General features: G+C 41.5%; 187 protein-coding genes, 2 tRNA genes and 1 riboswitch (2 of these 190 running past the window's edge). Of the genes, 71 read left to right on the top strand and 118 right to left on the bottom strand.

The window, feature by feature from the left end:
• Window positions 1–1,168 carry the 3' portion of an anthranilate synthase component I family protein gene (locus tag PQ461_RS07310; RefSeq protein WP_337993498.1) on the top strand. The gene continues 119 nt to the left of window position 1, outside the view, so 1,168 of the gene's 1,287 nt are visible here — the last part of the coding sequence; the start codon falls outside the window, past its left edge; its stop codon occupies window positions 1,166–1,168.
• Here PQ461_RS07310 and PQ461_RS07305 read toward each other — a convergent pair.
• The 4 genes from PQ461_RS07305 to nadC are packed head-to-tail and all read right to left on the bottom strand — an operon-like array spanning window position 1,122 to window position 4,219.
• A complete protein-coding gene (locus PQ461_RS07305; protein WP_274302815.1) occupies window positions 1,122–1,862 on the bottom strand; it encodes a YqjF family protein in 741 nt (246 codons plus the stop codon). The genes PQ461_RS07310 and PQ461_RS07305 overlap by 47 nt on opposite strands.
• 5 nt (window positions 1,863–1,867) lie before the next feature.
• Window positions 1,868–2,671: a M48 family metallopeptidase gene (locus tag PQ461_RS07300; RefSeq protein WP_274302813.1), complete on the bottom strand. Its 804-nt coding sequence runs from the start codon at window positions 2,669–2,671 to the stop codon at window positions 1,868–1,870.
• A gap of 6 nt (window positions 2,672–2,677) precedes the next feature.
• Window positions 2,678–3,325, bottom strand: a complete 648-nt coding sequence (gene plsY / locus PQ461_RS07295) for a glycerol-3-phosphate 1-O-acyltransferase PlsY (RefSeq protein WP_274302811.1) — start codon at window positions 3,323–3,325, stop codon at window positions 2,678–2,680.
• Between the two features lie 45 nt (window positions 3,326–3,370).
• On the bottom strand, window positions 3,371–4,219 hold the full coding sequence (gene nadC, locus PQ461_RS07290) for a carboxylating nicotinate-nucleotide diphosphorylase (RefSeq protein WP_274302808.1): 849 nt from the start codon (window positions 4,217–4,219) through the stop codon (window positions 3,371–3,373).
• Between the two features lie 147 nt (window positions 4,220–4,366).
• Here nadC and gpmI point away from each other — a divergent pair, with 147 nt between their 5' ends.
• Together gpmI and PQ461_RS07280 are read left to right on the top strand one after the other, a co-directional pair.
• Window positions 4,367–5,887 (top strand): 2,3-bisphosphoglycerate-independent phosphoglycerate mutase, encoded by a 1,521-nt coding sequence (gene gpmI / locus PQ461_RS07285; protein ID WP_274302807.1) that lies wholly within the window; start codon window positions 4,367–4,369, stop codon window positions 5,885–5,887.
• A gap of 52 nt (window positions 5,888–5,939) precedes the next feature.
• Window positions 5,940–6,431, top strand: coding sequence for a hypothetical protein (locus tag PQ461_RS07280; protein WP_274302806.1), 492 nt, complete (start codon window positions 5,940–5,942; stop codon window positions 6,429–6,431).
• Here PQ461_RS07280 and PQ461_RS07275 read toward each other — a convergent pair whose 3' ends face one another.
• Entirely contained in the window at window positions 6,432–7,064 is a 633-nt protein-coding gene (locus tag PQ461_RS07275) for a tetratricopeptide repeat protein (RefSeq protein ID WP_274302804.1), read from the bottom strand.
• A gap of 352 nt (window positions 7,065–7,416) precedes the next feature.
• Here PQ461_RS07275 and lon point away from each other — a divergent pair, with 352 nt between their 5' ends.
• Together lon and PQ461_RS07265 are read left to right on the top strand one after the other, a co-directional pair.
• Window positions 7,417–9,891 (top strand): endopeptidase La, encoded by a 2,475-nt coding sequence (gene lon / locus PQ461_RS07270; RefSeq protein ID WP_274302803.1) that lies wholly within the window; start codon window positions 7,417–7,419, stop codon window positions 9,889–9,891.
• Window positions 9,892–9,976: 85 nt separating this feature from the next.
• Window positions 9,977–10,990 carry a lipid A deacylase LpxR family protein gene (locus PQ461_RS07265; RefSeq protein WP_274302801.1) on the top strand — a complete coding sequence of 338 codons (1,014 nt, stop codon included), beginning with the start codon at window positions 9,977–9,979 and terminating at the stop codon, window positions 10,988–10,990.
• Here the strand turns inward: PQ461_RS07265 and arfB are convergent.
• On the bottom strand, window positions 10,987–11,397 hold the full coding sequence (arfB, locus tag PQ461_RS07260; RefSeq protein ID WP_274302800.1) for an alternative ribosome rescue aminoacyl-tRNA hydrolase ArfB: 411 nt from the start codon (window positions 11,395–11,397) through the stop codon (window positions 10,987–10,989). The two genes, PQ461_RS07265 and arfB, sit on opposite strands and share 4 nt — an antisense overlap.
• A gap of 111 nt (window positions 11,398–11,508) precedes the next feature.
• On the opposite strand from arfB, the gene cmk reads away from it, so the two are divergent.
• Window positions 11,509–12,195: a (d)CMP kinase gene (cmk, locus tag PQ461_RS07255; protein WP_274302799.1), complete on the top strand. Its 687-nt coding sequence runs from the start codon at window positions 11,509–11,511 to the stop codon at window positions 12,193–12,195.
• Here the strand turns inward: cmk and PQ461_RS07250 are convergent.
• The 3 genes from PQ461_RS07250 to PQ461_RS07240 form a co-directional block, all read right to left on the bottom strand.
• Window positions 12,176–12,649, bottom strand: a complete 474-nt coding sequence (locus PQ461_RS07250) for a deoxycytidylate deaminase (protein ID WP_274302798.1) — start codon at window positions 12,647–12,649, stop codon at window positions 12,176–12,178. The genes cmk and PQ461_RS07250 overlap by 20 nt on opposite strands.
• A gap of 78 nt (window positions 12,650–12,727) precedes the next feature.
• Window positions 12,728–14,143 (bottom strand): sugar MFS transporter, encoded by a 1,416-nt coding sequence (locus PQ461_RS07245; RefSeq protein WP_274302797.1) that lies wholly within the window; start codon window positions 14,141–14,143, stop codon window positions 12,728–12,730.
• A gap of 162 nt (window positions 14,144–14,305) precedes the next feature.
• Window positions 14,306–16,081 carry an MFS transporter gene (locus PQ461_RS07240; protein ID WP_274302794.1) on the bottom strand — a complete coding sequence of 592 codons (1,776 nt, stop codon included), beginning with the start codon at window positions 16,079–16,081 and terminating at the stop codon, window positions 14,306–14,308.
• A 175-nt stretch (window positions 16,082–16,256) separates the two neighbouring features.
• Here PQ461_RS07240 and PQ461_RS07235 point away from each other — a divergent pair, with 175 nt between their 5' ends.
• Both PQ461_RS07235 and PQ461_RS07230 read left to right on the top strand, forming a co-directional pair.
• Window positions 16,257–16,919, top strand: a complete 663-nt coding sequence (locus PQ461_RS07235) for a LysE family translocator (protein ID WP_274302792.1) — start codon at window positions 16,257–16,259, stop codon at window positions 16,917–16,919.
• A 49-nt stretch (window positions 16,920–16,968) separates the two neighbouring features.
• On the top strand, window positions 16,969–17,541 hold the full coding sequence (locus tag PQ461_RS07230; RefSeq protein ID WP_274302791.1) for a DUF1572 family protein: 573 nt from the start codon (window positions 16,969–16,971) through the stop codon (window positions 17,539–17,541).
• Window positions 17,542–17,556: 15 nt separating this feature from the next.
• Here PQ461_RS07230 and PQ461_RS07225 read toward each other — a convergent pair whose 3' ends face one another.
• From PQ461_RS07225 to ubiE, 24 genes are all read right to left on the bottom strand, one after another.
• A complete protein-coding gene (locus PQ461_RS07225; RefSeq protein WP_274302790.1) occupies window positions 17,557–19,464 on the bottom strand; it encodes an amidophosphoribosyltransferase in 1,908 nt (635 codons plus the stop codon).
• A gap of 156 nt (window positions 19,465–19,620) precedes the next feature.
• Window positions 19,621–20,928 carry an ammonium transporter gene (locus PQ461_RS07220; RefSeq protein WP_274302789.1) on the bottom strand — a complete coding sequence of 436 codons (1,308 nt, stop codon included), beginning with the start codon at window positions 20,926–20,928 and terminating at the stop codon, window positions 19,621–19,623.
• A 104-nt stretch (window positions 20,929–21,032) separates the two neighbouring features.
• Entirely contained in the window at window positions 21,033–22,538 is a 1,506-nt protein-coding gene (locus PQ461_RS07215) for an NADH-quinone oxidoreductase subunit N (RefSeq protein WP_274302788.1), read from the bottom strand.
• 6 nt (window positions 22,539–22,544) lie between these two features.
• Window positions 22,545–24,512 carry a mucoidy inhibitor MuiA family protein gene (locus tag PQ461_RS07210; RefSeq protein ID WP_274302787.1) on the bottom strand — a complete coding sequence of 656 codons (1,968 nt, stop codon included), beginning with the start codon at window positions 24,510–24,512 and terminating at the stop codon, window positions 22,545–22,547.
• A gap of 20 nt (window positions 24,513–24,532) precedes the next feature.
• Window positions 24,533–26,137 carry a complex I subunit 4 family protein gene (locus tag PQ461_RS07205; RefSeq protein WP_274302785.1) on the bottom strand — a complete coding sequence of 535 codons (1,605 nt, stop codon included), beginning with the start codon at window positions 26,135–26,137 and terminating at the stop codon, window positions 24,533–24,535.
• A 7-nt stretch (window positions 26,138–26,144) separates the two neighbouring features.
• The gene (gene nuoL / locus PQ461_RS07200; RefSeq protein WP_274302783.1) at window positions 26,145–28,205 is read right to left on the bottom strand and encodes an NADH-quinone oxidoreductase subunit L; all 2,061 of its coding nucleotides are present in this window, start codon (window positions 28,203–28,205) and stop codon (window positions 26,145–26,147) included.
• A gap of 1 nt (window position 28,206) precedes the next feature.
• Complete coding sequence (gene nuoK, locus PQ461_RS07195; RefSeq protein WP_274302781.1) at window positions 28,207–28,518, bottom strand: NADH-quinone oxidoreductase subunit NuoK; 312 nt, start codon at window positions 28,516–28,518, stop codon at window positions 28,207–28,209.
• Window positions 28,515–29,063, bottom strand: a complete 549-nt coding sequence (locus PQ461_RS07190; RefSeq protein ID WP_274302778.1) for an NADH-quinone oxidoreductase subunit J family protein — start codon at window positions 29,061–29,063, stop codon at window positions 28,515–28,517. The genes nuoK and PQ461_RS07190 overlap by 4 nt, the downstream gene beginning before the upstream one ends.
• Complete coding sequence (locus PQ461_RS07185; RefSeq protein WP_274302776.1) at window positions 29,060–29,647, bottom strand: NuoI/complex I 23 kDa subunit family protein; 588 nt, start codon at window positions 29,645–29,647, stop codon at window positions 29,060–29,062. The genes PQ461_RS07190 and PQ461_RS07185 overlap by 4 nt, the downstream gene beginning before the upstream one ends.
• Window positions 29,648–29,657: 10 nt before the next feature.
• Complete coding sequence (nuoH, locus tag PQ461_RS07180; protein ID WP_274302772.1) at window positions 29,658–30,731, bottom strand: NADH-quinone oxidoreductase subunit NuoH; 1,074 nt, start codon at window positions 30,729–30,731, stop codon at window positions 29,658–29,660.
• 105 nt (window positions 30,732–30,836) lie between these two features.
• Complete coding sequence (gene murI / locus PQ461_RS07175; RefSeq protein ID WP_274302770.1) at window positions 30,837–31,664, bottom strand: glutamate racemase; 828 nt, start codon at window positions 31,662–31,664, stop codon at window positions 30,837–30,839.
• 62 nt (window positions 31,665–31,726) lie between these two features.
• The gene (locus tag PQ461_RS07170; protein WP_274302768.1) at window positions 31,727–32,263 is read right to left on the bottom strand and encodes an OmpH/Skp family outer membrane protein; all 537 of its coding nucleotides are present in this window, start codon (window positions 32,261–32,263) and stop codon (window positions 31,727–31,729) included.
• 49 nt (window positions 32,264–32,312) lie between these two features.
• A complete protein-coding gene (locus PQ461_RS07165; RefSeq protein WP_274302767.1) occupies window positions 32,313–32,843 on the bottom strand; it encodes an OmpH/Skp family outer membrane protein in 531 nt (176 codons plus the stop codon).
• Between the two features lie 3 nt (window positions 32,844–32,846).
• Window positions 32,847–35,396: an outer membrane protein assembly factor BamA gene (gene bamA, locus PQ461_RS07160; protein WP_274302766.1), complete on the bottom strand. Its 2,550-nt coding sequence runs from the start codon at window positions 35,394–35,396 to the stop codon at window positions 32,847–32,849.
• Window positions 35,397–35,457: 61 nt separating this feature from the next.
• Window positions 35,458–36,198: an undecaprenyl pyrophosphate synthase gene (gene uppS, locus PQ461_RS07155; RefSeq protein ID WP_274302765.1), complete on the bottom strand. Its 741-nt coding sequence runs from the start codon at window positions 36,196–36,198 to the stop codon at window positions 35,458–35,460.
• A gap of 248 nt (window positions 36,199–36,446) precedes the next feature.
• A complete protein-coding gene (locus PQ461_RS07150; protein ID WP_274302762.1) occupies window positions 36,447–36,968 on the bottom strand; it encodes an ExbD/TolR family protein in 522 nt (173 codons plus the stop codon).
• Between the two features lie 96 nt (window positions 36,969–37,064).
• Window positions 37,065–37,862, bottom strand: a complete 798-nt coding sequence (gene porG, locus PQ461_RS07145; protein WP_274302760.1) for a type IX secretion system protein PorG — start codon at window positions 37,860–37,862, stop codon at window positions 37,065–37,067.
• 9 nt (window positions 37,863–37,871) lie between these two features.
• Window positions 37,872–38,750, bottom strand: coding sequence for an NAD kinase (locus PQ461_RS07140; protein WP_274302757.1), 879 nt, complete (start codon window positions 38,748–38,750; stop codon window positions 37,872–37,874).
• Window positions 38,751–38,753: 3 nt separating this feature from the next.
• Window positions 38,754–39,413 carry a CBS domain-containing protein gene (locus tag PQ461_RS07135; RefSeq protein ID WP_274302755.1) on the bottom strand — a complete coding sequence of 220 codons (660 nt, stop codon included), beginning with the start codon at window positions 39,411–39,413 and terminating at the stop codon, window positions 38,754–38,756.
• 1 nt (window position 39,414) lies between these two features.
• Window positions 39,415–40,182 carry an alpha/beta fold hydrolase gene (locus PQ461_RS07130; protein WP_274302754.1) on the bottom strand — a complete coding sequence of 256 codons (768 nt, stop codon included), beginning with the start codon at window positions 40,180–40,182 and terminating at the stop codon, window positions 39,415–39,417.
• A gap of 116 nt (window positions 40,183–40,298) precedes the next feature.
• Window positions 40,299–40,748: a GatB/YqeY domain-containing protein gene (locus tag PQ461_RS07125; protein WP_274302753.1), complete on the bottom strand. Its 450-nt coding sequence runs from the start codon at window positions 40,746–40,748 to the stop codon at window positions 40,299–40,301.
• Between the two features lie 58 nt (window positions 40,749–40,806).
• Complete coding sequence (locus tag PQ461_RS07120) at window positions 40,807–41,565, bottom strand: SDR family NAD(P)-dependent oxidoreductase (RefSeq protein ID WP_274302752.1); 759 nt, start codon at window positions 41,563–41,565, stop codon at window positions 40,807–40,809.
• A gap of 95 nt (window positions 41,566–41,660) precedes the next feature.
• Window positions 41,661–42,401, bottom strand: coding sequence for a type IX secretion/gliding motility protein PorT/SprT (porT, locus tag PQ461_RS07115; protein ID WP_274302750.1), 741 nt, complete (start codon window positions 42,399–42,401; stop codon window positions 41,661–41,663).
• A complete protein-coding gene (gene ubiE / locus PQ461_RS07110) occupies window positions 42,398–43,129 on the bottom strand; it encodes a bifunctional demethylmenaquinone methyltransferase/2-methoxy-6-polyprenyl-1,4-benzoquinol methylase UbiE (RefSeq protein WP_274302748.1) in 732 nt (243 codons plus the stop codon). The genes porT and ubiE overlap by 4 nt, the downstream gene beginning before the upstream one ends.
• Window positions 43,130–43,257: 128 nt before the next feature.
• On the opposite strand from ubiE, the gene PQ461_RS07105 reads away from it, so the two are divergent.
• Window positions 43,258–43,638 (top strand): hypothetical protein, encoded by a 381-nt coding sequence (locus PQ461_RS07105; RefSeq protein WP_274302745.1) that lies wholly within the window; start codon window positions 43,258–43,260, stop codon window positions 43,636–43,638.
• Between the two features lie 10 nt (window positions 43,639–43,648).
• Entirely contained in the window at window positions 43,649–43,786 is a 138-nt protein-coding gene (locus tag PQ461_RS07100; protein WP_274302743.1) for a hypothetical protein, read from the top strand.
• 63 nt (window positions 43,787–43,849) lie between these two features.
• Here the strand turns inward: PQ461_RS07100 and PQ461_RS07095 are convergent, their stop codons facing one another.
• Window positions 43,850–45,553 carry an amino acid permease gene (locus PQ461_RS07095; protein WP_274302741.1) on the bottom strand — a complete coding sequence of 568 codons (1,704 nt, stop codon included), beginning with the start codon at window positions 45,551–45,553 and terminating at the stop codon, window positions 43,850–43,852.
• 80 nt (window positions 45,554–45,633) lie between these two features.
• Here PQ461_RS07095 and PQ461_RS07090 point away from each other — a divergent pair, with 80 nt between their 5' ends.
• Complete coding sequence (locus tag PQ461_RS07090; RefSeq protein WP_274302740.1) at window positions 45,634–46,293, top strand: phosphatase PAP2 family protein; 660 nt, start codon at window positions 45,634–45,636, stop codon at window positions 46,291–46,293.
• On the opposite strand, the gene PQ461_RS07085 is transcribed toward PQ461_RS07090, so the two are convergent.
• The 7 genes from PQ461_RS07085 to PQ461_RS07055 all read right to left on the bottom strand — a co-directional run bounded on the left by PQ461_RS07085 (window position 46,290) and on the right by PQ461_RS07055 (window position 54,668).
• Window positions 46,290–46,946: a hypothetical protein gene (locus PQ461_RS07085; protein WP_274302739.1), complete on the bottom strand. Its 657-nt coding sequence runs from the start codon at window positions 46,944–46,946 to the stop codon at window positions 46,290–46,292. The genes PQ461_RS07090 and PQ461_RS07085 overlap by 4 nt on opposite strands.
• 55 nt (window positions 46,947–47,001) lie before the next feature.
• Complete coding sequence (locus tag PQ461_RS07080; RefSeq protein ID WP_274302738.1) at window positions 47,002–48,702, bottom strand: M3 family oligoendopeptidase; 1,701 nt, start codon at window positions 48,700–48,702, stop codon at window positions 47,002–47,004.
• A gap of 91 nt (window positions 48,703–48,793) precedes the next feature.
• Window positions 48,794–49,726 carry an NAD-dependent epimerase/dehydratase family protein gene (locus PQ461_RS07075; RefSeq protein WP_274302737.1) on the bottom strand — a complete coding sequence of 311 codons (933 nt, stop codon included), beginning with the start codon at window positions 49,724–49,726 and terminating at the stop codon, window positions 48,794–48,796.
• 80 nt (window positions 49,727–49,806) lie between these two features.
• Window positions 49,807–50,406 (bottom strand): Crp/Fnr family transcriptional regulator, encoded by a 600-nt coding sequence (locus tag PQ461_RS07070; RefSeq protein ID WP_274302735.1) that lies wholly within the window; start codon window positions 50,404–50,406, stop codon window positions 49,807–49,809.
• A complete protein-coding gene (locus PQ461_RS07065; protein WP_274302733.1) occupies window positions 50,394–51,248 on the bottom strand; it encodes a UbiA-like polyprenyltransferase in 855 nt (284 codons plus the stop codon). Before PQ461_RS07065 ends, PQ461_RS07070 begins: the two co-directional genes overlap by 13 nt.
• A gap of 55 nt (window positions 51,249–51,303) precedes the next feature.
• Window positions 51,304–51,900 carry a ribosome biogenesis GTP-binding protein YihA/YsxC gene (yihA, locus tag PQ461_RS07060; protein WP_274302732.1) on the bottom strand — a complete coding sequence of 199 codons (597 nt, stop codon included), beginning with the start codon at window positions 51,898–51,900 and terminating at the stop codon, window positions 51,304–51,306.
• Window positions 51,901–51,950: 50 nt separating this feature from the next.
• Window positions 51,951–54,668 (bottom strand): TonB-dependent receptor, encoded by a 2,718-nt coding sequence (locus tag PQ461_RS07055; protein ID WP_274302731.1) that lies wholly within the window; start codon window positions 54,666–54,668, stop codon window positions 51,951–51,953.
• A 135-nt stretch (window positions 54,669–54,803) separates the two neighbouring features.
• Between PQ461_RS07055 and PQ461_RS07050 the strand changes: the two genes are divergently transcribed.
• Window positions 54,804–55,292 carry a VOC family protein gene (locus PQ461_RS07050; protein ID WP_274302730.1) on the top strand — a complete coding sequence of 163 codons (489 nt, stop codon included), beginning with the start codon at window positions 54,804–54,806 and terminating at the stop codon, window positions 55,290–55,292.
• A gap of 58 nt (window positions 55,293–55,350) precedes the next feature.
• Here PQ461_RS07050 and PQ461_RS07045 read toward each other — a convergent pair whose 3' ends face one another.
• Window positions 55,351–57,300, bottom strand: a complete 1,950-nt coding sequence (locus PQ461_RS07045) for a KUP/HAK/KT family potassium transporter (RefSeq protein WP_274302729.1) — start codon at window positions 57,298–57,300, stop codon at window positions 55,351–55,353.
• Between the two features lie 202 nt (window positions 57,301–57,502).
• On the opposite strand from PQ461_RS07045, the gene PQ461_RS07040 reads away from it, so the two are divergent.
• The 4 genes from PQ461_RS07040 (at window position 57,503) to bcp (ending at window position 60,925) form a co-directional block, all read left to right on the top strand.
• Window positions 57,503–58,006, top strand: coding sequence for a T9SS type A sorting domain-containing protein (locus PQ461_RS07040; protein ID WP_274302728.1), 504 nt, complete (start codon window positions 57,503–57,505; stop codon window positions 58,004–58,006).
• A gap of 122 nt (window positions 58,007–58,128) precedes the next feature.
• A complete protein-coding gene (locus PQ461_RS07035; RefSeq protein WP_274302727.1) occupies window positions 58,129–58,740 on the top strand; it encodes a fumarylacetoacetate hydrolase family protein in 612 nt (203 codons plus the stop codon).
• A gap of 2 nt (window positions 58,741–58,742) precedes the next feature.
• Window positions 58,743–60,461, top strand: a complete 1,719-nt coding sequence (locus PQ461_RS07030) for a M23 family metallopeptidase (RefSeq protein WP_274302726.1) — start codon at window positions 58,743–58,745, stop codon at window positions 60,459–60,461.
• Window positions 60,461–60,925, top strand: coding sequence for a thioredoxin-dependent thiol peroxidase (bcp, locus tag PQ461_RS07025; protein ID WP_274302725.1), 465 nt, complete (start codon window positions 60,461–60,463; stop codon window positions 60,923–60,925). Before PQ461_RS07030 ends, bcp begins: the two co-directional genes overlap by 1 nt.
• Here bcp and PQ461_RS07020 read toward each other — a convergent pair whose 3' ends face one another.
• Window positions 60,926–61,339 (bottom strand): EamA family transporter, encoded by a 414-nt coding sequence (locus PQ461_RS07020; RefSeq protein ID WP_274302724.1) that lies wholly within the window; start codon window positions 61,337–61,339, stop codon window positions 60,926–60,928.
• 114 nt (window positions 61,340–61,453) lie between these two features.
• Between PQ461_RS07020 and PQ461_RS07015 the strand changes: the two genes are divergently transcribed.
• From PQ461_RS07015 to PQ461_RS06980, 8 genes are all read left to right on the top strand, one after another.
• Window positions 61,454–62,299 carry a transketolase gene (locus PQ461_RS07015; protein WP_274302723.1) on the top strand — a complete coding sequence of 282 codons (846 nt, stop codon included), beginning with the start codon at window positions 61,454–61,456 and terminating at the stop codon, window positions 62,297–62,299.
• Between the two features lie 130 nt (window positions 62,300–62,429).
• Window positions 62,430–63,410, top strand: a complete 981-nt coding sequence (locus tag PQ461_RS07010) for a transketolase family protein (protein ID WP_274302722.1) — start codon at window positions 62,430–62,432, stop codon at window positions 63,408–63,410.
• Window positions 63,411–63,421: 11 nt separating this feature from the next.
• Window positions 63,422–63,976, top strand: a complete 555-nt coding sequence (locus PQ461_RS07005; protein ID WP_274302721.1) for an RNA polymerase sigma factor — start codon at window positions 63,422–63,424, stop codon at window positions 63,974–63,976.
• A 51-nt stretch (window positions 63,977–64,027) separates the two neighbouring features.
• Window positions 64,028–64,939: a hypothetical protein gene (locus PQ461_RS07000; RefSeq protein ID WP_274302720.1), complete on the top strand. Its 912-nt coding sequence runs from the start codon at window positions 64,028–64,030 to the stop codon at window positions 64,937–64,939.
• 14 nt (window positions 64,940–64,953) lie between these two features.
• A complete protein-coding gene (locus PQ461_RS06995; RefSeq protein WP_274302719.1) occupies window positions 64,954–65,439 on the top strand; it encodes a hypothetical protein in 486 nt (161 codons plus the stop codon).
• Between the two features lie 65 nt (window positions 65,440–65,504).
• Entirely contained in the window at window positions 65,505–66,707 is a 1,203-nt protein-coding gene (locus tag PQ461_RS06990) for an aspartate aminotransferase family protein (protein WP_274302718.1), read from the top strand.
• Between the two features lie 192 nt (window positions 66,708–66,899).
• The gene (locus tag PQ461_RS06985; RefSeq protein WP_274302717.1) at window positions 66,900–69,176 is read left to right on the top strand and encodes a glycosyltransferase family 4 protein; all 2,277 of its coding nucleotides are present in this window, start codon (window positions 66,900–66,902) and stop codon (window positions 69,174–69,176) included.
• A 97-nt stretch (window positions 69,177–69,273) separates the two neighbouring features.
• Entirely contained in the window at window positions 69,274–70,281 is a 1,008-nt protein-coding gene (locus PQ461_RS06980) for a glycosyltransferase family 4 protein (RefSeq protein ID WP_274302716.1), read from the top strand.
• On the opposite strand, the gene fabF is transcribed toward PQ461_RS06980, so the two are convergent.
• The gene (gene fabF, locus PQ461_RS06975; protein ID WP_274302715.1) at window positions 70,282–71,526 is read right to left on the bottom strand and encodes a beta-ketoacyl-ACP synthase II; all 1,245 of its coding nucleotides are present in this window, start codon (window positions 71,524–71,526) and stop codon (window positions 70,282–70,284) included.
• A gap of 104 nt (window positions 71,527–71,630) precedes the next feature.
• Here fabF and PQ461_RS06970 point away from each other — a divergent pair, with 104 nt between their 5' ends.
• Both PQ461_RS06970 and PQ461_RS06965 read left to right on the top strand, forming a co-directional pair.
• The gene (locus tag PQ461_RS06970) at window positions 71,631–72,155 is read left to right on the top strand and encodes an Xre family toxin-antitoxin system antitoxin (protein WP_274302714.1); all 525 of its coding nucleotides are present in this window, start codon (window positions 71,631–71,633) and stop codon (window positions 72,153–72,155) included.
• Window position 72,156: 1 nt separating this feature from the next.
• Window positions 72,157–72,609, top strand: a complete 453-nt coding sequence (locus PQ461_RS06965) for an RES family NAD+ phosphorylase (protein WP_274302713.1) — start codon at window positions 72,157–72,159, stop codon at window positions 72,607–72,609.
• A 17-nt stretch (window positions 72,610–72,626) separates the two neighbouring features.
• Here the strand turns inward: PQ461_RS06965 and PQ461_RS06960 are convergent, their stop codons facing one another.
• Window positions 72,627–74,093, bottom strand: coding sequence for a glycoside hydrolase family 130 protein (locus PQ461_RS06960; RefSeq protein ID WP_274302712.1), 1,467 nt, complete (start codon window positions 74,091–74,093; stop codon window positions 72,627–72,629).
• Between the two features lie 141 nt (window positions 74,094–74,234).
• On the opposite strand from PQ461_RS06960, the gene PQ461_RS06955 reads away from it, so the two are divergent.
• Entirely contained in the window at window positions 74,235–74,912 is a 678-nt protein-coding gene (locus tag PQ461_RS06955) for a response regulator transcription factor (RefSeq protein WP_274302711.1), read from the top strand.
• An 8-nt stretch (window positions 74,913–74,920) separates the two neighbouring features.
• A complete protein-coding gene (locus PQ461_RS06950; RefSeq protein WP_274302710.1) occupies window positions 74,921–76,252 on the top strand; it encodes a sensor histidine kinase in 1,332 nt (443 codons plus the stop codon).
• A gap of 94 nt (window positions 76,253–76,346) precedes the next feature.
• Here PQ461_RS06950 and PQ461_RS06945 read toward each other — a convergent pair whose 3' ends face one another.
• The 3 genes from PQ461_RS06945 to trxA (PQ461_RS06935) form a co-directional block, all read right to left on the bottom strand.
• Window positions 76,347–77,264 carry a DUF58 domain-containing protein gene (locus PQ461_RS06945; RefSeq protein ID WP_274302709.1) on the bottom strand — a complete coding sequence of 306 codons (918 nt, stop codon included), beginning with the start codon at window positions 77,262–77,264 and terminating at the stop codon, window positions 76,347–76,349.
• 42 nt (window positions 77,265–77,306) lie between these two features.
• Window positions 77,307–79,025, bottom strand: coding sequence for an alpha-amylase family protein (locus PQ461_RS06940; RefSeq protein WP_274302708.1), 1,719 nt, complete (start codon window positions 79,023–79,025; stop codon window positions 77,307–77,309).
• A gap of 111 nt (window positions 79,026–79,136) precedes the next feature.
• A complete protein-coding gene (gene trxA, locus PQ461_RS06935) occupies window positions 79,137–79,454 on the bottom strand; it encodes a thioredoxin (RefSeq protein ID WP_274302707.1) in 318 nt (105 codons plus the stop codon).
• A 165-nt stretch (window positions 79,455–79,619) separates the two neighbouring features.
• Between trxA (PQ461_RS06935) and PQ461_RS06930 the strand changes: the two genes are divergently transcribed.
• Entirely contained in the window at window positions 79,620–80,840 is a 1,221-nt protein-coding gene (locus PQ461_RS06930; protein ID WP_274302706.1) for a dicarboxylate/amino acid:cation symporter, read from the top strand.
• Here the strand turns inward: PQ461_RS06930 and PQ461_RS06925 are convergent, their stop codons facing one another.
• The 3 genes from PQ461_RS06925 to PQ461_RS06915 all read right to left on the bottom strand — a co-directional run bounded on the left by PQ461_RS06925 (window position 80,841) and on the right by PQ461_RS06915 (window position 82,641).
• Window positions 80,841–81,377 (bottom strand): C40 family peptidase, encoded by a 537-nt coding sequence (locus tag PQ461_RS06925; protein WP_274302705.1) that lies wholly within the window; start codon window positions 81,375–81,377, stop codon window positions 80,841–80,843.
• A 112-nt stretch (window positions 81,378–81,489) separates the two neighbouring features.
• The gene (locus PQ461_RS06920; protein ID WP_274302704.1) at window positions 81,490–81,969 is read right to left on the bottom strand and encodes a nucleoside deaminase; all 480 of its coding nucleotides are present in this window, start codon (window positions 81,967–81,969) and stop codon (window positions 81,490–81,492) included.
• A 66-nt stretch (window positions 81,970–82,035) separates the two neighbouring features.
• The gene (locus PQ461_RS06915) at window positions 82,036–82,641 is read right to left on the bottom strand and encodes an OmpH/Skp family outer membrane protein (RefSeq protein WP_274302703.1); all 606 of its coding nucleotides are present in this window, start codon (window positions 82,639–82,641) and stop codon (window positions 82,036–82,038) included.
• Window positions 82,642–82,801: 160 nt separating this feature from the next.
• On the opposite strand from PQ461_RS06915, the gene gyrB reads away from it, so the two are divergent.
• From gyrB to PQ461_RS06895, 4 genes are all read left to right on the top strand, one after another.
• Window positions 82,802–84,760 carry a DNA topoisomerase (ATP-hydrolyzing) subunit B gene (gene gyrB / locus PQ461_RS06910; protein ID WP_274302702.1) on the top strand — a complete coding sequence of 653 codons (1,959 nt, stop codon included), beginning with the start codon at window positions 82,802–82,804 and terminating at the stop codon, window positions 84,758–84,760.
• Window positions 84,761–84,870: 110 nt separating this feature from the next.
• Window positions 84,871–85,209, top strand: coding sequence for a PadR family transcriptional regulator (locus tag PQ461_RS06905; RefSeq protein ID WP_274302699.1), 339 nt, complete (start codon window positions 84,871–84,873; stop codon window positions 85,207–85,209).
• On the top strand, window positions 85,206–85,874 hold the full coding sequence (locus tag PQ461_RS06900; protein ID WP_274302697.1) for a hypothetical protein: 669 nt from the start codon (window positions 85,206–85,208) through the stop codon (window positions 85,872–85,874). The genes PQ461_RS06905 and PQ461_RS06900 overlap by 4 nt, the downstream gene beginning before the upstream one ends.
• The gene (locus PQ461_RS06895) at window positions 85,874–86,533 is read left to right on the top strand and encodes a hypothetical protein (RefSeq protein ID WP_274302695.1); all 660 of its coding nucleotides are present in this window, start codon (window positions 85,874–85,876) and stop codon (window positions 86,531–86,533) included. The genes PQ461_RS06900 and PQ461_RS06895 overlap by 1 nt, the downstream gene beginning before the upstream one ends.
• A gap of 58 nt (window positions 86,534–86,591) precedes the next feature.
• Here the strand turns inward: PQ461_RS06895 and tamL are convergent, their stop codons facing one another.
• Together tamL and PQ461_RS06885 are read right to left on the bottom strand one after the other, a co-directional pair.
• The gene (gene tamL / locus PQ461_RS06890) at window positions 86,592–88,862 is read right to left on the bottom strand and encodes a translocation and assembly module lipoprotein TamL (protein ID WP_274302694.1); all 2,271 of its coding nucleotides are present in this window, start codon (window positions 88,860–88,862) and stop codon (window positions 86,592–86,594) included.
• 3 nt (window positions 88,863–88,865) lie between these two features.
• Entirely contained in the window at window positions 88,866–94,007 is a 5,142-nt protein-coding gene (locus PQ461_RS06885; RefSeq protein ID WP_274302692.1) for a translocation/assembly module TamB domain-containing protein, read from the bottom strand.
• 305 nt (window positions 94,008–94,312) lie between these two features.
• Between PQ461_RS06885 and dnaE the strand changes: the two genes are divergently transcribed.
• The 3 genes from dnaE (at window position 94,313) to PQ461_RS06870 (ending at window position 99,795) form a co-directional block, all read left to right on the top strand.
• Window positions 94,313–97,900, top strand: coding sequence for a DNA polymerase III subunit alpha (dnaE, locus tag PQ461_RS06880; RefSeq protein WP_274302690.1), 3,588 nt, complete (start codon window positions 94,313–94,315; stop codon window positions 97,898–97,900).
• Between the two features lie 440 nt (window positions 97,901–98,340).
• The gene (locus PQ461_RS06875) at window positions 98,341–98,913 is read left to right on the top strand and encodes a hypothetical protein (RefSeq protein ID WP_274302689.1); all 573 of its coding nucleotides are present in this window, start codon (window positions 98,341–98,343) and stop codon (window positions 98,911–98,913) included.
• Window positions 98,914–99,000: 87 nt separating this feature from the next.
• Window positions 99,001–99,795 (top strand): SDR family NAD(P)-dependent oxidoreductase, encoded by a 795-nt coding sequence (locus PQ461_RS06870; RefSeq protein ID WP_274302688.1) that lies wholly within the window; start codon window positions 99,001–99,003, stop codon window positions 99,793–99,795.
• Between the two features lie 95 nt (window positions 99,796–99,890).
• Here the strand turns inward: PQ461_RS06870 and PQ461_RS06865 are convergent, their stop codons facing one another.
• On the bottom strand, window positions 99,891–102,278 hold the full coding sequence (locus PQ461_RS06865) for an ABC transporter permease (RefSeq protein ID WP_274302686.1): 2,388 nt from the start codon (window positions 102,276–102,278) through the stop codon (window positions 99,891–99,893).
• A 204-nt stretch (window positions 102,279–102,482) separates the two neighbouring features.
• On the opposite strand from PQ461_RS06865, the gene PQ461_RS06860 reads away from it, so the two are divergent.
• The gene (locus PQ461_RS06860; RefSeq protein ID WP_274302684.1) at window positions 102,483–102,986 is read left to right on the top strand and encodes a GNAT family N-acetyltransferase; all 504 of its coding nucleotides are present in this window, start codon (window positions 102,483–102,485) and stop codon (window positions 102,984–102,986) included.
• 65 nt (window positions 102,987–103,051) lie between these two features.
• On the opposite strand, the gene PQ461_RS06855 is transcribed toward PQ461_RS06860, so the two are convergent.
• The 6 genes from PQ461_RS06855 to PQ461_RS06830 all read right to left on the bottom strand — a co-directional run bounded on the left by PQ461_RS06855 (window position 103,052) and on the right by PQ461_RS06830 (window position 112,306).
• Window positions 103,052–103,504 (bottom strand): MarR family winged helix-turn-helix transcriptional regulator, encoded by a 453-nt coding sequence (locus PQ461_RS06855; protein ID WP_274302682.1) that lies wholly within the window; start codon window positions 103,502–103,504, stop codon window positions 103,052–103,054.
• Window positions 103,505–103,585: 81 nt separating this feature from the next.
• Window positions 103,586–106,159, bottom strand: coding sequence for a DUF5686 and carboxypeptidase-like regulatory domain-containing protein (locus PQ461_RS06850; protein ID WP_274302681.1), 2,574 nt, complete (start codon window positions 106,157–106,159; stop codon window positions 103,586–103,588).
• Window positions 106,160–106,173: 14 nt separating this feature from the next.
• Window positions 106,174–106,548 (bottom strand): hypothetical protein, encoded by a 375-nt coding sequence (locus PQ461_RS06845; RefSeq protein ID WP_274302679.1) that lies wholly within the window; start codon window positions 106,546–106,548, stop codon window positions 106,174–106,176.
• Between the two features lie 113 nt (window positions 106,549–106,661).
• The gene (locus PQ461_RS06840; protein WP_274302677.1) at window positions 106,662–108,953 is read right to left on the bottom strand and encodes a GAF domain-containing protein; all 2,292 of its coding nucleotides are present in this window, start codon (window positions 108,951–108,953) and stop codon (window positions 106,662–106,664) included.
• A gap of 35 nt (window positions 108,954–108,988) precedes the next feature.
• Window positions 108,989–111,037 carry a polyphosphate kinase 1 gene (gene ppk1, locus PQ461_RS06835; protein ID WP_274302675.1) on the bottom strand — a complete coding sequence of 683 codons (2,049 nt, stop codon included), beginning with the start codon at window positions 111,035–111,037 and terminating at the stop codon, window positions 108,989–108,991.
• Window positions 111,038–111,043: 6 nt separating this feature from the next.
• The gene (locus tag PQ461_RS06830; protein ID WP_274302672.1) at window positions 111,044–112,306 is read right to left on the bottom strand and encodes a Pycsar system effector family protein; all 1,263 of its coding nucleotides are present in this window, start codon (window positions 112,304–112,306) and stop codon (window positions 111,044–111,046) included.
• 124 nt (window positions 112,307–112,430) lie between these two features.
• On the opposite strand from PQ461_RS06830, the gene PQ461_RS06825 reads away from it, so the two are divergent.
• Window positions 112,431–113,069, top strand: a complete 639-nt coding sequence (locus tag PQ461_RS06825) for a phosphatase PAP2 family protein (protein WP_274302670.1) — start codon at window positions 112,431–112,433, stop codon at window positions 113,067–113,069.
• Here PQ461_RS06825 and PQ461_RS06820 read toward each other — a convergent pair.
• Genes PQ461_RS06820 through pxpB form a run of 5 tightly spaced genes read right to left on the bottom strand, consistent with a single transcriptional unit; the run spans window position 113,066 to window position 119,297 of the window.
• The gene (locus PQ461_RS06820) at window positions 113,066–115,630 is read right to left on the bottom strand and encodes a M1 family metallopeptidase (protein ID WP_443192781.1); all 2,565 of its coding nucleotides are present in this window, start codon (window positions 115,628–115,630) and stop codon (window positions 113,066–113,068) included. The two genes, PQ461_RS06825 and PQ461_RS06820, sit on opposite strands and share 4 nt — an antisense overlap.
• Window position 115,631: 1 nt before the next feature.
• Window positions 115,632–116,816, bottom strand: coding sequence for an NRAMP family divalent metal transporter (locus PQ461_RS06815; RefSeq protein WP_274302666.1), 1,185 nt, complete (start codon window positions 116,814–116,816; stop codon window positions 115,632–115,634).
• Window positions 116,809–117,576: a LamB/YcsF family protein gene (locus PQ461_RS06810; protein ID WP_274302665.1), complete on the bottom strand. Its 768-nt coding sequence runs from the start codon at window positions 117,574–117,576 to the stop codon at window positions 116,809–116,811. The genes PQ461_RS06815 and PQ461_RS06810 overlap by 8 nt, the downstream gene beginning before the upstream one ends.
• Before the next feature lies 1 nt (window position 117,577).
• Entirely contained in the window at window positions 117,578–118,570 is a 993-nt protein-coding gene (locus PQ461_RS06805) for a 5-oxoprolinase subunit C family protein (RefSeq protein WP_274302664.1), read from the bottom strand.
• Complete coding sequence (gene pxpB, locus PQ461_RS06800) at window positions 118,551–119,297, bottom strand: 5-oxoprolinase subunit PxpB (RefSeq protein WP_274302662.1); 747 nt, start codon at window positions 119,295–119,297, stop codon at window positions 118,551–118,553. Before pxpB ends, PQ461_RS06805 begins: the two co-directional genes overlap by 20 nt.
• A gap of 148 nt (window positions 119,298–119,445) precedes the next feature.
• On the opposite strand from pxpB, the gene PQ461_RS06795 reads away from it, so the two are divergent.
• From PQ461_RS06795 to PQ461_RS06785, 3 genes are read left to right on the top strand one after another with little or no spacing between them, the layout of a single operon-like run.
• A complete protein-coding gene (locus tag PQ461_RS06795) occupies window positions 119,446–119,907 on the top strand; it encodes a sigma-70 RNA polymerase sigma factor region 4 domain-containing protein (RefSeq protein WP_274302660.1) in 462 nt (153 codons plus the stop codon).
• Window positions 119,897–120,397: a hypothetical protein gene (locus PQ461_RS06790; RefSeq protein ID WP_274302658.1), complete on the top strand. Its 501-nt coding sequence runs from the start codon at window positions 119,897–119,899 to the stop codon at window positions 120,395–120,397. Before PQ461_RS06795 ends, PQ461_RS06790 begins: the two co-directional genes overlap by 11 nt.
• Window positions 120,398–120,438: 41 nt before the next feature.
• Complete coding sequence (locus tag PQ461_RS06785) at window positions 120,439–120,894, top strand: GNAT family N-acetyltransferase (RefSeq protein ID WP_274302656.1); 456 nt, start codon at window positions 120,439–120,441, stop codon at window positions 120,892–120,894.
• A gap of 55 nt (window positions 120,895–120,949) precedes the next feature.
• Here the strand turns inward: PQ461_RS06785 and PQ461_RS06780 are convergent, their stop codons facing one another.
• The 3 genes from PQ461_RS06780 to PQ461_RS06770 form a co-directional block, all read right to left on the bottom strand.
• On the bottom strand, window positions 120,950–122,413 hold the full coding sequence (locus PQ461_RS06780) for a glycoside hydrolase family 30 protein (RefSeq protein ID WP_274302655.1): 1,464 nt from the start codon (window positions 122,411–122,413) through the stop codon (window positions 120,950–120,952).
• Between the two features lie 142 nt (window positions 122,414–122,555).
• Window positions 122,556–123,191, bottom strand: a complete 636-nt coding sequence (locus PQ461_RS06775; protein ID WP_274302654.1) for a peroxiredoxin — start codon at window positions 123,189–123,191, stop codon at window positions 122,556–122,558.
• 99 nt (window positions 123,192–123,290) lie between these two features.
• Entirely contained in the window at window positions 123,291–124,046 is a 756-nt protein-coding gene (locus PQ461_RS06770) for an N-acetylmuramoyl-L-alanine amidase family protein (RefSeq protein WP_274302653.1), read from the bottom strand.
• A 269-nt stretch (window positions 124,047–124,315) separates the two neighbouring features.
• Here PQ461_RS06770 and PQ461_RS06765 point away from each other — a divergent pair, with 269 nt between their 5' ends.
• The gene (locus PQ461_RS06765; RefSeq protein WP_274302651.1) at window positions 124,316–124,804 is read left to right on the top strand and encodes an ABC transporter permease; all 489 of its coding nucleotides are present in this window, start codon (window positions 124,316–124,318) and stop codon (window positions 124,802–124,804) included.
• Entirely contained in the window at window positions 124,801–126,699 is a 1,899-nt protein-coding gene (locus PQ461_RS06760) for an ABC transporter permease (RefSeq protein ID WP_274302649.1), read from the top strand. The genes PQ461_RS06765 and PQ461_RS06760 overlap by 4 nt, the downstream gene beginning before the upstream one ends.
• A gap of 53 nt (window positions 126,700–126,752) precedes the next feature.
• Here the strand turns inward: PQ461_RS06760 and PQ461_RS06755 are convergent, their stop codons facing one another.
• A complete protein-coding gene (locus PQ461_RS06755; RefSeq protein ID WP_274302647.1) occupies window positions 126,753–127,700 on the bottom strand; it encodes a Smr/MutS family protein in 948 nt (315 codons plus the stop codon).
• A gap of 253 nt (window positions 127,701–127,953) precedes the next feature.
• Between PQ461_RS06755 and PQ461_RS06750 the strand changes: the two genes are divergently transcribed.
• The gene (locus PQ461_RS06750; protein WP_274302646.1) at window positions 127,954–128,451 is read left to right on the top strand and encodes a DUF892 family protein; all 498 of its coding nucleotides are present in this window, start codon (window positions 127,954–127,956) and stop codon (window positions 128,449–128,451) included.
• A 179-nt stretch (window positions 128,452–128,630) separates the two neighbouring features.
• On the opposite strand, the gene PQ461_RS06745 is transcribed toward PQ461_RS06750, so the two are convergent.
• Both PQ461_RS06745 and PQ461_RS06740 read right to left on the bottom strand, forming a co-directional pair.
• Window positions 128,631–128,963: a YtxH domain-containing protein gene (locus PQ461_RS06745; protein ID WP_274302643.1), complete on the bottom strand. Its 333-nt coding sequence runs from the start codon at window positions 128,961–128,963 to the stop codon at window positions 128,631–128,633.
• A gap of 176 nt (window positions 128,964–129,139) precedes the next feature.
• Window positions 129,140–131,017 carry a PAS domain-containing sensor histidine kinase gene (locus PQ461_RS06740; protein WP_274302642.1) on the bottom strand — a complete coding sequence of 626 codons (1,878 nt, stop codon included), beginning with the start codon at window positions 131,015–131,017 and terminating at the stop codon, window positions 129,140–129,142.
• Window positions 131,018–131,205: 188 nt separating this feature from the next.
• On the opposite strand from PQ461_RS06740, the gene PQ461_RS06735 reads away from it, so the two are divergent.
• Window positions 131,206–131,568 carry a hypothetical protein gene (locus PQ461_RS06735; RefSeq protein ID WP_274302641.1) on the top strand — a complete coding sequence of 121 codons (363 nt, stop codon included), beginning with the start codon at window positions 131,206–131,208 and terminating at the stop codon, window positions 131,566–131,568.
• Between the two features lie 9 nt (window positions 131,569–131,577).
• Here PQ461_RS06735 and PQ461_RS06730 read toward each other — a convergent pair whose 3' ends face one another.
• On the bottom strand, window positions 131,578–132,720 hold the full coding sequence (locus PQ461_RS06730; RefSeq protein ID WP_274302640.1) for a PAS domain S-box protein: 1,143 nt from the start codon (window positions 132,718–132,720) through the stop codon (window positions 131,578–131,580).
• A 221-nt stretch (window positions 132,721–132,941) separates the two neighbouring features.
• Here PQ461_RS06730 and PQ461_RS06725 point away from each other — a divergent pair, with 221 nt between their 5' ends.
• The 4 genes from PQ461_RS06725 (at window position 132,942) to PQ461_RS06710 (ending at window position 134,922) form a co-directional block, all read left to right on the top strand.
• Window positions 132,942–133,463: a hypothetical protein gene (locus tag PQ461_RS06725; protein WP_274302639.1), complete on the top strand. Its 522-nt coding sequence runs from the start codon at window positions 132,942–132,944 to the stop codon at window positions 133,461–133,463.
• 1 nt (window position 133,464) lies between these two features.
• A complete protein-coding gene (gene trxA, locus PQ461_RS06720; RefSeq protein WP_274302637.1) occupies window positions 133,465–133,761 on the top strand; it encodes a thioredoxin in 297 nt (98 codons plus the stop codon).
• 138 nt (window positions 133,762–133,899) lie between these two features.
• Window positions 133,900–134,142: a hypothetical protein gene (locus tag PQ461_RS06715; protein WP_274302636.1), complete on the top strand. Its 243-nt coding sequence runs from the start codon at window positions 133,900–133,902 to the stop codon at window positions 134,140–134,142.
• A 48-nt stretch (window positions 134,143–134,190) separates the two neighbouring features.
• The gene (locus PQ461_RS06710) at window positions 134,191–134,922 is read left to right on the top strand and encodes a DUF481 domain-containing protein (protein WP_274302635.1); all 732 of its coding nucleotides are present in this window, start codon (window positions 134,191–134,193) and stop codon (window positions 134,920–134,922) included.
• A 2-nt stretch (window positions 134,923–134,924) separates the two neighbouring features.
• On the opposite strand, the gene PQ461_RS06705 is transcribed toward PQ461_RS06710, so the two are convergent.
• The 10 genes from PQ461_RS06705 to kduI all read right to left on the bottom strand — a co-directional run bounded on the left by PQ461_RS06705 (window position 134,925) and on the right by kduI (window position 144,266).
• Window positions 134,925–135,422, bottom strand: coding sequence for a hypothetical protein (locus PQ461_RS06705; RefSeq protein ID WP_274302634.1), 498 nt, complete (start codon window positions 135,420–135,422; stop codon window positions 134,925–134,927).
• A 74-nt stretch (window positions 135,423–135,496) separates the two neighbouring features.
• Window positions 135,497–136,189, bottom strand: a complete 693-nt coding sequence (locus PQ461_RS06700) for an aspartate/glutamate racemase family protein (protein WP_274302632.1) — start codon at window positions 136,187–136,189, stop codon at window positions 135,497–135,499.
• Between the two features lie 227 nt (window positions 136,190–136,416).
• The gene (locus PQ461_RS06695) at window positions 136,417–137,460 is read right to left on the bottom strand and encodes a glycoside hydrolase family 130 protein (protein ID WP_274302631.1); all 1,044 of its coding nucleotides are present in this window, start codon (window positions 137,458–137,460) and stop codon (window positions 136,417–136,419) included.
• A gap of 85 nt (window positions 137,461–137,545) precedes the next feature.
• Entirely contained in the window at window positions 137,546–138,340 is a 795-nt protein-coding gene (locus PQ461_RS06690) for a DUF4350 domain-containing protein (RefSeq protein WP_274302630.1), read from the bottom strand.
• A gap of 131 nt (window positions 138,341–138,471) precedes the next feature.
• Window positions 138,472–139,503: a LacI family DNA-binding transcriptional regulator gene (locus PQ461_RS06685; RefSeq protein ID WP_274302629.1), complete on the bottom strand. Its 1,032-nt coding sequence runs from the start codon at window positions 139,501–139,503 to the stop codon at window positions 138,472–138,474.
• Window positions 139,504–139,582: 79 nt separating this feature from the next.
• A complete protein-coding gene (locus PQ461_RS06680) occupies window positions 139,583–140,872 on the bottom strand; it encodes an MFS transporter (RefSeq protein ID WP_274302628.1) in 1,290 nt (429 codons plus the stop codon).
• Window positions 140,873–140,899: 27 nt separating this feature from the next.
• A complete protein-coding gene (locus PQ461_RS06675) occupies window positions 140,900–141,559 on the bottom strand; it encodes a bifunctional 4-hydroxy-2-oxoglutarate aldolase/2-dehydro-3-deoxy-phosphogluconate aldolase (protein ID WP_274302626.1) in 660 nt (219 codons plus the stop codon).
• Window positions 141,549–142,589, bottom strand: a complete 1,041-nt coding sequence (locus PQ461_RS06670) for a sugar kinase (protein ID WP_274302624.1) — start codon at window positions 142,587–142,589, stop codon at window positions 141,549–141,551. The genes PQ461_RS06675 and PQ461_RS06670 overlap by 11 nt, the downstream gene beginning before the upstream one ends.
• Window positions 142,590–142,600: 11 nt before the next feature.
• Window positions 142,601–143,419, bottom strand: coding sequence for an SDR family oxidoreductase (locus PQ461_RS06665; protein WP_274302623.1), 819 nt, complete (start codon window positions 143,417–143,419; stop codon window positions 142,601–142,603).
• Window positions 143,420–143,435: 16 nt separating this feature from the next.
• Entirely contained in the window at window positions 143,436–144,266 is an 831-nt protein-coding gene (gene kduI / locus PQ461_RS06660) for a 5-dehydro-4-deoxy-D-glucuronate isomerase (RefSeq protein ID WP_274302621.1), read from the bottom strand.
• 233 nt (window positions 144,267–144,499) lie between these two features.
• Here kduI and PQ461_RS06655 point away from each other — a divergent pair, with 233 nt between their 5' ends.
• The 5 genes from PQ461_RS06655 (at window position 144,500) to PQ461_RS06635 (ending at window position 148,833) form a co-directional block, all read left to right on the top strand.
• On the top strand, window positions 144,500–145,120 hold the full coding sequence (locus PQ461_RS06655) for a NanQ anomerase/TabA/YiaL family protein (RefSeq protein ID WP_274302620.1): 621 nt from the start codon (window positions 144,500–144,502) through the stop codon (window positions 145,118–145,120).
• A 24-nt stretch (window positions 145,121–145,144) separates the two neighbouring features.
• Complete coding sequence (locus tag PQ461_RS06650) at window positions 145,145–146,374, top strand: glycoside hydrolase family 88 protein (RefSeq protein WP_274302619.1); 1,230 nt, start codon at window positions 145,145–145,147, stop codon at window positions 146,372–146,374.
• A 6-nt stretch (window positions 146,375–146,380) separates the two neighbouring features.
• Window positions 146,381–147,568, top strand: coding sequence for a mannonate dehydratase (uxuA, locus tag PQ461_RS06645; RefSeq protein WP_274302618.1), 1,188 nt, complete (start codon window positions 146,381–146,383; stop codon window positions 147,566–147,568).
• Entirely contained in the window at window positions 147,569–148,663 is a 1,095-nt protein-coding gene (locus PQ461_RS06640; RefSeq protein ID WP_274302617.1) for an alginate lyase family protein, read from the top strand.
• 96 nt (window positions 148,664–148,759) lie between these two features.
• Window positions 148,760–148,833: transfer RNA gene (locus tag PQ461_RS06635), tRNA-Arg, on the top strand.
• 106 nt (window positions 148,834–148,939) lie between these two features.
• On the opposite strand, the gene PQ461_RS06630 is transcribed toward PQ461_RS06635, so the two are convergent.
• From PQ461_RS06630 to PQ461_RS06615, 4 genes are all read right to left on the bottom strand, one after another.
• On the bottom strand, window positions 148,940–150,691 hold the full coding sequence (locus tag PQ461_RS06630) for a hybrid sensor histidine kinase/response regulator (RefSeq protein ID WP_274302615.1): 1,752 nt from the start codon (window positions 150,689–150,691) through the stop codon (window positions 148,940–148,942).
• Window positions 150,692–150,694: 3 nt separating this feature from the next.
• On the bottom strand, window positions 150,695–151,126 hold the full coding sequence (locus PQ461_RS06625; protein ID WP_274302613.1) for a response regulator: 432 nt from the start codon (window positions 151,124–151,126) through the stop codon (window positions 150,695–150,697).
• Window positions 151,113–152,309 (bottom strand): sensor histidine kinase, encoded by a 1,197-nt coding sequence (locus PQ461_RS06620; RefSeq protein ID WP_274302611.1) that lies wholly within the window; start codon window positions 152,307–152,309, stop codon window positions 151,113–151,115. The genes PQ461_RS06625 and PQ461_RS06620 overlap by 14 nt, the downstream gene beginning before the upstream one ends.
• A 197-nt stretch (window positions 152,310–152,506) precedes the next feature.
• Complete coding sequence (locus PQ461_RS06615; protein ID WP_274302609.1) at window positions 152,507–153,997, bottom strand: hypothetical protein; 1,491 nt, start codon at window positions 153,995–153,997, stop codon at window positions 152,507–152,509.
• 126 nt (window positions 153,998–154,123) lie between these two features.
• Here PQ461_RS06615 and yiaA point away from each other — a divergent pair, with 126 nt between their 5' ends.
• A complete protein-coding gene (gene yiaA / locus PQ461_RS06610) occupies window positions 154,124–154,591 on the top strand; it encodes an inner membrane protein YiaA (RefSeq protein ID WP_274302608.1) in 468 nt (155 codons plus the stop codon).
• A 71-nt stretch (window positions 154,592–154,662) separates the two neighbouring features.
• Here the strand turns inward: yiaA and PQ461_RS06605 are convergent, their stop codons facing one another.
• The 8 genes from PQ461_RS06605 to susR all read right to left on the bottom strand — a co-directional run bounded on the left by PQ461_RS06605 (window position 154,663) and on the right by susR (window position 165,827).
• Window positions 154,663–155,496: a helix-turn-helix domain-containing protein gene (locus PQ461_RS06605; protein ID WP_274302607.1), complete on the bottom strand. Its 834-nt coding sequence runs from the start codon at window positions 155,494–155,496 to the stop codon at window positions 154,663–154,665.
• A gap of 4 nt (window positions 155,497–155,500) precedes the next feature.
• Window positions 155,501–156,472: an aldo/keto reductase gene (locus tag PQ461_RS06600; RefSeq protein WP_274302605.1), complete on the bottom strand. Its 972-nt coding sequence runs from the start codon at window positions 156,470–156,472 to the stop codon at window positions 155,501–155,503.
• A 46-nt stretch (window positions 156,473–156,518) separates the two neighbouring features.
• Window positions 156,519–157,445 (bottom strand): alpha/beta fold hydrolase, encoded by a 927-nt coding sequence (locus PQ461_RS06595; RefSeq protein WP_274302604.1) that lies wholly within the window; start codon window positions 157,443–157,445, stop codon window positions 156,519–156,521.
• A 13-nt stretch (window positions 157,446–157,458) separates the two neighbouring features.
• Window positions 157,459–158,358: an NmrA family NAD(P)-binding protein gene (locus PQ461_RS06590; RefSeq protein WP_274302602.1), complete on the bottom strand. Its 900-nt coding sequence runs from the start codon at window positions 158,356–158,358 to the stop codon at window positions 157,459–157,461.
• A 59-nt stretch (window positions 158,359–158,417) separates the two neighbouring features.
• Window positions 158,418–158,978: a Crp/Fnr family transcriptional regulator gene (locus tag PQ461_RS06585; RefSeq protein WP_274302600.1), complete on the bottom strand. Its 561-nt coding sequence runs from the start codon at window positions 158,976–158,978 to the stop codon at window positions 158,418–158,420.
• 202 nt (window positions 158,979–159,180) lie between these two features.
• Window positions 159,181–160,821 (bottom strand): RagB/SusD family nutrient uptake outer membrane protein, encoded by a 1,641-nt coding sequence (locus tag PQ461_RS06580; protein WP_274302598.1) that lies wholly within the window; start codon window positions 160,819–160,821, stop codon window positions 159,181–159,183.
• 11 nt (window positions 160,822–160,832) lie between these two features.
• Window positions 160,833–163,754: a SusC/RagA family TonB-linked outer membrane protein gene (locus tag PQ461_RS06575; protein ID WP_274302596.1), complete on the bottom strand. Its 2,922-nt coding sequence runs from the start codon at window positions 163,752–163,754 to the stop codon at window positions 160,833–160,835.
• 471 nt (window positions 163,755–164,225) lie between these two features.
• Window positions 164,226–165,827, bottom strand: a complete 1,602-nt coding sequence (gene susR, locus PQ461_RS06570) for a SusR family glycan utilization regulator (protein ID WP_274302594.1) — start codon at window positions 165,825–165,827, stop codon at window positions 164,226–164,228.
• 233 nt (window positions 165,828–166,060) lie between these two features.
• Between susR and PQ461_RS06565 the strand changes: the two genes are divergently transcribed.
• The 8 genes from PQ461_RS06565 (at window position 166,061) to PQ461_RS06530 (ending at window position 179,661) form a co-directional block, all read left to right on the top strand.
• Complete coding sequence (locus PQ461_RS06565; RefSeq protein ID WP_274302593.1) at window positions 166,061–166,654, top strand: RNA polymerase sigma-70 factor; 594 nt, start codon at window positions 166,061–166,063, stop codon at window positions 166,652–166,654.
• 40 nt (window positions 166,655–166,694) lie between these two features.
• A complete protein-coding gene (locus PQ461_RS06560; RefSeq protein ID WP_274302592.1) occupies window positions 166,695–167,813 on the top strand; it encodes a FecR family protein in 1,119 nt (372 codons plus the stop codon).
• Window positions 167,814–168,079: 266 nt separating this feature from the next.
• A complete protein-coding gene (locus PQ461_RS06555) occupies window positions 168,080–171,670 on the top strand; it encodes a SusC/RagA family TonB-linked outer membrane protein (RefSeq protein ID WP_274302589.1) in 3,591 nt (1,196 codons plus the stop codon).
• Window positions 171,671–171,690: 20 nt separating this feature from the next.
• Entirely contained in the window at window positions 171,691–173,286 is a 1,596-nt protein-coding gene (locus PQ461_RS06550; RefSeq protein WP_274302587.1) for a SusD/RagB family nutrient-binding outer membrane lipoprotein, read from the top strand.
• 206 nt (window positions 173,287–173,492) lie between these two features.
• Window positions 173,493–173,831 carry a hypothetical protein gene (locus tag PQ461_RS06545; protein ID WP_274302585.1) on the top strand — a complete coding sequence of 113 codons (339 nt, stop codon included), beginning with the start codon at window positions 173,493–173,495 and terminating at the stop codon, window positions 173,829–173,831.
• Between the two features lie 87 nt (window positions 173,832–173,918).
• Window positions 173,919–175,307, top strand: a complete 1,389-nt coding sequence (locus PQ461_RS06540) for a TolC family protein (RefSeq protein ID WP_274302583.1) — start codon at window positions 173,919–173,921, stop codon at window positions 175,305–175,307.
• Window positions 175,308–175,313: 6 nt separating this feature from the next.
• Window positions 175,314–178,580 carry an efflux RND transporter permease subunit gene (locus PQ461_RS06535; RefSeq protein WP_274302580.1) on the top strand — a complete coding sequence of 1,089 codons (3,267 nt, stop codon included), beginning with the start codon at window positions 175,314–175,316 and terminating at the stop codon, window positions 178,578–178,580.
• On the top strand, window positions 178,567–179,661 hold the full coding sequence (locus PQ461_RS06530; protein ID WP_274302578.1) for an efflux RND transporter periplasmic adaptor subunit: 1,095 nt from the start codon (window positions 178,567–178,569) through the stop codon (window positions 179,659–179,661). The genes PQ461_RS06535 and PQ461_RS06530 overlap by 14 nt, the downstream gene beginning before the upstream one ends.
• 49 nt (window positions 179,662–179,710) lie before the next feature.
• Here PQ461_RS06530 and PQ461_RS06525 read toward each other — a convergent pair whose 3' ends face one another.
• The 8 genes from PQ461_RS06525 to PQ461_RS06490 all read right to left on the bottom strand — a co-directional run bounded on the left by PQ461_RS06525 (window position 179,711) and on the right by PQ461_RS06490 (window position 189,922).
• A complete protein-coding gene (locus PQ461_RS06525) occupies window positions 179,711–180,142 on the bottom strand; it encodes a hypothetical protein (RefSeq protein ID WP_274302575.1) in 432 nt (143 codons plus the stop codon).
• Window positions 180,143–180,174: 32 nt separating this feature from the next.
• Window positions 180,175–180,618 (bottom strand): hypothetical protein, encoded by a 444-nt coding sequence (locus PQ461_RS06520; RefSeq protein ID WP_274302573.1) that lies wholly within the window; start codon window positions 180,616–180,618, stop codon window positions 180,175–180,177.
• Window positions 180,619–181,092: 474 nt separating this feature from the next.
• Window positions 181,093–181,578, bottom strand: a complete 486-nt coding sequence (locus PQ461_RS06515) for a GNAT family N-acetyltransferase (protein WP_274302571.1) — start codon at window positions 181,576–181,578, stop codon at window positions 181,093–181,095.
• Between the two features lie 96 nt (window positions 181,579–181,674).
• Entirely contained in the window at window positions 181,675–182,754 is a 1,080-nt protein-coding gene (locus PQ461_RS06510) for a LamG domain-containing protein (RefSeq protein WP_274302570.1), read from the bottom strand.
• Window positions 182,754–184,271 (bottom strand): RagB/SusD family nutrient uptake outer membrane protein, encoded by a 1,518-nt coding sequence (locus PQ461_RS06505; protein ID WP_274302569.1) that lies wholly within the window; start codon window positions 184,269–184,271, stop codon window positions 182,754–182,756. Before PQ461_RS06505 ends, PQ461_RS06510 begins: the two co-directional genes overlap by 1 nt.
• An 11-nt stretch (window positions 184,272–184,282) precedes the next feature.
• On the bottom strand, window positions 184,283–187,453 hold the full coding sequence (locus PQ461_RS06500; protein ID WP_274302568.1) for a SusC/RagA family TonB-linked outer membrane protein: 3,171 nt from the start codon (window positions 187,451–187,453) through the stop codon (window positions 184,283–184,285).
• A gap of 235 nt (window positions 187,454–187,688) precedes the next feature.
• Window positions 187,689–188,852: a beta-1,2-mannosidase gene (locus PQ461_RS06495; RefSeq protein ID WP_274302565.1), complete on the bottom strand. Its 1,164-nt coding sequence runs from the start codon at window positions 188,850–188,852 to the stop codon at window positions 187,689–187,691.
• Window positions 188,853–189,040: 188 nt separating this feature from the next.
• On the bottom strand, window positions 189,041–189,922 hold the full coding sequence (locus PQ461_RS06490) for an ROK family protein (RefSeq protein ID WP_274302563.1): 882 nt from the start codon (window positions 189,920–189,922) through the stop codon (window positions 189,041–189,043).
• Window positions 189,923–190,136: 214 nt separating this feature from the next.
• Here PQ461_RS06490 and PQ461_RS06485 point away from each other — a divergent pair, with 214 nt between their 5' ends.
• Window positions 190,137–191,159 carry a LacI family DNA-binding transcriptional regulator gene (locus tag PQ461_RS06485; protein ID WP_274302559.1) on the top strand — a complete coding sequence of 341 codons (1,023 nt, stop codon included), beginning with the start codon at window positions 190,137–190,139 and terminating at the stop codon, window positions 191,157–191,159.
• A gap of 15 nt (window positions 191,160–191,174) precedes the next feature.
• Window positions 191,175–191,936 carry an alpha/beta hydrolase gene (locus tag PQ461_RS06480; RefSeq protein WP_274302557.1) on the top strand — a complete coding sequence of 254 codons (762 nt, stop codon included), beginning with the start codon at window positions 191,175–191,177 and terminating at the stop codon, window positions 191,934–191,936.
• A gap of 153 nt (window positions 191,937–192,089) precedes the next feature.
• On the opposite strand, the gene PQ461_RS06475 is transcribed toward PQ461_RS06480, so the two are convergent.
• The 5 genes from PQ461_RS06475 to PQ461_RS06455 all read right to left on the bottom strand — a co-directional run bounded on the left by PQ461_RS06475 (window position 192,090) and on the right by PQ461_RS06455 (window position 201,004).
• Window positions 192,090–192,602 (bottom strand): protease, encoded by a 513-nt coding sequence (locus PQ461_RS06475; RefSeq protein ID WP_274302556.1) that lies wholly within the window; start codon window positions 192,600–192,602, stop codon window positions 192,090–192,092.
• Between the two features lie 77 nt (window positions 192,603–192,679).
• Window positions 192,680–194,407, bottom strand: coding sequence for a cytochrome-c peroxidase (locus PQ461_RS06470; RefSeq protein WP_274302555.1), 1,728 nt, complete (start codon window positions 194,405–194,407; stop codon window positions 192,680–192,682).
• 200 nt (window positions 194,408–194,607) lie between these two features.
• A complete protein-coding gene (locus tag PQ461_RS06465) occupies window positions 194,608–195,978 on the bottom strand; it encodes an alkaline phosphatase family protein (RefSeq protein WP_274302553.1) in 1,371 nt (456 codons plus the stop codon).
• Between the two features lie 195 nt (window positions 195,979–196,173).
• On the bottom strand, window positions 196,174–197,916 hold the full coding sequence (locus tag PQ461_RS06460; protein WP_274302551.1) for a RagB/SusD family nutrient uptake outer membrane protein: 1,743 nt from the start codon (window positions 197,914–197,916) through the stop codon (window positions 196,174–196,176).
• A 16-nt stretch (window positions 197,917–197,932) separates the two neighbouring features.
• Window positions 197,933–201,004, bottom strand: a complete 3,072-nt coding sequence (locus PQ461_RS06455) for a SusC/RagA family TonB-linked outer membrane protein (protein ID WP_274302549.1) — start codon at window positions 201,002–201,004, stop codon at window positions 197,933–197,935.
• A 353-nt stretch (window positions 201,005–201,357) separates the two neighbouring features.
• Between PQ461_RS06455 and PQ461_RS06450 the strand changes: the two genes are divergently transcribed.
• Window positions 201,358–205,350, top strand: coding sequence for a hybrid sensor histidine kinase/response regulator transcription factor (locus tag PQ461_RS06450; protein ID WP_274302548.1), 3,993 nt, complete (start codon window positions 201,358–201,360; stop codon window positions 205,348–205,350).
• Window positions 205,351–205,388: 38 nt separating this feature from the next.
• Here PQ461_RS06450 and PQ461_RS06445 read toward each other — a convergent pair whose 3' ends face one another.
• The 5 genes from PQ461_RS06445 to PQ461_RS06425 all read right to left on the bottom strand — a co-directional run bounded on the left by PQ461_RS06445 (window position 205,389) and on the right by PQ461_RS06425 (window position 216,259).
• Window positions 205,389–206,828, bottom strand: coding sequence for a SusD/RagB family nutrient-binding outer membrane lipoprotein (locus PQ461_RS06445; protein ID WP_274302547.1), 1,440 nt, complete (start codon window positions 206,826–206,828; stop codon window positions 205,389–205,391).
• A 5-nt stretch (window positions 206,829–206,833) separates the two neighbouring features.
• Window positions 206,834–210,022 (bottom strand): SusC/RagA family TonB-linked outer membrane protein, encoded by a 3,189-nt coding sequence (locus PQ461_RS06440; RefSeq protein WP_274302546.1) that lies wholly within the window; start codon window positions 210,020–210,022, stop codon window positions 206,834–206,836.
• A gap of 376 nt (window positions 210,023–210,398) precedes the next feature.
• A riboswitch (SAM riboswitch) is annotated at window positions 210,399–210,504 on the bottom strand.
• 126 nt (window positions 210,505–210,630) lie between these two features.
• Window positions 210,631–212,205, bottom strand: coding sequence for a SusD/RagB family nutrient-binding outer membrane lipoprotein (locus PQ461_RS06435; RefSeq protein ID WP_274302545.1), 1,575 nt, complete (start codon window positions 212,203–212,205; stop codon window positions 210,631–210,633).
• A gap of 17 nt (window positions 212,206–212,222) precedes the next feature.
• A complete protein-coding gene (locus PQ461_RS06430; protein ID WP_274302544.1) occupies window positions 212,223–215,501 on the bottom strand; it encodes a SusC/RagA family TonB-linked outer membrane protein in 3,279 nt (1,092 codons plus the stop codon).
• A gap of 167 nt (window positions 215,502–215,668) precedes the next feature.
• Entirely contained in the window at window positions 215,669–216,259 is a 591-nt protein-coding gene (locus PQ461_RS06425) for a phosphonate degradation HD-domain oxygenase (protein WP_274302543.1), read from the bottom strand.
• A gap of 182 nt (window positions 216,260–216,441) precedes the next feature.
• On the opposite strand from PQ461_RS06425, the gene PQ461_RS06420 reads away from it, so the two are divergent.
• From PQ461_RS06420 to PQ461_RS06400, 5 genes are all read left to right on the top strand, one after another.
• On the top strand, window positions 216,442–217,023 hold the full coding sequence (locus PQ461_RS06420; RefSeq protein WP_274302542.1) for a helix-turn-helix domain-containing protein: 582 nt from the start codon (window positions 216,442–216,444) through the stop codon (window positions 217,021–217,023).
• A gap of 80 nt (window positions 217,024–217,103) precedes the next feature.
• Window positions 217,104–217,790, top strand: a complete 687-nt coding sequence (locus tag PQ461_RS06415) for an HAD hydrolase-like protein (protein WP_274302541.1) — start codon at window positions 217,104–217,106, stop codon at window positions 217,788–217,790.
• 3 nt (window positions 217,791–217,793) lie between these two features.
• A complete protein-coding gene (locus tag PQ461_RS06410) occupies window positions 217,794–219,104 on the top strand; it encodes a DUF5690 family protein (protein WP_274302540.1) in 1,311 nt (436 codons plus the stop codon).
• Window positions 219,101–220,225: a TIGR03364 family FAD-dependent oxidoreductase gene (locus PQ461_RS06405; RefSeq protein WP_274302539.1), complete on the top strand. Its 1,125-nt coding sequence runs from the start codon at window positions 219,101–219,103 to the stop codon at window positions 220,223–220,225. The genes PQ461_RS06410 and PQ461_RS06405 overlap by 4 nt, the downstream gene beginning before the upstream one ends.
• A gap of 17 nt (window positions 220,226–220,242) precedes the next feature.
• Window positions 220,243–222,804, top strand: coding sequence for a phosphocholine-specific phospholipase C (locus PQ461_RS06400; protein WP_274302538.1), 2,562 nt, complete (start codon window positions 220,243–220,245; stop codon window positions 222,802–222,804).
• Between the two features lie 42 nt (window positions 222,805–222,846).
• On the opposite strand, the gene PQ461_RS06395 is transcribed toward PQ461_RS06400, so the two are convergent.
• The 6 genes from PQ461_RS06395 to PQ461_RS06370 form a co-directional block, all read right to left on the bottom strand.
• Window positions 222,847–223,398: a TlpA family protein disulfide reductase gene (locus PQ461_RS06395; RefSeq protein WP_274302537.1), complete on the bottom strand. Its 552-nt coding sequence runs from the start codon at window positions 223,396–223,398 to the stop codon at window positions 222,847–222,849.
• A gap of 14 nt (window positions 223,399–223,412) precedes the next feature.
• Window positions 223,413–223,484, bottom strand: a tRNA-Cys gene (locus PQ461_RS06390).
• Window positions 223,485–223,498: 14 nt separating this feature from the next.
• Window positions 223,499–224,143, bottom strand: coding sequence for a redoxin domain-containing protein (locus tag PQ461_RS06385; protein ID WP_274302536.1), 645 nt, complete (start codon window positions 224,141–224,143; stop codon window positions 223,499–223,501).
• Between the two features lie 286 nt (window positions 224,144–224,429).
• Window positions 224,430–225,980, bottom strand: coding sequence for a DUF5689 domain-containing protein (locus tag PQ461_RS06380; RefSeq protein ID WP_274302535.1), 1,551 nt, complete (start codon window positions 225,978–225,980; stop codon window positions 224,430–224,432).
• 22 nt (window positions 225,981–226,002) lie between these two features.
• Window positions 226,003–227,439, bottom strand: coding sequence for a SusD/RagB family nutrient-binding outer membrane lipoprotein (locus PQ461_RS06375; protein WP_274302534.1), 1,437 nt, complete (start codon window positions 227,437–227,439; stop codon window positions 226,003–226,005).
• 12 nt (window positions 227,440–227,451) lie between these two features.
• A protein-coding gene (locus PQ461_RS06370; protein WP_274302533.1) for a SusC/RagA family TonB-linked outer membrane protein crosses the window boundary here: on the bottom strand, window positions 227,452–230,686 show its 3' portion. Its footprint extends 218 nt past the window's final position; the window shows 3,235 of its 3,453 coding nt (coding positions 219–3,453); its start codon lies beyond the right edge, outside the window; the stop codon is at window positions 227,452–227,454.

The following is a 230,686-nucleotide window of genomic DNA, read 5'->3' as shown; positions in this document are numbered from 1 at the left end:
TGATCTGCTCATAGCGGCAGGTATCAAACATGATGTAACGGATAGTAGTGGTAATGCATTTACAGAACTGGCAAATTTTAAAAATCGGCATCCACAAGAATGGATGACCGGCTTTTTCAGTTACGACCTAAAGAATGAAACTGAACAACTGCAATCCTCAAATGCAGATCACCTAAGTTTTCCGGATCTTTATTTCTTTATCCCTGAACATCTAATTGTTGTTAAAGATGGTGAAATCGACATCCAATCAGAGGATGCTGAGGACTTGTTTAGAGAAATCAATAAAACAGATATTATATTAAATGATATACCCAGAGATTTTACCATTTATCCCCGCTTTAGCCGGAATGAATACATCGAAACTGTAAATAAAATAAAAGAGCATATCAGCCGTGGCGATATCTATGTCACCAATTTTTGCCAGGAATTTTATGCTGAACAGGCGCAGATTGATCCTGTAAATGTATTTGAACGGTTAAATGAAATATCACCTAAACCGTTTGGATGTTTCTTTAAATACTACGACAAATATATCATCAGCGCATCTCCTGAACGCTTTTTAGCCAAGAGAGGCAATAAGCTAATCTCTCAACCCATTAAAGGAACTGCACCACGCAGCGCAGATCATCAGCAGGACGTTATTAACAAATCGAACTTGCGCAACAATTCTAAAGAGCAGCAGGAAAATGTAATGATTGTCGACCTTGTTCGCAATGACTTAACCCGGTCTGCCAAACCTGGGACGGTTAAGGTAGAGGAGCTTTTCGGCATTTACAGTTTTGAACAGGTACACCAAATGATCTCAACGATAGTATGTGAGCTTGCTGATGATGTGAATATGATTGATGCCATAAAGAATGCCTTTCCGATGGGTAGCATGACAGGCGCACCGAAAGTAAGCGCCATGCAACTGATGGAACAATATGAGCTCACTAGGCGTGGCATTTATTCCGGTGCAATAGGCTATCTTGCTCCAGATGGCGACTTTGATTTCAATGTGGTCATCCGCACGATTTTATATAATGCCACAGCCAGATATCTTTCGTTTCAGGCGGGCAGTGCTATTACTTACCATGCCGATGCCGAAAAAGAATTTGAAGAATGCCTGCTTAAAGTAAAAGCTATTTTGGCAGTATTGGCTCGGCCAATATCTTACCCGCAACCCTGACTGATACTTCTGACCCCAATGCAAAAAACGCTGAAAAGGGCTGCTTGCTTAAATAAGGTTCAAAAGACTGATTATATAAGCCGATGATATCGGCATCAAAAACAGGGTTGGTTACCTGGGCTATTTTCCACGGTTCGTGTTCTACCTGGTATTCCAGCGTTTTTGTGCCATGTATACGGTTATAACCCCAGTAATGCTCAAATATAAATTCTTCGGCACTATCTTTCTCAATAGGTACAAACTGGTTACTTACTGTGGCAGCCAGTTTATTCCACCGGTCTTTTAATTTCCATTCATAACTAAAGTGCGAAACATCCTGATCTACTACAACACTATGCCGCATTGGCATTGCTTTGTAATGCTCATTGTAAAGATTATTGGCCACAAGCGGGATAATGCGCTTAGGCACAATTTCACTTACGAAAACAGCGCCCCGCTTCCATTCTTTACCATCAAAATGCTTAACGTAAAAGCGCAGATTAACTTCCTCAAAGTTTACGTGCCCTGGCCATTTAATACCCATAACTCGGGTGTTCATAAACATAAAACCTACCATGCTTACCAACGCCTTACCCTGCCATAAATCTAAAACAGTATATGCTGGCAGATAAGGCTCCAATATCTTTGGGTCAACCTCATAGTTAAGCATGAGCAGGTTTTTCCATGCTGCACTCAGAAATTTAATTTTAGACATGGTTATTATCGGCGATAATATTTCATCGCGTTAGGCAACTCATTTTGCAAAGCTGCAATACGCGTAGCATCTGCGGGGTGAGTACTTAAAAACTCTGGCGTACCTCCACTGGTGTTTGCGGCTGCCATGCGCTGCCAAAAACCAATAGCCTGATGAGGATCATACCCAGCCATAGCCATAAAGGTAAGCCCTAATTTATCGGCCTCAGATTCTTGATTACGTGAGTATTTTAATAATAATAAGGATCCACCCACACCATATAACTGGTTAACAATGCCTACCGTAGCCGAACTGCTATTACCTGCGGCAGTACCAATTGCAGAGCCTAAACCCTGTGCTACATATTGCTGTGAAATACGCTCCGCTGAATGATGTGCGATGGCATGACCAATTTCATGGCCTAATACGGTTGCCAAACCTGCATCGTCTTTAGTATAAGGTAATATACCGGTATATACAGCAACTTTACCTCCGGGCATACACCACGCATTTACATCGCTGCTTTGGATCAGGTTAAACTGCCAGTCGAAATTATACTGATTACCATAACCATTTTGCTGTAGATATTGCTGAATAGCTGTTGCAAGTTGTCTGCCTACTTTTTGAACGCGCTGTGCATCTGTTGTACCAGATACGACTTTTGTTTTAGGGTCAGACAATAGCTCTTTGTAGCTGGTAGCAGCTGATTGATTAACTTCCGCATCGCTAACGACATTGAATTGCTTGCGCCCGGTTAGCGGAACTGTTGAACATGAGTAAACTGCAACAGCTAATACTATTGCTCCGAAAAATTTGTAACGTTTTAACATAATGAGTCAGGTTGTTTTCTTTTTAAACAAAGCAACTTTAGACTCTTTGCCTTTCAGTAACCGCTCTATGTTTTTCTGATGTGTAACCAGTATCAGCACGCAAATGCACATACCGTAAATAATTACCGATTTTATATAAACCGGGAATACAAATGTTACCGCTATAGGATACACAAACCCAGCAACTATAGAGCTTAATGAAACGTAACGCGTTATCAATAATATGATGATAAACACGCCTACGCAAAGTAAAGCTGCCTGCAAGTGTATAGCCAAAACCATTCCAAACAGTGTAGCTATACCCTTTCCACCTCTGAAACCGGCAAAAACAGGGAATAAATGGCCCATAACAGCTGCAATTCCTAATGCCAGCTCATAGTTCATAAATGCTATAGAATGGTAGCCCCCGGTAGTAGTAATGCCTATAAAATAGGCCAGGTTTGTAGCCGTCCAGCCTTTCAGAATATCGATCAGCATTACCGGGATACCAGCTTTTTTACCTAAAACACGAAAGGTATTTGTAGCCCCTGCGTTACCGCTGCCGTACTCCCTTATATCAATACCATAAAATGCCTGCCCAATCCAAACCGCAGTAGGAATAGAGCCAAACATATATGCAAGAATAAGTGCTGAAACAGAGTAAACAGTTATCATTCCACCACAATATTAGTTAAAAGATACGGTAACTGACATTTCCCTTTATGCTTTAACTGCTTTTAAACTCAGGTCTAAACTTTTAACAGAGTGTGTTAGTGCGCCAACCGAAATATAATCGACACCACATGAAGCATAATCCAGGATATTATCCGGCGTTATACCGCCCGATGCTTCTGTAACATACCGGCCTTCATTAAGCGAAATGGCCTGGCAAATCATGTCAGGTGTAAAATTATCAAGCAAAATTCTGTCAACTCCTCCTGTGTGCAACACTTCTTCCAGTTCTTCCAGGTTTCTTACTTCAATCTCTATTTGCAGCTTTTTGTTTTGCTCTTGCAGGTATTGATGAGCATTATTGATGGCATTTTTTATTCCGCCCGAGTAATCTACATGATTATCCTTGATCAGGATCATATCATATAAACCAAACCTGTGGTTAACACCACCGCCAATTCTTACTGCCCACTTTTCCAGATAGCGTACTCCCGGTGTAGTTTTGCGGGTATCCAGCACCTTTGTGCCGGTATGTTCAAGCATCTCCACAATCTCATGTGTACGGGTAGCAATGCCCGACATACGCTGCATACAATTCAACACCAAACGCTCGGCTTTTAATATGCTATGCACACTACCACTTACCGTTAAAACAACATCTTTAACTTTTACAGCCTCGCCGTCATTAATAAAAACTTCAACGTTAAGCTGCGGGTCTACTTCTTTAAAGATTTCAAGTGCAAGCTCTACACCGGCAATGATGCCATCTTCTTTAACCAGCAATTGTGCTTTGCCTTGCGTACCCGGTAGTATAGTTGATAACGAAGTGTGATCGCCGTCGCCAACGTCTTCGGCAAGAGCACTCTGTATAAATTGGTGTATAAGTTCTTTATCCAATGCCAGTATGTTTTGTGGTTCAAAAGTAATGATTAGTTCTGTTTGTTTAAAAGCAGTATTGCATTCAAGTGTTTTAAATAACTACATAGATTGCAACTTTACAACAATTAAACACGCAGAAAATCTTAAAAAACTATATTTGCATCCGTGGAACAACAAAAAAAACTCGCTTTATTGATACTTGATGGCTGGGGTTATGGCCGTCATGACAAATCAAATGCTATCTGGAATGCAAAAACTCCTTTTTTTGATCACCTGTTAGCTACCTACCCTAATTCAAAACTTGAAGCTTCGGGCATGGCCGTTGGCCTTCCCGATGGGCAAATGGGCAACTCTGAAGTTGGCCACATGAATTTAGGTGCAGGCCGCGTGGTTTACCAGGAGCTTGGGCGCATCCATAAAGCAGTTGACGACCATGAACTGCCTGAAAACGCTGTTATTAAAGACGCGTTTGAATACGCTAAACAAAACAATAAAGATGTACACTTTATCGGCCTTGTGTCTGATGGTGGTGTACACTCTCACATCAAACACCTCAAAGGCCTTTGCGATGCCGCAGGCGAATACAACCTGGAGAAAGTATTTATTCATGCTTTTTTAGATGGCCGCGATACTGACCCTAACTCAGGTGTTGGATATATTACCGATTTAGAAAACTATATTCAGGGCACCAATGTAACCCTGGCTTCTGCCATTGGTCGTTACTATGCTATGGACCGCGACAACCGTTGGGAGCGCGTTAAATTAGCTTATGACCTGATGGTGGGCGGTGAAGGCAAACCAACTGAAAACATTATTGAGGCCATTAAGGAATCATACGCAGAAGGTGTTACCGACGAATTTGTAAAGCCGATTGTTAAAACCGTTAACGGACAGCCTGCCGCAGTAATAAAAGATGGCGATGTGGTATTATGCTTTAATTTCCGTACCGACCGCGGACGTGAAATAACGCTTGCATTAACCCAAAAGTCGTTCCATGAGCAGAATATGCACCCGCTTAACCTGCGCTACATCACCATGACCACTTACGACGAAACATTTAAAAACGTAGGTGTGGTGTTCACAAAAGACGACCTTACTAAAACCATCGGCGAAGTTTTGCAGGATGCCGGTAAAAAACAGATCCGTATTGCCGAGACAGAAAAATATCCGCACGTTACCTTCTTCTTTTCAGGCGGCCGTGAAAAAGAGTTTGATAATGAAAAGCGCCTGTTAATCCCATCGCCTAAAGTTGCAACTTATGATCTTCAGCCTGAAATGAGTGCCGAAGGTATCCGCGATGCCATTATCCCTGAACTGGTAGCAGAATGGCCAGACTTTGTCTGCTTAAACTTTGCAAACACAGACATGGTTGGGCATACAGGTGTATTTGAAGCCGTAGTAAAGGCTGCTGAAACTGTTGACAGCTGCACTAAAGCCGTTGTTGAAACAGGCTTACAGCATGGCTATTCATTTATCATTATTGCCGACCATGGTAATGCTGACTTTATGATTAACGAGGATGGCTCGCCAAATACGGCACATACCACTAACCTTGTTCCATGTATTATCATCGATAAAGATGTTACATCAGTTAAAGACGGTAAACTCGGCGACATTGCCCCTACTGTTTTAAATATCCTAGGTGTTGACATCCCCGAAGAAATGACCGGTAATGTATTGGTATAAAACATACAGCCCCGCTAAACGGGGCTTTTTTTTACTCTGCCTGTTATCAACTGTGGCGGCTTGTCGCCCCGATATTAAAGAGACAAAAAAAGAGTACAAGTTCTTTGATCTGCGCGGGTATATGAAGGCAGACTCTACCAGGTTAAAGAAACTGAATCCGCTGGTACATAAAACCGTTTCTCACAACGGCGACAGCCAAACACAGGATACTAAAATTGGTAACTGGGGCCATGAGCTAAGTTTATTTACATCTTCAGATATTAACAAACCATCTTGGCGCGAAAGCTATAAAACAGAAAATACGGATAGCTCTACTATATACAACGCAATAACACCCTCGTTAAAGACGCAGCAGTTGGAGATCATAAAATCAGGTGATCAGGTGAAAGCCATTCATATCGTAAATCATACAAAAAACTTGTTGTATGAAACTACTGAGAAATTAAGTTACCTGCCCGATTCCCTTTACACAATTGATAAAACACAGCATGTGCTGTTTCTGGGTACTAATCACTACGTAATAAAAGGTGTGCTGAAGAAATAGTTAGTGGTGCCCCTGTGCTGTGGCAAGTTTTTCTTTGGAAATATCAAGCAGCGAGGCAATGTCACTACGCGACGGGTTACCGTTGAGCACTTTCTCCAAATCGGCAATTGAAGCTTTAAGAGCATTAATGCCCCTGTTTTTATCGTACGCCTTTGATGAAGCATCCAGTTTAAATATGGCATATTCCCTGTATGCAATTCCACGGTTCTGGAAATATTTATCCAAATCACCGGGATCAGCATCTGTGTTTATGGCTTTTGTAAAATCAACAATAGCGCCTAACAAATATTTCTCTTTATCCTGGTAAGATATATTGTTGTCTTTGCCTAACTTACTTTTGGCACGTGCGCGGTAATAATAAGCGCTGGGATCGGCAGGCTTCAGCGCAATGACCCTTGAATATACAGAAACAGATTTTTTGAAGTTTTCACTGTGATAATAAGAGTAACCAAGCATCCATAGCGCGTCAGCATTGGTCGAATCTATAATGCAGGCTCTCTCCAGTCGCTGTACTGCAACCTTAAAATCACCCTCCATTAACGCCTGCTGCCCTAACTTAACGTAAGCATTTTGCGCATGCGAGTACTTAACCGAAGTTATCATCAAAGCCAGGAATAGTACCGGTAACCTCATCTGAAGTTTGTTCTGAACAAAATGAATATTGTAATAACTATATATTAACAAGATTATTATGCAACTATACCAATATTTTGCAAAATTATAGCAAACTCTTACTGGTTTAATCGTTACCTGACTTTTTTACATATCATCAATAAACCCATTTTCGTGGGTTAATGATTCAACGTTCTTTAAATCAATAATTTATTAGCAAGTATATACATTAGTATGCCAAATTTTTATATTGGCATAGGTATTGAACCTTATACCCTTACGGTAAGCACATCATTGTATAACCGTAATTTAACCAGTTTTGAATAGTCGAAACTGACATCTTGACGTTTTAAATATTTTAGAAAGGGTACTAATGAGCTACGATCCGTTTGATTTTAAAAGTGCATTACCGGTTATAAACGAAGATTCTGAGTTTTTTCCGTTAATGTCAACTGAGGACGAAGAGGAAATGAACAACGAGCTGATGCCCGAAGTTCTGCCTATTCTTCCGCTTCGTAATACGGTGCTGTTCCCGGGCGTGGTTATTCCAATAACTGTTGGTCGCGATAAATCTATTAAACTAATTAAGGATGCCAATAAAGGCAACCGCATTATAGGGGTGGTATCACAACAAGATGTGAGTATCGAAGACCCTAATTTTGATCAGCTTAATAAAACAGGCACTACAGCATTAATTGTAAAAATGCTGCAAATGCCCGATGGTAATACCACCGTTATTTTACAGGGAAAAAAACGCTTCCATTTAAAAGAAGAAATACAAAGCGACCCGTACATCAAAGCATCAATCGAGCCGTTTGATGAAATAAAACCCAAAGCAGATAAGGCTTTTAAGGCTATGGTGTCTTCTATTAAGGATCTGGCTATGAGCATTATTCAGCTTTCGCCAAATATCCCTACTGAAGCGGGTATTGCTATAAAAAACATTGAAAGTATTTCGTTTCTGATCAACTTCATTTCGTCAAATATGAATGCCGAAATGGATGTTAAACAGCGCATGCTGGAAACAGTTAACCTGGGCGAACGGGCACAATTACTATTGGAGCACTTGACCACCGAGCTGCAGATGCTGGAATTAAAGAACCAGATCCAGTCTAAGGTACGTACAGACCTTGATAAACAGCAGCGCGATTACTTCCTTAATCAGCAATTAAAAACCATCCAGGAAGAACTTGGCGGTAACACGCCTGACCTGGAAATGGAGAACTTGCGCGAAAGGGCTTTAAAAAAGAAATGGAGTAAAGAGGTAAGCACCCACTTTAATAAAGAGATGGATAAGCTGGCACGTATCAATCCCGCCGCTGCAGATTACTCTGTACAAATCAATTATCTTGAACTGTTGCTCGACCTGCCATGGAATGATTTTACCAAGGACAATTTCGATCTTAAACGTGCGCAAAAAATACTTGACAAAGATCACTTCGGGCTTGAAAAAGTAAAACAGCGTATCATCGAATACCTTGCCGTGTTAAAACTTAAGCACGACATGAAAGCGCCTATCCTTTGCCTTGTTGGCCCTCCGGGTGTAGGTAAAACTTCATTAGGTAAATCAATAGCTAAGGCTTTAGGCCGTAAATATGTGCGTATGGCCTTAGGTGGCGTACGTGATGAAGCCGAGATCCGTGGTCACCGTAAAACATACATAGGCGCTATGCCTGGCCGAGTGATACAGTCAGTTAAAAAAGCTGGTGCTGCTAACCCGGTATTCATATTGGATGAGATTGATAAGGTAGGTAATGATTTCAGAGGGGATCCTTCATCTGCCCTTTTAGAGGTACTCGACCCGGAACAGAACAGCACGTTTTATGATAACTATGTGGAGCTTGACTTCGACCTGTCGAACGTGATGTTCATCGCTACAGCCAACTCTCTTTCTACCATACAGCCTGCCTTGTTAGACCGTATGGAGATCATTGAAGTAAATGGCTATACCATTGAAGAGAAAATTGAGATTGCAAAACAACATTTACTGCCTAAACAACGGGAAGCACATGGCGTAAAACCTAAACAGGTGACCATGAAAAACGATGTTTTAGAAAAAGTAATTGAGCAATATACCCGCGAATCGGGTGTACGTTCGCTTGATAAAAAGATAGGATCGGTTGTTCGGGGTGTTGCTAAAAATATTGCCATGGAAGAGCCTTACAATCCATCGGTAAGCAAAGCTGACGTAGAACGCATTTTAGGTGCGCCTATTTTTGAAAAGGACCTTTACGAGGGCAACAAGTTTGCAGGTGTAGTAACAGGTTTAGCATGGACCCAAGTTGGCGGTGATATACTATTTATAGAAGCCAGCCTTAGCCCTGGTAAAGGACGCTTAACCTTAACCGGTAGCTTGGGCGATGTGATGAAAGAGTCGGCAACCATTGCACTTGCATACCTGCGTGCGCATTCTTCATTATTTAATATAGATCAGCGTTTGTTTGACCAGTGGGATGTGCACATTCACGTACCTGCAGGTGCAACACCAAAAGACGGCCCATCGGCTGGTGTAACCATGTTGACCGCACTTACTTCGGCATTTACCCAGCGTAAGGTAAAACCTAACTTGGCCATGACCGGCGAAATCACCCTTCGCGGACGTGTGTTGCCTGTAGGTGGTATCAAAGAGAAGATCCTTGCAGCCAAACGGGCAGATATCAAGGATATCATCCTATGCCAATCAAACAAAAAAGACATCTTAGAAATTAAGGAAGATTACATTAAGGACCTTAAATTCCATTATGTAACTGAGATGCGCGAAGTAATCGACTTAGCGTTACTAAAAGACAAAGTGGAAGAAGCAATTGATCTGACCGTTAAGGAAGATCCAAAGCCGGTACTCAATTAATAATAAAAGTGTTAAATCATATAGTAAAAGCCCTGATAATTCGGGGCTTTTGTTATTTTAGGCAGGATTTTCCACCCCTGTATTAATGAAAAAACTTTATACTACGCTATTCTTAGTTTTAGCCGGCACCACCTTACTTAAAGCACAATACCGTACTATGGAAGCGGGATTGCAAACGGATAACGATTCATACCTGATGCAAGGATCAGACCGGTATTATACCAATGGCATTTTTATCTATTTCAGGCAAGCTTTACCGTTTGATGAAGATGGCAAACTGGCTAACAAGGTTTTGGGTTATGAAGTAGGCCAAAAGATGTATAACCCACAGTCGGGCAATATAAACCCATTTTCCAATACGGATGTTCCTGCTGTTGATATTAATAACATCGACCGTCCGTTTGCAGCTTATTTATATGCGGGCGGTACTTATAACCTTTTGTATAAAAATCAAAGCAACTTAAAATTCGGGGTACAATTAGGTTTTATTGGCAGCAAGGCACAAGGTAAACAGGCTCAGGATTTTATACATAATACCTTTGGATTTTATCCGCCTTTTGGATGGGATCATCAAATAAAAGGTGGCTTTAAGGCTACCCTTACCGGCGAATACAACCGCATGCTGATCAGGGAGCCAATATTTGATATCAATTTTAGCTCTTATGCCAATTTGGGTAATGCCTTTACAGGATTAGGTTTTGGCCCATTATTCCGCATAGGAAGAACCAACAAACTTTTTAATTCAGTATCTACACAAAGCACGGTGATGAACCGTAATGGTATAAAAGCGAATGACCAGGAGTTCTTTTTATATTATAAGCCAATGGTGAATTTGGTGGGATATAACGGCACAATTCAAAGCAAATCAGGTGAGATACCTTCAAAGATCGACCTAACGCAAGACCCTGCAATTTTAAGCCAGTTGGAGGTAGCAGGTACGCCAAAAAGGGTGATTATCAGTAACCAAGTCGGTGCAGCATTTAATAGCGGCGACAGGTGGACAATTGATCTGTCAGCTACTTTTATCACCAAGGAGACTAAAGAAATATTACGCTCGCAACAGTGGGGTTCGGTAACCGTAATGTATCACTTTAATTAATAGTCGAAGTTTCGTTTACGGGTTTCTTTTTTAGCCGATTGTAAGCGTTTGTTATCTGCACGTGCAGCTTTTACTGCCTTGCTTATTTTAGTAGGCTTTCTTGGCTTAGGCTTTTCAAAGGCTTTATGCAACAGATGATAAAGTTTTTCGATTGCTTTTTCGCGGTTAAGGTATTGGCTTCGCTCCTCGTCGCAGATTACCTGCACCTCGCCATCTTTATTTAAACGGTTCGCTAATTTACTTAACAGCAATTGCTTCTCCCCTTCATTAAATAACACAGACGAACGCACATCAAACGCTATTTCTACTTTGGTAGAAACTTTATTAACGTTTTGTCCGCCTTTCCCCCCGCTCCTTGAAGCTTTAAAGTTTGTTTCGCGCAGTAAATCTGCTTTAGTAAAATTCATATTCGATGCAAAATAAACAACTTACTTTAAATATAGTATCATATGCTCTTAATGCTTTCATCTATAAACATGACAGAAATGATGAAATGAAATGCGTAATTTAGCACCTCGATGAGCAATAACATTGTAGTAGCCATAGATGGTTATTCATCTTGCGGAAAAAGCACCTTAGCTAAAGCCTTAGCCAAAAAACTCCATTTTATTTACGTTGATAGCGGTGCCATGTACCGGGCAGTTACCCTTTACTTGATACGAAAAAACATTGATGTTAAAGATGAAGAGGCTGTTAAAGCTGTACTTGCAGATATCCATCTGAACTTCCACGCCCGCGATTATCAGACACATATTTTGCTTAATGATGAGGAAGTGTCTGACGAAATCCGCCTGATGCCCGTTTCAGAAAACGTGAGTGCCGTTGCTGCTTTAAGAAGTGTAAGGCACGAAATGGTAAAACAGCAGCAACGCATGGGCCGTTCGAAAAACATTGTGATGGATGGCCGCGATATAGGTACTACCGTGTTCCCTAATGCCCAGGTAAAACTCTTTATGACTGCCGATCCGAAAGTACGTGCAGAACGCCGCTTTAAAGAACTGCAGCCTACACATCCTGAGATCACTTTAGAGGAAGTTTTTGAGAACATCGCCCATCGTGATTTCCTGGATACTACCCGTAAAGAAAGCCCGCTTGTTCGTGCCGACGATGCCATTATCTTAGATAATACCAATCTTACGCCAGAGCAGCAATTGGATTTTGCATTAACGAAGCTCGAGCCTTTTCTTAAAGCTCAAGACCGATAGTTTCATCGTCGAATTTCATTGCCTTCACACCAAAGTGATTCAGAAAATCAACCCCTTCGTCACTTGGCAGGCCTTTGTATTCGGCATATGAATGGCGAAAGTAAACTTTTGAAATACCTGCAGAAAAAATAAGTCTTGCGCATGGTAAACACGGCGAAAGTGTAGTGTACATCGTTGCCCCTTCCAACCTTGCACCGTTCTTCACTGCATAAAGTATGGCATTTTCTTCAGCGTGAAGCGCCAATGAGCAACTTCCCCGTGCATCGCGCGGGCAACCGGCTTCAGGCCATTCTTCGTCGCAATTATGCGTGCCAGATGGCGGCCCGTTATAACCTATTGAAATGATACGTGTATCTTTTGCCAGTACTGCCCCAACCTGTGCCTTAACGCAATGGCTGCGCTTAGCCAGGTCAGTAGCCAGATTCATGAATATGTGATCGAAACTTAGTTTCATGTGTTAGTCATTGGTTCATTAGTCATTGGTCATTTCTTATTTTATAATAACTGATGACCATTGACTAATGACCGAATATTAATGTCCTCCCTTTACCTGACCATCATGCTCGATGTGGCCCAAGTTTTTCCAGCAATAATAGCCGAAATAAACGATGTAAAGATAACATATCACAGGCAGGATGAGTGCATGTTGCACACCTATAATATCTGCAACGGCGCCTTGTATCACAGGGATTACCGCACCACCTAAAATAGCCATGACCAGCAGCGAAGAACCCTGACTGGTGTATTTACCCAAACCGGCGATACCAAGGGTAAATATGTTGGAGTACATAATTGAGTTAAACAAGCCAATACCAAGAATTGACCACATCGCTACAGCCCCGTTGGTGAACATAGTAATCAACACCAAAACAACGTTAACGCAGGCAAATACGGCCAGCGTTCTTCCCGGCGAAGATTTACCTATTAAGAAACCTACCAGGTTTAGCGCAATAAAAATCAGGAAGTAATGTATCTGTGCAAAAGACAGTGTTACTATTGAATAAATTACACCGAAAACGACCACGGCGGTAATTAACATGTAGATTATCTTTTTAGTAGTATCAATGCCTTTGCTTAATGAAATAGCACCTAAAAATCGCCCGATCATGGCACCACCCCAATACAACGACAGGTAATTTTTGGCAACAGCCTCGGGCATTGAACCCATATTAGCCTGCCCAAGTAAACTGATAATAAAACTACCGATAGCTACTTCGCCACCAACATAGAAAAATATCGCAATAACACCCAACCTTAAGTTTTTGTATTTCAGCGCACCTAAACCTTTGCTTTCAATCTCTTCCGAATTAAATTTAGGCAGCTTTACAAAGGCAATGATGATACCCAGTAAGATAAAAAGGCCTGCAAATATGAGGTAAGGGATTTTGGTAGACTGCGCAGATACCACGCCGTTTACCGCGAAAAATTCCTGTATTAGGTAACCGCCCAATACCGGCGCAATGGTAGTACCTAAAGAGTTAAACGCTTGTGTAAGGTTTAATCGGCTCGATGCACTTTCGTCTGGTCCTAACAACGATACGTAGGCATTGGCAGAGATCTGCAATAAAGTAAAGCCTAATCCTAAAATGAATAATGCAGCTAAAAATACACCATAAGACGATAATGTGGCAGCCGGGTAAAACATAGCACAACCAATTGCCGAGATCAGCAAACCTAATAATATACCCTTCTTATACCCTATTTTATTGATAGGGTCACCGCTGTAATAAGATATGGTAAAATAGATCAACGACCCGATAAAGTAAGCCCCGAAAAAGCAAAACTGTATCAGCATCGACTCAAAGTAAGTAAGGCTGAAAAGCTTTTTAAGATACGGGATCAACACATCATTCATGCAGGTGATAAATCCCCACATAAAAAACAGCGATGTAAGCGTAATTAAGGGTAGGGTATAGTTCTTCCGTGGTTGCGTGGTGTCAGAAATCATTTTTAGGGTTATAATATAAAATAAGACCGGCCTTGCATGGTCATATGCAAGGCCGATCAAATTTAAATGATATAGTCTATACCTGTATGTATTTTTCCCCCAGATTAATACGTAATTTATTACGTAATCAGACTGTTACAAGTGTATAACTGACAATAATGATTAGTGACCAGCACCTGTTTCAATGTGGTCAATATCAATACCTTGTTTACGCAACTCTGCACCGGCTTTCCAGGCAAAGAATGCCAGGTAAGCAAAACCAATTAACGGTACGATATATGAGAAGTGGATACCGCTCATGCCTGGTACAATTCCGTTAGCACCGTCAGCTAAAATACCTTGCACCGGTGGAATAATAGAACCACCCAGAATCATCATAATTAATAATGACGCGCCCTGGCTTGAGTATTTGCCTAAGCCTGCTAATGATAATGCGAAAATTGAAGGCCACATAATTGAGCAGCATAAACCACCGCTTACAAAAGCATAAGTAGCTATGATACCGTTTGTAAGCAAACCAATTATCATAAATGATACACCAAGTAATCCGAAAATAGTAAGAGTGCGGATCGGCTTTTCCTGTCCTAAGAAGAAACCCACGATCAGGAATATTACGCAGATACCGTAAGGTAATATCTTCATGATATCGGCGTGGCTAATGGCATTTGCACCTAATACCACTGCGAAGGCAATGTAAGGCACAAGCACCGTCATAACAGTACGTGTTTTTTTAGACATATTGAAAACGCCTATGGCACCCGTCCAGCGGCCAATCATTAAACTGCCCCAATACAGGGAAATATAAGGAGCAAGCCCTTTTTCAGGGATACTGCCAAAAGCCGAAGTATTTAATAATGCGCCAAAATTACTTTGAATAGTTACCTCTACACCTACATAGGTAAATATGGCCAGCATACCTAAAATCAGCTGAGGATAACGCATAGCGCCCCATCCTTCCTTTTGCTTGGTGGCTCTTGAAGATGCAACTATAAGCGTAAGTACAATAATCAGTAATGCGCCGTAAACAAGATAACTTTTATAACTCTCAAGCGTTTTTACGTACTCGATAAGGTTACTTTTTACGGTAGCGCCTAAATTAAGCTTGCTTATTTCATCGATACTTGAAGCTGCGTATTTATTGATCAGATCATTGGAAACCACAACACCTTTAGAACTTAACGTAGAGTTTGTTATAGCTTGGCTAACCGGAGTAGCGGCCAAAATCATACAAAAAGCAATAAAAATTACGAACAGTGGTAAATTAGCCTTTGAACTTGGCTCAATTTGCTCGTCGCTGGTCACCTTTGGTAATTTAGATACCCAGAAGAATACAGCAAGCGCCACAAACAATACTACCAAAATCCAGTAAAGCGTGTTTACCGACGAGATAGAAACGATAGCATTACTGTTACCTGATGCAGAACCGAATAGCAGGAAGCTTACCACAACCGGGCCTAAGATACTACCGAAGTTATTTACCCCACCAGCCAGGTTAAGGCGAGTTGCACCTGTTTCGGGCGGGCCTAAAGCCACAATAAATGGATTTACAGCCGTTTGTTGTAACGAAAATCCAATTGCTATTAAGAAAAACGAACCTAATATAAACCCAAACACACCTGAATTAATCGAAGGGACCATAAGCAAGGCACCTACAGCCGATATAATTAAACCTATTACAATGGCATTTTTATAACCTATTTTGTTCAGGATATCTACACGTGTAATTTGAGACGCATAATAAAGTACTAATGACCCGATAAAGTAACCTCCGTAAAAGGTAAAGTCGATCAGTTGTGATTCAAACTGTGTTAAATGAAAATGAGCCTTACAGAAAGGAATGAATACCCCGTTTGATGCTGCCGAAAAGCCCCAGAAAAACCAAACCGTTATCAGCGAGTATAATGCCGAGCGGTTACTGTTTGCGTTAGATTGTTCCATCCGTTTATGAAAAATGAATATATATATTGGGTTTAAACGTGTTTAAAGCCACTAACATAAGGCATTTTTTTCATTCCCGGGCACTTTCAAAAAATAAATAAAGCCAAATGGTGTGTTTTTTTGTTAAATGCCTAAAATTGCACAAGCAAATAATGTGCGACCTTAAACTTCGTTAATGATAGAAGCTATTTTTTCGGGTATAGGTATTGGGTTAGTTTTAACCTTTATCACCGGCCCGGTATTTTTTGCGCTGATCAAAACCAGTATTGAAAAAGGTTTTCAAGCAGGGGCCGCGCTTGCCCTTGGCGTTGTAACAAGCGATATTGTGTTTGTTGGCGCTATACTTTACGGTTCAGAGTTTTTTGACGTATCAGCACCGGTAAAGGTGTGGTTCGGCATTATTGGCAGCATCATATTGCTTTGCATCGGTATCTATTACCTGATGAAAAAGCCCGAGGTGGATTACAACCCGCATACACCGGCCAGCGTAAACCGCTTCGGCTATTTTGTGAAAGGGTTTGTGATGTGCATCTTTAACCCTACCCTGCTTTTCCACTGGATAACTGTAATCACCACCGCCAGCACCATTTACCATTTAGGTGTGCCGCACAGGCAATTAAAGTTATCTGTCATGTTTTTAACAGTGCTTTTTGTGCAATTTGGCATGGATCTTACCAAAGCATTTTATGCCAATAAGCTGCGCGATAAGATCTCGGTTAAGTTTGTACACCGGTTAAATTATGTAGCCGGCGGGGCGCTTATTATCGCCGCGTTTATCATATTTGATAAACTGGTTACGCACATCATCTTCTCAGGTTTACCGCAAGGTAAATTTTAATTAACGGCTTTCTTATCGCTAAATTTGGTATATTATAAATTCACAAATAATGGGAACCGATTATCTGGAAAGCGCTAAAAAACAATTTGCTTATTATAAACTGTTAGGCGAAAAAACATTTGATCAACTAACAGTCGAACAACTTAACTGGCAGCCCGACGAACAAAGCAACAGCATAGCCATGATTGTAAATCATCTGGCAGGCAATATGCTTTCACGATGGACAGACATTTTTAATACAGACGGTGAAAAGCCTGACCGTAGCCGCGACGCTGAATTTGGAACGATAAATTACTCGCGCGAGGAATTACTAAACAGATGGAATGCGGGTTGGAGCTGCCTACTGTCGACACTGGACACACTAACACCAGATGATTTAGACCAGATCATTTACATCCGCAACATGGGACATACAGTGATGGAAGCTATCAACAGGCAGCTGGCACATTACCCTTACCATATTGGGCAGATTGTATTTATCGGCAAAATATTGCTCAATAATAACTGGAAGTCGCTGTCGATACCCAAAGGCCAGTCAGACAGTTACAATGCTGATAAATTTGCAGAAGATAAGCGGCGAAGCCACTTCACAGATGAGTACATAAAAAAAGCGGGGCTTTAATCAGCCCCGCTTTTTTTACATATAAGCTCTTTGGTTTTTACCTTCCATCCAGTTGATAAAGGCGCGGTTAACAACCTTATTACCTCCCGGGGTTGGATAATCTCCGCTAAAGTACCAGTCGCCCAGGTTTTCAGGACAGGCAACGTGTAAGTTGTCAAGGGTTTGATAAATCACCTCTACTTCAGCTTTAATATTTGGTGGCGTAATGATCTTAGCTATGCGTGCTGATATTTCCTCGTCTGTAAAAGGCGCATAAATGGCTTTAACATGATTTACGACCTCTTCTTTAGGATGAGTAAGGCTTGCCTTGCATTTCTGATAAACATCAAGGATCACATCCTCACGGCCGCTATCTTTAAGCAGGCTTATTGCTGCTTCAAAAGCAATAAATTCACCCATGCGCGACATGTCAATGCCATAACAATCAGGGTAACGTATCTGCGGAGCCGACGAAACCACAATGATCTTTTTAGGGCCTAAGCGGTCTAATATTTTAAGGATACTTTGTTTAAGCGTGGTACCACGCACTATCGAATCGTCGATAGCCACCAATGTATCTGTCCCTTTGTTAATCAGCCCATAAGTGGTGTCATAAACGTGTGCTACCATTTCGCCACGATCAGCATCCTGGGTAATAAACGTACGCAGTTTAACATCCTTTATGGCAATCTTTTCAACGCGCGGGGTTATCGCTAATACTTCAGCCAATTCCTCATCGGTAATTTTACCATCGCGGCCAAGCAGTTGATCGCGCTGATACTGCTTCACATAATTATTAATCCCTTCAACCATGCCGTAAAAGGCAATTTCGGCAGTATTTGGGATATAAGAGAATACGGTATTTTTAATATCGCTGTTTACAGCATCTAATATCTGCGGGCAAAGTAGGTGGCCAAGTTTTTTGCGCTCACGATAGATAGCCGCATCGCTGCCGCGCGAAAAGTAAATACGCTCAAATGAGCATGACTTTTTCTCTAAGGGCTCACTAAATTGCTCTTCGGTAACTTTACCGCTTTTCTTAACAATAAGGGCATGTCCCGGTTTTATCTCCCTGATCTCTTCAAAAGGAATGTTGAATGCCGTTTGGATAGCCGGGCGTTCTGAAGTAGCAATTACTATTTCATCGTTTTTATAATAAAACGCCGGGCGAATACCTGAAGGGTCGCGCATTACAAACGCATCACCGTGACCAAGTATACCTGCAATAGTGTAACCACCATCCCAGTTTTTAGCTGATTTTCTAAGGATCTTGGCAACATCCATATTGTCAGCAATCATTCTGCTGATTGCAGGATTATCATCATTGCCTTCTCGTTTGATCTGGTCAAATAAGCCTTGTACTTCAGAGTCCAAAAAGTGGCCTATTTTTTCCAGTACAGTTACGGTATCGGCCTTTTCCTTCGGATGTTGGCCTAAGTCATATAACTGCTGTAATAACTCATCAACATTAGTCATGTTGAAGTTACCGGCAATAACCAGGTTACGCGTCATCCAGTTATTCTGGCGAAGAAAGGGGTGGCAGCTTTCGATACTGTTTTTACCATGAGTACCATAACGCAGGTGACCAAGTAACACTTCGCCTGTAAAGCTCATGTTTTCTTTCAGCCAAACGGCATCTTTCATTTTTTCAGGATACTCCTTCTCTACCTCGGCAAACTTTTTCTGAATGTATTCGAAAATATCCGCAACAGCATTTGATGCCATAGAGCGGTGCCTGCTGATATAGCGTTTACCGGGTTCAATATCCAGTTTAATGGTAGCAACACCTGCGCCATCCTGGCCGCGGTTATGTTGTTTTTCCATTAAAAGGTATAGTTTATTTAGTCCGTAAAGCGCAGTACCGTATTTTTTCTGGTAGTAAGACAGCGGCTTTAAAAGGCGAATGAAAGCAACGCCACACTCGTGTTTTATCTGGTCACTCATGAGTTATAATGAGGCTGCAAAAATACACTTTTAAAGTGAACTCAACAGAAACTTTATGTCATAATAAAGCATTAAAATTTCACGGGTAAAATAAGTAAAGGCGGGCTGTAACAGCGCCGCCTTCGGAACATATATTAAATAATCAGAGGAAAAATATTATAACTTCTCACCATGCTGGCTAATGTCAAGACCTACAGCCTCTTCATCAACAGAAACACGTAACGGAGAAATTATATCGGTAATTTTAAGCAAAACATATGAACCTGCAAAGGCAAATATTGAAACACCGATCAAAGCCATTAGCTGCACCAAAAATAAATGAGTTTCACCAAAAAACAAACCATTTGTTGTAACAGCAGGGTTAACTGCTTTATTAGCAAATACACCGGTTAAAAGCATACCTACCATACCGCCAACACCGTGACAAGGGAAAACATCCAGCGTATCATCAATTGATGTACGTGTGCGCCACTCTACCATCAGGTTACTTACAACAGCAGATATAATACCAATTGCCAGCGAATGCGGAATAGAAACATATCCTGCTGCCGGCGTAATGGCTACTAAGCCCACAACAGCGCCAATACAGGTACCCATTGCCGATGGTTTACGGCCGCGCAACATATCAAAAAATATCCAGGTTAAACCCGCTGCCGATGCTGCCGATGTTGTAGTAGCTAACGCAGATGCCGCCAAAGCAGAAGCGCCCATAGCCGAACCAGCGTTAAACCCAAACCAACCGAACCATAACAAACCTGTACCGATGATAACATACGTAATACGCGCAGGCGCATGGCTTGCCTCAGCCCTGCGTTTTAAAAATATAGCCGAAGCCAGCGCTGCCCATCCTGCCGACATGTGTACTACGGTACCGCCCGCAAAGTCGAGCACACCTAATTTGGCCAGAAAACCATCAGGGTGCCAGGTACAATGTGCCAGCGGCGAATAAATAAATATGGCGAACAATACTAAGAAAACCAGGTAAGAATTAAAGCGGATACGCTCTGCAAATGCACCGGTAATAAGCGCCGGTGTAATAATGGCAAATTTTAGCTGATACATAGCAAAAAGCACCAATGGAAATGTTTTAGCCCCGGGCCATACAGCATTGCCCAGCATACCTTTCATCATAAAATAGGTAGATGGATTACCAACCACACCGCCAATATCATCGCCAAAGGCAAGGCTAAAACCAAAAGTTACCCACAATACCGTTACAATTACCATACAGATCAAACTTTGCAGCATGGTAGAGATCACATTCTTTTTGTTTACCATACCGCCGTAAAAGAAAGCCAAGCCAGGTGTCATGATCAGTACCAGGGCTGTGGAAACCAGCATCCAGGCAATATCACCTGTATCAAACTTTGGCGTTTCACCGGACGTGACCGGCGTGACGGATGGATGAGTAAATGATAGTATTAAAACTATCACCATTAATGCGAAAGGAAGGTAACGTTTCATATTTTGTAAAGTTTTCGGAGTTATAGAAGCTGAAAATACAAAAAATTAAACGTTTTCATATAAATATTGAAAGATAAATGAAAATATCAATAATATTCGCCTTGTTAAAACAAATCAGCTAAAAAATGAGGAAAAATTCCTATAAGAAGAATCATAAAAGTTAAAAAAACAGAAATTGATAATAACGCTTTATTGGATTGAAATATATTATCAGGATTTACGCTTTCCGACTTCCTCAAAAACATATTTAAAGGAATTTTCAAATAGTAAAAAAGAGAAACAACCGTAGTTATAGCACCGGTTATCATTAAAATGAGCAACCAAACGTTATGATTTTGCTCGTAAGATTGGTAAACTGACGAAAACACCAGCAACTTTCCATTAAATCCTGCTGAAACCGGCAAGCCGGTAAGGGAAATAAGAATAATCACAAAACATACGCCCGCTACAGGATATTTAAATCCTAAACCTTTATAAGCATCTACATTATCAGCCCCAGTAGCTTCTTCAAGATATGAAGCCAGCATCAATGCAGCTACATTTGCGAAAGCATAAGCGGCCAGATAAAATAACAGCGATGAAATACCCTGCTGAGAGAAGGTAGCCACAGCCATCAGTACAAAACCGGTATGCCCTATGCTCGAATAACCAAGCAATCGCTTTACATTTTTTTGCCAAACGGCTGCAAAGTTCCCCACAATCATGGAAATGATGCCTATGATTGACAGGAACAGCCTGAAATCAAAAGCCGACCATTTAGCAAAAAACACAAATGGTGTAAGAAAATTGATCAGCAAAGCGAAGCCTGCAATTTTTGGCAATGTAGATAAATAAGCGGTAACAGCAGTAGGCGCGCCCTGGTAAACATCGGGTACCCAGAAATGCATAGGTACAAAAGATAGCTTAAAGCCAATACCTACTAAAGTAAGGGTTATGGCCATCCCAACCATTACCGGGTTAGCAGCCATAAGGCCATCAATCAGGTTGCCATTAAAGTAACTTAACGAACCGGTAAGGCTGTAGATAAGTGAAATGCCATACAACATAACAGCCGATGATACCGCACCGAATAACACATATTTTAAACCTGCTTCGGCGCTAAAGCCATTTTCTGACCGGTAAGCTGCCAATAGATAAGAGGCCAGCGATACCATCTCGATAGCCAGGTAGGTTGACAGCAGGTTAACTGCCATGATCATGATATGCAGCCCTAAAACGGAGGCAACAACAATAGTATAAAGGTCAGACAGTCCTTTTGAATGTTTTTTCAATTTACCATCCAAGCCGAAAAAGATTATAAGAATGATTGCAAAAACATCTACAATCATTTTAAATGATACGGCAGACTGATGCAACAGCATCATATCATTAAACAGAAAGCGCGGCCCGAAACGCAGCAACTGCAATTGTGCAATATCTTTTGAAAGTACAAGCAATAAGCCGCCAGCTGCAATAATGCGGCAAAGCCATGCCGAATGCCTGCCGTAAAAAAGATCTGTAAGCAGTACAACAATAAACAGTACTGCCAAATACACCTCCGGAACAAAGTACGGCAAGCTGCCGAGTGCGTTTGATATTTGCAGTGGTATATTTGACAGTAACTGGTTCATTTTTAATTATTGTACAATAACAGTTTGGTTTTTGGGGTATTTAACCTGGTAACGCAATTCAAGTTTTTTCTCGTCAAGCGGGTTCAGCTTTAAGCTCCATGAAGCCCTACCTGTATGAACATCTATTTTGGCGCCTGAAGTTTCTTGCACATCTACATTAATGTCGCTGTTTTGAGATACCGGCACCTGATCTTCGATCAGCAAATTTACAGGTTGTGTTTTACGATTCTTAACGGTAATTAACCAATCTTTTATTTCTTTTCTGCTGCTGCCCAGTAAGCCCTGTTTATCTGACATATTTTTTTGTGCCGTGCGGGTAATAACAATGTTTTTGTCTACCCCTAAAGATAGGTCAAGCGTATCGGCAGTTGAATGGGTATCTAAAAGCGATTTGCCAATGTAAGTACCTTCAAAAAACAGGTTTGCTTCGCCTGATAAGAAATTATATTGATTCCAGTTGATCAGCTTAGCGGTAAGGAACACATCAGTGCTGAGTTTTGGCGCAGCATAGTATTGATAATCTGCTGGAACTTCGATCTGGTTAATTTCTACCAGGTACTGCTTGCCATCGCTCGGTATCGTGTACGGGTTATCTATTTTAAATTCAACGTTGGTTTGGTTTTCAGTCTGTTGTACGACAACTGGCACAGTACTGATCCCTCTGATCATGACCTTTCTTTGCGGTTCAACAGGACTAATGGTAGCCATATTGTAAGACATATCACTTTTATAACCAACAGTAACAACTTCATTTAATGAAGAGGTTGCTGGGCGCATATAAACGTTCAGGTGTTCATTACTCGCGTACAAACTCTGCGGCTCGTAGCCGATATAGCTAAACTCGAGCATCTGGTTACCTGATGGCAATTGAATACTATAGTTACCATTAGGGTCTGTAACCGCCCCTATCGAAGTACCTTTTACCTTTATGTTTACATCAGATAATGCATTACCTTTTGCATCCCGTACTGTACCCGATACTTGTTTAATAACTGCACGGCTATCGTAATTCATTCCACCACCTAAATAATAGGGTGTAAGATCCGGCTTGCTGCCATTAACCGATGGGTTACCTGTGGATAGGGTTAACTTAATATTATTCCACTCTTCGCCACAACTCTGGCTCACATTAGCTTTGTAGGCAATAGTAACCGGGCTGTTTACATTTTTCGCTCTGATATCATAAGTGGGGTACCAGCTGGCTGTTTTTACCACGTAAGTAAGTGTAAAAATTGAAGATGCTGCCGACTTTGAAGAGACATTGACAATGATATTACCCGTAGGCTTGCCGTTATCTTTTGAAATATCACCAAGCTGTTTCTCATATTTCTTTATCTCTTTATTCAGCAGGTCAATTTGTGCATCTATTACCTGCTCCTTCTTTTTAAGCTCTGTTAAGCGTAAGGTCTGAAAGTCGAGGGCTAATTTCAACTTGGCTACATCCAGATTTGTATTTGATCCGCTCACCACCTGGTTCTTTGAAAGCATCTTTTCCTCTTCGTGGTAAACATTCATGAGATCAACCTGCGATTGAAGTTTTTGATCAACTGCATTTTTCTGGTCGATGATCTCCTTTATGCGCTGCTGCTGGGTTTGCTGGTTTAAAAAGTTAAGTTCGTTCTTAACAGATAAAATTGTAAAGTTACCGTCCGCTTTTACCTGGATACTTTGAGCATCCACATCGGGCGATAAGCCCTCGAAAACTAATGCAGAGTTTCCGGGAGTAATTGTTGCAGTAGCGGTGCGGGTGATTTGTGCGCCTGTTAAGAAAACAGTTACGCCCTGAATTTTAGAAGTGATCTTTTGGCGGTCATCCGCTTTTGAAAAATTTAGCGCAAATAGTGAAATGGCTAAGAGTGACAGTTTTTTGTTCATGGTGTTATGGCTTAAATAAACATCTTCAAACTTGCCTGTACAGTTATTACTGTTGTGGCAGTTATAGGATGCAGCATTAAGCGTTATTCCATAAACCATCTTAACTTTTTTTTCAAATATTATTTAAGGTGCAAAAACGCTATCAGCCCAAGCACCGAATCATTAATCTTATCAAACACCAGCGACGGCATAATTCCTAATACCAGAGCCATTATTGCTAAAGGCAGAAGTGCAGATTTCTCTCGCCAATTAATATCGGTTAAAGCCTGTTTCCACCCGGCACCACCTTTTAAAGATTCCGTACCGAAAAACATGCGCTGAAGTGTCCACAAAAAATAAGCAGCACTTAATAAAATACCTATCGCACCGCAGGCCGCCATCCACTGCGGCACCAGTCCGTTTGTTGATTGCGATTTAAAAGCTCCTGCTAAAGAGAATGCTTCTGCAATAAAAGCCGAAAAGCCCGGCAAGCCCAATGATGCAAAAAATGCGATCATGATGAAAACGGTGTATTGTGGCATAGTAGCAGCCAGCCCACGGAAATTATAAATATCACGATCATGTACCCGGGTGTAAACTACACCTACCAGGAAGAACAACATGGACGATAAGTAACCGTGGCTTACCATCTGCATAATAGCACCACTGATGCCTTCGGGGGTCATAGAGGCAATGCCTAACAGCACAAAGCCCATGTGCGATACCGACGAATAGGCAATGAGCCTTTTTAAATCTCTTTGCGCAAGTGCGTTTAATGCTCCGTATAGTATGGAGATTACACCTAACAGACCTAACCAATATGCTGAGCTGATAGCAGCATCAGGAAAAATGCCGGTGCAAATACGGATAATCCCATATCCACCTATTTTAAGCAATACACCTGCAAGAATAATGGATACAGGCGTAGGCGCTTCTACGTGCGCATCGGGCAGCCAGGTATGCAAAGGCACTACCGGCACCTTAATGGCAAAGGCTACAAACAGCACCACAAAACCTACCATGCGGGCGGGCATACCCAAAATAGTTTGATGCGCCAGTACAGAGAACACCGAACCACTATCATAATTTGCCGGGTTCATCATCTGTACCATATTAAAGGTGTGATTACCTGTTGCCGGATCTTTAACCGACAGATATAAACCCACCATAATCAGCAGCATAAATACAGAGCCGAATAAGGTATAGAGGAAGAATTTGATGGCTGCATATTCGCGCCTTGCACCGCCCCACATCCCGATCAGGAAATAGAGTGGCAATAACATCAGTTCATAGAATAAATAGAACAGGAAGAAATCAAGCGAACAAAACACACCGAACACGGCCATATCCAGTATCAGGAATAAGGCAAAGAAACCTTTAAGATTGGTTTTGATTTCCCATGCAGATATCGCAGCTACCACCATCACCAATGCCGACATAGGCAACAGCGTTACAGAAATACCATCAATACCTACAAAGTAATCGATCTGCATGCGGCCCATTGTACCTAATTGCAGGCTTATCCAGGGCAGCTTTTGTATAAACTGAAATTGCTCTTCATGATTGATACCCGCATAAGCGCTGCCTGTTTTAAACTGCAGGTAAATAACCACCGAAATAACCAGCTGAACCAACGCTGCCAGCAACGTAATATATTTAAAGCTATTACGCATTCCGTTTGGCAGCACTACTATCAGGATGCCAAACAAAAGGGGTATAAATATGAGTAGCGTAAGCAGATTCATTTCAAGCTTAGATCAATGTTTTAAATATAAACCAGGCAACAATTACAGCAAGCATGCTGATGAGGTAATACTGTACGCGCCCGGTCTGGAAACTTCGTACCAAATTACCTATATACTTTACAATAGCAGCAAGCAGGTGCAGCAATCCATCTATAATATAGCGATCGATATTGGCAGCAAGCTTGCCTAACCAAATCACTATATTTTGTAACGCATGGATAAAACCATCGATACCTTTCCTGTCAAATACGAATAAGCCATTGCTTAGTGCAAGCACCGGTTTAACAAATATGGCATTATATAAATTATTAAAATACCACTGATTGTACGATAAGTCGAACAGCCAGTTATTTTGCCTGATGGGTAATTTGCGTTCCTGAATGTATACTGCGTACGCCCAATAGATCACCACAAGGCTAAGGATATTCAATCCCGCCGGGATGATGGTATGATAGATGTTTTGCCGCTCCAAAAAATTAGATGGTAAAAAGGCTTTATACACCCAGGCATGCTCGTACAAAACTGGGTTAAGCGAAAATACGGGGAACAGGCAACAGATACTTAAAAACACCAGTGGCAGTTTATAGTTCCAACCGCCGTCACTTACATGGAACTTTATATTGGGATGCACATCCAGTAATCTGAATTTGCCAAAGAACACCTTAAAGATCAGTCGCGCCACATAAAAAGCCGTCATCCAACTGGTGATCAAGGTAAGGATGGGTACAATCTTAAAAATGCCGGCTTTACTATCGCTCCACTCGAACGCTTGTATCAAAATACCATCCTTTGAAAGATAGCCCGATGTAAGCGGCAAACCTATAAGCGCCAGGCCGCCAATAACTGCAGCTATAAAAGTAAGCGGCAGCTTTTTACGCAGCCCACCCATATACAGCATATTTTGCGGATCGATATCTAACCCGTTTTCGTCCTTGATGTGCTGCATTTCATGAATCACCACACCTGCCACCAAAAATAACAGGCATTTGAAGAAAGCATGTGTAACTAAATGGAACAGCGACGATGCATAAGCGCCAACTCCCATTGCCATTACCATAAAGCCAAGTTGTGATATGGTCGAAAATGCCAACACTCGTTTCAGGTCGTTTTGTGTAAGGGCGATACTTGCCGCCATAAATGCGGTAAAGCAACCCATTACCGCCAAAGCATCTAATTCGTGCACATTAAATAGCGGATATACTCTTCCTAACAAAAATATACCTGCTGCTACCATTGTTGCTGCGTGTATTAATGCCGATACCGATGTTGGGCCTTCCATAGCATCAGGCAACCAGGTATGCAAAGGAAATTGTGCCGACTTAGCCGCAACTGCCAGCATGATACCGCCACAGGCTACATACTGCCAAACTTGTGGTAGCTGTGTAACCGGGCCAATCCAACTACCTGCGTTTATAACAGAATGAAATACAAGGCCGTCTTTACCAAACAAAGTCCCGATATCAAAAGTATGGTATTGTACAAAAAGGATCAGGATGGCGATCAGCAAGCCGACATCTCCTATCCTGTTCATGATAAATGCTTTTTTATTAGCCTGTACAGCCGACTGCTTTTTGTACCAAAAACCGATGAGCAAATAAGAAGCAAAACCTACCAGTTCCCAAAAAGCGTAAACAAGTGCAAGATTATCTACAACAACCAGCCCCAGCATACTAAAACAGAAAAAGCTTAGATAAGTAAAATAGCGGCTATAGTTTTTGTCATGGCTCATATAAGCCATCGAATAAATGTGTACAGGCAAAGCAATAAGATTTACCAGCACCAGCATTAAAACCGAAAGGTTGTTAAGCAGTATACCTACAGGCACATTTGTAGCACCAATAGTAAACCAGGTACGTGAGAAATGGATAGTACCTGTATTGAAGGTATGGTTGAAGATAATGATTGATATGACAGCGCTTATCGCTATGGCAATCGTTGATATCCAACCCGAAACCTTGCTTCCTCTTTTTAGAAAGAAATTAACAGCAAAGGCAATAAACGGCATCATCACCGCGGCAAGCGCGTGATAAGCCATGTTCATATTGTCTGATGTCAAAGTCTCTTTCAAATTAATTTTTATCTTTCAGTTTGTCTACCTTATCCGGGTCAATGGTTTTATAGCGCCTGTAAACGTTTAAAACAATGGCCAACGCTACAGCCGTAGTAGCTGCAGCCAGCACTATGGCAAACAGTGCAAACATTTGCCCACCGTTGTTTACCTTATCATGCTTTCCAAATGCTACCAGATTTAATATAGCTGCATTAAGCATCAACTCTATACCAATCAATATTTGTATCGCATTGCGTTTTGCTAAAACAACATATAGGCCTATGCAAAATAGTGCAGCGCTTAGTACCAGATAATGGGTTAACGGGATCATGCTGCTTGCTCCTTTCTCGACAAATGCGCCGCGCCTACCAATGCCATCATTAATAGGATAGATATGATCTCAAAAGGCAATAAGTACCGTGTCATGAGGTTGATACCAATATTGGCAGTACCATTACTTTCGGTACTCATGGTATTACCCGATCTGATGGCACGATTTATCCAGGGCAAGTGGTCTGCATCACTTTTTAAAAACACATTAACCAGTATAATTAATAATAACGCTGAGATTAACAGTGCCGGCAGGTTACCGATGCGCAGCAGCTTATTGCCAGATTGTTGTGCGTTGTATAATGTTTCGCGACCGGAAAGCATGAAGGCGAATAATATTAAAACCAGTATGCCCCCAACATAGATCACAATTTGGGTTACCGCAACAAAATCGGCCAGGGACAATACGTATAACCCTGCCAATGCAAATAGCGTCACAAAAAACATAAACACCGAACGCACCAGGTTACTGCTTGCAGCTACATAACCCGCCGAAGCCAATGTAATTACGCTCAAGATATAGAACATGATTTGTACGGCCGTCATTCTTTATTCTGTTTTTGCATAGCCGCTAATTTAGCAGCTTGCTTTTCTGCATTTTGTTTTTCTAAAAGCGCCCGTTTTTCAGCCGCCTCTTCTGCTGTCATGTCTGAGAATTGATAAGTAAGTTCAGACAAGGTAAATACAGTGCGGTCATACTCATTTGTCATCACGATACACTCGGTTGGGCAAACCACCGTGCACAAGCCACAATACATGCACTTGGCCATGTCTATATCAAACTTGGCCGCATATAAACGCTTGGTGGTACCGTCTGATGTTTGGCCAATCGCTTCAGTGGCTTTAATTGCTTCTATATCGATGCAATCAACCGGGCATATCTTAGCGCAAAGATCGCAAACAATGCAATCGTCAATCTCAACGTCCAGCTGGTAACGGCCTACCTCGGGTATCGGCATTTTTTCCTGCGGGTACTCAATGGTTGCCGTTCCGTTTTGTACATCAAAGTAATTAGGCTTTTTAACAGGTATTACTTCACGCTTCTTTAAGGCAAAAAGGTGCTTTATGGTAAGGCTCATTCCCTTCCATGCTGTTGCTAATCCTTTTATCGTTTCCTTAAATAAGCTCACTACAATATCATTACATTACCCATACCCGCCATACAGCCGAGATGATCATACAAACAAAAGCCAATGGCGTTAATACTTTCCAGCACAGGTCCATCAATTGGTCTACGCGCAAACGCGGCAGTGTCCACCTGATCCACATTTGCACACCAACTAAAGTCAGTGTTTTTAAACTAATCCAAAATATTCCCCAGGCGGTTCCTGTAGTCCATTCGGCAAGGTGAACACTTACAATATTTGGTAAAGGTGTGTTCCAGGCACCAAGAAAAAGAATTACGCCTATCATGGAAACCAAAAACATCATGGAGTACTCGGCCAAAAAAACTAAGCCGAAGCGCATCCCTGTATATTCAGTATGAAAACCCGACACCAGTTCCGATTCCGCTTCAGGGATATCAAAAGGCGCACGGTTACTTTCTGCCAGTGAGGCAATAAAGTAAATCACAAAAGCAATCATTAAGTGTGGTGCCTGAAATATATTCCACGACATGATACCACCTAATTTAGACACATCCCACAGGCCTAAAAACCATTGGGTTTCGTCTTTATATAAAATGCCCTGGCGATAAGCGATCTGCTGCAAATCGAGTGAGCCGCACACAATTACCGCCGATATTAAAGCAAAGCCTGCAGGAATTTCATAAGAAATGATCTGCGCAGCCGAACGCATGGCGCCTAAAATAGAATACTTGTTATTAGATCCCCACCCCGCCATTAAAATGCCAAGAGTTTCAATAGAAATGACTGCGAAAATATAATAAAGGCCTATATTGATTTTAGAAGGCACCAAGCCGGGCGCCCAGGGCAAGGCTGCATAACCCAGATAAACAGCAATAAATATGATGGCAGGCGCAAGCGCGTATAGCCATTTATCAACAGCAGTGGGGTTGATGATTTCTTTCTGGATGAGCTTTAGAATATCTGCAAGGGTTTGCAGCGTACCATATTTACCGGTAACATTAGGGCCTATCCTATCCTGTATAAAGGCAGAAACTTTACGCTCGGCATAAACTGCAAACAAAGCGAAAAAAGCTGCAAAGGCAAATAAGCCCACAGCCACGCCAATATGTATTAGTAAATTACCCAATGCAAAGTTTTAAAGCAGGCAAATCTACTTATTTAGCAGGACAAAAAGTATGGTAAGTTTTAATAATCAAGATTGATTCTAAAGAAGTAAGCTCAGCTATAAAGCTTACACTGCCACATATCCAGACTTCACTTCTTCATTAAAGAACATGGAAGCCTGCTTGTCGAAGTCGTCGGTATCATCGGTGGTTGTAAAAAACCGGCGGTCGTTATTTTTTGTCAATTGCTGCTCAATTTCCGGGTGGCGTTTTAAGTAATCAGTTAGGCTTTTAGCAACAATATCGCCCTGTGCAATTACCTGTATATTTTCGGGCAGGTAGTTTTTAATTTTTTCCTGTATCAAAGGATAATGTGTACAGGCTAATAATAATGTATCAATACTATTAGATTTTCCCAGGATGCCATCTAAATACTGCTTTACAAAATAATCGGCACCGGGTTTATCATGCTCGCCATTTTCAATCAGCGGCACCCATAAAGGACAGGCTTGTTGATAGGCTTTTACTTCCGGGAAAAATTTGGCTATTTCTAAAAGGTAGGATTCTGATTGCACCGTCCCTTTGGTTCCTAAAATGCCGATCTCTTTATTGGACGAGTAATTACCTATTACTTCGGCGGTTGGCCTTATCACACCCAAAACCCGCTTATCAGCATACCCGTTGGGTAAGTCCTGCTGCTGTATGGTACGTAATGCCTTTGCCGATGCCGTATTGCAGGCTAAGATTACCAGCGGGCAGTCTTGTTTAAAAAGCCATTGCACACACTCCCAGGTGTAGTGGTGGATATTTTTAAATGAACGGTTACCGTATGGCGCGCGGCTATTATCGCCAAAGTAGATATAGTCATAACCGGGCAGCTGGTCTGCAATAGACCGGAAAACCGTTAACCCGCCGTAGCCGGAATCAAATATACCTATAGGTTTTTGTGACGACACTGTACAAAAATAAAAAAGCGCCCCGATTTGAGGCGCTTTTAAATACTTTATAATTATTAAAATTATTTGCCGGCTGGTGCAGCAGTTGCTGGTAAGCCTAATTTAGCTTTAACAGCAGCTAATAAATCGTCGCCAGTTGGTGCTACGATCAGTTCAACCTGGGTAGTATCAATAACGTAAGTATAACCTTTTTCCTTAGCTACAGCGTTGATAGCTGTACGTGCTTTCTCAGTAACTGGTTTAAACAGCTCGTTACCTTTATCAGTAACTTGTTGCTGAGCAGTGTTCTGATAATCTTGCATACGTTTCTGAATATCGCCAAGCTCGGTTTCTTTTGCAGTACGGATAGCGTCAGTCATGCTTGCACGGCCACTTTGGTAAGCTTGTAATTTGCTGGTATATTCAGTATTCAGGGCATTCAATTGATCCATGAATTGTTTTTGGTATGCTTGTAATTGAGTCTGAACTGTTTTAGTCTCAGGCATTGCTTCAATCAAATCGTTAAATCTGATGTAACCCAATTTAGTTTGTGCTTTCGCAAAGTTACCCGCCATTAACATGCATCCCGCAACTAAAGCAACTTTCAATAGTTTTTTCATTTTCTGTCTTTGTTCTTTTTTAATTTAATGCGATTTTATTAAAAATTTTTCACTTTGCAAACACACCCGGCTTTAAACCTAAGCGGGTGATAACCGCGTCGCTTTTATTATAACGAGGATTTGCATACAGCATCATCACTTCGCTGTTTTTGTCAAATATCATATCCAGGTTTTCAGCTTCTGCTACGGCCTGTACCGCTTTGGCAACACGGTCTTGCACCGGTTTAACCAACTGTGTGCTGCGTTCTGCAAGCTCGCCATCGGGGCCAAATTTCGAACGCTGGAAATCCTTTGCAGCTTTCTCTTTGTCTACGATCTCAGCTTCACGGCGCTTCTTCATATCAGCGGTCATTAAAACCTGATCTGCCTGATAAGCTTTATACAACCGGTCAATTTCCTGAAAACGGCTGTCTACATCTTTTTGGTATTGATCTGATAATGTTGCCAGCTGTTTTTGTGCTGCTGCATACTCAGGTACATGTTTTAAAATGTATTCAGAATCAACAAAAGCAAAGCGCTGGGCATAAGCACCTAAAAACGCTGCAAAAGTAATAACAAATGTTAAAATAACCTTTTTCATATATTAATTAAATCCTCCGCTCAGGCTCTGTGCAATTGAAAAGTGGAACTGGCCTTTGTTAGCGTCAGGTATACCCGGGATGCTGTCAAAGCCATAACCATAGTCAAGTCCAAGCAAACCAAATATAGGTAAAAATATACGAGCACCCACACCTGCCGAACGTCTGATATTAAACGGATTAAATTGACTAAAATTGTTCCACACATTACCACCTTCAGCAAATCCTAAAACAAATATGGTTGCCGACTGGCTGGCAATAATCGGGTGCCTGATTTCCAGTGTATATTTATTGTAGATCGGGCTGCCCGGGTTGGTATCAGCATTGTAGTTTGAACCTACCGGTACAATAGAGAAGTTTTTGTAACCTCTTAAACCAATGATCTCGCTACCTTGCAGGAACTGGTAAGTCTGCATACCGTCGCCACCTACTTTAAACCTTTCAAACGGCGACTGGCCTACATCTTTGTTGTAGTAACCTAAGAAACCAAAGCGTACCTGCGACATCACAACCAACTTACCGGTGATACGTGTAAACCACTGCGCATCAAATTTCCACTTATGATATTCTACAAATCTGTAACGCTCCTCTGGTGTTGCAATTTTGTAGTTGGTATTATTAAACAATGAGTATGGCGGCGTTACCTGTACGGTAAACTTAATGTTTGAACCCGAAGTAGGATAAATTGGCACGTCAAGTGAGTTACGGCTTAGCTCTTGCGTTAACTTAATGTTGTAAGATGTACCATTGCTAAACAGGTAACCGGTATAGTTATCTAGTTTGTAGTGGTCAAAGTTAAGCGAGTAGTTCAGCTGGAAGTAGTTATCCGGCCAGTTTAAGCGTTTACCTAAAGTTACGCCGATACCATTAATACGTAAGTAGTTGTAACGAGGGTCAGTCTTAGCATAATATTGGCCTGTTGAGCTTAACTGTGTATAGGCTGTTAAACCAAAGTAAATAGGCTTTTTACCACCGAACCATGGATCAGAGAAAGTGAACGAATAGTTCTGGTAGTTTTTACCGTTGGCCTGTCCGCGTAAGCTTAATTTTTGTCCATCACCTTTTGGTAGCGGGCGGTAAGCTTTAAGATTAAATATGTTACGCAACGAGAAGTTGTTGAACGTTAAGCCTAATGTACCCACTAACTGGCCACCACCGAAACCGCCCGAAAGTTCGATCTGGTCTGATGGTTTTTCAACCACGTTGTAAATAATATCTACCGTACCATCATTAGGGTTGATGTTTGTCGGTTTCGGATCGATCTTTTGCTCGTCAAAGTTACCCAACTGAGAAATCTCACGTGTACTGCGGATGACCAGATCTTTAGAGAAATATTGTCCAGGTTTAGTCCTGATCTCACGCATAACCACTTTATCGTTGGTTACATCGTTACCTTTTACAATAACGCGGTTGATACGGTACTGCGGTCCTTCATAAATACGGATGTCCAGGTCAACAGTATCATTATAGATTTTTGTCTGAACAGGGTCTGCCTGATAAGTCAGGTAGCCATCGTTAAGGTATAGTGAAGATACGTCATCACTATTAGGCGTTGGACCGCTCAGGCGTTTGTTTAACTGTTCTTCGCTGAAAACATCACCTTTTTGAACGCGCAATATCTTACTTAAGATAGCAGTTGAATATTTTGCGTTACCAGACCAGTTGATTTTACCGAAGTAATATTTAGGGCCTTCGTAAACTTTAATTTTTACGTTAACGGTATTGTCGTCATGTTTCCAAACAGAATCGCTGATGATTTCTGCATCGCGATAACCTTTGGCCGCCATTTTCTCAATCAGCGTTTGTTTGTCTTCCTCGTACTGGTCTTCCTTAAACTTACGTGAACCAAATATGTTGTAGAACTTACGCTTACGTGTTTTTGGTAAATACTTACGTAAGGTTGCTGTGCTAAACTCTTTATTACCCTCAAAAATCACATCATTGATTTTCACCTTCTGATGCTTGTTCACGGTTACATCAAGTATAACGCTGCTCTCATCTCCCGGATCTTTACGTTGTTTAATATCAACAGTTGTATTAAGGAAGCCTTTCTCATTAAAATGCTTTTTAATGATAGCGGTTGTCGTATTCAGTAAGTTTTCGTTAACGATTTTGCCCGTTTTATCGTTCAACTTTTTCTGTACATCTTCTACTTCGCCTTTGCGGATACCTAATATATGCAAACGTGATAAGCGCGGACGCTCTTGCACAGCAATATCCAGGTAAATGGTATCTAAGTTTATTTTAGTGATATTCAGCTTAACATCGTCAAACAAACCCTGTTGCCAAAGGTTACGTATTACGTTAGATGAAGCATCGCCTGGAAGCGTGATTTTATCGCCCTTATTTAATTTGGAAACCTGAATAAGAATATCTTTATCCAGATACTTAGCCCCACTAACTGTTAGCCCACCTATAATGTAATCTTTAGGATTAAGATAGCTCAAGCTATCAGTCGGCAAATTCGGCCTTTGCAGTGCAGATGGCTGGCTTACCTGAGCCATGGCTGTACCTGCCAGAACCGAGAATAGAATTGCAAAAAAAAGTTTATTCATCCGAATATTTAAGTGGGCTAAAAATAGACTAATCAGTTGTTAAAATTTGTTAAAAGTAAAATTAGTTAACCTGTTCACTTGTCTTACCAAACCTGCGTTCCCTTTTCTGGTAATCAACAATGGCTTCAAAAAAGTCTTCCCTACGGAAATCAGGCCATAATTTTGAAGTAAAGTATAGTTCTGCATAGGCAATTTGCCAAAGCATGTAATTACTGATCCGGTATTCACCGCTTGTTCTGATCAGTAGTTCAGGGTCAGGCATATCGGCAGTATATAAGTTGTCAGCAAATAATTGCTCATCAATATCTTCAGCTTTTAAAAGGCCTTGCTGTACTTTTTCTGCCAGCTGCCTTGCAGCGGCCACAATCTCACGGCGCGAACTGTAACTTAAAGCAAGCGTTAAGGTTAAACCAGTATTAGACGAAGTTTTTCTAATTGCTTCGGTAAGCTCACGTGCAGCTTTTGTTGGCAGCATGTTAATGTCGCCTATGGTATTAAGGCGCACATTGTTTTCCATCAGCTTTGCAATTTCTTTATTAATGGTACCGATCAGTAACTCCATAATTGCAGTTACCTCAAATTTAGGCCTGTTCCAGTTTTCAGACGAGAAGGTATAAAGGGTAAGATATTTTACACCAATCTCTCCGGCTGCCTCAACTACATCCCTAACAGAGATTACCCCGTTATGGTGCCCGAATACACGCAGCTTACCTTTACCTTTAGCCCACCTGCCGTTTCCATCCATTATAATGGCCACGTGCTGTGGTAACTTTAAGGTATCTATCTGTTCTTTATAACTCATTGCTTACGGAAAAGCCACGGCCATGCGCCGTTTATTTGTTTAGCTTAATCACTTTAAATTAACAGGCTTAAAGGTAAACAACACCCAATGCCCCCAATTTTTCAGGGTACAAAGGTAAAACTTACTTTCTATTTTTTTATTATATCTGCTTAAAAGAAAAACAAAAAGCATTGTAGATTAATGAAGTACCATAAACAGGGATTAAAAACCCGGTTTAAAAGAAGGCCCCGCTATAGCGGGGCCTTCTTTTAATATGCTTTGTATTGCTTTAGCAAGCCAACATCGTTTTTAGTGATATCAACTATAGCATAACTTTCGGTTTTTGTAATATTTAACTCATCCAGTGTACTTACCAGGTTCTCATATACACTATGGTCGCTCGGTTTAACCAGCACCACCAAACGCTTACCTGTTGAGGCAGTCACGTTTTTAGCCGTTTCCAGAAGCAATTTACGTATCCCGCTTTTACTGTAATCAGCTACTTGCGGAGTAGCCAATGGTTTATCCGGCGTGCCCATGTAGCTCAGCACTTTGTTATGGTTGCCTAAACACAGGGTGAGCGTCCGGCTCATGCCTACAGGTTCACTTGGTCCATCTGCGGGCATGGTAACTGCCATTGCATTGTTCTTTTGCAAGGTTGTGGTAAGCATGAAAAACGTGATGAGCAGAAAAGCAAGATCTACCATTGCAGTAAGATCTACGCGAAGCGGTAAACGATTGCGTGATGTTTTGTTACCAGCTTTTTCGGGGGTTGAATTTAGCTCGGCCATAGTTGTAAAGTTTAAGGTGAATAAAAGGTTAGTTATTACCTTTAAAACGACAACCATTAGGCTAATATTGCAGCCAGACTATTCAAAATCAAACTTTTAGTAAGAAAAGTAACACTTATCAGAAACGAAGGTGAATGATACCGATAATGAGAAGAACATATACGTATCAAACGAACGACCATCGCCGCGTTGTGACCCTAAAGAACCCTTATCAGAAGATAACCTGCGGTCTGCAAAATACTTCGCTATAGCAAGATCTTCATTACGTACGGGAGTCGGAACTTTGTAATTTCCTGAGACATCATCCAGGTAATCTGTTTTAGCGCTGCGATAGCCTACATCGGCAATGAGGCTCAGGCTATGGGTAAAATTATATTTTAAGCCAACGCCGTAAGGAATAGTAACCGCTACGTTAGAATAAGGCTTAACCTGCCCTTCTGTCATTAAAGGACGCAAGTCTACCCAATCTGAATGCTTATCTACCCTTGCCCTTGGGTTAAAGGCCACCCCTCCTATCCCAACAAATACATAAGGGCTGAAGGCATGTTTATCTATACCCGGCCGGTATTGCAGAAAGTTAAATTCTGCCATAAGGCTTAACTCATTAAGCGTAGTGGAAAAACTAAGGTTACGTAAACGGTTTTGTTCAAATTTTGAGTTACTGTCTGCAGCAGCTATTACACCATGCATAAAGCCGGCCTTAAGAGATAAGTATGGATTAAAATTTTTCTTTACAAAGCCCCCGAATGCACCGCCACTCACCTGGAACATATTGCGCGTGTTCAGATCGCCCATATACCCTGCAGCACCACCTGTAACGCCAAGCTCCCATGCCTGTGCACTTACCGTAAGTGTGAAGAGAACCAGTAAAAGCGTAGTAAAAATCCGGGGCATTTAAACGGTTTAATAGTTACGGGCATCAATACCCCACATTAGTTTACTTCTTAACGTTTTCAGGTAGGTTTCATTATGCAGCCTGATGAGGTTGATCCTGAAATCGGCCTTTGAAACGCAGAACTTGATCGTCTTATCTACCACTGCCGTACGCGAATCACATGACACCAGGTAATTCCCGCTGCGTGTCTCTACTTCAAAAGTAAGTACACTGGTATCTGGTAACACAATCGGCCTCACATTTAAATTATGCGGCGATACCGGCGTAACTACGATACTATCTGACTGCGGGAATATAATAGGCCCACCACAGCTCATAGAATAAGCTGTAGACCCTGTTGATGTCGAAATGATCATGCCATCGCCCCAATAAGAGTTAAGGTACTCATCATCAAGATAGGCGTGCATGGTGATCATGGCTGCATCATCACGTTTATGGATGGTGATATCGTTTAGTGCAAAATCATTAGCGCCGAATATTTGCTCGTTACAACTGATCTTGATCAGCGAGCGGCTATCAAGCGTAAACTCTCCCTGTGCTATTGCAGCAACAGCTTCTTCAATATCATCTTTATTGATACTGGCCAGAAAGCCCAGCCTGCCAAAATTGATACCCACCACGGGGATACCCGAATCGCGGATGATGGCAACGGTATCCAATAAGGTACCATCTCCGCCAAGCGTTAAAAAAACGTCTATATAATCTTTAAGCGGACGATTTTCATCAAAGGTGGGAAAACTAAAATCCGGAAGCTGCTCTGAAAGGAAATCGTTCAGTATTTGATGAACGTATATGTCGACCTTGTTTTTTTGTAGTTCTTCGAAAACCTGCCTGGCAAATGGAAAAACCGACTCGTTGAAAGGCCTGCCGTAAACTGCAATTCTCATCACTTATAAGTTAAGGTAGTTCATCAGCGAATCATAACGGTCCATCGTATCATCGTTATTATCATTATGGCCAAAAACTGCTTTAACGTCATATCCATACCTTAAAAAAGCAGCTGATATGCCGGATACGTCCTGCTTGTTTATTTTAAGTGTTATCTCCATACGGGTTGAATCGCCAAACATACGAACATAAGAGCTAAGGATCTGAGCGTTATCAGATTCAACGATCTGCGCCATATGCGACAGCGAGTTATTTCTGTTAGTGATCTCCAAAACAATAATGCCTCCGGGTTCGGTAACTGAAGTTAGTTGCGCAAACCAATTGTTCATGCTATTGATAGTAATGAGGCCCAGATAACTTTTTGTAGCACTTAAAACAGGAACCACCGTAATTTGACGCTGGTAAAAAAGGGTAATGACGTCATATATGTGCTGATCTTCGAGCACAAAAATGGGAACAAGCGGCAGGTTAAGTTTCGAAATAAGAATATTATGGTCGGGTAGTATAATTTCCTCTTCGGCAAGCAGGCCCAGGTACTGGTCGTCCTTCATAACCGGGAGGTGCCTCACCTTAAATTCGGCCATACGGTCAAGTGCCTTCTGAATGGGTTCAGAAGTACTAACGGTAGGGACGGCATCTGCAACCAGCTCGGCAGCTAACATATTATACTTTTAACGTTACTTTATCTAAAAACTCCCTTAACAGGGCATTAAACTCTTGCGGCTGCTCCATCATAGCTGCATGCCCGCAATGATCAATCCACTGAAGGGTTGAATCAGGCAGCAACTGATGAAACTCCACGGCTACTTCGGGCGGCGTAATCTTATCATTTTTACCCCATATCAAAGCAACCGGTATTTTAATCTTATGTACATCTTTAGCCATATTATGCCTGATGGCTGATTTAGCCATAGCCAAAATACGGATAACACGGTTACGGTCATTAATTGTTTCAAAAACCTCGTCAACCAGCTCTTTGGTTGCCGTAGCCGGGTCATAAAAGGTATACTCTACCTTTTCCTTTACAAAATCGTAACTCTCGCGGCGGGGAAACGATCCGCCAAAGGCATTTTCATACAAACCCGAACTACCTGAAAGCACTAACGCTTTGATATTTTCGGGGTGCGACAGGCAGTAGATCAGTGCTACATGGCCGCCTAAAGAGTTACCAATTAATGTAATATTAGTTAAATTTTTATACTTAATAAACTTATGTACAAATTTTGACAACGATTTTACGCCGGTTGTTATTAAAGGCAATTCATAAATAGGCAGCATAGGTATAATAACCCGGTATTGTGATTTAAATTCTTCAATCACATGCTCCCAGTTGCTTAAAGCCCCCATTAAACCATGCAGAAGTAACAGCGTTTCGCCTTGGCCCTCATCAACATATTGGAAACCGTTTTCTTCTTTTAACACGTAGTCCATACCAGTTTATTAGCATTTAATGATTTATACTGTTTTGCAATTCAGTACAAAAGTATTGTATATCTGCGATAAAGATACTTTTTTGAATTTGAGTTACAACAAATATAGCAACTAATTTATGCCAGTAATTGTTTAACAACTTCAGAAATGGTTTTGCCATCGGCCTTGCCGGCAAGCTCTTTATTGGCAGTACCCATTACCTTGCCCATATCTTTAACAGATGTGGCGCCGGTACGGGTAATTACATCTTTTAAGTAGGTTTCAATTTCTCCGCGGCTCATTTGCTTTGGCAAATAGCTTTCAATTATTTGCTGTTCTTCGATTTCAATTTGGTACAGGTCATCGCGGTTTTGCGTTTTGTAAATATCCGCAGACTCTTTACGCTGCTTTACTAACTTTTGCAACACCTTTACTTCTGTTTCTTCGCTTATTTCTTCTGAAGCACCTTTTTCTGTTTTTGCTAATAATAAAGCTGATTTAATAGCACGAAGGCCACGCAAACTTTTTTCATCGCGTGCCAGCATTGCCTTTTTAATATCCTCGTTTATTTGGGTTGATAATGACATTTATAAATTGTGAATTAGTGAATATTGACTTTAGTTTAAGCTATTTCAGCCTTCAACTTTAACTTCTGAATATATTGGTTGCCGTCGCCTGTGCTGTTGGCATCACCGTAATTTCGTTAATGTTTACATGTGCCGGGCGCGATACCACAAACCAAATGGTTTCGGCAATATCATTAGCTGCCAGTGCATCAAAACCTTCATATACTTTCTTTGCACGGTCTTTATCGCCCTTAAAACGCACTTCCGAAAACTCGGTTTCAACCGCTCCCGGGTGTACTGCCGTAACCCTGATGCCGTGGCTTAACAGGTCGATACGCATGCCCTCGCTTAAAGCACCAACGGCATGCTTGGTTGCACAGTATACATTACCGTTTGGATAAACTTCTTTGCCGGCAATTGAACCAATGTTTACAATTTGCCCCTGCTTGTTATAGATCATCCAGTTTGATACTACCTTTGTTACGTAAAGCAGGCCTTTTATGTTGGTGTCAATCATGGTGTCCCAATCATCATAGCTGCCGTTCTGTATCGGGTCTAAACCCTGGCTAAGGCCAGCATTGTTAATTAATACGTCTACGTTTTTCCAACGTGCAGGCAAGCTTTCCAGGTTGCTGATCACACTGTCGCGGTTACGTACGTCAAAGGCTGATACCGCTACTTCAACATTATATTTATCATTTAAATGACTGGCCAGGCGCTCCAACCTGTCGTGCCTGCGGCCGGTTAATACTAAATTATATTGATGTGCTGCAAATAAATGCGCACAAGCCTCACCGATCCCTGCGGTAGCGCCTGTAATTAATGCAATTTTAGCCATACGTGAGTAACTAACGCAGCGAAATTATGTTTTTTTAGATAGAAAGTTTGAATACTGCCGATGTTATTACGTTAATCTAACTTTGGAAATAATATTTATTCGAAAGTAAGGCTGAACATAATGGTGTGGAGAAACAGTTTACTGATAGGCACAGCGAAGGGATGGTTTTCGTGAAGCAGCACATCCCCGAATGAGTTTGCCAGTTTAAGCTCTGGTGATAGTTTAAAGTACTCGAAATAAATATCGCAGCCTATCCCCGCTTCATAGGAAGCATAATTCCTCACCAACTGAAGTTTCTTGTCTAAATAACCGATATCTGCTTGGTTAGGTTTCTTGTTAATATTAAAGGTATATTTTATGCCGCCTATTAAATATAAACGAAAATCGGCAATACGGTCTGATTTTAGTTTTAGCGACAACGGAATATCAACTGATGTATTCTGCACCTGCTTCTCCTGGCTATACTTGTCAGTTTGATATTCGTAGTTTATCCTTTTATCGGTAAAAGATAGTAAGGGGGTAGAACGAATTTCTATATGATCATTTAAACTATACCTGGAAACGAAACCAATGGCGAACCCGGGCGTACTTTTGGAAGACATCGAGTTGAGCGAGTCTGTCACATTGTGATAAGGGTATTCAGTATCACGAAAAGGCCTGCGCCAATTTTGGTCTTTAACAATTTTAAAATCTGCGTTTACAAACTGAAAAGTAAATCCAAAGCTAAAGTCTTGCTGATCTGCGCCTCCACCCCATGACGGCACGTATTGCGCAAACAACTTGCCGGTACAAGTAATTATAAAGAATAAAATTAAAATGTACCGCTTATTGATCATTTAACGCCGGTATATATTGAACAGATTCCGAACATTAACGAGCGGCTTTTGGCATTTTTATAACCCACCTTATCCATCAGCGATGTGAAATTTTTACCATCAGGAAAGGCCGCCACAGACTCGGGCAGGTAAGAATATGCCCTCGAATCTTTTGAAAAAAGTTTCCCGATGCCTGGTGTTATATAATGAAAATAGAAATTGTATAGCTGCTTTACCGGAAAACGTTTGGGTTTTGAAAACTCAAGTATAACGGCTTTGGCGCCTGGCTTTATTACCCGCAACATATCGGCCAGCCCCGCTTCCAGGTTTTCAAAATTCCTCACTCCGTAAGCTACTGTAACTGCATCAAAAGTATTATCATCAAAAGGCAGGTTCTCGGAATCGCCTGTGCGGACAGAAAAACGGTCACTCAAACCGCGCTTCTCTATTTTCTGGCGGGCAACGCCCAGCATCCCCTCTGATATATCAACACCGGTTATCTTCTGCGGCTGCAGCATCTTTAACGCCTCAAACGCAAAATCGCCGGTACCTGTTGCTACGTCAAGTATATGTGCTGGTTTATCTTTCTTTAATTCGTTGATCGCCTTTTTTCGCCAAATGATATCGATTCCTAACGACATAAAATGGTTAAGGAAATCGTAAGTGTGCGAAATATTATTGAACATATCAGCCACCTGTTCTTTTTTACTGGTTTGCTGACTGTTATAAGGAGTTACGGTTTTGCTCATTTCTATTGCAAAGATAGGTATTTTAATATGCCAATTTGAAAATGTGCAGCGTTGAAATTAGTGGTAAAGTGTGTTTAATTTTATGCTTTTGAATTTTATAACTACATTTAGTTACCTATTTATTTATCATGATATATTTACTCTGGACTGTTTTAAATCTTGCCTTATTCTTAGCATTTATGTTTGTATGCTTTAAAGCGGCTGGTTATCTGCGGCAACAATTAGGTGTTTTTGCAGCGATACTGTTTGTATTTGGTTCATGCTCTTATATTAACCACACTAACGAAAGCAATTTATCTAACTCTAATAAAAAGCGGCAGACCGACTTTTTTACTTTCCTTCCTGACAGCGTAATAGACAATGGCACGGTTAAAAATATAACGCCGAAACTTGAAAAGACACCGATCTCGACCATCAATCTAAATATTGCTTACGCTAAATTAAAAGGATCTGACAAAAAAGTTCCCGTAAATGCTTTTTCTTCCCTTTCAGGAGCTGCGGGAGGATAACTGGCAGCCTTTGTCCGCTGAGATAAATGCTACAGACAAACCTGGTGAGTATGAATACCACGTTGAAGGATTGATGAACTGGAGCCTTTTAGGCAATAAGATATACTCGCAATTTAAAGATTATCGCGGCAAAGTAATGCTCAATTAATTTTGAGACAATTTAAATGAATTATGCTTAATGATTCCTGAATTAGTGACCGTTGCCCAGTGACTATTGGCTTGCCTTCCCCAACCTGCTATGCCTGTAACCGTAGGTAAAGTAAATGACTAAGCCAATGACCAGCCATATCAGAAAACGTAGCCAGTTAGTATAGCCTAATTCTGTCATCAGGTAAAAGCAACTTAATAATCCTAATACCGGGATAAGAGAAAGCTTTTTAACAAAGGCCAGTACTGTTAAAGCCGCAGACAGAATTACAAACAGAACATACGGGAATCGCTCGTGCGCATTTTCACCACTGAATAAGCCGGTTAGTTGTTTCCAGAAAACCACCACGCCGATAACAAATATTACGGGTGCAATCCATTGCGCATTAATGTAGGGTATCTGAAATTTGCCACGCACCGTTTGTTCTTTGGGTAGCAATAAAACGCCGCCGCAAACTAAAACGAAGGCAAACAAAGTGCCGATACTGGTTAAATCAGTTACCTCTGTTAAATTCATGAACAAAGCAGGAACAGCCACTACAAAGCCGGTAACTATTGTAGCAAAATAAGGGGTTTTAAACTTTGGGTGGATGCGCGAAAAAGCTTTCGGCAATAATCCATCGCGGCTCATGCTCATCCATATACGTGGTTGCCCTAACTGGAAGATCAGCAATACGCTTGCGGTTGCTATCACCGCACTGATGGAGATAACGTAGCTTATCTTTTTTAACCCAACCTTTGCAAAAACAAAAGCCAGTGGGTCGCCAACTTGCAGGTCTTTATAACTTACCATACCGGTTAATACCAGTGCAATAAGTATATATAATACAGTACAAATAATAAGCGAGTATATCATGCCACGTGGCAAATCGCGTTGCGCGTTCTGGCATTCTTCGGCAGTGGTAGAGATTGCATCGAAGCCGATGTAGGCAAAAAACACACCCGAAACGCCTTTCATTACCCCGCCAAAACCGTTAGGTAAAAATGGATGCCAGTTGGCAGGCGTTACGTAAAAGAACCCTAAAACAATAACCGCTATTACCACCCCTATTTTAAGTAATACCATGGCGTTGGTCACTTTCTTGGTTTCGCGGATACCTACGTAAACCAGGTAAGTAATTAGTATGACGATGGCCAAAGCCGGTATATTAGCAATCAGTTTTAAATGGCCAATGGCGGGCGCAGTTGCCCATGCCGCAGCTTCTGACCTCAGCTTTTCTGTAATATCAGTAAGCTGGCCTTTGGCAGTAAGCGACTGTACGGTATCATACGCACGCGATGCCGTTAAGTAATCCATAGTTAGATACTTAGGCATGTGGATATGAAAGCCTTCTAATAAATTTACAAAGTATTCGCTCCAGGATATGGCGACAGCAATGTTACCAATGGCGTACTCCATCAATAGGTCCCAACCAATGATCCAGGCAATCAGTTCCCCAAAAGAAGCGTAAGCATAAGTGTAGGCACTGCCCGCAACAGGTATGCGCGATGCAAACTCCGCATAACACATGGCCGAAAACCCGCAGGTAATGGCCGTTAGCACAAAAAGTATGGTAACACCAGGGCCACCATTAAATGAGGCTTCGCCAATAGTTGAAAAAATACCTGCGCCTACAACAGCTGCTATACCCATAAGGGTAAGGTCTTTTACATTAAGAACTTTGCTAAGCGTTGAATCACCTGAGCCGTGTTCGCCATCAGAGTAGCCATTTGCTACATCATTAAGGATAGTGTCGAGAGATTTTTTACGAAATATGTTTTTCGACATTCAGTTTAAAATCGTTAAAGCAATGTCAAACATAACCATTTTTTCTGACCTATAAGCCTGCATTTGTATTAAATTGCGCCATGAATTTGCGTATAACCGATGTGCTTTACCGTTTAAGGCTCTTTTTTATTCCATATCTTCTTATCCTGAGCAGCTGTTTGATTATCAAACTGCTTTTCACGCGCGAGCAAATTTATTACAGCATCAATTCATACCATAACGACCTGGCTAACCAGCTTTTTATATACGCCACCGATCTGGGCAGTGGCTTTATCATGATTGTGCTGACCATTATCCTCCTGCTTTACAGCTATCGTACCGCATTTTTGTTAGTGACCAGCTTTGGTATAACCACCATATTGGTACAGGTAGTAAAGCGCATAGTAAAAGCCCCTCGCCCATCATTGTACTTTGAGCATAACTTATCGCACATCTACTTTGTGCCGGGCGTTAAAATGCTAATGACCAACAGCTTTCCGTCGGGGCATACCGTTCAAGCATTTACAGTTGCAGTAGTTTTAGCTTATACCGCTCGGCAGAAAAGGTGGGGATTTATTTATCTGTTATTGGCACTGGCGGTAGGTTATTCGCGCATGTATTTAAGCGAGCATTTTTTCGAGGATGTAGTAGCCGGAAGCATCATTGGAACTGTTGCAACAGTAATATGGCTCACCATCATTGATGGCAAGCCATTTTTACATCAGAATAAGTGGAAACGCGGTCTGCTGAAACAGGTTTAATAAGCCGGTTTCCTGCGTTTGCGTATTACAATTATTACGATAATAATAACTACCAGTATGCCCGCACCTATAGCCATTTTAAGGGCTTTGTGCATACCGGTAAATTTACCGTACATGGTATATTGGTCGGTACCGTCAAATCCCGGGGCCAGTTTAATAGAATCAAAATATTGTTTAACCTCTTTCGCCGCTAATTCCTGGCGCTGCTCAGGGTAAGTAACCTGAAAGGTGTAAGTAGCAGGTTTGGTATACAATATCCTGAATTTACGTAGCTGTATACCTTGATCATTATCGGTACGCAAGGTAAAATCTCTTACTTCGATATTGTTAACTATAGTGTCTTTACTGTTTAGTATCGTACTACCGTAACCTGCATCGGCTTGTACCTTGTTGATGTATTCTTTAAATACTTTATTAAGGTCTTTTTCCTTTTTAAGGGTTTGGTTAACCGGGTTTGGCGCCTTAATCACAATCATGTAACCAAAGCTACCGTTACCGGTATAAATGCTTTGGCCAAGCGTATCTTTTTTCTGAAATTCCTGCGGCAGCCCAACCGTGACAAGGCTATCGATCTTTACCGGCTTCAAGTCCTGTGCCTGTGCCGTAAATGCTGTTGCTATGGTTATAATAAAACCTATTAGTGTCTTTTTCATAATCATTAAATAACTACAAAAACACCAATAGGTTTTAAAGAGTATGTGTAAACGATTACAAACTTTCCAGTTCTGCTTTTACAAAAGCAACCAGATCACGCACGTAATCTGCACTAAAATCAAACTTGATACCCGCTGTTTCATAGATCTCACGTATGGTTTTAGTATAACCTAATTTCAGCGCATCCAGGTATTGCTGCAAACCTTTTTCAGGATTTTCTTTATAGTTTTTCCATACGGCAATAGCACCTAATTGTGCCATACCATATTCGATATAGTAAAACGGAACTTCAAAGATGTGCAGCTGCTTTTGCCATAAGTTGGCCTGTGCTTCTTGTAAACCGTTCCAATCGGCAAAGCTGGCACCAAAACGCTCGAATATCTGTACCCATGCTTCACGGCGTTGTGCATCAGTATGGTCTGGATTGGTGTATATCCAGTGCTGAAACTGGTCTACCACGGCAACCCACGGCAAGGTTTTCAGCACATCAACCAACTGGTCGCGCTTGGCTCGTTTTAACTCTTCAGGATTGCTGAAATATACATCCCATTTATCCATCGAGATCAGCTCCATCGACATAGAAGCCAGCTCGGCAACCTCAGAAGGGCAATGTTTAAAGTCGTTCAGTTCCAGATCGGCAGTAAGGAAAGTATGTACAGCGTGGCCACCCTCATGCACCATAGTGGTAAGGTCGCGGAAGGTATTAGCCGAGTTCATAAAAATAAATGGCGCACCTGTTTCGGCTAAGGGATAGTTGTAACCGCCCGGTGCTTTGCCCTTACGGCTTTCTACATCGAAAAGACCGTTTTCTTTCATGATCTCCAAGCGTTCGCCCAGGTAACGGCTGATGTTGCTAAAGCACTGGATCGATTTCTCGATCAACTCATTTCCATCCTGAAACGGTTTTAAAGGCGCCTGACCGGTAATGTCCACATCCATGTCCCAGGGCTTAAGGCTATCTAACGCTAAAGCCTCTTTACGTTTTTCTGCCTGCTCACGCAAAACGGGCACCACCTCGCGCTCAATAGCTTCATGAAAAGCATAACAATCCTGCGGTGTATAATCGAACCGGCCTAATGCCTGGAACATATAATCACGGAAATTTTCGAAACCTGCGTTTAAGGCTACCTTGTGGCGCAGGCTACGCAGATGATCAAACAGGCTGTCCAGTTCATCTTTACTTTGCAAACGGCGGCCGGTAATTTTCTCCCAAGCTTCCTGACGTTTGCTGCGGTCGATATTTTTTAAGATGGCGGCTGCCTGCTCAAGCGTAAATTCTTTACCATCAATTTCCACCGACATGCTACCAGTGATCGACTGGTATTTCTGCTGCTCCACCTGTATCTCGGTTTGCAGCGGAATATTCTCCTCCCTGAACAGTTCCAGCGATTTTTTAACGCTTCGCAGGTATACAAAATACTTCTCCTCGTTTAGCTGGTCTACAAACTCGCTTTCTACCAGTTTTTTATTCAGCTCATTGCTGTAAGGTGCAATCTTCGGCTCAATCTCAGTGGCAAAATATTGAAAATCTTTCAGCAGGTCTTCGTTAGCAGTGTCGCAGGTCATTTTAATATAACGCCATGCAAAATCTTCTTCCAGTGCTGCTTCTATCTCGCTACGGTCGCGCAGCCATTGCTCTAAATCCTCAACCGAGTTGATCTGGCGCTCGCGCAGTTCCTGAAAAAGAGGCTCAAGGTTTTCCCACTTGATTTCCAGATTTTCGGGTATATAATGTTTTGCTTTTTTATGAATCATGGTTATAATGTGTAGATGTGCAAATATGCAGATGATTATTTAATGTGCAAATCCAACAGCTACATTATGAGTATTACATGATCCTTTATATTTAAGCCTTTGGTTGATGTAAGGTTTTAGAAAGTTCCATAAACCCATCCCGATAACTGGTTGGCTTAACCTTGAAATAGTTCTCAAACTTGGTTGAATCAAAAATATAATCGTGGTCAGTTTGATAATACATTTCTACTGTACCGCGAATAAGTTTATTGAATAAGCCAATAGTTTGCAGCATCAGTTTGTTGATACGCATGTATTTGGGTGCGACACCATAAATACTGGCAGCAAGTTCTAAAAATTGGGTTCCTGTTATTGGTTTTGCGGTAGGTACATGCCATATCTGGTTATCAGCTTCGGGCGTTTCGCCAAGCAGGCGCATAGCTGTACCGCAATCGGGCAAGTAACTAAAGTTATGCAGGCACTTTGGGTTGCCCATCCACTGCGCCTTTTCTCCTTTTGCATACTTTGAAAGTACCATGCTATCTAAAAAGCTGTTCATCGTTTCGGCACCGTAGAAATCGGCACCTCGTAAAATAGTAGCAGTAATATTACCTTTTGCTACTTCATCCATTAATTGAGTAGCAACCTTAGCCCTTATCTCCCCTTTTACACTTACCGGTTTGTAAGGGGTATTCTCTGTCATGGCTCCATTTACCAGGCCGTACATGTAAACATTATCGAAAAAGATGAAACGTGAGCCGGTATCTTTTGCGGCATTAATCATGTTCTGCATAATTACCGGCCATTGCTGGCGCCATACGTCTTTATCGTAAACTAAACCCGCGGTAAGGTAAAATACTTCCGAACCTTTAACGGCATTAAGTACTTCGTTATAATTAAGCAGATCTGTTTTTTGCCAGCTGATGTTATCGCCTTTAAACGTAGATGGGCGACGGCTTGCTAAGCGGATATTTTCATTCTTGTTTATTAATTGACGGGTAAGCGCATTGGCTACTGGCCCGCCGGCTCCTAATATGGTATGCATTGCTTTATTGTTTTGTATGATACAAACGTACATGCATACCGAACAAGAAAACGTTAACTTAAGATAAGAAAATGAGGTATTTAAGACTGCAATATCCGCTTGCGGATACGGGACAGAGATACCGGCGTAATGCCTAAAAAGTTGGCCACGTAATGCTGCGGGATACGTTGTAAGATCTCGCGGCCTGTTTCAAGTAGTTTCAGATAGCGCTCTTCCGGCGATTGCGTAATAAATGCGGTTACACGTTCCTCATAACAGATGAGATAATACTCGGCGAACAATCGCCCGAAACGTTCAGTTTTATAAGCCAGAACCGGGTGCCCCAGCATGGTCTGCCAGTTATGATGACTAATTAAAACCAACTCGGTATCTTCAAGTGCCTGTACATAGTTAACAGCAGGCTGCCTGGTCAGGAAGCTTTTGTATGAACTGGCAAATTCGTTTTCAAAGCTGAAGTAACCTGTAATGTCTTCGCCATCCATCATATGGTAGTACCGTAATGAACCTTTACTGATGAAGGCGATATGATTACAAACCTTACCATTTTCGGTAAAGTGATCTTTCTTTTTCAGCTGGCCAAATTCAAGATAGCTGCAAAACAATGCCCACTCTTCGTCGGTGTATTCAACAAATTGACTTATATGATTTCTGAAGCTGGCGGTTGCTTTTAGCGTATCCATAAACGGTCAATAAGAAACAGCACGGCAAAAACCACGCTTGCTATACCGTTTGTAGTCATAAAGGCAAAGTTTACACGGGTAAGGTCATTAGGTTTTACCAAACTATGCTGATAAACCAGCATGCTGCAAAATACGCCGATACCTAAGTAATATGGAAAACCCACATGCGTAAAAAAAGCAGGCATTATAATAAAAGCTGCTGATAGCACATGTAAAAAACTTGACAAGCGCAAGGCGTTTACCTTACCCAGCCATGCAGGGATAGAGTGCAGCTTCTCCCCACGGTCAAAGTCTTCATCCTGTAAGGCGTAAATAATATCGAAACCGCTTACCCAGCACAAAACAGATAACGAGAAAAATATCGGTAATAAATCGAAATGGCCTGTAACAACTAAATAAGCTCCTATAGGCGCTAATGACAAACCTAAACCAAGTACCATGTGGCACAGTGCCGTAAAGCGTTTGGTAGCGCTATACCCTAACACCACCAATAATGCTACAGGTGCAAGATAAAAACAAAGCGGATTAATAAACCATGTTGCTAACAGAAATAAGGCACAATTAGCTATTGTAAAGGTTAATGCTGCTGCCGGTGATATGCGGCCTGCCGGTATATCGCGCACTTTGGTACGGGGATTTTTAGCATCTATATCACGGTCAAGGTAACGGTTAAACGCCATAGCCGAATTGCGTGCGAAAACCATACAAAGCACCATCAGCACTAATTTTTGCCATTGAAACGTGCTGGCCGTAGTGCTTACTGCCAAAAAAAAGCCGATAAAGGCAAATGGCATAGCAAATATGGTATGTGAAAAAGTTACTAATGAGAAATATTTTTTCATTTTATATTAGTTATCATTCCCCTCTTGAGAGGGGTTAAGGGTGTGTTTTTTATAATTAATACTGCTTATTTACACCATCAATAAAATCTAAAACCTCGTCGCGGCCTGTTTTATTTTCAGATGACGTAACAAAATAATCAGGCATCTGCTCAAAAGTGGCCAGTAATGCTTTTTTGAACAGCGCAACGTTTTGATCTGTCTTTAATGATGATTGTTTATCTGCCTTTGTAAATATAATTACAAATGGCAGTCCTTTCTCGCCAAGCCAGTTGCAAAACTCAAGGTCTATTTTCTGCGGCTCCAGGCGGCTGTCAATCAAAACCAATACACATTGCAGGCTCTCACGCTTATCAAGATAAGTGCGGATAAATTTATTCCAGTCTTCCTTTTTGCTTTTAGAGATACGCGCATAACCATAGCCAGGCAAGTCGACCAGGTACCAATCATCATTAATTATAAAATGGTTGATCAGTTGGGTTTTACCCGGTGTTTGAGATGTTTTAGCGAGGCCCTTTTTTGCTGTAAGCATATTAATCAGCGATGATTTGCCTACGTTAGAGCGCCCGATAAACGCATACTCCGGCTTTACCGGTGGTGGTAATTTTGATATCTGGGTGTTGCTGCAAACAAACTCTGCCGATTTTATAACCATGCGGCAAAGATACGTAATGTGGCACAAATGCACACATTTTGCAGTTATGCTTACTTGGTAACCGACTTGTTAAACTTGTACTGTAAAGTAAGCATGAAATACCTTTTAATAATTTGTGCCTGCGTATCGGTAATTACGTTTTCATTGATTGACCGGCTTGTACTGATATTTTGATTGAAGATATCATAACAGGATAGCCTGATCTCGCCCCGGTCTTTCTTCAACAACTGCCTGGCAAGGCTTAGGTTTAAAAGATTTGAATTTTTCTGAAAACCCGGGGCAACCATTGGGTTATACTTATAAGCATAATCTCCATCCAAATTTAATTTGTATGGAAAGGTGAAATTAAAATGTGCACTGCCATAATGTGAGATGTAATTTTGGCTTGGATAATCTACACCAGTATACTTAGTGTAAATTTCGCTAACCGTATACCGGGGTTCTATTTGCACAACATCCTTATAATTGATGATCAAACTTTCCGAAATATTAAAGTTAAAGTTATCCTGGTAACCGTTTTGACGGTTCAGCACAAAGAAATTGTGGCTTGAATTAAAGCCTGCATTAGTAGTGGCCGAAACTTGCAAATCAGCTTTCTTTTTGAAACGCTTACTCACATAAAAGTTTGCACCATATGTGTATCTGCCGCTTTTATTAATAGGTGTGCTTGTTTCAACCAGGTCGGCATCTACAGTACGTTGCCTGAAAACACCATTTTGTTCGTATGAGAACCTTGCGTTACCTGAATAACTTATCCCAGATTCGAAATTGTATTTATTATAGCCGAGGCTAAAGTAGTTTTGTGTCGTCGCTTTCAGGTCAGGATTTCCGGTTACTGAATAAACCGGACTAAACACCACCGAATAAGGGACCATATCGCCAATATTAGGTAACTGCGCCGACTTAGAATAAGCAACGTAGAAATTATTAATATTAAGGTTGATCCTTGGTAAGAGGAAGAAGTAATGGCGGTCAACATCGGCGCTATTGCGTCCAAAAGCATTGTTTATTAATTGTGATTGAAGATCCAAATGCGCGTCAATCCTCACATTTTTGGCAAACTCATAAGTGATGCCCGGCGAAACAACATTGGTCCATCTTTTACGGGTAAGGTCGCTGCTTTGGTCAACTAATAGACTATCATAGTTACCGGTTACCGGGTTATAATTAAAATTAAGCAACCTGTTTAGTTCCTTACTGTACTCGGTAGACGCATCAACCTGGAGTATCAGTTTTTTTATAACAGGATATCGGTAGCGCAGGTTTACATTAGCGTTTGTGCTTTGGGATTTTGATTGTGCTAAGCGATGTAATGAATAGGATGGTAAGGTTGCTACGTAGGATGTAAGGTCGTCTATACTATAACTATCATTACGATTAGGGCTTAAGTTTAAAGTATGATCTATATCAATGGATTCACCTTTATTATTAAATTGATGATTATAGTTGAAACTATGCTGGAATTGAAAAGAATTTCCAGAAGTGTTGCTGCCGCTTACTGCATTGTTTATAGGATTAATAAAGTTGCTGTAGCTATTACTGGTGTTACTGTTAATTCCTGAATTTTGAGTAATATTTACAGAAGGGTAATAAGTGATCAGCGTTGCATCGCTGGGCTTCAACCTGAATGTACTGCTAAAAGCGTGACTGTTTAAAACGTTACTACCGTTGTTTATTGATTGGGTTACAGCCGTTGTGTCACCTAATAGCTGCTGCCTGTTGTTAACCGTATAATTGCTTGTTTTAACATGCCTTAATAAATAGGCAAAATTGATCTGCAGCTTTTTGCCATAGTCGGTATTAATGTTTACACCCGCTGCCGTTGCTGTTTGTTTGCCAGATCCGCCTCCAAAAAAACCGCCCTGCCCAAATGTTTGGGAACCTCCGCGGTTTAAACCACCCTGGGCATACAAGTCGCTATAATCAAACCCGGTATTATTCAGATTATTTGAATAGCCCAGCAAACTTACCTGCAAGGTATCCCTGAACATATTTAGCAGCCCCCCACCCTGGTAATGGTCGCCGGTACCTGCACCGGCATAGGCCTTACCAAAAATACTTTTCTTCAGTAGCTTCTTAAATCTAAGGTTGATCACCTTGTTCACTTGCGACTGCGGGATCAAATGATCCGGATCGTCTTCGCGGTCGTCATAAACTTCAACTTTTGAGATCATGTCCGCATCAATATTTTTGGTAGCCATGCGTATATCACTCGGAAAAAATCGGTGCCCGTCAACCAGCACCTTACTTACAGCCTTAGCCATCACGGTAATTTTCCCGTCCTGGTCAACCTCTACTCCCGGCAGCTTTTTAAGCAAGTCTTCAACCACGGCGTTTGGCCTGGTTTTAAAAGCTTCGGCATCAAAAACAATGGTATCTTTCCTTGTAGTAACCGGTAATCGTTCGCCTTTAATAACAACTTCTTTCAGTTGCTTGGCAATCATTTCTATATCACCCAGATCTTTAACCTCTGCGTTTTTAAAAGTAAATATCTTACGATACGCCTCGTAAGCCACGTATGAGATCAGCAGTTTAACTGGCTTATTTTCCGGAAGATTATGTAAGGTAAAAGCGCCGTTCTTGTCGCTCAAGGTGTAAGAAATAAGTTTAGAAGTGGTGTCGCGTTGTTCAAGCGCGGCCACCGTTGCAAATTCTACAGGTGTACGGTTAAGCGAATCAATAATTCTGCCTTTTATTGAAGCCTTGTTTTGCCCCTTAGCAATTGTAAAAGCTATTAGTAATATCCCGAGAAGAAAGTATTTATTCATTAAATTGTGAAAGGCAGTTGCCCGCGTCAAATATGTATAATTAAACGCCTATAATTATTATTTGATATAAATATTACAATAGAAAATTAAGCGACTATTTCTAAAACACTAAATTTGAATGTTTAAACATATATTATGGCAGATTATCAAATTCCAGCTCAAACACGCATAGGCCATGTACATTTAAAAGTTAGCAACCTGCAAAAATCACTTGACTTTTACTGTGGTTTATTAGGCTTTGAACTGATGGTTACTTATGGCGATGCCGCTGCATTTATTTCAGCAGGTGGTTATCATCATCATATTGGGCTAAATACCTGGCATAGCAAAAATTCTGCTCCTGCACCTGAGCGTGCACCGGGCTTATATCATACAGCTATTTTGTATCCCGAACGTAAGGATCTTGCGGCAATTGTTAAAAGACTAATGGATGCAGGTTACCCGCTTACAGGTGCCTCAGATCATGGTGTATCTGAAGCCATCTATTTAAATGACCCGGACGAAAACGGGGTTGAGCTTTATTGGGATCGCCCGCGTGAGCAATGGCCTACTGATGAGCATGGCAACCTTACCATGTACACCCGGCAATTAAACTTTCAAAGCCTTATGGCAGAACTGGCTTAATAATAATAAAAAGCCGCAGATTGTATCTGCGGCAATTAGTTTTTTATAAGTCAGAGAACTACTTTATACGGTGTATTTGTACCGTTTCGGGGTCTGCCAGCATTAAAGGCACTTTCTCGATAGTAACAAAACTAAGATCCAACCCGAAGTTACGTTCTTCAGATAAGCTGATCTTTTTAAGGTATTGGTATAGTGCCATAATACCTTTTTCGTAAAAGGAAAGGTAATGCGACCGCGATACCACTTTTTCAATTACCACAAAACGGAAGTCGCCAACTATTTTATGCTTGTTCAACGAGTCATATTTACTGGTGATATCCACTTCTCCCCTTTTCACCAAGTCCTCAACCACTTTACGGAAAAGCAGGTTGATTTGCTGCTCCACCCTGAAACCTAATTTAAAATCAATACGGATCAGTTTGTTGGGCACTAAGAAATCTACTTCGTATTCCCTGGTATAAGGCTCGTCCATTACATCCACGTGTACCAGCCAATAAACATCTGCGCGCTTAGGCTGCTTTTGCAGTATGGAATAAATGATTTTCGATTCAACCTCTGAGTTGAAATTAGCGCTGGTAAGGTATACCAATTGCGAAGCATATTTAGGGACACTTGCATCATCGCTAAGTTCTTTGATAATGCCGAAATAATCTTCTATCTCAACAAATTTAACATATCGGTTACGGATTTTACGGGCGGTGTGCCAGCTCCACATTACAATAAACAGCACCAGGCCTACAGATAATGTAAACCAGCCGCCATGTATAAATTTAACCAGGTTACCAAAAAGGAAGGTACCTTCTATGGAAAGGTATACCACCAGGAATATGGCTATAACATAAGTGGGATATTTCCTTCTGCGCAAAAACTTGGATACCAGAATAGTGGTCATCAGCATGGCTACGGTAATACTTAAACCGTAGGCAGCTTCCATCCTGTCTGATGCACGGAATAACAATACCACACCGATACAACCTGCTGCCAGCAGCCAGTTCACACTTGGCACGTATAATTGCCCCTTTTGCTCAGACGGATAATTGATCTTAACTTTTGGCCAAAGGTTAAGGCGTACAGCCTCGGCTATTAACGTAAATGAACCCGAAATTAAAGCCTGACTGGCAATAATAGCTGCGATGGTTGCAATACTGATACCGTAGATCAAAAACCACGACGGCATGATCTGGTAAAACGGGTTCTGAATATTAAGATCAAGCTGCTGACCGTTACGTTGTAAAAGCCACACAGCCTGCCCCAGGTAGTTAAGTACAAGGCAAAGCTTAACATATACCCAGCTTACGCGGATGTTTGCACGGCCGCAATGCCCAAGGTCTGAATATAATGCCTCGGCACCTGTGGTACATAAGAATACTGCACCAAGTATGATAAACGATTCTGAAAGCGGTATAGAACTAAGCAGCATAACCGCATAGTGAGGGCTAAGCGCCTTTATGATCCACGGCTCTTGCACAATGTAGGTAACACCTAAAACACCCATCATGGTAAACCATAAAAACATGATAGGCCCGAATGCCTTGCCCACCAGCGATGTACCAAACTGCTGTATAAAGAATAACACCGCTATAATAACAATTACGATAGTAACCGTTGGTAAGGTTGGGTAATAAGTACGCAAGCCTTCTATTGCGGATGATATGGTAATAGGCGGTGTAATAATACCATCAGCAAGCAGGGCGCAACCGCCCAACACTGCAGGCACAATTAACCATTTTGCCTTTCTTCTTACCAGCGAAAAAAGCGAGAATATCCCCCCTTCGCCCTTGTTATCCGCTTTAAGCGTAATAACAACGTATTTTATAGTGGTTTGTAGGGTTAGTGTCCAGAAAATAAGCGATACACCGCCAAGTACCAGTAACTCAGAAATGTTTTGTTTACCTACTATTGCTTTGAAAACGTATAACGGGGAAGTTCCGATGTCACCGTAAATTATACCCAGACTGATAAGAACACCAGCGGCGGTTAGCCTTTGTAAATCTTTGTGATGTGTCACTTTTTTATATAAAGAAAATACAAAAGTATTTAAATGTTTGTTTATAACATAATTATCTTATCTTACGTAAACACTTAACATTGTGTAATTGCAACACTATAAGTTTAATTTTGTTAAATTATGTTAAAATAATTACTAAAAGTGAATTATTGATAACGAATTAAGCCTGTTTATTCATAGTTTTGTAATGTGAATTTTAATCATGAGGCAAAAATTTACTTATCATTTTTTATGGACATTGACACTCGCAATAGCGATATCGATTAATTTTGCCTTTTCCGCAGATAAAACATTTGCTAATGATACAGCTTACATCCGTATCAAAAACAAACCGGCTACCAAGCAATCATATCTTAAAGGTTTTCACTTCAGCTTCCCTTCGTTAAAAACTATTATCAACCCGTCATCAGCAAAAGCGGGTATGGCTAAACCTGAAGATAATAAGCTGTTAAGTAACGTACAGATATTCCCCAACCCTATTACTGATCAGATCAATCTGAAATACACCATCTCACGTAACTCTACCGTTACCATCCGTATAATGGATGTATTAGGTAATAGTGTGCTTACCCTGTTATCGCAGCATATGGAACAGGGCGACCGGACATTTTCTTACAACCTTAATAAGCAGCTAAGCAGCGGCTTTTACTTTGTAAGGGTGACCGTTGGTACCGAGTCTATTATTAAGCGTATTTCCGTACTTTAATATAACTGCGCCGCCCCGGCTTTTATTACTCAAGTGTATCTGTTTTTATAAAATTTTAATTGCCGCCAACATCTTAGCATCTATAATGTTAGTTTTGGGATTTTAGATCGCAAACGCTGACCATGAAGATTATTGCTATAGGCCGCAATTATGCGGAACACGCTAAAGAACTGAACAACCCTGTACCTACAGTGCCGGTGATTTTTATGAAACCCGATACCGCACTGCTTAAAGACAATAAACCTTTTTACCTGCCTGAGTTTTCGCAGGATGTACACCATGAGATTGAGCTTGTATTAAAGATCAGCAAAGAAGGCAAACACATTGATGAGAAATTTGCTGCCGCTTATTATGATGAAGTTGCTTTAGGCATAGATTTTACTGCACGCGATATCCAGTCAAAACACAAAGAGAAGGGCTTGCCCTGGGAACTGGCCAAAGCATTTGACGGCTCTGCCCCTGTAAGCAACTTTGTACCTAAATCTAAATTTCAGGACTTATACAATCTTAACTTCAGATTGAATGTAAACGGTGAAGCGCGTCAAATTGGCAATACCAAGGATCTGTTGTTTTCTTTTGAGCGCATTATTGCATTCGTATCTCAATATATCACGTTAAAAAAAGGCGACCTTATTTACACCGGAACACCAGAAGGTGTGGCCAAAGTTAACATTGGCGACCACCTTGAGGGATTTCTGGAAGATGAGCAGTTACTTGATTTTTACGTGAAATAAGCATGATCAAATCTACCTTATGTGCTTTGCTGATGTCCGTACTGTGCGTTTTTGGCAGTAAGGCACAAGATCAACCAATACAGGTTAAACAATATCCTAAAGACATTTTCCGCTACTCGCTTGACCTGCCGCCAAGTACAGCTGGGTCATTCGGCGAACTGAGGCCAAACCACTTCCACTCCGGTTTAGACTTCCGCACCAATCAGCGTGAAGGCTACCCGGTACATGCTACTTACATGGGTTATGTATCCAGGTTGCGTGTACAATTCGGTGGCTTTGGTAATGCTGTTTACATTACGCACCCCAATGGCTTTACTTCTGTTTATGGGCACTTGCAAAGGTTTTCGCCCGAGATTGAACGCGTAGTAAAAGCTTACCAGTTAGAGCATCAAAAAGATATTGTTGATTTTAATCTTGGACCATTCCAGCTGCCTGTAGCCACCGGTCAGGTAATTGCATTATCTGGCAACACAGGTGGATCAGCCGGGCCGCATTTGCATTTTGAGCTACGCGATTCCAATACAGAAGAAACTGTAAATCCGCAATTATTCGGGCTGACGATACCAGACCATATCCCACCTGCCATATGGGGAATGGCCGTTTATCATTTGAACGGTGAACCATTCAGCGAGCATACGCCCCGGTCTGACTTTGGAGTTGCAGGAGCCAATGGTAATTACCATTTAACCAACCCGCAGGTAATTACTGTAGGTCACGAAGCCGGTTTCGGTATCAGCTGTGACGACCGTAACAGCGCATCTGCGAATCATAATGGCATTTACTCGCTCGAGTTAAAGTTAGATGGTACTACCGTTTACACTTATGCCGTTGAGCGTTTTGCTTTTGACCAGACACATGCCATCAATGCTTATATCGACTATCCGGCATATCAAATCTCCAGGCGTTTCATTCAGAAATGCTTTGTTTTACCCGGCGCTAAAATTACGCTGTATCCGCAATCGATCAATCGTGGCATCATTAAACTAAATGACGATGAAGTGCACGACCTGCAATATGTACTTAAAGATGTAGCCGGTAATACAAGTACTTTATCAGTAAAAATAAAGGCAGGACCGGAAGAAAAGACCTATACGCCGCCTGCTGGCAGTACACGCTTTAAGTATGACCAAACCAATACCTTCGTAAACGGCAACATTAAGGTAGTTATCCCCCAGGGTAATCTTTATGATGATCTGGATTTTACATTTGCCACATTACCACGCCATACAGGCGCTTACTCGGCTACCTATCGCCTGCATAACCGGTTAACACCGATACACGATAGCTTTGAGGTTTGGATTAAACCAGATAGTACCATTGGCCGACTTGCCGATAAGGCCGTGATCTTCAGTACTACGAACGGCGCACAGGGCGGCACTTACGAAGATGGTTATGTAAAAGGCCATGCATCCGGCTTTGGCGAATTTTACGTAAGGATAGATACCGTAGCGCCGGTAATCCGAGCTATAAATCTTATAAAAGGTGGCAGCATGGCTGGCAAAAGAGCAATCTCATTCCGCATGAGCGATAATTTATCGGGCATACAATCATACATCGGTAAAATTGATGGCAAGTTTGTACTGATGCAATGGGATTATAAAACAAAAATACTTAATTACTTCTTTGATGATCAGGTTGGTGCGGGCAAGCATACGATTGAACTTACCGTTACCGACAATAAAAACAACCAGGCTGTTTACAACGCAGAATTTTACAGATAATGACAACACTAACCGAAGGCACCAAAGCACCAGACTTTACCGCCAAAGATCAAAACGGAAACAACGTTTCTTTATCAGATTTTAAAGGTAAAACCGTCATCCTTTATTTTTACCCGAAAGATGACACCCCCGGCTGTACAGCCGAAGCATGCAGTTTCAGAGATAACTATCAGTATTTAACAGGAGAAGGCTACGAGGTAATTGGCGTAAGCGTTGACGATGAAAAATCGCACAAAAAATTTGAGACCAAATACAGCTTACCTTTTACCCTGATTGCCGATACTGACCATGCTATTGTTGAAGCATATGGCGTTTGGGTTGAGAAAAACATGTACGGTAAAAAATATATGGGTGTTAACCGTTCAACTTTTATCATTGACGGCGATGGCGTGATCTCGCACATCATTGGCAAGGTTGACACCAAAAATTCATCTCAGCAGGTGCTTGATCTTTTAAAGAAATAATTAAAAGATCAGCACAATAGTGCCTGTAATAATCAATGATGCGCCCACTGCTGTTTTCCATGTCAGTTGTTCTTTCAAAAACACAACCGATAATATAATGGCTAAGGCAACGCTCAGCTTATCTACAGGCGCTACCTGTGATACCTTTCCCATTTGCAAAGCCTTAAAATAAAATATCCACGAAAGGCCCGTTGCACAACCCGAAAGTACCAGGAAAAGCCAGTTAGTTTTATTCAGCTGACCTATACCAGCAGCCTCTCCCCTCACAATGGCTATTCCCCATGCAATCACCAGTATCACTGCTGTGCGTATGGCAGTGGCCAGATCTGAGTTAACATTCTTGATTCCAAGCTTTGCAAAAATGGCTGTTAAAGCGGCAAACAGTGCCGACAGCAGTGCATATATCCACCACATAATTCCTGTTTTTTTATGCTAACATAGTTCTATTTGCCCTAATTATTGATGAAACATTAGGGCATTCGGTTATAATATTTATTTTAGCTGTATTATTCAATCCTAATTACTTTAATGACAAACGATATCAATGAGTTAAAGCGGATAGCATCGCAGGTTAGGCGCGATATTGTCCGTATGGTACACGGCTGCCAGTCAGGGCACCCGGGCGGTTCTCTGGGTTGTACAGATTACCTTGTTGCTTTATACTTTTCTGTAATGAAGCACAATCCTGATTTTTCAATGGACGGCAAAGGAGAAGACCTTTTCTTCTTATCAAACGGCCACATTTCACCAGTATTTTACAGTGTGTTATCACATTCGGGATACTTTGACAAATCAGAGCTTAAAACCTTCCGTAAACTTGATTCAAGGTTACAGGGCCACCCAACTACCCACGAAGGTTTACCGGGCATACGCATAGCATCTGGCTCATTGGGTCAGGGTTTATCAGTGGCCATTGGCGCTGCTTTAGCTAAGAAATTAAACGGCGACGACCGTATTGTTTATACACTGCATGGCGACGGCGAACTGCAAGAGGGCCAGATATGGGAAGCTGCCATGTTTGCACCGCATAATAAAGTTGATAACCTGATTGCCGCAGTTGACGTTAACGGCCAGCAGATAGATGGCTCAACAAACCAGGTACTTTCTTTAGGTAACCTGCATGCAAAATGGGAAGCATTTGGTTGGGACGTTTTAGAAAGCAAGGGTAATGATATGGAAGCATTGCTTACCACCCTGGCAGAAGCAAAACAACGCACCGGCAAGGGCAAGCCTGTAGTAATTCTACTGCATACCGAAATGGGCTATGGCGTAGACTTTATGATGGGCAGCCATAAATGGCATGGCGTTGCACCAAACGACGCGCAGCTTGAACAGGCTTTAGCTCAACTGGAAGAAACTTTAGGCGACTATTAGTTTGAGGTGTGAGTTACGAGTTGTGAGGTGCGAGTTGACCGCTACTAAATTATCTTTTTAAACAATACAATTATTAACATTATGCCCGAGCCCCTCTCTTCCGGAGAGGGGTTGGGGTGAGGCTGATATAATGAAAAAATACACTTACACAGATAAAAAAGATACACGTTCTGGCTTTGGCGCTGGCTTATTAGAAGCCGGTAAACGCAATGACCAGGTAGTTGCTTTATGCGCCGACCTGATCGGCTCACTTAAAATGCAGGATTTTATCAATGCTTTTCCTGAACGCTTTTTTCAGACAGGCATTGCTGAGGCTAACATGATGGGTATGGCTGCGGGCTTAACCATCGGTGGTAAAATTCCGTTCACCGGAACTTTTGCCAACTTTTCAACCGGCCGTGTTTATGATCAGATCCGCCAGTCGATAGCCTACTCAGATAAAAACGTTAAGATCTGCGCATCACACGCCGGTTTAACTTTAGGCGAAGACGGTGCCACTCACCAGATATTAGAAGACATTGGCTTAATGAAAATGCTGCCCGGCATGACGGTGATTAACCCATGCGATTATAACCAGACCAAAGCCGCAACCATTGCTATTGCAGAATATCATGGCCCGGTTTACCTTCGGTTTGGCCGCCCTGTAATGCCTATCTTTACAGATGCCGACCAGAAATTCGAGATCGGTAAAGCATGGATGGTTAATGAGGGTACTGATGTGAGTATATTTGCAACCGGCCACTTGGTTTGGGAAGCAATTAAAGCTGGTGAAATACTGGCAGATGAAGGTATCAATGCAGAAATTGTAAACATCCATACGATTAAACCGTTAGATAACGAAGCCGTGCTGGCATCGGTAGCTAAAACAGGTTGCGTAGTAACCGCCGAAGAGCATAACCGCCTGGGCGGCCTTGGCGACAGCGTTGCGCAATTGCTGGCAACCAACGTACCTGCGCCGCAGGAGTATGTTGCAGTGAATGACAGCTTTGGCGAAAGCGGTACGCCAGAACAATTGATGGCAAAATATGGTTTAGATGCAGCGCATATTGTGTCTGCAGCTAAACGCGCTATTGAAAGAAAAAAAACTTTGTATAAAGAAGCTTTTGTATAAAAATTTAATAAATGGCTGTACAGGTCGAAGACGCTGAAATATTAAGTAAATTCCGGGAAGAACGCACACGGAATGAAGCCTTTAATCTTTTGCTGAAAAAATATCAGCAAAAGATTTACTGGCATGTACGCCGCATGGTTATTGATCATGACGATGCCGACGACATTGTACAGGACGTGTTTGTTAAAGTCTGGAAAAACCTTTTAGGTTTCAGGAACGATGCACAGTTATACACCTGGATGTATCGTATAGCAACTAACGAGTGCATCACTTTTCTTAATAAGAAAAAACAAAAGAACAACATACCGCTTGACGAAGTATCTTATGAACTGGCTGAATCATTAGCCGATTCAACTTACTTTAACGGCGATAAAGCACAGATGAAATTGCAGCAGGCATTGCTTACACTGCCCGAAAAACAAAGACTGGTTTTCAACATGAAGTATTTTGATGATATGAAATATGAAGAAATGTCTGAAGTTTTAGGCACAAGCGTAGGCGCTTTAAAAGCTTCGTTTCACCTTGCGGTAAAGAAGATAGAGAGCTTTTTACTATCTAAAGATTAATTTTAAATTTATCTTTAAACCTTTGGACAGGATAAGTATCTATACTACGATATGAAAACCGATATAGACAACAAAGAGTGGCCAGACGATTACATGTCACTTAAACAGGTTACCCCCGGTAACCCGTTTACGGTGCCTGTTGGCTATTTTGACGGCCTTGAAGAGCGGATAATATCGAGCGTTCAGTTAAATGATTTAGTTACACCTTCGTCGCAGCAATTTGCTGTCCCGGAAAATTATTTTGAAGAGCTAAGCAACCGTATTGCTGCTAAAATAGCCATAACGGAAGCTGCACCTGCCGAAAGCGAGAACTTTACAGTGCCACAGGGTTACTTTGATGACCTGAGCACAAAAATCACAAGCAGGATCAGCATTGAAGAAGCAGCGTCGGCAGATGCTGAAAGCTTTGCAGTGCCCAATGGCTATTTTGAGCAATTGAGCACCAGCATTATGGCCCGGGTAAAGATTGAGGAAGCGATAGGTGACCATGCAAACACCTTTGCCGTTCCGGATGGGTATTTTGATGATATGGCCGCACAGATACAAAGCCGTATTTTCGTTGAGGAAACATTAAGCCGGGAAACACCTTTCAGCGTACCTGAAAATTACTTTGAAAACCTTAACCGCAAAGTAATGAACCAGGCTACCGGCATGGATGCTATTCAGCGTAAGGGCCTTGTAAAAAGGCTGATCTCATCAGGTACATTCAAGTATGCTACGGCTGCATGTTTTGCCTTGATTATCGGCGCTGGTATTTTCTTCGGGGAGATCAATCCAAGGGCACAGCATGACCGTTCATACCTGCACAAGGCATTATCTGAAATTCCGGATAATACGATTGAAGGTTACCTGCAATATCATTTGGACAACACGGGCAACAAGGCAATAGATGATCAAAGCGAAGCAAACGATCTTAACGCTGTAAGCACAGATGATCTGGCTGATTATCTGAGCAACAATTAACATCATTAGGGGTAATGAAAAGGCTGGTGAAAATTATTTTATTCATACTAACACTATTTACTTTTGGGCAGGCTGCAAAAGCACAGCTCCGCCCTTCGCCATACCCTGGCCAGGCTTTTAGGGAAACCCATCCTACCCGGCAGGCCAAACGTTTCCCTAAGCTGGATGCGATAAAAAACGCTTACATCAACAAACGCCTTGATCTGTCGCCTGAAGAAGCAGACCGATTTTGGCCTTTGTATAACCAGTATCAGGGCGAGCTAAGTGTTGTTTTAGCACAGAAACGCCAAAACAACAACAATACCCAAATCAGCGGTATGGAACAAGCTAACCGTGATATTGCTTATGAGCAGCAACTGCTTGCTATCCGTAAAAGGTACCAGTCTGAATTTTTAAAAATTTTACCTGCTGATAAGGTAAGCACCCTTTATAAAAGCGAACAGGAGTTTCGAGAGGAGTTATATAAACAACTCCGCGAACGCAGAACTCCGGGAAATTGATATTATCTGTGCCACTCGCAAAAGGCTTGTCGTTGTAATCGGCAAGCCTTTTGTATTTTTGTAATATGTTAACGCTACGCCAGTTATTTTTAGCCAACAACGCACAAACTACGGACTTCCCCTTACTACTTCAGTTTGAACGGGCACAAGGCATTTATATGTACAATGCCAAGGGCAGGGCCTTTATGGACCTGATATCGGGTATTGGTGTAAGCAACATCGGCCATTGCCATCCAAACGTGGTTAATGCTGTAAAAGAACAGGTTGAAAAGTATATGCACCTGATGGTGTACGGCGAGTATGTGCAAACCCCGCAGGTACGTTTTGCAGAAAAACTGGTAAGCCTATTGCCGTCAAATCTTAACTCGGTATATTTTGTTAATTCGGGTGCCGAAGCTGTGGAAGGAGCATTAAAGCTGGCAAAGCGTTATACTAAACGCCACGAGATCATAGCATTTAATAACTCTTATCATGGCAGTAGCCACGGTGCGCTAAGCGTTATGGGTAACGAAGAATTTAAGCAGGCTTACCGCCCTTTACTACCGGGGGTAAAATTTATCAACTTCAATCACCTGCCCGATCTTGAAAAGATCACCCATAAAACAGCTTGTGTCATTTTAGAAACCATACAGGGCGAGGCTGGTATACGTGTACCAGACGTAGCCTACATGCAGGCTTTACGCAAACGATGCACCGAAACAGGCACACTGCTCATACTTGATGAGATACAGGCAGCCTTTGGACGAAGCGGAAAAATGTTTGCATTTGAGCATTTCAACATTGTACCCGATATTCTTTTGCTGGCAAAAGCATTAGGTGGTGGCATGCCTATCGGTGCGTTTGTCGCATCGACAGAGATCATGTCGTCATTAAAAAATAATCCTATACTTGGGCACATCACTACTTTTGGCGGTCACCCGGTAAACTGTGCTGCGGGTTTAGCAGCCTTAGAAGCACTTATCGACGAAGACTTAATTAAAGGTGTAGATGCCAAGAACCAGCTTTTTAAAGATTTGCTGGTACACCCTGCTATTAAAGAGGTACGTGGCAAAGGACTGATGCTGGCTGCTGAGCTGGATAGCTTTGTTTTTAATAAAGCCGTGATTGACCGATGTATTGAAAACGGGTTAATTACCGACTGGTTTTTGCACTGCGATAACTCGATGCGCATCGCCCCTCCGCTAATTATTACAGAAGATGAAATACGCCGGGCTTGCAGCATTATTTTAGCTGCAATTGATCATTGTACAAACAGCTTTAATAGTTAACAAAACTGTAATTTTAAGTATATATCTGCTAATTATATTGGTACAGTTTATGCTCTATAACGGGCACCGGAATATTTCTGCCGATTAAGCATACAAAAGCTGTTAAGATCAAATTATGTGGCCTTTTTTTAAGTCACCCGGTGTCGCTAAAAAGCGAAAAAGCAAGCATAAAACAGAACACTACTTATAAACATGAAAATAGCATATATATCAACCTATACACCGCGCGAGTGTGGCATAGCAACCTTTAACTACAATTTAATGCGCGCCATCAGCGCAAATTTTCCCGAACGAAAAAACGTTTTACAAAATGGATATGTTGTTGCCATCAATGATTCTGAAAACCTGCAGGAGTATGAGTATCCTGAAGAAGTAAAATATGTAATCAGACAGAATGATCAGAAAGATTATATACGCGCTGCCAACTACATCAATACCAGCGACGCTGATGCCTGCATTTTAGAACATGAGTTTGGTATTTATGGGGGCGAAAGCGGTATATATATCCTGCCATTATTAAACAGGCTGGAAAAACCGCTGATCTCTATCCTTCACACTATTTTGCGTGAGCCAAGTTATGTACAGCGCATCATCATTCGTGAAATTGCCGAGCAATCGTCAAAAATCATTGTGATGAGCAAGCGTGCGGTAGAGTTTTTGGTAAATATCTATGAAATAGCTCCGGATAAAATTCAGATCATCGAACATGGTGTTCCGGACCTGGAAGCGCCAAAAGATAATCCGGTTAAAAACCTTTCCATATTCAAGAATAAAAAAGTAATGCTGACCTTCGGCCTAATCAGCCGCAACAAAGGCCTCGAAACCGTTGTAAAAGCATTACCAAGAATTGTTGAGAAACACCCCGACGTAGTTTATGTCATTTTAGGTAATACTCACCCTGGTGTAGTTAAGCATTCGGGTGAGGAATATCGCGATAGCTTAAAATCATTAGCTACACGTTTAAAGGTCGCTAATCATTTAGCGTTCATCAATAAATTTGTTGCCGAAGAAGAGCTGATCAATTATCTTACCGCTACAACCATTTACGTTACGCCATACCATAATGAGGCGCAAATTACCAGTGGTACATTATCCTATGCAGTAGGTTCTGGTGCTGCTGTAGTATCAACACCATACTGGCATGCAACAGAGCTGCTTGACCATAACCGCGGCCGTCTGTTCGATTTTAAAGATTCTGAAATGCTGGCCGACACCATTATTGATCTGTTAGATAATGAAGATAAGCTGAACGCACTTAAACAAAACGCTTACAATTATGGCTTACATTTACGCTGGCCTGTTATAGGTTCAGAGTTTATCAAGGTTGCGCAGGAAGCTGCTATCAATCACGATTTCAGTGAAAAGATTTTAAAAAACAGCATTGTTGACCCTGAAATTATGCCTAAATTCAGCATGGCGCACGTATTACGCTTAACTGATGATACGGGTATTGTACAACACGCTAAATACGGTATCCCTAATTTAAAAGAGGGTTATTGCCTTGACGATAATGCCCGCGCCTTAATTATGGCGCTGATGGCTTATCAGCGCAATAAAAGCCCTGAAGCTTTGGAGTTGCTGCCTATTTATCTCAGCTACATTCACTACATGCAGTGCGAAGACGGTAACTTCCGTAACTTCTTAAGTTTCGATCGCCGTTACCTGGATGAAGTAGGATCAGAGGACTCATTCGGCAGAACCATTTGGGCATTGGGTCATTTAATCGGCTGTGCGGCTAATAATTCTTACCGCGAGTTTGCATTAGAACTTTTCCACCGTTCATATCCGCATTTTAGCAACCTGCAGCATATCCGCGGCATGGCAAACACCATCATCGGTATTTGCCTTTACCTTAAAGTGTATCCAACCGACGAAGGCATGATGGCGGAAATGATACGATTAACGCAACCGTTAATTGAAGCCTATGAAAGAACACAGTCTGATGACTGGCAATGGTTTGAAGAGGGAATGACCTATGATAATGCCATATTACCATTGGCTTTATTGCACAACTACGAGATAACCGGTAACGAAAAAGTAAAGCAGATTGCATTAAAAACAATGGCGTTTTTAGATCAGCTTACTTTATCTAACGGATATTTAAGTCCGGTAGGTAATGACGGCTGGTACTATCGTGGCGGCACCTTCCCTACCTTTGATCAGCAGGCTATAGAAACGATGGCTATGGTGATGATGCACTTCCAGGCTTATGAAACCTTCCGCGAACCGGAATACATTGAAAAAATGTTCCTGAGCTACAAATGGTTCCTGGGCGAAAACACATTGCGTGCACCGCTTTATGATTATGAAACTAAAGGTTGCTGCGACGGTCTGATGCCAACCGGCATTAACCGTAACCAGGGCGCCGAAAGTACATTAGCATACCTTATATCGCACCTTACCGTACTTAAAGCTTTTGAGCTGGAGTATGAATACAACAAATTTGGGCATAACGTGCAAGTGTGCTAATAATTAGTGATTACAGAATGAGTGAGTAATTAATTCACTAATTCTGTAATTCACCATTTCAATGATTCACTAAATCACTCATTCATAAATTATCAACATGAAGGTTGCTGTTTTAGCTCCTGTTGCCTGGCGTACGCCTCCGAGACATTACGGCCCATGGGAACAAGTGGCATCAAATATAGCCGAAGGCATGGTTAAACGTGGCGTTGATGTAACTCTGTTTGCCACCGGCGATTCCATCACCTCAGGTAAGCTACAATCTGTTTGTGAACAGGGTTATGAGGAAGACCGAACCCAGGATGCTAAGGTTTTAGAATGCCTGCACATTAGTAACCTGATGGAGCAAGCATCTGATTTTGACCTTATCCATAACAACTTTGATTTTCTTCCGCTTACTTATTCAGGATTAATAAACACACCAGTTATTACCACCATACACGGTTTTTCTTCGCCGAAGATTGTTCCGGTTTATAAAAAGTATAATGATCGTGGGTATTATGTTTCTATAAGCAATGCTGACCGTAACCCCGAATTAAATTACCTGGCTACGGTTTATAATGGTTTAAATACGGACGATTTTGAGTTCAACGCTGAACCCGAAGATTATCTTCTTTATTTTGGCCGTATACATCATGACAAAGGTGCCGCAGAAGCTATTGAAATAGCAAAAAAGGCAAAACGAAAGTTACTGATTGCCGGCATTGTACAGGACGCTAACTATTACCGCGAGCGTGTTGAGCCTTTTATTGATAACGAACAGGTAATTTATGTTGGCCATGCAGGCCCTGAAAAACGCAAAGAGCTGTTGGGTAAAGCCGCAGCATTGCTGCATCCGATTAATTTTAACGAGCCCTTTGGTATGAGTGTTGCCGAAGCGATGCTTTGCGGCACCCCGGTTATTGCATTTAATCGCGGGTCGATGCCAGAATTGATTAAGCATCAGGAAACAGGCTACCTTGTAAAAACAGTTGATGAGGCCGTTGACCATATAAATCAATTAAGCCTGATAGACCGTAAAGCATGCTATAATTGGGCAGCAGCCAATTTCTCGTTAGATAAAATGGTTGACGATTATTATAAACTTTACCAGCAAATACTTGGCTGATTAAACTTTACCAAATACAGTAATTGCGTTATGGCCACCGAAACCAAAGGTATTGCTCATGGCAACTCTCACCGGATGGTCAATAGCTTCGCGCAGTACGATATTTAAGTTCTTTGGTACTTCCGGATCTAAAGTTTGAGTGTTAATTGTTGGTGGTATAATACCGTTTTCAATAGCTTTAATGCTTAGTATAGCTTCAACAGCACCAGCAGCGCCAAGAAGATGGCCAGTCATTGATTTGGTAGCACTTAGCTTCAATTTTGTTTTTTTGTGGCCTGTAATATTTGATACGGCTTTAGACTCAGAAAGATCGCCAACCGGTGTCGAGGTGGCATGCATATTTAAGTAATCGACATCATCAATGGTCAGTCCGCCTTCTGCTAATGCAAGTTGCATTGCTTTTACCGCACCAAGCCCTTCAGGATGAGTTGCTGTCATGTGATAAGCATCGGCAGTCATGGCCGAACCTAATACTTCGCAGTATATTTTAGCGCCACGTTTTACCGCATGCTCGTATTCCTCTAAAATTAAAGCTCCCGCCCCTTCTCCCATTACAAAGCCGTCACGGTCTATATCAAACGGGCGGGCTGCTGTCTGCGGATCTTCGTTTCTGTGAGACATAGCCTTCATTGAACTAAAGCCACCAAATGCAGCAGGTGTAATAGGCGCTTCAGAACCACCAGTTACAATGATCTTAGCTTTTCCTAAACGGATATAGTTAAAAGCGTCCATGATGGCTGTGTTGGCAGTAGCGCAAGCAGAAACAGGTGAATAATTTACGCCCATATAGCCATTACGAAGTGAGATCATACCTGATGCCATATTGATCAGATACTTCGGAACAAAAAACGGATTAAATCTTGGCGTTCCGTCTCCTTCTACATACTCACGCATCTGGCTTTCAAAAGTATCGGTACCACCTTGTGCCGATCCCCAGATCACCCCCACATCAAACGGATCCATTTTTGAAAACTCAAAACCCGAATCATTAACTGCTTCGTCAGTAGCAATAAGGGCATATTGAGTATACAAATCTGTTCTTTTTATTTCGGCACGGTCAAGATAAGCAGCCGGGCTAAAATCTTTTAACTCACAAGCTACCTGCGAACGGAATAATGATGCATCAAAATGGCTGATCTTACCTGCACCGCTTTTACCTTCAATTGCATTTGACCAAAACGAATCAACATTATTACCTATAGGGGTTAAGGCGCCTAAACCTGTGACTACAACTCTTTTTAACATAACTTTTAAGAACGGCAAATGTAGGTAAAGTGTTTAAAATACAGTAAAAAACAAAAAATTGGAAAAATTTCTTTTTACATATAGAAAAATTACTAAATTTGATTATGGATCAAGAAAAGGCTAAGGCAGCTAAAAAGAACACAAAAAGCTATAAAACTGCTGATGATAAGGCCAGCTTTATGGCTCATGATTTTCTTGAACACTATGAAACCCCAACCACTATGCATCGTCCAATGCCATACCAAGCGTTATATGCTAATCCTATAGCGCTTTTAACCAGTTCAAAAAAAGGGCTTGATGCAAAGGCTGCCCTTGATTTTATCAATATTTCTGGCTTTACGCACAATGAATTCCAGGAAACGTTTAAAACCACTGTAAAAACTATACATAACCATACCAACAACCATCATAAACTTGATGCTGCATTAAGTGAAAAGATCTTAAAATCTTTTGCACTTTTTGAAAAAGGTATAGCCATATTTGGTTCTGCTCATAACTTTCACACATGGTTAAGTGTGCCGGCATATGGTTTAGGTAATCAAAAGCCATTTGATTTAATGGATACTGTAACTGGTATAACGCTTATTGAAGAAGAGCTTATACGTTTACAGTACGGTGATTTGGCATAAAATGCTTGTATATCGCATTGCATTGAGGCAGTATTCCGACAGCCTGAAGGCATCGGGCAGGGCGGCAAGATGGAACCCTAACGAAACCTTTGTTATCTATACCGCCTCTTCAAGATCATTATCCTGCCTTGAAAACGTTGTACACCGAAGCCAGATTGGATTAAGCCTGGCATTCAATATTATGACCATTGAAATTGATGATCGCATTAAAAAAGATGTGATTAATTTGATTGATCTCCCTGCTAACTGGAAAGACTTTGAGCAGATGCCAGTCACTCAAAAAATTGGCGAAGAATGGCTTACTAAAAATAAAACTGCTTTATTGCAAGTACCTTCATCAATTATAGACGAAGAAGTAAATTACCTGATCAATCCTAAACACAGTGATTTTAGTAAAATCAGGCTTATAAAAACAGAGCCCTTCACCTTTGATAAAAGGATAAAGGGCTCTTGATATATCATTAAGATCTGCTAAACGCCGTCGCTTAACAAGCGGTTGATCAGCGCGTCCACTTCAACCTCTGCAAATGAAGTTGAATAATCAGACAAGCCGTAAGGTATTATCAACTTGTTGTTATGAATTATTGAACCACATGAATAGATCACGTTAGGTACATAACCCTCACGTTCTTCAGAATTTGGCACAAGCAGCGGTTCTTTTAAACGGCCTATCTCCACAGCAGGATCATCCAGACGTAATAAGCTTACACTTAAAACGTATTTACGCATCGGGCCTACACCATGACTAATCATTAACCAGCCATGCGGAGTTTCTATAGGTGAACCACAGTTACCGATCTGAACAAATTCCCACGAAAATTTGGGCTGCTGAAGTTTAATAGGATCTTCCCAAATATTGATCTTGTCAGAATACATGATGTAATTGTTCCAACCATCAATACGCGACATCATCACATATCTACCATTAATTTTTCGCGGAAACAGCGCCAGGTTTTTATTCTGTGCACCTGCACCGTATAAAGGCATAATGCGGAAATTATAAAAATCGTTGGTTTGCAGCAATTTCGGCATAATCAACGCACCATCATAAGCAGTATAGGTAGCATAATAAACAGAACTGCCATCGTCATGCATAAACTTTACAAAGCGCGCATCTTCGATACCTTTACGTTCATACTCTGAAATTGGGAAAATTACCCTGTCAGAGATATCAGTATCCATAGAGAAGACGATTTCATAGTACGAATCAGCCAGCCAGAGTATTTTGTCATATTCTAAGCGCTTTATATCATCTTTCTGAAGCGCCTGCGAATCCAGCAGGATGCGGCGAAGATTTGCATACTCGAAATGGTGGTCAAGCTTTTGCTCTACCTCGCGCAATACATCGATATTGATCTGTGTAATAGCAGCTTTGTTAAAAAACAGCTTTTTATTATAAACTGCATTACGGATAATTTCTGCTTCGTCAATATAGCTGCCTGCAGGGATCACCGTAATGTTATTGTTTTTGTCAAACAGCGCACGACGGAATGTAATAGACGAAATGTGCCCCTCGCCCACTGCCCTGAAACTGATAATCACACGCTTTTCGCCGTCTTCCAAATCGCTTTGATCCGGATCCTCAATTATGGATGGATTAAAAAAAGCGGCTGATTCAATGGAATATTCATGTGTAAAATAAGAACCGATCAGGAGTTTCATATTCACCGAAAGGCTGTCATAATCAACATTCAATTCAGTAAATAACGATTTCAGTTTGCTGCAATGCCGGTTTAAAACCCGGGTAATATTTCTGTGCCGTTTAGAATACTCTTGTAACAAAGGAGAAATAATAGCAAATGCCTGCTCTTCTGATAATTCCAAAACACGCTGTATCACTTCTTTTGCCCTATCGGTGCCATTAAAAAAGAACCGGGCGATAACGCGTTTCGGATCGGGATTTACCCTTACGGGCTTACGTTCAATAGAAAGTCTCATATATTGTGCTTAACACTTAAACAGTATCTTGATAAAATTGATTGCGCAATTTGATAATCCTTGTGCAAAAATTAAAAATATGTTCAAACACATTACGTTAATTTTCACTCTAAGTTTTAGATTTTTGTATTTTGGCTGCAAATGAACGTTTTAATTGTTGAAGATGAGAAAAGCCTCGCTCTTGAGGTTGATGAATATTTAAGTCATGAAGGCTTTACTGTTGAGCATGCCCGTACACGAAAATCGGCGGAGGAAAAGATCTTCGTAAATAATTATGACTTTATTTTGCTTGACTTAGGCCTGCCCGACGGTGACGGTTTTGAACTGCTAAAAATGTTAAGGCAGCTGAAAGATCGTGATGATGCGGTGATTATACTGACTGCCCGAGGTGAAGTTGATGACCGCATACGCGGCCTGGAAGAAGGCGCTGACGATTACCTGCCGAAACCTTTTTCATTAAATGAATTGCTGGCGCGCATACATGCTATAACGCGCAGACGCCATAAACTTGAAAGTAATGAAATTGATGTTAAAGGGTTTAAAATAAATATCCAAAACCGCACGGTTAATTATGGCACAGACCGTGTTAACCTTACCAAAAAAGAGTTTGAAATTTTAAACTACCTGGTGCTGAACAAGAACAGGGTAATATCGCGTACCAACCTTACAGAACACGTCTGGGGTGATGTGTTGGAAATCAATTCAGATTCGAACTTTGTAGATGTACACGTAAAAAACCTGCGTAAAAAACTGTCTCAGTTTGCCATTATCGACTGGTTTGAAACTGTGCGCAGCATAGGCTATCGCATAAACATCTGATACTGCCCATGAAACTGCAGTTTAAACTAGCCCTTTATAATACGCTGATTAAATTGGCGACCATTTTTTTCACAGGCCTGGTGCTGCTTTTTTCTCTTGAAAAGATATCTTACCATCATATATCAGTAAGGTTGGAGGACAAGAAGAATGAGTTTATGAAGCACTTGTCATCTGACAAGATTTCACAAATATTACAAAAGCAAACCACCTTTACCGATTACAATATTTTAAAGGACGACTACATTATTTTAAGGCCTACCAAGTATGAGCCCATTACCACCGTTGTAGATACTTTTAGTACGGCTGAGCGCACAATAGAGAACAGCAAAGATACTTACCGTATATTAACCTGTAAATTTAATTATTACAATCATACTTATTTATTAGAGGTAGGCAATACCATTGATGCTGTTAATGAATTAAAACAGACCATTAAGGGTTATACCCTTATCATACTGGCTATTGCGCTTGTACTCACCCTTATTTCAGACTTTGTTTTTACCAAGCACCTGCTCAACCCCTTTTATGACATTATTGAAAATAAGCTGATCAAGGTAAATGACCCTTTAAATTTTGATTACAGCAAAGTAAAGACCACTACCCAGGATTTTAATCTGCTGGATGATAGTATTAACTCATTGATGCGTAAGATAAGCCAGATGTTTATGCTGGAGAAGCAGTTCATCGCCAATGTATCGCATGAATTAATGACACCTATATCTATCATCACATCCCGTTTGGAAAATATATTGGTACAGGACAAACTGACCGAAGAAACAGAAAATAAAGTATTTGCCTCATTAAAAACACTTAACCGCTTAAAAGCAATTATTAACAGCCTTTTGCTGATCTCACAGATCGAAAATAACCAGTTTAATAAAACTGATGTTATCATGATCAATGAAACACTGACCGAGATTGAAGAAGAATTAGAAGACAGGCTGGAAGATAAAAGTGTGGAACTGCAAATAGCGCTGGAACATCAGCCTGAAATTGTAGGTAACAAAAGCCTGATCCATACCTTGCTTTTTAATATTATTAATAACGCTATTAAGTATAATAAGAAGGGCGGCTCAATAACCATCACAGATAAAATTCTTAACCATAAATATGCTCTTGAGATTAGCGATACCGGCATTGGTATGGATAACAAAGAAATTGAGCGCGCATTCAACCGTTTTGAAAAACTTGACAATGATGAACGCGATAGTTTCGGTCTTGGACTGTCAATTGTGAAGAGTATTGCCGCTTTTCATAATATTGAGATCGATATAAATTCGGTTAAAGGACAGAAAACCAGCGTGTTATTAACATTTAAAAACGAAACTCAACTTCACTAAATCTTCATATTCGTTTTGTTGCTTTGAGATGTAAAGTTTTAGTTTCGAGTTACCCCTATTTGGAGGCTGTTCGGTTAGATCCGGGCAGCCTTTTTTATATCATCTTATTGCGCTTTACCAAATAAGCCTTTAACAACTCATAATAACCCTGATGAATGTTTGCATCAACAAGGTCAATATTGTACTGCGCACATTTTAATTCCAGATCACTGCGATAGGTATTTAAAGCACTGCGGTAACTATCACGCACACGGCCCGGATGCAGCTTAATTTCCTCACCCGTTTCCATGTCAATAAAATGATGCGGGCGATTATCAAACTCGAAGTCCACTTCATGCTGCTTATCATTCACATTGAAAATAATCACTTCGTGCTTATTGTATTTTAAATGCTGAATAGCTGCAAATAGCGACTGCTGTTTTTCTTCATTAAGGCTATTCTCCAGCATATCGCTAAAGATGATAATTAACGAACGCTGATGCACCTCTTCGGCAACCCTGTGGAGCACTGCATTAATATTAGTTGTAATATTTGTTTTAGGTTCTGCGTAGGCTGCATCCAACTGTGCAAACAGGTGAAACAGATGCGTTGTGGTCGACCGTGCTGCACTCAACATATCTACCTTATCTGAAAATAAACAAAGCCCGAATGCATCACGCTGCTTTTTAAACAAGTACATCAATGATGCAATACCATAAATACTGAATTGCAGCTTATTGATCCCTTTGACAGGATAGTTCATAGACGAAGAGGTGTCCAAAAGCAAATAACTACGAAGATTGGTCTCTTCCTCGTATTGCTTAACAAAAAGCTTATCTGTACGTGCAAACAATTTCCAGTCGATGTTCTTAACCGATTCGCCCGTGTTGTATAACCTGTGTTCTGCAAACTCTACCGAAAATCCGTGGAAAGGGCTTTGATGCAAGCCTGTAATAAATCCTTCTACTACCTGCCTGGCTAATAGTTCGAGATTAGCCAGGTGCCTTACCTGTTGATCATTATTAAGCTGCATAGGCAAGCAATATACAAAACACCAACCTAATTGATGTCTCTGTTATTCATCAGCTACTTTATACCATTTGTACCCATAAGCTGTTAATGCTGTTTTAAGCTTATTGGCCGAAACAACTGAAGTTTCGCTGTTTGCTAATACGTTTTTCAGTTTTGCATTTTGCTGCTGTACATCAACACTTACATTCACATTTTTACCGGTAAAATTAAAAACAGTAATAAGCGACTTGCCCTGGTACTGATATTCTAACGCCAGCACATCATCTGTATTAGTTTTGAGTATTTTCCATTTGCCCAAACCAATTTCCGGACAAGTTTTCCGCACCTTATTCAAATGCTTTATCTCATTAAGCAGCGATTGTGGGTCTTTCTCCTGCGCTGCAACGTTTACTTTCTGATATTGGTAATCGCCAGAAGATACAATAGGCCTTACAGGAGCTTTATTGGTCGTGAATCCGGCGTTTAAACTATCATTCCATTGCATAGGCGTACGTACCGATAAACGCTCCTGTAATGTGAGATCATCTCCCATCCCGATTTCCTCTCCATACCTGATCACAGGGCTGCCTGGCAATGCATAAAGCATAGCATAACACATGGCCAGCTTTTTCGGATTATGGATCATTGGGGCAAGCCTGCGCCGTATGCCGCGGTCATATAACTGCATATTTTTTTCAGGCCCCATTATTTTGTAAACATTGTTACGGTCATGGCTGGATAACCTGCCCAAATCGATCTCGTCATGGTTGCGAAGAAAATATGCCCATTGCGATTGCTGGGGTTTGTCGTGTGTTTCCTGTAGGGCATTTATAAATGATTTTGCATTTTCATTAGCTAATGAATTAAACAGGTACTGGTTAGCGTAAAAATTAAACATCATTTGCAGGCGGTCGCTGTTGTTACCGAAGAAAAGCTTGCTCTCTTTGGGTGGAACATTAGCCTCGCCTAAAAGTATGGCATCCGGGTTTGTTTTATTCATCTCCTGCCGCAGATCATTTAATATGGAATACATCGGATCAGGATTTTTATCCCCACGCTCAGGCCGGTCTATCATAAACGGAACAGCATCAAGCCTGAAACCGTACACACCCTGCTTTAACCAGAAAGTAATCACCTTGCGCGCTTCTGCCTGTACGTCTTTGTTTTCAAAGTTTAAATCGGGTTCGAAATCATAAAAACGGTGGAAATAGTATTTCTTTGCCACCTGGTCATAGGTCCAGGTTTCTGTCTGCACGCCGGGGAAGGCCATTCCCTTATCATAATCCTTCGGTCTTTTTGCCGACCATACATACCAGCTGTGATATTTAGAATTACTGTCGGCGCGTGCCTGCTGATACCAGGGATGCTCAATAGACGTATGGTTAAGTACCATATCCATTAACACTTTGATCTGTAGCTTTTTGGCAGCCTGCACAAAGCGCAAAAAATCCTGTTTTGTGCCCGCCTTGGGATCAATACTGTAATAATCTGTCACATCGTAACCATCATCACGGTTGGTAGTTGGTTGGAAAGGGGCCAGCCAGACCACATCAATGCCTAATGATTTAAGATAAGGTAATTTTTCGGTAAGACCGTTGAAATCACCCACGCCATCACCATCACTGTCCTTAAATACATGCACATCTACATTGTAAATGGATGCATTCATATACCAGCGATTGGCGTTTTCAGTAAGTTCTGATGTCTTGTCAGCCTGGTTTTTGCAGGCGCAAAAACAAAGGGCAACTGATAGTAACAGGAGTTTAAAGTGCAGCCTAACCATATGGTTATATAAAGGCTTAAGCACATCAATTGTTTATATAGTAAAACTTTTAATTTAAAGTAAATAAAAAAGGGCATCCAATGGATGCCCTTTCAACACTATATATTTTGATTACAGTTGTGCCTGTAATTTATTAGCCAATACAGATTTTGGCACTGCACCGATTTGCTTATCAACGATTTCGCCGTTTTTGAAGAACAATAAGGCAGGAATGTTACGGATACCGTATTTCATTGAAATACCAGGATTGTTGTCCACGTTTACTTTACCTACTATTGCTTTATCGCTGTAGTCTTTAGCTATTTCTTCCACAACAGGGCCTACCATTCTACATGGACCGCACCATTCTGCCCAAAAGTCAACTAATACGGGTTTATCAGATTTTAACACAAGCTCTTCAAAGTTTGCGTCAGTAATTTCTAAAGCCATGATTTTTAAAATTAAAGTTTTAACAAATATATACTATTCAAAATGCTTGCCACAATACCCTGCCTGACAATGTGACAATTAAATTACGGCAGCGTTTTGGTTTGACAATGTAGCAACTTATAACTCTTAGTTTATTAACTTGCCGCAATAAGTTTTACACATTTAATGAGCAGCTGGTTTCAAAATTATAAAGGCATCTTTTGGCTGATACTCGGTATAACAGCCGGAACTATCACCGGTCTGGCATTGGGCAAAAACACACAAGTGATAAAACCTATAGGCGATATCTTTTTAAACCTGCTGTTTGTTGCGGTTATACCACTGGTATTTTTTGCCATATCATCGGCTATTGCCAATTTACAAGGTGCAAAAAAACTTACCCGAATTATGCTTACCATGTTTGCAGTGTTTATTGGCACCGTACTGGTAGCCGCGATACTTACCATTATTGCCGTTACACTGTTCCCGGTGCGTCAAAACGTGGTGACAACCACAATTATGGAAACTATTAACAAAACACCAATAGGCGATCAGATCACTTCGCTGTTTACAACCGACGAGTTATATAATCTACTATCGAGGAAAAACATGCTGGCGCTCATCATCTTTTCCATTCTTGTAGGTTTTGCGGCACTACGCTCGGGCGAAAAAGGAGCAGCTTTTACGGCTTTTCTGAATGCAGGCAGCGAGGTTTTTAAAAACCTGTTTATCCTGATTATGAAAGTTGCCCCTGTAGGTTTAGGCGCTTTCTTTGCTTACCAGGTCTCGGTATTTGGGCCAACGCTTTTCGGCACCTATGCGCATACGCTGGGCATTGGTTACGGCGTAAGCATATTCTACTATTTTGTGTTTTATACCATATATGCCTTTATTGCAGGCGGGGTTAATGGCATCCGGCGATATTGGCAGAATAATATTATCCCGTCATTTACAGCTGTGAGCACCTGCAGCAGTATTGCTACCATTCCGGCGAATCTTGACGCGGCAAAAAAGATGGGGATATCTGATACCATTGCCAGCATTACCATTCCCTTGGGCGGTACTTTACACAAAGATGGCTCAAGTGTATCATCCATACTAAAAATGGCAGTAGTATTTGCCATGTTTGGCAAAGGCTTCAACAGCCCTGAAACTATACTGATTGCATTAGGCGTAACTGTTTTAGTAAGCATTGTTGAGGGCGGTATACCCAATGGCGGATATGTGGGCGAGTTGCTTTTTATTTCTGTTTACGGCTTCCCTCCGGAAGCTTTGCCTCCGGCCATTATTATGGGTACTTTAATTGATCCTGTTGCCACGCTGCTTAATACAACCGGCGATACCATAGCCGCCATGCTGATCAACCGTTTTGTGGAAGGGAAAGACTGGCTGAAAACTGCAGCGTAACTATTTTTCGTTTTGCGGAAAGATACGAATGGTTTTTACATATCGCTTTTGGTAATAGATATTCATTGGTGTTTCAGTAACGCCGTTCGCCTTGCCCGATGTTGAATGGATAAAAGCAATATCCTCTACCTTGCCCGTGTTTACCGTTACAATGCCCATGTGCCCAACAACACGGCTTGTACTATCTGTACCGGTGAATAATACCAAATCTCCCGGCTTTGCATCATTAATAGGCACCTCATGCTTTACGTTTGTAAAATCGACCGACATACGGGGTACAGCTATATTAAAATGATTGAATACGTAAGTGATAAAGCCGGAACAGTCAAACCCCTTCTTGGGATCTGTCGAAGCATATTTGTACGGGACACCTGTCAGCGTTTTGGCAAAATCCAGCAGTTCAACAGGTGTAGTATTGCCGGTTTCAATATGCGTGATATGCTCTGTGTCGATATTTTTCGGTAAAGTTTGTGCTGAATTGTTTTCAGCAGGACTATCCGGCTGCCCGCAGGAAGAAATCACTATCAATACATTCAAAAGCAATAAGTTACAACGCATCGGTAATAAATAATAAACCCATAACAAAAAATGGCCGCTTTTGGGCGACCATCTTTGCAATTATTTACTTGCCTTATGTAGTCCTTAAAAACTAATAATGCGTTTTAAGAGATGATGTTTCCCATAGCTTAAATGCACCTATTGCCTCATCCCTCAGCATTTGTACAACCGGCAATTTACGCTCATGCATCTGCCTGTCAATTTCTTCATAAATAAACTGATCGTCAAACCCTATATCAGCAGCATCTGCCTTGGTATTAGCGTAATAGATCTTATCTAATCTTGCCCAGTATATAGCACCAAGGCACATAGGGCATGGCTCGCAACTGGTATAGATCACACAGCCTTTTAAATCATAGGTATTTAACTTTTGGCAGGCCAGTCGGATAGTGGATACCTCGGCATGAGCCGTCGGGTCATTTGTGGGTACCACCTTATTGCCGCTTGCCGCTACCACTTCGCCATCTTTAACAATTACGGCTCCAAACGGACCGCCTAATCCTTCTTTCACATTTTTTGCAGATAGCTCAATGGCTAAACGCATAAACTTTTCATGTTCGGTGTTTTCCATAATTAATGGCATTAAAAAAGCCCTCCGAAGCAAATCCGGAGGGCTTCAGTTTCTTATTAGCAATTCTTATTTCTTGTCTTTGGTATAAGCATCATTCAGGCCTTTTACTACATCAGCAGTAACATCAAGGCTTGGATCTCCGTAAAGCACAGTGGCATTACCTTTTTGATAAGTTAATACCATTTTGTAGCCTTTTTGCTTGGCATAAGTTTTCACAAAGTCAGAGATCTTTTCATAAAGCTTAGCCTGCTCGCTCATTTGCTCATTTTGTACCTGAGCACCTGCATTTTGCTGGTAAGCTTGTAACTCCTGGTTTTTACGTTGCAAACGTTGCTCTGTTGCCTGGCGTGCATCGGCACTCATAGTACCTGCATTTTTTTGATACTCAGCAACTTCGCGTTGGAAAGCCTGTCCCCTTGATTGCAGGTCAGCCTGTGCTGATTTACCATGCGACTCCAGACGGCCGGTCATATCTTTAACGTAATTATAGTTTTTTAATAAAGTATCCTGATTGATATAAACAATTTCAGCTTTGTCAGCTGTGCTGCTGCTGCCTGTTGCAACAGTTGCTGCAGGTTTATCTGCCTGTTTGTTTTGGTTACAAGCAACTATAGCCGTTGCAAGGGCTACTCCTAATGTTAATTTGGTTAAAACCGGTCCCAGTTTTTTCATTTATGTACGCTTACTGATAAAAAAATTTACCGACAAAGATAGAATTTCAATCTAATTATCCTAATGCTTTAATACGCTTATTAACAAAGCGTTTTTTCTCCACAACACCCGGTTTTTGGCTAATTTTTCGTATTTTTGTTAGTTGTTTTAAATAAAATTCATGAGCGAAGAAAATCAGGATAAATCCAATTACTCAGCAGATAATATACAGGTTTTAGAAGGTTTGGAAGCGGTGCGCAAACGTCCTTCCATGTATATTGGCGATACTGGCGTTAAAGGTTTGCATCACCTTGTTTATGAGGTTGTGGACAACTCTATAGACGAAGCTTTAGCCGGATATTGCGATACGATTAATGTAACTATACACAGCGGTAACTCAATTACAGTTACCGATAATGGCCGGGGTATCCCAACCGGTATTAACACCAAAGAGCAAAAATCGGCATTAGAAATTGTAATGACCGTATTGCACGCCGGTGGTAAATTTGACAAAGACACTTACAAGGTATCTGGCGGTTTGCACGGTGTAGGTATCAGCTGCGTTAACGCGCTATCTACCCACGTAAAAACTGTAGTTCATCGTGAGGGTAAAATTTTCACCCAGGAGTATGAGCGCGGTAAACCTTTATTTGATGTAAAGGTAATCGGCGAGTCTGACAAAACAGGTACAATTCAAACTTTTCAGCCGGATCCGGAAATTTTCCAAACCACTTTAGAATATAAATACGATACCCTTGCTGCACGTTTACGCGAGCTTGCTTTCTTAAATAAGGGTATCCGCTTAACACTAACCGACGAACGCGAAACACTTGATGATGGCAGTTTCCGCAGCGAAGAGTTTTTCTCTGAGGGCGGCCTGAAAGAGTTCGTTAAATTTCTTGACGGCACACGTGTACCCATCATTCCGGAGCCTATTTATGTAGAAGGCAACAAACAGGGCATTCCTGTTGAGCTGGCGCTTCAGTATAATGATACTTACTCTGAGAACGTACACTCTTACGTAAATAACATTAACACCATTGAAGGTGGTACACACGTGGCAGGCTTCCGTATGGGCCTTACCCGTACATTGAAAAATTATGCCGAAAAAGAAGGCTTATTAAAGAACGTTAAGGTAGACATCAGCGGCGACGATTTCCGCGAAGGTTTAACCGCAGTTATTTCTGTAAAGGTTGCCGAGCCTCAGTTTGAAGGCCAGACAAAAACAAAATTAGGTAACAGCGAGGTTAGCGGCGCCGTTAACGTAGCAGTTGGCGAAATTTTAAGCAATTACCTGGAAGAAAATCCGAAGGAAGCCAAGATGATCGTTAATAAGGTAATTCTGGCGGCAACGGCACGTGCTGCTGCACGTAAGGCACGCGAAATGGTGCAACGCAAGAGCGTAATGAGCGGATCGGGCTTACCGGGTAAACTGGCCGATTGCGCTAACAGCGACCCTGCAGTTTGTGAAATATACCTTGTGGAAGGTGACTCGGCTGGTGGTACAGCTAAAATGGGCCGCGACCGTGATTTTCAGGCCATCTTGCCCCTACGTGGTAAGATCCTGAACGTGGAAAAAGCCATGGAGCACAAGATCTACGAAAACGAGGAGATCAAAAATATGTTTACCGGTTTAGGTGTAAGCATTGGTACCCCTGAAGATAGCAAAGCACTTAACCTTGCCAAACTACGTTACCACAAGATCATCATCATGACGGATGCCGACGTTGACGGTTCGCACATTACCACGCTGATCTTAACTTTCTTCTTCCGCTATATGAAAGAGCTGGTTGAGTATGGGTACGTATATATTGCTACGCCGCCGCTTTACCTAGTAAAAAAAGGTAAAGACCAGGAATATTGCTGGAACGAGGAACAACGCGATGCCGCGATTCAGCGTTTAAAAGGTGCCGGTAAAGAAGACAGCGTACACGTACAGCGTTACAAAGGTTTGGGCGAGATGAACGACGTGCAGCTATGGGAAACCACCATGAATCCTGCTACACGTACCTTACGCCAGGTAACTATTGATAATGCTGCGGAATGCGATTATACCTTCTCTATGCTAATGGGCGATGAGGTTGCACCGCGCCGTGAGTTTATTGAAAAAAATGCGAAATACGCACGTATAGATACATAGTATTAATTCGTATATCATATGGAAGTCCGCCCTTTATAAGGCGGACTTTTTTTGTAATTAATTCTAATGCATAATTTTGTTAGGTATATAAATTAGTTATACATTTGAATATGGGCAGCAACCAATTGATAAAAGGCACTTTACAAACCATTGTACTTAAATTACTGGAAGACAATGAGCGCATGTATGGCTACGAGATTACACAAAAAGTAAAAGAGATCACTTCGGGCGAGATTATGCTTACTGAGGGCGCCTTATACCCTACTTTGCATAAACTTGAGGCGGAGGGCTTACTGGAAACTTTTACCGATATTGTAGATAACCGTGTACGCAAATATTACCGGCTTACTGAACAAGGCGGCAAAGAGGTAACTATCAAAGTAAAAGAAGCACAAAGCTTTGTTGAGCAATTGCATCTGCTGTTAAACCTAAAACCTGCTACCAAATGATAATATCAACTGAACAAAAGCAAAATCTGCACAACTATCTCAATGAGATATTCACTTACAGGGAGACTTTAAGCGAGGTTTATGATCACATTCTTTCGGCTGCAGAGCAATACCAGGGCGAGTTGCTGTTTCAGGAAGTGGTTACTCATATTATTCAATATGATTTTGGCGGTTCGCAAAAATTAGTAGATCTGGAGAAAGCCTATAAGCAATCTGCCAATGAAGAGATCTGGGGACAGTTTAAAGTCATCTTCTTTAAAAATCTACGCAGCACCGGACTGTTCCTCACATTGATCTGCGCCATATTTATTTTCTACCTTAAAGTAAATATCATTTATCCTCCTGTTTTATTTGTTGTAGTAGGCCTCTACTTTTTAGCATCTATAGGCGATTGGTTTTACAGGCCATTCAGGTCAGGTTACCTTGGCCAAGGCAAAAAGGAATCGGTAAAGGATAAGATATTGACTAACCTGCTTAATTTTCCGGGCAGATTTACGGGTCTTATATTTGGTTTGCTTGCTACCCGTATAAAAAGCCTTGAACCGGCCAGCATTTTAGGTATCTTAATTATATTAGTAGTGTATATCTTATTACCTGTATTTATTCAATCATATTACCAGGCTTTTAAAAAAGAATACGAGTTAAAATTTAATCCCCTTAAATAATGAAACTCTCGGCTGAGCAAATAGAAATTTGCAGAAAAATTATTAGCAGCCAGATAAAATATCAGGAGACGCTTGAAGAAGTTTTAGACCACGTTATCAGTGCGATAGAAGGCATGCCTGAAAGCAATGAAACGATAATGACGTTAACAGAACAAGTGATTGACCGTGATTTTGGCGGAAAGAATAACCTAAAAGCGATGGAAAAAGAGCGCGAAAAGGTGTTGCTGAAAGCTTTGTATCGCAAACAGAAGATCTACTTTTTAGAACATTTTAAGTTTCCGCTGATTAGTTTTACGCTATTGCTGGCTTTAACCTCTTATTTAACGGTAGACACTTATATTAACAGAAAAGTATTTTTAATTGCACTGGATATATTTTCTTTTAGCCCGGTATTGCTTTTGTGCTTTAAAAGCTTCGGCATTCAATTATCAGGCAGCAAAAAGTCTATTAAAATAGCACCCTTATTGCAAGTAAGCTATTTAAGCATCGCCATGTTTAATATTTTCAATTTTGTTCCAAAGCTATTTTATAATGATAATTATAAATTTCTTATCCGCACTAATACGGCTGTGCTATCTGTAATCACTGTATTCTTTGTGGTATATACAATCAGTTTTATTAAACTTTACCGCGAAGAAATAAAAATGAAACTGGCTTAAAACAGCAAAGCCCGTCCGATGATATGTCGGGACGGGCTTTGTTGTTTTATCATCTCTATTAGAAAGGATAACCTATTGCTAAATTGAAGATGCCGTCTTTAAACTTAGGTGCGGTAAATCGATCGCTTGATGGCAGCCACGGTTTTACAATCGGGAAACCGAAGTCGGTACGAAGCACCAATATGGTTACGTCAAACCGCAATCCAAAACCGGCATCTACCGCCAGCTGGCTCAAAAAGTTTTTACCGAACGTTCCGCCCGAATAATCAGGCCCCTGTGAATGCAGTGTCCAGATGTTACCTGCATCAACAAATAAAGCGCCGCGTACAATGCTAAACAAATAAGGACGGTACTCTATGTTACCCTCTAACTTAATATCCCCAGAAGCATCCGGAATAAAGTCTTGCCCATTTTTTACAAATTGTAATGGATCTACACTACCCGGCCCTACTGATCTGGCCCTGAAACCACGTAAACTATTAGGCCCGCCAATAAAGAATTGCTGGCTATAAGGAATAATAGTAGAGTTGCCATAAGGTAAACCAAAGCCTGCCAGCAAGCGCATAGCGATGGTACTGTTAGGGCCGGTTTTGTGGAAGTAACGTATTTCATTTTCCAGTTTAACATATTGGTTAAACGGTGTACCAAAAAGTGTCTTTACCCTGCCAGGCGTATCTGCCCTTGTGAAAATACCTAACAGGTTATTTGACAGGCTGGCACGGCCCATGTAATAAAAAGTATTAGTACGTTTGGTTTCGGTAGTATTATCGTACGTGTATGCATAGCTTGGGCCCCAGGTAAACTGACGATCGATAACGTGTTTAAGCGTAGGGTTACCGGTTGACCGAATACTATCTTGATATAATTTAGTTACGCTTTGAGGGTTTACATAGGTTATATCCAGTAAATGCAACTCGTGCGATTTACGCTGGCTTTCTTTCCACTGGTAACCAAATGAACCGTTATAAGAGAACAGCGTATATAACTGTGCCCTGCGCACTACAGAGTAGCCTAAGCTTAAATTAGTACGCGGTATAAATGCATTGTCTGATTTAAAGTTAAACGGACTGATAAAACGCGGCCACGAAAGGGTTGTATTAATACCAATCTGTGATAACGCATAACCGCCGTTAGCCTGCCCTACCTGGGTATCTGTACTACCGAATAAGGTTACGGTAAGCAGCTCTGCACCTTTAAAAGCATTGCGGTTCTTCCAGCTAAGGTTAGCCTGTACACCATTGTAGTTGGCTGATGTGGTTCGGCCCAATATATCAAACTGTAAGGCTTTACGCGGATACTGTGTTAACTGGTAGTAAACGTCAAGCTTTGGTGAATCTGTAGAAACGTCTTCGAAACGGTTCTTGACAAATTTAAACGGACCTAACTCTATAAACCTGTTAAGCGATTTGGTATGGTTGGTACGGTTGTAAACATCACCGGGATGCAGCAGAACGGTATTTTTAAATACCCAAGGCTTAACTGTTTCGCGACGGCCCTGTACAATATTAAACCAGCGATATTTTTTAGCCGAATCCAGCTTCAGCGATGTATCACGTAAGCTATAATTCGGATATACATAAATATTATTAATGGTATAAATTCGGCGTGCTTTATCAGGAGTTTCGTCTTTTACTTTTACAAATAGATCAACCTGGTGATTTTGTATCGTACTATCCACACGAATAATCAGATCTTCCGGAGCGAAGTAATAAAATCCTCTTTCCTTTAAGCGTGCATCAATACGGATACGCTCATTCTTGATCACATCCAGGTTGTAATTGTCACCTACTTTAAGCAAAGTTTCATTGGCTGTATTAGCAACAGCTGTATCTAAACTATTGGTGGTACCAGTTGGGAAAGTTATCTTACGTATCCTGTATGCCGGACCGGTAGCAGCTGTGTAAACCGCTTTAGCTGTGCGGCCTTTACTTACCGTATCGCCATTTACCTGCGCCTGAAAATAGCTTAGATTTTGCAGGCGGTTGGTTAAAATTTCACTGTTCTTGTCCAGGTCAACGGAACTTACCAAAACCGGCGGCTCGCCTTTTTCATGCAGCCAATGCCTGATTCCTTTTGTTTTATTGGTTTGTGTGATGTTCCATAAATATAGCTTTGGCCTTAACCCAAGTATACTGCCATTTGGTTTTGGGCGCAGTAATCCTTCAAGGTCTGTTTTCAAAGCTTTGGCATCATCCTTTTTAATGTCCTTGTTATCAATTTTCACTTCGCCGCCAGTATATAATTTCTCCCCTTTCGGCAGATATTTAGTGTTACTGCAGGCATTGACTACAAGTGAAAATAATAAAAGGTATGTGAGTCGTTTTGTCATGGGTTAGTTTGAGTGCTCTTCTGAAGATGTTTGTTCGTCACTTGATTTTACATCTGCAGGTTGTTTTTCATTAGACTGATTGTCGTCCTTCTTCTTTTCTTTCTCTTCCTTCTTGTACTGTTTGTGCAGTTCCCTTTGCTGGCGGGTCATTTTAGAAAAGATCTGCTTAAAGCGGTTATATTCAACAGTTAAAGTAAAGCCGACACCGGTTTCAATCACCTGGCCTTGCAATACAATGTATTGGTCGCGGCGGTAAGCCCTCAACGTGTAGCGGCCATCTTTACTCAGCTTATAATTTACGCCGATGTTACCTGCAATATTCGTGGTCCTTTCTCCTGGCTGGTTAGCCCCCTCCAGATTAAAATTATTACCAACAGTTACCGTTAACCGGTCATTGAGGAATTGCTTGGAAAGACCTACGTTTAAATCCGTTCGGTTTTGCGCCGTACCGGTAGAATAATCCTCGCCCGATGTAAGATCAAAGTTGAGGTTAACCCCGGCAATAAGGTCACCGGCAAGCCTGTTCAACTGATCAGAAAGTAAGCTGCTCACACTATTACGCACAATACCTTCGGCAGAAGTACTTGGCCCACGGCTTTGCAACGGGTTATCACCAATAAAGTGACCGAGCACTAAAACGCCTAATACCTGTTTGTTTAACTCGTTCTGATCTGTACGTACCTGATCCAGGCGTGTGTTCACCATCTGGATAATATCAGGCGATACGGTGTAGTTGCTGTCCGGTAAAGTAATGTCAAAGCCAATCTGCGGAGCCATTAATTGGTTCTTCAGGTTCAGGTCAACATTAAAAGGAAGCTTTTGCTTCAACATGGTATTTTGTGCATCGGTACTTGATGCCTGGTCGCTGATCAAATCAATTGGCGGCACGTTTGCTACATAAGTAGCTGTAAGGTTGATCTGGGCACTGGTTGGGTCGCCTGTCCACACAATGGTACTTCCCGGTTTAAAATTAAACTTACGGCTAACCGTTGCATACGATAGGTTATACGAACCTTCTGCAACAGTATATGTACCGGTAAGGTTTACCTTTCCGCTCGGGTCTATACCACCCTGTAACTGCGCTTCCCCTTTAATGTGTACCACATCGCCGTTACGCTCATCAATTACAATATTAAAGTTTGCTTTTTTATTGATCTTTACCACCATGTTCACATCAAGACCGGTCACCTCTGATTTACGTAACGAGTCGAGTTGTTTAGCCAGTAATACAGAATCTGTTTTAGGGGCATCCTGATCAATAAATTCGACGACACCTTTTCGGTCTTCTATACTTGGGTCGGCGGTCGGCAATACAATTGTCAGGTCAGTTTTATCATTCACGGTAAGCGAACCATCTACAATTGGTTTCACCATATCTCCGCGAACGCGGATCTTGGTATCAATAAACAGCTTACCATAGTAAAGCTTGTTATCTGCCTGTGTTGAGTTGATCACTCTGAAATCGTCGGCATTAATATCCATACCGAATTTAAAGTTCTTATAATCAGTTGTATAAACTGCACCGGTTATAACAGCCTTATTCCCGGTAGAATCAATCAATGCAAAATCATTAAAGTGCACGCCGTCATTGGTAAATGAGATCGACTCGTTAGGCATTCGGAAATAGGAATTAAGCATCGACACATTAAAACCTACCTGGTTAAACTTCACATCGCCCCTTACGGCCGGTGCATCTACTGTACCTGCAATTTTCAACTGCCCTGTAATATTACCCGTGGAATTACGGATACTACCGAAAGTAAATCCTTGTATGCTTTTCATACCCAGGTTTACGATATTTAGGTTCATATCGAAACGGCTTTGTGGTGCCGTGTAATACACGCCCGTTAAGTCAACCTGGTTACCATACCCGGTAATGCTAACATTAGCTGCATAAGCATTAGCTGTTTGGTTATTTACCTTAATGGCTACGTTACCAACGGTATCTTGCCTGAAGGTGAAATTATTGATATTAAGATCGGCAATAAATTTAGGGGATGCCTGCAAGTCGCTTACTGTTGCAGTACCATTAATTGCGCCGCCTACCAATGTAGTATCCTGGCGAGCCATTTTGGTGATGGTCTCAATCTGGAAGTTGGTAAACTTCACATTGATTGGCGCATTTGGCTGCTGTGGGTTACTGTTTACACTAAACACCTGCCCTGCATTTGAAATGGTAAAGTCGCGTGCTAAAATTCCTTTGTTACCAAACTGCAATGCGTTATTAGGGTTAACCGCCCACTGTGCATAATCGAGCATTAAGCCGTTTTGTAAAAAGCTAAACTGGTAACTACCCGGCATGGCGCTGAATACACCCGCCAACCTGAAACGCTGCTTACGTGCAATGTCGCGCATTTGCACATCCACATTTAGCTTATTGTTTTGTGCGTTACCCGCCACACTCAGATATAAAATATTTAAGCTGGTACCTACTTTTATATCATCAACCGTAAAGCTATAGTTAAGCGCATTGTTAGCGGTATTGATATTCAGTTTTGCATTGGTAACATCATTAGTGCCATAACGTACTTTTGGAACAGAACCATTCACAAGTATGTCGCCGGTTGTGCTGTTAAACCGGCCATTAATTAAAATTGGGTCAAGTTGTTTTAAATCAGGCGCTAACTGTTTAAGCAGCGGTGTTTGTACGGCCCTTATATCAAACGTAAATTGCTGAGGCGAATATTTTGGCCTTGCCGTCTGGCTGGCTAAACTTGTATTATAATATTTATTGATCTGGTCTTGCATAGCCGCGGCAATTTCAGTCAGTTTATATTTACCACCTAAGTGCGCAGTAAACACAGGGGTTTTCAAACGCAGGCTGCTGCTATCGGCATTAGCCGTAGAAACCAGGCTAACGGTATCTAAAGCAATACGCTGGCCTTTATTTACCACGATAATATCGGTTAACAATGCTTTACCATTTAAGTAATCAGGATCAGCGGTTGGGAAATCGGCAACCAGTTTACCATGTACCCGCATTGGGTCTTTTGAGAAATGTAATGCCTGCACGTTAATGCTATCAATATTAAAGGTAGCATTGACCGCCGGATACTTGCGGTTCATATCAGCTTTGGCATTAAGGCTAAAGTTGATATTAGGATCGCGCATAGTAGCTACGGCGTTATATCGTCCGTTAACGGCACTGCCTTTAGCTACCAGGTTACGATAGTTGTAGCCCTTAACATAAGCACTGGCTACATTGGCATTAAATTTCAGGTTCAAATGTTTTGGATCTGCGCCTGCTCCTTGCACGTTGGCTGACAGGGTTAAGCGCCCTACCATTTGCGGCTGCTTTATCAATGCCCCGGCATTCAGGTTATTCACTTTAGCATTGGCATTATACGACAGATACTTAATGTTATTGGCATTCTTAACATGCGCATTTACGTCAACCGCACCATAACTTGATCGCAGGATTAACTTCGTATTCAAATCCTTCATACTACCTTTGAGCGTACCCTTCAGGTTTAGCTTTTCGGGTATACTCACGCTTGCCGGGATCATATTACGGGGCACCAGTTTGTAGATATCGCGGCGGCTGGTGTTAAGATCACCAAGATTTACATCAAAGTAAGCCTTGTTAACATCCGGCAGTCCTTTCAAAGTAGCCGAAGCAAGAATATGGGTATCAGACAAGCCACGTATCTCCAGGTTTTGTATTTTAAGGTTATTTACCTGCCCGGCAACACGGCCATCTATACGCAGCGTTGAATTGGGATAACTTTTGAATGGCTCCATTGATGCCATAGTAGGCATCACCAATAAAATATCACGCAAGCCGATATGGCTTCCATCTAAATTGGCGTTTACACCTAATTTGCTAATGTCTTTGCTTACCGCATCAATTGAAGGGTAAGAAACCTCTACTTGTTTTTGAATTACCGAGTTAGGTGTCTCAATCAGCAAGTCATTCAAGTACGATTTTTTAGATCCGTAGAAAAATGCCGTATGAAAGTTCTTTAAGGCCAACCCGCTCTTATCGCTGAAAGTAAACTGATTGATTTTGCCTGATGCGCTGTCTCCCGCATATTTCAGGTCTTCAATATCTGTATTGATACCTTTAATATCCATGTGGCCATAATCAAGCCCACGGCCCATAGGTTTTATAGCATCGTTATCAAACTTCACATTATCATTAGCAAGCGTAATTTTGCCCACCGATACCGACCATGGCTTTGTAGATGCAGGCGGAGTGATCAGCGTATCAACCTTTTTTGCGGTTTTCACAACTGCCTTAGCAACGGTTTGCGGCTTTGCAAGCACTAACCCTGCGTTGGTGTTGCTCAGTTCAACAGATTTTATATCAACCTTTTGATTAACCAGATCAAGCCCGTTAAATTCCACGTTAAATTTGCCAAGGTCAACTTTGGTTTTCATCTCCTTTGCCTGGTAATTCACCTTAATGCGGTTAATATCTATTGTACCCAGGTCAAGCGAAAGGTTCATAGGCTTAGTTGCTGTATCAACCGCTGCTGCCTGCTGTATGGATGAGCCAGTTGGGGTTTGGATTACCGTAGCATTTACATCCGAAAGATTAATCTTCGGGATGCTGAACTTCATTTTATCCAGGTCAAACTTTTTTACGCGGGTATCAAAATGTCCTAATAAAATTTTAACGTAGTTGCCTGTGGTAGAATCGTTATACTTAACATTGATCTTATCAAGTATGATCTTATCCAGCGAGAACTTCATGGTCGAAGTGGTATCCTCAGGCTTAGGTTCTTTTTTCTGCTCGCCGGCAAAGGCCTTAACAATATAGTCAAAGTTGAATACGCTGTCTTTATTGCGGCTGATGTTGGCAGTTATACCATCGAGATTGATTTCGTTAACTTCCAGCTTATGGTCGAGCAGCTTAAGCATACTGATGTCTACTTTCAGTTTATCTCCTGCAATAAGCGTATCGCGATGCTGGTCTTCAAAGTAAACGTCTTCTAATACCAGCATTTTAGGTAAGCCAAGTGTAATATGGCCGATAGCTACTTTTGTATGGATTTTGCCCTGAAGATAATTTACAGCTTTATCTTTTGCGAAGTTTTGTACTGCGGGCACCTGTATTAATACGAATACAAGCAGTACCAGGAATATAATGCTCGCAATTATCCAAAGAATGGTTTTTATAGCAATTCGCCCAAATCGTTCCAAGTTAGTAAAGTTTCAAGAGGTGATGTGTGATGTTGTCCTATACATTACAATCACTACATGTAGGTTGTTTGGCTTAAAATCGTATTAGGTAACTTTCTTTCTTAGAAAAAGAGCGATTTCCTGCGTTTGTACTATATTCTTTACATAATCAGCTCATGGCAGAACTTCGTAATAAAGATTATTCGGTATAAAAATAATGCTGCTAACTATCAACATATAGCATGTATTGTGTAAAACTTACGTGCGTTTATAAAAGGTATCACGTTAGTTTTTGATAAATTTGTAGACTACGCGAGGGATTAGTTATGCCAGATTTTTCACACTTACACGTTCATACGCAATTTTCATTACTTGACGGTGCAGCCGACATCAGCAAGCTTTATAAAAAAGCTGCCGCCGATGGCATGAAGGCGCTTGCCATTACCGACCATGGTAATATGTTTGGCGTGTTTAAGTTTGTGGCCGAAGCCGGTAAGCATAACGTTAAACCAATTGTAGGCTGCGAGTTTTATGTGGTGGAAGACCGCCACCGCAAGCAGTTTACCAAAGAGAAAAAAGACGTACGTCATCATCAGCTTTTTTTGGCTAAAAACGCAGAAGGCTACCGTAACCTTATTAAACTTTGCTCTTATGGTTATATGGAAGGCCTTTACAGTAAATGGCCACGTATTGATAAAGAACTGATCTTAAAACACCATAAGGGATTAATTGCTACCAGTTGCTGTATTGGTGCATCTGTTCCGCAGGCTATTTTAAAGAAAACTGAAGAAGAAGCCGAAGCTGAATTCAAATGGTGGCTTGACCTTTTTGGCGAAGATTATTACATAGAGCTGCAACGCCATGAGATACACGAGCAGCAGATCATCAACGAAACTTTACTTAAGTATGCTAAAAAGCACAATGTAAAGGTTATTTGCTCTAACGACTCACATTATGTAGACCAGCAGGATGCCAACGCACACGACATTTTATTGTGCGTAAATACAGGCGATATGCAAAGCACACCTATTGCTACCGATGAAGAAGGTGGCAAAGGTTATCGCTTTGGTTTCCCTAACGACCAGTTTTATTTTAAAACACAGGCCGAAATGGGCAAGCTGTTTCACGACCTGCCCGAATCATTAGATAACACCAACGAGATTGTAGACAAGGTAGATGTGCTAAAGCTGAAACGCGATATCATGCTGCCCAACTTCCCTATACCTCCGGAGTTTGCCATACACACCGGCCCCGAAGCTGACGTAATGAACCAGTGGGAGTTTTTGAAAGACATGACCTTCCGCGGTGCCAAAGAGCGTTATAAAGATATTACACCCGAAGTTGAAGAGCGAATCAACTTCGAACTGTTTACCATCCGCACAATGGGTTTTGCAGGCTACTTCCTCATCGTGGCCGACTTTATCAGAGCTGGTCGCGATATCGGTGTATTCATTGGGCCGGGCCGTGGTTCGGCGGCAGGTTCGGTAGTGGCATATTGTACCGGGATCACCAATATCGACCCGATGAAGTACAATCTGCTTTTCGAAAGGTTCCTGAACCCAGACCGTAAGTCGATGCCCGATATTGATACCGACTTTGACGACGAAGGCCGTCAAAAGGTAATTGATTATGTGGTAGATAAATATGGTAAAAACCAGGTAGCACAGATCATCACCTATGGTTCTATGGCTGCCCGTACCAGTATACAAGACGTTGGCCGCGTACTGGATATGCCGCTATCTGAAGTTAACTTACTTAAAAAGCTGGTACCCGATACCTTAGGCATTACGCTTAAACAGGCTATTGACCAGGTACCCGAATTAAAAGATATTTACCAGAGCAAAGATCTTAAAGGCGTTGTGCTTCGCGAAGCAGAAAAGCTGGAAGGATCAGTACGTAATACAGGTGTACACGCTGCAGGTATCATCATTGCGCCGGATGACCTTACAAATATCGTCCCGGTTGCAACGGCGAAGGATTCTGACCTGTTAGTTACCCAGTATGACGGCCGTGTAATTGAAGATGCAGGCGTAATTAAGATGGACTTTTTGGGTTTAAAGACCCTTACCATTATTAAAGGCGCCCTACGGATGATCAAGGTGAATCATGATGTGGATATCGACATAGATTATATCCCACTTGACGATCAGAAAACTTTTGAGCTTTACCAGCGTGGTGACACCAACGGTACTTTCCAGTTTGAAAGTGACGGTATGCAAATGTACCTGCGCGATCTTAAACCCGACAGGTTTGAAGACCTTATTGCCATGAATGCCCTATATCGCCCGGGTCCGATTGAGTATATCCCTAACTTTATTAAGCGTAAGCACGGGCTGGAACCTGTTACGTTTGACCTGGAAGACATGGAGGAATACCTGGGCGAAACCTATGGTATTACAGTTTACCAGGAGCAGGTGATGCTTTTATCGCAAAAACTGGCAGGCTTTAGTAAAGGTGATGCCGACGTTTTGCGTAAGGCAATGGGTAAAAAGCAGATCGAGGTACTTAACAAAATGGAAGCGCAATTTATGGAAGGTGCCATGAAAAAAGGCCATCCAAAAGAAAAGCTCACCAAGATCTGGAACGACTGGAAAGCCTTTGCGCAATACGCGTTCAACAAATCGCACTCTACCTGTTACGCCTTTGTCGCCTATCAAACAGCTTTCTTAAAAGCCCACTACCCTGCCGAATACATGGCTTCGGTATTGAATAACCAGAATAGCATTGATAAGATATCATTCTTTATGGACGAGTGCCGCCGTATGGGTATTGAGGTACTTGGCCCTGACGTTAACGAGAGTGATATGGCCTTTATGCCCAACAAAAATGGTAGTATCCGCTTTGGTTTGTCAGGCGTAAAAGGTGTAGGCGAAAAGGCAGTTGAAAGTATTATAGAAGAGCGTGCCGCCAATGGGCCGTATACATCAGTTTATGATTTTGCCAAACGCAGCAATGTACGCAACGTCAATAAAAAATCATACGAGAACCTGATCTATGCCGGTGCTTTTGACAGCATGGGTTTACGCAGGGCTCAGTTTTTTGCCAAAACAGAAAATGGCCTGTTAAGCGGTATAGAACGTTTGATAAAATTCTCGAACGACTATCAGAACACGCAAAACAGTTCGCAGGTATCCCTATTTGGTGGGGGTGCCGATGTAGCCTCATACATTCCGGAACCTGCCATGCCTGATTGCGAAGAGTGGGCGCTGATAGAAAAACTGAAGTATGAAAAAGATGTGATCGGTATTTATCTCACCGGTCACCCTTTGGATAATTATAAGTTTGAATTGCAACGCTTTTGCAACAGTAATGTGAGCGACCTTAAACTGATGCAGAAAGCACGCTCGGGAGAAGGCGGTGATGATACAGCCGTGGCTTTTGCTAACCTGCGCAAACGCGGCGAGCTTTGTGTAGGTGGTTTAATGAGCAACGTTCAGCACAAAATGACCAAAACCGGTAAGCCCTTTGGCACGTTTGTACTGGAAGACTATAACGACAACTACGAGTTTGCACTGTTTGGGGATGATTACATCAAATTCCGTAACCTGATGTCGGAAGGTTTCTTTGTGCAGATCAGGGGAAATATTGAAGAAAAGTTCCGCCAGAAAGACAACTGGGATCTGCGTATCACTTCTATCTCATTGCTTTCCGAGCTTCGCGACAAACTGACAAAATCACTTACGGTGCATATTGACTTATTTGCATTAAACGATCAATTACTGCAAAATATAGAACAGGCTTTAAATACCAACAGCCAGAAATATCCGGCACGTAATTGTCAGCTTAAATTTATTGTAAAAGATGATGAGGGCTACCTGGTGCAGATGCCATCAAAAACAATTAAGGTAAACCCAAGCGATGATTTAATTGAAGAATTGCAGCTGATTACCAAAGCGCCGCCGGTATTAGCATAGATCCTTAACAAGGTGTCTACTTTCTTTTTTTCCTCAAAAAAGAAAGTATCAAAGAAAAAACTCGTGACTTGGCCTTGTTGCTTTATTACTTCAGTAGTTTAGCACTGCCTGTACCTACCGCAACAAGCCCGAGGTCACATTGAGAAAGGTTATGTTAGATCAGTGCATAGTGCAATATTTTTTTAGAAATGTTGCTCGCAGTAACCTAACGCAACAATCTTAAATGCCGCATCAGCGCAGGCTGGCAATTAAAGATATTGCTAAAGCACAAATATTGAAAGCCTGCAGTGTGAGCGGCGAGTTCTTTTGGTTACTTTTTCTTGACAGCCAAGAAAAAGTAACATTCAACAATATTAATGTACTGCTGCCGATAAGGTAGAATACTATAATCTACACAAATATGGCATGATAATCGCATTAAGATCATAAACAATCAGCTCATGCCAGTCATCAAACTACCTAAGTTAAAAACAGACAAAGTAAAAGCCGATCTTAAAGAAGCATTATCAAAACTTGCCAAAGGCGGCTTCAGAAAGATATTCGATCATCTTGACCAGCTAAAAATTAAAAAAGGCGTCGATAAGCTCGGAATCGAAAAGTTCATCAACCAGTGTGCTTTTCTTGCGGCAGGTTCGGGCGCTATTATAGGTTTGGGTGGTTTCTCCACTATCCTCATCGGCGTTCCGTTAGATATTGCTAACCTGATTACTCAGCAGTTCCGTGTAACTATGGCCATCGCTTATTATAACACAGGCAGTACCAGTCTTGATTTTAATGATTTTATGCGCATCGTAGCTTCGTCATTACGTGTGGATACCGGTATGGCCATTTCTAAAAATGTAATGGAAGAAGTTGCCGAAAAGCTGATGGTCAACATAGGCTCAAAAACAGCTGAACGTTTAATGCCGGTTGTTGGTGCTGCCATCGGCGGAACAGTGAATTACCTTTTTATTAAACGTATTGGCGATAACCTGCTAAAAAAGAATCCGCAGCAAACCATTGTTATTAAATAAGGCAATTGTCAGCCGTGTTACATCTTTAACCAAACATCTGTAACTGTTAAAGCACATGGCTTAGCTTTGCCAGCAAACATTTCAACTATGAATTTGCAATTAGAAGATAAGTTAGCTTTAGTTACAGGCTCAACCGCCGGTATAGGATATGCCATAGCCAAACAATTAGCACATGAGGGTGCAAAAGTTATTGTTACCGGCCGTACTGATAAACGCGTTAATGATGCTGTTGAACAGATTAAAGCAGATACCGGCAACAACTTTGTTAAAGGTTATGCGGTTGATTTTTCGAAGAAAGAAGAGATCGATAATCTGATCAGCCAGGTGCCGGAAGTTGACATCCTGATTAATAATGTGGCTATTTTTGAACCTAAAGAATTTGCCGCAATTACTGACGAGGACTGGCTGAAGTTTTACGAAGTAAATGTAATGAGCGGCATCCGCATGTCGCGCGCTTATTTTGATAAAATGCTACAGAAGAACTGGGGACGTATCATTTTCATCTCAAGCGAGTCAGCGTTACAAATACCGGCAGAAATGATCCATTACGGCATGACAAAAACTGCGCAAATAGCCGTTGCCCGCGGCTTAGCCGAACTTACCCGTAGCACTAATGTTACTGTAAATACTGTATTACCGGGGCCAACCATGTCTGAAGGTGTGGGTGGTTTTATCGAAAACCTGGCTAAAGATCAAAATAAATCAAAAGAAGAAGTTGAGCGCGACTTCTTCGTACACATGCGCCCTACATCTCTAATACAACGCTTTTTATCAACCGAAGAAATTGCCAACGTGGTAACCTTCCTGGCAAGTCCGCTGGCTTCAGCTACCAACGGAGCAGCCATCAGAGCAGAAGGCGGTTTACTGAAAACAGCTGTTTAATAGCTCAGATATCAGAGGCCAGAAACAAGAGGCGAGCATACTTAATTAACTTGTTCTTGTTTCTGGCTTCTTGTTTATAATATCCTGACTCTGAGTTACTCGTTTCTTAAACTCTTCACCGGGTTTGCAAATGCAGCCTTAATTGACTGGAAGCTGATGGTGGCAAAGGCAATAATAAGTGCTATTAAACTTGCTGCAATAAACATCCATGCATTCATATGTATGCGATAAGCAAAATTGTTCAGCCACATACCCATAGCCCACCATGCAATTGGCACAGCAATTATGGTTGCAATAATTACCAGTTTCATCAGGTCTTTTGATAGCATATTAACAATATTGCTTACGCTTGCTCCAAGTACCTTACGTATACCAATTTCTTTGTTTCTCTGTTGGGCAGTAAAAGTTACCAAACCGAATAAACCAAGGCAGGCTATACTTATGGCCAGCGCACTAAAAATAAATAACAGACTACCCTGCTTTCGCTCTGACTGATACTGGCTGTTAAAGTTCTGATCAAGAAATTGAAAATCAATCTTTTCGTTGTCATATCCGCCATATACACGTGCAATGTAGTTAAGCGTTTGCAGAATATTAGCTTTGGCAATACGAACATAAAAGTTATCACCATCTTTTGCCTGTTGCGGCATACCCATAACAACCGGGGCAATTTTATGCTGCAATGAGTTAGTATTAAAATCCTTCACTACACCTATAATTGTTTGCGAAATAACGTTGCCTTTGCCATCAACGCCGGTACGCACTTTACGACCAATGGCATTTTGCCAACCCATTTCTTTAACAAGTGTTTCGTTAACTATTATCGCATCTGTTTTGTCGGTAAGCTGCTTAAGGTCGAAGTTGCGGCCCTGCAAAAGTTTGATCTGCATGGTAGGGATAAAATCCTGATCAATCACAAGGTTTTGCACAATCTTGGTTTCAGGTCCGGCTTTGCCATTTAAATCGAGCGCAAAATCGCCTGATGAAAGATCATAACTGCCAATCGGGTTGCCTGCAACAGCAACAGCCTGCACTGCAGGGTTTTCCATAAGTTGTGCTTTTATAGTTGCTGCTTTTGCACGGGCATCCTGGTCATGAATATGGAATGTAAGTACCTGCTGTTTATTGAAGCCGAGGTCTTTGTTGATTACATATTTAAGCTGACTGTAAATAACACATAGCCCGGTGATCATTACAATGGTTATCACAAATTGAAATACCACTAATGACTTTCTGAAAAACACAGTACCTGCTTGATTGCCCATTTGCCCCTTTAGGGCGGGTATGGTTTTAAAGCCGGATAAAAACAATGCAGGATATATCCCACTCAACAACCCGGAAACAATTATAAAGGCAGTAAAAAGAATCAGCGTTTGTGTCATGCCAAAATGCCATAAATCAAGATGCTTGCCTGATAGGTTATTGAAATATGGTAATGAAGCATAAATGATCACGTAGGCAATCAGGGCTGCAATTAAATTTAGCAGTATCGACTCTGCAAAGAATTGCAGCATCAGCTGTTTTCTGTCTGAACCAATCACCTTACGCAAGCCGATCTCTTTAACCCTTGTGGCCGACCGCGCAGTGGCAAGGTTTACATAATTAATAATGGCAATGCCCAGTACCAAAATACCTATTAAACTAAATACATAAACATAACTTGCGTTGCCGTTTCCGGGCGTATCATAACTTAAATGTGAGTGTAAGTGGATAGAGGTAACTGGCTGTAATTCTAAACGAAATTTCATATTGCCGAAAACCCCTTTTAGATATTTCTGATAGAATGCTTCTGAAGAATTTTCTATGCGTTTGTAATCGTCTGGATGTTTTAATAAAACATAGGTTGATAAATCTGAATTGCCCCAGGGTTCGTCATAATGGGTACCAAATGATCGTATTGCAGCAAAAGTTAAGTGTGAATTTGCAGGGATATCTTCTATCACCGCAGTTACTTGTGTCTGGTTTCCATCTATGATCAGGGTTTTACCATACGCATTTTTAAAATCGCCAAATATTGAGGAGGCAAGGGTACGGCTAAGTACAATACTTTGCGGTTTAGTTAATGCACTTGCGGCATTGCCACTTATAAATTGATAGCTGAATATGTTAAATAAGGAGGCATCAGCAAACACCATGTTATTTACGGTCAGCTGCTTATCCCCATAAACTATCTTGCCATTACCTTCACCATTAATACGTACAGCATCTTCTACCTCGGCATAGTCATTTTTTAATGCTGCCGCATACGGTGCAGATGTTGGCGCCAGATCAAATTTGCCGCCGTTCCAGGCTCCATGTTGCACTACCCTGAAAATGCGGTCGGCTTTAGTATTATAACGGTCATAACTCAGTTCATCAGTAACATACAATGCCAGTATGCAAAAAGCAGCAATCCCTATAGCCAGGCCTAAAATATTAATCAGCGAAAAAACGCGATGCTTATTCAGGTTTCTCCAGGCTGTTTTAAAGTAATTGCGTATCATAATTGGTTAATCTAAAATTAGTTAATTATCCGACAATACAACATTCCCACACAACCATACCAACAAAACAATTAACTAATTATCAATAACTTATGAAATTCATAGAAATAAATATTGTATCGTTAACGTACATGAACTGACCGATAGCAAACAAAGTTAACTTAGAAATGAAACTTCAGCATTTCAAATAAGATATATTAGCATATGCAAATCAGAAAAGCTACCCTGGCAGATGTACCTGCTATTATGAATATCATTAAGAAAATAGTTCCGTTGATGCAGGCCGATGGCAATTTTCAATGGAACGAAACTTATCCTAATACCGAAGTTTTTGAAAAAGATATTGCTGCCGGCCAGTTGTGGGTTGCAGATATTGATGGGCAAATTGCAGGTGTAAGCGCTATTACTACAGAGCAATATCCTGAATATGCAGATGCGGGTTTAGATATTACAGAGGAAGCTATTGTGCCTCACAGGGTAGCTGTAGATCCTGACTTCAGAGGTATGGGTGCGGCAAAAGCATTAATGCTGGAAGCCGAAGAGGAAGCCAAACGTCGCCACATTAAAATACTTAGGGTTGATACCAACTCACAAAACAAAGCAACACAGGCATTATTCCCAAAACTTGGTTACCGCTTTTGCGGTTCGATAGGATTGCAGTTCAGGCCGGGATTAAGCTTTTTATGTTATGAAAAAACTATAGCTTAATAGTATTATAACTAAACAGCCCGCCTTTCAGCGGGCCGTTTAGCCTTATTAATCACTATATAAACTTAACACTTTACCGGTAGATGGTCGTGAAAATCGATCAGCTTCATCATTACATCAATAGCTATCTCGTAGTTTTTCGCGCCAACTATTTTTTTATATTCTGCCTCCAGTTTATAGATCTGATCTACAATAGAATTATAAAACTGCTTGCCTTCTTCTGTATAACACAAAGTAACGGCACGTGCATCAGACTTACTTTTCTGGCTGGTGACCAGGTTAATTGATTCCAGCTCTTTTATAATTTTACTGGTGGCCTGTTTAGTTACATTCAGTTTTTCTGCAAGAGCATTATTTGAGATCCCTTCAGAACCAATGCTCATAAATAATGGCAAATGCGCATTATTGAAGTTATGACAACCACAGCAAAGCTGCGAGTTAATCCAATCGTCCATGTACCTTTTTAGCAGGTAAATAAGCTTACAGACAATCCTGTGCGATTCCTCAATTTTCGTCATATCCTTCTTCTGTTTTTAGCAACGGATTTGCCGCGGTTTCTGGTAATTTAACGATTATTAGTCAACTTGGTTCACAATATATTAAAAATCAAACTTAACTAATGCCCTTAAGCCCCATTTAGGTGCATCAGGGTGATCAAGGTAAGTGAAACGCCTTACCATGTCTAAACGTAACACTTTAAATATGTTACCTACACCAACGCTTCCCTCAATGTAAGGGCCATTGTCTAAAGAGTAAGTAGTAGCCACACCCTCTGAATTTACAGGATAGCGCAATAGTCCCGGGTTTAAATATGGATTGTTTTGGCTGCGTACACCACCCCATAAGCCTTTAAAATCAATGATCTCACGCAGTTTCAAATCTCTTAACAATGGAATTTTATTAAAGAAGAACCCGTTAAAGTTGTGGTCGATATTTATACTTACGTAATGGTCGCTCACAAACTCAAGGAAGTTCATTAAGTTGTATGACTGTAATTGCAAAGCATAAGTTTGGTTAGCGTGGTGAATATCCAGCAATGCAAAAGGCAGTTGGCCAAAAATATAGTTACCCTCTGCAGTAACGTCTGTATAACCAAGTTGAGACAAATAAAAGCGTTTGTTGATATTGGCTGTTACGTTCTCGTATTTGTAGTCGCCACCCAAAAAGCTCATCCCCTGTATATACCTCAATGTAAAGATGGGGTACTTATCAATAATAGGGATACGATACAATTTACCCTGATAGAATCTTTCATGTGGTGCATAACGCAGTTCTAAAGATGCTTCAGTAGTATTTATAGAATTAACATTATTTACTCCGGGTAAAATCGGCGCAAGTCCATTTTGGAAATACAACCCACCTGTAGCACTTTGGTTCCATTTTTTGAAGCCCAGTTTGTATGAAAAATGGCTAAGGTACTCGTGTACATAATCCAGGCGGAAAATATCATTATACAGCCACATGTCGTTGTCGCCGCGTTTGAAAGACAGCAAGAAGTTATCTTCCTGAACAAACTGTAATTCCTGTCCCGGAATTTTAGTATCGTGCTGATAACTTGCCCTTATGTAATTTTGCGGAAACTGGTAAATAGACTTATCATTGATAGAGTAAGTTGCGCTTCCGAAATATTTTAAGCGCTCATCTTTAGTACCGTAAGCAGCATAGGTTTCAAAATAATAACGTTTGCTTAAAGCAGGCGTTGTACGGCCACCTAAACGCGGGCGGAAACCTTCAACCGGGTTAAAGCTATAAAAGGTGTTTACCGGGCCAACCTCAAACGGGCCAAAGTTTTTGTAACCTGCAACAAACAGGGTGACCAGGTCCATAGTACGTTTAAACGAAGGAATAGTCTGCAGGCTGTCAATATTTTTGTAAACATTAGCCTGTGCGGTTGATAACGTATCCGGACGGCTCATCATCCAATAACCATCATCTTTTTTATCAGAATTTAACGCAATAACCTGTGCCGGGCCTGCATAAGTTTGCGCAGGGCGAGGTGAATTTGTGGTATAATTAGTTAAAATCACCTTACGCTCGCCGTAAACACCGCCGCCTTTATTCTTATTCAAAGCAAACTCCATTTTTAGGTCGCTTTGGTTCAGGTAATACCTGCCGTCCACATTTTTTTCAAACGTAAGGTTGGCCTGCATCTGGCGAACGAAGTTCAGGTTGATATGCTTGTTAACGGTCAACTGTGCACCTTCAACAGCGTAGTTACCATCCATAGTAACGTAAAGCTTACCCTCAAAAAGCATATCAGTAGTATTACGCGGGGTAAAGCTTAACTCAATTAACTGCGGGCTTTGATCTTTTAGCGTATCCGTAATAAAGAACTTATAAAAATCAGGTGAGTGATCAGCAATAGGGCTTAGCAACTGGTTGGTAAGCAGGGATACGTTATTATCGTAAATATTGATATCCTGGTACAAACGGTTAAAGTAAGCCGACAAACCTTGATTATCTACAAAGTTCTCGTCGTATTTAACTTGCTTGGTAGCCTCTATAATTTGCTTTTTAGCGTAAGGCGCCTTGCGATAATAGTTTTGCGAAAGCTTTTCTTCCATATAAACAGGAAGCACATTTTTACCGCCGATAGCGGTTGAATCCTGTTGTTCAAAAAGGAACTGATAATTTTTGAAGATCTTTTTTTGTTTAAACTGGTCAGACAGGTTGCTCAGGTAAAAATTCATGCGCTCATACTGTTTGTATTCGGCATAATCATAGCTTTCAACACGGTTTTGAGCCTTATGCGCAATTACCTTGCGGATCAGTTCAACAGCCGGATTGTCTTTGTTACGATATTTGGCTTTCTTACCTGATCTTACAACTACCTCGGTAAGTAAACGGCTGTCTGCGCCAAGCGCTACGTTCACGGTTTGTTCCTTACCGGGTTCGATATTACGGATCACAGTTTTGTAACCTACAAATGATACCTTGATCTGGTTGAGTTCAGGCTTGTTGGTAACGATATGAAATTTACCGTTTACATCTGTGCTTACCCCTTGTGTACTTCCGTTAAAAACTACGGTTACATAAGGTAGCGTTTCTTTGGTTTTAATATCAGTAACCGTACCGTTTACTACAGTTTGCCCAAAAGACAAAACTGTAGTAAGAATGCCGGCCAATACCAGCATGGTACGCTTGATATATATGGAGGGTGTTATAGTTTCCATTTACTTTCTAAATGTTAATTGAGTACTGAGTGATTATGAGGACGATTGAGCGTTGAAATAATTTTATTTACGGTATGCGAAATTGACTTTGCCGGTTTTGATACCAGCTTTAAGCCAATTGCACTATACACTTTGATGGTCAGCAGCAGGTAATCGATATTGATATCGGCACCGTTAAGATTTTGCTTAAAACCTTCATAAGAGGCATGCAATAAGTAGTTTGTTACATTTTTCCAGTTAGTTTTAGTCGGAATGACATTTTCCTGACGTTCGCTTTTTTCGCATTCGCCTGTCTCTTTATTAAACTCAATGCATTTAAAGCTGGTAGTTGCCTGAGATTTTTTAAAGAAATTTTGAAAAGTATGCTGTGATAAACTTAACGTTGCCATGTCTACTTGATTGATGAAGCAAAAGTAAACCAAGTTGACTAAAATAGTAAACCAAATTGACTAATTGACAACGGGGTGACAAATGTAGAATAAATCTCGTAAAAGCGGGAAATTTAGTGTGTAATTTTAACACGAAGTGCGCGTAATCCAGCTACGCCCTGCAGATCTTCCAACTCAAAGTTTTCGATTTCATCGCCAAGTAAATGTTGCTGCTGCAGCTTGGCAATATAACCGCGATATTCCTGCTCCTCGGTATCGCTCGAATAAACAATAGTTACTTTACCAGCTTCAGTTATTCTTTCAGCCGAATTTTTGATATGCGCTTTATCTATACGTTTTTTAACGATCTCGAAACGTGCATTGTAGGTACCGTCTATATCAAAACGTTTTTCGTCCATGCGGAAACGGATGGATATTGCTGTGTAATAAGCCAGTATGAGCGTAGTAACCTCAAATTGAAAAGGCAGCCTTGGTTTAATTTCATTATAGGCTCTTTCCATTTCACATAGTGCAGTCAATTGCCAAAGCCTTAGATGATGCAAATGCGTAAGGTTAAATCCACGGTCGGGAGAAATGGAAGCACCGATATACATATTATGCTCTACCCCATCGGTTTTAAAACGCTCGTAATAATGCGGAAATATTAACTGGGCCTCGGCTTCCTTAACATCAAGATAGCGCGTAAGCTTGTCATTGATCAACGATACTGTTGTTTCATACTTACGTCGGTGGATGTAAAAATCGCCCGACTTTTTATTTGTTTCCGCAAAATAGCTGTCAAGTGCAGGCCTGAGGTCGCTACAGTTTTGCTGTAACAACTTATAATGCACTACACTGCTCAGGTAATCGGTAATATGCTGTTCGGTACTGGCCAGTATCGGGTTTTTCAATTCGTTCATGAAACCCTCTACCATCTTTCGCTCTCCTTCAAAAGCTGCTTTACCACAAAACTTTTCGGCCTGGTACAAGGTAACAAGCAATGCACTCAGTTGATTTTTCAGGTCATGCTGAATACTAGCATTACGCGCTTCAGACGACCCCTTGATATCAATCTGCCCGTATAAAGGGTACACGTCGTTAAATATAACTTCTTTAAGCGCGTAACTTTCGCCCTGCCGGCGCGCATGAATCAGTTTTTGCGCCTCTTCCCTGAACCGCCAGTAAACACTGGTGTGTATGGTGGTATAATAATTTTGAATGATGGCTTGGACCTGGTTTTGAAATTCAGATACACCGCGTTCAACCGTATCTGTTAAAAATGGCATCACCATTTCCAACTTGTGTGCATTAACACTGTTTAATGCTTTAGCGGTTGACGAAACCAATTCTAACACACCTAACAATATGCCGTTTTTAATTACAGGCGCCAATATGATACTGCGTATATCCTCTGCCAACAAATGCAGTCCCAATCCGCTATTGTTTTCCCCGGCAAAACGTTCAACATCTGCTATTGCAAAATAATTACGTTCCTGCACAGTGTCATTATAAAACTCCATGCATATCGTATTGTCAAGCCCTATTTCACCCTCTTTTAAAATATAGCTTTTTAACGGGTTGTCTAAATTAGTGTTACTAAAAATGTTCGCTTCCTTATTGTACAGCATAAACCCCACCCTAAGATCGGGCAAGCTGTAAATGGAACGGAAAATAGATTCCATGCTTTCTTTAAAGTTAGCCAGATCAGAGCTAAGCAGCTTTTCTTTAAGTAATGAAACCGCATTTTCAACAGTTGCATCATACAGGTTCATTAAAGAAAACCCGCGCAGCATCCAGCTTTCTTTCGGAAACTTGGCTTTCCATAACTCCAGGTCGTCGTAATTGTCCAGCAGCAGGTCGATATCTTCCTGCGTTAGCTTTACAGAACGCTCTGTTGGCGTTATGTGCAGAAAATCGGCGTTATATAAAATACGGTAGTGTTTTATGGTACCATTAGCTGTAGGGATATCATAAAACATGGGTTTATTAAAATCTAACCGGGTACCATAATGCTCGTTAAGAATAATGCAGCAGCTTAACACATAGGATTGGTGCTCGTCAAAATCGCGGATACCGATGTCAAAATCGGGACCAGCTGCATCAAGTATTCGTTTAAAGCGCTCAGAAAAGTTAAAAACTACCTTACGATAAGGCAGGCCTACTGCTTTAATTTCATTTTCAGAAAGTTCGGCCGGAAAGTAATCTGCAAGCATCCTGCGTATTAGTTCTGCATTCTGCTCAATCTCTTCAATGGTGTTTATACCATCCCGCAGTTCAGGATGCAGCGCAATCTCGGCAAGCAGTTCTTTCGCCTCGGCAGCCTTTACATTATTCGGATCAGACGCAACTTTCTCAAGCTTTTCAATTACCTCGAAAAAGGATAAATGAATTTCAAACGGTGATTCGATGTTTAAAGGCAGGCCCATATTTTATAAACTCTGCGCAAATTTTAACATTTTATTTAATTCTTTCGCTGCAAAAATTGATAAATCGCCCTTTGCGAGCTTAAATGATTACCATTTGCTTCAATTTTTACATTATTTAAAGAATCATCTATCCTAACTGCCTGAACATTATCATTTAGTTGAAAATCGATCAACTGCATCATTTCCTTTTTTATGTCTTCGTCATATACCGGGAAACATACCTCTATCCGATGATAGATATTCCTGTTCATCCAGTCGGCAGAACCCATAAACAGTTCCATGTTACCATTATTGCCGAAAATAAATACACGCCCATGCTCCAGGTAACGATCTACAATACGCCGTATGTTGATGTTTTCGCTCATGCCTGCTACACCTGGAATCAAGCGGCAAATACTACGAACAATTAAGGCTATTTTAACCCCTGCCTGCGATGCTTCATAAAGTTTATTAATCAACACCTCTTCTTCAAGGTTATTCATTTTGATGGTGATCTGCGCAGGCAAACCTTGTTTGGCAAAGCCGATTTCGCGGTCAATCAACGCTAAGAACTTGCTTTGCAAATTGAACTGTGCAACCAACAAATGCTCAAAGCCGATCATATCCGGCGAGGATACTTTTTGGCGTTTAGCAAGGAAAATAAACAGTAACTCCACTTCGCGCAACAGCTTGGTATTGGCAGTAAGCAAAATGTGATCTGTATAAAACCTGGCTGTCCCCTCATTTAAGTTACCGGTGGCCAGCAAGCCGGTATATTTTATGCGGTTGTTCCTTTTAGTTTTTACCAGTGCTATTTTAGCATGTATTTTAAGCGCAGTGATGCTGTAAATAATGCTCACTCCTGCCGCTTTCATTTTCTTGGCCCACTTTAAATTGTTGGCTTCATCAAAACGGGCTTTCAGTTCAACAACAACATTTACCTTTTTTCCATTCTTAGCGGCGCTGATCAGCGCATTAACAATGCGCGAGTCGCTGGCTACACGGTAAAGCGTTACATTGATTTCAACAACATCGGGGTTAATGGCAGCCTCATTAAAAAACCGCAATACCGGATGATAGGATTGGTATGGCGCATGCACCATCAGGTCCTTCTCTTCAATTACCTCGGCAATGGTTCTGGCTACTTTAACTTCGGGCAAATCAATTGGCGGCCACTTATCATAAGCCAAATCCTTATTGCTGACCGGTAATGATACCAGATCTTTCAGGTTATGATAACGTGCACCTTCTACTGTGGTTGCGTTTTCTATCTTCAGTTCCATTCGCAACATTTCCAGTATACGTAATGGCAAACCCTGCTCAAATAAAAACCTTGTGGCTAAGCCTGCATCGCGCTTGCTCAGCTGCTTTTCTATCTGCTCTGATAAGTCTCCAGGGTATTCATCTTTCAAATCAAGTTCGGCATCGCGGGTGATCTTAAAACTATAACAGGATATGATCTCCATATTGCGGAAAACCTTATCCATATTATACCGGATGATATCATCAAGGAAGAAGATAATTTGCCCATCATCTGTTTGTGTGGTGAAGAATCGCGGCAGCTGGTCTGACGGGATATTCAACAACATTAGCTGTTCTTTGTCGTCCTTATCTTTTAGCTGTACAATAAAATACAGCTTATTATTTTCCGGAAAGAAGATGGCTTTTTCATCAAGCGGTACCGGTTGTAGAAAAGCCATCACTTCCGAAAGGAAATAATCGCTTACCTCACTTTTTACAAAATCCGGAAATTCTTCGCTATAACATACATGCACACCCTTTTCGCGTAAACCGGGTATCAACTGATTCACAAAAATATCGCCGAACCTAACCTGCTGCTCATGGATAATGTTGCCTGCCTGATGCAAGACCTTTGCCTGCTCATCAAAGTCAAAATCGTTGCTATCTTTTTTGCTGATCTTCTCTAAGGCTTTTAATACCGGCATACGTACCCGGTAAAACTCATCAAGATTGGATGAGAATATCCCAAGAAACTTAACCCTTTCAATTAATGGCGTATTGGGTTTAGCAGCTTCTTCTAATACACGGCCATTAAAAGCCAGCCAGCTAATATCGCGGTTAAAAAATTCGGCAGACTGAAGCATAATTGTTTATTTATGACCGAAAAATGCCGAAGCAATAATGAATGCCAGTACAGCCCCAATAAGGCCAAACATAAATATGTTATAAGATATGCGCAACAGGCGATATTTTTTACCTAATACAATGCCTTGTGTATAAACATCCCTGGTTAAGCTGCCATACAAAAAGTCCCTGTCTTCCATCATTTTTGCCATACCATAGGTATAATCATCAAGCGACATACGGTAAAAATTACCAAAGAACAACAGGTTAACCTGTTTATTATCAACATCCTGACGGGTAAAAACCCCCTCGGGTAAGGAAGGCCTTGTTGCCAGTATGGCAAAGGTCATTGCCAGCAAACTTACTGTTAATATAATACAGGTTGGGATGATCAGGTATTCGTTTTCACTTAAACGGCGCAACAACAAACTGATAATTGCCGATAATATGATTGAATTGACCGTGATCATGATATGCGCCTTGTTGTCGGCCATATCGCTTAAACGTTGATGGTTGCTCGAGCTGATACGGAACATGGTTTCGATCCCCTTCTCGGGCTTGTCTTTTTTACTTTTTTTACTTGCTGTAGCTACAGGTTCTTTTGTTGGAAGTATCTGCACCGGATCATCAAACTTTTGCTCTTTTACCAGCTTTTTGTTATCCCTTTCAGCGTCTTTATCCTTTTCCTTTTCTTTTTTGGCCACTTTGTCTTTTAATTCTTCTAAATTTTTTTGTTTGGTTTCTGTAAGCAGCAGTTGTGCATAATCTGTATGGTAGTGCTGCATTTCCAAAAAGTGGATGGTTTTTAAATGCCAGTCATATTTGCTGATACCATCCTGGTGCCACTCGTTATACTCGTCGCGCAATAGTTTATCACGGTCGCGAAAGGTATCTGTACCGAGGTTAAACAGATCGGCATCGCATAAGATCCTTTCATTAAGCGATTGCGGATTTTGCGGCATTTTGGTAGCCATTATGCAGCGCTTAACCGCATCTATGTCTTCGGCAGGTACAGCATGCTTTTTCAGGAAGTTCTCGGCAAGTACAGCCCCCTGTTCTTCATGGTGTTTTGCATCAATAGGATAACCCAGATCATGAAACCATGCAGCGGCTACTACAATAAAAAAGTCATGGTCGTCTAACTGATAATGGTTAGCAATTTCTGTAGCACGGGTCACTACTTCATTAGTATGTTTTTTATCGTGATATGGAAACTTGCCCATATCATTATTTTGGTAGAAGTATTTAACGTACTCGCTAACTTGCTCCAATATCTCCTGATAATTCATTTAATAAACCTGTTTAGATTGATTGAACATATAACAACAAAAATGTGTTATTATTACGATACATTGTCATGTGATAGTAATGCATTTAAAGTGGCAAAATAATTTGACTTTACACCGAAATTTCTTGAAATCTATTTGTCAAAAAATACAATACAGCGCAGTACTGATACTGTTTCATTTAGTGCTTGTTTTTTGTGGTTTACATGCCTTTGCTCAATCGCCTGTAATTATTGAGCCACCTGGGAAAATCCAGGCCTGGGAAAACCAGGTGATGATCAATATTGCCCGCGGGCGGTCAAACCCAAAAACACATGCCATGCTGTTCTGGACCAATACCATCAAATACGGCGATATTGGCGTACCCGCAGGTTTGTTTATAGGTGGAACTTTGGGCCATGATAAGGTAATGAGGCAAAATGCAGGTTATATAGCCACCAGTACTGCTATCACCTACGGTGTTACTTATTTAATTAAACACTTTGTGAGGCGGCCACGGCCTTTTATAAAAGATATAGAGATCATACCCGTATACCGGGCCGGCAGCACATCCTTCCCGTCAGGCCATGCTGCTACCAGTATATCTACGGCAACAGCATTATCCATTGCTTACCCCAAATGGTATGTGATTGCACCTGCCTTTTTATGGGCAGGCACCATCAGCTATTCACGCATGTACCTTGGTGTGCACTACCCTACCGACGTTGCTGTTGGTAGCCTTATCGGTGCAGGTACAGCAGTAGGTATGTCATTTATGAAACATTAATCAATCAGTTTTTCAGCCCTGAAAACATTATCCGCTGCCTGCAATATCTTGTCGCGCAGTTTGGGGTTATAGTTAGGGTGTACTTTTATAAAGTCCCTTACCATTTGTGCCACCTCATGGCTTTGATAACTACCAAGCGATGCACCTAACCATGAAGATGGAAAAAAGATGTCACCTGTCCGCTGGATTTCGTCGGCCATATCAAGGCTTGTCTGTACATATTTCACAGAAGTTTTTTGCCTTAACGGATGATTGAGGTAATATAGCGCAGTACCTACCCATGCTTCCTTTTCACGATTCTTACGAGCTTTTAGACTATAAAAAAACTGATCGCGGGTTTGCTGGTCCAAAGCAAGTGCAGGCATTAAAAACTCGATACGCTTTTTACGGTCTGCGTTTTTAATACGTTCCTCTTGCTGTTGCAATACATGCGTAACTGTATCACTTTTTAAAGCAATAGAAAACGCAAGGGAAGTATAATCATCTTCGGCAAGCTTTATACCGGCAGGTGCCTGCTGCTTTTGCCAGATAGTGTAAATGTTTTGTTTAGCTGCATTACTCAGGTAAATATCCTGATAGGTTTTAAATAAGACCTTCTTATTATTTGCAGCAGCTTGTTGCTGCATGGCATCCCAAAGCAAATCCTCCAATTTAACGATTAAATCCTTTCGTTTGGCAGGCGACAAAAACTCCCAATAAATGCTACCGATATAACCTGTTATCAAACGCAGGTTCATTTCATTATCCTCTGCCTTTAAACCAGCGGAAAGTAAATCAATCAATTGATCCGGTTTAATATATCTGCCAGCCAGCATATTTTCATAAGCAGTAATATAAGTAGACGCCCGCTGAAGCGGGTTATGCACCTTAAATACATTTTTAAGGGCTATAGTATCTAATGGCAAAAGGCCATATCCAACACCTTCGGTATCAAATACGATATACTCAGGCTTTTTTCCACCTATGGCTTTAGTAATATTTAAGGATTTATCACTTACACTAACCGGGATATTTTTAGAATGATCTGGGTAGACTAATAAAATATTAAAGGTTTGTGGCCAGTAACGTTCTTCGCCAAATTCAGGATGCTGGGTAAGCGTAAACTTACTGATCTTATCTCCGCTGTAACTTACCTTGTAATCAAACACCGGCCTGCCGGGCTGGTTTACCCAAACCTTGTTCCATTTATAAAGGTCAGCTTTAGTATACTTACTTAATATGGCGATCAAATCGGGCCAGGTGGCATTGCTGTATGCATACTTTTTTAAATACTCTTGCACACCTTTCCGAAAGTTCTCTTTCCCCATCAACATCTCTAGGCCGCGCATCATAATCGGTGCTTTGTGATAGATGATATTGCCGTACATTGATCCTGCATCCTGCAAGTTATCCAGTTGCTGGCGGATGGGGTTAGCGCCGGTTGTGCGGTCGACACCATAGGCAGCCGGATAATGATCCTGCAAGAACTTAAGCTTGAAGGTTTCGCTTCCCATCAGTTTCTCGGTCACTTTATCGGCCATAAAGTTGGCGAATACCTCTTTCATCCAAACATCATTGAACCAGCGCATGGTTACCATATCACCGAACCACATGTGGGCTGTTTCGTGCGAGATCAGGTTAATGCGGCTGATTAACTGGTCTTTTGTTGCACCATCGTCAAGAAACAAGCTCGACGCTTTATATTGCACCTCGCCCGGATGTTCCATACCACCGAATTGAAAATCGGGGATAGCTACAAACCCTACCTTTTGAAAAGGAAAGCCAATACCGGTGTATCCTTGTAAAAAGTCGATCGCATTTTTATGAATATCAAATACCGAATCGACACTCAGTTTAATTTTAGCCTGGTCTGTTTCGCGATATAAAAATTCGGCTTTGCGGTTTCCAATTGCTTTAATAACACTGTTGTACTTACCTGCTGTAAACGAAAAAAGATAGGTAGGAAGCTTATCTGAATTGGCAAAGTGATAGGTTACCTGATTGCCTTTTGCTAACGAGTCTTTTTTAACGCCATTTGCTAAAACATTCCATCCCTGCGGCACAGTGAGTGTTAATAGGAACTTTGCTTTTAAATCGGGTTGGTCAAAGCATGGAAACACCGAGCGTGCATGATCGGGTACAAACAAGGCGTACAAATAATCCTCGTTACGGTTAAGCGATTCGTTACCTGCAATAAAATCAATTGAAATTTTGTTGGCACCTGTATGAAGCAGGCTTTTATCTATTAATAAATGTTCGTGTTGTAAATCAGTGTTAGCTTGTTTTCCGTTTACTGAGATGCTTTTGATATGTGCTGCATCCTGTTTAAAATCGAGTTGTAATAACTGATTGTTATTTTTCAGGTCAAAAGCTATTATTTCAGTAGCCTGTATCTCTTTACTCTTCTCTGCAGGAATTGTAAAATCTAATGTATACTGGATGTTATCAATTGCCTTTTGACGATAATTGGCCAGTTGATAGGAAACGCCATTTTCTACCGCAACAGGTTCAGCTTTTTGAGCAAAAGCTGGTATAGTTAAAGCACAGAACAACAAAAAAGAAAGTGATTTCACAGCACACATTTTAATTTGATAAAAGTATTTGTTTTAAAGCACCGTAGCTCATCCACGCCATAGTTACTACTACAATTATACCTGCTACAGTAAGCCATGCAGGCTGCTTATAGCTATTTACAATTTTAGTACGATATGCTGCAAAAAGCATAGTACCTAATGAGATAGGTAATATACAACCATTTATAGCCCCTACTGCAATCAACGTTTTTACAGGCTTACCGATCAATAAAAATATACAGCAGGAGATCATGATAAAACTGATGATCAGTTCCCGGTTATATTTTAAGATGACAGGATGAAATGTCTTTACAAAAGAGATAGAGGTATACGCTGACCCAACTACCGACGAAATGCCCGCAGCCCACATCACCAGTCCAAAAAGCTTATATCCCCATGCACCGGTTGCCGATTGAAATACAGAAGCAGCCGGATTTGTAGGATCTAACTTAACACCGGCACTTACCACGCCTAAAGCAGCAATAAACAGCAGCACCCGCATTAGCGACGCTAAACCTACAGCACTTAAAGCGCCACGGTTTACAGCAGGGAGATTTTGCAGTCCGGTTACTTTTGCATCAAGCAGGCGATGCGCCCCTGCAAAAGTGATGTATCCGCCAACCGTACCACCAACTATGGTGAGCACTGCGGCAAAACTAAAATGGGTAGGTGCAACTGCCCTGACCGCAGCCTCGGCAAGTGGCGGTTTGCTGATATAAGCCACAAAAAGCGCCAGCAGTATTTTCAAGCCGCCAAGCAACTTGGCAAACAAATCCATCGCTTTACCAGCTTCTTTATAAATAAAAATACCGATAGCCATAATAGCACTCATAATAGCACCCTGCCATACAGTTACACCAAGCAAAACATTTAAGCCTAAACCTGCTCCGGCTATGTTGCCAATATTGAAAGCCAAACCACCTAAAAAAACCAGGAATGATATGAAATAACCTAAGCCGGGCATTACCCTGTTGGCGATGTCCTGTGCGGGTTGGCCCGACATGGTAATGATGCGCCAGATATTAAGCTGGGCAATGGCATCTAAAACAACCGAAAGCAAAATAACAAAACCAAAGCTTGCTCCTAACTCCGCAGTAAATACGGCAGTTTGTGTTAAAAAGCCAGGACCAATGGCTGAAGTAGCCATCAGAAAAACGGCACCAAGCAATACGCTAAGGTTACGCTTTTTAGCCATGCTGCTGAGGGGCTTTAACCATTACACCTTCATCTTTCAATTTCTGACTGATCATACGAGCAAATTCAACAGCGTGTGCGCCGTCGCCATGCAGGCAAAGCGTTTCGGCCCTTAGCGATATGCTTTTATTACTTACCGTTAATACTTCCTGCTGTTTAACCATACGCAGTACCTGCGCTACTGATTGCTGTTCATCGGTAATTAACGCATTACCTTGCGACCGCGGCGTAAGCGAACCATCATCCTGGTAGGTACGGTCGGCAAATACTTCAGAAGCACTGGCCAGCCCCATTGTTTTTGCAGCTGCAATCATTTCGCTGCCTGCTAACGCATATAAAATTAAAGATGCATCAAAATCATGCACGGCCTGCACAATAGCCCTGGCCAGGGCTGCGTCTTTAGCAGCCATATTATAAAGGGCGCCATGTGCCTTAACGTGGTGCAGCTTTCCGCCTGCGGCTTTTACAAAACCGTACAAAGCGCCTATCTGGTAAACCGTCATCTGGTACGCTTCATTAGCTGTGATCCTCAATTCGCGGCGGCCAAAACCCTGCAAATCAGGCAAGCCCGGATGCGCGCCTATAGCCACATTTTTTTTAATGGCCATTGCAACCGTATGTTGCATTACCTCAGGGTCTCCTGCATGGTAGCCGCAGGCAATATTGGCAGAGGTAATATAATCCATTAATATCTCATCATTAGGCATCGGGTAATTACCAAATGCCTCGCCCATATCACAGTTCAGGTCAATAGTTTGCATACTATAAATACTTATTTTGGATAGCAACAGATAATTGGGTCAGTTGCTCCTCCCTTTCTATATAAAGCCGCTCAGCCTCCTGGCGGCTAATTTCATGAAAACATATAGCATCTCCGGGCTTTAACTGTGCACAGATGGGCAAGTCTACCGCCGCCACCTGCGCAATACGCGGATACCCCCCGGTTGTCTGGCAATCGGCCATTAACAGCATCAAGCTGCCATCATGACTTACCTGTAATGTTCCCGGTGATACGGCAGTGGAAAGTAACTCACCTGTGGTGCGTCTATTCAACTTCCATCCATCTAAACGGTACCCCATGCGGTTGCTTTGCTGGCTTAGCTGGTAAGGTTTGGATAGAAAGCCTAAAAGCGAATCACTATTAAACCAGGTGAATTCCTGCGCGGGAACAACCCTTACATCTTTAGTGCCCTCCTGAATAAACATTGACCGGTTCACTTTCCATTCCAGGTACTTTATCTGCCCGCCGCTTAGCGCATCATATATTTTAGCTGTCGCTTTATTTAAATCTTTATTGGCAGTTAATACATCACCATTTTTTAAAGAGCGACCATCTAAACCGCCTATTGCCGCGGTGATGTAGGTGCTCTTGCTATTTAAAACATCCGGCACATCCCATCCGCCTGCAATTGCAAGATAAGTACGTACCCCCTGATTATTATTATCCAAATTGATTAAAGTACCTGCGGGAATAAAAACAGCCCGATCTGCTTTAATAACCTGATCATTAACCGTCAAAATAGCACTGTCGCCGCAATAAGCAATTAATATATCGGTTAAGGCTTTAAAGGAGGCACCCGCATAAGTAAACTCTATTACAGCGTCGTTATCATTATTACCCAAGGCTTTGTTGGCTAACCGTGCACTTAATACGTCCATTGCACCAGATACGGGTACGGCTTGCCATCTATGCGCCTGCCGGCCAAGATCCTGAATGGTAGAAAGCAAACCTGCCTTAACTATTTCTATCTGCATTCTGCTGTTCGCTTAAAAATTCAAACTCCTCCTTACTGATAGGTTTAAATACTACGGTGTCTTCGCCCTTCAACACTGATGGCTGCGGTCTTTTTGCATCAAACATTACAAGTGGCGTACGCCCTATGATCTGCCATCCGCCCGGAGTTTGGAAAGGATATATCCCTGTTTGCCTGCCTGCAATACCTATTGAACCTGCCGGTATTGCACTTACAGGGATGGCTTTACGGGGGCTGTTTAACCGGGAATCCATACCCCCAAGGTAGGCAAAGCCCGGTGCAAAACCCATCATATAAACCTTATATGTAGCCGAATTGTGAAAACTGATCACCTGCTCTGGTGTAAGCCTGTTCATTTTGGCGATGTCATTTACATCCGGGCCATATTCTCCGCCATAACAAACCGGGATAGTTACAATATTCTTTTTATCGTCTACCTGTTTAACCGGGTGCTTTAATAAATCGTTTAGATAACCCGATACCTTCTCAAAGCAATCGGCACCTGCCATTTTGTTTACCTGTATCACCCGAAGCGGATCATAAAAAATACTGATCGTTGTATAGGCAGTAACGGAGTCAATAAATCCGGGAAAAGGATTTTGACGGATGTTGCGGTTTATTGCTGCAATATAGCGCAATAATTTTTCGCTCATTGCAGTGCCGAACTCAATCGTAACGGCTTGTTCGCTGAGGTAATATATCTTAGGGGTGATGGCTATATCCTGCATCAGAAGCTCAAGTTATAACAAACAACAATTTTATGCAAATACATCAACATGTTGATATTTTTCTTCTCACAAAAAATTGGTTATTTGTGTAGTTTTTAGTTAATTTATTTCTGCTTTTGTTACACAAAGCGACCTATAATATTTTTGCTTGAAAACTGACAACCAGACGTATTTGCGATCAGCCCCGGTAAGTGTGCGCGAAATTTATGACCGATACGCTGGTATGCTGTTGGGTTATATCCAACAATCTGTAAAAGACCATCAGATTGCAGAACAACATTTGGTCAGTATTTTCAGTGAGTTACCATCAAAGCTTCATGAAGTTTTAATGGATGGCGTGAACATATGGTGTTACCTGCAACGTTTGGCCAAAAATAGGATTAACGAACAGTTAAACGCAACAAAAAATGATGTACGCTTAAACAAATTAAGCGTCAACAATAAAACTTTGGAAATGATGTCTGAAAAGCAGAAATTTGTTTTTTGTGAGATCTATTACAATGGTAAAACAGCAGACTCACTTTCCCAAGAGTTAAACACAACAATTGATTCGGTTCGCAAAACCCTGAAAGAGGCTTTCACTATCATTAAACAGCAGCGTGAATACTAAGGAATACATCGATAGCGGAATACTGGAAGCTTATGTACTTGGGGCCACAACCGAGGAGGAAAACAAAGAGTTGTTTGCTTTAACCAAACAATATCCCGAAATAAAATCTGCCCTTAACGAAATAGAACTTGATATTGAATACCTGGCACAGCAAACGGCAGTACCGCCTCCGCCACGTGCTTGGGAAAAGATAGAAGATAATATACAAGGCCTTATCCACTTACCAGAAGTTGAGATTGAGCCTTACCAAGAAAAGCAAACCAATAATAAAAACAAGCGCAGGCCTACCGACGAAAACCAGTTTATTGAGGTTGAGGCAACAGGCAACCAAATGCGTATACATAAGGCATGGCGCTGGGTTTTTGCAGCTGTATTTATCTTAGGAAAGATCTTCCTTGGGTTTGCGATCTATTTTTACCTGGAAAACCGCCAGGCACAGGAACAAATCAGAGATTTGAAACAGCAAATACAACAGTTTCAAAAAAGATAATTGTATCCTGCTGAATTACGCTGATTACTACCCTTACAAACATGATTGATATTTATTTAAAACGCACAACCAGCGATAATGCTGATTTTAGGTTATTAATCAAGGAACTGGATGCCGACCTGCGCCAACGTAACGGCGAAGTAATGGATATCTACGATCAGCATAATATCATTGAACAAATTGACACCGTTGTGATAGCCTACGCTGGCGATGAACCCGCTGGTTGCGGATGCTTTAAAGATTATGATGCCAATACTGTAGAAGTAAAACGGATGTACGTTCGACCGGCTTACAGAGGGAATAAGATCAGCGCGAAAATTCTGACTGAGTTAGAAGCCTGGGCGCGTGAACTCGGCTATACTTCAACCGTACTCGAAACAGGCAGCCGGCAGACCGAAGCCCTTGGCCTTTATCAAAAGTCAGGTTATGTGAGCATACCCAAATATGGACCTTATATCGACTTGCCCGATAGTATCTGCTTTCAAAAAACGATTTAACAAATAAGGCCTGTTACTATAAAGCAACAGGCCTTTGTTTTAATGTTATCTATTATTACTCAATCACCAAAGTAGCTATTGAGTGCGGAAGTGCAGTTGTTTTTGCTGCTTTTCCTTTTACCCATAAAAAGTATGGAATTTCGTTATCGGTTTGGTTCATAACAACCACGGCAATGCGGCCGTCAGGATTAGCAAATGCGGTAGTGATCAGCTTATCGCGGCTGGCAGAGCTGATAACACGACGTGCACCTGGCTTTATAAATTTAGAAAGCTGACCAATGTAGTAATACGAGTTGGTATAGATCAGCTCACCTGTACGGGTATCGGCATGTATCGGTGCAAAGCAGAAATTACCTACGTGGTTAGGGCCACCTTTTTCATCAAGTAAAATATTCCAGTCGGTCCAGCCAACAGTACCTGCATTAAGGTCATTGATCATCGAATATCCGTAACGCTCACCCAGCGACCAGTCTTTCAACTTATCAAAATCAAATTTCTCAACGCAACCTTCGGTAAACATCAGGTGCTTATCCGGGAAAGCTTCGGCCACACGGCGCTCATTATCGAAATTCATTCCGGCACCTGTCCAGGTTTCGTACCAGTGGTAAGCTATACCCCAAACATATTTTGCTGCATCCGGGTCACTTAATACTGTACTGGCACGTTGATACAATAAGTCGCGGTTATGATCCCATGCCATCAGCTTTTTGCTGGATAAGCCTTCCTTCTGCAAAGTTGGGCCTAAATATTTTTTAATGAACACGCGTTCATCATCGGCAGTGTAAATACATGACTCCCATGTTTGGGTAGCCATTGGTTCGTTCTGTACAGATAAGCCCCAAACAGGGATGCCGTCTTTCTCATAAGCTTTTATGAATTTCACATAGAAATTTGCCCAGGGCTGTGCATATTGCTCTTTAAGCTTACCGCCTTTAAGCATGCTGTTATTGGTTTTCATCCATGCCGGTGGACTCCACGGCGTCACAAACACGTTCAATTTACCGGCAGTAGCAATAGCCTGTTTTATAAACGGAATGCGGTATTTTTCGTCATGGCTGATATCAAAGGTTTTTAGTGCAACGTCACCTTCTTTAACATATGAGTAGCTATCGCTGGAGAAATCGCTGCTCTGGATGTGTGTACGCCCCATGGTATAGCCAATGCCTTTTGATTTATCAAAATAAGCGGTCATTAATTCCTTTTGCTTATCCTTTGGCAGCTTGTAAAAAGTTTCCGCAGAGGCATCAGTAAGCGCACCACCAAAACCAACAATGGTCTGAAACTTTTTGTCAGGGTCTACAAATACCGAAACTTCAGTTTCTACAGGTTGGGGCTTGTCGGTAAAGTGCAGGATTTCTGTCTGGCTGATCTTGTAATCTGTCCCTTTGGCGGTGGTATAAACCGTTACAGCCTTCCCGGCAGCAGTATATTTAGCAGCCGTTTTGGTTTGGCTGTAAGCTGTTTGCATAGCCATAAGGCAGCACACAGCACCGTAAACAAGTAAATGATTTTTTTTCATAAAAGAGGTTTAATGGATTGGTTCCAAATAATGGTTCAAGTATATTAAAAAAATAATCAATTGTGTAAAAAATACACCAAGAAAATAATACACATAAAAAAGGCCGCCTAAACAGGCAGCCCATTGCTTTATCAGCCAAATCTTATTTGTTAGGCTGTGGTGTCATACGCAGATACGGCTTAACCTCCACATGCCCTTTCGGGAATTTAGCCGGAATATCTTCGTTTTTAATAGCAGGTGAAATCACTACGGGCTCGCCATCTTTCCAGTCTGCCGGAGTAGATACACTGTAATTAGCGGTTAACTGCAATGAATCAATCACACGTAAAATCTCCTGAAAATTACGTCCTGTTGAAGCCGGATAAGTAATCATCAGCTTAATGGTTTTGTCCGGAGCTATAATAAATAATGAACGTACTGTTGCCGTAAGCGAAGCATTTGGATGTATCATATCATATGCTTCTGCAATTTCGCGGTTCTCGTCGGCAATGATAGGGAAGTTCACTTCCACGTTCTGTGTCTCGTTGATATCATTTATCCAACCTTTGTGCGATTCTACAGAATCTACACTCAAAGCGGCTACCTTTACGTTACGTTTGTCAAACTCTTCTTTTAAAGATGCTGTACGGCCAAGCTCGGTTGTACAAACAGGAGTATAGTCTGCCGGGTGAGAAAACAAAACGCCCCAGCTATCGCCAAGAAATTCATAAAAATCGATCTCCCCTTCTGAGGTTTGTGCCTTAAAGTTTGGCGCTTTATCGCCTAATCTTAAACTCATAATGTTTTTGATTTAGATGTTATCAGAACAAATATATTTATTCGGATATTAAAAGTCTACAAATTAAGTAGATTTTTATCATCTTAAAATCAAAATCGCTTAGTTGTTCGTAATCCGTTCTTTATAAGCCTTAACAGCTTTCACAATCGAGTTAACAATTTGCATCTGCCCTTCTTCAGAGTTGAGATATTCCTCATCGTCCTCGTTGTTGATAAAGCCTGTTTCTACAAGTACAGCAGGCATAGCGCTGTGTGCCAAAACAAGTATCCCCTGCTCCTTAACACCAAAGGTATGGCGGTTATAGGTGTCTTTAATTTCCTCGTTAAGCAACGTGCTGAACAGTATGCTTTGCTTACGGTAGCGCAGCATATAGTTGTTTAATATAATGGCAGCCGCAGGCGAATTTGGGTCGTAGTCACTATAATTTTCCTTATAGTTCTTCTCAATAAATATGGAAGCGTTTTCGCGGATGGCCTCTCTTTGTTCGCCGCTGCGGTGATAACCATAAACCAGGAACAGCGAGCCCTTATCTTTGCCATGCGCCAGCGGGGACGAATTACAATGTATAGAAATAAACAGATTTCCTTTGTGTGTATTGGCGATACGTGCACGTTCATTCAGGGGGATAAACACATCAGTACTGCGTGTCATTACTGTATTAATTTCAGGCAATTGCGCCTCTAAAGCCTTCTGTAGTTTTAAAGCAATGGCCAAAGCCACTTTCTTTTCTGTTGAAAATGCGCCGTGTGCTCCGGGGTCTTTACCCCCATGGCCTGCATCAATAACAATGGTATGAAAACGAAATTGATTAGTAGAATCTGATTGGGGTTTGAAAGATAAAAGTGTCAGGCTCAAAATCAGCGCTGATAAAACGTAAACAGTTCGTTGTAAATTTTTTAGATATACCATCCTTATTATTGCTGCACAAAAATCGTATAAATAATTGTAAAGCAAAGTTGTTTGTTTATTTAGTGCAAAAAGTATAAAAACGTACGCTATCTGTACGTTTCCGAACAGTAATAAACCAATATTAAATAGCTAAACACCAAACAGTCAGCAACTTGCCTTAATGGCATATTTATTAACCGTATTGACTTATATTTTCTCATAAAACAACTTAAGCCATGATCAGCAACTATCTTAAAATAGCCTGGCGAAACCTTATTAAAAACAAGGCGCACTCCATTATAAATATTCTGGGGCTTTCTGCCGGTATGGCGGTAGCTATACTGATTGGCCTTTGGATATATAGCGAGTTAACTTTTAACCGGGATTATCCTAATCATGACCGGCTGGGCATTGTAATGCAAAACCAAACCTTTAATGGCGAAACTAACTCACAAACAGCGGTACCTTATGTAATGGGCGATCAGTTACGTAAAGAGTACAGCGGTGATTTTAAGCATGTGGCTATGGCAACGTGGTTGATCAACCACGTACTGGCTTTTGGTGAAAATAAAATAAATCAGAAAGGTAATTTCATTGAACCTGAAATTACCGATATGCTTTCGCTGAGAATGCTTAAAGGAACACGTAAGGCATTGTACGATAAACAATCCATCATATTATCAGCATCAACAGCTAAGGCATTATTCGGTGATGCTGACCAATGAACAAGCGTATAAAGATTGATGGCAAATCAGATGTTACCGTAAGCGGTGTGTATGAGGATCTACCTTCTAATTCTGATTTTCGGGATCTTACCTTCATAGCACCCTGGAAACTGTATATCGACAATTTAAATTGGTCTGAAAAATACACCAACCCGTGGCGCAACAACTCATTTATAACTTATGTACAGATTTCAGACAATGCCGATTTCAATACATTATCTAAAAAGATAAAAAATGTAAAACTTCGCCAGGTACATCCGGCCGAAGCTGCTTTTAAACCCAGGGTCTTTCTCCATCCCATGAGCAGGTGGCATCTGTACAGTGAATTTAAAAATGGTATGCAAATCGGCGGACGTATTGAGTTTGTGTGGATGTTTGGCATCATCGGGAGTTTTGTTCTCCTGCTGGCCTGCATTAATTTCATGAACCTAAGCACAGCCAGATCTGAAAAGAGGGCTAAAGAAGTAGGTATACGTAAGGCTGTAGGATCATTACGTACCCAGTTAGTTAAACAGTTTTTTGCAGAATCAGTTGTTGTGGCTGTAATTGCTTTTGCAGTTTCATTGATCTTAGTAGAGCTGATACTTCCTTATTTCAACCAGGTAGCAGGTAAAAATTTGCAGATATTATGGCGCCAGCCAATGTTCTGGATAACCGGTTTATGCTTTGCTGCGTTTACCGGTTTTGTAGCCGGCACTTATCCTGCACTATACTTATCATCATTTAAACCGGTAAAAGTTTTAAAAGGCACTTTTAAGGCCGGCAAAATGGCATCCATTCCTCGTAAGGTATTGGTTGTTTTGCAATTTACAATTTCAGTGATATTGATTATTGGCACCATAGTCGTGTTTAAACAAGTACAATTTGCACGGGAGAAAAAAGCAGGCTACGATAAAGACGGGCTGCTTACCATAAACGCAATGACGGATGATATTCATAAACACTTTGATGCCTTTGAGGGTGAATTAAAAGGTTCGGGAGCGGTTAGTAGCATTGCAGAATCATCAAGCCCTGTTACTGCCATACAAGAAGTAGATAATGGCTTTAGCTGGGAAGGAAAAGCCCCCGAAGTTCAGGGCGATTTTTCTGTTGTAAGAACATCTTTTGGTTTTGGCAAAACTATTAACTGGAAAATTAAAGAAGGACGGGATTTTTCGAAAGACTTCCCTACCGACTCGATAGGAATCATATTAAATGAATCAGCCGTTAAGTTCATGAATTTAAAGGACCCGGTTGGTAAAACAATTAACTGGGACGGCCAGGCATTTCATGTAATAGGCGTTGTAAATGATATCATCATGTATTCGCCTTACTTGCCTGTGTTCCGTGGGGTTTTTGTAATGGATCATCAGGCACTACCAAACATTACTGTCAGATTAAACAACCGAATGCCTACCAATGATGCTATCAGTAAGATTGAAACAATTTTTAAAAAATATAACCCGTCACAACCTTTCAGTTATCAATTTACAGATGAAGAATACCAGCGTAAGTTTGAGAATGAACAACGTGTAGGTAAATTGGCCAATTTCTTTACTATCCTGGCTATTTTCATCAGTTGCCTTGGTCTATATGGCATGGCCTCATTTATGGCAGAGCAGCGTACAAAAGAATTGGGTGTAAGAAAGGTACTTGGCGCTTCGGTCTTACATCTGTGGGGTTTAATGTCGGCCGAATTTATAATGCTTATTGGTGTTGCTTTACTAATAGCAGGACCTACAGCATGGTACCTGATGCACAAATGGCTGGAAAAATATGAGTACAGGACTACTATACCATGGTGGATCTTTGCCCTTACTGCACTGGTAGCCATGGTACTTACCTTAGCTACTGTGAGTTACCAAAGTATTAAAGCGGCCTTAACTAACCCGATTAAGAGCTTAAAAACAGAGTAATATAGATAGCTGATTTGATAAAATATTCTTCATCAAATCAGCTATCTATTAAATTATTTTAAAACTACTCTTGTAGCTCCAAAACCAAACTTCTCTTTATGTGCATCCATATAGGTTTGCACTTTGGGGTGCTTACTCAACTGTTTGTGCAATTCGTGTTTTAAAATACCATTGCCTGTACCATGAATAAATACAATGCCTTGCATTTGATGTACTATGGCGGCATCCAATGCTTTTTTAAAATGAGTAAGTTGAATATTCAGTATTTCGCTGCCGTTTAAAAAGTGGTAATCGTCGCGGAGTTTTTCAATGTGCAAGTCGATCTCGTTTTCAGGCCGGGCAATCTCTATCTTTTCTTCAGCTGGTTTAAAAAAGCTCTCCTTTAATTTTTGAGGATCAAGTATTACTTCAGGCTCGTCTATACGGATCAGCCACCCTGCTTTGTTTAAAACAGGTATAGTTTTCTTTACGCCAGAGAAGTCCTTAGCTTTAAACTTTTCGGTAAGTGTTATAGGCTTTAAGGGCTTAACGTTTTGCGGTGTAAAGTATAATGCCTGCAAGTCAAATATTGGCCATAACTGGATATCTGCCAGTTGAGCCGTATAAATTTCTGTTGCCGACTGCGGGCCTATCATCCCTGAAAATTCGCCTTTATGCTTATCCTGTTGTGTGCTTGCCAATGTAACTAAAAGCGTAAATGAGGTTTCATTCACCAGGTAGAAACGCACAACTGAAGCAGCCTTAGCATCTGGCACTACCGCTATATGAACGCCATATTTTACAAAGCTTTCTAAGGGTTGTAAAGCAACCGTCTGTTCTTCGCCTCGTTTTGCAGCTGATGCCTCATGCCCGTAAACTGATGTTACCTTACTGGCCAATACAGGTATCTCAAAATCGTCGTCCCCGGTAACGCCAATCATCTGGTCATCAAAAATACGGGTTATATATCCCTCGCGCCGCTCATCAACAAAGCGTACAAAATCACCAAGCTTCCATTTCATATCATTGCAAAATAACGTAATTAAATTGAGGTGATGTAATTGCTGCTTCCAAAGCCTATCTTTTCCATATCGACCATTTCAGTCTAACTGTTAAGTTATTCTGGCTTGCTGGTTTATCTTACTGGTTTACAGTTTTCTGTTAATAATTATTAAAAACAATTATCGGCCATAACAGTTTCAGCTTTTGTCAGATCAACCCAAACAGCCCTAATTCAAAATATTCAGGCTACACAAGCGGTAAAATATTACTTACATGGAAAACTTAAATAAACAAACAGACCCCGATGTTCAGTACAAGCTTTTTATGTATTACCTTAACAAAATCTATTTTGGTAAGCAATACCTTAACCGGCACTTACCACAGGTAATTAAATGTACAGATCTTACTATACTGATACAGGCGCTTGAAGAACTGCATCACGATGTTAAAAAGCAGATTGTCAGAATGGATGAAATTTATGAAATGCTGCATGAACATCCCTCAGAGGTGCATGAAGAGCCTATTAAAACCATCATGAAACATGCCTGCGAACTTAATGACCCTGAAAAACCAATGATAAGGGATGTAGACATTATGGTGCAGATGCAATTGATTGAGCATGTGAACATTATATCATACCGGATGCTCAGAAGGCTATCTATTATGCTTGGTTACAAAGATATTGAGCAGTTAATGACAGAATGTTTCGATGAGTCAAAAGATGATGATAAGCTATTTTTAACAATAGCTGATGAATACCTGTCTGAATAAAAAAGCAAAAGCCGGACTATACAGTCCGGCTTTCATTCATAGTCATTTAATACCCCTATTAAAATAACTTCTGCAAAGAAATAAAATTTATTGATTATTTACAAATTTTAGTTTAATAAATTTAGTCTAAATAAAAAGAGCCACATATGTGGCTCTTTTTGTAGTATTTAAGAAGTTAATTACGCTTGTTGAACTGAATTATTCCAGTCATTAGCTGTACTTTTAACTTTATCTTTTGCATTTTCTGCAACGTCTTGTCCATATTCAGAAGCATCGCCTACGATACCATTGAATTTAGATTTTGCTTTTTCAACAACACTGCTGCTGTAATCTTTAATGTCGCCAACGGTGTTTTGAGCCTGATTTTTAGCTTTGTCGAATAAGTCGTTTACATAATCAGCGATGTCGTCTCTTAGTTCGCTTCCGCTTTCGGGTGCAAGTAATAATCCTATAGCCGCGCCCGCAGCAGCACCTACTAAAAGCGCTGCAATAACTTTGGTTTGATCTTTCATATTTATTTAACTTTTAAGTAGATGAATCATAAGTTCAACAAATTCTACACCTTATGGTTTAAACAATTTAAAAAAAAATAATGGGGAATGAGATAGCTTAAAGTTGAAAGTAAAAAGCTGAAAGTGAAAAGCTGAAACGAAATATTAACTATGATCTATTATCCATTAACTATGAACTAAATTGTCTGCTCCGCTTCTTTTAAAGATATTTTAAATGTAGAGCCCTCACCTTTTTTCTCACTTTCAACCCATATTTTGCCATTATGGCGATGTATAATTTCAGCGGCCACATATAAACCAATACCAAAACCCGAAAAAGTTTGCTCGTTGCGCCCTTCTACCCTATAGAACCTGTTAAATACTTTCTTTTGCTCTTCCTGGCTGATGCCTATACCATAATCGCGTACAGAAACTACCACATCACCATTTTTACGTTCTATTGTAATATCTATATGATCAGTATCCGGCGAATATTTTACAGCATTGGTAAGCAGGTTGGTAATCACCTGCGCCAGGCGGTCGCGGTCGGCGTCAACGTATAGTTGATCTTTTTCGTGCAATACAATATCATGCCTTGGCGATATGTGCTGCACTTCGTCAACAATTTCTTTCACAAGGCCGTTCAACAAAAAAACTTCCGTATTAAGGCTCATACGTCCGCTTTCGATCTTTGATACATCCAGCAACTCTGTAATTAACCTGATCAGTTTGTTGATCTGCGTATTTACAGTGCTTAATGACTTTTTCAGAAACTCGTCATCGTCGTCGTTTTTATAAATATTCTGAAGCAGCTGTATATACGCTTTAATTGAGGTAATAGGCGTTTTAAGTTCGTGACTTGCCATGCCAATAAACTCGTTTTTCAGTTCTTCATGCTCTTTGTTTTCAGTAATGTCCATACCCGATGAGATATAACCCTCAAAAACGCCATCGGGAGTAAAACGCGGAATAAAGCGCATTCCCGTCCATTTGTATTCATCATCATAGCGCTTTATACGATATTCGGCATAAAACTCATCGTGCGCTTCAAACGCTTCGTTGTAGGCATTTGTTAATTTAGCACGGTCATCAGGATGCACAAAGCTCAGTTGCTCATCAGCCAACAAGTCATGCAAGGTACGCCCTGTAAAATTAAGCCAGCTTTGATTGTAAAATATGCTTTTCTTATCGGGCCCGGCCATCCATATCAGTACAGGTGCTGTATCCGCAATTTTACGGAAGCGTTCCTCACTTTCGCACAGCAGCATTTCCGACTCTTTACGGGCCGTAATATCCATACATGAGCCTACATAACCGGCAAAAGTACCATCGGGCAGATATCGGGGCTTTCCGGCAGCGGCTATCCATATTACCTCGCCCTTAGGGCCATGTATCCTAAAATCAATATTGTATAATTTACGGTTGGCAAAGCGCTTTGCAAAGTGATGAAATACAACCTCACGCTCCTCTTCTTCCACACTTTGCAGCCACCCACGGCCCAGGTGATCTGACAAAGGTTTGCAGGTCCACTCCAGCCACGCTTCGCTTACAAACGTAATATCTCCTTTATCATCTATCACCCATAATGCTGTTGCTGCTGCTTCTGTCACACTTTTAAGCAGCAGTTCCTGGTCAGCCAGTCTTTCAAGTGTTTCTACACGATCGGTAACATTAAATCCTGTTGATATTACACCTATATTTTGGCCCTCCCCATTTTTATATGGCGAAAAAACAAAATCAAAATAAGCAGTTTCAAGTTTGCCGCTGTTTGCCCAATTGCCCTGTGCAGCATAACTATAGTAATAAACTGTTTCATTTTTATTGATAACACGGTCAGCAATTTCATGCCATCTGCTATTATTAAGCTCGGGCCATACTTCGCTTATTGGTTTGTGATGAGCCGTACGGTAACCCCATAGTTTTGCAAATGCCGGATTAAAAACTTCACATATTCCATTATGCCCGCTAAATACTGCAGTAGGGCTTGGATTTTGCATAAAAAGGGTGTACAGCTGCGGATTAAAGCCGTTTGACAGTAAATCAGGAGATGATATATTGCTTGGCTCTGAAACCATATCATTTTAGTTTAAGCCTATGGTTATCAAATTAATTTTGATACTAAGTAATCCATGTGCTACTACCGTTTATAGTTAACACATATACGATAATTTTGTGCCTATGGGTACGTTTATTTTTTAGCAAGTCAGATAACTTGTTTGTTACTTCATTAGTTATTTATAAACTTACTATATCTTTATCTGATATGAAAAAGTTACTGTTTATTTTTTTATTTGCTGCTACTGCAAACTTTAAAGGATTTGCACAGACAAAAATAGAAGCCAAAGATGCAGCCAAACACCTCAATGGAAACGTAACCATCTGTGATAAAATTGCAGACGGCAAATACTTTTCTAACTCACAAACTACCTTGCTTAATGTAGGCGCACCTCATCCAAATGAGCTGTTAACACTGGTGATTAAAGGTGATGACCGTAAAAAATTCAGCGAAGACCCTGAAAAACTTTTTAAAAATAAAAAAGTATGTATCACCGGAAAGGTGATTGACTTTAAAGGACGCCCTGAAATTGTGATTACCGAAGCTTCACAGATTACTTTAGATAAATAAATCTGCTATTTATTGCCCGTGCATATTGTGATTAAGCACAGTTTCCGAATCATAAACGATGCCTCTTATTTTATCATCAAGTTCCTGTACGGTAGTTTCAATCATGTTAAAATATGAAATTGCTTCGTCAGGCTTATCCTGTTCAAGTTTAATAAGCCCAATCATCCCCAGCAATGAAGCCACCGGCCTGCGTAATTCATGCGATTGAATAATTGCTATACGTTGTAAAGCTTCATTCTGTTGATGAATACGTTCTTCGTGGCGCTTTCGCGCAGAGATATCTGAGCCGTTGAGCGCCACACCTATTATCTCACCAGCATTTTTTACCGGTGTAAAGGATATTTCCATCCACATGTCAGCATGTTGAGTCTCCAGTATCAAAAACTCTGACTTTACAGCGCGCCCGCTTATTGCAGCTTTATAATAACGCTGTATTTTTTTAATCAGTTCACTTTCAAGGTAGGCAGCAAAACTTACACCGGCAACAAGGTATTGCCCGGTAACCTTTAATATATTTTCTTCAGCTGCTTTATTAAATGACAGCAACTCAAAGTTTTTCCCTAAAAGAATGAAAAGCTCTTTAGAGCTGTCAAACACAGCCTTCAATTGCAATTCAGAATTTTCAATTACATCTTTCTGCCTTAAAGTTTCGGCATGTTTGTTATCAAGCGTATTCAGGCTCCAGTTAAGCTCCATTAAATTCATCACCTGCTTTCCAAGCAATATGAGGGCGTTCTTTTGTTCATTAGTAAGCACCTTTAGTTCTGTACCGATCACACAAATTGTACCTGCCTTATAACCATCGCGTGTAATAAGGTTTACCCCTGCATAAAATTTCACATAAGGTTCTCCGGTAACGAAGGGATGGTCGGCTAAACGTGGGTCAACCCGCGCATCTTCAATCATTAATAAATCATCCTGCTCAATGGTATGCTTACAAAGAGATGCCTCACGCGTGTTGCAATAAATATCTACCCCTGTTGAGGCTTTAAACCACTGCATATCTTCGTCTATTAATGTAATAAGCGCAATGGGAGTTTCACATATCTGGGCAGCAAGGTTCACCAGATCATTAAGGTCTTTATTGATATCACCATCAAGCTCCATAAAGCGAGCAACGGCTTCCAGTCTGTTTTTTTCGTGATCTGTCATGATAAATGTAGTTCAGGCTGCACAAAAGTAAAAATCATTTTCAACCTTTCACAGTAGAGGTAAAGCATTGCAAATGATGCTTTTGTTTTAAAGATTAAATAATTTTATCAATTATAATATTTTTTAATTGCCGAGTTAGATGCGATAAATTATTTAAAATTATTGGCTTTAAAATAAACATTTATAGTGCATCGCGTATTTACCATTTAAACATATATGATATGAAATACGCATTCTTATTAGGATCCAATGCCTTTATTGTAGACCAGCCTGTAATTACTTACGAAGAAAACGGCAACATGGTTGAAATACTAAGAATAAAAAGCCTTTATGGCGCTGTTCACCAATCATCCGATGTACATCAGTTAGTTGTTGACACCAACCTTAAAGATGTGGACGGGCATAACATTGTACTTGCAGATAACGACCTTAACCACAGCGATTATAAAGTAGTACGCACCGATAAACAGATACATGTAACAAACGGCACGGAGCACCCGGTAATTGACATTCTGCAATTAGATGATGCTGCAATAGCCGGACTATCAAGCCATGTGATTAATGAACTTGGGCATGTAAATGTAGATTACCTGATCCGTGTACGCGGTGATTTTATGGTGGGCGAACACCACATTACTATTGATAACGAAAAGATGTTTGTAGATGATGATTCAATTGCCGAGTCTGTACACCAGATCCACGGCACCGGCTTGCAATTAGGCGTTCACGGCGTTACCTTTTAAAATGGCAACTTTTGCAGATATTATAAATGACACAAGGCCCGTACTGGTCGATTTTTCGGCCGAGTGGTGCGGGCCTTGTAAAATGATGCCGCCCATACTAAAACAATTGAAAGAAATGACTGGCGAGCGTTTGAAGATCGTAAAGATTGATATTGACCAAAATCCTACAGTTGCAGATACTTACCGCATACAGGGTGTGCCAACTTTAATATTATTTAAAAACGGGCAAAGTGTTTGGCGACAATCTGGTGTAATGCAGGCTAACCAGCTGATGCAAATCATCCAGCAACACCTTTAATTATTGTATAAACCTATTTACCTTAAAAACATAAATTTAAGACGGTGGAAAACTCATAAACATTTGTTGAGAGAATGTTTAAACATGTTATTAAAGTAATTGTCTAATTAATAACAGTTTAACTAACAACTGATGGTTATGAACCCGTTTTATAAGAGATTAGTGGCATTTGGGCACCTGGTACAGAACCTTAGCCATGAGACAAGGACGAATTATAAGGATTATTTCGACATAGAACATCCGGGCTTCCCGGTGATCAATGCTAAAGGCAGGCAGGTTACACCGCGTATCAACTTTATAAAAAGATGCCCAAAAACTACCCGAAGTACCATTATTGATCTGTACAAACAGTGTTTTGATAATCAGGAGTACAGCCTGTAATCTACATTTTATCAAACCTAATTATCTGGCTGCTGTTGTTTTAGGCAGATGGGTAAATATATACTAAGCTTATTTCTAACATTCACAGTACTTGCCTGCCATGCGCAGTTTAATGACACCACGCATTATTATGTAGGTTTTAATTCTTCAGGTTCTATTAACCGCACACAAGACGGCAGCAGTTACTTGTTAAACAATGCGTTAAAATTCAGCGAGAAGAACAAGCGTTCTATACTGAATTTTAATAATAACTGGATCTACGGCAAGTCAAACAGCAGCCTGACGAATAACGATTTTACCACATCATTAGACTTTGACCTTTACCGCACCTTTCCTAACTTTTACTATTGGGGACTGGCTACTTACACCACCAGCTATTCTTTAAAAATAAAAGACCAGTTACTCACCGGTGTAGGTATAGCATATTACCTTGTAAATAAGAAGAACGCCATGTTTAACATCAGCGATGGTTTTTTATATGATAAAAGTAACCTGATGCTGAATGATACCACCCGCGATAATTATCATACCTACAGAAATTCATTCCGCATACTGTTCAGGTTTGTAATAAAGGATATTGTTGTGATAGACGGCAGCGATTTTATACAAAATTCTGTGCAGTATAAGAACGACTATATTTTTCGCTCCACAACCAACCTTTCAGTTAAATTAAGGAAATGGCTCAGCTTTACTACATCGCTAAATTATAACCGGATGAACCGCACGCGTGCCGAAAACACGCTGCTTACTTATGGGTTGACTGCCGAAAAGTATTTCTGATGTTAATAATCGAGCGGGACGGCTTGCTTTTCATGCACCTCAACAGAATAGTAACCGCCTTTACCAAACGGAAGATATACCGTAACGCTATAAAGGTCGCTCTCGTAAATACGAATATTTTTGGTATCGTCGTGGCCTTTAAAAGTTAGCGGATAGCCGTATTTTCTGATCTGCACAATTAATTCGTTAATGTGCGCCAGCGACGTTGTAGTATAACTAAGCACATGCAGTTTGCGGCCACCTTCAATAACAGACCCCATACCAGTAATTATCGTCTCGCGAAAGCCATCATCGCCCCATCGGTTTTGATATTTATTAATGGGATAACCCATTGACATGTCGCTGGATACAAACTGAAACCGTTTACCTACTGTTAAAAATTGAACTACCTGCTCGGTTGGTGCTCCAACCAAACTCAGCATATCGGGGAAATTAATGTGCTGCGCCTCAACTTTGCTAATAGTGAGAAAAAAAACAATAGTAATCAGGTATTTCTTCATGTTTTGGAACGATACCAAATATAATCATTTTTATCTCCCAGCCATTCATCGGGCAGATATTGTGCTGCTGCACCTTAAGCTAAAGCTTCGCTTACGGCTTTTTCAGCATGTATAACAGTGGTATCAAACAAGGTGATTGGTGTGTGCTCAGGTTTAATCAGCATACCGATTTCTGTGCATCCTAAGATAATGCCATCAGCACCGTTGGCTGCCATCTTCTCCATAATGCTCAGGTAAGCCCTACGCGATTCATCGTTAATAATACCTTTGGCTAACTCACTGTAAATCACTTCATGCACCAGGTCGCGATCTACCTGGTCTTCGGGTACAATTACTTCCAGGCCATGCGTGCGGATACTTTCTTTCAGAAACTCCTGCTCCATCGTATACCTGGTGCCCAGCAATCCTACTTTCTTAATGCCCGACTTTTTAATAACATCGGCAGTGGCATCGCCAATGTGTATTAGCGGAATGGTTACATGGCTGGCTACCGCAACAGCTACCTTATGCATGGTATTGGCACAAATCAGCACCATATCTGCACCGGCATTTTGCAGGTTACGGGCAGCTTCCACCATCATATCAGCAGCCTGATCCCATCTGTCTGCACGCTGTAGTTTAGCCAGCTCTTCAAAGTCGACAGAATACATAACAAGCTTAGCCGAATGTGAAGCACCTAATTTGTAGTTCACCATCCTGTTGATGAGCTGGTAATAAAGCACGGTGCTTTCCCAGGACATGCCGCCAATAAGTCCGATAGTTTTCATGATAGATAGATTAGATCTGTTATTATTTGCTGTTGTTAACTGCTAAACCTTTATTCCAACCATCTATAACACCATTCTTTAATTCTTTTAAATGTGTTAATGCAGAATAAAGCAGTATAACTAATACAATTCTCCAGATGGTTTTGCCGGTGTGTTTTTATGCCTTATCCATTTCTTTGTGATCAGGTAAATCAAATTTAACTTTTTTCACAAAGCATATCAATTAATTAGAGGCTTGCCAATATCTCATTAATGGAAAACTTAGCGGCACACACAAACTCATCAGCTGCACCGTAATAAATGGTCAGTGTATCACCATCAACCACGTGACCGTTGGTGAATATCACGTTGCCAAAAAAGCCGCTGGTTTCATATTGCTCTGTAGGTACCATAATGGGTGCATCGCTGCGGGCAATGATTTTCGATGGATCATTCAGGTCCATTAAAACTGCGCCGAGGCAATACTGGTGATCATAGTTAGCACCATGATAAATTTCAAGCCAACCCTCTTCAGTTTTAATTGGTGCTGCACCAGCCCCTACCCTTGCGCAATCCCAATGATCTTTACGGGTTTTAACAATACACTTATGGTTCCCCCAGTGCAGGCCATCCGGCGATTCAGCTATCCAGATAAAATTACCGCCTAAATCTACGCTGCTTGGGCGGTGCAATGCATAATATTTACCGTTAATCTTCTCCTCAAAAATAGCGCAGTCCTTATTATGCGGCGGGAATATAACACCATGCGATTCAAACGTTTTCCAATCGGTAGTGGTGCGTAAACCCACGGTTACGCCATTGCCAGACACTGCTGTGTAAGTAAGGTAATACTTGCCTTCCAGGAAAGTAACCCGGCAATCCTCAATCCCAAATGCTTCGAGCACGCCTCGGCCAAACAGCGATGGATAACCTTCTGGCTCGTAAAACTTTACGCCATCGTCACTGCAAAGCAGGCGTAAATGCGACAAAGTAGTTAAATAATCAAGCCCCTGGTAACGCACTACCCGAGCGTCGGTATTAATTAATTCCGGATGATCTTCAGGTATTTCGATAATGTCAGTTTTACCCTCTTCGGTAAGCACCGGGATAAAAATGGAGCCTTTCTTGGCAACCGTATTTTCGGCCACACGAACAATAAGCCATGTTTTACCATCGAACCTGAAAACGCCCGGGTTAAGCAAACAGATGATCTGCATACCCGGCGAACTTGATTGCAGGTCGGCAGGTTTTAGTAATGGATTTTGATGAAAACGTTTGGCCAGTTCTTTCATGAGGCATGTTATTGATACAACAATAACAAGACTCTGATGCCATTTGTTGGCGTTAATTAAATTAAGCTTTATCAGCAGATGCCGATTATTTATGCTTTACCTGTGCTAAAAGCCATTTGGTAAGGTCGGCTGCTGCCTTATCATTCTCGTAGCCTGCGGGCAGCCGGCCATTTACATATTCGTTATACAGCCACGGATCGCCAACGGCAAAAACTATCCCTTTGCCATACTTAACCGTTGCTGCTATTACTGCGCCAGTTGCGCTTTTTAAAACAGGGATAGCTTTAGCAGGGATGCCAATACTGCAAACATCTTTTAAAAAGACTTTGTGTGTAGTTTTAAATATGGGATTGTTGTCGATCTCTATTGCACCATCGCTAAAATGAGCATCATCTACAACATGGTTTTGCAAATCCGTATTAAAATGCAGGCCAAAGCGGCCTGCCAGCATATTAAAATGCCGCAGCTCTACGTTTGCACTATCATTGGCCATTAAAACCAGCACACCACCAGCTTTTACCCATTGGGCAATCTGGCCGGCGTCTTTATCAGTGATGTAGTTTGGATTCGGGTTCTCTTTTTTAGTATCAGGATCAACAATGATATATACATCTGTACCTTGCAGATTTTTTAAAGTAGGTGCCTGGGTAAGGGTATCCAGAATTGCCCCATGTGTTTTAAAAATATCACCCCAGATAGAAAAACCACTATTGGCTGTTTCATCCCACAGGTAATGGAAGCGTTGTGCAGTACCGTTTACCTGATGCACTTCATGGTTAAAGTAATAGTCGAGCGTAACTTTTTGCGTATAGCCTTTAACGCTGCATATAAGCAGCAATAAAACGGCAGATATATTATTTGTAATTCTTCGGTACGACATATTCTTCGGGCTTAAAATTGTTGCAGTTCTAACAACTGCATTACCTCAAAATTAGACGAATAACCACCGCTTTGGCAGCTTGCAGGACATTTATTTACGAAATCGTTTTCGGTTTAGGCATACTTTGCGACCTAATTTTTAGTTGATGATTTGCGTACAAATAGTTCGGTAGGCAACACAAGGGTTTCAAATTCGGTAACCGGATGTTTGCTGTTGATTAAGTTTAACAGCATCTCCGTAGCATTTTTACCAATATCAAAACCAGGCTGATAAACGGTACTTAACGGCGGATTAAGCACATCTGCAAGCGTTGTATTAGTATAACCAACCAAGGCTATTTCCTGTGGTATCTTAACTTTTAACTTAGTGAGCAGATAAAGTGTGTTGGTGGTAATCCTGTCTGATGTGGTGAAAATTGCCTTTGGTTTGTCCTCCAGTGCAAGTAATTCATTTAGTGCATTCTCAATTTCGTCAAGGTCGCGGCCGCCGTGGGCACAATGCTTGATGTACTCGTCGGGAATGGTAATGCCAGCCTCTTCCAGAGCCTGCCGATAGCCTGCATAACGCTCACGGGTAATGGAAATATTTGGCGGACTGGTGATATGCGCTATTTTACGGTAGCCCGAATCTATCAAATGCCGGGTAGCATCATAGCCGCCTTTAAAATTATCGGCAATTACTTTATGGGTATTTATCTCGTTGCTTACCCTGTCGAAAAATACAATAGGTAAGCCTTTTTGATGCAGTTCTTTCAGGTGCTCAACATCTTTGGTTTCTGTTGAAAGTGAAATCAGCAAACCATCAATAGACCGCTGCGTAAGGTGGCCTACGTTCTTTAGTTCCAGGTCGTAAGATTCATGCGTTTGAGTAATAATCACATTGTAGCCATGCTGATAAGCTACAGACTCGATACCATTGATAACCTGCGAAAAAAACTGGTTTTCGATTGTTGAAACCACAATACCGATAGACTTGCTGCGGCCTTGTTTTAAGCTTTGCGCTATAGGATTAGGTTTATAATTATTTGATTGAGCGTATTCTAAAACGAGTTTCTTTGTTTTCGCACTTATCTCGTGGCTATCGCGCAAAGCTTTTGACACGGTTGACACCGATAACTTTAGCTCCTTAGCAATATCCCTTATCGTAATCGCATTAAAATTCATAATTGGCTTGCATGCTTTCCCACTCCTCAAAAACGAAAGCAATTGCCAATATATAAATTTTATCTGTATGCTATCACGATTATACCTTAGCGGTGGTCATTTTCGGGGTGAGCAAATGCATAATGATCCACGCTACCATGTATGCACAACCACAAATAATAAAGATAATATTATAACCGGTTGTAATGTTACCGGCTTTTTTGGCCGCATCTAACACAAAGCCGATAAATAAAGGGAAAACTATACCACCAACCGAACCAGCCATGCCACCTATACCAACAACCGAGCTTACTGCACGCTTAGGGAACATATCTGATGCAGTGGTAAGCATGTTTGCACTCCATGCCTGGTGCGCCGCAGCGGCTAAACTTATTAGTGCAACAGCCTGCCATATATCTGTTGCAAAACGTGCAGCTGTGATTGGGATAACACAAAGTGCGAATATAAACATAGCGGTTTTACGCGCCTTGTATACCGGCCAACCCCTGCTAATAAAATATGATGATAAATAACCGCCACCTATACTGCCTATAGTAGTAGCCGTATACACAATTACCAGCGGTAAGCTTGGCTTTTTAAGATCGAGGTTAAAAGTGCTTGAAAAATAGGATGGCAGCCAGAACAGGAAGAAATACCAAACAGGGTCGCACAGTAGTTTACCTGCTATGAAAGTCCAGGTTTGAGGCAGACTGAAAAGCTTTATCCATTTTACCTTAACGCCGTCAGGTACAACTTCGGTTTCTTCTTTATCACTATGGATGTATTCGTATTCCTCGGCGTTTATCTTCTTATGCTTAGACGGCACTTCATAAAACAACAACCAAAATATCAGCCAGATAAAACCAACGGCACCGGTAATAATGAAAGCCATTTTCCAGCCATAAATACCCAATATCCACGGCACCATAATAGGCGCTACAACAGCGCCAATATTAGCTCCCGAATTGAATATACCGGCTGCTAACGCGCGTTGTTTCTTTGGGAACCATTCGGCAACAGATTTAATTGCCGCAGGAAAGTTTCCGGCCTCGCCAATCCCTAATACCGCCCTAACTGCGCCAAAGCCAAGGGTACTGTTTACCGCGGCGTGCATTATGGCAGCAAATCCCCAAATGATCAGTGAAATGGTGTAGCCAATCTTAGTACCTATCTTATCTATAAAATTGCCGAATAATAATAAACCTATGGCATAAGCTGCGCTAAAAGCCATCACAATATCACTGTAGTCAGTTTCAGTCCAATGAAATTGCTTCTCAAGCGTAGGTTTAAGCAAGCCAATCACCTGCCTGTCGAGGTAGTTTATAGTAGTTGCAAAAAACAGCAGCGCTACAACTACCCAACGGTAGTTTGTTTTTGGCTTTTCTAACATAAAGTAGGTTTTTTAAAGGTTATTGGTTTACCTGCTGGTCTGTACTAAATCTATCGCTTTTAAAGTATCATTGTATAATTGATCATATTCCTGGTTTTCCATTGCTTTTTTTGTGATCAGTTTGCTTCCCATCCCAACTGCACAAACTCCGGCACGAAACCATGATGATATATTGTCTGCTGTTAACTCAACGCCGCCTGTAGGCATAAATAACTGCCCCGGAAACAACTCCTTTATCGACGATACAAAAGCAGGCCCTAAAATATTTGCCGGAAATATCTTAATCAGCGATGCGCCAAAATGCTGCGCGGTGTAAATTTCGGTCGGTGTCATACAACCTGGTATCCAAACCAGGTTATGTTTTTTTGCAATTTCGGCTACTTCGGGGTTTACAATTGGCGCAATAATGAAATCAGCACCGGCTTCAATAAAGCTATTGGCATCGGCAGGTGTTTTAATCGTACCTATTCCCAATAACAGATCCGGCAGTTCGGTTTTTTGCAAATGCTTTAAGGCCTTAAAGTTTTCAAGCGCAGCCTCACCCCTGTTGGTATATTCAATAATGCGGATACCGGCTTTATATAAAGTGCGCGTAACATCAAGGGTCACTTCTTTGCTTTTATGAAAAAACAAAGGCAGCATGCCCTGTGATATGATACCGTCTATAATCTCTTGCTTAGTTTTCATGCTTTATGGCGTTTTTAACCTGCTCAACTGTTGCAGTTGTAGCATCGCTCGGTATAAATAATTTGGTAAATGCAGCAGCAGTTGCAAACTTCAACACTTCGGCAGGCTGCCATTGATGGCAATAGCCATAGATCAGTCCGGCCATGAAACAATCGCCGCTGCCAACCTTGTCAATAATCGCATCTGAGCAATATTCTGACGAATGGTATAAATGGCCATCTGTGTACAATGCCGCATAATAGGTAATATCGCCGCCGCCATCAAACCTGAAGGTATTAGCAACTGCCTTACATTTCGGAAACTGTCGCATAATTTCTTCAGACGTATTTTGTGCTGCCTTCAGATAGATACTTTTCTGACCAGATTCGTGCATTTCAGGTATTACAGGAATGCCAAGCATGGCTTTTGCAGCCCATATATTACCCATAACCAGGTCGCAATATTTTGCCAAAATCGGCATTACTTCATCCGGGGATTTACCATACTTCCAGAGTTTAGCCCTGTAATTTAAATCAACGGATATCGTAATTCCCTTTGCTGATGCTGCCTGCAACACTTCCTCGCACAAATCGGCTGTTTGTTGCGTAAGTGCAGGGCAAATTGCGCTGAAATGAAACCATCGGATACCATCAAGCACTTTATCCCAATCTATATCGCCGGGTTTAAGTTCTGCAAATGCCGAACCTGCCCTGTCATAGATCAGCGCATCGTTTTTCATATCACGGCCTTTGGTAAGGTAGAAAATTCCCAGCCTGTTGCCGCCTTTATGAACTACCGAAGTGTCGACATGCTTTTCGTTAAGATGAGCCAGTAATTGATCCGTCATGCCGTTATCGGGCATTGCCGTAAAATACTTGGTGTCGATGCCCCATAAGCCCAAAGCCTGTGCGACATTCAGTTCGGCACCGCCGATAAAAAATGGCAACTGGTTTTCTTTAATCCATTGGCCATCGGCATCCGGAGTAATGCGTAACAGTAACTCTCCAAAGGTTAATACGGATCCTGCATCTGCAACTTGCAATCCTATCATTGATAATTTGCTTATACTCCGCTAAATATAGAAAAACCACCGTCAACGGTAATCATTGCGCCTGTAACAAATTGAGATGCATCGCTCAGTAACCAAACAATTGCACCTATTAATTCATCCGGATGACCGAAACGTTTAAATGGCGTTTGCCTGATCACCGATTCTCCGCGTGGGGTATAACCGCCTTCAGGCTTAGTCAGCAGGTTACGGTTTTGCTCGGTTAAAAAGAAACCCGGTGCCAAAGCATTCATCCTGATCTTATCACCATAACGGTTGGCCAACTCAACAGCAAACCACTGGTTATAACAATCAACAGCAGCCTTACCCATATTGTAACCCAATACTTTTGTTACTGCACGTTTTGAGTTCATTGATGATATATTTACGATACTGCCTTTATCAGCAGTTTTCACAATGGCTTCACCAAAAACCTGCGTAGGCAGTAAGGTACCCCACAGGTTAAGATCAAGTACCTGGCGCATGCCATCAAGGTTCATTTTAAAAACATCCTCTTCGGGTTGTAAAACACCTTGCGGCATGTTTCCGCCTGCTGCATTTACAAGCCCGTCTATACGGCCATAAGCTGCCAATACTTTTTCTTTAGCGGCAACCAGTTCAGCTTCATTTAATACGTCAGCAATAAGGGCTATGGCTTTTCCGCCATTAGCATTAATAGCTTCGGCGCGTTCTTCGGCGACCTGTTTGTTTCGGCCCAAAATACCAACCGTACCACCAGCTTCAACAATTCCGTTTACAAATGAATTGCCTAAAATACCTGTGCCACCGGTAACAATAATTACTTTACCTGCTAATGAGAATTTATTTTCCACGAGATTATTATTTCAATTATTTAAGATCTGTTATTGTAATGGCATCCATGTCGGTATAGTCCAGGTTCTCGCCGCCCATACCCCATATAAAGCTATAAGCTGCGGTACCAACGCCCGAGTGAATGCTCCACGGTGGTGAAACTACGGCGTCGTAATTACGCATTACGATATGGCGTGTTTCGTTTCCCTCCCCCATGTAATGGAAAACACGCTGACCTTCGGGTACATCAAAATAAAAATATGCTTCCATACGGCGGTCGTGCACGTGTGCAGGCATCGTGTTCCAGACACTGCCGCCATGTAAAATGGTTAATCCCATTACCAACTGGCAACTGCGGATACCTTCTAAATGAATATACTTATTTATGGTACGCCTGTTGGCAGTAGCATCATCACCTGCGTTTACCTTTGCCGCCTTATCAATTGTCATTAAAGCGGTTGGATAAGTCATGTGAGCTGGGGTGGACAGCAGATAGAATACAGGAGGGTTTTGTACATCCTTTGCTTTAAAGGTTACACTTTTAGTTCCTTTACCTATGTAAAGGCAGTCCAATTTTTTCAGCTCATAGGTTTGTCCGTCCGCTACAACTTCACCGTCACCTGCCACATTAATGATACCCAGTTCACGTCTTTCCAAAAAATAACCTGAACGCAGATTAGGATAGGTAGGCAGTTGCAGCTCCTGGTTAACAGGTTGAGCCAAACCTACAATCATTCTGTCGTAATGGGTATAAACACAATTGACCTGGTTAGCCTGTGCTAATCCATCTATTAGAAAGCGTTCGCGGATCTGCTCTGTCTGGTAAGATTTAAAATCGGCCGGATGTACGCTATGTAATACTTTCAAGATATTTAATTTAAGGTATGATACTTTTATAACGGTGTAGCAATTCTACAATTATCATCGTTTATTCAGAAACAATTGCTCTTTTATTTCTTCGATAACGTTTGCGTAGAAATATACTTACATGCAGCGACAAGTAATTTGAATAGCTCGTAATATTGAGGTGATTTTATCTGTTTGATAACTGCCGAACCTACGTTATCTTACAACAATATTTCACCGTGCCTAATTTTAATATGGAAATAAGATCTATAAACCGGATAATTTTAATTGCACTCACCGTTTTTACAATTAATAACCTGGCCTATTCACAAACAGAACAACCGGACGTAACTGAAAAAGCTGCAAAGCAATGGGTTAAAAGCAAAGAATGGCAAAACGGCAGTAAGCTTAATGTAGACCCGTCTGTAAATGCAGTTGAATTTTATAAGCAATATCACGCCGACCCGGCTTTATGGCAAAAGGTGTTTACTTATCTGCGCGATACCGATCTTGAAAAACTTGTCCCCGGAAAATATCCTATTGATGGTGATAAAGCTTATGCCAGTGTTACGGAAGGCCCATCAAAAGAAATGGATAAAGCTAACTGGGAGTCGCACAGAAATTATATCGACCTGCAATACGTTATCAAAGGAAAAGAAAAAATTGGTGTAGTGCCTATAAATCGGGCAGTAGTTACCAACTTTTACGACCCGGCAAAAGACGCAGCCAACTATACAGCAAAAGGCAAATACTACATTGCTGAACCAGGCACCTTTTATTTGTTCTTTCCGCAGGATGTGCATCGCCCAAACATCAAGGTGGATGGCTTTGACACCGTTAAAAAACTGGTGATCAAAATTCACGTAGCTAACTAAAACTTTACATACGAAATTATCCAGATGAGATCTAAATTATTAGTTCCTATATTATTGTTAAGTGGCCTGTCGCGAAGTTTATCGGCACAAAATGTAACCGGCGATGCCATGAAATTTGCACAGCACCAAACCGACCTTCTATTACAGGAAACTGCAAAAGCTAAGGCTGCAGCTACCAAGCCCGATGTATTTTCGCCACGATCCATTGATACTAAAGGCAACCTGGTTTTGGTAAATCCTGACGATTGGTGCAGCGGCTTTTTTGCAGGTAATCTTTGGTTTTTGTATGAATATACCGGCGATGCCAAATGGAAAACAGAGGCGCAAAAGTTTGATGCTATTGAAGAACCGGAGAAAACACATGGCAATACGCACGACGTTGGCTTTAAACTTTACAACAGCTTAGGCAACGGCTATCGCCTAACACACAACGCACATGATAAAGAAGTGGTAATCACTTCGGCTAAGACCTTGATTACGCGGTTTAATCCTACCGTTGGCTGCATCCGTTCATGGGACCATTCATCGCAATGGAAATACCCGGTGATAATTGATAACATGATGAACCTTGAATTGCTTTTCGAGGCGACCAAGCTTACAGGCGATTCTACTTTTTATAAAATAGCGGTTACGCATGCTAACACAACCATGAAAAATCATTTCCGCCCGGATTATAGCTCATTCCATGTGATTGACTATGATCCGCAAACCGGGAATGTTTTACATAAACAAACTGCACAAGGTTATGCCGATGGTTCTGCCTGGGCACGCGGACAAGCATGGGGACTATATGGTTATACCATGTGCTACCGCGAAACACATGATAAACGGTATCTGAAACAGGCGGAGAACATTGCAAAATTTATTTTAAATAATCCTACCCTGCCTAAAGACCTGGTGCCTTATTGGGATTACAATGCACCGGGCATACCAGACCACGAGCCCCGCGATGCATCTGCTGCCGCGGTAATGGCTTCTGCATTTTATGAACTAAGCACTTACAGCGCCAACAGTAACCTTTATAAAACAACAGCCGATAAAATATTAAACAGCCTGCACAGCAGCTACCAGGCGCAACCAGGCGGCACACATGGCTTTTTATTGCTGCATAGCACGGGCCACAAACCGGAAAACAGCGAAATAGACGTGCCTATTATTTACGCCGACTACTATTATTTAGAAGCGCTGTTGCGCCAAAAACGTATAAAAGAGCATAAACCGGTAATTAACGTTTCCGGCAAGTTAAAGAATTAAAAGAAGATGAGTTTAGAGCAAACATGGCGCTGGTACGGGCCTAATGATCCGGTGTCATTAAACGATGTTAAACAAGCCGGGGCTACCGGTATAGTTACAGCATTACACCACATACCCAACGGGCAGGTTTGGCCTGTTGATGAAATACTTAAACGTAAGGCTATTATTGAAGAAGCCGGCTTAACATGGTCAGTGGTAGAAAGCGTACCCGTACATGAAGATATTAAGAAACGCACAGGCAATTATGCTGAATACATCGAAAACTATAAGCAATCGCTGAAAAACCTGGGGCAATGCGGTATAGGCATTGTGTGCTATAACTTTATGCCGGTGCTCGACTGGACGCGCACCGATCTGGATTACCCAATGCCTGACGGTTCAACAGCCCTTCGCTTTGACATGACGGCCTTTGCAGCTTTCGACATTTTTATTTTAAAACGCCCGGATGCTGAAAAAGACTATCCGCAAAGTTTGGTAACCAAGGCGAAAGCTTACAACGATAATTTACCGGATGAAGCACGCAAACTACTGGTAAAAAACATTATTGCCGGCCTGCCCGGATCAGAAGAAGGATATACCCTTGAAGAATTTTTAAAAGTACTTCAATCATACGGCCAGATAGGTGCAAAAGAATTGAAAGTTAACCTTGCTTATTTTTTACAGCAGGTTGTACCGGCAGCGGAGCAGGCAGGTGTACTGATGTGCATTCACCCTGATGATCCTCCCTACCGTATTTTGGGCTTACCAAGAGTAGTAAGTAACGAGCAAGACATTGTTGATATTTACAATGCCGTTGATAGCCGCAACAACGGGCTTACATTCTGTACAGGTTCTTTCGGGGTAATAGCAGAAAATGATCTGCCGGGAATGGCTGAACGCCTGGGCGAACGCATCCACTTTATTCACCTGCGTGCTACTAAACGTGACGAGGAGGGTAATTTTTACGAGGCAGACCATCTTTACGGGGATGTGGACATGTATGCTGTAGTGAAAGCATTGCTCGAAGAACAAAAGAAACGCCGTGAAGCAGGAAGAAAAGATTTAAAAATGCCTTTCAGGCCGGATCATGGGCACAAAATGCTGGACGATCTGCACAAGAAAACCAATCCGGGATACTCAGCCATTGGCCGCCTGCGCGGGCTGGCCGAACTGCGCGGATTAGAGCTTGGCATTAAAAGGGCATTTGATCTTTAAATGAGAAAATTAATATTAATAACAGGGTTACTTGCGATGTACTTTGCTACCAAGGCACAAATTGTAAGCCTGAATAACAAGGAAATAGCGGCGCTTAAAATGCGGCTGGATATTGATGAGACAAAGCCCAATACTTATAAAACGGCTTTTAAACCATTACTGGATTCGGCAAAAGCGGCGTTAGACCAGCAACCTTCGCCTATTGATGAGATACGGTCCCAGGGCCTCTTGGAAGGTAATCCGCAAAAAATTGCGACCGCCAAAGCCATACGCGATTTTCAGAAGATGTATGCTCTGGCCATTTGTTACCGCCTTTTAAATAATAAAGCATACCTGGTTAAAGCAACAGATTACCTTTTAGCATGGGCTAAAACCAATCATTCTACCGGCGACCCTATTAACGATACCAAGCTTGAAGACGCCATTACTGCTTATGATTTGATCCGTAATGATATCAATACTGCAAACCGTACTGTTATTGATGCCTGGTTTGATGCTACTGCACAAGCCGAGGTGGATAGTAAGTCGGCTATTGGTAACAGAGGCACGGCAATCAACAACTGGAACTCGCACCGCATCAAAATTATAACACTGATTGCCTATACCCTGCATACCCAAAAGTATGATGCAATTATTAAAGAGCAATTAGAGAAACAATTAGCCGTAAACTTAAATGCCGATGGTACAACCTGGGATTTTGTTGAACGCGATGCTTTTCATTATCATACTTATGATCTTGAACCACTTTTAACTACGGCCATTGCCATTAAAAGAGCTACCGGTAAAGACTATTTTTTTTACACCACTGAAAAAGGCGCTTCGTTAAAAAGATGTGTCGATTTTATGGTGCCTTACATGACCGGCGAAAAACAACATGGCGAATTTACCAACAGCCATGTAAAATTCGACCAGGACAGGGCTAAAAATGGTGAGAAAGGTTATGCGGCAGGTACGCCATTCAATCCCAAAAGCGGCATTTATACACTCACATTAGCTTCCTATTTTGATAAAGATTATCTACAGGTAATTAACAAAGTTGCAGGCCAGCAGCCATACATTAGTTGGCCATTAATTATTATTGAATCAAAGAAGTAAGCGCACAAACACAACTTAATTAACTGTCAAACAATTATTTACAGGTTTAATTTTAAATAGCGTACATTTTTTGCATATTTGCACCGCTAAAAGCACGGTCTCATAGCTCAGCTGGATAGAGCAACTGCCTTCTAAGCAGTAGGTCTCAGGTTCGAATCCTGATGAGATCACTTGATTTAAAGCCATTTGGGAATATAATTCTTGAATGGCTTTATTATTTTTCACGGTTTTTTCACGACTACAGGATAGTTAAAATTTACCAGTCAAATCAAAGCCTTAACCAGCTTTCTTTGCAATATCGCGTATTACCTTATCCATTTCCAATGTACTTAACTCAATTTTTTCAAGTAATTCTACAATCTCTGAATCGTTAATTAACGACTTATCAATTAAACTCATCGCACCTAAAATATTAGCTACGGGCTTTCTGATAATATGCGAGTTAATCATTGCAATTTCATAAAGCTGATTGTTTTTTTCGGTCAAGGCTTTATTGGCTTGCTGCATGGCTGTTTCTGCAAGTTTTCTATCTGTTATATCTGTACTTAAACTGATGAAGTGAGTACATTTCTGTTTATTATTAAATATTGGCACAATGGATAAATATACCCAGTAAGGGGTGCCGTCTTTCTTATAATTGAGTAACTCCACCGCAATATTTTTTTTGGCCAATACCGCATTCTCAATACGTTTTAAAGTATCAGTGTTTGTCTCTTTCCCTTGAAAAATTTGCGGGCTTTTACCTATTATTTCGCCTATACTATAACCGCTTATTGCCTGCTGAGCTCTATTGGCAAAGATAATTTCCAGATCGCCTTCTTCCTGCGGCTTGCAGCAAATCATGATACCGTTAGATGAATTGACAATTGCAGATTCCAGTAACTTGAGGTATTGTTCAGTTTTATACTTAGAAGTTATATCCTGGGTTATCACTACTATTTTTTCCTCAATACCTTTTTCTGAGAAAATAGGTGCGGCAATACTGCTGTATGTCTTTTCAAATCTGGTAATTTCAAAAGACGCGGTCTCTCCCTGTAAGCACTTTTTAAGCTCTGATAACACTCTGTTTTGATCGTTTTTGTAATACTCTTGCCAAAGAAATTTACGACCAATACATTCAGCAGGGTTTAAACCTATTTTTTTGTATTCCAGGCCGTTTGTGTACAAAATATTAAACTTGGCATCAAGAAGGGTAATCATACCGTTCGGAAAAGATTCGACTAAAGAACGAAATACCTGTTCACTTTTCTCCAGTTCTTCAATTGCTTTTACCTTATCAGTAACATCATATGCTACTATCAATTTTAATTTTTTGCCATTAAAATTAAGGCGGTGTGAAGTAATATTAACCCGTATAATTTCGCCGTTTTTCTTCAAATGTTTCCACTCGCCGGCATGCTTTAGATCATTAACCTGCACAGCAAGGTTAAACTCATTTACCCGCTGCTTATCTTCATCCGGCCTTATATCCAAAATAGTCATGTTCAAAAACTCCTCGCGGCTGTATCCGTAATGTTCAATAGCAGCATCATTAACCATTTCAAACTTTAATGTCTCCACATCATAAGTCCACATGGGTACAGGATTGTTATAAAACAATAATTGGTATTGTGCCTGAGATTGATGTAATGCCGTCAGGTTCTTCTTTCTCTCAATGGAATAAAGGATACTCTTCTCCAATATCCTGGGATTTAATTCATCTTTTATCAGATAATCCTGTGCACCTTGCTTAACAATATCAAGCGCCTGATCCTCATTCTTAGATCCTGATAATATGATGACCGGAATGCCTGTAATAACACGTTCTATTTCCTGAAATGAATTGGTTGAAATACTATCAGGCAATGTCAGATCCAGAAGAACAAGATCTATTTTATTTAAAGATAATTCTGTGATTCCCTGTTGCAGCGTTTGAACGTGCAAAAGGTTTTTTACGTTGATTCTGGTGTTGAAAAGGCAAGTTTGAACCAGCACAAAATCACCCGGATTATCCTCAATAACAAGTATGGAAATCGGGGTAAAAGGCATATATTATCTCTTTGAAGGAAGTTGAACTAACGAAACCCAAAACTCTTCAATTGTAGATACCACTTCCATAAAACTTGACAGATTGATGGGCTTGGTGATGTAACAATTGGCGTAATTATTATATGATTTTAAGATATCTCCTTCTTCAGCAGATGTAGTGAGCATAATTACCGGGATACGTTTCAGCAATTTATTTTCCTTGATCTGTTTTAAAACCTCTATCCCATCCATTTTTGGCAAATTAATATCAAGCAAGATAAGATCAGGGGTAATTTGATCCTGATAAGGGGCGTTTTTCAGCAACATGTCCAATGCCATTTGCCCATCGCGGGCTATTATAACATTGTTCTTTAACTTGCCCTGTTTCATTGCCTCCATGGTAAGTACAATATCACCTTCATTATCCTCAACCAGTAATATATCAATCTCCTTCATTTGTTATGATCTTTAAATTTTTTGGAATAGTAAAATAAAACGTGCTTCCCTTACCTGGTAAAGATTCTACCCATAATTTACCCTGGTGCCGGCTAACAATTTTATTACATATGGCTAAACCAACGCCTGTACCGGGATAATCTTCTTTTAAATGCAACCTTTGAAAGATGATGAATATCTTATCTGAAAATTTCATATCAAACCCGATCCCATTGTCCTTAATGGAAAACTGATACTCGTCTGCTACCAGTTCAGCCTTAATGTCTATTACAAGGTTTTGATCTGTTTTACGGTATTTAATTGCATTGCTTATCAAATTCTGTAAAAGTTGAACCATCTGCTCATAATTGGCTGTTAATACAGGCAGCGTGCCTTTAATAATCTTAATTTGGTATTTTGTAATATCTTCAGAAAAAACGTTTTCTAAACGCGCTATCACTTCTTCAAGATCTACAGCTTGTGATGAAAATGCTTTTGTATTGATCCGGGAATATTCAAGCAGGTCCATAATGAGTATTTTCATGCGCGATGCACCGTCTACAGCATACGCTATGTATTTACCGGCAGTATCATCCAGTTGCGGTGCATATTTCAGTTTTAATAGCTCAAGAAAACTGGTCACCATTCGTAATGGCTCCTGCAGGTCATGTGAAGCTGCGTAAGCAAACCTTTCCAGTTCAGTATTTGAGGCCGACAATTCTTTTGCATTCTTTTCAAGTTGCTGATTAAGTGCCAGCAACTCCTGCTCGTATTTTTTCACAGCTGTATGATCATACAGCGCGCCTATTGCACGTACGGCGGTGCCACTATCGTCGCGTATGATAAATGTTCTGTCAGAAACAAAAATATAGTCATCATTTGCGATTTTAAACCGGTATTGCGCTTCCCAATTTATAAGGCTGGGATTGTTTATGGCATTATAAACTTCCTGATCTATACGTGCCCGGTCTTCTGGGTGGATTTGCGCAAGCCAAAAGTTTGCATTGCAAGTTTCGGCATTTCTTTGAAACCCGTAACGGCTTTCAAAGCTATCTCCCCAGTAAATGTCATTTGTAACAATGTCCCAATCTTTTATTACATCATTTGTAGCCTTAGCAACATATTTAAAACGTTCGTTTTGCAGCTTTAGTAATGGCTCCAACGCTTTACCTGCGGAATTGATCTCAGTATTGTGTCGGGTCATTTCAATGGCTTTTTAACTTTGTGTAAGGCGTGTACTCTCAAATATAACATTATCGTTACACATTAACCATATTATTTTAACAGAATTTGAGGAAGGTTTATATGAATAATACAGCTCCCAAACAATGCTTTTTGATTAATAAAGGTTCTGATACCTTGGTTATTACAAGGGCTTATCGGGAAGATCATAGCAAGCTATTATTTGGTGTTAACAATTAATAAAACGATATCGTAAGGTGTCTTTTTCTCCCAGCGGGCCATGAGCCATGCAATAAAGCTTAAGGTGAATATATCGTTATTTCGCGGTTCATGCAACAGGTTTAAAACTGCTTTTTTATAAGCCATTTCATTAATTACACCAGGTTTGAGCAGGTATTTTTCCACCAGTTTGAGATACGACAGCACTCTTTCTTCAGATGTTTTAAGCAGGTATTTTTTGTAACGCCGCCTGAAACTGCTTAGCCTTGACATGGCAAGCTCAATGTTATCGAACTGGGCATGTACCAAAATTTCCATCAGATTTTTACGGATGGTCCATAACATGCCCATCTTTTTTTCATACCATGCGTCAGTACGCGTTAACAAGGTTAGCTGTTTCAAACTCCCTTTATCATTACACATAGCTAAAAACATGGTTAGCGATATGCGTAAGTCCTCTATATCCTCCAATTTAGAAGTGGGTTTAGCATGAGCAAGCGATTGTTGTAGTAGTAAAATTGCATTGTTAGCATCACCTGTAAAAAATAAGTTAAGCGCAGCAAGCAGGTGATAACGCAAATAGAAAAGCAAATGATAACGGCCATCCGTGATCATTAAATTCATCATTTCTTTGAGGTAAGATGTACTGCTTGCAAAATCCTTTTGACGCAGCTGAAAATTAGCCAGATAGTACAAAATGGATATATGGTAAAAAAGATAAGGCTCTTTAGGGTTTGCCTGCTCTTGTATAAATTTATCTGTTTGGTTGATGTACCGCTCTATCAACGAATAATTTTGCTGTATGGCTGCATACTCATTTGCTATGAACAAAATCTGGTAGATAGACTTATAGGTCATCAGGTCCTTAACAGCAATTTTGTACTTGCGGATAGTTGTAATTATCAAGGCCGTCAAATTGACGATCTTCCCTTTCAAGTGTATTTCCTGCAGCTGCTGCCGCATAAAAGCATAGGCCATATTTAGCATGGCCTCGCGTTGCATTTCAGTCTGGTTCTTTAAAAACCGCGCCGTTAAAGCTTTCAGATCTTCTGCCCCCGGCAGGTGAGCGTATTGTAACTTTAACAGTAAAATTTCATTCAATAAATTAAACTGCTCCAAATGCCCGGCCAGCCGTTCTGCTTTATCCAAACATTTAAACGCCACCTTAATCACATCATTTTCTAACAAAAAACGCCCTACTACTACCAACCGTAATGCATCGTAAGTTTCGGCATTAGAATTTTCAAATGTCTTTTGCGATAAAAATAAAAGCAGGTTATCCTGTAATCTTTTGCGTAAAGCGTGGTAGGCATCTTTGCTTTTTTCTGACTGATATAGCTTTTCTGAAAAATCTATATCATCAGTTTTTATTAAATCGAGCAATAGCAAATTTTTTACATCATTGCGCTTGTTCTTTCGTTGCAGATATTGCTTAAAGAGCCTTTTATCTGCATCACTTAGTAAATCAACAAGTTCTGAAAGCGAATCCATAAGCTATATCAATTAGCGCTAAAGATAGATTTTTCAAGAAGTATATCGTCAGTTTTTCAGATAATTTGATTTTTATAGCAGGCTCACTCATTCCATATTTGCTTCCATATTAATCATTAAAACAAAATGGAACCGCTACAAAACAGAACAGACGAAAATCAAACCATTTTAAAACATGGTGAAAAAGTTAGAAACCCGTTTAAACCAACCGGCGCATTTATAGGTGCATCATGGTTTGCCTTATTAACAGGTGTTGTTGGATATTGCATTGGATTATGGAATGCCGGTATGCAATTGAACGAAAAAGGCTATTATTTCACTATTCTATTGTTCGGCTTATTTGCCGTAATCTCTGTGCAAAAAAGCGTGAGAGACAGGTCAGAAGGCCTTGTGGTTACCGACCTTTATTATGGGCTGAGCTGGTTTGCCACTATTGCTGCAATGGTACTGCTAACCATAGGCCTGTGGAATGCAGAACTGGCACGAAGCGAAAAAGGCTTTTATGCTATGGCATTTTGCTTAAGTATGTTTTCGGCCATTGCCGTACAAAAAAATACCCGTGACGCTAAAATGTTCGAGGACAAAGAACTGTAACGTAGCGGTTACTTTACTGCGGTGCCTTGATTTTCAAGCCCGCAGTTTTTTTATTACATGAAAGTTAATCGTTAAGCACCCGATACTGAAGATACATGGATCAGCTCATTAGGCGACATGCCAAACTTCTTCTTGAATGAATAAGAAAAATGTGATATGCTTTTAAAGCCCAGATCCAGGTATATGGTCGAAGGCTTTTGATGTTTAGCTTCGATAAGATATTTAGCTTCATTTAGCCGCTTGTCTTGCAGCCAGTGACGCGGTGCCGCATTGAAAGTTTTTTGAAAATCGCGTTTAAAACCTGCCAGGCTACGGCCGGTTAATTGCGCAAATTTTTCTATCGGTACGTTAAAATGAAAATTGTGGGCCATAAACCTTTCCAGATCAATTTTATGCGGCTCAGAGAAATCGAAAAGGAAGTTTTTAAGCGCAGGTAAAGCGAGCAATAATAATTTAACGCCTTCTTTTACTTTCAATATCCCCATTTCATCGGTCATTTCTGCACCAGAGTTTCGGGCGTATGGCACAATTGACTGAAAATAGCCTTGCAAGAACTGATTGGAGGGAATCAAAATATTAGGCGGACCAATATATTTACGGTCCGCCTCTAACTTTTCTTCCAAAACAATCTTCCGCAGTAAATCTTTCTGCAGGGATATTACAATGGTCTCGTAATTTGCACCTGGCAACGGGGTTTTGGTAAGTGTGCCTATCTGGTTTTTGCCAATCAGCAACATTTCACCACCAGTCATTGATATTTGCTGACCGGCAGTTTCCAGGGTTAGTTGCCCCGAAACCTGCAGTATCAGGGTGTGGTCGCCCCAAAAACATACTTTCTCTTTCCGCTCGGCAGAGAGGTAAGAATAAAATATTACGCCAGGTAAAATCTCTTCGGGACTGATCATTTGATTAACGCTGCAAATATGTGCCGCCAACTATGGCACCCGGTGCAAAAGTAGTGCTTAAGGTATTCATTTCTTCTGACGTAAATACAATATTCATTGCTGCAATATTTTCGGGCAAGCGTGATCTGCGACTCATGCTCACTAAAGGCATAATATAGTCGCCCTGCTCTTTAACCCACGCAATGGCAAGCTGCGTTGGTGTAACGCCTTTGCTATTTGCCAACTGCTTTAAAACTTCAACTTTTTCAAGGTTCTGTTTTAAATTATCACCCTGAAAGCGTGAGAAATGGTTGCGGTAATCATTTTCAGGAAGCGGGGCCTTCATTTCGCCGGTCAACAGACCTTCAGCAGTATTTGCAAATGCTACTACAGCAACGCCCAACTCTTTTGCGGCAGGCAACAGGTCAGCTTCTATCTGGCGGTCGGCCAGCGAATAGCCAATCTCCAGTGCGCTTATCGGGTGAATGCTATTTGCTTCGCGAAGCTGGTCGGCATTAATTTCTGATACGCCTATGTAACGCACCTTGCCTTCTTTAACCAAATCAGCTACCGTACCAATAATATCTGCTACCGGCACGCTGCCATCCATGCGGCTGGGTTGGTAAAGGTCTATGGTTTCTATGCCTAAACGCGTCAGTGAATAATTGATAAAATTCTTGATCGCTATGGGACGGAGATCCAGCCCGAGCCAATGCCCATTATGAAAAATAGCACCAAATTTTACGCTAATAAAAGCATCGTTACGCCTTTCCTTAATGGTTTTGCCTATCAGCATTTCATTATGCCCGGCACCGTAAAAGTCGCCGGTATTTAAAAAATTGATGCCATTATCTAAGGCTTCATGTATGGTAGCAATACTTTCTTTTTCGTCTGGTGTTGGGCCGCCCCAAATTGATGACATACGCATGCAACCTAAACCAAGACCTGATACAACCGGGCCATTGTGACCCAACCGGATATTTTTAATGTTTTTCATATCACAAAGATCACATCGCAGCGCACGTTCAGTTTTCTTCTACGGCTCAAATATTATGCTTGTACGGCTCACTTATAAAATCTGATACCAGTTTAATCACTGTTTCAGGATTTTCCTCAAACATGTAATGCCCTGTATTTTCCAGGTGTGCCAGTTCATATTTTTCAGCGATTGATGGCAATGCATACTGATAGTAACCATACGAAACATCGCTGGCGACACCTAAAACAGGCATTTTTAATTTATCATAGCCCTTGGCATCTTCAATATCCATATTAAAACTTTGATACCATGCATTTGAAGCACAAATCCTTTCAGGCTGATTGTAAACACTTGCATAAACTTCCCTGTCAAAGTCAGGCATTTTAGTATCGTCTACCATTACATAGTGGAATAGCCAGTCGAGCAGGTAACGGTATCGCCCTTCTAATAATTGTTCGGGTAGGCCTTTCACCTGGTTAAATCCCATCCACCATGTATATGGGCGTTGATGGTCGATCTTTTCTCCAAAGCTGCCGGGAGCAGGCATTAACGACATTTGCATCATGCCTTCGCTGGGATGCAGGCCATCAGCCAGTATTAAACCGGCTACAGCTTGAGGGAAATTAAATGCCAGGCTGGAGGCTACCATTCCGCCAATGTCATGCCCAAGCACATAAGCCTGTTGAATTCCTAATTGCTGCATTAGCTCATGCACATCGGCAGCCATTGTTTTCTTATCATAACCTGATGATGGCATAGCCGAGCTACCCATACCACGTATATCAATTACAATTACCCTGTAATGTTCAGCCAGAGCCGGGGCAATAGGATGATAAGAATACCACGTTTGCGGCCAGCCGGGCAAGCAAATAAGTACTTCGCCCTTGCCACCATCAACATAATGAAGTTGCGTGCCGTTTACCTCAACAGTATGGTTAGTAAACCCCTTCCAGCCTTTGATCAGTTGTTCATCTGTATATTGATCTTTCATAAGTATTTGCAGATTATTGATTGGGTAATTGAGGTAAAGCGGATTGAATGTTATGCCATGTCAGCTCAGGATAGCGGCCGTTATCCAAACCTTTATGATGTGCAGCAAACATGCTGTACAGGTATTGCATTTGCTGCCAATTCGGATATAACTCGCTCTCCCCTTCCGGCTGCTCCTGGCGTGCCTTTTTGATGTATATAGCAAACTGTTCCATTGTGCCCTGCTGTTGAAGTTGAAACTGTTCTCCATACAACGCTTTGGTGATTACGGACAATTCATTCGGGCTTACCTGGAAACCCGCAATACGCAGATAACGTGGTGTATTGTCATCTAATGCTGCGGCAGCAGTATAAGCCGCGGTATCATCAAGGGTAGTAAAGTCGATTTTCCAATCTAATTTATCCTCATAGTAAGCAATGCTTTTATCCTTTAAATTAAGCAGTGGGATATTATACTGTAGTACATAAGCAAACGCTCCGTTAAAAATGGATGTCGCTTTGATATTGCTACTATCTATCGTTGCCTGAAATTCTTTTCGCAGGTCAAAGTTCCGGTTGTCGCCTTTCAATAGCTGGGTGTAATCGGTGCAAAAATCAGAAGGAATAAAGCGCGGAACACCGGCGGCTACGGCTGCTTTCAGTAATTGAGACTGGGCAGCGATAATCACATCGCGCAAACCGGCCAATGCAGACACTACACAGCTTACGCCTTTGCATGCTGCAATCAGCGCTTCGTGATCAGCATAATCGGCTTCAATAACCTCGATACCGTTGTTACGTAAGGCACTAACTTTACCTTCGTCGCTTGCTGCACGTACAATAGCCCTTACCTTAGCATGTCTGTTAATTAACGCTTTGCAGATTTTGCCACCAAGCTCCCCGGTTGCACCTGCTACCAAAATAATATTGTTCATAGTATGACAAAACTATGCCCTATATCAATGCCCGAAACTACCAAATGGTAGTTAACAAGTTAGCGAAGATTTTTGCGGATACGACTGAGCGCATTAGGTGTAATGCCCAGATAAGAGGCCAGTTGCTTTACAGATACCAGCTGCATAAAACCCGGCTTTTTGAGAAACTCCAGGTAGCGTTCTTCTACAGACATGGTCTGAAAGCGGATAATCTCATCGATCATGCGTATAGCCATTGCTTCCCATGTTTTGCGTCCAAATTCCTGCCATGCCGGGATAGCCTGATACAGTATTTCCATGTCGCGTTTGTTAATGCTATAAAGTTCAGCGTTTTCTACAGCCTCTATATTGAAACGGGTGGGTAGCTCAGGGTTAAGGCTGGATATCTCTGTAAAAAACTCGCCAGGCTGCACTATCCATGCTGTAAGTTCCTGCTCCTGGTCATAATAAAACCGCAGAGCGCCTTTAGCAAGGTAGTAATAATTTGTTGCCACCTGGCCGCGTTTTAAAAGCAGTTCGCCTTTACGCAAGCTTTTGTTATGAAATTTTGAAATGATTGTATGCAGGTCATCTTCATTTACTGATACTTTAGATGCGATATAGCTTTTAAGATCCTGCATGATGTAGTGGTAACGGCAATATAAGCAAAGTGTTCACACCCTTCTTTGTTTTAAGATGATAACATCATAGCTAAAAAACAATGCAGCCAGTAAACCGGCTGCATTGATCCAACAATATAAACTAATTACCCCATAAAATTATCTTCTTATGCTTTAAAAGCATGTGTAACTGAGTGCAAACACAAGCACAACAGTTTAATAGTTAATATCCCGGGTTCTGCTTCAAATTTGAGTTAAGATCCCGCTGCTGCTGCGGAATCGGATACAAGGTTTTTGTAGCATTTGTAGGGTTATGATCCCACCAGGTAGCTGTAGCAAATTTCCCAAACCTGATCAAATCATCCCTGCGGAAACCCTCAAAAATAAATTCGCGGCCACGTTCTGCTAACAATTCATCAAGTGTAAGGGTGGCCGGGGTATAACGCCTGGTAGCCCAATCAGCTGTAGAAAACGCCCTTGACTTGCAGGCATTGATCAAATCGCAAACATCCTGGGTTGCAATGCCGCCATTTTTGCGCATTAAAGCTTCGGCTTTCGCAAAATAGATCCAGGTAAGCCTGTAAATATTCCAGTCGCCGTTATTGTAGTTAGGGTCAATAGCAGGTACGCCACCCGGACCAGCAAATTGATTGCCTAATTTATATTTATTAAAACGTACGCCGCTGTTCTCTTCACCTTCACTCATATTGGTTACGGTAGAACCAGATTTGTTTTTGCGGATATTATCTACGAAAACCAGTTGCTGGCCGTTATACTCTTCTGATGCTAAAACAGGCTGGGTAGGGTTCACAAACTTAAACATAGGGCCAATCAACAACCAGTCTGAACGGCGTTGGTCGGCAGCATCATAAGTAGTGTAAACTCCCGGAATTACAACTATACCATCGTTCCCGTTGCGGCCACCACCATAAATCTCCTGTTGCTTAAAGTGATAAAACTCTGAAGGCCATGACGGTTGGAAATTGGCAACGCTATAATTGTAAGCGATAGAAAAGATCACCTCTTTTGAAAGGTCATTAGTAGTTTTAAACTGATCTGTAATATTAGGATCAAGCGCCATTGCACCGTTCTGGCCACCGGCCTGGTTGCTGATCAGCTTATCAGCAGCAGCAATACAGTCATCCCAGCGTGGTGTACCTGTCCAAACTTCCGCATTTAAATAAAGCTCTACCAGCATGGCATAACCGCCTGCCTGAGACATACGGCCCAGCATTGCGCGCGAAAGTTTAGGTGCTTTATCAATGTTTTCCTTAATCTCGCTTTCAATAAAGTTAAATACTTCTTTACGGGTTTTGGTCTCCGGTTTGGCTGGCTCACCCACTTTAGTTACAATCGGTATGTTGCCGAAAAGATCCATTAATTTAAGGTAATGGAAAGCGCGAAGCAGTTTCAATTCGGCAATGTATGAGTCCTTTTCTGTTTGGGTGATGCCCATACTGGCAATGTCCCTTTTGCTCAATTGTTCAATAGGGTCATTACATAAACCCATACCCCAGAACATTAGCGACCACGCATTATTCAGTCCACCTTCGTCAACGGTCCAGGTATGGTAGTGCAAACGTTTCCATTTACCACCGTCTTCGCCGTGGCGGCCCTTAGTTGGCCATGCCAGCTGATCACCTGATAGTTCGGCAGGCCTCCACCAGCCATCCTGCCCCGAAGGTGTTACCCAGGCATTGGCATGGGTGTAAGGACGTAATACTGCAGACAGCACTTCGGTTTTATTGTTATAGAAATTGTCTGCCACCAGTTGGTCATAGGCATGTTCTTCAACCTGCTTTTTACATGAGGTGATAGCCATTACACCAGCTAAAAGGCTGCAAATTAATATCTTGTTTTTCATGTTATTCGTTATTAAAATCCAAAGTTTAAACCAACTAAAAACGTGCGTGTGCTTGGATATGCACCTCTGCTATCTATACCCGGGCCTGTACCTGTATCCTGTATAAAGTCAGGGTCGCTGCCGGTATAGCCGGTTATGGTAGCTAAGTTCTGGCCGCTAACATAAACACGCAGGTTACGAACTAATTTGGTTTTGAATTTGAAATTATAGCCAAGTGTCACCTCATCAAGTTTCACATAACTACCGCTCTCGATGTAGTAATCAGAGTACTGATAAGTATCATTTATTGCAGCATATTTAGTAAATGTGCTTCTTAAAAGATTTCCGCTCCAGGTTTTATTGGCGTAAGAAAGCGCAGTAGTATTCAGGATATCAAAATCAAACTTACCGCGTAAGAATACTCTCAAATCCCAGTTTTTGTACCTGAAATCGTTATTCCATGATGCATAGTACTTAGGGATAGCATTACCAATTTTGGCTAAGTCGGTAAGATTGCGGTCTTTAGAGTAATTGATCTTATCATTAGTAACCGCTTCACCATTTCTGTTATAGAACAGCCATTTGCCATCAGAAGTGAATCCGGCAAAGCGTTTACCCCAGAATTCGCCCAATTGTCCACCTTCGTAAGTGGTAATTGCGTTACCCAGCGCACCTGCGCCGCCAATGTCGCCAAAGGTTTTGTAAAGCACTTTGTACTGGTCGTTTGAATACGAATCAAGCGTATTGCGCAGAGTTGAGAATGTTGCATCAACATCCCAGCTAAAGTTTTTAGACTTAACTGCGCTGTAGCTTAAAGACAATTCAATACCTTTTGAAGATATTGTACCTACGTTTGTGTAGATGCTTGACTGGATAAACGGAGGTTGTGGCGAGGTATAGGTATCAAGTAAATCTTTTGTAGTGCGTTTAAACAACTCCAACTTACCAGACAGGCGGTTGCCTATCAGGGAGAAGTCGGCACCGATGTTTAACTCGCGCTTAGTTTCCCATTTCAAGTCAGGATTAGGGTTTCTGTTAGGGCCGTAAGTTTCCAGGTACTGGCCATCAGGATATAAATATCTGCCGCCGCCTCCTAAAGTTACGCGCGATGCATTATTGGCAAAACCGCTGTTTCCGGTTATACCGTAACCAACACGCAGTTTCAGGAAGTTAATTGCTGAAACATCTTTCATGAAGCCTTCTCTTGAAACCACCCATCCGCCTGAAACACCAGGGAAGTAACCAAACTTGTTTTTATCACCAAACCGTGATGAACCTTCACGACGTAAAATGAATTGCGCAAGGTATTTATCATCATATGAATAGCTGATACGGCCTAAAAGCGCAACAAGTGTATTGTCGTTTTTAAAGCTCGACATGGATGCTTTACCTAAAGCCAGCGCTGAGCCCTGTGCCAGGTTATCCTCGTGAAAAAGGTCATTGATGAAACCACGATTTGAAGCTGAAGCGCCTTCTTCGATATGGTAACGATAGCTGTAACCTACCAATGCAGTTAAGTCATGTTTTTCTTTGAAGGTTTTTTCGTACTGAATAGTGGGCTCAAACGCGAAATCCTGATACAATGAAGTGCCTCTGTAAGCATAGCCACCGCCCGGGAAGTCGGTGTTCTCCACCGAGTTTTCACTTGCTTTTAAACGGTACTGGCCATCCAGGTAACTGTCTCTTACTACTGAACCAAACACGCTTGCCTTTAAACCTTCAACAATGGTCAAGTCTGCTTTAGCGTTTGCAGTAGTGGTTTGTTGTTTACGGTAGCTGGTCTCCTGCGATAACCTTGCAAACTCGTTAGTACTTGTAAGGTCAAAACGGTATGAACCGTCAGGGTTATAGTTAGATAGTGTAGGGTTTTTAGTAAGCTCGCTTTCCCAGCCGCCGCCACCTAATAAGTTGGCGTTGTTGAAGTTGGTAGCCACGTTAAGCTGCATTTTTAACCTGTCGTTTAAGCCGGTTTGCTGAACGCTGAAACGCAGGTTATATTCTTTTCTGCCGTTTTCTTTGGCAATACCTTGCAAATCCCGGTAGTTGATGCTTGCACGGTACAGGGTTTTGTTAGTTCCGCCTGACAAAGCCAGGTTATGATTTTGTGACAGGTTACCGTGGTTGATCAACTGATCGTAAAAATCAGTAGAGCTGCCAAAGTCCTGCTGTTTGATATCACCTGAAGCAATTCTTTGACGGAACTCGTCAGGAGTTAAAAATTTAGCGCGGCGTTGCAGATACTCTTTTCTGAAATAAGTGGAGTAATCAAAACGCGGAGGGCCTTCCTGACCTTTTTTTGTAGTTATCAGGATAACGCCTGCATTAGCTGTGGTACCGTAAATTGCCGCACCAGAGCCGTCTTTAATGACGTCTATAGATTCGATATCGTCCTGCTGCAAAACATCAAGGATGTTTGAGTTAGGGTAAGGAATACCGTCAACTACATAAAGCGGGCTGGCGCTACCGGTAACAGTAACAGCACCACGTAACTGTACTGAAACACCACTATTCGGATTGGATCCGCTGGTACGGGTCAGGTTTAAACCTGCCACTTTTCCCTGTATCAGGTCAAGCGGGTTTCTGGCACCACTTTGCCTGAAATCTTTTGCAGAAACCTTATCGTTCGCAGAGGTTACCTTATCCCTGTCCTGTGTACCGTATCCAATTACAACAACTTCATTAAGGCTGCTGTTGGCCGGGTTAAGGTTGATCATGATCTGCGTATCTGCATTGGGTTTTCGGGTTTGGGTAGTGTAACCCACAAACGAAAATGAAAGGCTTTCATTAGCACCTGCATCAATTTTGAAATGGCCCTGTGCATCGGTCATGGTGCCTGCACCCGAAACCTGATTTTTAATAGTTACCCCGGGTAGCGGAACGTTCTTCTCGTCGACCACTGTTCCGGTAATAGTTCTCCGTTGAGCCTTAACGTTAAGCGCTATCAGAGAAAACATGAAAATGAAAAATACTTTGAGTAAAGTTCTTATTTGCATAATAACGGTTTAGAAACTTTGGTAAAATTTTAGTTGGTTCTTAAATGAGCATTTGTGCCCTTAGGTGGGGGTAGGTTTCATGGCATTGTGTATTAGTTTGCTGTAAAAACTCTTTTAAAAAAAGACTATAAAAACTCCGTATTGCTACTTAATTATGAAGCGACAGGAGATACTATAATTGGCTAAAAATGGAAGCTGTGGGGTAGCAGCTTTCACCGCGGACCTAAGCTGGCCGCGCTAACAACAAATTTGTGAATACGATACTGTTGTTTTGCAAAGCAGGGAATGAATCAAAGAAAAATCAAATCTACTTTTTAAGTTTAAATTTGATTTACAATCAGTTACACACCATTCCGATGTAAAAAATCTAGACCATGTAAAACGTTTTACTTACGATTTATTATCGAAACTTCACCTAATGTTAAGCAAGTGCTAAGTCATCGCGCCTAATTTGATCTCCATTATTTTTTTATCGAAATCATCTGGCTTTACCACTGCTTTCGACTTAACGCGGGTCTTGTAGGTATAAATGGTACTTAAAGAATTTTCCAGTATGCTGGCAATGGTTTGGTTATCTTTAATACCCAATCGCATTAAGGCAAAAATCCTGAGATTAGTATTCAATACATCCTCTCCTTTTGGCCATATCTGCTCCTCTTCTTTAAGCAGCGAATTAAAAGAATTAATGAAATTAGGGAACAATTTAAGAAAGATCCTATCGAAGGTATTGAATAAATTTTCACGTTCTTTTTTCGGGTTGATCTCTCTTGTTATGGTTAATAACTCTGCAAAGTTTTTTGTTTTGAAACTATGATCTGCTGTTCTTTTAATTTTTTCCAGCTTTTGTATATAGCACGAGATCATATTAAAAAAATTACCGATATATTCTTCTTTGATACGCCCGTCTTCTGATAACGTTTTGTTGATCTCGTCAAGATGCTGGTTTTTCTTTTGAACCATTTCCTCGCGCATCTTTACCTTCTTTAGTCTGTTTGACAACACTTTTGCTATGCCCAGTGTACCACCAATAGCAGCTACCACCAAGCCAAGCAGTAATGTAAGTATCTTGTTTTTAGCAGCCTGTGCATTAATTAATTTTTGAGCATTCAGAGTAGTAAGTAAAGCCACGATCTCCTCTTCATGTATACGGTTACCATAAAAAGAGGCCTCATCATGTGCTTCCTTTAGCAGAAACTCAGCTTTTTCCAGGTTGCCATTGTCAAAAAAATGCCTGGCCAGTGTAAAAATAGCCAGCGTCTCTTTCGTTGATGATCTTACATCATAAATAGCAGCAGTTGTTATCAAACCTATTCTTTCATCTCCGTTGCAGAGATTGCCCAGGTTATTGGCTGCCATTGCACGCTGATGAAAAGTGATCGAGCTATCGGCCAGCAGCTTTCTGTAATATTCTGCGGCATTATTTTTTTGACCATTCAGCGCAAACAGGTCCGCTTTGTAACGGTAGTAATAATAAGAACCTGGTTTAGCGTACATCAATGCAGAATCTAATGCAGCTGTAGCTCTTTTACGGTTGCTATCTACGTAAAACTGATCTGTGTTATAAAAATACAAATGCAGGTAAGCAGCAGCTTTAAGCCCGTAATAACTCAGCATCAGATCATTGCTTAGTTCTTTAGGATTTATTGAATTGATATAGTCAAAAGCCTCTTTAAGCATACCCCAGCTAAGCTGAACGGTTGCCAGCTTTATGCGGCTTTCGTGCTGCTTATTATGGTCGTGCATTAAAGTACTCAGGTAGTGCAATTTTTGAGAATAAACATGTGCCGAATCAAAAATGTAATCTCTGTACTCATCATATATATCGCTACATAAATTATATTGATGATTGTAATCTGAACTATCTGTACGGGCAAGCGTATGCTTAAGCTGATTGATACGGCCCTCTTTCCGCGCATCAAAAATCTTTTTATTTAAGATCTCATTTTTAAGCACAAGGTAAAGACTGTCATTGGCGTTTGATTTCGCCTGCGTAGCCAATAGCAGCAAGATCAGGGTTGGCAGCAATAATCTCATAAAGTAAGTTTCGATTAACGAAGCTATACTTTTTATAAGATTATGAAAAACGCAGGATATTTAAAACAGATATAAAAAACGATTAATCTGCAATCAGGCATGAGAATCATTCTAAAAAAAATGATCGTTGAATATTCAGAAAAACCTCATAAACAAAAAAGTATTAATATTTATATTTGGACAACCACTTAATATTGATTTAAACTTTAATTAATTATAATTCTCATCCGGATATGTCTTTTTACGACTTATGTGAAGACAGCAAACTATTTAATCTCCTGAAAGAGGGCGATTTAAATGCTTTTGCAGCAGTACATAAGCGATATTATGGCATATTATACATCCATGCCTATAAGATGTTCCCCGACCGGGAAGAAGTAAAAGATATCCTACAAGAAGTCTTTTTATGCTTGTGGAATAACCGTGACGATATTGTATTAGAATTAAATCTTAAAGGCTACCTCTACACTGCTACCCGAAACAGGATATTAAATATTTTCAAGCACCAAAAAATCAAATTGGCATACATCAGTTCTTTCGCTTCATTTATAGAGAATGAAAGCCCTTGCGTGGATAAGCAGTTCAGGCTGAAAGAATTAACGGCACTGATAGATGCAGAAGTAAGTTTACTGCCGCCACAAATGCGCTTAATTTTTGAGATGAGCAGAAACGCCAATCTTTCGCACAATGAAATAGCGCTCGAATTGAATATCAGCCCGCTTACCGTCAGAAAACAGATTAATAATTCGCTTAAAATACTGCGGATGAAGCTTGCTACACATTTTTTAACTTTTTTAATTTTTTATCTACTCCATGGGCGCCGCTAAGTTGTATTAGTTAACATAAGGATAACATTTCCTTATCAACATGCAACCTAACGATATAGAAGCAATTATTGAACGATACAATGCAGGCAAAGCCACTCCCGAAGAGGTTGCCCTGGTTGAATCATGGTATTTAAAATACCCCTTATCACAGCAGCCTCCTAAAACTGACTTATTAGAAAGTGACCAGCAGGAAAGCCTCAATCTTATTTTAAATCAAATCAATGGCAAATCCTCAGTAAAAATCTGGAAGCAGCTGTCTATAGCGGCATCGATACTAATAGTGTTTGCAGCCGGACTGATTTATATCTTAAAGAAGCATTCAAATCAACATGTAGCTAAAACTATTGCGCAGCCAAAATTAATGCCTGGTGGCAATAAGGCGGTGCTGACATTGGCTAACGGAAAATCAATTATTTTAAACAGCGCCCAAAACGGCACACTTGCCACACAGGGCAATATGGCTGTTAAGAAGGTATCTGACGGAACAATCAGCTACGCTGCTAATCAGGCAGTACCTACATCAGCAACTGAGATTTACAATACAGCCACCACACCCCGCGGTGGGTTGTTCCAGTTTATTTTGGCAGATGGCACAAAGGTCTGGTTAAATTCGGCATCCTCTATCAGGTTCCCTGTAGCATTTAATGGCAATCAGCGCAGAATTGAACTTACAGGCGAAGCTTATTTTGAAGTAACCCATGATCCTAAAAAACCTTTTATAGTGGAGTGTAACGGGCAAGAGGTTCAGGATTTAGGCACGCACTTTAATATTAATGCCTACAGCGACGAAGAAGCCATTAACACTACCCTGTTAGAGGGAAGTGTTAAAATCACTGCAGCCAATACATCCACAATTATTTCACCCGGCCAGCAAGCCAAATTCAGAAATGGAAAGGTTGAGGTTACATCTGTAAATACAGACGATGCCGTTGCCTGGAAAAACGGCCTCTTTAATTTTAATGACAATACCATACAAGAGGTTATGCGGCAGTTAGCGCGCTGGTATGATGTACAGGTTAAATATGAAGGGCAATTACCGCCAAGGCATTTCTCGGGTGAAATATCAAGAAACGTAGAAGCATCGCAGATATTGGATATCCTCAGCTTTAAAAAAGTACACTATCGCATTGAAGGTAAGTGCATCATTATAACACCATAAAAATTAACATAAACTATTGACTAATCAACCCATTATGAAGAAAACCCTACAAAACCAAACTTAACTACTAATAAAAATCAATTTGGTTAGCTAAAAAAAACGCACTCCGACGGCCATCGGAATGCGCAAATAATTTGAGCTAACCATCCCTATTACCGGGAATTTAAGTGTATCGCTTCTGTTAACCCAAACTCATCAAATGTATGAAATTTAATGCGTCCTCATTAGTCGTGCATAAGGCATGGCTGCACAAAACATTATTGGTTATGAAATTGACCACCTTAATTGTAATTATAGGCTTACTGCATTGTAGTGCAATGAGTTATAGCCAGAAAATCAATTTAAAGGAAAGCAACGCTCCCCTGCAAAAAGTTCTGCAACAAATTAACAAGCAAACGGGGTATGTGTTTTTTTACGACTCGAAAGACCTAAAAGATAAAAACGTAAGTATTGTTTTAAAAGATGCCTCTATAGATCAGGCTTTAAACGAATGCTTAAAAGGCAATGCCCTTCAATACAAGGTTATCAATAAAACAGTTTTACTACAGGTTGCTGATCAAAGTCAGAATGCACCAGCCGAAGTTGCTTCTATTAATGTAAGGGGCCAGGTTGTTGACGACAGAAATGTTCCGCTACCGGGTGTAAGTATCCGGATTAAAGACGGAAAGTCAGGAACTGTTACCGATGTTGAAGGTAAATTCAGCATTAACGTGGCCGACGATAAAGCCGTACTGATCTTCTCTTACGTAGGTTTTGCCACAAGAGAAATCCCTGCTGCCGAAATAAGCAATTCGGTAATAAAATTACAGCCTACCACCGGCGGCTTGCAGGAAGTGGTTGTAACCTCATTCGGTATTAAAAGACAGAAAGAATCATTGGGTTATGCAACTTCTAATGTTAGTGGCAAAGATATTACCGAAGCCGGCAGCACTAACTTTGCTTCTGCATTATATGGTAAAGTTGCAGGTGTTACCATACGTACCCAACCGGGTGGTGCAAGTAGCGCCGTAAGTGTACAGATACGTGGTATCAATTCTATCAGCTATAACCAGCCGCCTTTATATGTAGTTGATGGTGTAATTATCCGTAACCAGCAGCAATATGGCGCAAATGGTTTCAATAACCAGGGATTTTATACAGATCAGCGCATTGAGGGTAACGGTGTATTGGATATAAACCCAAATGATATTGAAAATATAAGCGTACTTAAAGGCGGTGCTGCCACAGCATTGTATGGCTCTGACGCCGAAGGTGGTGTAATTGTGATCACTACTAAAAAAGGCACCAGAGGCAAAGGCCCTACTGTTGATTTCAACTATTATGGAACAATGGAGCAGGCGGCGTTTTTACCAAATTACCAAAACGTTTACGGCCAGGGTTATGACCGTGCAACCAACCTTGCGCTTGGCTTTAATGCAGACGGCTCTGTACCTGACCCTAAATCGCCAGCTGGCTGGAGGCCGAACTTCAGGGCATATGCCGATTTTGGCCCTAAAATGGAAGGCCAGCAGGTACGCTGGTGGGATGGTTCAATCCAGTCTTACTCGCCACAGCCCGACAATTATAAAGACATATTCAGAACAGGCTACAGCTCAAGTGCAAACGTTTCGTTGTCAAACCAAACAGACAATGCCAACTACCGTATATCTTACACCAGGCTTGACTATGGCGGCATTCAGCGCGAATCAGGTGTACATAAAAACACATTCGGCTTAAACAGCACACTTAACCTAAGCAAAAAAGTGAGTGTTGATGTGGTTGCAAACTATGTAAATACTATTACAGATAACCGCCCGTATCAAACCAACAGGCTTGCTCAGTCTTTCGACGGTTTCTTCGGAAGGGAAGAAAAAATGGATTTAGTAAGGCAAAAATTCTTAACCTCGCAAGGTTATGAGTATGCACCAGCCGAAAATCCACAACTAAACCCGGCCGAAGCTTTCATATTTAGGGTAAGGCCTAATCTTTACGATTATTTCTTTAGCACCCTTAAAAACACCTATACAGAGACTGAGAATCGTATCTATTCAAGCGCCACTTTAAACTGGAGTGTGATTGATCACCTTAAATTCAGGGCAAGGATTGGTAATGATTATACCGGCCGCAATACTGATGCAGAAAACTACAATACTTATCCTGTAGCATTTAACTCAGGCAATTCGAGCACAGGTGCATACAATGTGAGTTCAGGTATATACTCTATCTTATACGGAGATGCGTTGTTGACCTATGAACACGATATCACCAAAGATTTTAACTTCTCTTTAAGCGGTGGTTTTACCGCAAGGCACGAAAGCTATCTTGACCAGGCATCAGGAACTACCAATGGCCTTGTAACGGCAAACTTCTTTTCTTTAAATAACTCATACGGTATACTTAGCACATCTTACACAAGGCAGTACCTGTTAAAAGAAGGTTCATTTGCATTGCTTGACCTATCATTTAAAAAATACCTGTTCTTAGAGGGTGCTTTCCGCCAGGAGTCAGCCTCTACATTGCCTCCTCAAAACAATACTTATTATTATCCGGCAGTTAACGGCAGCTTTATTTTCAGTGATGCGCTTAAAAGTATCATGCCGTCATTCTTGAGTTATGGTAAATTAAGGTTATCATATACGCAAAACGGTAACCCTGCCCCTATCTATACTTCAAACATTGCATACGCACAAACATCGCTGCAAACAATTAATGGTTCTGTTTCACAGCTTTCTATTCCAAGCGCGTATGGTAACAACACGCTTAAGCCTGAAAGAAAGCACGAGTATGAAGCAGGTTTAGAGTTACGCTTCCTGAATGACAGGATAGGCGCTGATGTAAGCTATTACACCAACAGGATCAATGATCAGATATTGCCTTTAACTGTTGCCCCAAGTAATGGTGCCAGCAGCCAGATCGTAAACGTAGGCACAATAGGCAACCAGGGTGTAGAGGTAGCTTTAAATGCCACACCTATTGCCTCGCATAACTTTAAATGGGATGTGCGCATGAACTATTCATTCAACAAAACCAAGGTTTATGCCCTTGCGCCTAACGAGCCGGAGCTTGACTTTTACAGCACAGAAGGTAACTCAATTAAAGTTACTGCCAAACCGGGCGAAACCCTTGGTAATATTTACGACTACCCAATTGCAACAGATAGCAAAGGTAACAAGCTGATTGATGCCAATGGCTATTACATTATGGATCAAAGCCGTTATGTAAAAGTGGGTAACATTTTACCTAAAGCTGTAGGCGGTTTTACAAATACCTTCACTTATAAACGCTTTTCTTTAACTACGCTGATCGATTACAGATTAGGCGGACAGCTGATTTCAACTCCGTTGAAATACGGTATAAGTTCGGGTATGTATACCAGCACGCTTAAATACAGAGATGCTGCACATGGCGGTTTAACTTATTATACTAACTCAGCCGGTGTAAACGTACAGTTAGCAGCTAACGCCACTGCCGGGCCTAACGGCGAAACTGTTTACCACGACGGCTTGATACAGCCAGGCGTTTTAGCAAACGGACAGGCCAACAACATCATCCTTGATGCTGCCAGTTATTATGAAAATCAGTTTGGCGCCGGAGACCCTAACTCTATAAATGATGGTGTGGCAATTTACAACAACAGCTATGTTAAAATGCGTGAGATCGCTTTAGGTTATTCGCTGCCGCAGAACTTTGTTAAACACATTGGCTTGTCAAGAGCAAGGTTCTCATTAATTGGCCGTAACCTGTTTTACATCTACCGTACGCTGAAAAATCTGGATCCGGAGACTACGCTTGGAAGCCAGTGGTATAATCAGGGTATCGACAATGGCTCAATACCAGCTACCAGGAGTTACGGATTCTCTTTAAATGCAACTTTCTAACTGTTTAAATTGATCAGACGATGAAAAAATTATTCATATATACCAATATTTTACTTTTACTGGCTGTCTCGTTCAGCTCATGTAAAAAAACAATTGATAAGGATTACCTTAACCCCGAATTATCAACCACACCAATTATCAGCGGCTTTTTTACGGCTATGCTTAACAGCGACCGTGTAAGGCCTGCCTACTGGAACCTGCGTACATTCTTCTTTCCTCAGGTGTCTGTATATGCACAAACAACAACTTTCGACAATGTGAACACCGCTTACCAGTCGATAGATGGCTATATGGGCAATTACTGGTCCGACTTTTATTATCCTTCAAGTAACGGAAGCGGCCCTATGGCATTATACCGTTCAATGCAGGCTGCGTTCCCTACCCTTTCAGCCGCAGATCAGGCAGATCAGCAAATTTATTTACAGGCCGCAAAAATTGTTCTTGATGAACGTGCTGCAAAAATGATAGACATGTGGGGCGATATACCCTACTCGCAAGCTGGTAACCTTGAAACTGCAAGCACCATCAAAAACCCAGTATTTGACGATCAAAAGGCGCTTTATACTACCCTTATTAAAGACCTGGATGATGCAGCTACTTATTTTGCTACAGTAAAACCAAGCAGCAATGCACAGGCATCTTTCAGTAAGGCAGATATTTTGCTTAATGGCAGCCTAACAAAATGGCAGGCATATGCTAACTCGGTACGTTTACGCTTGCTGATGCGTATTTCATATTATGATGAAGCTACTGCTAAAACTGCGGTAACTACCATGCTAAGTAACCCATCTGCTTATCCGCTTATTGATGGTAACAACGTCGGCAATTACAATCCTGCAAATGCGGATGTTTTACTGCAACCTTTAGTTACTACTACCAGCAGTACTTTATATAGCGCTTTAACAGAGATAGACAGCTATTGGGCTACAGATTACAAACTGAACAAAGTGATGTTACCGGCTAATGATCCGCGTATCCCTGTGGTTTATGACAAGTATGGCAAAACTGTTAACGGCAAATTTGTTCCGAATAAAACATACCGTGCTATGCCTATTACCTATACATCGGCACAACAGGATACTGCCTTTAATAATTATTCGATTGTTGACTCTACCACCTTTCTTAATAACGTTAAAATGCCTGGTATAGTAATAACTGCACCAGAGGTTAACTTCCTTAAGGCAGAAGCCTACGAGCGCTGGGGATTAGGCAATGCACAAAATGCTTACAACACAGCGTTAACGCAATCAGTATATTTCTACTACTATTTAAATAGTATTGGCGGCGGTACAGTGCCTCAGCCAAGCGGGTCTGATATCAGTACTTTCCTGGCTAATGCCAACGTGGCTTACACTGGTTCAACAGCACAAAAGTTAGCGCTTATTTATACGCAGAAATGGGTACACTTCGGCTTTCTTCAATCTGATGAGGCCTGGGCCGAATATCGAAGGACGAAATATCCGCAGCTGACATTCCCTACGCAAACGCTGGTAAATTATCAAAACCCGCCAACAAGGTTATTATATCCTTCTGTTGAAACTTCATACAATATCAACTATAGCGCTGTAAAAGCAAAAGACACCAGGACAACCAAAATATTTTGGGACATTAAATAATTAACATATAACTACTTACCAAACAGGTCGGCTAATTATTAGCCGACCTGTTTCTTTTTAATCAACATTAATTAACTATATATTAAATAGTATTTAATACGATAAAATGACAATACGTTCGCAACAATAACGTTACTTTGTTTGTGTATTAGATTAGATATACCAAATTTGTACGTATGTATAACCTAAAGGCTATAAAAATTATAATGACTATTGCAGCGCTGCTGTTTATAGCCAAGCCATTTATAGGTTATAATACTATATTTCACTTTCGTAAATCACAACCGAGGCTTGTTTTAGTAAAAGCCTTCACTAAGCGTAAGCCTGAATTTTTAGAAGAATCTGAAAGAGAAAAAGCAGGCCTTCATTATAAGCTTTCTAATCCTCCGGAAAAAAACAATATCAGTATTGCATTCCTGCTATCACTGCTGTTCCCTTTTCTTTTTGTTGTAGAACAAATCCGTAAAAACCGCATTCAAAGCGCCCTTGTTCCTGTAGCACCGGGCAATAAAACATACCTGCTCACAGGCAAGCTTACTATCTGATTTTTAGAAATTTTCACGTCCGATTTTAGTCATTGCGGCTAAGGCTGCTCGTGCTATTATTTAACTATTAATTTCTAAACGTTTCATATGTCAGACTTTAAAAAAGTCGCTGGTGCAATAGTATGCTTGCTGTTAAATTTGCATGCCTTTGCCCAACAGACTACCCCTATATCATTAAGGCAATTGCTTAATCATGTAGATCAAAAAGCGCCGTCATTACTTACAGATTCGGCGGCTATCAGTATTCGCCAGGCAGAGGCGGTTGAAACCCGCAATAACTGGCTGCCTAACCTTAAATTAAACTACCAAGCAGATATCGGTACCAACAACAACGTAGCGGGTCCCTATTTCGGCTTTGGTATTATACCATCAAACTCGCGCGGTGTACGTACCGAGAGCAACAGTACCGCTACCGGCGATAACCTGGGTATTGCAGCCCTTGACTGGGAGATCTATAACTTTGGTGCTTACGGTGCACAAAACCGCGTTGCAAATTCTGAGATCAAGGTAGAGCAAAGCCAGTACGCACAATCCAAATATCAACTACAGGCTTCTGTTATAGGCGCTTACCTGCAACTGGCTAGGTTACAAAACTACCTAGCCATACAACAGAATAATATTCAGCGCAACGAGCAAATTAAACGCTCTATACTTTCTTTAGCCAAAAGCGGCGTAAGGCCCGGCGTTGATACCAGCATTGCCGAAGCTGAATTATCTAAGGCGCGATTAAACTACATTGAACTTAACAACCAGTACAAGCAACTGCAACAGCAGATATCTGCAATCAGCGGGTTGCCGGCACCATCAATAGTGGCAGATACAGTGGCACAGAACCAGTTACTAAGTACCGCAGTTGATGCACAGGCGTTAATGCCCGATACAACCTCGCATCCGCTGATCAAGTATTATAAATCAGTATACCAAAACAGCCTGCAACGCGAAGATCTGGTTAAGAAACAATACAATCCTAAAATATTGCTTGAGGCAGCTGCCTGGGGGCGCGGATCAAGCGTAGATGCTAATGACAGGTTTGGACCAGTAAGCAGTGGTTATAATTTCGACCGTGGCAACTACCTGGTTGGCCTCAGTGTCTCTTATAATTTATTTGATCTGAGGCGTAAGCAGTTGAAGCTTCGCACACAAAAGGCAGTATCTGATTATGCGCATAAAAAGCTGGATGAGCAGAAGATTTTGCTTGCCGCAGATGCTGCACAGGCCCAAACTGAAATGCAGACGGCACAACAGCGCCTCAAAGAAATTCCTAACCAGTTAAGGGCAGCCAACGCGGGCTATCGCCAAAAGCTTTCGCTTTATCGCAATGGTTTAACCGATATTATTGAGCTTAATGCTGCATTAAACATCCTTTACCGTGCCGAAACCGATTATGCACAGGCTAAGTATGCTTATGCCAGCGCCCTGTTCAGGCAAGCTATTACCGATAATCAAGTTAGTACCCTGTTAAACACTTTAAAATAACCAGCTATGTCAATGGTCACATCTGCATTAAAAAGGCCGATAACAACAATTGTTATCACGCTTAGCCTTTTAATTTTTGCAGTACTCAGCGCATTAAAAATACCGATAGATATTTTCCCGCAGCTTAACCTGCCAACCATCTATGTAATAGAATCATACGGTGGTATGTCGGCGCAGCAAATGGAGGGGTTCTTCTCTACAGGTTTGCAAAACCAGTTCTTATATATCAACGGTGTAAAAAGTATCACCAGTAAAAATATACAAGGCTTAACGCTTATTAAGCTCAGCTTTTACGAAAGCACCAATATGGCCGAAGCATCTGCCCAGGTAGCCTTACAGGTTAACCGGGCAACCAGCTTTTTCCCGCCGGGCGCCTTACCGCCGCAGGTAATCCGCTTTGATGCTTCATCACTGCCTGTAGGGCAGTTGGTATTTTCCAGCCCTTCAAGGCCTTTAAAAGACATTTATGATTTGGCGGCTACACGTATCCGCCCGATGTTCTCTACTATTCCAGGCTTGTCTGCACCTCCGCCGTTCGGTGCCAATGCACGTTCTATTACTATTAACGTTGATCCCGACAAGCTGCGCAGTTTAAACTTGACACCTGACGAGGTGGTAGACGCCCTATCCAAGTTCAATGTAATGGCGCCATCTGGTAACCTCAGGTTAAACAATACCATGTACCTGACCACCATGAATTCGCTCATTAAAAACGCGGATAACTTTGGCAACATCCCGGTTAGGACACAAAACGGCGTACCCATTTTTGTTAAAGATTTTGCCCGTGTGGCCGATGCTGCGGATATTACCGTGGATTATGCCCTGATCAATGGTAAACGTTCGGTGTATATCCCGGTTGTTAAAACAGCCGATGCTTCTACCTGGTCGGTAGTACAGGACTTAAAGGCTAAACTGCCGGAAATGCAATCGCTGCTGCCCGATGATGTAAAACTTTCGTACGAATTTGACCAGTCGGTGTTTGTTGTGAATGCCGTAAAAAGCTTAATGACCGAGGGCGGATTGGGAGCATTGCTTACAGGTTTGATGGTGCTCTTGTTCCTGCGCGACTGGCGAAGCAGTTTAATCGTGGTGATCACCATTCCGGTATCTATTCTTATCGGTGTATTGCTGCTTAGTTTGTTCGGGCAAACCATCAACATCATGACGCTGAGCGGCCTTGCACTGGCAATAGGTATTCTGGTCGATCAGGCTACGGTAACGATAGAGAACATACACCAGCACCTGGAAATGGGTAAATCGAAGCGCTTAGCCATTTATGATGCCTGCGAAGAAATTGCGTTCCCTTTATTACTTATCCTGCTTTGTATCCTGGCAGTATTTGCGCCATCATTTATGATGAGCGGCGTACCTAAGGCCATGTTTCTGCCGCTTTCTATGTCCATCGGCTTAACCATGATTGTTTCTTATGTAATTGCGCAAACACTGGTTCCGATAATGAGTAACTGGCTGATCAAAGCAGAGCGTTATCAGCATTATCATCATGAAGATATACATGCACATGCCGGTGAGGCTCTTGACCGCCCTGAAGAAATACAGGTAAACGAACATTACCGTCACGAGGTTGAAGAACCTGAGAAGAACGATGGTTTTGAACGTGTAAAAATGCGATTTATAAAATCCCTTGAACGCATGATGCCACGGAAGAAATTAATTATCCCTGTATACCTTGCAGGCGTATTGATATTGGCAGGGATTTGCTTTGTGGTAATTGGCAAGGACATGATGCCCAAGATCAACAACGGACAGTTCCAGATCAGGATCAAGGCACCTGCAGGTACACGGCTCGAGCGTACCGAAGACAAGTTTAAGCAAGTGCTTAACATCATTAACAAGACTGTCGACGGCCATATAAAAATATCGTCTGGTTACATAGGGCTTATCCCAAGTAGCTATGGTAGCAGTAACCTTTATATCTTTAATACAGGCACCCACGAAGCCATTTTACAGGTAAATCTTGATGAAGATTACCACATGAATATGGACGAGCTTAAGGATGCACTGCGAAAAAATATCCACCAGTCACTGCCCGACCTGCAAATTACCTTTGAGCCAATAGACATGACCGAGAAGATCATGAGCCAGGGTGCCTCAACCCCTATCGAAGTGCAGGTAGCTGGCAAAAATATGGAGCAGATTGAAGGCTATGCCAACAAAGTGGTGCAGCAGCTACAAAAAATCAGCTACCTGCGCGATGTGCAGATCAACCAGCCGCTTAAGTTTCCGGTTATTGCCATTACGGTCGACCGGCTTAAAGCGGCACAGTTTGGCATCAACATCAAAGATATTTCTAATTCGGTTACGGCGAGTACAACATCAAGCCGTTTTACGCAGAAGAACCTTTGGCTTGATGAAAAAGGCGCTTACACCTATTCTGTACAGGTACAGGTACCCGAGTATGTAATGAATAACATGGATCAGTTGAGGGAGATTCCGCTGGTTAAAGGCAGAAGCACCCCAGTATTAGGCGATGTAGCCACCTTTAAAACCGTGTACGTCCCGGGTGAGTACGACCGCGACGGCCCGCGACGTTACCTTACAGTAAGCGCCAATATTTATAAAAAAGATTTAGGCACAGCAACTGCCGCCGTTCAGGAGGCACTTAAACACGCCGGTACACCGCCTAAAGGTTTACTGGCAACCATTGGTGGTATGTCGAACCTGTTAACCGAAACCATGAGCAGCTTACAAAATGGTTTGTTGTTTGCCATCTTGGTGATATTCCTGTTGCTGGCAGCCAATTACCAGTCGTTCAAAGTTTCGCTTACGGTATTATCTACTGTACCGGCGGTAATATTGGGTTCGCTTAGTTTATTGCTGTTAACCGGGTCAACGCTTAACCTGCAATCATACATGGGTATGATCATGTCAACAGGGGTATCTGTTGCCAACGCTATTTTGATTGTAACCAATGCAGAAAAGCTACGGATCGAATACAGGGATGCAACCAAAGCTGCTGTAACCAGTGCTTCTATCCGTTTACGCCCGATATTAATGACCAGCTTAGCCATGATTGCGGGTATGATACCAATGGCATCTGGCTTAGGCGAAGCAGGAGAACAATCTGCACCACTGGGCAGGGCTGTAATCGGCGGTCTTATTGCCTCAACCCTTGCAGCTTTATTCATATTACCGCAGGTATTTGCATGGGTACAGGATAAAACAACTTATGACTCGCCCGGACTAATGCCCGAAACCGAACCAACTACTGAAAACGAAACCATTAATGCTCAATCTCATCATGAAATCGTATAAAAAAATAAGCCTGCTTGCTGTAATTGCAAGCTCATTATATGCCTGCTCTGGCAACCACAAACCGGTTGACCTAACAGAAACCAGCACAAAAACTAAAAAATCGTCGCAATTAAAACTTGCTACCGTTTCGGAGAAATCACTTTCGAGCGCCGTACGGTTGCCTGGGCAATTAAAGCCTTTTAACGAGGTAAACCTTTTCCCGAAGGTGAATGGATTCGTAAAAGAAGTACTTGTAGACCGCGGTTCGGTTGTTCATCAGGGGCAACTTTTAATCAAACTGGAAGCACCCGAAATGCAGGCGCAGGTACAGGCTGCCACCTCGCGCTATTTGCAGGCACAAGAAAATGCACAGGCCAGCAGCGAAAAATACCAGCGATTAAAAGAAGCAGCTAAAGAACCTGGCTCGGTATCGCAACTTGACCTTGACAATGCCCTTGCCAAAATGAAGGCTGATGCCGCTTTAGCAAGTTCTGAGCGATCAAATGTGGCATCGGTACATGCCTTGCAGGGGTACCTGAACATATATGCACCGTTTGACGGCATGATCATTCAGCGTAACGTATCGCCGGGCGCATTGGTATCTCCCGGTAAGGCCGGAGACCAACCTATGCTGATCTTACAGGATACCCGTAAAATGCGTCTTGAGGTGTATATACCCGAAGATTATGTAGACAAAGTGGATTTGAAACGATCTGTAAAGTATACTTTTAACGCCATGCCCGATCAGCCTTTTACCGGCAAGATCAGCCGTTCGGCTAATGCTTTGGGCAGCATGCGTTCTGAAGCGATTGAGATTGACGTTTTAAACACTAAGCAGCTTTTTAAACCGGGGATGTACGCAGAGGTGGAAATACCAATGGTGTCAGGGGCAAAATCAATGCTGGTACCTAACAACGCTATCATCCGGTCTACCGAACGTGAATATGTTGTTGTAGCCCGTGATGGTAAAGCTTCGCTCATTGATGTAAAAGAGGGATTAACCACACACGACTCGACAGAGGTTTTCGGCAACCTTAAACCCAATGAGCATGTGGTAATAAACGCCGGCGACGAAATTAAAGAAGGCGACAAAATCAATTAAACAACTGCGCCCCTTAATTAAGGGGCGCAGTTGTTAATAACAAGTATCATCAGTTAACTGGTGGTAGCAAGATAGTTTGATATATTTGATGAGCCAAAAATTTGTCTTTGTATGGTGTTATAATAAATACTTCTTTTCGATCTATTCTATCAATCCCATATTGTACTGCTATATGAATAAACTGTCTTAATGTGATCAAAGGCAATTTATTTACCTGTTCTTTGGTTAATGTATCACCTTTTGCAGAAGCCCGCCGGGTAAATATAGCATCCTGATGAAAAGCAGCACACTCACAAAACAAACGATAACTATAGCTCCTACCTTCCTGACCATGCAAAAACATACGATCTTTAATATTCGTTTTTGTCGTATCTAACAAGTAATAGACTGTGTCCTTTTGGGTATGATTTTGAGCAAACACCATTTTTTCAATGGTCAATAAAACAATGAAAATAATAATAGCCTTGAAACTATCTATCATGTGTATTTGTGCAAAAGATTAATAGTCTTTTCTCAGCCTTTCGTAGGCGGTTGTAACATACTTAGGAATACTTTGTATTTAACAAAATCTTCTTCATATGGCTCAATGAAATAATAAACTGTGTTTTTCTTTTTATCAATGCCATATTTTACAACTAAATGTATTAGTTGCCTTAATGAAATGAAGTTCAGTTTTTCAACTTGTGCACGCGTTAAAATTTCACCTTTTCTAGCTACTAGACGAGTGAATACGACATCTTGATTATATGTACCACATTCACAAGTCAGCCTGTAGCCATAATATGCTCCCTCTTGTCCAACTAAGAACATTCTGTCCTTAACACTCGTTTTTGTCGTATCTAACAAGTAATAGACTGTATCCTTCTTTATTGCACTCTGAGCATGCAGACTATCTGCAAACAGCATTACTGCTACAAAAAAAATAAGTCCCGGAATAAGCTTTTTAAATTTCAACATATTGTTCATTAATAACCTTTGGCTGGCGGCGGACCAACCACAAGCCGCACCTTATAAAGATTATACTTTTTATTTTGAACCTCTACGAAATAGAATACCGTACGATCAATCTTATCTGTCCCATATTTAACGGCTATGTGAATGAGTTCTCTAAGTGAGATAAATTTAATATTCTTTAAACGCCTCTTATTAATTTGCTCAAACTTACTGTCAACACTACGCGAAAAGAAAAAATCTTCATGATATGGATTACACTCACAAGTTAATCTGTATCCATAAAAACTTCTTCCTGACCAACTAAAAACATCCTGTCTTTTAAAGGAACTTTGGTTGTGTCTATTAAATAGTAAACAGTGTCTTTCTTTACACTGGGTATTTGGGCATTAACGATAGAGCACGAATAAAGAATTACCAAGATCAATGCAATTGCAAAGTTTCTAAGTAAATAAGTTATTGGCTTCATGCGCATCTTAATCAATCCAACTTATATATAACCTCTTCCACCTCGACTTGCCGGGCATTTGCAAAACCTTTGTCTGTGCCAATCTTAACAAAGCCGCATTTCTCTAATACGCTCCGCGAGCCCATATTATCAAAAGCAGCACTGGCAAAAATTGGCCTTGCCGTTTCAATCTGTAAAAACTTTTGCAAGGCGATAGTGGCTATGCCCTTGCCCCAATATTTTTTGTCTATCCAATAAGTGATCTCATTATCGCCTTCTCTTTCAAACTTTGCAACGCTGCCTACAATGGTATCTCCAAGTAAAATTGTCTGGGTATTTTTATCAGCGTCATCCAGAAACTTCGAATGCTTTTTTAGATATGCTTCCCTATCAGCATTTTCTGTAGGGGTAAACGCCACAAGGTAATTAGCTTCGGCATCCAGCTGAAATTGATATAAAGTTTCGAGATCAGCATTGGTCGTTTTCCGCAATGTTATTGGCAAGTCTATTTGGTCCATATCGGTTAGTTTAGGAAGAACAAGTTACTGATAAAACAAAAGGCATTCAAAAATTTTGAATGCCTTTCTAATCAACATAATTACCCCAACAATCAATTATGGTGTTTCCATTGTAAATAACGAGTTAACCTCATTATCACTTAATACTTTATTATAAATGCGGATATCATCTATAGAACCCATAAAGTAGTTTGCACCATAAAATGCAAGCGGACTGCTGTCGTCGGTCATGTTATAAGCCGACTTTGGCAGTTCATTACCTATGGCCAGATTAGGCGGCGATGTTAAGGCAACCGGTGTACCGGTAACATTAGCAGTTTTCACCAATACGCCGTTGATGTAAAACTTCATCGACCCGTTTGTATAACTAACCACTACCTGCGACCATACATCCAGTTTTACACCGGCTCCGCCGTCATCCTGATCATGGATACCATTATCATTACTGATGGTTAAGAAAGGCAGGTTACTGCCCTGTAGCTGAAATTTGTAACCATTCCAGCGGTTCAATGATATAATGTAGTTCCCGTTACTTGCCACATGTGGCTTAACCCACGCGCTTATAGTAAAGCTTGTAGGGCGTAAAGTAGCATCGTAAGGAATTTCTACATAAGCAGCCTTATCAAAAGCGTAGGCTTTACCTGCAGCACCGTAACGGTCTGTAGTTAATGTTGGCAATGTGCCGCCATCAGTCGCCGTTTTCGGACTGGTGCCAACCCAGCCTGTTTTCAGCTGGCCGTTATGCCCGTGACCGCTGGCATCATTTGCGTCGCCGTCAAATTTCCAGTAGGCTATCAGGTTGTCTAATGATATTTCCTGGATCAGCTTGCCTTTAAACTGTGCAATCGCACGGATCAGGTTAGCCGTAGCATTATTTACCTGCTCTTGGGTAAAGCTTCCGCTTTTAACCTGTGTAGCCAAAGTAATGGCAGTTTGCAGGGCTGCTTTTGATCCAACCGAATAATCACCGGCCTGTTTACCTTCAACAGCAGCGCTGTAAAGCATTGTTGCCGAATCTATTTGTAAACTCAGTTTCGCCTTATCCGAATTGTAATTAGGCGCTTCTTTATCTTTTTTACAAGACTGCCCGAATATCAGCACTATCGCAAGTAGTACCATTGCGGCACTATAAATCTTCATCTTGCTCATGGTTTGTATTTTTAAGCGGTTCATCATTATTTACCTAATTTCAAATTGGTTTGCCTTTCGCTGGTAGGTATCGGGAAATACTGGTTGGTAGCAAAATTAAAGTTAGGTTTTGATCTAAGCGCATTGGTTGCATAATCTGAACCATAGCGTATAATGTCAAAAAACCTGTGAAACTCTGTAGCCAGTTCCGACCTTCTTTCTGCACGAATGATATCTCTCAGTGAAGACTGACTGGTGTTTGTAATATCCGGCAGTAAACCATCCGGAACTTTACCACCTGTGGTAGCAGCAAGGGTTGGGTCATTAATATAGCTTTCGCGTGCTCGTTTACGTACTTTATTAAGTGGCACTAATGCCGCTGCGCTATTACCTGATTCATTTAAAGCTTCGGCTTCTATCAATAACACTTCTGCAAAACGGATAGCCTGATAATTCAGGTTACCATCACCTTTGATACTCGTCGGGATCTCTGAAATTGGCTGTGTATGCTTCTTGCTGACATAGCCGGTTGATGTCCAGCTTGGGTCAAATGCGCTGTCATAATAAGGATGATCAGCACGACCAACCGTATAATCTAAACGCGGGTCGACCACACCTCCAGCTGATTTCTCAAAGTTGTCTACCAGGCTTTGTGTAGGCAGGTAAAAGCCATAGCCATTTAATGAGCGTGGCGCAAACCACTGGTTAAGGTTATTCCCTTGAAATGGTGTTAAGCCAGATGTATGCTGAATTGAGAATACTGATTCTGAATTATTTTTAGTCGCCGCCCTGAAATTATCCGCATAGTTTGGCAGCAGCGAATAAACGCCCAATGCTTCTACCTGCGCAGCAGTTGATGCAGCTAAAGCCCATTTCTTTTCAAAGAGATAAGTTTTGGCTAATAAGGCTAAAGCGGCGCCTTTTGTTACGCGGCCCAAATCGGCACCGGACCAGGTGGTAGGCAAAACTGCAGCAGCAGCCTGGCAATCTTTTTCGATCTGTGCGTATATCTGTGCCTGTGGCAGTGCCGGACTTTGCAGTTCTTCCGGTGTTTCTACTTTTAAATGCAGCGGAATATCACCATATGCTGCCGTAAGGTTAAAATAGTAGTATGCCCTTAAGAATTGCGCCTGCGCTAATACAGATGCACGGGTAGTTTCAGATACGCCTGATTGTGGCTTAGCCAAACCATCGGTTACTACGTTACATTTAAAAATACCATCGTAATACCTTTTCCAAACGGCTTCAACAGCAGCATTTGAAGGGTTAATATTGAAGTTTTGGACAGCAAGGAAATCAGCCTGATCACCATCACTGCTACCTTTTACCACATCGTCCGAAGCCAGGTCACCTAATACCCATATCGCATTTGATGAGGCATCAGTAAATGTTAACTGCGAGTATGCAGCGTTTACCGCTAATACGGCGTTAGCATCAGATGTAAAAAAGTTGTCAGACTGGTATTGCCCCAATACGGGTTGTTCCAGAAACTTTTTACAACCTGTGCCAGCCAATAAAAGGGATGCGGCAAAGATTAAGCAAATATATTTTGATTTCATCTTCATGTTCTTAAAGATTAGAAATTAGCGTTAATACCTATCGTGAATGTCCTGGCTGATGGGTAAGTACCCCAATCAATACCAACGGCAGTTACGGCATTGCCATTGTTGTCGTTATAGTACTGCTCCGGATCAAGTCCGGTATATTTGGTAAAGGTCAGCAGGTTTTGGCCGCTGGCAAATACCCGTACAGACGATAATCCTATACTTTTTAAAGCATTAGCGCCCAGTTTATATCCTAACTGTACATTTTTTAAGCGCAGGTATGAGCCGCTTTCCAAAAAGCGGGTTGATGGCTGCTTATTATTTGTACCGTCAGACCATGACAGCAACGGATAAGTATTGGTCGAGCCCTCACCTGTCCAGCTATTAGTAGCAATACGCTCAGTAATGTTAAACGGACGGTAAAAACCTTCGATATCCGTTAATACCTGGTTATAGATCTTATTGCCATACACGCCCTGGAAGAATAGGCTAAGGTCAAAGTTTTTATAATTTACAGAAGCTGTAAGGCCATAAGTAAGCTTAGGAATTGGGCTGCCCACAAATGTGCGGTCCTTGTCATCAATCACACCGTCGCCGTTAACGTCTTTATACATTACATCGCCGGGGCGAATGCCAGGCCCCTGGTAAGCATGGGTAAACACCTGCTGTGCATTTTGGAAAATACCTTCCTGTTGCAGCAGGTAGAATGAACCGATTGGCTGGCCAACCTGTGTTAATGTTGCGAAATAGTTGTTATCGATACGAGCATTGGCAATAGGCGCTGCACCTGCTAATGAAACTACACGGTTTTTAACGGTAGCCAGGTTTCCTGTTACGCTAAAGCCCAGATCTTTGTTTACAGTTTTTCTGTAAGTCAGTTCAAGCTCGATACCGCTGTTACGTACCTTACCCGCATTTACCGCCGGGTTGCCACCATTACCGGCACTACTTGGCAAAGGTAGGTTCAATAATACATTTGATGTGTTCTTAATATAATAATCAGCGCTCAACAATAAAGCATTATCAAAAAAACCAAGGTCAAGGCCTACGTCCTGCTGAGTGCTTTTTTCCCATTTAATATTCGGATTACCTTTACTGGTGATACTATAGCCCTGAGTTGATACACCACCAAACGGATAATAGAAATTACCGCTTAGCAAAGAAGTATACGGATAAGTACCGATTTGAGAGTTACCTAACTGCCCGATACTTGCACGCAGTTTCAGTGTTGATATCGGTTTGATGTCCTTCAGAAAATCTTCCCGGTCTATGCGCCAGCCTAATGATCCTGAATAAAAACTCTCATAACGGGATGATGGATCTAACTGTGACGAACCGTCGCGGCGGTAGTTTACACTTGCCAGGTACTTATCATCATACTGGTAACCTATGCGGCCAAATAATGAAAATAACGCAGAGTGGTATTCGTTACCGCCATTTTGCTGTGATGCTGATGTACCGTTATCCAAATACTGGAAATTGGGGGTTTGATTCACATATCCTTTGCGCGATGCGGATAAGCCCTGAACATCCTGTTTAATAGCCTCAGAACCGGCTAAGAAATTAATGGTATGTTTTCCAAAGATCAGATCATATATGGCGGTATTCGTCCAGTTATAATTTAGATTATTAGTGTGTGACTGCGCAAGTGAGTTTGGCGAATTAAAAAACCTATCAATACCATAAGTCTCAAAAAACTGCTTGTAGTCAGTTTGAATCAGGTTTAAACCTATGTCAGATTTGATCTTCAAATTTTTGATCGGGTCAACTTCTATAAAGGCATCACCCAACACTGTATAACCGTAAGTGTTGTTATTGGTAGCATCGGCCATAGCAACAGGGTTGATACCATCGCCCAGGAAATTACCTAATACCGGGTCTTGCTTCGGTAAATCAACAAACTGTCCCTGTGCATTATAAACAGGGGTACCCGGTGTACGGAACAAAGCAAAACGTACTACGCTTGCTGCTGCGCCAGTATAACCATCGCCTGAACTACCAACAGACCTTGTTTTTGAATAGGCCAGGTTAACGTTAGTACCGATTTTTAAATACTTATTTAAAGTGCTATTAACAGCCGTACGCAGGTTTAAACGATCAAATGAAGAGTTTTTGATCAAGCCATCCTGTGTAAAATAATTAGCTGAAACAATATATTGGGAATTTTCGTTACCACCGCTTACAGATAAATTGGCATTGGTAATAGGTGCAGGTTTTAAAACTTCTTTCAACCAGTTCACATCTGATAATGTACGTGCCAGGCTATCAGAAATTTGTGGACGGCCATCATTTTTAGCAGCTGTGTTGTAGGCAGTAACATACTGACTGTTGTTGGCCATCTTAATCAGGTTTTGTGCTGTTTGCACACCGGTATAAGCGCTAAGGCTTAATTTGGTTTTACCTGATTTACCCTTCTTTGTAGTTACGATAACTACACCATTTGAAGCACGGGCACCATAAATAGCTGCAGATGATGCATCCTTTAAAATGTTGATGCTTTCGATATCATCCGGTGATATCTGGTTAATGCCTGTTTGGGTTGGTACACCATCTATAATATACAATGGATCGTTATTATTAATGGTACCCACACCGCGCACGCGTACAGAAATACCGCCGCCCGGTGCACCCGTATTTTGCGAAACAGATACACCAGCAGCTTTACCCTGCAAAACCTGGTCTACACCGCCTACAGGTAAGCTGGCGATGTCTTTACTATTAATTAGTGATACAGCGCCTGTTAAGTCCTTTTTACGTTGTGTGGTATAACCAATTACCACCACATCGTTCAGATTGTTCTGTGCAGCCTGTAACACAATTTTAAGATCGGTTTTTCCGGCTACAGAAACATCCTGACTAACGTAACCCGTATAGCTGATCGTAAGTATGGCATTATCAGGTACCGAAGCTGTGAAATGGCCGTTTACATCGGCAACGGCAACACCCCGGCCCCCTTTTATACTAATGCTGGCACCAGGAAGTGTTACTCCGGTAGCATCAGTTACGGTACCGGTAATTCTAACGTCGGCTGCTTTCTTTGTAAATGCGACGCTTTTTATGAAATGATTGTTTTGGTTTTTTGGGCTTGCATCAACAGAAAATTGTGCAGACGCAGCCAATAATAAAGCCGTTGCAAGCTTCATTTTAAAACTAACCCCTTTTTCATATCGATGGATAATGAAATAACTGTAAGTTTTTTTCATACAATATCGTTATTTGAGTGAACAGTTAAATTATCTGAATAAGGCCAATTGAGCGTTTGGCGGGCCAATAACAGGTAGCTTAAGCCATCATTATCAGCAATATGGATAGTGTATATTTATTCCATAACAATCCCTTTCTTCTCTTTAGGTATATTTAATAATTGGTAATCCGGTAGCTTGGTAAAAAGTACCAGGCTAATATTTTAAGTCTTTACAAAGTGGTCAGCTTTATAAATTATAATACAGGTAGCGGATCTGGCTTTGAAGGTTTATTAGGATCATACACAGCAACTCCAACTTTTGAATCGGCACAACCGTAATACAAGAACCATTTTTGCTTGAAATAAACCAGGCCTTCAATAAATACCGTTCCGTTTACATATTGGCCGCTTTTTTCAAATGGCTCCATCGGGCGTAAAAACGGAACATCAAGACGGGCAATGGCTTTTGTTGGATCTTTTAAAGAAAACAACACCTGCCCTGCACAATATGAATTGCCGTTGAAGCGCTTGTCGCCGCCATCACCCGGATGGTTCTTCCCATTATAAAACAGGATGATACCGTTTTTGGTCAACAACGCAGGCGGGCCGCACTCGGTAAGGTCGCTATCAAAGTAACCTTTGCGCGGAGAGATCAGCCATTTTAATTCTCCATTGGTATTAGTCACCGGCTTCCAGTCGACAAGATTAGTTGATGTAGCTGCAAAAACATGCAGTTCGCCCCAGTACATCCAGTACTTACCATTTACTTTGGCAATTACCACCTTACCATTTTTTAGCTGCGTAAGAATAGAAGCCGATTTATTAGGAATATCGGCATACTTACCGTTATAAAACTTACGGAATATCGGCCCGTGCTTAACCCATGTTTTCAAATCCTTTGAGGTTGCCACACCTAAACGCGGCACTTTACGGTTCCACTGGGTGTAAAACATGACATAAGTGCCGTCTTCGGTAACAGCTACACGCGGGTCTTCACAACCTCCGGGCCATTCAAATTCTTTCTGGCTATCATCACCGGGGTACAACACAGGCTTGCCACTGCGTTTAAATGTAAGGCCATCGCTGCTTTCTGCGTAACCAATACGGGATGTGCGTGTACCGATAGAATCACCGGTCATATCTTCAGAACGATACAATACCACTACCCTGCCATTTTTTACGGTTGCAGCCGGGTTAAATGTATAAAAGGCTTCCCACCCCACACGCTTATCAGACATGGGATCTAAAAACTTAGAATTAACGTCGGGTGATATAATAGGATTAACATTTGCAGGCCTGGTAAAACCTCCGAATGCCCACTTAGGCAACTTATTTTGAACTGTTTGTTGCGCAAATGTAGTTGTAGTAAGCAACAGGCAGACAAACGCCGTCCCCAGTTTAGTAAATGTGTTGTTCATTAAGTATTAGTTTGGTTTATAATATCTCCTTGCAATTGCTATTGCAAAACCGGTTTTATATTTAAAACAATATTAAATCAATAAAACCGGTTTTGCAAATTATTTTTTAAGCTCATACAAATTTCTCGGTTACAACAGTATAAATGCACTATCAATATCAGTTGATATCACCATTCCCCTGTTTAAGATCAACTATTCTGTGCTGATAATCGCTTAAATTTAGCCGTAGCGCCCAACAATGGCGCATGTTCATCTAACTTAGCTACTTTTATTTCAAGTGGCTGTAAACTATCCATAACACGGGGCAAAAAATATTTATATGCCTTTGCAATGTTTCCACAAACCACGAGTACTTGTGGTTGCAGCCGAAAAACCGGTTTTATTAAAAATGCTGATAGAGCGTCTGCAAACTCTTCAAAAATTGTGGAGGCAACATATGTATTCATGCCTGCAAGCTGCTTAACTCCATCCGTTAAAACCTCGCCAGTTAGTTGATAATAACGATTTACAAACCAACGGGTTGAGAAAAAGTTGTCGGCAATTGAATCTTTATATGGATCGCTGCCCAGATTAAGGTCGGTAACGGTTGTTTGGTCGGCAAATGCTGATCCAAACCCTGTTCCAAGCGTGATACCTATAATTCGCTGGTATCCGGCTCCGGCTCCTGCAATCACTTCTCCTGCAATGGTCGACTCAGCATCATTCCTGAAACAGATCAATTGTTTATCTATATCTAAATTTCCAGCCAGATGAGATTTAATATCAAGGCCATAGATCGACTCATACTTACTAAGCCCGGTTATATAAGACACCCCGTTCTTATAATCAAAAGGCCCCGGCATAGCAACAGCTAACCCGGCTACTGGCAAATTGGCTTTGTCAGCTACCTCTTTAAAGGCATTAGTCCATGCAGAAAGAATATGGTCTTTTGTACCAGCACTGTCAACATGCAGCCTTACTACTGTCTCGGGCAACACGCTGTTATTATTTGAGTCACACAGCGCAACGGTAATATGAGACCCGCCGATATCGGCAGCAATAACAAAATCTGATTCTTTATTAATTTGCATCTAATAAATTAGGTTATTGTAAATAGGTTAATTAAAAGAAAAGAATTAAACAATTATAGATAATAAAACCGGTTTTGCAAATCTATATATTATATTTGTGCTATATTGCTCAAAAGCATTGCAAGCTTCACCAGATTATACTGATTAACCGTTATAACTTAAATCTTTTAACTATATTAATTGGCAAACCGCTGTGGTGCCTATATGTGTCTAAATGAAGAAGAAACTATCCATTAATGATATAGCAAAGGAACTGAACGTTGCTAAATCGACTGTTTCATTTATTTTAAATGGCAAAGCCAAAGAAAAACGCATCAGCGATGAATTAACGCAGCGCGTGCTGAAGTTTATTGAAGAAAAAGGTTATCAGCCCAATCAGTTGGCTAAAAGCCTGAGTACAGGGAAAACCAAAATGATCTGTGTACTGGTTGAAAAGATATCAGATTACTTTTTTTCGCACATTGCCTATCATCTGGAGACTCTGGCTTATAAAAGCGGCTACAAGATTATTTACGGCAGCACAGAGAACGATCTTAATAAAACCCGCGAACTGATCAATATGCTAAGGGCCCGCCATGTGGACGGTTACATTATCACGCCGCCTGTAGGTATTGAGGCAGACATAAAGTCGCTTTTAAGCGATAACTTGCCGGTAGTCCTTTTTGACAGGTATTTACCTGAAGTCTCAACCGATTATGTGGGCCTTGATAATTACAACGGGACGTTTAACGCCATAGAGTTTTTGGTGGGCACTTCGGCTAAGAAAGTAGCGTTAGTAACCTTAAACTCTAACCAGACACAAATGCTGGAACGTAAGGACGGTTATCTTTCGGCAGTGAAAAGATTTCATTTGCCATCTTTGATATTAGAGGTGCCGTTTGAAAACGAGGTAGAAACAACAACAAAGCAGATCACCGATTTCTTTAAAAAGAATCAGGGTATTGATGCTGTGATCTTTGCGACCAATTATCTTGCATTAAGCGGCATAAAATCACTTAACCAGATAGGTTTGCACATGCCTGATGATATTTCGGTTATTGCATTTGACGACCATGATGTGTTCAACATCTTCAGCCCTTCGATAAGTGCAATTGCACAGCCACTACATGAAATGTCTGTGCAATTGTTTGAAACCCTATTAGATAAGCTGGAGGATAAAGTGCGCCTGAAAGACCTACGCAAAGTAATTATCCAACCTGACCTTATCCTGCGCGAGTCGACGAAAGAAGTTAGCTGATAACAGAATACAGGTATGAAGAAAATCATTTCAGCAATATTTTACTTCCTTGTAATTCCCTTGGGAAAATTAAGTGCACAATCAGAAAATACAATTTTCCCACTTGGCACCATATCCTATAAAAACATATCTTATTGTAATGATACATTGACAAATCATCAATTAGATATTTACACACCATCTAATGGTAAAAATAGCTATCCTGTTGTAATTTGGATACATGGTGGAGGATGGAGAAAAGGAGATAAATCCGATGCAATGGATAATATGTCCAGTACTGTCAAAGAAATGATCGCCAAAGGGTATGCAATTGTATCAATCAATTATCGCTATAGCACAGACTTTAAGTTTCCTACACAGATTATAGATTGTAATAAAGCAATAACATTTATATATAACCATGCTGCGAAATATAAAATTGACAGTGATAATATAGCACTGATGGGCTTTTCAGCAGGAGGGCATCTTGCGGCACTTTTAGGTTTATCTAACAATAATAAAATTAAAGCCTTTTATAGTGAAGCTGAAGATCCTAAATTTAAAATCAAGTTAGTAATTGACTATTTTGGCATCAATGATATCACAACACTTAAAGGACCAGGAACCGACAATCCTCATACAGGAGTAACATTGTTATTAGGTGCATCAGCATCCGAACGACCTGATCTCGCTGTATTTGCCAGCCCAATTAATTATATAGACAAAAATGACCCGCCATTTTTAATATTGCATGGAGATAAAGATTTGGCAGTTGACTATACGCAATCAAAATATTGAACAATGAATTGAACGCATCAGGGGTAAAAAATAAACTTATAATTATACATGGAGCTCCACATGGCGGAGATATGTTTGATGCTAAAAAAATAAGAAAATATGTATTTAGATATTTAAATGCATATTTAAAACCTACAAACAATCAACTTACGTCTACTTCTCCGGAACATTAATTTTGATCTGGTTTGTTGCCTTTAAGCCACTCATACCACTGGCGTTATATTTTACCTGGTATTTTCCGGGTTTGATATCATATCCCTTTTTAAGGTTAAAAGTAACAGACATACTATCATGCGGTTGTACGCTGATGTAGCTATCTGCTGGTGGCGGCATTACACGTTTAGCCATTGGTCCTTTATAATTTGCTTCTGTGCCGGCATCATCAGTTACGCTGAGATACTTACCTAATAGCGGTTCAAATGGTGTCTCCCATTTTAAGAACCGGCCTACTGTATCCATCTTATTGTAAACAGTAAATGTAACAGGTACCGAATCCTGAGTTATAGCTTGATTAGCTGATAATTTCACTTCTAAACTATCTGCTGCTTTATTAGAAGCAGAAAAAGCGGTAGAATCTGATGCTGTATGTGCAGTGTTGTTAGCTGTACTACAGCCAAAAGCATTTAAAATTCCGGCTGTTGCAATTAAATAAATCCAGTTTTTCATTATGGTTCAGTACGCTTTAGTTGATAAATTGTTTTATCAAAAGTAATTTCTAGTAATGAGCTGAGCATTAACATTGATTATTTTAAAGCTTCTGTATTACTATCCAGCGCTTTGATAAAAGCGATGACAGCTTTACTTTCTTTAGCTGTAAGGTTAAGTTTGCCAGCGTCGAGCGTTTGATTTTCTACCTTGTAACCTAAACCTGCTCCCCCCCCCTTGTTGTAGAAATCCATTACCTGGTCAAGGTTCCTAAAAACACCATTGTGCATATAAGGCGCAGTTTTAGCTGCATTGCGCACTGTAGATATTTTAAAGGCATGCTTAAAAGCCTCTACCTTTAAGGTGGAGTACCGGCCCATATCATCGTCAATTTCTTTTTCAGCCAATGTTTTAGGTACACCAATCACTTCGCTTTCTACAAGTGTGTATCTTGGCGGAAAAGCACCATTGAATAATGGCATGTAATGGCAGGTGCCGCATTTAGCCTTGCCCATAAAAAGGTTAAAGCCATTGATTTCTTCCTTATTCATAGCGGCTTGGTTGCCCCTCATATAATCATCAAAGCGGCTATTGAGCAAGGTAAGGCTACGGATAAACGAGCCAAGCGCATTCATCACTTCCAGCGTATCGATATGAGTTCGACTACTCAAGGGAAACGCTTTTGTAAATAGTTCACGATAAGTTTTATTGTTCCACAATTTTACAGCGGCTGACTTCATAGAGCCATGCATTTCATCTTTATTGCCTACAACAGCATTGGCCTGCTCTTCTAAGGTGCGTGCCCTTAAATCGTAAAATTGACCGGGTTGCAATCCGGCATTTATTAATGTTGGTGTATTCCTTTTCAAAGGCTTATTAGTCCCTATCGCTGTATTACGCATTAGACCATCAGTAAAAGCTTTATCTGGTTGGTGGCAGGTTTGGCAGCTTCGCTTACCATTACCGGATAGTATCGGATCAGCAAACAGTGCCCTGCCTAATGCTATTTTACGCTCACTGCTGTACGACTGCTGATCTGGCGCATAAGTATTAATATTAAAGGCATCCTTGTCAAACATCGTTTCAGCATCCTGGTTCAACAACTGGTTATAATGCATACCCTTTATTTTCAGTTTTCTTTCGAGCCTCGTAATACTTACCGAAAGCGGGTTGCCGTACTTAGTGATAAATTCGGCACGGTTAAAACCATTAAAATCAGGATGACTATTTAGATAATTGATTGCAGCGGCGAACTGTGCGTTTATTTTTTCTGCATCATCAGTAGCATATAATGCGATTGTCCTGCCTGTACTTTGCAGCGCAGCTGCCGACTCGTGCATACTTTTAAGCGTAAGCGGATCATCAAAACCGCTGATACCAAGCGATAGTACACGGAACACTTCCTGCTTGGTGGCATCAAACACCTGCCAGTTTAATATGTCTATAAACTTAAACCGTGTTTTATACCTGTCTATCCCGCTTTGCAAAAGATCAAGCTGGTGTATGATCTCCTGTTTTTTCGACTGGTTAAATTTGGGATAGAGCATAGCTTCTATCACCTGTAAGCCAGCCGGTTCAAATACCTGCCCGCTTGTAATTTCTATCTCCTGCACAGGCGGGCCATTTATAAAACGCGCATTAGCAGGATCAAAATATTCTACAGCCCATTCTGCTTTTTTGTAGGCTAAACGTAATTTCAGGAACTGTTGCTTTAACTTGCTTTCATCCACAACTTTACTTTTGGCAGTTGCAAGCATTTCATTTTTTGCTAACTCAAAGCTGTCAATTTGAGCAAATAATGTTTCAGCAATCGCTTTCTCAGGCATTATATTCCTGTCACGGCATGAGAAAAAAGCAATTACCGCGATAATAAAAGAAAGTGAAGTAATTGAAAATATCTTCCTCATCAATAATCTTAAGCCCCATTTATCATAATTGATACGGCTGGGTAATTATATAAGCCTTTAAACAAATATGGGAACAACCTTTAAGCTGTTCCCAATAATGATAATAGTATGTTTTACTGTTATTTAAAATTAAAGGCATTGGTTAACGGGGCAGCATTTTTATCACGATCTGATAATGGTGCCAATCCCCATCTTTTCTCTATAAATGAAAGGATACCCACCGTTTCATATTGCGTATGGTCAACATAGCCCTGTTTAGCAAAAGGAGAGATAATAATGGCTGGCACACGTAAGCCCGGCCCCCACTTTTTATCAATAACCGGCGGATTAACGTGATCCCAGAAACCACCGTGCTCGTCATAAGTGATGATGATCACTGCATCTTTGCCATTAGGTCCGTTTAAAACATCGTTCACTAATTCTAAAGCATGGTTTTCGCCAAGCGCCACATCAGAATATCCCGGATGTTCGTTGTATTTGCCCAATGGTTTTACAAATGATACAGCAGGTAAGTTACCGGCCTTAGCAGCTGCAATAAAATCTGTTTCGTCTTTCAGGTGATCTTTTTTAGCCTGTGTACCATCAGCAAAGTTTTTGAAATAGATGAACGGCTGGTGATGAAATTGGAAGGTTGGATCAGGATTGCCGGCTAAGGCATCATTCCAACCGCCTGAATACCATGCCCAGCTCACATTTTTTTCGCTTAACCTGTCGCCTATTGTAGGATTTGTTTGATTAGGCACTAAAACACTGGCGTTTACGCTGGCTGGGTGCGGCGCATTGACTGAATAGCTGGTATTAACTACATAACCATCCGGCGTTACCAGACCATCGGTTATTACATTTCCATTGGCATCAACCTTTGCAGTTATGCTTGCCGGTGCATTCGGAAATGTTGGACTGGCAGCAGCAATTAACCACTGGTGGTTAAGGAACGATCCACCGAAAGCACTGTGAAAAAAGTTATCGCAAAGCACATACTTTTTAGCCATTGCTACCAAAGGCAATAAATCTGTTTTATAATATCCTTGTGATAAACCTGCAGAGTTAGCATTGTATAAAGCAAACTTATCCATTTTACCACCATCAATTTGCATCTGCTCCTGGTAGTAACGATGCAATACATCCGGCGTAAGCTGGTCATTAGATACGTATTGATCTATATTGAAATAAGTATTCGGCAGATTGGTTGGAAAAGTTGATGAACCTGTTACCGGAGGCAGGTATTGGTATGGATTTCCGTTGGCATCAACCTGGGTAGTGTTGGCTGCTGTTGCATTTGCAAGGCCATTGGCACCGGCAAATGATCCGTATAGATTATCGAAACTGTGGTTTTCCATGTAGATAACCACCACGTGGTTAACCTGGTTGATACCGCTATCGGTATTACTTTTATTATCCTTTTTACAATTAACAAAGACGGTGATTATTAACGCGGCCCCGGCAACTACGAGGATTGATTTTTTAACAGAGGGTTTATTTATTTTCATGTGCGTACAGGTTTCTCATTCATTCTTTCTACCTGTAAAAGACGCGTACAGAAATAAACACAATGTTATGCCAACACTATGATTTAATTAACCAGGTATTAATGTTTGATATTAAATTGAACCATCTTTAAAAATAAAGAGGCTTGCAAGCTAAGCCCGCAAACCTCTTCCCCCAATTATCAACTAAAAACGGTCTTAATATCCCGGGTTCTGAACCAACTGAGGGTTAACGTTCAGTATCTGAATACCTATCGGGAAAATCTCTGTATGTTTATCGCCATCCGGTTTTTTATCCCACCAGGTACCGGTACTGAATACCCCCCAGCGGATCAGGTCGGTTCTTCTTCTGTTTTCACCTAAGAATTCCCTGCCCCATTCGTCAAGCATTTCCTGGTCGTCTAACTGGCTGCCGTCTGCTTTATATAAACTTGGCGATCCGGCAGGATAATTTCTTTGCCTTACCGCATTTAATAATTGCGCAGCGCCAGCCTTATCCCCCGCTCTATATTTACATTCGGCCAGCATATAATAAACCTCCGAAAGGCGGATCTCTGCATATGCGGATGTAATACGGTTAGGATCTGTTGTAGGATATATCGGATACTTCACCATGAACACACCCGAATTATGGTCAGCGTGGTTCATATCTGATTCCTTATCTGAAATTTTAGTACCCGGCTTTGCGCCTAAGAACATACCTACCTGGTCGCGGATAAACAGTGGATAGTTTCCCTTATTACCTTTCACAGTATCAGTTACAGTTTGCCCGTTTACTACGTGCTGATAAGGCAGATAACCATACAAGAACATCCCCTCGCGTTTGCTGTTGCCTAAGTTTTTGTAAAGTTTTAAGCGTACATCGTCAGGGTATTTCTGGAACTTCACAAACGGTTTACCCATTTTGAAGCTATACTCTACACTATCAACATCGCGGCCGGGTTGCAACGCATATTTTGGATTTGCCTGACCGAAATCAGTAAAACCACAGTACAATGGTGCTGCATCATAGGTCATGCCCCAGAAATACATATTGCTATCATACTGCCAATGCGTACGTGAAAGGCTTGACGGAAATCCGTATATCACCTCAGAGTTTGGCTGATTGTTAGTGTAATCAAAAGGCGCATCCCAGCGGGTATCCAATTGGTAAGCACCGTACTTTCCGCTAATGATATCCTGACAAACGGTAGCACAATCGGCAAACTTATCAACGCCGGTATACACTTTTGAGTTAAGATACAAACGCGCAAGCAGGGTTGCCGCACCAGCTTTGGTCCAGCGGCCAATTCCATTGCTTCCCAAGCTTTCGCGGGTAGGCAAATCAGCAATAGATTCTTTCAACTCCTTCTCTATAAAATTAAATGCCTCTTGTGGTGGTACTTGTTTCTGTCCCTGGGTTTGTGTTTTTACATCGGTGATAATTTCAATGTTCCTATAAAAATCTAATGCCCTTAAGTGGAACCATGCACGAAGCGTGCGCAGTTCTGCTTTAAAATCGGCAAGTTCTGCTGGTGTTACCCCCAATTTAGCCGGATCGCTGATGCCATCCATATCCTGCAAAGAGTTCGTAGCTAAAACTATACCCTGGTAAAAGGCGTTCCAGGCACCGCTGGTAAAGTTGTCATTAATGGTCCAGGTGTGGTAGTGCATACGCTGATAATAGCCACCATCCTGCCAGTCACCCTGGCGGTTAAAGGTGCCAAACTCATCAGAACTATCTTCGTTCACCGCGAAAATATCATTGCCCTGTATGCTCCAGTAAGCATGCTCAAAAGGGCGTAAAAAATCGCGGATCACATCATCGCGGCGCTGTAAGAAGGCTTTGGCATCTACCTGATCGTAAACATGCTCATCTAATTTCGTACAGCTATTGCCTGCAACTAACAGCGCAACGGCCATAGCTGCTTTTATCTTCATATTTTTAAAATATCTTGTCATTTTCTTAGTCGTTAAATCAGAAGGTAATTTGTGCACCCATAATTATTTGCAATGTGGCCGGATAATAGTTCAACGTTCCGTTACCATCACTACCGGTTTGTATACCCGGTGTTAAACCGTTTACAGGTATCAGGTCAGGGTCGCCCACACTCAGACTTTTAAACGTATGGATGTTTCTGCCTGCCGCATACAAACGCAAACCATGTATGTATTTTGAATTGATCTTTTGCGTAAAACCAAGCGAAATGTTATCGATCTTAACAAACGAACCATTCTCAAGGAAATAATCAGACGGTATAGAGGTTGTCGAATTGTTAGTTAGTTTAGAGTATTTACTATTGCTGTCATAAGCAGATTTAAGCACGTTGATATCAGCCTGTGTTGCAGGTGTACCTAAATAAAATGCCGCTGTATTAAACACCTTGTAACCAAAGTTGCCTCTGAAATAAATACCTAAGTCGAATTTCTTGTAAATAAAGGTATTACCAAGCGATGCGGTAAATTTGGGCAAGCCATTACCTACAAATTGTTTATCATCATTATTAGCCTGGTTGGCAGGTACAATTGATCCGTCTTTTTTGTAAACCAGCAAAGCACCGTTAGCATCTACACCTGCACTTTTATAGGTATAAAATGATCCGATACGTTTACCTTCCTGTAACCTTTGGATTGGCCCCGGCGAACCTGGCGCTGGTAAACTTGCCAGATCCTGATAAATGGCGCCTTTATACAAGTCGTTTGAAAAAGAAACGAACTTATTGCTGTTGTAAGCACCTGCAAAAGTGATATTATAAGTGAAGTCTTTGGTTTTAACAGGCGCAGCATATAACTGGATCTCCACCCCCGAGTTTTTAAGTTTACCTACGTTCGTAAACGTAGTAGACTGTGGGTTTGGTGGCAGCGGCACATTATAAGAGCCTAACAGGTCTTTATTAGTCCTGATGTAATAGTTGATTGATCCACCTAAACGGCTGTTCAGCAAATCGAAATCGATACCTGCGTTAAAGTTGATGGCTTTCTCCCAGCTAAGATTTGGGTTGGCATTTTGGGTAGGGCCATAAACCTGGTATACCGTGCCGTTATAAGGGAAATAGCCTGCACCGCCATATAGCAACAATGATTTATAGTTATCAAAGTTCTGGTTACCGGTTACGCCGTAATCGACGCGCAATTTTAAATCATTAAGCCATGTGAACCTGTTTTTCAGGAAACCTTCTTCGGCAATGCGCCATGCAGCAGATGCTGCAGGGAAATCGCCCCACTTGTTATTGGCACCAAATTTTGAAGATCCTTCGTGCCTTAAACTGGCTGTAAGAATATACTTGTTATCAAAATCATAGTTTACACGGCCAAAAAAGGCGATAAGTGTCGATCCGTTTTGTGTTGAACCCACTGCACTTTGCCCATTGCCTTTGTCGCCGCCGTTGTAAGCACCAGAACCCAGGTTGTTCCATAGGAAGGCATCAAACGGCAAATCATAGTTCTGCGCCTTAAACTGCTGGTAGTTATACAATGCATAAGAATAACCAGCCAGCAATTTAAGATCGTGCTTTTTGTAATTAAGCGCGTAATTACCAGTCCATTCAAAGTTCTTTACATCATTTTCAACCTGCTCTTGCGATGCATAATTTGCCTTTATCGTTTGGTTATTATGCAAAATTGTAGAGAGCGTTGAAGGGCTGAAGTTTAAGTTTTTAAATGAACTGCTCGATTCTGAAAAGGTTGCGATAGTGTTTAGGTTTTTGAGAATATTTACTTTAAAGCTTGCGCTTAAATCTAATTCTTTTATCTCCTGCTCAGCTTTATTCAGCTTTGCATTTTCAACCGGGTTGTTTGAGAAGAAACCGGTATTGATGTAGTTGTATTTACCATCAGGTGTAAGCACAGCGTAAGTAGGGTTTAGCGTAAGCGCATTGTTAAAACCACTATAATCCGCCTGATTGGTGTGCGCATAGCGTGGCGCAGCTGTAACACTTACTGCGTATATGTTGTCTTTAGATGCCCAGTTGGCGTTGATACGTGTACCGTACTCCTTTTTATTTGCACGAAGATCGATACCCTCTGCATTGCGGTAATCGGCTGATGCAAAATAATTAGCCTGCCCGCTACCGCCTGATAACTGCATGGTATGTTTTTGTCCAAAAGCTGGCGAGTGGGTTACTTGTTTAAGCCAGTCGGTATTGCTGCCGTAATCCTGCCCTTGCTTGTTATTTACCCTGTCTTGAACAAACTGGTCATGCGTTAACACATCATATTTGTTGGTCACATAATCCAGACTGGTGTAACCATCATAAAATAAACGCGATTGCTCTGAACCTTTTTTAGTTGTGATGATAATTACGCCATTACTACCACGGGTTCCATAAATCGCTGATGCCGCACCACCTTTTAATACGTCGATAGATTCAATATCATTCTGGTTGATGTTATCAATATTGGCTCCTATTACACCATTAATGATATAAAGCGGCCCTAAACCCGCATTCCTGGATGATACACCACGCAGCTGAATAGATGGGGTAGAATTGGGATCGCCGTTGGCCGTGTTGGTTACCGTAAGACCTGCCACCTTACCTTGTAATGCCTGTAAGGGGCTATTGCTTGCAACAGTGAGCAATTCTTTTGAGCTAACGTGTGTAATGGTGCTGGATACCTCTCTTTTATCAAGTGTACCGTACCCAACGCTTACTACAGTTACTTCATTTAATGTTTTAATGTCCTCGGTTAGCTGTACATTAACTAATGTGCGATTGCCCACTACCTCTTCCCTGGTAGCATAGCCTATAAAGCTTACCACAATTACAGATGAACTGCTGCTAACGTTGAGGCGATACTCACCTTTTGCATCGGTAACGGTACCGTTTGTAGTGCCTTTTTCCCTGATGGCAACGCCGGGCAGTGGCTGTCCTTTGTCATCAGTAATTTTTCCTGTTACAGGTATAGCCGCCTTAAACTTTGAATTAAAGGTTAAGTGGCTATAATTGGATGCTGCCATAACAGGTATGCTGCCTCCTCCCGCAAGGGCGATCAGCATTGCGCAGGCAACTTTTTGTGTTTTGACAAAATGCTTGTGTAAGTGTTTTTTCATTATGGTTTAATTTGGTAATGGTTAGTATCAAAGACCTTCGAATAGCCTGAAAAATCGATTTACAGATAATCAGAATGCCAATAAAGCACAACTTTATAGCTGAGATTCATAACTGGTAAATTTGAATATTGAAACCTGGAATTATTATAATTCGGACAGGTATTGGTTTATAATATTTTAAGCGTCCCCAAATTATCTGATTTACTTATAAGCAAATTGTCGCAGTAGTTCAATTTGTATTCAAAGCGTCTCAAATTGCGGGCTATTTAATTAAGGGAGGATGTAATTGATCAATAGCACCTATTTTTACGATGCCTAAAGAAAATAAGTTCATAATTTTTTCATATTAGTAAATGCTTAAAAAGCTCAGGATAGCTTCAGTACTTTTATTTGTTGTTTTAATAGCACAGATATGTTTTGGGCAACCTTACTATTTTAAGCATTACACCACCGAGAATGGCCTTTCGCACAATACTGTGCTCAGTGTTTTGCAAGACAAAAAAGGGTTTATATGGATGGGTACCAAAACGGGACTAAACCGTTTCGACGGCTTTTCATTTAAGTCTTTTAAAAATAAGAATGAGGAATTTGGCACAATCGGCGATGACCAGATCCATTCCATGTGTCAGGACTCGGCCGGGAACCTTTGGCTGGGAACAGGCCGCGGCATTTATAAATTTGATCCGCAGAAGGAGACTTTCGAGGAGCTGGTGATCCGCCCGCATAAGGATGTACACTCCATTATTACAGATGGCGGGCATACCATATGGTTTATATCTGCAGCAAATATCTGGTCGTACAATCTTATCAGTAAAAAGCTTCAGGAGCTTCCTTTAAAAGCATCTTGCCTTGCAATAGATAACCATGCAAAGCTTTGGATTGGCACCGACGAAGGCACTATAGAACAATTTGACCCTGTTACCAATCATATCATCCAGTACCAGGCAATCAACAAACAGTTACCTCTTCATAAAAGAAACATCTACAAAATACTACCCTTAAATAACAACCAAATATTAATAGGTACTGTAAACCAGGGGCTTATTAAGCTTGACATCTCATCGCATACTACAACTGCCTTATTAAACAATAAGGGAAAAACAGAAATTTATGTAAGGGATATCCTGGTTGATAACGATAACAATTACTGGGTCGCAACAGAATCAGGCGTATATATTTATGATCCTAAAACCAATCAGGCGGTCAACTTGAGAAAAACCGGTAGTGATCCCTATGCCATCAACGACAATGCGATATATGCTTTATGCAAAGACAAGAATGGCGGCATTTGGATAGGTAGCTACTTTGGGGGTGTCAATTATTACGCCGTTCAAAACTCCAGGTTCAGGAAGTATTATCGTAATAATGCAGCTGCCCCGCTTGCGGGTAATGCGGTTAGTTCTATTGTTGAGGGTAAGGATCATCATATCTGGATAGGTACAGAAGATGCAGGTGTAAGCAAGCTGAACACGCAAACAGAGAAGATCACCAACTTTTTGCCCGACGGAAAGCCTGCAAGCTTGGGCCATTCGAATGTGCACAGCTTACTTGCAGCAGGTAACAAATTGTACGTCGGGTTTTTTGATCATGGGCTGGAAGTGTTAGACCTGAAAAGCGAAAAGGTAACCGAAAAGTATGATGAGCTTGGCGAACGCTCGGGCATCAGGAGTAATTTTGTGCTTTGCCTGCTGCAAAGCCGCGATAAAAAGATTTTTGTTGGGACAATAACTGCCGGTGCGGGGCTTTTTATTTTTGATGAAAATCATAAAAAGTTTAAGGTACCAGCCGGATTGGATTATAACGATGGCGTATTTGCGCTAACAGAAGACCATAGCGGCAAAATTTGGATAGGGAGTGCAAATAAAGGCGCATTCTGTTTTGACAGGACAACCCACAGCTTTTTAAATTACAAATTTGAAAACGTTAGCGAGTCGAAAGAAACTTTAAACCAACATACCGTACATCATATTTTTGAAGACAGCCAGCAAAATCTTTGGTTTGGTACTGAGGGAGCAGGCGTGGTAAAATTGAGTAAGGACCGCAAGCATCAATTCAGATATAATACCAATAATGGCTTATCAAGCAATTATGTGTACCGGGTGATGGAGGACAATCAGCACAACATCTGGATGAGTTCGGTAAACGGATTGATGAAGCTAAATCCGCAAACGGGCAAAATTGTACCTTATGGTAAGGATGACGGTTTACTTACTGATCAGTTTAACTACAGCGCATCATACAAAGCCAATGATGGTACCATGTATTTCGGATCGGTTAAAGGTTTGATTAGCTTTAAACCCGAAGACTTTAATAAAAGCAAGCCTGCACCACCTGTATACATCACAGGTTTTGAGATAAATAACAAGGCTGTAGCACCGTATGATAAGGGTTCGCCGTTGATACGTTCGGTTGTTTACCTTGATTCGCTTACGCTGGATCACGATCAGAACAACATTAACTTTGAATTTGCGGCCTTAGATTATGCATCGCCAAATGCTACTAAGTATAAATACAGGATGCATGGCCTCAATACAAACTGGACCTATCTTAACACTAACAGGAAAGTTTATTTTACAGGTTTAGCCCCTGGGAAATATGTATTTGAGATTGGCGCACAAAGTAGTACCGGTGAATGGAACAGTGTTGGTAAAACGATTTTTATTGAGATATTGCCACCTTTTTACAGTACAGGCTGGGCAAAGTTTATTTATGCATTGATTACGTTTGCTGCCATTTACTATTTGGTAACGGCTTACAAAAGCAATCTTAACCGTAAGCATCAAAGAAAACTGGAACTGTTTGAGCATGAAAAAACACAGGAGATCTATGAGGCAAAGATCAATTTCTTCACCAACGTTGCGCATGAGCTGCGTACGCCGTTAACATTAATAAAATTACCACTCGATCAGATATTAGCATTATCAGGTTTAAATGAAAAGCTGAAGGACAATCTTAACATGATTAAAAAGAATACTAACCGCCTGATTGAACTTACCAATCAGTTACTGGATTTCCGTAAGTCGGACCGTGAAAATCAAAACCTGCTTTTTGTAAAAAGTAATGTAAACGCATTACTACAGGATATTTTCGACGACTTTCAGATAGCGGCTAATCAGAAAGGTTTATTATACAAATTAGAACTGCCACGCCACATCACTCTGCATGCCTATCTTGATGCAGAAGCTTTCAAAAAAATATTGATCAACCTGTTATCAAACGCTGTGAAATATGCTGAAAGCACTGTATTGGTTAAAATATTGCCCATTAATAGCGAAGATGATTTCTTTAAGATTGAAATAAAGAACGATGGTAACCTCATCCCGGAAAAATATCATCAAAAAATCTTCGAACCATTTTTCAGGGTGAATGAAAAAGATAATCAATCGGGCAGCGGCATCGGCCTTCCGCTTGCCCTGTCGCTTACTTTAATGCACAAGGGATCACTGACTTTAGCAACTGCCGATCAGTTTAACATATTTACGCTAAGCCTCCCATTGTACCAGGAAACTGCTGTTGACTTCACCAATGATAAGGTAGATGATTCAGCTCCTGTCGCTCATGATACAGAGATTGAAACACACCATAAAGAGTTTGCTATTTTAATAGTTGAGGACAATGATGACATTGTAAAATACATTGGCCAGGAACTTAAAAACGAATACCAGATATTAAGAGCAGGCAATGGCATCGAAGCGCTGGAGATACTTGCCGAACACCCGGTACAACTAATTGTAAGCGATATCATGATGCCCATAATGGATGGCATTGAATTGTGCAGGCGTATTAAATCTGACCTTGCTTACAGCCATATCCCTATTATTTTATTAACGGCAAAAACATCTGTCGAGGCAAAAATTGAAGGCTTAGGCATAGGTGCTGATGCTTACATTGAAAAGCCTTTCTCCATGCCGCATTTATATGCGCAGATCAGGAGCTTACTTAAAAACAGGAAACTGGTGAAAGAACATTTTGCCCGTTCGCCCTTAAGCCAGATAAAAGGGATCGCTTACTCAAAAGCCGACCTAACCTTTTTAGAGACACTTTCATCGGCGATCAATAACCGCTTAACGGATATGACCTTGAGTGTTGAAACGCTTTCGGAGATACTGAATATGAGCAGGCCTACCTTATACCGTAAAATAAAGGCCTTAACGGATATGACACCAAGCGAGCTGATCAGCCTGTACAGGTTAAAACGTTCAGCAGAATTGCTTTCTGAAGGCGACTATAAAATAAACCAGGTAGCATTTATGATCGGCTATACTTCGCCAGCCAACTTTACACGCGATTTTCAAAAGCAATTTGGGGTAACCCCTTCAACTTATTTAAAAGACTTACAGAAATAACAAAGCGCTTCAATGAAGCGCTTTGTTATGGGGCAGTTTTAGTTTGCATCAAACCACAACTTTGTAGTTAAAAGATCTGGCCCTTGCCTGCTTACAGCGGCGTTATAGTTTGCACCATTAAGCGATTGTTCTGTACCGGGATAAATAAACCTGACAGGTATTTTTCCGTTCAGGGTACCGGCAACAGCTGGCTGCAATTGCGGGTAATCAAGCCTGCGCCATTCGGCAAAAGCTTCTAAGCCTTGCCCAAACAAGGCAATCCATTTCTGTTCGCCAATAGACTTTTTATAGTTAGTTTGATCATACTTTACTCCTGCCGAAGCCAGGTATGTTACTACAGCCGCATCTGCAATGCCATATTGTTTTAGAGATGCCTGCACTGCCTGTGTATATAAATCAGCAGCACTTTCGTTAGTAAAACCTCTGGCAGCTGCTTCCGCGCGGTCAAATAACACCTCGGCATAACTCATAATTACAGCCGGGGCATGTGGTGCGGTAAAGTAGGTACCCGGCTTTGATGTTTTGGTAAAACCCAGGTTACTGGCATCGCCTACCAGCAAACCATTTGGTATACCTACATAAGTTTGCGCCGTTGCATCCTGCGTTTTAGCCGCATAAATAGGCAAACGCGGATCATTCAAAGCAAATAGCTTGTCCACAATAGTTTTACTGATGCGGTAATCATCGCGGGTATCAAACAGGTTGCTAATCGGGTTCTGATTTGGCGAATCTAAGTATACAAACTGTGCAATTTCACTATTCGAGCTGATGTACCCGCTGCCCTCAGCCTGAATATCTGCCAATACTTGTTTGGCCTTATCAGGGTCGCGGTCGGCAATGCGCAGCGCTATGCGTAAACGTAACGAGTTGGCAAATTTCTTCCACAAGGAAATATTGTTGCTATAGATCACATCGCCACTAATACCTTTGCCCGAAGTATTAAGTGCAGACTGTGCGGCTTTAAGGTCATCAAGCAGTGCATAATAAACATCCTTTTGTGCATCATAAGCCGGGGTAAGGTATTGATCTATGTTTGCAGCCTGTTTGTAAGGCACATCACCATAATTATCGGTTAGCAGCGTAAACACCCATGACCGTAGCACCAACGCTACACCTTTATAGTTAGTGTTTCCCTGTGCATCGCCCAGTTTAATGATCTGGTTAAGATTGACAATACTTTTAGAATAAGCTGTTGTCCACAGTTCCTGAAATGCCGTATTTGCATAAATGTATCGGTCGGGATCGGTATATTGTATTTTAGCCCAGTGCTGCACAAAGAGTAAGGACGCATCCATATTGTTTGCTGTCCCCCAGTAAGTATCTGCCGTATTTTTAGTTGCAGCAGTCAACAGGTAATCAGGCGATGCATTTTGAGATGCATTTGGGTTTTGATTGATCTCGACCAAATCTTTTTTGCAGGCAGTAGCCGTAAGTAATAAAGAGCCGGCAAATAAAGTATATATCTGTTTAAGTTTCATTTTGATTAAAATCTAAGGTTAACGTTAAAACCAATGTTGCGTACGGTAGGTAGTGTCAGGTCTTCCAATCCCTGGCCGTTGCCGGTATTAAAGGCGACCTCTGGGTCAATATTTGGAACGTTTTTATGGATGATCCAAAGGTTACGTGCCACAACTGATATAGTCGCCGCTTGCAACCCTGCACCTTTGATCCATTTTGTTGGCAGGCTGTAACCTAACTTTACCTCGCGCAGTTTGACATAAGAGGCATCGTACACAAAAGCCTCATCTACGTTAGTATAGCCTTTGTAGTAAGATTGTGCAGGTATAATAGTATTATTAGGCGTACCATTGGCTTTAACCCCTTTGAATATCATACCATCGGTATACACAGTTTCGCCATTAGGGGCAGCGCCGCCGGTGGCAACCTGTACCGCTCCAGCCGAAGCATTGTTACCCGGATAGTAATAACTTAAGCCACCATTTGCAGTACCACGTCCCGGCAATGTTGATGCTAATACACCCGTGTAAGTACCTGTACGGTTAGTATTTGAATAAATGGAACCACCGATACGTGCATCGATCAGGAAGCTCAGGTACACGCCTTTATAGTTAAAGCTGTTATTGATACTACCCATCCATTTTGGCGTATACTTACCCAGGTATTGTTTAGTTGGATTAACAACAGGGGTACCATTGGCAGCAACAATAATATCGCCGTTGGCATTGCGCTGGTAGGCCGTTCCGAACAATGTGCCATAAGGTTGGCCAACTGCCGCCAATACCTGCACGGTTCTATTGGTACCAAGTACATAACTCTGCAACCTGCCTTCGGGATCAAGAGAAACAACCCTGCTTTTATTTGATGAGAAGTTAGTAGTTACATCCCAGGTAAAGCTTTTTGATTTTACCGGAGTAATACCTAACTGTACCTCTACCCCTTTGTTATTGATTTTACCACCGTTAATCAGCTTTTGGCTGTAACCTGTTGAGGGGCTAACATCCACACTTAAAATCTGGTTAATACTGTTGGTGTTATAAACGCTAACGTCTAAGTGAACGCGGTCTCTCAGGAAACCAGCCTCGAAACCGGCCTCACCTGATGTGGTAGTTTCTGGTTTAAGGCTTGAGTTAAGATCTATACTTGCCGAACTTTGCTGCGGGTTTCCACCAAACGGAGCAGTGAAGTTGTAGGTATTTATCAGCTGGTAGGGCGTAGTTGCTTTACCTACTTTAGACCAACCACCACGTAGTTTCAAAAAGCTTAACACATCGCTTTTAATATCTAAAGCTTCAGAAAGCACTAAGCTTCCGTTAACTGACGGATAGAAATACGACAAGTTTTCTTCGGGTAAAGTAGACGACCAGTCGTTACGCCCGGTAACGTTTAAAAACGCATAATTTCTGAAACCAAGCTGTGCAGAACCAAATGCACTGTACGTTTTCAGCTTACCATAGTAGTTTGAAGAAACCAACGGATCGCGCGAATTGCTTAGCGTGTACAAACCTGCCACGGCAAGCTTCGGTGCAATCTGGTCGTTCTCCTCGTTTAATATGGTGCCGATATTACCACCACCTAACAGATCAATAGAGAAATCCTGGTTTAACTTTTTAGTGTACTGCAAACGGCCCTCGGTATTGGTTTCGTTAACCCGGTAAACGTCCTCCTCATAAGAACCGAAAGGCGTACCGTTTGTACCATAAGCTACTTTAATCTTACGTTTATCGTTGTAAAAGTCTGTACCGGTACGGAAGTTTGCCGATAAGCCGTCCGCTATTTTGTAATTCAGCTCAACGCTTCCAATGATACGGTCTTTGTACTGGCCAACCGTATTTTCATAAGCTATGAAGTATGGGTTAGAGTAGTAGCTATTGTTCCAGTTAAAGGTATTACCATTTGCGTCACGGTAGTTCTTTAAACGGTTAACATCAACCTGCCTGCCAAACCAGATGAATTGCAGCATGGTACTGGTTGCGCGTTTACCGTAAGCACCGGGCAAGTTATCGGCATCATCTTTTATATAATTGGCGATGGTAGTTACCGTTAGTTTGGGAGTGAGCTTAAAGCTGCTGTTCAGCATAAACGAGTTACGCCCAAGCGATGTATTAGGCACTACCCCTGTTTGGTGCAGGTTATTGTATGATAAGCGATAATCAAACTTATCACCCGAGCCTGACAAGGCAGCGCCGTTGGTAGTGGTAACACCTGTTCTGAAATAGTCTTTAACATTATCCGGATGGGCAACAAAAGGCACAGCCTGGCCATTGGAATAAAACTGCGGGATTAAACGGCCATCCAAAGGCGGGCCCCAGCTTTCATCAACGCCATCATTAACACCGCCGCCTTTACCATCTACATAACTGAACTTGCCATTTGAACCCTGGCCATATTCGTTTTGAAAATCAGGTAATACTTTCAGACTCGAAAAACTGGTATTTGAGTTAAGGGTTATCCCTAAGCCGTTGGTACCTTTACCTGTTTTGGTTTTAATTAATATTACTCCTGCTGCGGCACGGTAACCGTACAAAGCTGCTGCGTTGGGGCCTTTAAGTACGCTTACAGATTCTATATCTTCGGGGTTAAGATCTGAGATCGCATTTGGAAAATCGCGCGAGCCATTAGTGCCTTGGAACTGCGAGTTATCTACAATAACACCGTCAACCACAAATAAAGGCTGGTTGTTACCAGCTATAGAAGTTTCGCCACGGATCACAATCCGGGAAGATCCCATATCGCCCTGGCTGCCGGTAACCTGTACACCTGCTATTTTACCGGCAAGTGCGTTAACAAAGTTGGTTTCTTTAGCCTCGGTAATATCTTTAGATTTTAAGCCCTGTACTGCATATCCTAAAGATTTTTTATCTTTAGAAATATTCAATGCAGTTACAACCACTTCGTTCAACGAGTTTGGCGCTTCTTCCAAAACCACCTGGAGATTAGTTTCGGCACCGGTTACCACTACCTCTTTTGCGGTGTAACCGATATAGGTAAAGCGGAGCACGTCGCTCTTTTTTACGCTAAGGGTAAACTTACCGTCGACAGTAGTTTGTACGCCATTGGTTGTCCCTTTAATGGCAACACTTACGCCGGGTAAAGGCAGTCCGTCTGATTTGGCGGTTACCACACCGCTGATTTTAAGTGTCTGCGCGGACACGCTTTGCACAAAGATAAATGCCAGAAATACGGCTAATAATAGCTTGTAATTTTTATACATAATTTTTGAAGCTGATAATACAGAGACATATAAGCACAGCCAGTAAGCAGGCGCTTTTACGTCTTTAAAAAAAATTTACAGTAAATGATGATGATTATAGCCAGAAGCAGATGCTTCCTAAAGAGTTATTGCATTAACAACAACAGCAGCAGCAAAGGGAAGAGAATGGGATAGCAAAGTTTGACTTTAAAGCACTTTTAAAGCTTGATTTAATAAGGGCTCGTTGCTCCGTATGCCCCGAAGGATCATACAATCTTGATGAGCAGCCACTGATGGAGTTAAGTAGATTTAGTTTCATATTTCCTTTTTGTGCAGGCAGTTTTTAATGATCAGTGTACCGGAAAGAAACTTAAAGACATGCTGTAGAAAATCACAAACATTATCTCTTCTGCTTAATGCAGATAGGATTTAGCACCTTAATTACTTATGTATAGGTTGCTAAGACTTCTCAGGGCCTATCCCTCCGTCTTTCTCGATAATGACATTAAGAACTGACGGTGCAAATATACAAAAGACTACTAATTCTATAGAATTAAATGAAATTAATTTTTTACATAAAAAAAAAGAGCCGTTATCGCTAACGGCTCTTAACTTATTGATCAAATATGCTACTGAAGAAGCCACATTTTACCATTGATGTCATCATTGCCACCAAACTGGCTTGCCAGTGCTTTTTGGTAATTGGTGGTGTTTGATGTTTTCTCTGAACCTGGGTATTGAAACCTTAGCGCAATACGGCCACCGTTACCTGTACCCGGACCGGTTGTAAAAGTCGGCGCACCTGTACGGCGGTAGGTATAGTAAGACTCAAGGCCCGAGTGACGGAACAGGGCAAGGTATTTTTGCTGTAAGATCTGGGTTAAACCAGTTGTACCGCCTGCATACTTAACCGCTGTTTGCGCATAATAATTAGTAAAATTATTATTAATAGTATAACTGTCGTAGTTTGATGCAGCAGTTACATCTGTTGATCCCGGACGGTAAAAATATGCTGTAAAGCTACCGGTTTCAGGGATACCGTATGATGCCATTGATGCTTTAATACCATTCATGTAATACTGCTCGGCATTACCGTTTGACCAGCCACGGTTGATACCTTCTGCAATGTTGAACATCAGTTCAGAATAACCAATCTGGATACTTGGCTCACCGGTATAAGTAGAGTAAAAATGCTTACGGTTAATGAAAGAGTATTTCTGCTGACCTGCATTATTGTACATTATACCAAGATCAAGACCAGGATCGGCGCCAACAAATGATGAAAAATCTGTCGGGCTTTGTTTCTGATTATCCACCAGGTATCGTGCTGGTTCTGCAACAACAAACACACGCGGATCTTGCAACTGTGTTAATAAGCCTACGTAGGTTGATGACATATTTTTACGTGATCCGCTTTGACCGAAGTTGTTCGGGTTCATCGGGTAGTAATTGTTAGGCGCAACAAACACATACTGCAGGTTATCGGCAGAACTGCTCATTAAAGGATATTTGCCAGGGTTGCTCACAATAGTATTAAACTGGCTGATCACATTTAAATCTGTGTCCGAAGTTTTTTTGCTTAACTGAAGCAACAGACGTATATGCATCGCATTAACCGCTTTTTGCCATTGGGCAAGACTGTTATTAAAGTAAATATCGCCGCCCAGTGAATTGTCACCTTTCGCAATTAAAGAAGCAAGGTCGGTGTTAGCGCTTTCCAACCAGCTTAAGCATTGTTGCATAACTGATTTTTGGCTATCATAAACCGGCGTTAAGTTTTCGATACCCTGCAAAGCCTGCGACATGGGTATATCGCCCATTTCCATCGTCATTTTACTGAAGAAATAAGCCCTGAAGAATTTACCTAAAGCGCTATACGGATTTACTGCGGGTGAGCCTGATTTGATAGCCTGTTGCTCCATAGCTACAACGTTTTTTAACGTTGTATAATAATTATCGCCACTACCCAGGTCAAAACGGTTGTTGCCGTAATAATCATAATTGTACAAATAATACTGATCGTAAATTTCCTTAGACCCGTCAGGCAGCTCGGCCATTGAATTGGCAACGCCATTAAACAGCAGCGATGCCGGTACACTGCTTGGCTTGTTTGTATTTACTGTAAGATCTTCAAAGCTTTTCTTACAGCTGGTAACCGTCAGTGCAGCAAGCACCGGCAGTATGTATATCAATTTCTTTTTCATGTTAATTAGCTAAGCAATTAGAATGATACATTTAAGTTAAAGCCGTAACTGCGGACAGTTGGCGACTGCAGCGAAGTACTTGCCGTAGCATAATTGTACTGGTCAAGGTCTACGTCTTTAAAGCGTTGATCTTTGTAGAAATAAAGCAGGTTACGGCCGTATATTGATACTGATGCTTTTCTGATGAATGTTTTTTGTAACCATTGCGTAGGGAAATCATAACCTAAAGTAACCTCACGCAGTTTCGAGAAGGTTTTGCTCATCAGGTTAGCTTCATCAGCATTGTAATATTTACTTACATAATCCTGTACAAAAGCAGTTTGCTTGTTAGGGGCAAAAGTTGGCGTTTTATCATACGATACGGCACCTGTTTGCGAATTATAAGTAATGTTAGCACCGTTGGTAATTACCACACCCGGACCAACATAAGTACCATTGTAACCGGTTTTGCCATAGTTAGACCAATCCTGGTAACGTGCAGCACCTAAAGCACCTTCTGCAGTTTCTATGTTGCTACCGCCACGCATGGTTTTGTTGTGCATGTAGTCAACAATTTTACCGCCAACGGAACCGTCAAACTGGAAGCCCAGGTTAACATTTTTATATCTTACCTTGTTATAAACACTCCAGTTGTATTTCGCATTTTCATTACCTAAGTATTGTGCAACCGGGTTAATAAGCGGTTTGCCTGCTGCGTCATTAATGATCTGGCCGCCAGGAGAGCGTACAAATGCACTACCGTAAAGTTTGTCAGTACGGTCGCCTGCATGGAAGAAGGTATTGTAAGTAGATTGTCCCGGAGGCAATTCTTTATATACCTCTTTAAAGGTAGCCACGTTAACAAGGATATCCCAGGTAAAGCCACCCAGATTTTTGATCGGTGTACCGCTTAATGAACCTTCGTAACCGGTTTTTTTGGTTTTTAAAGCGTTGATATATTCGGTAGTGTAACCGGTAGCTGTTGAAATAGTATTAGGCAGGATACGCGGACCATCAATATACTGGAACGCGGTACCGCTGAAACCTAAGCGGTTTTTCAGGAACTTGATATCAAAACCTTCCTCGTAGTTTACGCGGGTTGAAGTTTTGATGCCGTTTTGGTAAAGATAATCAGATGCATAACCTGCGGTCTGGCTGTTATAAGGCTTGCTGGTTGAATAAGATGTAGCAAGCGAATAATCGGGGCCGTTGTATGGCGAGGTATAAGTTTTACCATAACCAAGCGGGTTATCATATAATGACGGGCTGGTATCGCCACCATAAACAGTGATGCTGTTAAACGGTGCAGGGCCTATGGTTGTTGCGGTAGCATCTGAACGGATGTTCGAGAACGATGCTCTACCTTTTAAGAAAGAAATAAAGCTTGGCAGGTTAATGTAATCAGAGATTACAGTTGATGCCGATAAACTTGGATAGTAATAAGTAGTAGGTTCCTGGAAAGCAGACGACTTATCTATACGGCCGGTACTTGATATGGTAGCATATTTACCAAAGGTTGCATCTAAAGAGTAATAAGCACTCATTACACGCATTTGTGAATTAAAGCTGGTTGATTGTACCGGGTTTTTTGAGTTACTGAATGAATATACTTCAGGTACGTTCAGGTAATCGGTAGAAGTCCAGTTTGAGTTGTAGTAGAAGTTACGCATGTTACCGCCCACAACACCCGAAAGGTTAAGGAATTTTTTAACGGTATAATCATAGTTCAACATTAACTCGGTGTTGTTATCAAACAAGCTGCGTCTGTCTTCGCGGTAGTCGCCCTCGTTACCTTCGCGGCCATAAGGGTGGGCCGAGAATGGCATTTTTTCTGTATGCAGCAGGTCATAAGTATCAATCTGCGAACGCAGTGTAGCGTTTAAGTTATTGTTAATCTTAAAGTTGGCAGATAAATAGCCGTAAATATCGTTTTTGTAGTGTCCGCGGGTCCACTCTTTCACCATGAACCAAGGATTATGGTAACGGGTATATTCCTCAAACTGTGACTGAACACCGGTTTTACCTGGCTGCCAAATCGCTTTAATATCAGGCGAATTAACGCTCCAATCAGCACCGGTCCAGATCGCCATGTTATAGATCAAACTGTTAGGGCCGTAGTTAACGTCCGGGTAGTTATCAGTTGTTTGTCTGTTAAAGTTTACGTTACCTTCAAATTTCCAGCGTGATGTTGGAGTGAATGAAGCGTAAAAGTTACCGTTGAAAATATCCAGGTATTGCTCTGGAATATAGCTTTGCTGGTGTTGTTGCGATACAGAGAAACGGGTGGTATAGTTATCACCGTTTGCAGATAACGCAATATTGTTGTTTGTTTGATAGCCTGTTTGTAAGAAATCTTTAAGGTTGTTGGCACCGCGTGCTACCCAAGGTGTACCCTGGCGAACGCCATTGATAACAGGGCTATCGTACTGAGGGATCAACTGGCCTGCAAAATAAGGGCCCCAGATATCATAATCAGAGTCCACACCACCTGGTGCACCACCTTTACCGTCCACAAACTCGTAAAAAGTATTTTCACCTGGTCCGTATGAATGTTGAATACGTGGAAACGCAAGGAAGCCTGTGTTGATCACAGTACTGCTGTTAAGGTCAACGGTTAAACCTTTTTTGTTTTTGTTACCTTTTTTGGTGGTAATTAATATCGCACCGTATGATGCACGGTTACCGTAAAGTGCCGCAGCAGCAGGGCCTTTTAATACAGTATATGATTCAATATCATCAGGGCTGATATTGTAAGTGTCGGTATTGATCGGGAAACCATCCACTACATAAAGTGAAACGCTGTTACCACGAATACTTACATTGGGGTTGCCCAATAATTCAGCCGATGGGCCTACTGATAAACCTGCCACTTTACCCACTAAACCGGTAACCGGGTTAGGGTCGCGTGCTAAGGTTAAATCTTCGCCGTTAACTGTCTGTAAAGCATAACCTACGCGGCGGGTCTCTTTTTTAATACCAAGGGCTGTTACCACAACCTCGTTTAATGATTTACTATCGCCGCGCAGTACAATAGTAAATGTTTTTGCATCACCTACAACATACTGTTGCGGTAAAAAACCAATGTAGGTTAATCTTAATAATTGTCCTTTTTCAGCTTTTAAGGTAAAACGACCGTTTAAATCGGTAGTGGTACCGGTTTTGGCGCCTACCAGCATAACGCTTACGCCAGGCAGGGCTTCATGTTTTTCGTCCGTTACCGTACCCGAGATCTGGCTCTGGGCAAACACGGTAAACGGAACAAGGCCAAAAAGCATCACTGCCATTGCTGCCTTAAATCGCTTGTAAATGTGTCTCATTTGCTTAAAGTTGATTGTGAATTTTAAGTACAGCAATACTAAACTTTGTTTATTATTTATAAACAAAGTTTACATTAAGCAATTTTTAAGATTTAATGAAAATTAAGGGAAGAACAGGCTTTTATGTAATACGCAATGAATATTGCAATTACAATTATTTAATGTTACTAAACCTTAGCTGCCTGCTGTTTAAGGTGGTTAATGGCTTTGCTTTTTAACAAGTCAATATTGTCAACCGGTATATCCACCTCCTTGGCTTTGTCATCCCAATAACGCATGCGTATAATAAGGTCGGCATCAGGGTTGGCCTCAAAAACGGCAGCCTCTTCTGCTGTCATCACACCACCCTGAAACTCAAGCGTTGCCTTGCTGGCTTTAGACAGTTGGTTATAATATTCGGGATATTTAAAAGTGAGGTAACGTTTAGCTACTACGTGCGCGTTTACTAATGATGCCAGCCTGTTGGAAAAACCTTTTTGCAATAGATAATCAGCACCAAGTTTTTCATGATCAACATTCCCCATGCCATTCATACTGGCAACTTCTTCATCGGCACACAGATGACCTATATCATGAAAAAAAGCGGCAAGTACTACTTCGTCATCGTAACCTTCTGCTTCGGCCAGGGCTGCCGCCTGCGACATGTGTTCTATTTGTGAAACGGGCTCGCCGATGTAGTCTTCATTACCATGTTTTTCGTAAAGTTCAAAAACAGCTTCAACTATAGCTTCGGGGCTTTTTTCAAAATTTTGCATCATGCGTTACTTTGATTTCAAATCAACTACTCAATTGTTACGATACCGTTAAATAAATATGATTTATTTTAACAAATACTAAACTAAGTATATACGCATTAAAATAAAAAAGTGTGAATTATTGTTAAAATGCTTGTTTGTGCCTTACATTATTTATTACTTAGCAACCAACACCGAAGACCTAAATGGAAGAAGATATCCTTATACAGATCAGTAACCGCATTAAAGAGCGCCGCCGCGAAAAGAACATCACTATTCAGGAACTTGCCACCAATGCCAATGTAAGCAAAGGGCTGATCAGCCAGATTGAGAACAGCCGGACCATACCTTCGCTTATTGTTTTAATAGACATCATTAAAGCGTTGGATATCGACCTTAATGTATTTTTTAAAGATATTAAATCGGGCAGCCAGCATGCGCCTATTATATTAAAGCGCAGCGCAACTTACGAGCACTTTGAAAAGGAACATGCCACAGGTTTTCATTACCAGAGGATATTTACACAATCCATTAAGCACTCAACTATTGATTTTGTCATACTTGAGTTGGAGCCCAATGCCCACCGGCCACTCATAACCACAGAGGCATTCGAATACAAGTACATGATATCGGGCAGGGTAGCCTATGAGTTTGAAAACGAAACGCATACCTTAGAAGAAGGCGACTCTCTGTTATTTGACGGGCGTATTCCCCATGCCCCCAAAAACTTGGGCAAAAAAAAAGCAATAATGCTGGTCATCTATTTCTTCGAAGAAAAAGGCCAGTGAGGTTAACGCATAGTTAATATAAAATTCTATATTTATTAATAAACAAAGTTTAGTATTGCTAAACAATAAGCAATACTATTATGCCTGTCAGATTAGCCGTTTTCGATATAGCCGGTACTACCGTTAAAGATAATCACGATGTAAGCAAAGCACTAAGTTCGGCCCTTAGCCTTTACGGATACCATGTTCCGGTTGCCGAAATTGACCCTATAATGGGTTACGAAAAAACGCTTGCCATCCGTCAGTTACTGCAAAATCATGAACCAACTGCTGATAAAATTACAGACAGGCTGGTTAAGGATATCCATAAAGAGTTTGTGCAGCAAATGATACTGCACTATCGCACTTCGCCAGGTATTGTCCCATTACCCAACGTGGAAGAAACATTTACTGCTTTAAAAGAGCAGGGTGTACAGGTAGGGCTTGATACCGGTTTTTCAAAAGACATTGCCGACATTATTGTAAGCCGCCTGCAATGGCGTGAAAAAGGCTTGATCGATTATGTTGTCGGTTCTGACGAAGTTGAGCAGGGTCGCCCTTACCCATATATGATCGAGAAAATGATGATTGAAGGCGGTATCGGCAGCGCTGACGAGGTAGTTAAGATTGGTGATACCGCCGTTGATATGCAGGAGGGCCATAATGCCAACTGTAAATATATTATAGGTGTAACTACAGGCATTTACACCCGTCATGAACTGGAAACCTATAATCCTACCCACATTATTGACGATATCAGCGATGTGTTAACCATTATTAACCAGTAAGTTATGCAACTGGAAAAGCATTTACGCCGCACGGTTGCTAAATGGCCGTATGTACTGCAAACCGTTGTGGCATCACTGGCTGCATTTGGCACCTATACCTGTATGTATGCTTTCCGCAAAGCATTTTCGGCAGGCACCTTTGCAGGGCAGCAATATTTCCATATCGATTATAAAGTCTGGCTGGTAATAGCACAGGTGGCAGGTTATACGCTTAGCAAATTTTACGGCATCCGTTTTATTGCCGAACTAAAGCACAATGCACGGCCAAAAATTATTCTGGTACTTATTGGCATTGCCTGGCTTGCCTTATTAGGATTTGCCATTATACCCGCACCTTATAATATTATCTGCCTATTTATAAACGGTTTCCCTTTAGGGATGATATGGGGATTAGTATTCAGCTATCTGGAAGGCCGCCGGTCGACAGAGTTTATGGCAGCTGTGCTATCCATTAGCCTTATTTTCGCTTCAGGCTTTGTTAAAACAGTGGGCCGCATACTTATTAGTGTATGGCATGTAAGCGAACACCTGATGCCATTTTTAACAGGAGCCTTGTTTGCCTTGCCCCTGTTAATCTTCCTTCTGCTGCTGGAAGCTATGCCCGAGCCAACCAAACTGGATATTCAATTGCGCACCAAGCGCGAACCAATGAATGCCGCGGAGAGAAAAAGCTTTATTGTCCGTTTTTTACCGGGTATCATTTTAACTATCATCATCTATGTTTTGCTCACCGTTATGCGCGATGTACGCGACAATTTCGAAGTAGAAATCTGGGCAGGTTTAGGTGTAAAGGACAATACTATATTTACAAAAATTGATTCTGTAATATCAGTTATCGTTTTGGTAAGTATGGGCTTACTGATACTGATCCGCCGTAATTTGAGGGCCTTTAGTATTATACATGCCATGATCATTACCGGCTGTGCCCTGGCAGCCATATCAACTATTTTGTTTGAGCATCACTACATTAATGCAATTACCTGGATGACATTAGCCGGTTTGGGTCTCTACATGGGCTATGTACCTTATAATGCTATTTTCTTTGAGCGCATGATAGCCACCTTTCATTATCGTAGCAACGTTGGTTTTGTAATGTACATAGCCGACTCTATGGGTTATCTCGGCAGCATTAGTGTACTTATTATTAAAGAATTAGGCAAACCTAACATCAGCTGGGCATACTTTTTTAAAGATGCCGTAATGATCACAGGTATAGTAGGCGGCATAGGCGCTTTGGCATCGCTGATATACTTTTATCAAAGCGCACAAAAAACTAAAAGCAATCTGAAATCTATTAATATTCAACCTGCATGAGTAAATCTGCAATTGTAATCGGCGCAGGCATTATTGGGCTTGCTACAGCAAGGGCATTAGCCATACGTGGCTATAAAGTTTGTGCTTTTGAACGTAACCAGGCGGCAGTAGGTGCATCTGTGCGTAATTTTGGCATGGTATGGCCTATAGGCCAGGCAACGGGCCCTTTATTTGAGCGTGCTATGCTGTCGCGCAGTATCTGGAAAGAGATATGCACAGAGGCTAATATCTGGCATAATGAAGTTGGCTCTTTGCATCTTGCCTACCAGGAAGATGAGCTTAAAGTAATGGCAGAGTATGCAGAGATCAATAAATCTCACCGCGACTGCGCATTACTTACACCAGAACAGGCATTAGCTAAATCACCGGCTGTAAACCCTAACCAACTTAAAGGCGCTTTATGGAGCGGCGAGGAAATGATTGTTGAATCGCGCGTGGCTGTTGGGCAGATTGCGCAATATCTTGAAGAAAAATACGGCGTGCAATTTTTCTGGAATACAGCTATCAGCCGCATTAACCATCCTACCGTTTACTCGGGTAGCCGCAAATGGAAAGCCGATGAGATATTTGTTTGCAGCGGATCTGAATTTGAAACGCTTTACCCAGAACTGTTTTTAAACACGCCGATCACCAAATGTAAATTACAAATGATGCGTTTGGTTGCACAACCCGATGAATGGCGTATTGGCCCGTCGTTATGCGGTGGTTTATCCATGATCCATTATCCGGGTTTCCAGGCGGCGCCATCTCTGGATGCTTTACGTAAACGTTATGAAACACAATATGCCGAGCAATTAAAATGGGGCATACACGTTATGGTTTCACAAAACGGCAGTGGCGAACTTACTATAGGCGACTCGCACGAATACGGCCTTGTTCATGATCCTTTCGACAAGCAATTTATTAACCAAATGATAATAGATTATTTGCAAACGTTTGCCACCTTTAAGAACTGGCAGCTGATGCAATCATGGCATGGCATATATTCAAAAATGATGAACGGCCAATTAGAATTAGTGATGGATGCCGAACCCGGAGTTACCATTATTAACGGCTTGGGCGGTAACGGCATGACACTATCATTTGGCTTATGCGAACAACTGATCGCATCACGTAACTAAACAGAAACACATTTTTTATGAAAGATACCAGAAGGGACTTTATTAAAAAAGCGGCGCTATTAACAGGCGCAGCAAGTCTTTCAACCGTATTACCTGCATCAATTCAAAAGGCACTGGCTATTGACCCGGTAAAGGGAAGCACCTACCTTGATGCGGAACATATTGTAATCCTGATGCAGGAAAACCGCTCATTCGACCATGTGTATGGCACTTTGAGAGGTGTACGTGGCTATAACGACCCTCGCATTATAGACCTGCCAAACAAAAACAAGGTTTGGCTGCAGAGTAACGCCGAAGGCGAAACCTATGCCCCTTTCCATTTAGATATAAAAGATACCAAAGCAACGTGGATGAATTCGTTGCCGCATTCATGGGCAAACCAGGTGAATGCCCGTAACGATGGTAAATACGATCAGTGGCTGAACGTTAAGAAAAACAGCCACCCTGAATACTCGAAGATGCCATTAACGCTGGGTTATCATACACGAGAAGACATTCCTTTCTATTATGCATTAGCTGATGCCTTTACCGTTTGCGACCAGAACTTTTGCTCGGCCTTAACCGGTACCAACCCTAACAGGTTGTTTTTTTGGACGGGTACCATCCGCGACCAGCAAAATGAGGATTCAAGGGCGCTGGTTTGGAACGATGATATGGATTACGGCACTTTGAAATGGAAAACCTATCCTGAGCGTTTGGAAGAAAACGGTGTAAGCTGGAAATGCTATCAGAATGAAATGAGTATTGACGTTGGCTTTCAGGGTGAGGAGGATTCATGGCTATCCAATTTCCAGGATAATCCTTTGGAATTCTTCGGGCAGTATAATATCCACCTGCACAAAAAGCACGTTGAAACCTTAAAAGCACGATTAGCTTCATTGCCGACAGAGATTGATGCACTTAAAAAACAAATAGCAGCCTTACCGGCTGGTGATGCGCATATAGATCATTTAACAAAACAGCTTAACCAGAAACAATCTGATCTGGATAACATCAAGAAGAACGATCACCTGCTTGACCCGGCTGCATTTGAAAAGTTATCGCAACATCAGAAAAACATCCATAACAAAGCATTTTCAACCAATACTGCCGACCCGCATTATCACGACCTAATTGAGCTTACTTATGATGATAATGGTACAGAGCGTAAAATGCAGGTGCCTAAGGGTGATGTACTGTACCAGTTCCGCGAGGATGTACGCACAGGCAAACTGCCAACGGTATCATGGGTAACAGCTCCTGAAAACTTTTCTGACCACCCGAGCGCACCGTGGTATGGCGCATGGTACGTATCTGAAGTGTTAGACATCCTTACCAAGAACCCTGAAGTTTGGAAAAAAACCATCTTCATACTGGCCTATGACGAGAACGACGGTTATTTTGACCACGTGCCGCCGTTTGTGGCCCCACATTCGCACAAAACCGGCACAGGTAAAGTATCTTCAGGTATGGATACCCGCGTTGAGTATGTAACCCTTGAGCAGGAACATGCACGCAATGGCTTTCCTACCAAGTACGACCGTGAATGTTCTATCGGCCTTGGTTACCGTGTGCCGCTGGTTGTAGCATCACCATGGAGCCGCGGCGGATGGGTAAACTCGGAAGTATTTGACCACACCTCAACGCTGCAATTCCTTGAAAAGTTCCTGAAGCATAAAACAGGTAAAAATATTACCGAAGACAACATCAGCGACTGGCGCCGTACCATTTGCGGCGACCTTACCTCGGTGTTCCGTCCTTACAATGGTGAAGCAATAGCGCAACCTAAATTTGTTGTGAAAGATGCATTTTTAGAAAGCATCCACAAAGCTAAATTCAAAGGCCTGCCATCAGGTTATAAAGCCCTTAACCAGGAAGAGATTGCGTTATTTAACAAAGCGCCGAATGCATCGCCATATATGGCTAAACAGGAAAGCGGCATCCGCGAATCATGTGCGCTACCTTATGAGCTACATGTAGACGGTGGCTTATCTGCCGACAAAAAATCTTTTGAAGTTAGCTTTAAAGCTGGTAATACGCTGTTCGGACCAAACTCAGCCGGTGCACCTTTCAATGTATACGCTCCCGGTAAGTATGTACACATGGATGACAGCAGCAAGTTTGACGACCTGCGTACATGGTCATACGGTGTAAAAGCAGGCGATCAGTTAAGCGACGTATGGCCGTTACACGAGTTTGAGAACGGCTTGTACCATTTGCGTATTTATGGCCCTAATGGTTTTTACCGTGAGTTTAAAGGAGACAAAAACGACCCAGCTTTAAATATCAAAGCTAACTATCAAAAGTCTTCATCAAACAGCAAAAAGCTAAGCGGTAATATTGAACTTCATATTGCCAATAATGGCCAGCACGAGTACCAGGTAAAAGTGGCTAATGCTTATGGTGCAGGTATGCAAACATTATCTGTAAAGCCGGAAGAGAAAAGAATGATGATCGTGGATCTGAGCAAATATCATCAATGGTATGATTTAAACGTTACAGTTGCGGGGCATCAGCAATTTGAAAAACGCTTTGCGGGCCGTGTAGAAACAGGCAACCATAGCTACAGTGACCCACTAATGGGCGGTACTTTAGTATAACACAAAACAACCGGGCCGTAAATTAAATATAGCCCGGTTGTTTTATCTCCCTTTAGCGGCTACAGCCTTTTGCGAAAGGCCATCTATTACGGCAAGCATCTGCGCAAATTCCTTTTCGTCATATAAACGGGTAAGGTAAACGATCTTACCTTCCTGATCTATCACTACGTTGCGGGTAACGCCTGCCTTTTTATCTGCAAAGCGGCCGAAAATATCAGCTCCCGGATCAAGTGCCAGCGGGTAACTGATCTGCATATCTTTATGAAACTTTGTAATCTTGTCTAAAGGCTCATCACGGTCAACACCTATCAGTACCACGTTTTTATTTTTGTAAGACTGCCAAAGTTCACTTTCCAGGTGCGGCATTTCTTTGCGGCATACACTGCACCAACTGGCCGTAAACTGTAAAACAACTACCTTACCACGCAATTGCTTAAGGCTGGTTTTGGTTCCGTCATTTAGTATAAGCTCAAAATCATCGGGTGCCTTGTCCCCTACCTTCACAATGTAGCCGCGGTCGTCGGTTGTTTGTGCTTTAAGTGCTGTTGTGGCTAACAATACTACTGCCAATAGAATATATCTGATCGTTTTCATTTTTTAAATTTAAGAGGCGTGAGGACGGGTTCGAACCGTCGTTAAAGGTTTTGCAGACCTCCGCCTAACCGCTCGGCCACTCCGCCTTTTAATTAAATTATTATGCCGATTTACGCATCAGCCACCATTGCCTGTCTGTTCTGCTCAGTGCCTCTGTTACTTCTTCCGCAGGCAATTGCTCATTTATATCTTCATTGGCGTATGCATAGGCAATCTGCCGGGTATGATCCAATAGATACAGCGACGGAAGCGCTACATTATCATCTATACCGGCATACCTGTTCCAGGCAGGATTTTGCTCGCTGTAAATCTTCAACAATTCTGCTAACTGATTTTTTTTATCCTCATAAACTTCTAATAACAAACCACTGTCCCAGCTCAGTTGCTGTAACTGGTTGGCAGACCCCGAAGTGACAATGAGTAAATTAGTTTGATTAAGCCTTAACTCGCTACGCAAAGCATCTAATTGTTTTAAATGCGCTTCGGCTGCTTCGCCCCAGGCACTATCAAAAAAGTATAACAATAGCGGTTTGCGAGTATATGTAAATGAACGCCTGCTAACGCTAAACAAATTTTCGTCAAAAAAATGGTGCCACCTTCCCCTGTTGCTGGCTGCTGTAAATGCCGAAACATGGTCGCCGGATTTTAGAGGCACTAATTTTTCATAACGTTTAAAGCTGAACTCTAAATCGGGCGTAGCTTCTAAAAAGTCAAATTGCGGGTATTGTTGTGCATGAGTTATCATGATAACTGTAAGTTTTAATTAAGAAAATTAATGAATTATCTAATGCGGGAAACCGCCGCAGGTGCATATAACCTGCCTTAACAGCAACAACAACAGCAATAGGCATTGCTGTAAACGAGTGACAAATATGAGTATCTGTGAGTCATTAAGACAAACATATAAATAATCTATAGAATTAGTAGACTTTTTTTTAAAAAAAATTTATTCTTCCCGTGAATACAATAAAAAAGCCGGCAGCATTATGCTACCGGCTCCAATCAATCAAATGAAACCCTACTCTATGAAACTATTTAACTACGGTTACATCATTACCATTTTCAATATCTGCAATGGTTGATGCTGAAGTAAAGGTCAGGAAAGTGTAACCACGAGGTGTGGTCCATGTCTTAGTTGCGGTATTATAAACACCGCCAAGTTTTACAAATATACCCGCATCAGCAGGTGTGCTGTGAGGGATAACATACGTATTCGTACCCTGGAAGATAAACGGCTGGGCAGTGCCTGTAGCCGGATCGGTAGTTACATAATGGTCATTATCAACAGCACGATAGCCTTTATTTGTTGTTGGGTTGTAAATGGTAGTTTTACCCGTACCGCCAAACAATACAAAATCAACAGGTACCGAAGCTTCTGTAACGGTTGTGCCAGAGAATATAGCAATACCACCCGCATTACCGCTGTTTGGCAATAAGCCCGAGCTCATGCTGCCGAAACCATCACCATCTGTGGTAACATAAGCAATGGCACGGATCCATTTAGCCGAGCTGATGTCAGCCGTATTAGGCCCGTTCAGCTTTTTATTGCTGCCGCCCACATAGAAGAAATCGCCTTTATTAACGATACCGGTAGTCAAATTAAACTTATAAGTTCTGCCGCCGCCTGTAGCCCAGCCTGCTCCCGGTGCATCACCTGCATTTGGTGCAGCAGTACCGGCGTTGGTACAAGTTACCACAGCCATAGGCGTTTTAGAAAAATCAATGGTACGGGTAGCCCTGAACTGGAAGTACTCATAATTACCATCAGCACCCTTGGTATCGTTAATATAACCTGTAACCACTGCCGGGAATTTACCCAGATCAGTAGGATCAACCGGCGCTATAATATCGCTGATATCAGCCAACGTGCGTGGCCATACCTGTAAAACAGCAGCGCCTTTATCATCCTGGCCAACAACCATAATGCCCGCAACGCTGGCCGTAGCTGGTAACTTGGCATTGGCAAAATGGGCGGTTGTCTCTGTGTGCATTACAATACTGTCGGCACCGTTCACCAACCAGCGTTCGCCTGCAAACAGGTCTCCTACCTTAGGTGCAGGTGATAAATTAGCCGATTTGATTTTAACCAAGGTATTCTCATAAGTATCTGGGCTATTTTTGATACTGTAGCTGGACACCTGCTGTACCTTTACCGGGTTATTAGACGATACCTTTTTGATATTGCCCGCCGTTATACCAGTGATTTGCAGTGAACCATTAACGCGTTTTAAAATAGCACCATCTATATTCACCACAAGCGAATCGCCTGATTTGTAATTGACCGATGCATCACCTAAAGCAAGTGCAATACCTCTTAACGCATTGCGACGGTAGTTTTGAACGATCACCACACCTTTAGGTGCATTAGCCGAATCTTGGTTTGAAATGACAGTGCCTACCATTTGCGTAGCGCCCTGCATGTTATTTTTATTTAACGTAACCTCGCTGCCTTTATATAGCGTGCGGATATCGCTTACAGCAATAATCGGGCTTGGGTCGCCCTCTGCATAATCATGCTTTTTACATGCGCCCAGCAGCAATATCGCAGCGCAAAAAACAATATATAAGATCTTAGTTTTCATTATTTATAGCTTTAATATTTGCTTACGGCTTTTGCCACCAAACTTGTGTTGATATTACATCGGCACCCTGTGCAGCTACCGCAGCCTGATAATTCTGTGAATTTGTAGATTGTACATAAACCGGGTAATTTAACCTGGCCGGCATTACACCTCCGTTTAGCAAGCCTGCACCTTTAGGTAGTACCGGGTGTCCTGTGCGGCGATATTCAAACCACGACTGCATATCGGTAAACAACAAGGCATAATACTTTTGCAACTCTATCATATCCATCTTTTTATCGAGGCTATAAGTATCGTCCCATTTTACCAGCTGAAAGTTAAGGTAGCCCGATGGCACATTGTAACCCCAAAGCGTAATGGCATTAGTAACACCCGTTTCGTAGCAGGTCTGCGCATTTTTAGACAAGATCCAGCCTTTTGCAGCAGCTTCGGCTAACATAAACTGCACTTCTGGATAGTTAAGGATATTACCTAATAAAGGCTCTATCTGTAATGCCGTCGGGAAAGATGATTTACCTTCGGGATTAGTACCCACGGCATAACCGCTTGGTACACCGGCATACTCGCCCTGGTACTGTGTAGCCCATTTGCCAATACGCGGATCGCTGCGTTCGTTAAGGTTATCTACAAAGAAGCTGGCCAGTTTTGGTGTATACCAGTCGGCAGCACGCCATGTGGCAAATGGCGACACATAAGGTGCAGTGCCTGTCCATTTCAATATAGCCGACTCTGCATTACTGCTGATCATTGGGTAAGTAGCCGCCTTGTTGTCTACTATATCTTTGATCTTAGCTATCGTATTAAGCTCCGCTTTATTAGATACACGCAGTAGCAGGCGCAGGTACAGGGAGTTGCCAAATTTGCGCCAGTTTGCAGCATTGCCACCGTAAATAGGATCGCTGTTGGCAGGAATGTTACCTGCTGTTGAAAGCAACTGATTAGCCTTTTCTAACTTCGCAAACAGATCTGTATAAATATCCTTTTGCCTGTCGAAGGCTGGAGTAAATACACCGCTTTTTGCACTATTAGCATTAAAATATGGCACATCACCATAAGTATCTGTCAGTAATGAGAATACCCAGGCCTGGCAAATTAAAGCAATACCCTGATAGGCGGTATTTGCCGTAGCTACTCCACCTGTGTAAACATCATTAAAATTGGTAAGCTGCAGGTACCACGAGTTCCAAAGGTAATCTGCCTCTGAGGTACGGATATCATACCTGAATATCTTGCCTTCGGTATCACCCATATTTACCGTAACCTGCATCAGCTCATTGGTAATGCGTTGGCTGCGGCTCATGTTAGCTTCAACAACCTCAGATATCGCCGGTGCAAGCAAAGCCTGCGGAACGGCATGGTCGCTGGTATTAGGGTTCACGGCAAGCTCTTCAAAATTGTTCTTACATGAGCTTGCTGTAAAAACCAGTGCTAAAAGAGAAATATATATTGTTCTTTTCATTCTCGTCAAAAATTAAATGCCAATCATTAGGTTAAAGCCTATAGTGCGGGTAGTTGGTAACTGGCCTAACTCGAAACCTTGTGTTACGTAAGCCATGCCTTGTGCACCTGCTGTGCCATAGCCGTCGTTCAGGGTACCAAACTCCGGGTCGAAGCCTGGCCACTTGGTGATCATCAATAAATCACGTCCGTAAACACCGATGGTTACTTTTTTAAGGCCGATCCAGCGTAATTGCTTTTTATTGAAAGTGTAGTCGAGGCGGGCTTCACGCAGTTTCAAAAAGTTGGTAGAATAGGTAGCACCTTCCACGTTATCACGACCGTAATGGGTAGTGTAATAATTAGTGATATCCTGTGCTACCACATCATTAGGGCGGTAAGTGCCATCAGGATTTTTGATAACACCTTTACCAATGATACCGTTGTAACGGCCAGGCAATGTATTAGCCGTTTTGCCTTGCTCTGCCAACACTGCTGCCGTTAAAGAATAACCCATACCGCCGAACTGTGCATCCCAAAGGAAGCTAAAGCTGAAGTTTTTATAGTTAAACTGGTTGTTTAAGCTGGTTTTCCACTTTGGATATACATTACCGATGTATTTCATGTCGGTAGTAAGTACCGGGTAGCCGTTTGAGTAAACGATCTGCCCATCAGGCGAACGCACATAACCACGGCCATAAAGGTCGCCCATACTGCCGCCAACGTAGGCAATGATAGATCCGCGGCTACCCGGACCGGTTTGCAGCGTAAGGCTGCTCAGGCTGTCTGTCAACGATAATACTTTATTACGGTTAGCGGTGAAAGTACCATTCACGCTCCAACTGAAACCACTTTTAGTACGGACAGGCACACCATTGGCAGCAATCTCGATACCCTGGTTACGCACCGCACCTGCGTTAATCACCGCGGCATTGATACCAGATGAGCGGTCGACCGTGGCGGTTAAGATCTGATCTTTTGTTTTATTACTGTATACGGCAAGGTCAAAACCTAAACGGCCGTTGAATAACTGCCACTCGGTACCTAACTCGTAACTGGTGGTGTACAGTGGTTTAAGGTTGGTATTAGCCAGGGTTGTTGGATTTGCCAAACCACCCGGAAAATTGCTAACCGATGTGTAAGAGTATGAAGTACGGTATGGCACTGTTGTACCGCTGCCCACACCTGCGTATGAACCACGGACTTTACCATAGCGAACAAAATCAGGAAGATGGAATATCTCTGAAAGAATGGCGCTGGCATTTACGGACGGATAAAAGAATGAGGCATTGCTGGTAGACGTTGGCGAAGCCAATACGCTGTTCCAGTCGTTACGGCCGGTCACATCCACAAACAGTTCGTCTTTGTAGCCTACAGATAACAAACCGTAGAAGCTGTTAAGTGCATACTGGCTTTTGTAAGGCAATGCATTTAATACGCCTGCTTTGTTAGCCAAGGTGTAGATACCGGGATATAACAAAGAGTCGGCACGAAGCTCATCTTTATTATAGCGGTTCTTTAGCATACTACCACCTGCGGTAGCATTGATCGAAAAGTCTTTAGCTATTTTGGTATTGTAACGCAGCAAGAAATCATTGGTAATCTCCTGCGAGAACGAGTTTTGCGTACGGTACATACCCTTGGTAAACTTCTCAGTATCATAAGGGCGCTGCTGCGTAGTTTGCTGATAGCCAAAATCAACAGAGGTACGCACCATAAAGCTCAGGTGCTTGGTGAAGTTATATGTAGCCTGTATGTTTCCTGTTAAGCCGTTACGGTTCAACGTGTTCAGCATTTCATAGGCTATAAGGTATGGGTTATCAGGATAGCTGCTAAATGGATAGCTTTGCTTCACATTTTGCTGCCCCGGCAGCCAGTAATCTTTTAACCAGTTCAGGTCGCCGTTTGGCTCCCAAAACATATTCCAGTACATTAACGACTGGTTATTATAACCTGTGGCCGGTAAATTATCGCTGGTTTTGTTGGTATAATTGATACGGGTTGATATCTGTAATTTGTCGCTTACTTTTTGGTCTACCGCCAAAGCAACCGTATTACGTTTGTAGCCGGTATTCGGCACAATCCAGGTATTATCAACGTGCGTAGCCGAAAAACGCGCCGAGGTTTTATCATTACCACCGCTAAGGCTGATGTTGTTGGTAAATGTTTTACCTACATCAAAGAAATCCTTGCGTGCATCCGGATAAGCTACCCACGGTGTACGTGTAGTGCCCCCGGTATGTGTAGTGGGATCGTATTGATAAAACGACTGCCCGTCAAACTTTGGTCCCCATGCCGAACTGGTGCTGCGTGTGCTTGCGCCATCGGCAGTGGCACCGAACGAATAATAGTTGGCACCATCAACACCCTGACCGTATTGATACTGGTAATCCGGCCAGCGGCTGATACTTTCTAAAGCAGCGTTTGAATTGATGGTAACGCTTACCTTACCGTCTTTTGACCGACCTGATTTAGTGGTGATTACAATTGCACCGTTAGCACCGCGCTGCCCGTATAGTGCAGCTGCACCCGGGCCTTTCAGTACCGTGATGCTTTCAATATCATCAGGATTAATATCATTAAGGCCGCTACCAAAGTCAACGGGCGAATCGCCATCCAGGTAACCTCCGCTGCCGGTACCTGTTGATCGGCCGCTACCATTATTGGTAACCACACCATCAACAACAATCAGTGCTTCGTTATCACCTGTTAAATTGGTTTCGCCACGTAACACGATACGGTTTGAGCCGGTAGGGCCGCCGTTTGAACGGATCAGGTTTAAACCAGCCACCTTGCCTGATAATGCGTCGGTCCAGTTGTTTGACATGGCATTGGTCAGTTGGTCGCCTTTTACAACGGTTGCTGCATAACCCAATGCTTTTTCGTCGCGTTTGATACCCAATGCCGTTACCACCACCTCATTAAGTGCGGTGGTAGAAGCGTTCATGATCAGGCTGAGGTTACCCGAATTTTTGTCGAAGACTTGCACCTGCGGGTCAAAACCGATCATGCTAAAGGTCACTTTGCTGCCACGCGGAACGATAATGGAAAACTTGCCGTTAGTGTTAGCAGAACCCAGGTTCCTTTTGCTGGCATCAGAAATGGTTACACCTGCTAAAGGTGTTTTGTCATCCGATGAGATAATGGTTCCGTTTACCGTAACCATATCCAGCTTACGGATAACCAGGTTGCCATCGATATTTCTTAAACCTAAACCTGCCTGTTGCTCAAATGTATGCGCAAGCTGGTCAGTAGTCATATTAACCGAT

This window comes from Mucilaginibacter sp. KACC 22063 (assembly GCF_028736115.1).
In the GTDB taxonomy this organism is placed as follows: domain Bacteria; phylum Bacteroidota; class Bacteroidia; order Sphingobacteriales; family Sphingobacteriaceae; genus Mucilaginibacter.
Note: the sequence above shows the minus strand (reverse complement) of the source record. Positions and strands in the feature narration are given on the sequence as shown.

Coding starts and splice junctions, on each gene's coding strand:
- PQ461_RS06580 (WP_274302598.1), bottom strand. CDS start 160,821: ATGAAAAACAAGATATTAATTTGCAGCCTTTTAGCTGGTGTAATGGCT.
- PQ461_RS06875 (WP_274302689.1), top strand. CDS start 98,341: ATGCCAGTCATCAAACTACCTAAGTTAAAAACAGACAAAGTAAAAGCC.
- PQ461_RS06440 (WP_274302546.1), bottom strand. CDS start 210,022: ATGTATAAAAATTACAAGCTATTATTAGCCGTATTTCTGGCATTTATC.
- PQ461_RS06450 (WP_274302548.1), top strand. CDS start 201,358: ATGCTTAAAAAGCTCAGGATAGCTTCAGTACTTTTATTTGTTGTTTTA.
- PQ461_RS06535 (WP_274302580.1), top strand. CDS start 175,314: ATGTCAATGGTCACATCTGCATTAAAAAGGCCGATAACAACAATTGTT.
- PQ461_RS06840 (WP_274302677.1), bottom strand. CDS start 108,953: ATGGGCCTGCCTTTAAACATCGAATCACCGTTTGAAATTCATTTATCC.
- PQ461_RS07240 (WP_274302794.1), bottom strand. CDS start 16,081: ATGGAACAATCTAACGCAAACAGTAACCGCTCGGCATTATACTCGCTG.
- PQ461_RS06735 (WP_274302641.1), top strand. CDS start 131,206: ATGAAAAAGTTACTGTTTATTTTTTTATTTGCTGCTACTGCAAACTTT.
- PQ461_RS07070 (WP_274302735.1), bottom strand. CDS start 50,406: ATGGATACGCTAAAAGCAACCGCCAGCTTCAGAAATCATATAAGTCAA.
- PQ461_RS06525 (WP_274302575.1), bottom strand. CDS start 180,142: ATGATAGATAGTTTCAAGGCTATTATTATTTTCATTGTTTTATTGACC.
- PQ461_RS06680 (WP_274302628.1), bottom strand. CDS start 140,872: ATGTTAGAAAAGCCAAAAACAAACTACCGTTGGGTAGTTGTAGCGCTG.
- PQ461_RS07170 (WP_274302768.1), bottom strand. CDS start 32,263: ATGAAAAAACTATTGAAAGTTGCTTTAGTTGCGGGATGCATGTTAATG.
- PQ461_RS06565 (WP_274302593.1), top strand. CDS start 166,061: ATGTCTTTTTACGACTTATGTGAAGACAGCAAACTATTTAATCTCCTG.
- PQ461_RS06950 (WP_274302710.1), top strand. CDS start 74,921: ATGAAACTGCAGTTTAAACTAGCCCTTTATAATACGCTGATTAAATTG.
- PQ461_RS07095 (WP_274302741.1), bottom strand. CDS start 45,553: ATGTCGAAAAACATATTTCGTAAAAAATCTCTCGACACTATCCTTAAT.
- PQ461_RS06765 (WP_274302651.1), top strand. CDS start 124,316: ATGATCAGCAACTATCTTAAAATAGCCTGGCGAAACCTTATTAAAAAC.
- bcp (WP_274302725.1), top strand. CDS start 60,461: ATGACAACACTAACCGAAGGCACCAAAGCACCAGACTTTACCGCCAAA.
- PQ461_RS06780 (WP_274302655.1), bottom strand. CDS start 122,413: ATGAAAAAAAATCATTTACTTGTTTACGGTGCTGTGTGCTGCCTTATG.
- PQ461_RS06490 (WP_274302563.1), bottom strand. CDS start 189,922: ATGCAAATTAATAAAGAATCAGATTTTGTTATTGCTGCCGATATCGGC.
- PQ461_RS07040 (WP_274302728.1), top strand. CDS start 57,503: ATGAGGCAAAAATTTACTTATCATTTTTTATGGACATTGACACTCGCA.
- PQ461_RS07010 (WP_274302722.1), top strand. CDS start 62,430: ATGAAAAAATACACTTACACAGATAAAAAAGATACACGTTCTGGCTTT.
- PQ461_RS07215 (WP_274302788.1), bottom strand. CDS start 22,538: ATGAACCAGTTACTGTCAAATATACCACTGCAAATATCAAACGCACTC.
- PQ461_RS06435 (WP_274302545.1), bottom strand. CDS start 212,205: ATGAAAAAGAAATTGATATACATACTGCCGGTGCTTGCTGCACTGACG.
- porG (WP_274302760.1), bottom strand. CDS start 37,862: ATGCCCCGGATTTTTACTACGCTTTTACTGGTTCTCTTCACACTTACG.
- PQ461_RS06595 (WP_274302604.1), bottom strand. CDS start 157,445: ATGAAAGATCAATATACAGATGAACAACTGATCAAAGGCTGGAAGGGG.
- PQ461_RS06505 (WP_274302569.1), bottom strand. CDS start 184,271: ATGAAGATGAAATCAAAATATATTTGCTTAATCTTTGCCGCATCCCTT.
- PQ461_RS06455 (WP_274302549.1), bottom strand. CDS start 201,004: ATGAAAAAACACTTACACAAGCATTTTGTCAAAACACAAAAAGTTGCC.
- PQ461_RS07305 (WP_274302815.1), bottom strand. CDS start 1,862: ATGTCTAAAATTAAATTTCTGAGTGCAGCATGGAAAAACCTGCTCATG.
- PQ461_RS07130 (WP_274302754.1), bottom strand. CDS start 40,182: ATGGACTACGTGTTAAAAGAAGAAAACGGTTTCCAATATGTTGATGAG.
- PQ461_RS06460 (WP_274302551.1), bottom strand. CDS start 197,916: ATGACAAGATATTTTAAAAATATGAAGATAAAAGCAGCTATGGCCGTT.
- PQ461_RS06465 (WP_274302553.1), bottom strand. CDS start 195,978: ATGAAAATAAATAAACCCTCTGTTAAAAAATCAATCCTCGTAGTTGCC.
- PQ461_RS06655 (WP_274302620.1), top strand. CDS start 144,500: ATGGAAATAAGATCTATAAACCGGATAATTTTAATTGCACTCACCGTT.
- PQ461_RS06685 (WP_274302629.1), bottom strand. CDS start 139,503: ATGAATTTTAATGCGATTACGATAAGGGATATTGCTAAGGAGCTAAAG.
- PQ461_RS06575 (WP_274302596.1), bottom strand. CDS start 163,754: ATGTTTTCTCTGATAGCGCTTAACGTTAAGGCTCAACGGAGAACTATT.
- PQ461_RS06920 (WP_274302704.1), bottom strand. CDS start 81,969: ATGGAAAACACCGAACATGAAAAGTTTATGCGTTTAGCCATTGAGCTA.
- PQ461_RS06995 (WP_274302719.1), top strand. CDS start 64,954: ATGAAAAGGCTGGTGAAAATTATTTTATTCATACTAACACTATTTACT.
- PQ461_RS07020 (WP_274302724.1), bottom strand. CDS start 61,339: ATGTGGTGGATATATGCACTGCTGTCGGCACTGTTTGCCGCTTTAACA.
- PQ461_RS06520 (WP_274302573.1), bottom strand. CDS start 180,618: ATGTTGAAATTTAAAAAGCTTATTCCGGGACTTATTTTTTTTGTAGCA.
- PQ461_RS06715 (WP_274302636.1), top strand. CDS start 133,900: ATGAACCCGTTTTATAAGAGATTAGTGGCATTTGGGCACCTGGTACAG.
- trxA (WP_274302707.1), bottom strand. CDS start 79,454: ATGGCTTTAGAAATTACTGACGCAAACTTTGAAGAGCTTGTGTTAAAA.
- PQ461_RS06605 (WP_274302607.1), bottom strand. CDS start 155,496: ATGATCAGTCCCGAAGAGATTTTACCTGGCGTAATATTTTATTCTTAC.
- PQ461_RS06375 (WP_274302534.1), bottom strand. CDS start 227,439: ATGAAAAGAACAATATATATTTCTCTTTTAGCACTGGTTTTTACAGCA.
- PQ461_RS06590 (WP_274302602.1), bottom strand. CDS start 158,358: ATGAACAATATTATTTTGGTAGCAGGTGCAACCGGGGAGCTTGGTGGC.
- PQ461_RS06955 (WP_274302711.1), top strand. CDS start 74,235: ATGAACGTTTTAATTGTTGAAGATGAGAAAAGCCTCGCTCTTGAGGTT.
- PQ461_RS07035 (WP_274302727.1), top strand. CDS start 58,129: ATGAAGATTATTGCTATAGGCCGCAATTATGCGGAACACGCTAAAGAA.
- PQ461_RS07000 (WP_274302720.1), top strand. CDS start 64,028: ATGAAAACCGATATAGACAACAAAGAGTGGCCAGACGATTACATGTCA.
- PQ461_RS06475 (WP_274302556.1), bottom strand. CDS start 192,602: ATGAAAAACTGGATTTATTTAATTGCAACAGCCGGAATTTTAAATGCT.
- PQ461_RS06515 (WP_274302571.1), bottom strand. CDS start 181,578: ATGGACCAAATAGACTTGCCAATAACATTGCGGAAAACGACCAATGCT.
- plsY (WP_274302811.1), bottom strand. CDS start 3,325: ATGATAACTGTTTACTCTGTTTCAGCACTTATTCTTGCATATATGTTT.
- PQ461_RS06415 (WP_274302541.1), top strand. CDS start 217,104: ATGCCTGTCAGATTAGCCGTTTTCGATATAGCCGGTACTACCGTTAAA.
- PQ461_RS06970 (WP_274302714.1), top strand. CDS start 71,631: ATGGATCAAGAAAAGGCTAAGGCAGCTAAAAAGAACACAAAAAGCTAT.
- pxpB (WP_274302662.1), bottom strand. CDS start 119,297: ATGCAGGATATAGCCATCACCCCTAAGATATATTACCTCAGCGAACAA.
- PQ461_RS06410 (WP_274302540.1), top strand. CDS start 217,794: ATGCAACTGGAAAAGCATTTACGCCGCACGGTTGCTAAATGGCCGTAT.
- PQ461_RS07005 (WP_274302721.1), top strand. CDS start 63,422: ATGGCTGTACAGGTCGAAGACGCTGAAATATTAAGTAAATTCCGGGAA.
- tamL (WP_274302694.1), bottom strand. CDS start 88,862: ATGACAAAACGACTCACATACCTTTTATTATTTTCACTTGTAGTCAAT.
- PQ461_RS06670 (WP_274302624.1), bottom strand. CDS start 142,589: ATGATAGGATTGCAAGTTGCAGATGCAGGATCCGTATTAACCTTTGGA.
- PQ461_RS06650 (WP_274302619.1), top strand. CDS start 145,145: ATGAGATCTAAATTATTAGTTCCTATATTATTGTTAAGTGGCCTGTCG.
- PQ461_RS06540 (WP_274302583.1), top strand. CDS start 173,919: ATGTCAGACTTTAAAAAAGTCGCTGGTGCAATAGTATGCTTGCTGTTA.
- PQ461_RS06740 (WP_274302642.1), bottom strand. CDS start 131,017: ATGGTTTCAGAGCCAAGCAATATATCATCTCCTGATTTACTGTCAAAC.
- PQ461_RS06775 (WP_274302654.1), bottom strand. CDS start 123,191: ATGAGTTTAAGATTAGGCGATAAAGCGCCAAACTTTAAGGCACAAACC.
- PQ461_RS07275 (WP_274302804.1), bottom strand. CDS start 7,064: ATGAGGTTACCGGTACTATTCCTGGCTTTGATGATAACTTCGGTTAAG.
- PQ461_RS06400 (WP_274302538.1), top strand. CDS start 220,243: ATGAAAGATACCAGAAGGGACTTTATTAAAAAAGCGGCGCTATTAACA.
- PQ461_RS07135 (WP_274302755.1), bottom strand. CDS start 39,413: ATGTTAGCTGCCGAGCTGGTTGCAGATGCCGTCCCTACCGTTAGTACT.
- PQ461_RS06600 (WP_274302605.1), bottom strand. CDS start 156,472: ATGAAAAACATTAAAAATATCCGGTTGGGTCACAATGGCCCGGTTGTA.
- PQ461_RS06965 (WP_274302713.1), top strand. CDS start 72,157: ATGCTTGTATATCGCATTGCATTGAGGCAGTATTCCGACAGCCTGAAG.
- PQ461_RS07165 (WP_274302767.1), bottom strand. CDS start 32,843: ATGAAAAAGGTTATTTTAACATTTGTTATTACTTTTGCAGCGTTTTTA.
- PQ461_RS07230 (WP_274302791.1), top strand. CDS start 16,969: ATGGGAACCGATTATCTGGAAAGCGCTAAAAAACAATTTGCTTATTAT.
- PQ461_RS06815 (WP_274302666.1), bottom strand. CDS start 116,816: ATGGCTAAAAAGCGTAACCTTAGCGTATTGCTTGGTGCCGTTTTTCTG.
- PQ461_RS07065 (WP_274302733.1), bottom strand. CDS start 51,248: ATGAAAAAATATTTCTCATTAGTAACTTTTTCACATACCATATTTGCT.
- PQ461_RS06530 (WP_274302578.1), top strand. CDS start 178,567: ATGAAATCGTATAAAAAAATAAGCCTGCTTGCTGTAATTGCAAGCTCA.
- trxA (WP_274302637.1), top strand. CDS start 133,465: ATGGCAACTTTTGCAGATATTATAAATGACACAAGGCCCGTACTGGTC.
- PQ461_RS07075 (WP_274302737.1), bottom strand. CDS start 49,726: ATGCATACCATATTAGGAGCCGGCGGGCCAGTAGCCAATGCGCTTACC.
- PQ461_RS06480 (WP_274302557.1), top strand. CDS start 191,175: ATGAAGAAAATCATTTCAGCAATATTTTACTTCCTTGTAATTCCCTTG.
- fabF (WP_274302715.1), bottom strand. CDS start 71,526: ATGTTAAAAAGAGTTGTAGTCACAGGTTTAGGCGCCTTAACCCCTATA.
- PQ461_RS06760 (WP_274302649.1), top strand. CDS start 124,801: ATGAACAAGCGTATAAAGATTGATGGCAAATCAGATGTTACCGTAAGC.
- PQ461_RS06620 (WP_274302611.1), bottom strand. CDS start 152,309: ATGACCCGACACAATACTGAGATCAATTCCGCAGGTAAAGCGTTGGAG.
- uppS (WP_274302765.1), bottom strand. CDS start 36,198: ATGAGTTATAAAGAACAGATAGATACCTTAAAGTTACCACAGCACGTG.
- ppk1 (WP_274302675.1), bottom strand. CDS start 111,037: ATGCTTCAGTCTGCCGAATTTTTTAACCGCGATATTAGCTGGCTGGCT.
- PQ461_RS06615 (WP_274302609.1), bottom strand. CDS start 153,997: ATGGATTCGCTTTCAGAACTTGTTGATTTACTAAGTGATGCAGATAAA.
- PQ461_RS07210 (WP_274302787.1), bottom strand. CDS start 24,512: ATGGTTTATGGAATAACGCTTAATGCTGCATCCTATAACTGCCACAAC.
- PQ461_RS06785 (WP_274302656.1), top strand. CDS start 120,439: ATGATTGATATTTATTTAAAACGCACAACCAGCGATAATGCTGATTTT.
- PQ461_RS06870 (WP_274302688.1), top strand. CDS start 99,001: ATGAATTTGCAATTAGAAGATAAGTTAGCTTTAGTTACAGGCTCAACC.
- PQ461_RS06980 (WP_274302716.1), top strand. CDS start 69,274: ATGAAGGTTGCTGTTTTAGCTCCTGTTGCCTGGCGTACGCCTCCGAGA.
- PQ461_RS07220 (WP_274302789.1), bottom strand. CDS start 20,928: ATGAAACGTTACCTTCCTTTCGCATTAATGGTGATAGTTTTAATACTA.
- PQ461_RS06555 (WP_274302589.1), top strand. CDS start 168,080: ATGAAATTGACCACCTTAATTGTAATTATAGGCTTACTGCATTGTAGT.
- PQ461_RS06510 (WP_274302570.1), bottom strand. CDS start 182,754: ATGATGAACCGCTTAAAAATACAAACCATGAGCAAGATGAAGATTTAT.
- PQ461_RS06485 (WP_274302559.1), top strand. CDS start 190,137: ATGAAGAAGAAACTATCCATTAATGATATAGCAAAGGAACTGAACGTT.
- arfB (WP_274302800.1), bottom strand. CDS start 11,397: ATGAATTTTACTAAAGCAGATTTACTGCGCGAAACAAACTTTAAAGCT.
- PQ461_RS06560 (WP_274302592.1), top strand. CDS start 166,695: ATGCAACCTAACGATATAGAAGCAATTATTGAACGATACAATGCAGGC.
- PQ461_RS06990 (WP_274302718.1), top strand. CDS start 65,505: ATGTTAACGCTACGCCAGTTATTTTTAGCCAACAACGCACAAACTACG.
- PQ461_RS07105 (WP_274302745.1), top strand. CDS start 43,258: ATGATATATTTACTCTGGACTGTTTTAAATCTTGCCTTATTCTTAGCA.
- PQ461_RS07015 (WP_274302723.1), top strand. CDS start 61,454: ATGACAAACGATATCAATGAGTTAAAGCGGATAGCATCGCAGGTTAGG.
- PQ461_RS06470 (WP_274302555.1), bottom strand. CDS start 194,407: ATGCCTGAGAAAGCGATTGCTGAAACATTATTTGCTCAAATTGACAGC.
- PQ461_RS06820 (WP_443192781.1), bottom strand. CDS start 115,630: ATGTGTGCTGTGAAATCACTTTCTTTTTTGTTGTTCTGTGCTTTAACT.
- PQ461_RS06705 (WP_274302634.1), bottom strand. CDS start 135,422: ATGAAGAAATACCTGATTACTATTGTTTTTTTTCTCACTATTAGCAAA.
- PQ461_RS06640 (WP_274302617.1), top strand. CDS start 147,569: ATGAGAAAATTAATATTAATAACAGGGTTACTTGCGATGTACTTTGCT.
- PQ461_RS06380 (WP_274302535.1), bottom strand. CDS start 225,980: ATGAAAACTAAGATCTTATATATTGTTTTTTGCGCTGCGATATTGCTG.
- PQ461_RS06700 (WP_274302632.1), bottom strand. CDS start 136,189: ATGAAAACTATCGGACTTATTGGCGGCATGTCCTGGGAAAGCACCGTG.
- PQ461_RS07235 (WP_274302792.1), top strand. CDS start 16,257: ATGATAGAAGCTATTTTTTCGGGTATAGGTATTGGGTTAGTTTTAACC.
- PQ461_RS06865 (WP_274302686.1), bottom strand. CDS start 102,278: ATGATACGCAATTACTTTAAAACAGCCTGGAGAAACCTGAATAAGCAT.
- gyrB (WP_274302702.1), top strand. CDS start 82,802: ATGAGCGAAGAAAATCAGGATAAATCCAATTACTCAGCAGATAATATA.
- PQ461_RS06755 (WP_274302647.1), bottom strand. CDS start 127,700: ATGAAATGGAAGCTTGGTGATTTTGTACGCTTTGTTGATGAGCGGCGC.
- PQ461_RS06430 (WP_274302544.1), bottom strand. CDS start 215,501: ATGAGACACATTTACAAGCGATTTAAGGCAGCAATGGCAGTGATGCTT.
- cmk (WP_274302799.1), top strand. CDS start 11,509: ATGAGCAATAACATTGTAGTAGCCATAGATGGTTATTCATCTTGCGGA.
- PQ461_RS07225 (WP_274302790.1), bottom strand. CDS start 19,464: ATGAGTGACCAGATAAAACACGAGTGTGGCGTTGCTTTCATTCGCCTT.
- PQ461_RS07150 (WP_274302762.1), bottom strand. CDS start 36,968: ATGGCCGAGCTAAATTCAACCCCCGAAAAAGCTGGTAACAAAACATCA.
- PQ461_RS06850 (WP_274302681.1), bottom strand. CDS start 106,159: ATGGAAACTATAACACCCTCCATATATATCAAGCGTACCATGCTGGTA.
- PQ461_RS07120 (WP_274302752.1), bottom strand. CDS start 41,565: ATGGCTAAAATTGCATTAATTACAGGCGCTACCGCAGGGATCGGTGAG.
- PQ461_RS06630 (WP_274302615.1), bottom strand. CDS start 150,691: ATGCCTTTTACCCCGATTTCCATACTTGTTATTGAGGATAATCCGGGT.
- PQ461_RS06690 (WP_274302630.1), bottom strand. CDS start 138,340: ATGTCGTACCGAAGAATTACAAATAATATATCTGCCGTTTTATTGCTG.
- PQ461_RS06550 (WP_274302587.1), top strand. CDS start 171,691: ATGAAAAAATTATTCATATATACCAATATTTTACTTTTACTGGCTGTC.
- PQ461_RS06420 (WP_274302542.1), top strand. CDS start 216,442: ATGGAAGAAGATATCCTTATACAGATCAGTAACCGCATTAAAGAGCGC.
- lon (WP_274302803.1), top strand. CDS start 7,417: ATGAGCTACGATCCGTTTGATTTTAAAAGTGCATTACCGGTTATAAAC.
- PQ461_RS07125 (WP_274302753.1), bottom strand. CDS start 40,748: ATGTCATTATCAACCCAAATAAACGAGGATATTAAAAAGGCAATGCTG.
- PQ461_RS06730 (WP_274302640.1), bottom strand. CDS start 132,720: ATGACAGATCACGAAAAAAACAGACTGGAAGCCGTTGCTCGCTTTATG.
- PQ461_RS07245 (WP_274302797.1), bottom strand. CDS start 14,143: ATGATTTCTGACACCACGCAACCACGGAAGAACTATACCCTACCCTTA.
- porT (WP_274302750.1), bottom strand. CDS start 42,401: ATGATCAATAAGCGGTACATTTTAATTTTATTCTTTATAATTACTTGT.
- PQ461_RS06585 (WP_274302600.1), bottom strand. CDS start 158,978: ATGCAGGATCTTAAAAGCTATATCGCATCTAAAGTATCAGTAAATGAA.
- PQ461_RS07265 (WP_274302801.1), top strand. CDS start 9,977: ATGAAAAAACTTTATACTACGCTATTCTTAGTTTTAGCCGGCACCACC.
- PQ461_RS06395 (WP_274302537.1), bottom strand. CDS start 223,398: ATGAAAACGATCAGATATATTCTATTGGCAGTAGTATTGTTAGCCACA.
- PQ461_RS07205 (WP_274302785.1), bottom strand. CDS start 26,137: ATGAATCTGCTTACGCTACTCATATTTATACCCCTTTTGTTTGGCATC.
- PQ461_RS06725 (WP_274302639.1), top strand. CDS start 132,942: ATGAAATACGCATTCTTATTAGGATCCAATGCCTTTATTGTAGACCAG.
- PQ461_RS06495 (WP_274302565.1), bottom strand. CDS start 188,852: ATGAACAACACATTTACTAAACTGGGGACGGCGTTTGTCTGCCTGTTG.
- PQ461_RS07030 (WP_274302726.1), top strand. CDS start 58,743: ATGATCAAATCTACCTTATGTGCTTTGCTGATGTCCGTACTGTGCGTT.
- dnaE (WP_274302690.1), top strand. CDS start 94,313: ATGCCAGATTTTTCACACTTACACGTTCATACGCAATTTTCATTACTT.
- PQ461_RS06845 (WP_274302679.1), bottom strand. CDS start 106,548: ATGGCAACGTTAAGTTTATCACAGCATACTTTTCAAAATTTCTTTAAA.
- ubiE (WP_274302748.1), bottom strand. CDS start 43,129: ATGAGCAAAACCGTAACTCCTTATAACAGTCAGCAAACCAGTAAAAAA.
- PQ461_RS06945 (WP_274302709.1), bottom strand. CDS start 77,264: ATGCAGCTTAATAATGATCAACAGGTAAGGCACCTGGCTAATCTCGAA.
- PQ461_RS06385 (WP_274302536.1), bottom strand. CDS start 224,143: ATGATAACTCATGCACAACAATACCCGCAATTTGACTTTTTAGAAGCT.
- PQ461_RS06985 (WP_274302717.1), top strand. CDS start 66,900: ATGAAAATAGCATATATATCAACCTATACACCGCGCGAGTGTGGCATA.
- PQ461_RS06745 (WP_274302643.1), bottom strand. CDS start 128,963: ATGAAAGATCAAACCAAAGTTATTGCAGCGCTTTTAGTAGGTGCTGCT.
- PQ461_RS06960 (WP_274302712.1), bottom strand. CDS start 74,093: ATGAGACTTTCTATTGAACGTAAGCCCGTAAGGGTAAATCCCGATCCG.
- PQ461_RS07300 (WP_274302813.1), bottom strand. CDS start 2,671: ATGTTAAAACGTTACAAATTTTTCGGAGCAATAGTATTAGCTGTTGCA.
- PQ461_RS06750 (WP_274302646.1), top strand. CDS start 127,954: ATGGAAAACTTAAATAAACAAACAGACCCCGATGTTCAGTACAAGCTT.
- PQ461_RS07250 (WP_274302798.1), bottom strand. CDS start 12,649: ATGAAACTAAGTTTCGATCACATATTCATGAATCTGGCTACTGACCTG.
- nuoK (WP_274302781.1), bottom strand. CDS start 28,518: ATGATCCCGTTAACCCATTATCTGGTACTAAGCGCTGCACTATTTTGC.
- yihA (WP_274302732.1), bottom strand. CDS start 51,900: ATGGTTATAAAATCGGCAGAGTTTGTTTGCAGCAACACCCAGATATCA.
- PQ461_RS07085 (WP_274302739.1), bottom strand. CDS start 46,946: ATGAAAAAGACACTAATAGGTTTTATTATAACCATAGCAACAGCATTT.
- PQ461_RS06500 (WP_274302568.1), bottom strand. CDS start 187,453: ATGAAAAAAACTTACAGTTATTTCATTATCCATCGATATGAAAAAGGG.
- PQ461_RS07050 (WP_274302730.1), top strand. CDS start 54,804: ATGGCAGATTATCAAATTCCAGCTCAAACACGCATAGGCCATGTACAT.
- PQ461_RS06810 (WP_274302665.1), bottom strand. CDS start 117,576: ATGCAAACTATTGACCTGAACTGTGATATGGGCGAGGCATTTGGTAAT.
- PQ461_RS07190 (WP_274302778.1), bottom strand. CDS start 29,063: ATGACGGCCGTACAAATCATGTTCTATATCTTGAGCGTAATTACATTG.
- bamA (WP_274302766.1), bottom strand. CDS start 35,396: ATGAATAAACTTTTTTTTGCAATTCTATTCTCGGTTCTGGCAGGTACA.
- yiaA (WP_274302608.1), top strand. CDS start 154,124: ATGGAACCGCTACAAAACAGAACAGACGAAAATCAAACCATTTTAAAA.
- PQ461_RS07080 (WP_274302738.1), bottom strand. CDS start 48,702: ATGATTCATAAAAAAGCAAAACATTATATACCCGAAAATCTGGAAATC.
- PQ461_RS06905 (WP_274302699.1), top strand. CDS start 84,871: ATGGGCAGCAACCAATTGATAAAAGGCACTTTACAAACCATTGTACTT.
- PQ461_RS06860 (WP_274302684.1), top strand. CDS start 102,483: ATGCAAATCAGAAAAGCTACCCTGGCAGATGTACCTGCTATTATGAAT.
- PQ461_RS06405 (WP_274302539.1), top strand. CDS start 219,101: ATGAGTAAATCTGCAATTGTAATCGGCGCAGGCATTATTGGGCTTGCT.
- uxuA (WP_274302618.1), top strand. CDS start 146,381: ATGAGTTTAGAGCAAACATGGCGCTGGTACGGGCCTAATGATCCGGTG.
- PQ461_RS06855 (WP_274302682.1), bottom strand. CDS start 103,504: ATGACGAAAATTGAGGAATCGCACAGGATTGTCTGTAAGCTTATTTAC.
- PQ461_RS06940 (WP_274302708.1), bottom strand. CDS start 79,025: ATGGTTAGGCTGCACTTTAAACTCCTGTTACTATCAGTTGCCCTTTGT.
- PQ461_RS06625 (WP_274302613.1), bottom strand. CDS start 151,126: ATGAAGGAGATTGATATATTACTGGTTGAGGATAATGAAGGTGATATT.
- PQ461_RS06695 (WP_274302631.1), bottom strand. CDS start 137,460: ATGAAAGAACTGGCCAAACGTTTTCATCAAAATCCATTACTAAAACCT.
- PQ461_RS06675 (WP_274302626.1), bottom strand. CDS start 141,559: ATGAAAACTAAGCAAGAGATTATAGACGGTATCATATCACAGGGCATG.
- PQ461_RS07090 (WP_274302740.1), top strand. CDS start 45,634: ATGAATTTGCGTATAACCGATGTGCTTTACCGTTTAAGGCTCTTTTTT.
- PQ461_RS06895 (WP_274302695.1), top strand. CDS start 85,874: ATGAAACTCTCGGCTGAGCAAATAGAAATTTGCAGAAAAATTATTAGC.
- PQ461_RS06425 (WP_274302543.1), bottom strand. CDS start 216,259: ATGATGCAAAATTTTGAAAAAAGCCCCGAAGCTATAGTTGAAGCTGTT.
- PQ461_RS06915 (WP_274302703.1), bottom strand. CDS start 82,641: ATGAAAAAACTGGGACCGGTTTTAACCAAATTAACATTAGGAGTAGCC.
- PQ461_RS06710 (WP_274302635.1), top strand. CDS start 134,191: ATGGGTAAATATATACTAAGCTTATTTCTAACATTCACAGTACTTGCC.
- PQ461_RS06805 (WP_274302664.1), bottom strand. CDS start 118,570: ATGCAGATAGAAATAGTTAAGGCAGGTTTGCTTTCTACCATTCAGGAT.
- PQ461_RS06445 (WP_274302547.1), bottom strand. CDS start 206,828: ATGAAACTTAAACAGATATATACTTTATTTGCCGGCTCTTTATTACTT.
- PQ461_RS06830 (WP_274302672.1), bottom strand. CDS start 112,306: ATGAATTATCAGGAGATATTGGAGCAAGTTAGCGAGTACGTTAAATAC.
- PQ461_RS06930 (WP_274302706.1), top strand. CDS start 79,620: ATGAGCAGCTGGTTTCAAAATTATAAAGGCATCTTTTGGCTGATACTC.
- PQ461_RS06900 (WP_274302697.1), top strand. CDS start 85,206: ATGATAATATCAACTGAACAAAAGCAAAATCTGCACAACTATCTCAAT.
- PQ461_RS06545 (WP_274302585.1), top strand. CDS start 173,493: ATGACTATTGCAGCGCTGCTGTTTATAGCCAAGCCATTTATAGGTTAT.
- PQ461_RS07055 (WP_274302731.1), bottom strand. CDS start 54,668: ATGAATAAATACTTTCTTCTCGGGATATTACTAATAGCTTTTACAATT.
- susR (WP_274302594.1), bottom strand. CDS start 165,827: ATGAGATTATTGCTGCCAACCCTGATCTTGCTGCTATTGGCTACGCAG.
- PQ461_RS07140 (WP_274302757.1), bottom strand. CDS start 38,750: ATGAGAATTGCAGTTTACGGCAGGCCTTTCAACGAGTCGGTTTTTCCA.